Raw genomic sequence first — 230,686 nt, 5'->3', positions numbered from 1 at the left:
GCCGGAATAAAGCACCACCCGGTCCTTCGTGTCCAGATTAAAAAACTTCATTAGCGACTGCTCCTTAATCAGCGGCATAATTTTCGTCGTGTCCACGGAATTGTACAATAAAGAAATGCGTGATTCGGGAATCCCTTTTTTAACAAGCCGCTTCTTCATGCCTACGCTGATTGTTGACACGGTGTCGCTGTGCTGCAAAATGAACCTTTCGGTGTAGAACATCCATTTTAGCAATGTTTCATTTTTTATCATGCCCAAATCCTGCGCCGCATCCACTTGCAGATCCTGAATGTGCGTAGTGAATTTTGCGCCACGCAACTTTGAATACAGATAGGGGAAAATGCCCAGGTGAAACGGAGGCGAAATGTACATCACAATGTCATATTTCCGTTTGAAAAGCGTGTAAAACCAAACGGGTAAAATGCTCAGTAAGAATGAAAATTCGTGTACAATCCTCTTGGACGAGCTGATTTTGGCAGGCACATAAAGCGGCACGCGATAGACCTTAACGCCGTCTTTTTTCTCACAATGCCAGAGCTTTCCTTTGTAATTTTCGTTCAGCTTCCATTCCGGATAGTAAGGCATTGCGGTGATTACGTTTACGTCATGACCGCTGTTTGCGAGCCATCGCGCCATTTGCCCTGTGTATTTTCCAATGCCCGTCAGTTCGGGATCATAGTTGATCCCGTAAATAAGAATTCTCATTTCCCGTTCATATTTAAGACAAAAAATTCCTTGTCGTTCAGGAGGGTCCTGACGAAATATATAATGCGTTATGCCTGATAATGTTCTGGTTAGCCTACCAAACGGGCTGTCTTATCGAATAGGGGAATGGCGCTGTAACTGGGGCTATGCACGCCTTCCATCCATTTCAAAAAATCCGTTGTGTTGGCTTTGCTGATGATAATTGGCTCCGGCGTCGGGGTTGAGATCCCTACGAGCAGCTTTCTTCCAAAATATTGCTGAATGCTTTTAACTGACTTGCGCTGAATGATGAACTGCCTGTTTGCCCGGAAAAAATCTCTTGGATTCAGGCTCGTAATCAGATTGTTAAGCGTGTCGCGCGTTTCAAATTTCGCGTCTGTTGTGTGTACAGTGACCTGGTAATTGTTGTAATAAATGTATTGTGTTTGTTCCAGGCTGACGGGAATGATCTGATCTTTGAAATAAGCCAAAATCGAACTTTTGTATGTGGCCGAGTAAGGAAATAGCCGGTTTGCTGCTTTTCTCGGCGTTAGTTTGCTCTCACTGAAAAGCTCTTTGAACTGAGAAAATTTCTTCAAGCTCTTTTGCAATTTGTTGCGTTCCAGCGGTTTGAGCAAATAGTCAATGCCGTTATTTTCAAAAGCTTTAAGCGCATGCTGATTGGTTTCGGCGCAATAAATAATTGGCGCGCAACCTGGAAATGCCTTGAAAATATCAAAACTCAGACCGTCGCTCAGCACAACATCACTGATAATGAGTTCGGGAAACTGTCCGAATGCCATAAATGCTTTGGCTTCTTTAACAGAGAGCGCAATGTTGCAGACCTGAAACTGGTCGTCCGTTTCCTCGATCATGCGTACTAACTCCGCGGCTGAGTCAGGATCAGCTGCAATTATAAATGTTCTGGCCATTGAGTAGTAATTTTCCTGGAAGTTGAGTTCATTTAACGGACCGCGGGTTACGCGCTATGGCGTCACGCATTCATGTAAACACATGAAGTGACATGGCATAGTCATCTTGAAAGGTGGAATTCGGTCGTTGAGAGCAGTAATAATTTTTTCCATAAATCTGATTTTTTGGAGGATGAATAATCAAACAAAAGCGCGCGGCAAAACAAGCGTTAGTGGTAACGCGCGACTATATACGCCAGTTGATTAGTGGGTTTAAGAAAGCAGATTTTGAAACAGAATGAGACTTTGTCAACCCTGCTATATAAATATGACAAATATTAAAAAACTTAAAAACGAACTTCTGATGAGACGGACAAATTGGTGTATGTAGCGGACAAAACGGTCACAAACTAACCATGCTTCCTTTTCCATCCTAGGGTCCCAGAATAACACGAGCTTGTGAAAGCTGGCCGATCATTTCGGTCACAGCCCGGTCCATTGCAAATTGACGCTGAAAGGTTTCCCGCGCGCGCAGGCCCATCTGTCGCTTTTCGTCGTCACGCAATTGGTTGAACGTGAGCCATATGCGTTGCGTATCTTCACATGTGTCATTGCCTACGAGACCACAATCGCCATCCAGGATTTCCCTGTGAATGTTTACTTTATCGGAAATAATGACCGGACGTCCGCAGGCGAGGGCCTCGGCTATCGCAATGCCGAAGTTTTCCTGATGGCTGGGCAGCACGAGGGCTTCGCATCCATATAAAGCGGCCCATTTCAGGTCGCCCGCAAGCATTCCGGTAAAAGTCACGTGATCCGTTAACACGACACTGTCAGCAACCAATCCCAGCATTTGATCGCCATAATCCGAATGCAGGCCAGGCCCCGCAATGACGAGTTCGGGGAAATTCGCATCCATGAATTTGAGCTGCTGGTAAGCTTTTAGCAAAATATCAACGCCTTTTTTCTGGTGAATTCTGCTGAAAAAAAGGAAATAAGGTTTGCCTTCCAGATGCGGATATTTTTGGTTAAAAGCCGTCCGCATGGTCTCACAAAAATCTGGCGCATCTGTCACGCCTAGGCCAATGTTAAGCCGTTTTTTCGGTTTATAAGGTTGAAATGATTGCCCTGCAACCGAAGATTCCTGCTGTGAAGTGAACAAAAGCCCGTCTGCCTGGTTAATCATTCTTGCTTCTATAACCTTCCAATAAAGCCAGTTACGCGCAGCTTTCATCATCCTGTCCGGTGCATTTTGGAAATAAGGGTCCAACATTCCGTGCGGCATAAAGTAAAGGCGCGGCAGCGATCCGAATGGTGCCAGGCGGTGCCGGGATTTCAACTTTTGCCAGGAGTGAAATGCTGCATAACCGGGATAAAGCCAGCAGCCGTGCACGATGATAATGTCAAAACGAGGTATATTTGAATTGAGCCAGCCGGCGATTTTTCGGCTATAATGCCAGGAGCTCAAAGCTGGGCCTAGCGCATGCATAATGAATGGATCTTCCTGGTAATCAAGCTCATCATTGTCGTCAGCACACAGCACTTCGCTGTAAACGCCTTGCTTTTCGAGTTCGGGAACCATGTTTCTGATCGCCTGGCATGGCCCTCCCGTGATCGGGTCCATGCTGCCTGTTACGTGAAGGATTTTCATGAGCGGTGGTTGGCTACAATGTGCTGATAAATTTCTTCGATCTCGTTGAGCTTGTTTTCCGCATTGAATCTTTTAGCATTGGAAAAACCCCTTTCCTGAGCCAGCATCCGCACCGACTCTGGAAATGAGAGAATGGCATTCACCCGAGCCGCCGCCTTTTGTGCCCAGGCTGTTGCTGCCTCCTGGCCCGATGGTTTGGGCGGAATGTAAAAGGCCGCATCGGCTGCGACGGTCCTTAAAACCTGGTCATTTGTTGTCAAAACGATCGCCCCGGACGCCATTGCCTCGATTACCGGCCAGCCAAAACCTTCTGCATAGGAAGGAAAAAGGAACAGCGATGCGCCTGCATAAGCAAAATGGACGAACTTGTCGCTAAGGCCGGAAATGCAATGGATCTCATGGCGATAAGGCGATTTTTCAAGGCGTAGGATAAGTGCTTCATCCGGTTTTGTGCCAATCATTAACAGTGGCAGCGAATGCGTTACAGAAGCGCGCCAGCTGTCATAAATATCAATTACGCCAATCCTGTTTTTATACCATTGATTTCCGCCCACATGCAGCAAATAGCCATCCAGAATGTCCAAACCCGTTTCTTGCATCAACTGAATGCGTCCGCTGAGCGCATCATAAGGTTTAAAAATTGGGTTCAGGCCGTTGTGCACCATTTTCGAGGTGACGGGCACGCTTGTCAGAAATTGATGCAAATCGGTCCTCGTTTTTTCGGAAACTGAAATAAAATGCTGGCCTTTATCAAAACCCTTCCTGATCATGGACTGATATTTTTTCCCTGACCAGCCCACCGGATTTTCCATGATCTTGTCCTCAGCAGAAAATTGAGCCAAAAAATCGTGGCAATGAATGACATGCGGATGCTCGGCAACAAGCGGCACCCACGGCCCGAGCGCATGATCCGTGAAAACATACAGCGTATCCTGCTTTTTTTTACGGGCTTTTAATTTTACCAACATTGGGAACAAAACATACTGATCGACATAGGAAAGCCACTTTTTCAGCTTTTCTGGTCCCGGCAACCGGAAGAAAATCGGCTGCGGTGTCCAATAGGCGACCTGATGTCCTCTTTTTTCCATGCCTTCACCCAACATTCGGGCGTAGCGCGGCATGCTTTCGTGTTTAATAAAAGGTGGGTGGGTGAAAACGACAATGTTCATGGATGGTGATTATAATCATGGTTGGGGTTGGATGCATTGTTGTAATCAGGAGTTTCACCTTTGAGCGAAGCGGCCAGTAATCCTGCGATCATGACCATAAAACCCAGCGAGGTGGGCTGCGCCGTGCTGCCCTGCGGAAATATCAGCAGCGTAAAAGCCAGCAGAATCCATGGCATCAGGTCATTTTTTTTCATAAGCTGGTAAGCCTTAACCGCAAAGCTCCACGACAGCAACAACCGCAGGATAATGATCGACAGGCCCAGCAAAGGTCCAAACTCGCCAGCCATTCGTCCCCATTCATCCTCCGCAACCAAATATTGCAGCGAACCGGTCAGCAGCATGCTGCCCACATTGGAGCCCATTCCGGCACCATATCCCCAGAGCGGGAGTTCTTCGGCGCTGGTTAATGCTGCCAACATATTGCCCAGATAACGGTCGCCGAGCGTGCCTTGGAGCCCGCCTTCATTGCTGCTCGCCGTTTCAAAACGGGCCACGAACGCTTCGATAAATGTCTGGAAAGTTGGCGTTTGGCTGAAAATTAATCCGATCAAAACGACGGCAATGATGGCAGTGAAGATTTTCCCAATATTTGCTTTGCTGGTTATGGAGGCCATGAGCGCAAATCCCATAATGATCACAACCTGAAAAAACAGCCCTCGGCTGATGGAAACCGGAATGGCAATGAGTAAGGCGGCAGTTGCCAGCCATAAAATGATCTTGGAAATAAGTTTTGGGTTGAACCAAAAGTAGAAGATAAAGCAAGCTGAAAAGCTGAAAAATAACGTCGTGCCGCTGGTGAATGAGAATGTGCCCGGGGGGCGGAAATATCCAAGTGCGCCCGCAAATCCAGCGCCGGCCATATCCCCGCCAACGCCGCGATTAACCCAGGCAGATTGCGGACTGTAAAACTGGATAACGAGCAGCAATGCCATTGGAATGGCAATTAAAAGGGTAATTCTGCCAAACTGAACGACATCCTGACGATTCAGCGTTGCGCCGATTATAAAGATCAAAGGAAAATGGAGCAGCATGACACGGCAACCATACAAGGCAACCGCCATGCTTCCGTGGCCCGCAAAAATGGCGGTGAAAAAGCCGAATATGCCAACCAGCAGCATGCAGTTAAGATAGAAATTGGCCGGAAAAAGTCCGTTTCGGATGGATAGCAAAATGATCATGATCGCGACCGGTTCTCTGATGACCAGCAGGGGAGTGGCCAGCCCTGGCAATAACCATTTTCTCAATGCACCTTCGAAGATGAGCAGCAAAAAGTACAGCCAGATCATTTTTTTCTGCATTGCAATCAGCGGATCAACAGCGGCGACCGGATGATAGTCGCTGATTGCTGGCCTTTCAATGTCGTAATACATAGGTTGGTCGGTTAAAGGGTCTTTTTTACTGCATCACTTATTCAAAGCAGTCCGGAATACGTTCAGATATTTTGCTGCAACGATTTTAGGATTATGGTTTTTCAAATGCTCTTTTGCTTTTTTTTCAATGCGGTTCTGTGCAATGCCATCGTCATATATCTGGTTCATGAGCGCAGCAAGGCTATCTACATTGCCCGACTCGAACACAAGCCCGGCTGCTCCCACGGCATCAGGCAATCCGCCACCACTCGAAACGATGGGGATCAGCCCGCAGGCCATGCCTTCCAATGCCACATTGCCGAACGGCTCTTCCCAAACGGACGGGACAAGCTGAAACCGGTGCTGATTAAGGCAATTGACAAGATCCAAACCGTCCAGAATTCCTTCAAAATGAACATGTTGCTGCAATGACGCTTCCTTAACAAGGCTTTTGAGCGATTCCAATTCTGGTCCGTCACCAATGATCGTGAGGCAAGGACCATTCACAGGCTTCACGAGTTTGAGCCGCATTTCAAGGAATTTCTGAAAGGCACTTATTGCCAGGTCAGCGCCTTTATCCGAAACGAGTCGCCCCACGAATACAAAATCACAAGGCCGTTTCTTGGTCGCCACCATGATTTTAAAGAGATCGGATCTGTATGGATTCCCGATTACGACTGCATTGTTCCAGCATTTTTTTCGGATTGCATTGCTTACAGCGATCACGGCTGAGGAATGTTCCAGCCATTTGACTTTTACCCGATCCTGCCAGGCGATTTGCCCGTCGGCTCTGCTGATCCAAGTCCTGAGCGCCACCACCGATGGCCGTTTGATAAAGATCCTTGGCCAGGATAATCTCAGACAAAGGTTGTTTTCAAATACAATGTCTGCCCACGAATGTTCCCGGAGCAGATCATAATGATGCGGATTGCGCACCACTTCGAAAGGGAATGTTTTGTTGCCTTTTTCTTTGGTCCAGGTCAGCAGGCGCACATGGTGACCGTAACTGTGAAATGCCGCTGAAAGCACTTCCGTGTTTACTTCGATGCCCCCGACATCAGGATAGAACCGGTGAGAAAGGACTAATATTTTCATCGTGTAGTGGGTTTAGGATCTGCGACTTGTATGTAATTTTTGAGCTCGGAAGCAATGGTGTTGGCGTATTTTCTCCAGGAATATGTGGCGGCGTGTTGGCGTGCTTGCTGGCTCATCCATGGAATTGCCTGTCTGTTTTCCAAAAACCAATGCAGTTTTTCGGCAATGATCTGCGGGGCTTTAATGGGCACCAGAAAGCCCGTTTCGCCTTCAATGATAAGGTCTTCTCCTCCTGTATTGGGCGTGATGATTAGAGGCAATCCCTGGCTCATGGCCTCCTGCATCACAAGCGCGCGACCTTCAATGATGGAGGGCAAACAAAACACGTCGCAGCTTGCCATTAACTTCAAAACTTGGGCGTGCGGACGCGTGGGTTCGTAAGTGAATCCGGGCAATTGTTTTTGATAAAAAGAAAGATCGTCAAGCAAACTTCCCAAAACAACAAGCTCAATCTGATCTGTATGAAGCAATTTTATCGCCTCAAATAAATCGCCAAGCCCTTTGCGCTGTCCCAAACTGCCTGCAAACAACACCCGCAATGGACGGTTGTGATCGGCGGATTTGTTTGAAACAGCAGGGCCTGGCAAGGGTGAACCAAATGGCACGATAACTATTTTTTTCTCTTTTGCAGTTTCAGGCAGTGAGTCTGCGACGAATTTTCCTGGCGTCATCACAATGTCAGCCAGTTCAAGCTCGCGGGTTTTGCGGTCCAATTTCTCATTGGAATCACTTATTTCCGCCCGCATTGTCTTTTTCCACTTGGGTAACCTTTCCGCCTCTTGGCTCATGAGCTCGCGCATGGTTTGCCAGTAAGCAATGGGCAGATCATACACGCAGGTAATGCCCAGTTTTTTAGCCGTTTTGAAGGTTTCCAGCGCACAATCTTCATACGCATAAACCGCATTGACCTGCTTATTGGGAAAATAGGGAAGTCTGGACGCAACTCTTTTATCCAAACTCTTATAAACAGAATCTGTACAAAATGAGCCTTGCTCGTGCCTTACCAAACGGTTTAACCGGGCTTTTGTAGCAAATAATCTTGCAACTTCGCGTGCCGGCCACACGCGCGTTTTATGTGCCAGGGCCGACTCATATTCTCTTCGTTTAAGGTCAGCAACAGATCGCGAAGCACCTAATTTACTCCACATATCGCCGGGGAATGTTGCTATGGTTGTGTAAAACTCATGCAGCATATTGTTTTCCGCAAGCCCGGAAAGGACCGCGCGGACATTGGCATTGCCGGTAGGATGGGAGAGAATAATCTTCATGATTGCATTGCTGTTTGGAACACGTTCAGATATTTGGCCGCTACGACCTCCGCGCTGTGATTGGCCAGGTGCGTTTTTATTTTTTTATAGATCTGGCTTTGCTTGCCCACATTTTCATAAATGCTTTCCATCATCGACGCAAGGCTGTCCACGTCGCCCGACTGGAATATCAGCCCCGCCTCGCCAACCGCCTCGGGAAGTCCGCCGCCGTTCGAGACAATGGGGATCAGCCCGCAAGCCATTCCTTCCAACGCAACGTTTCCAAAAGGTTCCTCCCAAATGGACGGCACGAGCAAAAACCGATGTCTGTTTAGGCAATTGACCAGATATTGTCCTTTCAAAACGCCTTGAAAATGAACAGAATCTTCGAGTTCAGTATCCTTAACCAGCTTTTTGAGCGGCGCCAGTTCGGGGCCTTCGCCAATAATGGTTAAATAAGTGTCGTATAGCGGCTTACCGGCATTTTGCCTGATATCAATCAGCTTGCGAAAGGCATGAATGGCGAGGTCTGCACCTTTGTCCGAAACCAGCCGGCCTAGAAACACAAAGTCAGAGCAACGGTTTTTCACCGTATTTTCGACCTTAAATAAATCGGAACGATAGGGATTGCCGATGACAATTGCCTTATCGAAGCATTTGTTTTTAACCGCATTGCTGACGGCAATGACGGCTGAACATTGCTTTAACCATCTGTATTTCAACTTGTCCTGCCAGGCAATGTTTCCATCCACCCGGTTGATCCAGTTATTGAGCGCAATGACCGACGGCCGTTTAATAAAAAGCCGTGGCCAGGATAATCTCAGGCAAACATTGTTTTCAAAAACAACATCGGCCCACTTGTTCGCTTTCAAAAGTGTAAATGCATCCGGGTTTCTCAGTATTTGAAATGGAAACTTTTTATCGCCCCTTTCCTTGGTCCATGTAACCAATTGCACTTCGTGCCCATACTGATGAAATGCCTCCGAAAGCACTTCGGAGTTGACCTCGATGCCGCCGACGTCCGGATAAAAGCGGTGTGATAAAACTAAAATTTTCATGCAGTTTCGATCATTTCAGTAGCATTGAGATGGTTCAGGAAGTTGCTGGCAATTTTGGGCAAAAGCGGATGCGGACTGAATGTTCGGTTCACTGACGCGTTGGCGGCATGGCGCAGATTATCAAAGATCAGCTCGGTCCTGAAATTGTAATAAAGCGGGTCAGTGCCGTTCCATCGGGCAACCCAAATGGGCATTCCGTGTTCGAGCATTGCAATGGCTGTCCCGCTTTTTCCAAATAAATAAGGGGCCGATCTCGACACGCCTACATCGCATTGCTGCATCAGCTCGCTGAGGCGTTCGGTTGTTGCAAAAGGCACGTCGACAATGCTTAGGCCAAACTGCGCAAGCTTGCTATTCAGCGCTGAAATAAATTTCTGTTTTTCAGCAGTTTCGCCGCATACAATCGTAAACCGGATGGAAATGCCTGTTACTGTGCAGAATGTGATCAGATCCCGAACCATCGTGTGCAGAAATTCACCTTTTGGCGCGGCGCCGAAATACAATAAATTGAGTTTTCCGTCGGGCATGGCGGCTGGTAAGCCTTCTCTTTTTGCAACTGGTTTGTAAGGAATGTTACCAAAAAGTTCAATCAGTGAAGCTTTGACGCCGATTTCCGCCAGCCTGTTTATATTGAAAGGAATGGTCGCACTAACGGCTTTTGGATTCATTTTCTTGATGCTGTAACGGATCATTTGTTTCTGGGTCCGCCAGGTCAGTTCTTGCTTGAAATTGTCGGGTTTGTCCAGCCAAAGCTCGTGGAACATGATATGCAGGTTCCGCTCCTTGGTGATTTTTTTGATCTGATTGGCCAGGCTCCACGGAAGTCCCTTGTCCTGGAATCCATACGCCACATATTGCAGGCTGATCCAGGTTGGGTCTACCACGAGCATGAAGCTCGCCACTTCCTCGAGGCGGTCTTTCCAGGAAAGTCTGGACGACAAGCGGAGGACATTAACTTGCTGTTGCTCATCGAATTGCGTGCCGTGCATGCGGTCGGTGGGGAGGTGTCTGTCGTGCAAGGCGACTATACAACTTTGATGTCCCTGGCGCAGCAATGCTGCTGCGAGCCTGCGTGTATAATCCCCTACACCATCGCGTCCGCTTTCCAGCGACGAGCATAAAAACAGGATATTCATGGTGTGGAAAGGTTTTGAGTAACAAATTGAACCACTTCGGAAGACACATTTTCCCACGTCCTGTTCAGCACGGCCTGTTGTGCGGCATTTCCGATTTTTTCTATCAGCGCAGCCGATTGCTTGCATTGCGCAATGAGCTCAGCCAGTTTAGCACTGTCGCCCGGCTCAAACAAAAAGCCCGTAACTTTGTCTTTGATGAAATCGCGTTGTCCGCAGCAATTGGTTGTGATACAGCATTTTCCGGCAGCCATTGCCTGCAAAATGCTGAGCGGCTGACCTTCAAAACTGCTGGGCAGCACGACGATGGAAGCTTGTCTCAGATAATTCACTTCTTCTTCGGGTGAAAACTGGTCTACAACCCGGATCGATGGCCAAAACGCTTTTGGCCAAGAGCTTAGCACTTCTTCTTTTGGTTTTCCACCGCCAATCAGCAGATATTTTACATGGATTCCCTTTCTCGAAAGCAATGCTGCTGCTTCAATGAGGACCGTGTAACCTTTGCGGGGAATCCAGCTGCCGTTAAAAAGCACCGTAAAATCCTTTGGCACCGAGCCCGTTTCAACCGGGTTAATGCCGTTTTTAAAAACGTAAATATCTTCCTGTCTCCGATTGTAGCGGTTAAGCGCGAACTGTTTGTCGTCACTATTGATCAGGAGCAGCTTGTGCGCTTTTTTTAGTCCGAGATCACAGGAGAGCAGCCGCCATATCGGATATAAAACTCTGGTTCTGAGCGGAATATTCTTGTTAATGTCCCGGCTTAGTTCATATTCCCAGCCTCTTCTTTCAATGCCATGACTTTCAATGAATGTCGGCGTTTTTCCCCTTACAAAAAACATTGCTGCGGGCTCATGCACAATGATGGCGCAGGGATTAAGCTTCCTTTTAATGGCGTAACGATAGGCTTTGAACGCAAAAAGTGATTTGTGGAGCGTTTTGCCAATTTCTCTGGGCCCGACATGGATAAACTGAAAACCGGCGTTTTCAAAAGCCCGTTTCCAATGATATTCCACGCGGCTCATTCCGCCGTTGAGGTCAATATCGACTTCCGAAATGTGTAAGATCAATTTTTCGTTATCCATAATTCTTTCGTTCTCCGATTTTTTTGGCGGGCACGCCGCCCCAGATCTCATTGGCCGGAACCGACTTGGTTACGACCGCTCCGGCCGCGATCACCGCTCCGGTCCCGAGTGTTACGCCTTTCAGCACAACCACATTGCTGCCGAGCCAGACGTCTTCTTCAATGATGATCATTTCACTTGTGCCGGGTTGCGGTCCTATCCTTTTTCCAAGCACAATTCCGTGGTCATGATCAATGAATTTGCAGCCTGATGCAATGTTTGCATACTTTCCAATGTGGATGGAATGACTGATGTTAAACTCACATCCATTGCCGATAAACACCTCATCATCAATGAATATGGACTTCTTTCTACTCCATATGCCGTCATATTTGAAAAAGATGTTTCGTTCCATTTTGCAATTGTTGCCGACATGCACTGCATTCGGCCAGGTTGTAAATATTTTGGGCAAATAAGTGTTTGAGCCAATGTGCATTCCCCTGACGCGATAAAGTGCGTTGCGAAGCAATGCGCCAACTTTAAAAGCATATCTGGACCACATTACAAAAAGGAATTTCTGCCAGATCTTCGTCATTGAAATAACCTTTTGAAAGACGCATTGTAAGGGTAAGTTTCGCTTTCCGGGCGCCGTTTAATGACCTTTGCCGGAATGCCGCCTACCACATCAAAAGGGTTCACATTCTTTGTTGCAATGGCTCCTGCTGCCACAATGGCCCCTTTTCCAATCACAATGCCCGGCATGATCATCGCCCGTGTGCCGATCCAGACATAATCCTGAATGACGACTGCCCTTGTTCTTCCCTGCAAATCCAGCGTTTCCATATCATGGTCTGCGGTCAAAATGATGACGTCATTGGAGATCGAAACATTCTGGCCAATGCTGATTCCTCCGCGGTTGTCAATCCGGCAGTTTGCATTGATCACTGAATTGCGGCCGATCTGCAAACTTCCTGCGCAGTCGAATGTGCAGCCCAAAAAAATGTTGCTTCCTTCGCCAATTTCGAACTGCATGACGCGCTTGTAAAAACCCAGGCGAATGGTGTGGCTGGGAATAAAACAAACCCAACGGTTGCATAAATAAAGCCTGAATTCTGACAGGAAACGTCTCATTATCTTGTTAATATCGTCTGTAAAACCTGCCCAGAAAAGCCGAGATTTTTAGTTCTGTCCTCCGCATTTTCAGATAGGAATCTGAGTAAAGTTTAATGGTCGCGTTTGCATTGTTCCAGTATTCTCTGTCGGCCATGGTCGGGGGCGAGCCTTTCAGGAAATTCCTGAAATATTGCTTTTTCCATGGCTTGGGATTGCCAATGGCGTGTGACATGAGCATTCCGCCGAGCACGAGATCCATTCCTTCTGGTCCGTATTCGCTGATGGCGACGTCGGTGCACATGGCAGCAATGTTGAATGCGTCCTGATCTTTGGCAAAAAACGGGTTGGTCCTGTCCAGCTCGAATGAAAAATCGGCCAGGTTCATTTTGTATTCCGATTCAGAAACTTCCACGAACTTTTTGAACAGATAAGCGAATTGCAAGTCATCCTTTTTGACAGCCCAGAAGCCGGAGTTAAGATAGGATTGCAAATCTGTTTTAACTTCAAGTCCTTGATCTTTAATCATTTTCATCCACATTTTCCGGACCGGATGCGTTGCGGGCATGTCATTGTTTGTGATTTCGTGCACCAGCGGAACGCCAATGGTGAGCCATTCCTCATAAAACGACCACCGGCATTTAATGACAATGTCAGGATCAAAATAGAACACGCCCGAGACGCTATTGTCCAGATGTGTGCGAAGCTGAATGACAAAATCCGGCTTGTAATTGCAGAAGTGATATTTCGTTGTCAAAGGCAGAAAATGAACATTGAGCTCTTTTGAAATGACAACGGTCGTGCAGTTTTCCCACTCGAAAATCTTTGTTTTTTTACCATCCCTGGCCCATTCCGGCAACTCACCGCGATATCCAGCATAAAAATCGCCTTTGAAACCATGCTTAAACAAGGAGTTGACCAGGGCAGCCACGCCGTAATGATAATGGCCTTCAAACAGGGTGCATACTACTGAATTCATCTTTTTGATATAAAATGTCACACAATGTTTTCTGTAATTTGCCGAACGATGTAGCCTGCAAACTTTTGCGAGCTGCCGACGGTCAGGTGTATCCCGTCTTCGGTTTCATATTTTTCAAGCAAATCCGGTGCGATCCATCGGAATTGGCCTGGGCTGAACACGATTTTCAAAACGTCGCGCTGGAATGCGAACAGCGATGCATTTTCGAGCACAGGGTCCATCGGGCTTTCGAAAAAAATGACCTGGCACCCTCTCGAAACAATGAGGTCAATGTTGCTTTTCAGCCTTTCAATGTCACTGCGGAATTTATCAACATTGGGAAGCTCGTTGTACAAATTGATAAACATGGTCAATGCTTGCTCATTCTTTTCGCCCAGATCCGCATCTCTCTCTTTATTCTTGCCTAAAACTCTTTTTATAAGTGATTTAAGCAGATTCAGCGGCTGATTTTTTTTGAGTAAAAAAGGCAGAAAGCGCTTTAATTCAGCATGTTTGGCAAAAACTTTCTCGATTAATTCCTGATTGATTCCTTTGAAAATATAGTTGGTTTCCACGAGCAGCACGTCCGGGATTTTTTGGGATAAAGCAATGATCTCAATGCCCGTGCAGCTGCCGTAATAGGGGAAAAAAAGTTTGAATGAATGCTTTAACGCATTGTTTTGAAATCCCCCGATAAGACCCGAACCAACGAAAACGTGTGTATAGTTTTTTCCTGAAAACAGATATTCTTCCGTGCGCTCAATGTTATCGTAAAACGCTGTTTTTGTGATTGGAAAAAAGTGCAGCCACAAATTGTAACTTACAAACAAACCAATCAGCATAGCAACTTTTACCAGCACGTCAATGCTCATAAGGCGCGAACGTTTACAGGAAGTTTTGAAATTTTGTAACCGCAAAACGTAAGATTAATCAACAATTGCAGGGAGGCTGATAAAAGGTTGAAAATCAGCACTCCATGCAGAGTCGAAACGTTGAGTAGAACAATGCCGGCCAGCATTCCTGCCAAACTGAGGCCTATTGAAATGAATGGTTGAATTGTCCAGCCGCGGCTGGAATAAAGTCCGTATAAAGCGCCGCTGACAAGGTTGATCGCGCCGCCGGCAACGCTCAAAACAAGTGCAATGTCCAGTGCAGCGTATTCTTTTCCCAAAATCGACAAAATGGCATGGGAGAATTGATGGCACGTTAAGATCAGCAACAAACAAACTGTTGTGAGGCCTATGATTATTTGCAAAAGCTTCGCAAACAATGCTTTGCGGTCACTTGCCAAACGGGCAAATCTTGGAATGATCATCGTCGCAAAAAGAATGCTGACAATGCTCAGAATCGTGGAAATTCTCCCTAATGCACCAATCTGCGCCACCGCAGTCGTAGTTCCTGAAAGCGACACGAGCCAAATGACAATCTGACTGGAATAGGCGTAAAACAATGTCAAAGGAAGCGTCCGCTTGACCATTTTTACCATTTGCTGATTCGCTTCATTGTCAACAGGTTGCATCACGTCGGCCAGCGGCGCAAGGCGTTGTCTTAACTTAAAATTCCCGTAAAGCCGGGGAATGCCATTGCTCAATAACGACACGAACGTCCATGGAAAAGCAATGAGGAGCAGCACACTCAGTATAAACCTTCCCAGGCTGACCACCAGCTGGTTAACTTGCAAATACTTGATTTCCTGGTGCAGCTTGAAGGGAATTTCGAGAACGGAATCGCTCAATGTGGCCGCAAATGCGGGGATCAATGAAGCTGCAATCAGCAGCGATTGCGGCCAGCCTGCACCCTGGCGCATCAGAAAAAAAATGAGCACCGGAATGGAGAACAGCAGATTAATGCTTGCGAACTTGCGTCTAAGCCTCAAACCCGTCGAGAGCACGCTGCCCAGGCGCTGCGGACTTTGCCAGACCTGTCCTCCCTGAGCCATGACTCCGTTGTTGATGCCGCTGTCTGACAGCAGGGCCATTGTTCCAAAAACAGTGTTTGCAATCGTGTAATACGCATATTCCTGCACAGGAAGCAAGCGGATTATGAAGATGCCTGTCAGCAAGCCCAAGCCCTGGACCACAGCCTGCGTCGTGCCCGCAAGCGCGATAAGTTTGCCCCAGTGAAAAGCTTTTGAATACGCTGCCTGCATGCTATCCATAATCCGTTCTGTGGTTGGTTAGGTTAAATGTCTTTTCGCCGCTCAGGCTTATACGCGCCCTTTCACTTGCTCGAAATCTGTCTTCTTAGCTTGCCGTGCCCAGCGGCTCTTCCTGACTCGCGGTCGTTGTTTCAATTGATGGAAGAGCATTTGCCTCGCTGAAATATCCGTAGCCATAACCATAATCAGAGCCGCCGTTGACACCGTTGTAAACAATGCTTAGATTGGCAATGCGTTTGGTCAATTTCAGTTCGCGAACACTTCTGAGGTGTTCAAGCAGCGTGTAATTGTAGCGGATCACGTACAAATTGGCATCCGTGTGTTCCGAAATCAGTGCGCTGTCCGTCACGAGTGCATAAGGAGGTGAGTCAATCAGCACGTAATCGTATCTTGTCCTTAATTCTGCGATCAATGTGTTAAGACGGCCGTTTGTGAGTAATTCAGAAGGATTAGGAGGCTGCGGACCGCTGGGAATAACGTCAAATTTTGGGTGAATCCCTGTGTTTTGTACCAACTCGTCAATCTCCATTTTATTGATCAGATAATTGGTAACACCCGTTTTATTTGAGATTTCAAGATATTCATGCAATGAGGGCTTCCGCAAATCCAGACCAAGCAAAATGACGCGCTTGTCAGAATAGGCGAGACTGGCGGCAAGATTGGAGCTGATAAAGCTCTTGCCTTCATTGCTGATGGTCGAGGTGATCATGATCACCCTGCATTTTCCATCGCCTAAATATTGCAGGTTCGTTCGCAGTGCTCTGACTTGCTCTGAAACCTTGCTCCGGCTGCCGATTTTGAAAACGGATTCCGAAACTTTTTGCCCTCGTTTCTTTTTCATTATGCCAATTTCACCGAGAATGGCCGTTTGGGTTATTTCCTCAATCTCCTGACGGTCATTCACTTTCGTGTCGAGCATCAGCAAAAGGTTGATTAAAATGAGCGGGAAAATGATGCTGGCCAGTCCGCTGCCGATCCATATGGTTGAACGTTTGGGCTTAATGGGCACGCTGCTGGACATTGGCGTGTCAATGAGGCGACTGTCTGTCACTGTGGAAGCGTAGGCCAGTGCGGTTTCTTCCCTTTTTTGCAATAAATACAAGTAAAGATTTTCCTTAATGGTTTGCTGCCTTTTAATGCCGACATATTCACGCTCTTTTCGAGGAATGCTTCTCAACCCGGATGAAAACCGCGTGTTAATTCCTTCCAGGTTGCTTTTCGTGACATCCATTCCTCGGCGCAGGTTTTGAACGTTTTCCAAAATTCCCTGTCTCGTTTCATTCATTTGAGTCGAAATGGTTTCCACAAGCGGGTTATCGGCTTCCGTTGTCAGGGCATAGCGCTCGCGTTGCAAATTCAGTTCGTTGTATTTGGTAAGTAAAGAAACCAGAATCGGGTCATCGATCATGTATGTGGCCGGCGGGCGCTTGCTGGCTTCGGGATTGCGAATAAACCGGTCTACGCTTTCAAGAATGTTGATTTTCGTATTGATCTCATTCAGTTTCACATCATTTTCTGTGATATTGGTCAGGAATAATTGCGATTCTGCGCTGATATCAGTCAATCCTCTCGACTTTTTATAAACTTCAACATCTTTCTCAACATTCTGTAATTCACCTGTGATCAGGCCCAGCCGGCTTTCAATAAATTTGAGCGTGTTGGATGCTTCGCTGTTCTTATCGTGAAGTGACGTTTGTACATATACGTCAAGCAATTTGTTCAAAACATCTTTGCCTCGGTGCACGGAGACGTCTTCAAAAGTCAGTTCCAACAATGTGCTTTCGGGATATAAGACTTTTACATTAAGGCTGCCCAGCATGTTTCTTGTCATGCCTGCCAGGTCAGCAAAATTCACCTGAATGTCCCGGTAAGGAGACGCTGAGCCCTTGGTGATCGAGATCAGTCCCCACGGTGTCCGGAGCTTATCGCCAAGCCTGTATGTGCGGGGCATATCGTTGATTGTGAACTTGTTATTTTCAACCAAATGAATGATCATTGGATTTGCGAGCGCATAGGGCGAAACGATCTCTGCATTCACTTTGATCGGGCTCTGGCCGTACAGGTCAATGGTCCGCATGCCGTCTTTCGTGTTATATGCAATGTCTAGTCCCAATTCTTTTGCAACGAGACCCATCAGCAACTTGGAGCGCAGGATGCCCATTTCATTTTCCAATGATTTGTTACCGTCAAACTGCACCATTTCATCCATAATAGCCTTTCCACTCCCCATTTCCGATTCCTGCTCCTTGATAAGCAATGTGGTGCTGGACAAATAGACGGGCTGTGTTGTTTGCAAATAATAATAGGCGGCTGCAAAGCAAAGCGGGAATGAGACAGCGAACAGATACCAATATTTTGCATACTGGCTGAGATAACTTTTAAGATTAAACTTCTTGTGTGCCGGAGGGTTTCCATAAAAACGGTTCCCGATTCTGTCTTCCATAAAAGTATTTGTTAACGGTTTGTTGCTGACTTTACCTACTGCATTTATAGGAATCTGAATAATATCAAGGATACAGCGGTCACGACGCTAAGGACCAGGGGAAGAACCTGATAAGTCCTGTCTGCGCCGGTTAGCCGCGCTTTGGTGGGTTCAACATAGACCAGGTCATTTTTGTGAAGATAATAGTAGGGAGAATCGAAGATGTGTCGGGAAGTGAGGTCGACCCGGGTATAGGACCTAAGCCCGTTTTCCTCTCTGACAATCATCACATTGTCGCGTTTTCCGTATATAGTAAGATCGCCTGCTAAACTCAGTGCTTCCGGAAGCGTTATTTTGCCATCGGCAACCGTGTAAACCGCAGGCTGATTGACTTCACCCAACACAGAAACCTTAAAATTGATGATGTAAACACTCACGGACGGCGCTTTCAGATATTTTTTCAGGCGTCTGTTCAACGAATCTGCCGCGGCCTGCACTTCAAGCCCTGCCACTTTCACTTTACCAATCAACGGAAGTTCGACGCTTCCGTCTCCGGCAACCAGATAACCTGCGGGTTGTACGCTGGGTCCGTTATTTCCGTTTCCGGTGGGTGGGGCGGAGCGTAAGCTGGCCATATTGAAAATCTCATTTGCTTCGGGATTCAAACTTCCGACGACGACCGAAAGCATGTCATTTTTTTGAATGATCGGCACGTAAGCTTGTCTGATCGTATCAATGGATGGTAAGGAGTCGCCTTGGAAATAGACCATTTTTTTCGGCGCAATGCAGCTGCTGATGGAAGTCAGAAAGAAGAGACTGCAAAGGATGACATACACAAAGAACCACAATGAAGAAATATAAAATTTTTTCATGTCAAAAAGTTTAGCGAGAACACAAATAGAGAATCAGCGAGGCGGAATCGGGTTTGATTTTCCTCCTTTAAGACAAGTATAATAGCTAATCGGCAGAACTATTCCACACCTTTCAATGAAGCGGACAATTTGGGATATGAAGCAGGCAACAAATGACAAACCAGCGCCGGGGGTGAGGGCAAACTTTTATTTTAAGCCAAATCGCACATTAAACGGCCCAAAACAGGCCTTATGTGATTCAAATTATTCCTGCAAATGGAGCAATTTCCGTTTTTTCAAAGTCACACATAACGTTCAAAATGCTTGTTAGGGCCAGAAAATTAGTTGCTCTGCTGCATTTGCGCAGCAGATTCGGCCATGGCGACCATATCTTCCACTTCGGATAAAATTTGCTTGAAATCCTTATCTGAAACGCCGCTATGGCGTAACTGCAAGATGCCTGCAAGCTGTGTGTTGAGCCGTTTCAACTGCCAGTATTTGGAATGATTGGGTCCGATAGGCGGGTGGAATGTGTTTTCGTCGGGGTCTTTTACAATGACGATCAGTTCAAAAACCAATCGCAGGTGGTTTTGCACAGCGCTCGCAAAAATCTTGACGCATCGTCCCGTTTTCAGTAGTATTTCTCTTTCGAAGTCCATTGAGTATGCCGTTATATGATCAACCGGATTTATTCAAGGATTACATAGAACCCGAAAACGTTGCACGCACTCGGCTTTATTCTTTTTCCTTGTAAAGCATTCGTTTCAGGAATAACGATGTGGGAAGTTTGCTGCTGGAACGGTATTTAACAATGCGGCCGGATTAACCAACAAATTATCAGACCGTTATGAAAACAAAATTTCCCCGACTTCAAATTTCGAAGCGAAAGCTCGGACACATTTTGATTGCGTGCATTTTTTTGACGACAGTCGCATGTTCGCTCGTTGATCACAATCCGCAAACCGGTGTGGTGAGACCAAAAGGCCCTAAGCCGGCATGGGCGCCGGAGATCAAAGACGAAATGTGGGCAGTAGTAGAAAAGCTGCTAAGTTATGGAGACAGGCCCATTCCTGAACTCACTCCGCAAGAGGCACGCATGAATCACACGGTTAAAGATGCTGTGATGGATCTGATCAGAGAATTTAATGTGCCGGTTCCAATGCCACAAGTGGATACGATGGGAAGAGAAATTCCTGTAACGGGAGGTCAAATTCATGCGCGCGTTTACACGCCTAAAACGGGCAAAGCTCCTTTTCCTATTATTATGTATTACCACGGCGGCGGCTGGGTGATTGCCAACATTGACGTTTACGATGCATCTGCGGCGGCGCTTTCGGAGCAGGTTGGCGCTGTGGTTGTGTCGGTTGGCTATCGCAAAGGGCCTGAACACAGGTTCCCGACCGCGCACAATGACGCGTATGAGGCATATATGTGGGCTTTGCAGAATGCGGGTGACATTCATGGTGACACAACGAAAATGGGCGTTTCCGGTGAAAGTGCAGGCGGAAATCTGGCAGCGAATGTGAGCATTAAAGCGCGTGATAATAACATGGTAATGCCTAAGCATCAGCTGCTTGTATATCCGGTTGCTAATTCCGACACGAATTCTCAATCCTACATTGAATATGCTGATGCCAAGCCGCTCGACAAACCCACAGTGCTTTGGTTTTTAAAGCATTATCTCAATAACATCGAGGAAGCCAAAGATCCAAGGATATCGCTTGTAGCGGCCAAGCTGGATCACCTGCCTTCTACGACGATTGTGCTGGCGCAAATCGATCCGCTGCAATCCGAAGGTGCGCTGCTTGCCGAAAGGCTGAAAAGTGCCGGGGTTAAAGTCTCTTCTAAACTGTACACTGGCGTCACGCACGAATTTTTTGGAACTGCGGCTGTCGTGCCGGATGCGAAAGATGCACAAGCATTCGCCGCATCAGAGTTTAAAAAGGCGTTTGGATTGTAGTTTTTTGGTAGGAAATCGAAGCGGTCAACTTGCAATTAATAGCCTCACGAGCGCATTAATTGCATGTTGACCGCATTTCATCTGATGCATATTATTGACCTCCCGACGAAGTCAATTGCACCTTCAAGTCAGACATGAGTTTATACATTGCATTGTTAATGCCCTCAATGTCAGCCTGGGCGTTTTTAAGCGCATTTTCAGCATCTGCGCGTTTCTTCTTGTTTTGTTCTGTTTTTACAGCAACTTGCTTTTCAAGGATTGCATCATTGTCTTTGGCTCCAAGCCGGACTGGGCTGTGCAATGTGGAAATTCCATCCACCTGATTGATCTGCACATTATATTGTTGATCCTTGCATTCAATGGTCATATCGAAGCGCACATAATCATAAGTGATGCTTGCCGCCCGTGCGTAACTTGTCAAGATCAGTTTTCCAAGAGCTGGATCTTCAAACGTAACGGCGTTTTGATAATTGCCAAAAGTCTTGCTAATCCAGTTTTGCGCTTCTTTAAATATCTCATCCTTAGTCTTATTGGGCTTTCCAGAATCAGAGTAAAGGACTTGTTGTTTCGCATCTAGTGGCAATAAGCCTTGTTGCGAGAAGCATTTTTGACCAAGAAAAAGGAACAGGATCAGGATGATATTTTTCAAAATTATTGCGGATGTTGTGGGCGATAAAGGTAACAACAAAAGTTTTGACAGCGCCATTCGCGCTCAGTTCAATTGGAATTAATATATTCGACCTTCAACTATTCCAAGCCTATGAAAAAGTTTTTGCTGTTAACATGCCTGGTTTTGACGTGTCTCGCGTCGGCACCGAAAAAAATCTCCTGGGTCGCAATCGGCGACTCAATCACTTATCTGAATGACCATAAAGACGAGACTGGAAACCGCGTGACGAAGGGATATCTGACATTGCTGACGGAAAAACATCCGCAGGTCGAATACATTAACAAAGGTTACAACGGCTGGACTTCGATCAACATTGCCGACAAGATTGAAACCCTGGAATTGGTTAAGGCGGATGTCTACACCGTTTTTTTAGGGACCAATGATTGGTGGCAAGGCAAAGCGCTTGGGGCAATGTCTGATTATGAGCAAAATACGGGCACAAAAACCGTTTATGGCGCTTTCAGAATTATCACGGATAATTTGAAACAGCTTAACAAGAAAGCCAAGATCATATTGATCACGCCCATGCAACGCGGCGATTTTGTTTACATTAATAATCAAAAGAACAATACATTTGGGTCCTACAAGGCGAAGAATGACCAAAACCTGGAAGACTTCGCCAACGCACTGTTGGCAATCGGCAAGCACGAAAAAATGCCGGTCGTAGACCTTTATCACGAAAGCGGAATGACGGTTGACAACATGGTAAATTTCAAAAAACTCAAAGATCCCGCAACCGGCTCTTACAAAAACTTCACCTATCCCGAATACACCACAATCCCCTTTAACCCCGAAACAGACGAATATCCCTACCCGGCAGAAGCAATCAACATGACCTACGACGGCCTGCACCCATCAGACAAAGGCTACGAAATTATTGCTGATATGCTGGAAAAGAAATGGAAGGGCTTGCGGTGAGGTTTGTGGTAAATATCAAAATAGTCGAAATGTTGGAACAACGGCGTGGGGGGAGATTGTTAGTGATTTAGAGCGCAATTTTTATCCTTCAAATGGGCATCGGGGAAAATTTAAATTACCTTTGCACCATAATTCGATATCATGATTTATTTCTTCGCCGACGATCACAATACTGTTTTTGCACTGCAAATTGAGCGAACGCTCACAGCATCAGATGTTTCAAAATTAAGCTGGCTTTTTGGCGGCGCAAAACTCCGGGATCAAACCAGCATCACGGAGTTTTTTGTTGGACCACGTGCCGCAATGATTACGCCTTGGAGCACCAATGCGGTTGAAATCACCCAGAATATGGACATTCAGGGGATTATCAGAATCGAGGAATTTAAAAAAGTAGATGCTGATTTTTCTGATTTTGACCCCATGCTCTCGCAAAAATATAGCGAGCTTACGCAGGATATTTACAACATCAGCATTCAGCCGGAATCCATTCTGGAAGTGGAGGATATTGCTGCATATAACAGGCAGGAAGGACTTTCACTTAACGATGAAGAGGTTGATTATTTGAACAAACTGGCTGATAAGCTTGGTCGCCAATTGACTGATTCAGAGGTTTTTGGCTTTTCACAAGTCAATTCTGAGCATTGCCGCCACAAGATATTTAATGGAACATTTGTAATTGATGGGGAAGAGCAGCCAGTTTCGCTTTTCAAGCTGATCCGTAAAACTTCGGAAACGAACCCCAATTCGATCGTTTCAGCATATAAAGACAATGTCGCTTTTATCAAAGGTCCTGTCGTTCAACAATTTGCCCCTAAACGGCCCGACGTTCCCGAATATTATGAAATCAAAGATTTTGAATCCGTTCTTTCATTAAAAGCGGAAACCCATAATTTCCCAACAACTGTTGAGCCATTCAATGGTGCAGCGACGGGTTCGGGTGGAGAGATCCGTGACAGACTTGCGGGCGGTCAGGGTTCTTTGCCGCTGGCAGGGACCGCGGTTTATATGACCGCACTTTCACGGCTCGAAGAAAACAGGCCTTGGGAAAAAGGCGTTGAGGAACGGAAATGGTTGTATCAGACACCGATGGATATCCTGATCAAGGCTTCCAATGGTGCAACTGATTTTGGAAATAAATTTGGTCAGCCGCTCATCGTGGGGTCCGTCCTCACTTTTGAACACGAAGAGGAAGGTCGCAAGCTGGGTTATGATAAAGTGATCATGCAGGCAGGCGGAGTTGGTTATGGCGTGGCAGAACAAGCTAAAAAATCAACGCCTCAAACGGGTGATCAGATCGTGGTCATGGGCGGAGAAAATTACCGGATCGGGATGGGCGGTGCAGCGGTTTCTTCTGCTGACACGGGCGCATTTGGTTCAGGCATTGAGCTAAATGCGATTCAGCGTTCAAATCCGGAAATGCAAAAGCGCGTCGCCAATGCAGTGCGCGGAATGGTTGAAAGCGGAAATAATACGATCGTTTCCATCCACGACCACGGTGCGGGCGGGCATTTGAACTGTCTTTCTGAGCTTGTTGAGGAAACGGGCGGAAATATTAATCTGGACAAATTGCCTGTTGGCGATCCGACACTTTCCGCGAAGGAGATCATTGGGAATGAATCTCAGGAAAGAATGGGGCTGGTTATCAGCAAAGAAAATCTGGAAACATTAAAACGAATTGCAGACCGTGAGCGCGCACCGCTTTATCAGGTTGGTGAGGTGACTGGATCGCATCGCTTTACATTCGAGTCGAAAAACACTGGCGCGAAGCCGATGGATTTGGAGATGGATGATATGTTTGGCAGCTCTCCAAAAACGGTGATGGCTGACAAAACCATTGAAAGAAACTACGAGCCCGTCACTTATGAAATCGGGAAGCTTCATGAATATTTAGAGCAAATGCTTCAATTAGAAGCGGTTGCAAGTAAAGATTGGCTTACTAATAAAGTTGACCGTTGCGTGGGGGGCCATGTTGCCAAGCAGCAATGTGCCGGTCCGTTGCAATTGCCTTTGAATAACGTAGGCGTGATGGCGCTTGATTTTCAAGGGAAAGATGGCATTGCAACTTCAATCGGTCACGCGCCGCTTTCTGCGCTGATTGATCCGGAGGCGGGAAGCAGAAATGCCATTGCAGAGTCGCTTTCCAACATTGTTTGGGCGCCGCTTAAAGACAATCTTACCAGCGTTTCCCTGTCTGCAAACTGGATGTGGGCTTGCCGAAATGAAGGTGAGGACGCGCGTTTGTATAAGGCTGTGAAAGCTTGTTCGGAATTTGCCATCAGTCTGGGGATCAACATTCCAACGGGTAAGGATTCGCTTTCAATGAAGCAGAAATACAAAGACTCGGAGGTTATTGCGCCGGGCACGGTTATCATTTCAGCTGCCGGACATTGCGATGACATTACTGCGGTTGTTGAGCCTGTTTTAAAGAAAAGCGGAGGTGCAATTTATTACATTAATCTTTCGTCGGATGCTTATAAATTGGGCGGTTCGTCCTTTGCGCAGATTTTGAATAAAATCGGCACGCAAACGCCTGACATTAAGGATGCTGATTCGTTCAAAACAGCATTCAATGCGATTCAGCAGTTGATTAAGTCTGGGAAAATTCAGGCTGGCCACGACATTGGCAGCGGTGGGTTGATCACAACGCTGCTTGAAATGTGCTTTGCTGATCGCGATTTAGGCGCTTCCATTCACCTTTCTTCATTAGGTGAGCAGAATATTGTTGAGAAGCTGTTTGCTGAAAATATTGGGATCGTTTTCCAGGCGGATGCATCTGCGGAGGCTGCGCTCGAAGCGGCAGGTGTCGCTTTCCATAAGATTGGGACGGTAAATTTAGCCTCGACTTTAACAGTCAAAGATGTAACCGGCAAGTGGGATTTTGACATTGATCACTTGCGTGATGTTTGGTTTAAAACATCCTATTTATTGGATAAAAAACAAACCAAACCTGAGCTTGCAAAGGAGCGTTTCGACAACTATAAGCACCATGTGTTGCGCTACAAATTCCCTGCGCAATTTGACGGTAAATTGCCAGTAGTTGACGCTTCAAAGCCGAGACCGAAAGCGGCGGTGCTTCGTGAAAAAGGCAGTAACTCTGAACGGGAATTGGCTAATGCAATGTATTTAGCTGGTTTTGATGTCAAAGATGTGCACATGACCGACCTGATTTCTGGTCGGGAGACGTTAGAAGATATCCAATTTATTGGAGCCGTAGGAGGGTTTTCAAATTCGGATGTGCTGGGTTCTGCCAAAGGCTGGGCGGGTGCGTTTCTTTACAACGAGAAAGCAAAAATCGCACTTGAAAACTTCTTTAAGCGCGAGGACACATTGTCCGTGGGAGTTTGTAATGGATGTCAATTGTTCGTGGAACTAGGACTCATAAATGACAGTCACGACCAAAAACCAAAGATGCTGCACAATGCCAGCGGTAAGCACGAAAGTATTTTCACTTCGCTAACTATTCAGCCGAACAAATCTGTAATGCTTTCGACCTTGGCAGGGAGCACATTAGGCGTTTGGGTTTCACATGGAGAAGGTCGGTTTGAGTTTCCACATACAGAGGACCGTTATCAAATTGTTGCCAAGTATGCGTATGAAACCTATCCAGCTTGTCCGAATGGTTCAGGTTTTAACACAGCGATGCTTTGCGACGAAACTGGACGACATCTGGTTATGATGCCGCATATTGAAAGATCATTATTTCAGTGGCACTGGGCACATTATCCGGAAGGCAGAAAGGATGAGGTTAGTCCTTGGATAGAGGCGTTCGTTAACGCTCGCGAGTGGATTGAGGCGTTGTGATTTTAGCCTGAGTCCGGGATTAAAATCCCGGTTGGCATATGTGCGTGCCTGACGGCACTTGTAGGAGTAGGATGCGAGTGCCGTCAGGCACGGTTGATAGTGTGGGGCCAGGATTTATCCTGGCCTTTTTGTTGAGTTAGGGCTTTCATTCTGGCCTGTTTGTTATAACCCGGGATTAAAATCCCGGTTGGGATATGTGCGTGCCTGACGGCACTTGTTTGGAGTAGAATGCGAGTGCCGTCAGGCAAGGTTGATATTGTTGGGCCAGGATTTATCCTGGCCTTTTTGTAGAGCAGGAGCATTTATTCTGACCTTTGATTCTGTCCTATTGTTAAGCTAGGGTTTGATTCTGGCCTTTTGTTATTCCGGGATTAAAATCCCGGTTGGGATATGTGCGTGCCTGACGGCACTTGTTTGGAGTAGAATGCGAGTGCCGTCAGGCACGGTTGATATTGTTGGGCTAGGATTTATCCTAGCCTTTATTAAGCAGGGTGATTTATCCTAGCCTTTGTTAAGCAGGGGATTTATCCTAGCCTTTTTATTAAGCAGGGTGATTTATCTTGGCCTTTGTTAAGCAGGGGGATTTGTCTTAGCCTTTTGTTAAGCAGGGGTATTTATCCTAGCCTTTTTTTTAAGCAGGGGGCATTTACCCTAGCCTTTTTGTTAAGCTAGGGCTTTCACTCTCGCCTTTTGTTAAGCAGGGAATTTATCCTGGCCATTTTGTTGAAATCCTGGCCTTTTTTGTTAAGCCAGCGATTTTATATATGCCTGCTCAATTTCCGCTAACTGTGATCACCATTAAGCTTTTTGCTCTTGGCATTTTTGGGATAATGCAATTAAAGACTACTTTCGCGAATTAAACACCTTTTACACACACATATTCATGGCAAACACCTACTCCAAGATGTACATCCAAGCTGTGTTCGCGGTCAAGTTTCGGCGAGCCGTTATAGAAAAGCAGTGGAGACCTGAATTAATGGCCGTAATCGGCAACCTCATCAATGAAACAGGTTGTGACACAATCATCGTGAATGGCGTGGAGGATCACGTGCATTGCTTCTTTTCTTTAAAACCCTCAATTAGTGTTTCTGACGTCATGAAGAACGCAAAATCAAAATCCTCCAAGTGGGTGAATGATTCGGGTTTGCTTTCAGATCGCTTCGAATGGCAAGGTGGTTTTGGCACCTTTTCATATAGCCGCTCTCACATCGATCGCGTTTACAAATACATTGAAAACCAAGAGCGGCATCATTGCAAAACAACTTTCAGAAATGAGTATATCGGTCTGCTTGAAAAACATCAGATTGATTATGACGATCAATATATTTTTAAAGGTTTGATGTAAGCAGCGGTTATGGCTTTGAAGAAAATGCTCATTTCTTCCTGACATAAACTTCCAAGATCTCCTGATCAATTCCTAAGCTGTCAATCTTCTCAATGCCGGTTTGAATTAGCGTGTCTCCGTTTATACGAAGTTTGAAATGGAAGTCACGGTTTTCCCAATCCCGGTAATTGCAATATTGAAGGTGTTCGGAATAGTCATCTCCTTTTAATTCGTAAGTGCCAGCGCCAGCGTCGAAAACTGTCGAATCGCCTTTTCCCTGCTTTGTGTCATGCTTCATGAAAGTGAAATGTGTTTCCGTAAACATCTTGATCATCTCTTGATTTTTGACTGGAAAAGTGATTAACGTGTCCTTCTTCCTGATGACTTTACTGGACGAAAGCGCCCAGGTGCCAACGATTGACGAGGCACTTGGTTTTTCAACATTCTCTTTTTTGTCACTGCAAGCAACAAAAACAGAGATCATAGCGACGAAAAGCAGAGTAGATTTCATTGACATTAGCATATAGAGTTGGATTTGGCTTTCAAGTTAATGTATAATTTGTTTAGGTTGAAATTGTTGGCTATTGATCAATATCTAACAACGTATACATTGTGTAACTGTTGAACTCGAATTTTGCATTCATAGGAACAAAAACGCTTTCATGTTAAGTTATTCTTGTCCAAAATGACTAGAAGTTATCTAACACAATTATCAAATGCGAAAACTGACACTCTACATCGCGACAAGCGTTGATGGTTACATTGCAGCTCCCGGCGATGACCTGGGATTCTTGGGAAAAGTTGAGAAAGAGGGTGAGGATTATGGATATGCGGATTTCATTGGACAGGTTGATACTGTGATTGTTGGCCGTCGCACATATGACTGGGTGATGCAGCATGTCCCTGAATTCTCCCATGCCGATAAGGAAACATATATTATTACCCGGACTCCGCAGGAACGCATTGGAAACATTCAATTTTATACAGGCGATATTGGGGAGCTGGTACAGATATTGAAGGCGCGAGCGGGCAAAACGATTTTTTGCGATGGCGGGGCAGAGGTGGTCCATCAACTGCTCTCAAGAGGCTTGATTGACGACTTTGTTATTTCAATTATTCCCATTTTTGTCGGCGACGGCATTCGGCTTTTCAAAGATGGGCGGCCTGGCGGTGATTTGGAGTTGGTTAGTGCCAAAAGCTATGATACGGGGCTGGTGCAGCTACATTATAGCAGATCAATGAGTTGAAAAGGGCTATGCTGTGAAGTAGGTTGTGCTTGAAATTAGTATATTGTTGACGATATTTATAGCATAACTTTTCAGTAGAGCCTGACAGCTATGAAATTACTTCTACTCCGTTAGTCGATGGAAAATAAAGAACTATCCGTCTACATCCTTGCGATAAGCCCTGACGATCGTGTCACCGGACTCGTGCGCAACATGAAAAAGCGCTTGCAAAAGCATCTAGGCAGAGATTTTGGAAGCGTCAATTCGTTAGGGCATATTTCGCTCATCCTTTTTGTGGCTCATGAGGAGGATTATCCGCCAATTTTGAAGGAATTTCAAAGGGTCCTGGCAGGACTCGCACAATTCGATGTGAACCTTTCGGGTTTCGATGATTTCTCGGACCGACCGGAATGTACATTCTTCATCGAACCTCATCCGAACTCAGTGTATGACATTGTTGAATACTGCAAAACGATTGGAGCGAATTTTAATAAATTTCTTAAACGTAAATACATTGATCATTGGGATGTCGTCGGTCGAAAACGTCCGCACATGACCATAGCGCGTGATTTGGTGGAAACGGAAATTCAAAAAGCTTATGCATTGTTTGACGAAGATTTTACCGAGGAATTTCGTTGCACATCATTTACAATCCGTAAGTTCGATAATGTTAAAAAGCAATATCAAATCATAGACTCAATCCCCTTGCTCGGCCACAAATACATGGTCGGGCAGCAGATGAGGCTGTTTTAGCAACAAATGGCGTCTCAGTTGCTAGTTATTATTCATCTTTTTGATCTTTTAATAGCTATTTTTCATGTCCTTTCGCTATCATTCACTATCTTCGACAGAAAACGTAGCTAATGTCGGATGAATTAGATTTTATTTCGGAGAGTGGGGGGAATTTACGATTTTCTAAGAGGATCAAAGTCTTGCATGGGAGACACGCACCTGAGGAGGGTCTCTTGGTAGGATATGGATCCATTATAGAAAGACTACAATTAAAGTTGCCCATGCCATCGCGACTTACCCTCATCAGCGACAAGCATAAGCAGTTTCACGGTTTGGAATGGCTAATTTTGACACCTAGACATAATCCTTCCGACCACCTCTATGGTCATCTTGTCTTTGCATTAAAGTACGAAGGCGTTAATATGCTGTTTTTTAAAAAGCTGTTTGAAAAAATTGGCGAAGATGGGACAATGGAGGTCATTAGTGTTGAGCCGAAAGGTCAATACAGCCGAAGAATATGGTTTCTCTATGAATGGCTCATCGGGAAGCCGTTGCCGGTTGCTGATTTGAAAGATGGGAATTACGTCCCTTTAATTGATGATGAGATACAATATGCACTCCCATCTTCGGTTAATTCGTCCCGGCATCGTATCCGAAATAATTTACCTGGAACGATCGACTTTTGCCCTTTAATATTTAGGACGGAAAAGATAGATAAGTTGATTAATGCTCGTCTTTCAGAACTTTCTCAGACACTGATGAGTGAAGTTCACAGAGATCTGTTTCTCCGCGCTTCCGCCTTTTTACTTTTGAAAGATTCAAAAGCGTCATTTTCAATTGAGGGAGAGACTCCAACGCCAAATCGGGCGATGCGCTGGGGAAAGGCAATCGGGCAGGCTGGAAATATCGAATTAAGTAGGGATGAGTTATTGCGTTTGCAACAAATCGTTATCGAAAGCACTCGGTTTCTCAAAATGGGATTTCGCACAGAGGGCGGTTTTGTAGGAGAGCATGATCGGATTAATGGGACCCCTCTGCCGGAACATTTATCAGCAAAACCGGAAGACCTATCCGTTTTGATGGATGGACTGCTAGCGACCGCCTCGTTACTTGAGCAGCAGAATTTTCATCCTGTACTGGCTGCAGCAAATATTGCTTTCGGATTTGTATTTATTCATCCGTTTGTTGATGGAAACGGAAGGATCCACAGATACCTCATTCATCATTTGCTTGCCAAAACGAAGTTTACTCCTCAGGGATTAGTCTTTCCCGTATCAGCTGCAATCCTAGAAAGAATAGATGATTATAAAAGAGTACTTGAGAAGTATTCACACCCCTTGTTAGACGTCATTGAGTGGAAGGCAAGTGCGGACAATAATGTGGAGGTTACCAGCGAAACCGCCGATTACTATCGATATTTTGATGCTACCAGGCAAGCCGAATTCCTGTTCGAGTGTGTCCAGCACACGATTGAAAAGATTATTCCAAACGAAGTTAATTATCTACGTCGATATGATCTTATGAAGGCTTGGCTTGACGAGGAATTTGAGATGCCGGACAAGACAGTAGCATTATTAATCCGTTTTCTGGAACAAAATAGCGGCAGATTATCAAACAGAGCATTGGAGAAGGAATTTTCGAAATTAATACCAGACGAAATTGAAGCGATTCAAGAACAATATCATGAGCTTATGTTGAAACGACCCCTATCCCAATACTCCCTGGCCATTATGCCCAGCTCTGCCATTTCGCTTGAAGTGGCGGAGATGAAACAGCAGTTGAGAATAGCGATTGGTAAAAGTTATGGCAGCGCCAATGCTGAGGCGCACATTTCTTTGGATGGCTTCGAGGCAGATGATGATGACTATCCATATATTTTGACTGAATATCAAAGAGTTGTTTCCGAACTGGATCCGTTTGATATTGAATTTTCGGGTTTTGGTGATTTTGATAAGGGAAATTATTCGGCTTTTTACATTAAGCCGACCGATGATTCTTCCAAAGCGATCAGAGAAAAAACCGCCGCTGTCATGTCAGCTTTCGACAAAAAAATCAAGAAGCAATACACAAAAAAATGGGCAGACGAATCTCAAAACCCGCATATGTCCATCGGGCGCAGGCTCACGCGTGAATGGATCGCGCTGGCTCAGTCGCTTTTCACAGAATATGAATCGAGCTTTCACTGTAATGCATTTGTGATCAGAAAATTCAACGAAAAGCGCCGGCAATATGAAGTAATTGACGTGCTTCCTTTGCTCGGTGAGTCTGCCCCGTTGATCCAGCTAAACCTGTTTCAGCCTTAATTAATGATAAAAAACCGGCTGATAATAGTTGCAAAAAGGCATAATCGGTATATTCGTCGCTATTGATGATGGATGTTGGATAAATTCTTTTTGGGATGTTTCAAAGGTCAGTTGGCGGTGGATTAGTTTTTTCTTTGCTGTTTTGGATTCATATTTTGTGGTCGCAAGCGGGTTTCGCGCAAGGTAAGCCGTGGCTCAAAGATTATTCGCAGCACCGCGAGTTTGACGGCATTTACGTTGTCAAAAAAATCGAAATTCCCTGCCGCTCATATCAGACATTTCTGGTTGATAACAATGGCAACAAACTCACGCCGGCTTATCGCGACATCGGCGAGTTCTCAGGCGGATTAGCCGAATTCGTGCCTATGGAGCTGGATGAGGATAGCCTTGGCCGTCACGGCTTTATCAACAGAAAGGGAGAGGTCGTTATTCCACCGATTTATGTTTCAACTGACAAGTTTTTTGAGGGGAAAACGTGGGTGATTTATCGCGCCGGAAAGCAATATGGACTCTCCTATATCGACTTGACTGGGAAAGAAATATACAAAGTTCCGATTCAGTATTTTAAGAAGGATTTTCTGATTTCGACGGCAAAAGTCGACAAGCTCTGCAACCAGGATACTAGGGAGGATGTGCTGTGGTGGAAGGGACGCGATTATTTTATATTGAATTGGAATTTTAGCCCGTTCATTGAAAAAGAGGTCCGAAGCTCTAAATACATTTATCACTTTCTATTTCAGGGCAAATACGGGATTATCGACAAAGATATGATCCTGCGTGTGCCAGTCTCGCTAGACGATATTGACCCGACGTATGAATTCTCAGGCCAAGGCATGGAGCGCGTTAAATATGGCGACAAATTTGGCTTCATCAATGTTTTCACCGGTGTCCTGATCACTGATTTTTTATATTCAGACACGCGCAAACCGACTTCCGGCTTGTTTTGGGTTAAGAAAAACAACAAATGGGGCTGCATTGACAAGACAGGAAAGACCCGCATTGCTTTTCTTTATGACGAGGCAACTGGTTTCACTGGCGAAGACCGTTCAGCAGTGGCGATAAACGGAAAATTTGGTCACATTGACAAAAAAGGAAAGATTCGTACCCAGCTCAAATACGATTTTGCTTCGTACTATAACAACGGCATTTCAATGGTCCGCATTGGTGATAAATATGGTTACATTGACATTAACGACCATTATGTCATCGAACCCATCTATGACGAAGCGCTCCCATTTGACAAAGAAACAACCGTAGCCGAACGTCTGTGGGTCAGATTCGAACTGACCAGGCGCGGGGAAGAAAAGTTTATCGGATTTTCCTACAAGCTGAATGCCGTCTTTATTCTAATCGGCGTCGCATTGTTTATTTATGCAAATAGTTTGATTTTCAGGCGCATGCAACTGGCTCGTGCGAATCGCAAAAAATAAATGCATCGCTCAGTAAAAACATAATGGCCTTTGGTTGATTGATAAAAGCTTCTCAGTCCAACTAAGATCTGATTGTTAATCATCATTCGATGCAAGATTTAAGCGTTGGGCTAACCTCTTAACCCACCTTCAACCACCCAGTTATACTCATTCTGGGTTTGTTGGTAAGTAACACTTCATGTTCCAGTTCGCTGCTTTTGAAAAAGACGCTTTTGCCGTAGACCGGCGTTATATCCTGCTCGTAATCACCATTGTAAATGCGCAGCTCGCCGCCATTTCCTTCGGTCCATTCAGAGTTTAGATACATGATCATTGAATATTGTCGGCTCGAATTGTTGCGGAACTGATCGAAATGCCTCTTGTAAAAACTGCCCGGTTGATACAATGCATAATGAAATTCGTAACCCGTGATTCCCGTGTAACAAGTGCTGTTCAGGTGAGCAACGAATGCATCCATCAAGTCAAAAAAGTCATTTTCGTACGGATCATTGTGCTTGCGGTCGAGCCAGTATATGCTGTCGCTGCGATATAATTTGTTATGCACGACTTCCGTGTCGTTGCCAGTCCCTGCGGACAAAAGTTGTTTGTTCTCCAATAACGACACCAAATTGCTTTTCAGACCGGCGGCCAGCGGCGGGCTTAGGAAATCGTTTGCGATGCCGACTTTGCCTTCGATGTAGCTGTCGATGAGTTCATTAAAAGTGATTTGCGAGAAAGACATGTTAATTGACCTGGTAATTTCCGGTTTTCGTTTAAGTGTTTTATTTGACGCGATTGGGGCTCAATTATCGTCATACAGTTTCTGACAATTTTCGCAGAAATAACTCCTCCGTTTTGTTTTGCCCAAATATTCTTTATGAAACGGAATTAAGCACCGCGGACACATCTTTTTTGTATGCGCCAGCCAATGTTTTTTTAATGTAAACTCTTTTTTCCAATGCAAAAAATCGAAGCTGTAATTGCTCGTCTCGTCAACCATTTCCGCCAATTTCATTTCGGGCAAGCTGCCAACAATGCTAAGCGGGTGCACCTGAATGCGAAACAGGACTTCATTTTTAATAATGTTGCCGCTTCCTGCAAAAACATTCTGATCCAGCAGCGCGTCGCATGCCAGCATTTTTGGTGCACTTTTTAGCTTAGCTATCGCTTTTTCAGCGCTCCAAGATTCAGACATAATATCACCGCTCCAATCATAAATTTCATCCGCAGGCTGATCTAAAATGGCAACCGAGCAAGTATAAAAATTAATTTCCGCGTCGTCAAAAACCAAGGTCAGGCGCGGTGGAGTCTTCTTTCGCGCATTGATCAGGTAGGAGCCAAACAGCATGAAATGAATGCGCAACGTAAAGTCCTCGAAGCACACCAGAAAATGCTTACCCCACGATTTGAATGCAATCACTTCCTGGTCCGTCAAACGATCCTGGTCTATCTTGGAATTGCCTTCCACAAGTCGGATAACCCTATGTTCCAAATGCAGCGCGTCAATCGCTTCTCTTAAAATTACAATGGACGGTCCCTCAGGCATGGTGTCGTATTGGATAAAAATCTTTCGATCGTTTGGTTCCTCAACAATAATGCCAGTTGCAGCTGCGAACACGGGCACGCTTATTGCGTTCCAATTTTCATTAAATCATCAATAAACAAACGAACAATGAGACATTTCATGATCACAATTGCCTCTACTTCTCAGGAAAACATGCTAACATTCGAGCGCCACATTATCCAATCCGACACCTTTCCTGGCAAATCTTACATCAACAATGTGGTAAATAGGGGAGGAAACGATCAGCTCCTGGGTGAAGTAATTGCAATCTCAGAACTTTCGGAACAGGATGTTAAAGATTACGAGGGAAGAGAATGATCACGCGACACTTTGAGTAAGTCGGGCCTCGCCCTCACTTTTTAACGAAACCGACAAAAGCTATGGGAAAGGGTAAAGATCTTTTTGGGCATTACAATGATTTGGCAAAAGTAAAAGGACCGGAAAGCGAAGAAAGCAAATACGCGGGCGTTCTGTTTCAGGCACTTCTAATGGTTGGAGAGCGCCGTGTTTTTGAACTTTTGGAAGAGGCTGATGAAACCGGCAAAAAATTGAAGTTGGAAATGTCAGGCGATGTGAGCGGAAAGGGCGATTGTCCCAGCTGCATTGTGCTCGTTGACAAAGAGTAAAACGTAAATTTATTGAATAAAACGGCTTATGAGTGAGCGTGCATTTTCGTGGGAATTGTTTAACAAGGCGCCATTGGTGGGCATTATCCGCAACATTTCCCCGGACGACGTGAAAAAGATCCTGCCCATTTACCGCGAGGCCGGATTAACGACCATTGAAATCACAATGAACACGCCCGGCGCTGCCGAAATGATTCGGCTCGCTCTGGAAAATGAGGGTGAAGGCCTTAACATTGGTGCGGGAACTGTGTGTACAAAAGATGATCTGGAAGTTGCGCTTGAAGCTGGTGCTCAATTCATTGTCACGCCGATCATTAACAAAAAGGTGATTAAATCCTGCGTCAAAAAGAAGGTGCCCATTTTTCCCGGAGCATTTACACCGACGGAAATTTACAACGCCTGGACGCTCGGCGCGACGATGGTGAAAATTTATCCTGCAACATCACTCGGGCCAGAATATATCAAAGATCTGAAAGCCCCGATGAATCAGCTTAAACTGCTTCCGACAGGAGGCGTAGGACTGGAGAATATGACCGATTTTCTGAAAGCTGGTGCCAACGGGCTAGGCGTAGGAGGGCAATTATTTGACAAAAAACTGATTCAGGAACAAAACTGGGAAGGCCTGAAAGCACATTTTCAACAATTTCAAAGCAGGCTTGTTTTGTGACGTCAAGCAAACTCATCCAATGATTCATCTCCTTCGAACAAACTCCGAACATCCTGACTTTGGGGCTCTTATCAAATTATTGGATGCGTATTTGGCTGTCACAGACGGTGATGAGCATGCTTTTTACAATCAATATAACAAGATCGATAAGATCAAGCATGTGGTTTTGGCGTACGAAAATGATGTGCCGATTGGTTGTGGAGCAATCAAGGCTTTCGGGGAAGACGCCATGGAAGTGAAAAGAATGTTTGTTGCCGAGGCGGGCAGAAACAAGGGAATTGCTACGACATTATTAATGGAATTGGAAAGCTGGGCCACCGAACTGGGTTTTCAACGCTGTGTGCTGGAAACCGGCAAACGCCAATCCGAAGCCATCGCGCTTTATAAAAAGAATGGCTATCAAGTTACTGATAATTACGGGCAATATGTTGGTGTGGCGAATAGCGTTTGCTTCGCGAAAGTGATTGTCACTTAATGCCATCAAGCGATTCAATGGGGTCGCCTGTCTATCTGGGTCTTCCATGATACGCCATAGCATAACCCCCCACAACCAAATATTCGACGGAATGTTCGTTCAATAGTGTAATAAAATCTTCAAATCAGGTTCGAGCGTCATTCTCTCATAACTCTCTAAGACACAACGGTCTTATTTAGGCGCTGTTCGGCACCAATTTGTTGGTTAACAAGGAAGGTGACAGCAGCAAGTCTTTCCTTAGGTGTCCTTGCAGACCAATATTGCAAATCTTCGTGTGTTTGATTCGATTCTTTCAGCGTAGTTTGCCGGAAGGTCAATGCTATTTTTCTCTCCATAATTTTATCGTTATTTAAATAGAATTAAAAACAATAACACTTTAAAACAAATCAATCACCCATTCCCTTCAAACCACGCTACAATCTCGGGATACAAATCGGCTAGGACGTGGCCTTTTTTTCTGTTTTTGTATAACTTCACCAGGAATTGATCAAACTCGGCGAATTTTTGGAAGCCTCGGGAGTTTACCATCATGTTTTCGGTTTGGGCAATGAGTTCGGCTTGGTCTTTTTCTGGCGCGTAATCGACATAGCGGATGCAAACCAGGGCCCAGTTCATGTATTCGTTGAAGGAGGAAAATGCGTTGTTGTAGTATTTGGCGGGTTTTTCGAGGTTATTCCACTTTGCAATGTCGGTAAATGCTTTCGCAATTCTGGTCGCATATTCTGGTTTTTCACTTTCCGGATTGATAAATGCATGGTTGAGTTCCGTAAAAACAATGGAACCGTCGCGAACCAGCGAAGCCTCCTTTGACACGGATTTCGGCTCATCTTTTTTGTGAAAAGGAAAATTTACGTGCGCTTGCGCTTCCTTGAAACCGTCATATTCGAACCACGTTGCAGACTGATTGCTGTTTACCAAGGGCGAAAAAATGATTTTGAATGAATCGTATTTTGTTGAAGGGAAATTCTTTGTCAGCCATTTTTGCATCTCCGGCACGCCGATGGAATCTCGATAACTTGTAATCAAGCCATCATAAAGTGGCTTGTGTTGTTTATAAAAATCTGAAAATTTTGATTTTGTGGCAAACTGCTCCAAATCAGCGATATATGGTCTAAGATTATTGTTGTTTCCAAACCCAATCCGATCGTAAACCGGGCTTTGCTTAATTTTTCCATTTTCATATTCAAAAGCATAAGCATCCATTTTCATCGAATGATAGTTGTCCGGCTCTTTCAAGGCAGCATTTATTGCGCCGACAACCGACTCGCTTTTATATTTTTCAAACCAATTCAGCACCTCCGCATAATAGGGCTCACTTTTTCGGATCATTCCGTTTTCCGTATTGCCCTTGTCCGTCAATGCAAATACAACATTGATCAGCTCGTAAACGGGTGGGATTTCGACAAATGTCTTCCCAGCATGCGACTTTTTATAGTCGTCAGAAAATTGGGCGCGCGGAACGTCCAGAATGCTTTTGATCGCCGTTAATGCGCTGTCCTTGCCATTTAACAGAATAATAAATTCATAATAATCACCCGGTTTTACATCAAAACGGATCGAATCTTGGTCCGTAACAAAGGTCACCGGAGTGCCGTTTTTCGGAACTGCGACATCAAAAACGTCTGGCTTAATCGACGCGTCAATGTTCCAGGAAGATTTCCTGATCACCTTTCCGACATGGATATCAATAATTTTAACAGATGACCTGATCAGTGGAAGCTTTTGGGAGAAGGCCGCCGAAGCGCTGAAAATTAAACCGAATGCAAACAGGAAGCAGGTTCTTACGTGTATGCTCATGCGTTGGAGATATTTTTTAGTCTAAGCTAGTAAAAAAGTGGCATTCACCATTTCTATCTTTATTTTAGGTAAATATTTTTATCGCTCCAATGCAAAGAAGAGATTTTGTAAAACTCGGCAGCGTGCTTGCTGCGGCTCCCTACGGCGCCTTTGTTGCACATGCGCAAAACGACCTTGCGCCGTCCGTTGACTTCCTGAACGACGGCTTACTGCTGTCTCCAAAAGAATATGCAGCGTTACTGATGAAGCTTGCCGACGAAGGAAAAGTGAAGCCCGATTTTTATTCCAATGGTGGCGTCGTTGAGGAATTGGAACACAAATTCGCACAGTTGCTTGGTAAGGAGTCTTCCGTTTTTATGCCAACCGGGACATTGGCTAATCATATGGCTATCAGGCGACTAACGGGCAACAACCAGCGCGTTATCGTACAAGAGCAAAGTCATATTTATAATGATACGGGTGATGCTGCGCAAGTTCTGAGTGGGCTTAATCTCATTCCGTTAGGGCTCAATTCGGTTGGTTTTAGCATTGCAGAAGTGGAGCAGGTTCTGGCTAAAACGAAGGGTGGGAGAGTGGAGGCGCATATTGGTGCAATGTCCATTGAAACGCCTGTGCGTCGCCAGCAGGATCGGATCATTCCTTTTGATAAATTACAAGCGATGACCGATTTTGCGAAAACCAACGACATTAAAACGCATCTCGATGGAGCGCGGCTCTTTGTGCAATCTGTTCATGAAAATGTGGAGCCTAAGCGTTACGGAGCACTTTTCGACACCGTTTTTACTTCGATGTGGAAATGCTTCAATGCAAGTTCGGGCGCTATTTTAGCTGGTGATAAGGCATTTACGGAAAAACTATTTCACGAAAGACGAATGTTCGGCGGCGGTTTGCCTGCGTCTTGGGCATTTGCTGCGGTGGCTTTGCATTATGCAGATGGTTTTATAGACGAATACAAAACGGCTTGGGCTAATGCTGAGAAGTTTTTCGCATCGATCGAAGAGAGCGAGAAATGCAAAATTGTAAAGTTGGAAAATGGCTCACACAATGTCCAATTGGATGTTTTAGGAACGAATTTGACCAAATTCAAAGAGTCTCTGGCGAAAAGAAGCGTTCAGCTAACCAATCCCAATGCCACAGGTTTCATGCTAAAAGTTAACCCTTCGATCAACCGGATCAAGCCCGCAAACCTGGCCGACTCTTTTGTGGAATCAATGAAGGAAGCAGCCGTTTAAAAGCAGTTTTTAACCCAAAACCAGATCATTATGGAAAACATTTTCGAACCGGCAGTTACAGAAAAAGTCATTGATCGAATTAATAAGCTGACGCCGGAAATGCAGCCTGAATGGGGCAAAATGAATGTTTCGCAGATGATGGCGCATTGCAATGTCGCCTATGAAATGGCTTTTGAAAACAAACATCCGAAGCCCAATGCATTCATGCGATGGATCATTAAAATGACTGCCAAAAGCACGGTTTGCGGTGATAAGCCATACAAAAAAGGTCAGCAAACTGCTCCTGCATTCTTGATAAAGGATCAGCGTGATTTTGAAACTGAGAAAAACAGGCTCATTGGTTATTTGAACAAAACGGTGCAACTGGGCGAAAGCCATTTCGACCAGCGCGAGTCGCTTTCATTCGGCAAGTTGAGCAAGGCGGAGTGGAACACGATGTTTTACAAACATTTGAACCATCATTTGACACAATTCGGGGTTTAAGTTTGCAGCCTCTAATAAGTGAAATCCAGTGTGTAGGAAGTATATGCAGGGTTCTTGGATTCAACAGTGACTTTGCTCGGATAACCGTTGGCAGCATATTCATACTTGTAATCGACCGAATACAGCGGACCGCTTGCACCCAAAATAGTCTCTTTCACAATGTTATTCGGACTCAATGAATGCGTGGCCATTTGCCCGTTCCGGTCCAACCCAAGCTTGAAAAAAGGGTTCGGATGATTGTCATAAACATACTCAACCCGATTCGAAATGTCGGGCTGTGGTGCAAATTTAATCCAGCTTTTGGCAACATTATGCTGCTCATTTCTTATATAAGTGATCGTAAAATCATTCGCCGTGTTGGTCTTTTCAGTAAAATCCTGACGGGTTACAAAGCCTTGTTTATCAATGGCATAGGTTCTGTAAAAGATTTCTAAAAAAACCTGATTTTCTTCGGTTATTTCGCGGAGAGAGTCATTGACGGGCGGATTAAAACTGATTGAATAAGCTGGCTTGAAAATATCCGACACAGATTGTGATTCGCCGTTCCAATCCGCCGAGCTAACCTCGTAAGATTCTGTAATGCCTCCTTTTCTCACAAAGCTGCCGCTTTCGTAATGAACCGGAACATCGAAAAGTAGAAATTTCTTTTGTTCAAGAAGTAAATCGCCTTCGTAAACGTATTCTGCAAACATTTTTCCATTATACAGCAGCTTTTTCAATTTTACATCAACAGTAGGCGAACCGAACGGAGCCTGATGTTTGGCCAAAACCGCCGGGTCTGGATATGGAATTGGTTCGTTTTTATCCTTATCGCACGAGGCTAACGCAAAAAGAAAAATGATCGGCAAAAGTTTTTTCACAGGAAATGAGGTTAGTTGCATTCCCTGAGAAAAGTCTGCTTTTCGATATTATACTAATCACTTGAATGCCTGCGCGTAATCCATCGCAAATTGATCAAAGGAGCGCGGCGCTTCTCCCGTCAAATCACGGAAGTCGTTCGCGACAGTTGCAGCTTCACCTCTTGCGTAATGTGCGTAATCTTCGACCAAGCCCTCAGCCTGCCAGACCGGGAAACCAATGGCAATCAACATGTCCATCAGCGCTTGCGGTGGATTTGCGGCCGAAACGACATTGCGCTGCTGCTGCTCAGCAAGTTCCGATGAGTTGGTTAACAAAAATGCGCGCTCAATGCCAGCAAGAGCTGAAATAATTGTAGCAGGATCATTAAAATCTGCTACGACAAGTTCTGCACCAGGAAGTTTGGCAATTTCTTTCCCGCTGTCAGGCGAGCGGACGAGTGCGCGAAAAGGAATGTTTCTCGAGGAAAGTAAGGCGGTAAGTTCCTTGCCAATATTTCCTGTTGCGCCAGTGATGAGAATTTTGGGTGATGCGAATGCTGACATGACTGAAATTTATTTTGTTATGATTGAATTACATGACAAAACTAGCGCATACGTTTTCCTGAAAATTGTAAGAAAACGAAAGCCTGCACGTGTTCTGGTCATGTGCAGGCTTTCGTTTTTCCAAATAATTATGGAATGCTGTTATTTTCGTTGCTGGGATAAAAATGTGATCAGCGAAGCAAATTCCTCATAAGAAAGCTCGTTAGCAAGTCCCGGAGGCATCATTGACGATTCCATTTCTTTGCGAGAGATGATATCAGACGTTTTAACTGTCGTCACTTGTCCGGTGATGTCGCGGATGACAAGTTTTTCGGCGGATTCTTCTGACACAAAACCCATGTAAGTTTTGTCGCCTTTCGCGGTGATCAGCACGGATGCAAATCCCTGAGAAATAGATGCATTGGGTTTCAAAACGGATTCTGCGATTTGTTCGCGGTTCATAATGGAGCCAATTTGACCCATAAACGGTCCTTTCATCACTTCACCTTTGTTCAGACTATGGCAGGCAACGCAACCCTGTTTTGTGAAAAGCTGTTTTCCCAAAGCCGGATTCCCCTCAATCTTCGCAATTGCCAGCATTACATCTTCAATTGAAGACTCGCCGACTTGTCCTTTTTTGTTGCGGATTTTGTTCAAATCAACTTTGACTTCCTCTTTGGCTGCAATCACTTCTTCACCCCCAAACTCGGTGATTCCCATGCGAAGGCGTTCATTCAAATCAGCGTAAAACTGCTTTCCATTATCGTCCGCTTTGCTCCATTGCTGCATCAGGAAGTCCCTGATCGCATCTGATGACTCCCATGAAACAGCCTTGTAATAAGGCCCATGCGTATCCGGGCGGGTGCTCCACCACCACGATCCGTCATAAGGCGCCTCTTTTTTATAAAGTCGCGAAAGCGTGGTTAGAATTTGGTTTTTGGTTGCATCATCTTTGGCATTTCCGTAAGCTGCAATCAAGCCCGACACGGCCTTCGGATCGTGCATATAACGCAATGCCCAAAGTGCAAGTGTTGAATGCTCAGTGCCTATTGCTTTCACCGAAGCATCTACGGCGTTGAGCGCAACCAGTGCCCGAACGGCAACATGCGGAAGGATTATAGGTGAATTTGGCGTCGCATGCGGCCCTTCTGTCCCTTTGGCAGGCGACACAAATGATGCCGGAACTTTCACCTTCAACAATGCCTCCGCAACTTCCGGTCGACCGAGGCGTCCCAAACCAACAGTCGCAGCAAGCTGCACACGCGGCGTTCCATCCTGCAAACCTTTCAAAAATGGCTCCGTAGGAACATTGGAGTTGTTTTTGATGCGGTCAGCCAATGCGCGCAGGGCAAATTCTCTTACATCGTTATCCTCTGTTAGCTTAACAAGATTATCATTCCCCGAAGCGCCAGCAGCCTGTGCATACGTGTAAATTCCCGCAACGCGTGCGTAAAGCGCAAGTTGCTTGTTTTCTGCAAGTTTCCACGTTGCTTTGGTAACGTCACTCGCTTTGCGGGTCAGCAATTCCTGCTGTGCAGCCAGACGTTGCACGGCGCTTGCATTGGTTAGCAGCGCAGTCAGGTCTTTGATGGACGACTTTTTGAGGTCAACAAACGGTTTGTATTTCCAGGTTTTTGGCACAGCACGAACTACAAAACCTTTGCCTGGATTACCGGAGTAACCCGCTCCATCCCAGGCAGATAAGTAAACGCTTCCCGATGCGTCAATGTCAATGTCGGTAATTTGGGCCAGTTTGATAAATTCCTCTTCTTTCTGCGTGAAAGTCGGGCCGTCAGGCGTAACGCGGTGAATGTAAAGCTGGTTTCTGCCCCAGTCTGCCATCATGGGCACCTGGTTGTATTTTGCAGGCCAATTAGGATCGTCCATGAACAATGATCCGGTTCCAGAGCCGCCGCCCACATCGACCAATGCAGGGATAATTTCTTCTGTAAAATGTTGGAAAAGAACAGGATATCCATATTCACCCGATTGGATCTGATTGCTAAAACGAATGTTCCAGCCACCGCCGTCATTGGTGTTGTCTCTTGTGAAAACATTCATGTAAGGGTCAATTGCCACATCATATATGTTACGCATGCCGTGTGTGAAAACCTCCATTTCAGTGCCGTCAGGCCTTACACGCACAATTCCGCCTCCAAGTTGCGTAAGCTTTTTACCCGACCTGTCAACGGCGTCATGAAAACCAAAGTCACCAACCGCAATATAGATCCAGCCGTCAATTCCCATCCTGATCCCGTTTGTTGAATGGTCCGTTCCGCGACTTTGCAGGAACTTGGGAGAGCTGATGTTTTGAATCAAAGGCGAAGGACCGCCATCGGCCACGCCATCCTGATTTTTATCTTCAAAAACCACAAGGTCCATGCCGGACGCCTTTTGTGTTTCTTTGGAAAAAGTGGTGTGTAACACAAAAACACGATCTCCCATTGCAATAATGCCACGCGGGTTATCGACCTCTGCGAATGTGGTGTGCTTATCGACTTTGCCATCATGGTTGGAGTCAACCAATCGCACAATGCGCCCTTTTCCGGGCGTTTTGCCTAATGATCCAATCATATCGACACCCACAAAAACTTCCCCGCTCGCGGCCACGGCAAGGCAGGCGGGACTCGGCGTTAGGTCTGACCCTGCGAAATGGGTAACATTAAGTTCGGCTGGCCAGCTGGCGGCATTAGGCAGCGAATCCGCCTTTACGAGGCTGGAGGCACTTTTTAGAGGTTGAGAACGGTCGTTAACTGCGTTATTCCAATAAAGAATCAGAAATGCAGTTACAAGACTAAATGTAATTTTTAACATAAGTATATTTCAGGAAAACACTCCACCTGTTGTCAGAATGGAAAAAATGGACGAAACTCAACTTATAAAAATAGGATTACTCGCATTACTACTCAAAAAATCAACGATTCATTTGGAATGGCCTATTTGGCGCGATAGCGGGAGAATTTCATAAAAAGGTCAGGCAGTGCCTCGTGCTGCCCGTGCAGGACTGTGAAATAAAAATATCGCTCAATGTTCAGGCCGTCCACATCCACGATGCGACATTCTCTGCTTTGCAATTCTTTCAAAACGGCGTGCACGGAAAGGAATGCCATTGAATCGGAATGAAGCATGTATAATTTCATACTTTCGCTGCTGCCAAGCTGCATTTCATTATTGAGCTCGCCAATGTTAATGCCGATGGTTTTCAGCGCATGCGCAATCACTTCAAGCGTTCCCGAGCCTGGTTCGCGCATAAGGAGCGGAATTTCCTTTAATTTTTCAGCCGAAACTGTTCCTGTTGAGGCAGTGAGATTTTTGCTGCTCGCCACCAGAACGATCTCATCTTTCAAAAATTCAATGTATTTGATGGCTGCGTTTTTGGACAAACCTTCAATCACTCCGAGATCAATCTCCCTGTTTTGAAGCGCTTGCTCGATTTCTTCGGTGTTGGCAATGGTAAGCGTGACCTGCACATTGCGAAACTTTTTATGAAATTCGGCGAGGATAGGAGGGAGAATATACTGAGCCGCCGTCGTGCTCGCCCCCAAGCGCAGTTTTCCGCCCTGCCGCTGCGCTAAGTTGTTGATTTCGAACTCAATGTTGCGGTAAATTTCGAAGATCTGTTCGCTGTGATGCAAAAGGATTTCGCCAGCCTGGGTCAATTTTACACGCGAGCCGTTTCGTTCAAAGAGCTTTGTATTGAGCTGATTTTCAAGCTCATGAATGTGTTTTGTTACGGCAGGTTGCGTAATGTAAAGCTCCGCTGCTGCTCTTGTAAAGTTGAGCCGCCGGGCAACCGTGTTGAAAACCTGCAAACGAAAATCAAAGACCATAGGCGCAAGTTCGTTGTTAAAAATGCAAATTTCAAAATGAGACGTCCGGGACTGCCAATAAATCGTCCGTCCCTGGACGAACGCGTTCGAATGCGAACAGATATTGGTTTGGGAAAATGCTATTGCAGTGCCGTGAGGCACATTTTGACAATTGGCAAGGCATTTGTTCTGTCGGGGTCTAACCCCAGCTGATATGATCAAAAATTACTTCAAAATTGCCGTGCGGAACATCTGGAAAAACAAGGTTTTTTCCATCGTTAACCTGACCGGCCTCGTAATCGGGATCACTGCTTGTCTGATGATCCTGCAATATGTCAGTTTTGAGCTAAGCTTTGATAAGTTCCACAAAGATTTTGACCGCATTTACCGGATAACCAACGATCGTTTTCAGCAGGGGAAGCTAGGGCAGCACGGCACCATCACTTACCCGACAATTGGGCCGACAATGGCCAAAGATTTTCAGGAAGTGGAGGCTTACACGACCGTCACAAATGCCGGAACCTTCAAATTACAGCGTAATAAGCAGATTTTTCAAGAGCAAGGTCTTTACGCAGACAATCAATTCCTCTCCTTTTTTACATTTCCCCTTCTGGTTGGCGAGGCAAAAAGTGCATTGTTAAGGCCATACTCGATTGTGCTTTCAGAAAGCAATGCAAAGCAGATTTTTGGAGCGAATCACAACGATTACGCCAGCCTGATCGGAAAATCGCTTCTTATAGATCTGGACACGCAGCCATATCAGATAACCGGGATTATGAAAGATTTCCCGGCGACGTCGCATTTGCAATTCGGCGCGCTGATGTCATACGAAACGCTTGTCACCACCTGGGGCGACTGGGTTAAGACGAGTTGGGAAAGTTCGGATATGTGGCATTATGTCAAATTGAATAACGGAGTGAATGCTGCAAATCTGGAACAAAAGTTTCCTGCATTCAGCCAGCGCTATTTCCAGGGCAACAAAGTGTCGGGAAGTGTGGAGAAGTTCTATCTGCAACCATTGTCCAAAGCGCACCTTTTTTCTGACTATGAATACGAAATCGGGAATGTGAACAATGGCAAGGCGGTGTGGACGATGCTGATCATTGCCGCCTTTATCCTCATCATTGCCTGGGTCAATTATATCAATTTGTCAACTGCGCGGTCGATGGAACGCGCCAAGGAAGTCGGTGTGAGGAAAGTGGCGGGGGCTACATCGGGGCAGCTGATCTGGCAATTCCTTTCAGAATCTGTGTTGCTTAATGCTGTGGCAATGTTACTTGCGCTTTGCTTGGCTGTCCTTTTGCAACCGACTTTGAATCAATTGGTTGAGAAGCCTTTGTCCTTGTCATTGCTGACTGGAAGCGGTTATGGAGGCACTTGGATGGCGTTAGCATTGGGATTTGTGTTTGTTGCGGGAACATTGCTTTCCGGCTTTTATCCCGCTTTTGCGTTGTCAGCTTTTCAGGCGATCAGTGTTTTGAAGGGCAGTTTCAGACGGTCTGCAAAAGGCGTTTGGGTGCGTCAGTCGCTTGTTGTGTTTCAATATACGGCTTCCGTTGTGCTGATCGTGGGCACATTGATCGTATTTCGTCAGCTCGAATTCATGCGCAAGCAAAATCTCGGCTTCAACATGGAGAAAGTGCTGGTCATTCCCGGCGCCAATCTTACCCGATTTGACTCAACGGCCATTGACAGAATCAATGCTTTTAAGTCGGAATTGAAAAGATATCCTGCAATTCAAGCCGCAACTGCATCCATAAGTCTGTTTGGGGACCGGTTATCTAGGACTCCCAATGTGAAAATAGTTGGTGGTGATCAAAGCAAAGGCGTTACGCTGAACCGGATGGATGTGGATCTGGATTTTTTCGAAACTTACCAGATTGACCTTGCCGCCGGGCGCAATTTCATTCCCACGGATTCTGACCCGGACGGTCGCAAAGTGACGAACGCAATGATCAATTTGTCTGCTGCAAAGTTGCTTGGCTTTCCTGATGCCGCATCGGCTGTCGGCAAAAAGGTGCTGCTTTTCAATCGGGAGTGGGATATTGTGGGTGTTGTTAAGGATTTCCACCAGCAATCATTGAAGCACGCGATTGAACCAATTGTGTTCAGGCCCTATTACACCAATGGCGGTTATTTTTCCTTCAAAATCGCGACTACGGATCTGGAAAAAACCATTGATTTGGTTGAGGCTAAATACAAAGAATTTTACCCAGGAAACGACTTCTCCTATTTCTTTATGGATGAACAGTTTAATCGTCAATATAAGGATGACAGAACGTTTGGTAAGATCACCAGTTTCTTCTCGCTGCTGGCAGTGCTCATTGCTTCATTGGGCATATTCGGCCTTTCTTCTTACACTATTTCGCAGCGGACAAAGGAAATTGGCGTGCGTAAAGTGCTGGGAGCCAATGTTTCCAGCATTGTGTCCTTATTATCCATCGATTTCCTGAAATTAGTGATCGTTGCCATTGTCATCGGCTCGCCCATTGCCTGGTTTGGTGTTACACATTGGCTGGATGACTTTGCTTATAAAATTGAAATCGAATGGTGGATGTTTGTCCTTGCCGCACTCATCGCCATAACAATCGCCGTTTTAACAGTCAGTTCCCAGGCGATAAAAGCTGCATTGATGAACCCGGCAAAGTCGCTGAAATCGGAATAGGGCTTACATGCCCGTGTTAACATCTTATTGCGATTCGGATATTAATATTCCTTAAAAACATCTCTACCCAAGTGACCGAAGTCAAAAGTGGTCGTATAGTCTGTAAACTTAAAAACTATAATGACTATGAGTAGATCGAAGACGATTCAGGTTGAGAATTTTAAAATTGTGTTGTTGTCTCAGAATGAGGAAGAGTACATTTCCCTTACTGACATGGCGCGTTACAGGGATTCGGAAAGGACGAATTACATTATTCAAAACTGGATGCGAACACGTAATGCTATCGAGTTCGTTGGACTTTGGGAAATGCTAAACAACCCGATTTTTAAAAGCATTGAATTCGATGCTTTTAAAAATGAGGCAGGGAGCAACAGCTTCGCTTTAACACCCCAGAAATGGGTAGAAGCGACGAATGCAATTGGAATTATCTCCAAATCTGGCAGATATGGAGGCACTTTTGCTCATCGGGACATTGCTTTCGAATTCGCTAGCTGGATTAGTCCTTCCTTCAAACTCTATCTGATCAAAGAATTCCAGCGCTTGAAGGAAGATGAACATTCAAACCAGAAAATTGAATGGAGTGTGCAGCGAACATTGGCGAAGGTGAACTATCAGATTCATGCTGATGCGATCAAGGAAAATTTGATCCCCAAAACATTAAGTAAAAAGGAAATTGGTTTCGTTTATGCCAGCGAAGCGGATTTACTGAACATGGCATTGTTTGGCACCACGGCGAGGCAATGGAAGGAGTCGAACCCAGGTGAGTCAGGCAATATCCGCGACAGTGCTACATTAGAGCAGCTCGTCGTTTTGTCAAATCTTGAAAGCATCAATGCACTGCTAATTCACCAGGGACTGCCTCAGCATGAGCGCCTTTTGCAACTTAATTTGGTTGCGATTTCTCAAATGAAATCATTGATCAACAACACGCAGCTTAAAAAAATGAAAGAGCCAATCGCATAGCGTGGGCAAAAAAATGCCGCTGATTTGAACCAGCGGCATTTTTTTTAAGGTCTGCTCCTTCTTTTTGTTGTGTCCGGCATGATTGAGCCTCCGGTTCGGATGGTCTTTTTCTTGCGTTTAACTGTGTAGGAACCTGTTGTGTCTGCGTCCGGGCGACCTGTGCTGCTTCTCCCGTCAATGGTGCCATTGGTGCTGACATTGCCATTATCATTCAAAATCGGCCCGCTCTCGGCATTCGTCGAATCTTTTAAAATGGCTGTGACGTCGGACGAATCCGTAGATGTTTTCATCCGGGATGATTTCTTTTGATAAGCCCGTTCCGACTTCTTAGATGTCCCTTTGCTGTCTTGCGATTGGGCAAATGTGAGCGCAGGGACTGTAATGAACATTGAAATTAAGAATATTTTCAGCGTTTTCATGTCTTGATATGGTTTTTGAAATTCACTCTTCCGTTGGTAAATAAGTCGTGTTAAAATACTGTTCCAGCGGACATAATTGTTAAATTGGATTATCAATCATCACTTTCATCATTCAAACAAACTTCATCATGCCTCATCAAGGACCATTGTACACTTACCGCAACGGAAAAAAAGTTGCGCTCTGCAAAAAAGACAATCAGTTCGTTGCCCGCAATTCTGCCGAAAGCATTGCGAACCTGGGAGTTGACAAAATCGAACAGGTTTCTCCTTCCGCATATCGCGCGACGGTTTCGCCAGACAAACTGGACCAATTGATGGTGGAAAGCCGCGAGCTTGCGCCTACGCATCACGCTTACGAGGTTGAGGATACGAATCAGGAGTTCCTGATCACCGACCGCATCATGGTGACATTTAAAGACAAACCGACGGCCGATGCGCTCTCGGCGTTCATCGCCCGTTATGCGCTCGTGATCAAAAACCGTTACAGCGATGTGGACTTCCTTTTTCAGCTTACCAATCAGTCAGGAATGAATCCTGTTAAAATGATTGTAAAAATCAACGAAGAAGAACATTCCGTTCAAATTGCAGAACATGATCTGATCCAGCGTGTTACCAAATATCTAACATTGCCTGTCGACACTTCTTACGACTTGCAATGGCATTTGCACAAACACACGCCAGCCGCCGAGGACTTTGATTCGCGCAGTTCGAGCCGATGCGAGGAAGCGTGGCAGCTTCTGGATAATTTCGGCAGTGCGGACGTGGTTATCGGATTATCCGATGATGGCTGCAAGCTGGATCATGACGATTTTGATTCCATGGGCAAGTTTGCAGGATGGGGTTATTTTGTCAAAGATGCATTGATCAAACAAACCGATATTGGCGCTGACCCTGCCGGAATGTATGCTTCCGGAAATAACCACGGCACTTCCTGCGCGGGTGTGATCGCAGGTGAAGTGGATGGCACGCTCACGGTCGGCGCCGCACCGGCATGCAGACTTTTGCCCATTAAATGGGAATCTTCGGACGGTGGCGGACTTTATATTGATGACAACAAAATGATGCTTACGCTGCAATACATTGCGGACAAAGTGGATGTTTTTTCCAATTCTTGGGGAAGTTCGCCGGAGATGACGTTCAGCCAGCAGGTTGTTAACCGGATCAAATCGCTGGCGTTGACAGGAGGTCGGCGCGGAAAGGGAATTGTGTTCTTATGGGCTTCCGGCAATGAAAATTGTCCCATTCAATATGCAAGCGCGCAAGACATTCCATTTGATCACGGCGTTCGGATGCAAGGCAATTCGCTGGTTTGGGTAGGCGTGCAGAAGAGTAAAGTTTTTACGCATAACCTGGTTGACGTTCCGGGAGTGATGCACATTGCAGCCCTTGCAAGCACGGCTCAACGAAGCCATTACTCAAACTACGGCCCCGGCATATCGCTAACTGCTCCAACAAACAATGTTCACACTTATTACAGATTAGCGGTTGAGGGCAAAGGCATCGTTACCACAACTGGCGACAACATTACGGCGATCACTGAAGACTTTGGCGGCACATCGAGCGCCACGCCGCTGACGGCCGGCATTGCAGGATTGGTAATTTCGGCAAATCCTGATCTCACAGCGCTCGAAGTGATTTCTGTGCTGCAAAAAACCGCTTCGAAAGACTTGAACGAAACGCCTTATCCTAAAACGCCGCCTGCCAATTTTGATAACGACACTTCGTGGGACGTTTCGCCCGTTTTTTCCTCCGACTTCCAAAACAATGGACATGCGGATGGATCTTGGAGCCCATGGTTTGGCTTTGGCCGCGTGGATGCATTCGAGGCGGTTAAGCGCGCTTTGGAGATAAGACTGGGCGGTGGTGGCGGAAGTATGGCTTCCGTCAAAATTCGCTCGGCGATTGTAAATCCGGCTGGTAAGGATGAGGAACAGGAAAAAGTGACCCTGGAAAATCAAAGCCATGTGCCGGTTTCTATCGACGGCTGGGCGCTAGTGGATAAGCATAACAGAACGCAGATTTTGAGCGGCTCAATTCCGCCAGCGTCCAGTATGAGCATTGATCTGAAAACAAATAAAATAATTCTTGCCAACTCCGGGGGCACCATTATCCTCAAAGATGTGGCTGGAAATCAGGTTCACAGGGTTGCATACACGGGTTCGCAGGCCAAAACCGGGATGGAAGTTGTTTTCTGAAAAATCCCTATATTGACGGCCTCCAATCAGAAAGTAATGCAATGACAGGTCAAAAGCCGCACCTTAGAACCGTAGATGTTACCCGATATGTCACTCCTTTGCGTGAGGGTGGCTCACTTCCGGCCATCGCAGAAGCGGACGACGACTTTCTGTATGTGCTGAAATTTCGCGGGGCAGGGCAGGGGACAAAGGCGCTTATTGCCGAGCTGATCGGGGGAGAAATCGCCCGACTGCTTGGCTTTAAAATGCCTGAGATTGTGTTTGCTAACCTTGACGAAGCATTTGGCCGCACAGAACCGGATGAAGAAATTCAGGATCTGCTCAGGGCAAGCACAGGGCTGAATCTGGCTGTTCATTATTTATCCGGGGCTATTACATTTGATCCGGTTGTAACGACAGTTGATGCAAAGCTGGCCTCTTCAATTGTGTGGCTGGACAGCCTGATCACCAATGTGGATCGCACAGCCCGGAACACCAATATGCTCATGTGGCACAAAGAGTTGTGGCTGATCGATCATGGCGCTGCGTTGTATTTTCATCATTCATGGGATAACTGGAAAGAGCAGGCTAAAAGGCCATTTGCACAGGTAAAAGACCATGTGTTGCTTCGCTATGCTTCTCAAATTGAAGCGATTGACAACGAATTTAAAGCGATTTTAAACATTGATCAGATCCAAGGCATTGTGTCGTTAATCCCGGATGACTGGCTGTTGCGCGATGCGCCATTTAATTCAGCAGATGAGCACCGGCAGGCTTATGTGGAATTTTTATCGTCGCGGCTTTCCGTGTCGAATGTTTTTGTAAAAGGAGCCAATGATGCAAGAGCAGCACTTATTTGAGTACGCCGTAATCCGCGTCGTACCCAGGGTGGAGCGTGAAGAGTTTGTCAATGTCGGCATCATTGTATTTTGCACCTCCAAACGCTTTCTTGAAGTTGTTTTTGAGTTAAATGCATCGCGTCTGCGGGCGCTGTCTCCCGACCTCGACTTGGATGAAGTTGCAGCTTATTTGCAGGCTCTCAAACATATTTGCGAAGGCAAAAAAGAAGGCGGCACAATTGCTGGATTGCCTGCCGCCTCACGTTTTCGCTGGCTTACTGCCACGCGTAGCACCATTGTGCAGGCGTCCAAAGTGCATCCGGGACTTTGCCTGGACCCGAAACAAACTTTGGATAAATTGTTTGAACAGCTCGTCAAACAATAGCCTTGCGAAGATTCAGCTGCTGTTGCACTTCTTCTCTTTTTCGCCTGGAAACTTCCACCTGTGTCCCGTCTGAAAGCAGCACATATTGATTATTGTGTGTGACTTGCTTGATAAAGACCGAGTTAACCAGATGGGATTTGTGTGTGCGGATAAAATTGAATTCCCCAAGCATGTCATCATAATGCTTCAAGGTTTTGCTGGAAACGAACGGCCTTTTTCCTACAAGATGAATCGAAGTGTAATTCTTGTCTGCCTCCAAACGCATGATCTCGTCCAATGTGAAAAAAAACACGCCTTCACTGGAAGGAACGGCGAGCCTAAAATCCTTAATGTCCTTTTTCTGAACATTTTGTATCAAATTGTCGTAAAGCTGATGCTTCGGCTCTTTTCCCTTCCGCTCTTTCAACTTTTCTTTAACCTTGTCCACAGCTTTGTCCAAATGACGTTGAATCGCAGCGGCCAATTCGTCGGGGTCCACGGGTTTCAGCAAATAATCGAGTGCGCTGAAACGGATGGCCTGAATGGCATATTGATTATAAGCCGTCGTGAAAATGATATCGTATTCAGGATTTGTTCTTTCAATCAAAAATTCAAAACCATTTCGATAAGGCATTTCAACATCCAGAAAAACAATGTCGGCTTTGAAAATCTCAATCAGAGCCAGCGCGTCGTCAACTGAGTCTGCGTGCCGGATATCGATTTCTTCCTGCATTAAATTAACCAGATAGTGGTGGAGCACATTGCGCGCTTTTGGCTCGTCATCAATGATTAAAGCATTTATCATAAATTGTGGATGTAGTGGTTGAACGTCTGAGTTGGGTTTACTTTGATTTCATGAAGTATAATTAATCGATAAAAAGCAGAATGTGCGCATTGAAATATTTAAAGGCTGGCGACAATTATTTTAAGGTTAAACACAAAAAAGCCATATCATCGTTGCGATGATATGGCTCTATAACCTTCTTAAGATTTGTTATTTTGCGTCGACTGGCTTCTGCATTTCGTTCATGTTGTGCGCAACAACGGTGTCGGGCAAAACATTCGTTAGTCCCATTTGCAGCTTATTTTTCAAGCCAGAGATCACTTTATCTTTCCCCGACATCAATGCGTCATAACCGTCTTTGGCAACGCCGGCAGGATCAGCTTTCGAATCTTCATCCTGCACAGCACTACTGTCATTCATGTCGGCTTTGTTGAAGAAATCTGTGTCCGTAACGCCTGGTAATAAAGCTGTTACAGTGATTTCAGTTTCTTTCAGTTCTTCGCGCAGTGCTTCGGAAAAGGAGAGAATAAAGGCCTTGGTGCCATGATAAACCGCTTGCCAAGGACCCGGCGTTTTGCTTGCTATGGATGCCAGGTTCAAGATTTTACCCGAATTCCTGCTAACCATATCTTTCAAAAAATGTTTGGTAAGAATGACAACTGCCGAGACATTCAGCTCGATAATGTCCAGTTCGCGATCCAGTTCATTGTCTTTGAACAACCCGTAAACGCCCTGGCCAGCATCATTGACGAGCACGTCGATTTGAATTCCCTGGCTCGTCACTTCGTCGTAAACGGACTTGGCTTCTTCGCGATTAAACAAATCTCTGGCAATCGTAACGACCTCAATGCCATGCTGTCTGAACTCATGCGCTTTCACTTCCAGTTGCTGCTGATCGCGCGATAGGATGACCAGATTATACTGATCTTTGGCAAAAAGCAAGGCCAGTTCATAGCCTATGCCGCTTGTAGCGCCGGTTATCAGCGCGTACTTTCCGTTGTTAGTCATAATTTTTTCAGTTTGTTGATGAAGTGTAATTTTTTATAGCCAATCAAATGCACGCACGTATTTCAACACCACAATGGCCAGAGGTGGCAATGTCAATGGAAGCGAATGAACCTTGCTATGTTTCGGGATAGGGAAACTTTCCTGCTCTTCCAATTTCACAAGATTCGAACCACCGTATTTCAAGTCATCCGAATTAAATATTTCCTGGTAAAACCCTGGTTTGGAAACGCCTATTCTATAATTGTTTCTCACGACAGGCGTAAAGTTGCCAACAAAAATCAGGTCGTCCTGCTCGTTTTTCCCTTTGCGAACCCAGCTCATTACGCTATTAACACCATCCTGGTTGTCGATCCATTCAAAGCCTTCTGGAGAAAAATTGTTCTCATAAAGTGCCGGTTCGGATTGATAAAGCGCATTCAGGTCTTTAAGCAGCTTTTGGATTCCCGTGTGTGCCGGATTGAGGTTTTCATCCCAATCCAAACTAAAATCGTGACGCCATTCATGCCTTTGTGCAAATTCAGAACCCATGAAGAGCAGCTTAGCGCCCGGGTGCCCATACATGTAACCATACAAAAGCCGCAGGTTAGCAAACTGTTGCCAGGGATCGCCCGGCATTTTATCAATCATTGAATTTTTACCATAAACCACTTCATCATGCGAAAGCGGCAGGGTAAATTTCTCTGAAAATGCATAGTGCAAACTAAAAGCAAGCTGTCCCTGATGATGTGTGCGGTGAACTGGATCATTCTGAAAATAGGAGATTGTGTCGTGCATCCAGCCCATCATCCATTTCATGTCAAAACCCAAGCCGCCATTGCTTGTTGAATTGGTAACACCTGGCCAGGAAGTTGACTCTTCTGCGACGGTGAACACATCCGGAAAGTTGGTATGAACAGCATTGTTGAACTCCCTGATAAAATCAAGCGCTTCCAGATTTTCGCGACCGCCATATTGATTAGGAATCCACTCTCCCTCATTTCTCGAATAATCGAGATATAACATGGAAGCGACCGCATCCACACGCAAGGCATCAATGTGAAATTTGTCTAGCCAATAAATAGCATTAGAGATCAGAAATGCTTTTACCTCATTCCTGCCATAATTGAATATGAAGCTTTTCCAATCCGGGTGAAAACCCTTCTTTGGGTCCGCGTGCTCATATAAATGCGTTCCGTCGAAATATCCCAGGCCATGTTCATCAGTCGGGAAGTGAGATGGGACCCAATCCAGAATAACGCCAATGCCAGCATTGTGCAATGCGTCGATCAAAAACATAAAATCTTGAGGCGTTCCAAACCGGCTTGACGGCGCAAAATAACCCGTCAGCTGATAACCCCATGAGCCGTAAAACGGATGCTCCATGACCGGCATAAACTCCACGTGCGTGAAATTCATGTAATTCAAATATTCTGGCAACTCCGCTGCTAACTCGCGATATGTTAAGAAGCGCCCTTCTTCTTCATGCGCGCGCCGCCAGGAACCAATGTGCATTTCATAAACCGAAATCGGCTTCGTCAATGCATGCTGCGCCTTGCGTTTTTCCAGCCATGCGCTATCATTCCATTGATAGTCCAGGTCCCAGACAACCGTTGCGGTGTGTGGAGGCGTTTCCCAATGCGTTGCATACGGATCGCCTTTTTCCACTTCATAGCCGTTGTTGCTGCGCAGAAAATATTTGTAATATTCACCTTTACCAATGTTTGGAATAAAACCTTCCCATATGCCTGAATAATCCGAACGGCTGGTTAAGGGATGCGATTGCCGGTTCCAGCCATTGAAATTACCAACAACAGAAACTTCCTGTGCATTCGGCGCCCAAACGGCGAAATGCGTTCCCCGCACGCCGTCCCTTTCGATGATATGCGCGCCGAGCTTGTTGTATATATGATAATGTGTCCCGGATTTGAACAAGTCAATGTCAAATCCGGAAAACATAGGCAATGCGTCGCTACTTTGATCTGTCATGGTCGAAGTTTTAAACAGTTACGGGTTCGGCTCTGTTCATGATCGCTTTGATGCCATTTAATGGCACCATCACCCATGTTGGCCTGTTATTCACCTCGTAATTCAGTTCGTAAATTGCTTTTTGTAATAAAAATGTCTGCAAGAGAATTTCCAGATCCTCTTTTTTCTGCGGAATGATCGGGCTATCCTGAACGGTTTCCAGGTAAGCCTTCATGAAGAATCCACTCATATAGTGATACCATTGTTCAACAAATGGCAACAGCTTATTAATGTCTTCCGGACGGACCTGGTTATCGAGATACAAACTGCCGTAAGCGGCATAATGGAAAGAGCGCAACATTCCTGCAACGTCGCGAAGCGCAGAACGTTTCAGCCTTCTTTCGCTGTAACTGCGAGCCGGTTCGCCTTCGAAATCCAAAATGGTGAAGTCTTTACCGGTGAATAAAACCTGCCCCAGGTGATAATCGCCGTGAATACGGATTTTTGCCGTATCGATCTTGCGGCTATACACTTTTTTTAGTTCTGTCAGGATCTCCTCTTTCATACGCAGCACATCCTCCGCTTCCTGTTTGGTCTCGGGTGAAAGCTTTTTCATGTTCCTGTTCAGACTTTGGAATGCCACCCGAACGAGGGATTGCAACGAAGAGTAAACTGAGCGCTGATAGTGCAGCGAGAATTCTTCGGGTTTGAAATCGGGCAAGTGCGTGCCCGAGGCCAGCGCAATGTGCATTTCGGCTGTTCTTACTCCAAGCAGGGCAACTTGCTCGGCAACGTGAATATCGAGCAGTTCTTTCAGCGTATCCGGAATGTCCTCGTATCCAACCGGATTGATCAATGTGCCCCGAAGTTCTGTCGGCAGCTGAATCTCGCTGGTTGAGAGGATATTCTCGTTGAAATGATTTAGACGGTCGAGCATATTGGCCCACGCGTCCGTGGCACCCACAACCATTTCCTGCATCATGCCCAGCACCATGCTGTCCTTTTTATGTTTCCATTCTACTGCACCCACAAATGCAGGAATGTTTTTGAAATTGGCTTCATGCGTCAGGAAATGCGTGATTTCCATATCCGGGTTGATAGCGCGGTCAACTTTGCGGTAAAGTTTGAAGAAATACTTCCCGTCATAAGTTACCGACGTGTTGCTTTGCTCGCCCGAAAGCACTCTTGGCTTAACCTTATCAGTTTCCTGAATGTGTTTGGCCAGATCTTCGTTTCCAGTAAAATGAATTTCGCTGTTTTTGGCGGGCAGTTTCACACCTTCACTCATATTCGTGATAAGCGCCTGCTGCAATTCCAAGCCATAAATTGCATCAAACAAAACGCCTTCTTCTTCTCCGTCCACTTTAATGCGGCCGATCACAGCCTGCGGACAGTCTTCTTTCACACGGTTAGAGAAAATTTCTTTCCCAAATGCAACCGGAAGCTGATACATTTCAGGAAGATCGTCCTGATAAGATGCCTCCAAAAGCAGAATGTAAGCGGGCGGATTTGCGCCCATCGGAATGGTTGCGTGCGACGTGATTTTAATGCTGTCCAATCCCTTGCCCTTGCCGCCAAACCACCGCATTTTCATCAAATATTTTGGCAGGAAATTGTTTTCAAGATTTTCCAGAACGCGTGGGTCAAGCAAATCTTTCCAATCGGCCAGTTCCAGTAACGGCAGCTCCTCGTTCGTATCGATTTCCGGATGCGTTTTTTGCATTACAAAACTTTGGCACGCATAGGCTTCCAATGTGAAAAAGTAAGGCGTCGCATCCTTAACCGACGGGAATTTATTTTTACTATAAATCTCAACTGGCTGATAACCTTTAAATTGATCAAGATCCAACTCCACAGGCTGCGGGAAGCGCGAAAGATTCGCAATGACCAGCATTGTTTCGTCTTTGAATGTCCGCGTAAATGCTAGCACTTTGGAGTTTTCCGAATTCAGGAATTTGATGTCGCCGCGGCTGAACGCTTCATATTTTTTACGCGTGGCAATGGCCCTTTTCATCCACCATAGCAATGAAGAAGAGTTGCGCTCCTGCAATTCCACATTGACAGCCTCATAATGATACTGCGGGTCAAGGATCACAGGCAAATACAACCGCTGCGGGTTGGTTTGCGAAAATCCTGCATTCCGATCCGGGTTCCATTGCATAGGCGTACGAACGCCATCGCGGTCGCCCAAATAGAAATTATCACCCATCCCGATTTCGTCACCATAATAAATAATAGGCGTTCCCGGGAATGTGAAAAGCAGCGAGTTAAGCAGCTCGATTTTCTTGCGATTATTCTCCATCAACGGAGCCAGTCTATGCCTGATTCCAAGGTTAATGCGCGCTTTCGGGTCTTTTACATAAGCTTTATACATGTAATCACGCTCCTCATCTGTCACCATTTCAAGTGTAAGCTCATCATGGTTTCTCAGGAAAATCCCCCACTGGCAACTTTCAGGGATTTCGGGAGTTTGATCAAAAATGTCCGTGATTGGATAGCGGTCCTCCATTTGAAGCGACATAAACATCCGCGGCATGATCGGGAAATGGTAATTCATCTGACATTCGTCGCCGTCGCCAAAGTAAGCGGCCGAATCCTCTGGCCACATATTCGCTTCGGCAAGCAGCAATGTGCCTGGATAATGGTCATCGATGAATTTGCGCAGCTTTTTAAGATACTCATGCGTTTCCGGCAGGTTTTCGCAGTTTGTGCCGTCGCGTTCAAACAAGTAAGGAACGGCATCCAAACGGAAACCATCGACACCCATTTCACACCAGAATCCCAGGATTTTAAAAATTTCTTCCTGCACAAGCTCACTGTCGTAATTCAAGTCAGGCTGGTGATGGAAAAACCGATGCCAATAATATTGATCGGCTTCGCTGTCCCAGGTCCAGTTTGATTTTTCATAATCCTGGAAAATAATCCGTGCATCCTTGAATTGCTTCGGATCATCGGTCCATACATAGTAATCCCTTTCCGGTGATCCCTTGGGCGCTTTTCGTGCCCGCTGAAACCATGGATGCTGATCCGATGTGTGGTTGATAACAAGCTCGGTAATGACTTTCAAGCCGCGTTTGTGCGCTTCTTGCAGAAATGATTTAAACTCTTCAATGTCGCCATATGAAGGGTTAATACTGTAGTAATCAGCAATATCATAACCATCATCACGAAGCGGCGACGGGTAAAAAGGCAGCAGCCAGATGGCCGTTACGCCTAAGTCCTGCAAATAATCCAGTTGCTGCATTAAGCCCTGGAAATCGCCAATTCCATCCCCATTTCCGTCTTTAAAGGCCTTAATATGAAGCTCGTAGATAATCGCATCTTTATACCAATGCAAGTTTTTTTCGAGTATTCCCTTTTTATATTCCATGCTTAGTTCAATGAATAGGTTCTATGGTTAATATATGCGCCGGCATTTCATAAGGGTTGAGCTGAATGAAATTGTATTCTCCCTGCCAGTAATATTGTTCGCCGCTCAGCATGTCGCGCACCAAATAAGTTTGATCCGGAGCAATGCCAAACCGATGAATCGGAACCTTGATATGTGCACCCTGTGTGTTAAACACGTCCAGGTTGACGGAGATAATGAGCGCATTTTTAGTGGCCTCATCCTCCTTCACATAGCAAATGACCATCTCGTTGTTGGTGTCCGTGAAATCAATGTTCCAGGTCGATTGTAGTGCCGGATTATTGCGACGAATGCGGTTAACGCGGGTTATGATTTCCCTTGTGCGGCTGTAACGCTTCCAATCCCAATGCTTGATTTCGTATTTCTCATTATCCGTGTATTCCTCTTTGCCTGGATGTGGAATAGCAACGCCATATTCATAAACAGGACCGTAAAGGCCATAGTTGGAAGATAGCGTCGCGGCAAGAATGAAGCGCATAATATGCGCATTTTCGCCTCCCTCAGCAAGATGGTGCGGAAGAATGTCGGGCGTGTTGGGCCAAAAGTTCGGTCGAAAATAGTATTGCTGATCTGTTTTGGTCAGCTCGTTCATATATTTCTCAATTTCCCATTTGGTGTTCCGCCATGTGAAATACGTGTAGGATTGATTGAAACCGATTTTCGCAAGCCGTTCCATCACCCTCGGGCGTGTGAATGCTTCGGCAAGGAAAATGACTTCCGGATTGGTTTTTCTCACCTCGCCGATCATCCATTCCCAAAATGCAAATGCCTTCGTATGCGGATTATCAATTCTGAAAACACTTATGCCTTGTTCAATCCAAAAATCAATGACGCTCCTGAGTTCGTTCCAGAGGTTTTGCCAATCCTGTGTTTCAAAATCGAAAGGCAAAATATCTTCATAACGTTTCGGCGGGTTTTCAGCATATTGAACCGTTCCGTCGGGCCGCCATTTAAACCATTGGGGATGTTCTTTCACATAAGGGTGATCGGGAGCACATTGATAAGCAATGTCCATCGCAATTTCAATGTCCAGCTTTTTCGCCTCGTCGACCAGTTCGCGGAAATCTTCAAGCGTGCCCAGTTCCGGGTGTAAGGCCTTGTGTCCGCCAAGCCTGTTTCCGATGGCCCATGGAGAACCGGGATCGGTTTCTGATGGCGTAAGGGTGTTATTTTTCCCTTTTCTTTTCATTTCACCAATCGGGTGAACCGGTGGGAAATACAATGTGTCAAAACCCATTTTCGAAACCATCGCAAGCAATTGCGTCACGTCCTTGAATGTTCCATGGGTGTCGGGCAATGAAGATGCAGACCGGGGAAAGAGCTCATACCAGGCGCTAAACCCTGCTTTTTTTCTCTCAATTTCCAGCGTAAATGTCTGTTCAAAAACCGTGATGCGATCTGTAAAGCGTATTTTATCCATGGCATTGGCCAGTTCATCGCTCACAGCCAAACTCACTGCCGCTTCCGGATCATTTGCCGACTGAAACGAGTTAATCCATTTGGTGAATGCAGCCTGCTCTGTTTCACCTGCAAGCGGCGCGGCTTCCAATAAAAGCTCGGCTCCGATCCGGATCTCGACTGAAATGTCCTGATTGGCGTCAAATTTTTTGACCAATCCCTTTTTCCAAGTTGTAAAATGATCAATCCAGCCCGTGAACCGATATTGATAAACGCCGATTTTCGAAGGCTTCCATGATGCCTCCCATTGATCATTGATCACATATTGCATGGGGATTTCTTCCCATTCCGAATCGGACGCATGCTTGTAAATCACACTGGCGGCAACCACGTCGTGGCCGTCGCCGAAAATATCTGCTGTGAAGACGACGCTTTCGCCGATCGCTCTCCTTGCAGGAAACTTACCGCCTTCAATTTGCGGTGTAACATTAGAAATCACGACCCGATTTCTGCCTTCCTGAATTTGCATCGATCTGATTTTTAAATTTCAACTGATGAACGGCAACATAAGCAATCAAAACCATGCCTGCAGGCTATGGATTGTAAAGCAAAATCTCTGGTGATTGTTCGCTTTTACCGATTAACCGGTTTGTTTTGATCTCGCCAATAACGTAAATTTCAACCTATACAAAAAAGTATTTGCCCTCCAAGAATGCATGACGTTGGTATACTTTTGGATACATTTTCAAATAGTGAAATAAAAAGTTGAAATTGTTACATCAAATTGCTTTTAGTCTATTGCGTTATTTTACGAAGATTCACCCCGGCAATCCGATGGAGTTCATTATAATTGATGACAGCACATTCGATCTTTTCACACAGGAAAAGCTCCTCCTGAAAAGTGGCCTCGCGCGAACGGTCACTGCGTTTAATTCTGCACAAACTGCCATCGAATTTCTGCGAAAGCGCGTCAACACCCTTCCTGAGACGGTTATGCTGCTCGACATTCAAATGCCGGGCATCAATGGTTTTGAATTTGCGGACCGATATGCCGAGCTGCCTGACAGCCTGCGCAAGCGAATCAGGCTTTTTATGATCTCCTCCACCGTGGACATTGAAGACATTGAGCAGGTAAAATCAAATCCCAATGTGATCGAACTGCTTTCCAAACCACTCGAAATTCCTGTTTTGAGGGCGCTTTTGGGGCATTAGGTTTTGATTGGCCTGAATGGTTGGATCAGTGGCACAATATTTAAAGTGCACACAAAACATACCATTTGTGCTACATTATGAACAATCCAATCGCTACTTACCGAATACAATTTCATAAAGACTTTTCTTTCAAGGACTTCGAAAAAAGAATTCCTTACCTGCAAAAACTGGGCGTCAGCACCATTTATGCATCCCCGATTTTAGCTGCTTCACCGGGCAGCACGCACGGTTATGACGGCATTAGCCCTGAAATTATTAATCCTGAAATCGGCTCTGAGGAGCAGCTAAGAAGTCTGAGTGAGACTTTGAAAAAACACAATATTGGCTGGTTGCAGGACATTGTTCCCAATCACATGGCATTCCATTCTGACAATGGTTGGTTGATGGATGTTTTGGAAAAAGGGCAGCAGTCTCAATATGCTTCTTATTTCGACATTGCCTGGAATACCAAGCTTTTTCAGGGCAAATTAATGGTGCCTTTTTTAGGCGCAGAATTGGAAGAAGTGATTGCTAATCAGCAATTAAAGCTGGAATACACGGGCGATCGGCTGATGCTCGTTTACGAAGGAGCGGCTTTCCCTGTCAATATCAGGTCTTACATGAACATTCTGGGTTCTGATGTCGAGAAGGCGCCCGAATCTGTGCAGCAGATCGTGAAGCAGTTGAGTGAAATTCATGAGGCAGAGGATGCAAAAGTTTTCTCGCAAAGATGGAATGAGCTCGTGTTGCAGATGGCCTCGCTGATGAAAAACGACGTCATTAAAAATTGGGTCGAAAGCCTGATAGAAAAGGTGAACAGCGATCCGCAAGCGATCACCGATTTGGCAAAAGGGCAGGAATATATTCTATGTTTTTGGCAAAAGACGGATTCCCAAATCAACTTCCGCAGATTCTTTACGGTTAATGGCCTCATTTGCCTTAATATGCAGGATGACGCGGTTTTTGAACATTATCACCGGTTAATTAAAAGGCTGGTTGACGATGGCATCTTTCAAGGTTTGCGGGTTGACCACATTGACGGACTTTTTGATCCAGCCGCTTATATGACCAAACTGCGCGAGCTGGCGGGATCGGAATCTTATCTGGTTGTTGAAAAGGTCCTTGAAAAAGACGAAAATATGCCCGTGCAATGGCCAATTGAGGGCACGACGGGTTACGAGTTTTTGTCCGCTGTCAATAATGTTTTGACAAATGCTGCTGCTGAGGAAACATTTTCAAACTATTATCATGGCATAACAGACAACGACGCACCGATCCAGGACCAGCTTTTAGAGAAAAAAGCTGGCATTCTAAACAACCATATGGGAGGGGAGCTTGAAAATTTATATCAGCTTTTCGTGGAGTTACAGCTCATTTCTCCCGAACAAATCGAAACGATTGGCAAGGAAAATGTGAAGACTGCAATCGGTGAATTTTTGATCCATTGTCCTGTTTATCGCTATTATGGCAATGCTATGCCGCTTTCTGAGACCGAAATTCAGCTGGTTAAGGAGATTTTTGAGGATGTGCGTGCGCATCATGAAACACTCAGTGCAGCCGTTGACTTGCTAGAAAATGCGATCTTAATTCAGCCCGGACAGGGTGACGAAGCTTACGATGCCAAAGCATTGGAATTTTACCAGCGTTGGATGCAATTTTCAGGTCCGATTATGGCCAAGGGAGGTGAGGACACATTGATGTATACATATAACCGTTTCGTCGGTCACAATGATGTTGGCGATTTTCCGGATCGGTTTGGGATGACTGCAAAGGATTTCCATCACCGGATGCGGCTTCGGCAAAAAGAATGGCCTTTCTCGCTAAACACAACTTCCACACACGATACGAAGCGCGGCGAGGACGTGCGTGCCAGGCTCAATGTGCTCACCGACCTTTCCAGCGAGTGGATTCAAAAAGTGACACAGTGGCAAACAATGAATGCGGATCTCCGAAGTGAAGACGGTCCAACTCCTAATGATGAATATTTGATTTATCAGACATTGATTGGCGCATATCCAATGCCGGGTGAAGATGCCGCCAGTTTCGCTGAGCGGCTTCAAGATTATCTGGAAAAAGCGCTTCGCGAGGCCAAGACAGACACAACCTGGGCAGAACCCAATGAAGTCTATGAGCAAAGTGTGATGGATTTTGCCAAAAAACTGCTCGATCCAAATAATGCCTTCTTCAACGATTTTCAGGAATATCTGCTAACGATAACGGATTTTGGGATTATCAATTCGCTGTCGCAAGTGCTTTTGAAATTCACCTGCCCCGGCATTCCGGACGTTTATCAGGGAACCGAATTTTGGGATTTGAGCTTGGTTGATCCCGATAACCGCAGGCCGTTTGATTATGAGCAAAGGGAAAATGCGCTCAAAGAACTGGAAGATTATGAATCGGAACGCTTGTTTGAAAAGCTCTGGGAAACACGCAATGGTGGTCAAATCAAGCTTTGGCTGACACACGCGCTTTATCAACTCCGCAAATCGTATCCTTTATTATTTACGAAAGGAGAATACATTCCGCTTAAAATCCGCGGGGCTTACAAAGACAATGTGCTCGCGTTTGCGAGAAGACAAAAACGCGAATTCATCGTGACAGCCGTGCCATTGCACGCAGCTAACCTTTGCAAAGAACAAGGCAAATCGTTTTTCGAGCTGGACTGGAAAGACACTTCCATTGTGCTTCCAGACAACATGGACCCTGGCTGGACAGATTTGTTTACGACTTCGGAAATAAATTTTGAGGGTAAAATCACGCCTTCCGAAATATTCAAAAGCCTGCCTTTTTCGATTTTAAAAGGTTCAAAGCCTGATAATGAGAGAAAAGCGGGCGTGCTGATGCATATCACGTCGCTTGCTTCTCCTTTCGGGATAGGCGATATGGGGCCCGAGGCATTTGCATTCGCTGATTTTCTGGCTAAGAGCGGCCAAAAGATCTGGCAATTGCTGCCATTGAACCCCATTGAAGCCGCGCAGGCAAACTCGCCTTATAGCGCGCTGTCGAGCCGGGCGGGGAATCCGCTGCTGATCAGTCCGGAAGCACTGGCGGATGCAGGATTTTTAGAAACGGATCAATTGGCTGAAAATCACTTGCCGCAAGATGGAAAGACGAATTATGAACAAGCCGGTGCGCTGAAAAGCAAGCTTTTAGAAAAAGCTTTTGCCAAATTCATTGCCGATGACCATTCAAGCAGCCTGGCGGAATTTCAGATATTCTGTGAAAACAATGCGGAGTGGCTGAATGACTTTGCGTTGTATATGTTTCTGAAACAAAAACATGAGGGTGAACCTTGGTACACATGGCCGGAACAATTCCGCAAGCGTGATGCGGATGCACTTGCAGCATTGGAAAAAGATGAGCACGAAAATTTGCAGCGCATTAAATGGGAGCAATTTGTTTTTGATAAGCAATGGAAAGAACTAAAAGCTTATTGTAATGACCTCAATATCAGCTTGCTCGGTGACATTCCTTTCTATGTTAGTTATGATTCGGCAGATGTTTGGTCAAATCCTGAATTTTTCCAGGTAGATGAAGAAGGCAAGATCACAGGCATTGCCGGTGTGCCGCCAGACGCTTTTTCAGATGATGGACAATTGTGGGGAATGCCCGTTTTCAACTGGGATGCATTGAAAGAAACCGGTTACGACTGGTGGATTCAGCGCCTCGCGAAAAACATTGAGTTGTTTGATGTTGTCAGGCTAGACCATTTCCGAGCGTTTGCCGATTATTGGGAAGTTCCGGGCGGTGAGAAGACGGCCGTAAAAGGCGAATGGAAGCTTGGCCCCGATGCCGAGTTTTTTGAAAAAATTGAAGCTGCATTGGGAAGACTGCCATTCATTGCGGAAGATTTGGGTGAGATGAGCCCGGCGGTTTATAAGCTGAGGGACAAATTTGGCTTGCCAGGAATGAAGGTGCTGCAATTTGCATTTGATGAAAACCTGCCGCAGTCCGAGCACATTCCGCACAACTTTTTGCCAAATTTTTACGCCTACACGGGCACGCATGACAACAACACAACGCGCGGCTGGTATAGACAACTGGATGACGCGGAAACGCAGGCGCGCGTTGAGCAATATGTGGGAAGCCCAGTTACCGAGGAAAATGTGGCAGCGGCATTGGCCAGGCTGACGCTTTCGTCTGTCGCGAAAGTGGCGATTCTGCCCATGCAGGATGTGCTGAACCTGGATGAAAGCACGATCATGAACAAGCCCGGGTCCAGTGAAAATAACTGGTCGTGGCGGCTTACACCGGGCCAGATTACGCCGGAAGCTTCCAAGTTTTTATTGGATCTGACCACATTGTTTAACCGCGATTAAGCTTTTTCAAATAAACGATTGTGAAATAGGGGATGTGGCTATATTTGTGAAAGTCACCAAACCATTTCACCATGTTTCTTAAAAAGGCACTTACTTGGATTATTTGTTGCGGCATGCTGGTGGAATTGTCGTCCTGTAACAAGGCAGACAGTCCTCAGGATGCCGCAGCTATTTTAACGCAGGTCCCGCTTTGGAAAATCGATGAAATTACAGTCAATGATGCCATTACATTTCGGGATGGTAAAATGACACAGCAGTTTGGCGGCATCGATTTCGAGCGCTATATGGAGACGGTTGAGCTGCGAAAAGACGGGACATTTTCGGGAATCTTTAAGGGCGAAACCAAGCCTTTTTTGCTAAAATGGAAACAAAATGATCAGAATATAACCGTCGGCGCTGCGGACACAACTGCGAAGGGTGGTGAGTGGACCATTGATCCAAAAGAAGTTAGCAAAGAAGTTTTCACCATGAAAACGCAGAGCACGGCCTACGATTATCCGAATGTGACCAGGATTTCCCTGAAATTCAAAGCTGCTGAGTAAACCCCAATCTTTATATTGTCAATGGAAAAACTTCAAAATGCTTTTGAACGCTTTGACGCATATAACAAGCGTGCACCTGAACAAATGTTTCATGAAGGCATGAGCTATCCTTCCGAGTATTTTTATGCGCTGAAACTATATGATTGGGTAAAAAAACTGGAACCCGATGCGAGTGAAAGTCTGCTCCTGGCGTCCCGGGCGCAACACATTGGTCGCTGGGAAATTGCCAGAAACACTTATCCCGACGGGAGGGTGGGTTATCTCAAATGGCGCAGTGATCTTTCCCGTTTCCACGCTTCGAAAGCCGCTGAAATCCTCGGATCGGTTGGTTATGATCAGCAAATCATTGACCGTGTAAAACAAATTATCCTAAAACAGCGCATTAAGGCAGATGATGAAGTGCAAACAATGGAAAACGCATTGTGCCTCGTCTTTTTACAATATCAATATGACGACCTGATCGCAAAGACAAGCGAGGATAAGATGATTGATATTTTAAGGAAGACCTGGGCCAAAATGAGTGACCCAGGCCGGGAAATGGCGCTCACCTTAACATTCAGCGATGAAGGCAAGCGCTTGATTAACATTGCATTGAATGGCTAACAATTGAAATTCTCAATCTTTTCTGGCAGTTTGATTTGAACCATCCAAGGATTGTGCTGTTTTCACCAGTCTCACAAATTCCGAGCGGTAACCTTCCTCATCCTTTCCAAAAGCGCCTTTGGCACGGGCAATCACATTCGCATAATTGGCCGAACCCTTGAACTCGGAGTTGCGAAGCAACAAACCGAATTCAGCAACAGCGCTTGCAAAACGGAAATTTTCCGAGCAGGATGAAATGGGCTTGGATGTGTTGTGAATGGCCAGATCGAAAAGCTTGCTAACGTCCGAGTCCGGCGCTTTATAGCGGATTTTCAATGTCAGCATTTCGTCTGTTTTCCCAGCGTCGGACGCGTCGGGTTTTTGATATTTAAGTGCATCATTATGAGTCAGATATTCACTCTTCGCACCCGCAGGAATGATTTCATATAATGCAGTCACGGTGTGACCCGAGCCCATATCGCCCGCATCTTTTTTGTCGTCGTGAAAGGCTTCATTTTTCAATGCGCGGTTTTCATAACCAATGAGCCGGTAAGCCTGCACGTGGCGCGGATTAAATTCAATTTGCAGTTTTACGTCCTTCGCAATTGTGAAAAGTGTGCCGCCAAATTCCTGCACAAATTCTTTTCTCGCCTCCTGAATGTTATCAATGTAAGCATAATTCCCATTGCCCTTATCGGCCAGCGTTTCGGTGTTGCTGTCTTTAAAATTACCCATGCCAAATCCCATTACGCTCAGGAAAATCCCGTCTTTGCGTTTTTCTTCGACAAGTCGCTGCAAGTCGGCCTCACTGGAAATGCCGACATTGAAATCGCCGTCCGTTGCCAGGATCACGCGGTTATTGCCATTTTTTATAAAATTGTCCTTCGCAAGTTTGTAAGCAAGCTCGATGCCGTCGCCGCCAGCTGTGGAGCCGCCCGCTTCCAATTTGTCCAGTGCCTCCTTGATCTTCATTTTCGCACTTCCCGAAGTCGGCGGCAGAATTTCACCGGCTGCGCCAGCATAGACAACAATCGAGATTTTATCCTCAGCCCGCAACTGATCCACCAGCAACTTGAATGCTTGTTTAAGCAAAGGCAATTTGTTTTCATCGGCCATTGAACCCGAGACATCTATGAGGAATACAAGATTAGAAGCGGGCAGGTTTTTGGTCGCGACAGTTTTTGCCTGCAACCCTATGTGCAGCAGTTTAAGCCCAGCGTTCCAGGGAGAATCGGTCATTTCCGTGGTTACAGATAATGGGTGCTCGCCGGTGGGCGCGGGGTAATCGTAATCAAAATAATTGATCATTTCCTCAATCCGCACCGCATCCACGGGCGGCAACTGACCTTGGTTCAGAAAACGGCGGGCATTGCTGTAGGCAGCCCTGTCCACATCCACTGAGAATGTTGTAACGGGTTGCTGAACTGCCACTTGAAACCCATTTTCCTCGATTGCCTTGTAATTTTCCGTGTTTGTTTGCGGATGAGTCCTCATTGGCGTTGCGTAAGCACCCTGCACCGGTGACATGGCTATAAATCCGGGAGTAACCTCGTAATGGACATCTTCCCGAGGCGTGAGCGCCTCCTCCAATTGCACGAGAGCGGGCGCTAACTGGACATTTAATGATGTGCCGTTCGTTAGCTTCATTTCACGCGTTTGATAACCGGGCAAACTGAAAACGAGCGTTCGTGTATAAGATGGCGTGTTGAATGCGTATCTTCCCAGCGAATCGGTTTTGGTGGAAAATACGGTTCCTTTGGCCGTTACGGTCACATTAGGAAGCGGTTTTAACGTTTGATCTGTTACAACGCCCGTCAACTTGGCCCGGGGAACCAATGCCAATGCGGCAAGCACTAAAAAGAGAAGGATTACGATTCTGGCTTTCATGGTCAATAAGTTTTAGTTTACTGACTGGATGCATCCGGCACACAGATTCCATAAAAACTTTTGGAAAAAATTATGGAATCGTAATCAAAACTGCATCCAGTGGTTAGCACACATCGTTAACATGTTTTTACACCGGCACATGTGAGGTTTTTAAACGTATTTAAAGCAAACAACACGGCACCGCTTTCGGAAGCCCAGCAACTCGCGGCCTATCGTCGCTCGGGTGATGTGGGTGCGTTAGGGGCTTTGTATCAGCCTTATATGGAAATGGTTTTTGCCATTTGTTATAAATATTTAAAAGAGGAAGATGATTGCAAAGATGCGGTGATGCAGATATTTGAGAAGCTTGTAGTGGAGCTGCGAACACACGAAGTCGACAATTTTAAAAGCTGGCTGCACAGCGTTACCCGCAATTTTTGTTTAATGCAGCTAAGAACGCAACGAAGCTATGCCAATGTTTCAGCCCTCGATGCCGATGAGGAAATATTGCAGCTCGCAGCAACTGAACCTGAAATGCATTCGCTAGCGGAAAACCGGTTCAATGCGTTGGAGCACTGCATGAAAACGCTCACCAGGGAGCAGCGGATTTCGGTTGAGCTGTTTTATCTGGAAGAAAAATGTTACAAAGAAATCAGTGAAGCCACTGGTTTTGAAGCCGGTAAAGTGAAAAGCTACATCCAAAATGGAAAGCGGAATTTGAAAATTTGCATGGATAAAAATGGCTGAAAACAACGCATACAGGGCAACTTTCGATAATTTTCATCGCTATCACAGTGGCGCAATGTCGGCTAAGGAGCAGCATTTGTTTGAAAAACAAATGTTGGAGGACACTGCGTTTGCCGAAGCTTTCGAAGGTTTTCTGGCTATGCAGGTTGATGAGCTTGATACTGCGCAGGTCAATGTTAAATTGAACGAAAATCTTGAAGCACGCATTGCAGGTCGGTCAGAGAGCATTGTTCCCGCCTGGATTTATGGCGTTGCTGCTACATTGATTATCACATTTGGCGCGATTTGGATTGTGCTTGTTTCTGATCCAAAACAAGATGTTAGGCCAGAAGCTTCTCAAAAATTGGCTGATGCGCCTGCTCCATCCGGGCCGCCACAGGAAGAAGTTCCGTCCGCGCAAAAGCCAGCGCCGACTATGCCTGCAAAAAGCAACATTAAACCTCCTGAGGTTATTTCCGTGCCTGCGCAAGAGCCGGAATTAGCTGCCGCGCCGCCTCAGGAAAATCTGGCGGAAGAGGAGTCATCGACCGTAGGAGCGTTTGCTGATTCGCAGTCACGGCGTAATGATGTGGTGTTGTCGGAGGCGGCCACAACCAGACAGTCCTTTGCCGCCCCGCTAACGCAGCGGCCTGCTGCTATCAGTTTAATGCCCCAACCTTTAATGGGATGGGAGTCATACAATGCTTACTTAGAACAAAATACAGATTCCGCGGCCATCACCGGCGACGTGCATGTCAGTTTTCTGGTGAATGCGGACGCCACCTTGTCCGACTTCTCTGCAAAAGGTCCGAAAGAACTGCAAAAAGAAGCCATCCGCATTGTACGCCAAGGCCCGTTATGGGTCCCTGTAAAGCGTGATGGCGTTCCACTAACGCTGACCGTTAGCGTGACGCTTCACTTTAAGCAGTAAGCACCGGGCTGCTCTTCATTTAGTAACCGCTTGTAAATCACGGATTGTCAAGTAAATCTCAGGATATAACTATCCGGGGATTGGAATAATCATGGCAAAATCAGGTGGTTACATAATTTTTGTAGAACTAATTTAAAATATTCCTTAATTTAGAATGGTTATTTTTTGAGATATAAATACTTGTCCTTAATTTTACTACACACAGGAGCACTCCTTTTACCCATCTACATATATCATTGTTTCCATTTAAATCACTAATAATTAGTAACCAGTGATGATTTTGCAGAGTTAAAGCCTTTTCAAACAAGCTTTTTGAATAATTTCTGCTGTAACATTTTGTAATAGGCAGTATTATTACTAATTCTACGAGATAATTGCATGCTAGTTTGTACATTTAAACGGCCGACTTCCAAGTTTAACATACGGTTACATCTAACAAGCACTTTCCAATTTGAATATTTTTACTCAACCCATGAGCAGTAGAAGAAATCTTTTGATTATTGATGATGAACCTAGTATCACCAAGATTCTGGAACATTTTCTCAAGAAGGACTTTAATGTCGTAATAAAAAGTGATGGATCAGAGGGAATGCTCTGGCTTGAACAAGGTAACCTAGCCGACCTGATTATTGCAGACTTGCACATGCCGAATCTGAGCGGCAAAGAATTCCTTAAAGTGGCCAAAGCCAGCAATTTGTACTCGGAAATTCCCATCATTATCCTTTCGGGATCGGACGAAAGCAGTGAACGCATCCAGTGCCTCAACCTTGGCGCAGATGATTTTATGGTGAAGCCGTTTAATCCAATGGAAGTTCACGCCAAGATCAATGCGATCCTGCGCCGAAGTAAACGCTACTCCTAATCAGTCATATCATGGAATTGACAAGCGCCATTGAAGGAACGGTTGTTGAGCCGAAACCTTACGTAGCTCAGTTCAGAGTTGTTTATTTGAATAAAGATCTCGAACAATATCTGAGATTTTCGAAGCAATACGAAGACTCTTTGCAGGTTGAATATTTTGACAACAAAGCGGGTGTTCTGAGTGCTCTTGAAGAGAATTTCCCCGCGGATATCATCCTGGCCCACACTGAGAGCGGTGGCATTGAGTTGCTAGACACTATCCGCAACAGTCCTGGTTTTGGCAACATTCCATTCGTGCTCATGGTGAATAACCTTACCCAGGATGCGATTGATTTGGCACGCCAGCACCATGCCGACGATGTTTTCTCCGTGCGCTTCGACGACGGCGACCTGCTTACCCGCATCCGTTATTTCAAAAAAAGACAATGGTATGTGGCCAGCAAAGCTTCCGAAAAGATCAGTGCTGAAAATACGCGCACGCCATTCTGGAAAAGGGCGATCGACGTTGTAACCACGGGAACGGCTGTAATTCTATTGCTTCCGGTGTTTTTGCTGGTAGCATTGCTAATCCGCCTCGATTCCAAAGGGCCCGTTTTTTACAAATCCAAAAGGGTAGGAAGCGGTTACAAGATTTTTGACCTCTATAAATTCCGCACCATGCGGACCGATGCCGACCAGCTGATCCGAAAGATGGCGGCATTGAGCATGTATAATAAGAACACGGAACCTGCTCAGCAAATTGAGACCAATGGTTTGTGCGAAGAATGTGCTGCCGGAAATCAATGTAAAAGCCTTTTGTTCCACGACGGAAAGCAAATTTGCGAAAAGCTCTATCACTTCCAGAAAGATCAGAAAGCTGCATTCATGAAGTTTCAGAACGATCCGCGGATTACACGCTTCGGTCAGTTTTTAAGAAATAGCAGTCTGGATGAGTTGCCGCAGCTGATCAACATTCTCAAAGGCGATATGTCGCTCGTGGGCAACCGGCCATTGCCGCTTTATGAGGCTGAGAAAATGACAACGGATGACAAGATTCTTCGTTTTGCAGGTCCGGCGGGATTAACCGGATTGTGGCAGGTGACCAAGCGCGGCAAGGGCAAAGCGGACATGTCCGAAGAAGAGCGCACGCAGCTGGACATTACTTATGCAAAAGAGTTCTCGTTCAAAATGGACATGCAAATCATATTAAAGACGTTTCCAGCCCTCTTGCAATCAGAAAACGTTTAATCCTCCTCTATCTTTAAAATTATCGGATCTACTTTACACGCTTATGCTAGTTGGTTTTAACCCATTCGTTGCGGGATTGGTCGTATTGTTTGATAACCCTTGCAGGATTTCCGACCGCAACAGCATACGGAGGAATGTTTTTCGTGACAACAGCTCCCGCAGCAACCACGCAATGCTTTCCGATGGTAACACCAGCCGTAATCACCGTGTTGGCACCAATCCAGCAATCGTCTTCAATGATTATGGGCGCAACGCTTACACCTTGCTGATGAATGGGTTGCATCGTGTCGCTATAATTGTGGTTCAGTCCGCTGGCAACGATATTCTGCGCAAGGATAACGTTGTCGCCAATCGTTACCGGGCCAATGATCACATTACCAAGTCCGATCAGCGAATTTTTACCAACAAGCACATCCCCCACACCATTGTTAACTGTAGTGAAATCTTCAATCATGGAATTATCTCCGATTGAGAAATGATTGAACGGAACGACATCCATCCTTACCCAGCGCCTGATTACAACATTTTTTCCGCGCTGATGATAAAACCGGTTTAAGATTACCCGGACCCAGAGTCTCGGACGAGCTTGATTAGTAGGAATGAGAAGCCAGTGAAAGAATTTTTTTAATCGCGGGTTGCTCTTGATTTGGTCTGATAAGGCCATTCTGAAAGAAGAGGAAAAAGTAGAAATAATTTTATCCAAATGTATTTCCTATTACTACAAAATCAAGCAAAAATTATTTTAATTAACATTTTTCCTAAAAATTAATGCCGATGAGATACGCAGTGTTTTTAATTCCTCTGTTTTTCATTCTTCACACCACACATGCCCAGGAATCTCTAAGCAAAGATGTTGATTATGCATATCTCGAAAAACTGATTGCGATTACGCGAGCGAATTATCCCAAAATCAAAATGTACGAAGACCGGGTGATTGTGGCTGAATATGCGATCAAAAAGGCCAGGCTGTCTTACTTCGATATTTTCAATTTTTCTTATTTATACAGTCCCAATAACAACACGGCAACGATTTCACCGACCTTACTGAGTGGATATCAACTCGGTTTCTTTGTGAACATTGGCGCTATCCTGCAAAAGCCAAGCCTTGTTAAACAAGCGAGAGGGGAACTTGCTCTTGTTCAGCATGATAAGGAGTCGTTTGATCTGAATATGGTGTCGGAAGTCAAGAAACGTTATTTCACTTTAATCCAGAAAAGGGCAGTTTACAAAGTGCGGTCCAATGCAGCGCTCGATGTGGAAAGCATGGTTTCCAATGTTAGAAAACGCTTTGAGATGGGGCAGGAGTCGCTGGAAAAATACAATCAGGTGCTGGTCATGCAGACAGACCATTATCAAAACCTGCTCAATGCAGAAAGTGAGGTTTTAATTTCAAAAAGCAGTCTGGAGGAATTACTGGGACAAAAATTAGAAGATATAAAATGAGCGAGTTTTTACAATTTCTGAAATTACTGCAGCGCAACAAGATCACATTGATCCTGGTCCCGCTGATCACGGTTATTCTTTGCTATTTCCTGGTAAGGCGCTTGCCGGACACATTTGAATCACACGCACGCATTGCAACCGGACTGGTCGATAAGACGGATCAGGTTGTGACGAAAGCGAAGGATGAGCAGGACCAGCAGATTGCGCGCAAATTTGAAAGCTTGATCCAGGTTTTGCGTCTGAAAAGAACCATTGATCAGGTTTCTTACCGTCTGTTGCTCAATCACTTAAAAGGGTTAAAAGATTCCACCTGGCATGAGCCCGTAAAGGAATTGGAACAAATGAGCAAGCCAGACAAGGCCAAGGCGATCGCGCTGATTACGCAGAAATATAAGAACCGCGAAGAGCTGTATCTTTCCAATTCCTATGAAAATTACTTGAATAAAATTATTGTAGACATGGGTTACGGAGCCAATACGTTGCGTGAAAAACTCATCATTTACCGCACAGGCGTAGGCGACTACATTGACATTGAATTTGAAGGAGATAACCCGCAATTTACGGCCTACGTAATCAATACGCTCAGCGAAGAACTCATCTCGGACAACTCTTCCCGGGTGGTTGGGAACAACAAGAGAACCATTGATTTTCTTAAAAACTTCATGCTGCAAAAGCTCGCGGCGCTGAATGCGCGGATGAATACGCTCAGGGGCTTTAAGATCCAGAACCGCGTATTGAACCTGAATGAGCAGGCGAAAAGCATTTATGGGCAAATGGCCGACTATGAAACACGTAGAGAAGTTGCTCAGAAAGACATCATTTCCCTCGGTGCGGCCATCAATAACATTGACAAGAAATTTGACCCGACTGAGCGGAAATATTTTGAGAGCGCTTTAACGAGCATTAACCAGAAAATTATTTCAACAAAGACCAATCTGCGTGCGCTTAATGAAAGATATGTGCTCAGCAATTTTGATCAGCGCCTGAAATTCAGTCTCGACTCACTCAAAAACCAGCTTACGGAAGAAATTGACGAGGCAACGGATAAATATGCTTACAATCCGATGGCGCTCAAACAGGATCTGGTAACTCAGAAACTGACAATGGAAATTTCGCTCGAACTCGCCAAAAACAGCGTTGCGTCCATTCAGGGTGAGTTAAACAGGCTTAATCGCAAATTTGATGGCCTGGTTCCTAATGAAGCCACGATCCAGGAATACGAAACGTCGATTGATATTGCCAGCAAAGAATACATTGAAGCATTGCAGCGCTACAACGAAGCCAGTCTTGAATTCAGCTTTCCGGTTTATCTGCGCCTCATAGAAAGAGCGATGCCGGGTGAAGTGCAGGCGTCGAAAAAGATGGTTTTGGTCGTTCTTTCGGGCGTTATCAGCTTTGTCTTCTGTGTTTTTGTGTTCTTTATTCTTTTTTATCTGGACAAATCGATCCGCTATCCATTGCAGCTTGCCAATGCCACGGAACGGCCTGTGCTGGGTTATTTGAACACGTTAGACAAAGGAGCAAACCTCAGCTTGTCGGGCATGAACGATTCGGACGCCAAAACGAGTCTGTACAAAAATCTGGTGCGCTCGATTCGTTATGAGCTTGATAATGAGATCGATGATCCGAAGATGATTGCCGTAACGAGCCTGTCGCATGGCGTAGGGAAAACATCATTTGTAGTCGCGCTGGCCTGGGCTTTTTCTAAAATCAACAAATCGGTGCTGATCATTGACGGAAACTTTGGTCAGCCGGATATTTCCAAACTGAACCCGGAAACGAACAACATTGAGGGTTTTGTGAAATCGAGCACGGTGCTTGAAGCCACTTCCGGACAGATCCGCATTCTTGGCAACAAAGGCGGCGACGTGTCACTGCTCGAACTTGCCGACGAAAGGGCGATTGGCGACCGTCTGCAAATCCTGAAAACGCAATTTGACATTATATTGGTTGAGACGGATTCGCTCACAGCCATGAACAAGGCGAAAGAATGGATTACATTCTCGGACCGTGTGGTTGCCGTTTTCGCAGCTGGTCGTGCCATTCAGGATGATGATCAGTCCAAGATCCAATATTTGAACAATCTTGACGACAAATTTTCAGGATGGGTTTTGACCAATACGGAAGACATTCCTGAGCAGGCAGGCAAAATCGGTAAACCGGTTGAAGTATGAAAATAATCGAAGCGGTCTGGCTGGTTTTGCAATTACTGATCGGTTACAATCTGGTTTTTCCGGTTGTGTTGCTCATCATTTACAGCATTCGCGGGAAGGATAAGCTTGTAAGCAAGGCAACGGCCGCAAATCTGCCGGATTATGGAATCATTGTCACTGCTTATGAATACACGCAGCAGCTTCCTGCCGTGGTAAGCTCGCTGTTGCAACTCAATTATGAGCGCTATCACATTTACGTTGTGGCTGATAAATGCGACATTACCGGACTGCATTTTCCGGCAGATAAAGTGTCGCTGCTTCGCCCGGAACACGTGCTCGGAAGCAACACGCGCTCACACTTTTACGCAATCCGCAACTTCATCCGGCCACATTCGCACCTGACCATCATCGACAGCGATAACCTTACCGATCCGCAGTATCTGCACGAGCTTAATGTGTATTTTAATGCTGGTTTTCAAGCGGTTCAAGGCGTTCGCGAGGCCAAAAATCTGGATACGACTTATGCTTGCCTCGACGCTGCGCGGGATATTTATTATCATTTTTATGATGGTAAAATTCTCTTTGGCGCAGGCTCTTCTGCCACATTGGCGGGCTCCGGAATGGCGTTTACAACTGCGCTTTATAAAGAATGCCTGGGACATCTGGATGTAACCGGGGCAGGTTTTGACAAGGTTTTGCAAGAAGGGATTGTCAGTCGAAAATACCGCATTGCTTTCGCGGAGAAAGCTGTGGTTTATGACGAAAAAACCACGGGCAGTGATCAATTGGTGAAGCAGCGGGCACGCTGGATCAACACCTGGTTCAAGTATTTCGCATTGGGTTTCAAGATATTTTTCAACGGACTGATCAGTTTCAACTGGAACCAGACGCTGTTTGGCCTCGTGCTGCTCAGGCCGCCGCTTTTTATCTTTTTGCTGCTGTCTGTCTTTTTCATGTTTGTTAACCTCTTCATTTCCATCCCGGTGGCAATCATGTGGTTCGTGGGCCTGTGTGTTTTCGTAGCAGGATTTTACATTTCATTGCGCAAATCCGAGACCGATCCGAAGATTTATCAGTCGCTGGTGAACATTCCGAAATTCATTGCTTTTCAAGTTCTTGCTTTGCTTAATGCGCGGAAGGCCAATCAGATTTCTGTGGCCACACGAGGTGGACAAACGGATCAAACCCAGATATAGCCAGCTCCGATATGAAAATTTATCCGGTAAAAACTGAAAAGAAAAAGAAGCCGACTTTCGACCATCTTTCGCCGCTGCAAAAAAAGACTAGGCAGATCGCGCTGTTACTGGCATTGGTCAGTGCATTCATTTTTTTCTTTAAGATTCTGTTCTTTTAATGGAAAAGGAATTACAACTTTTTGTTTCCAACAGTAATGCCGCTGAGCAGACCTTCAAGGGTAAGCTTAGAAAATTGTTCTTGATAAATAAGCTCAGCAATATCACCGGGCTGATTATTTTGCTTTTGCTGTCCGCCGGAATCGGTGCGCTCATTGCGTATTACGGGATTCTTGCAGGAGCCATGATCCTGGTGCTGATGTTCGGGCCGGCAGTTGTCTATTGCATTGTTGTTTTTCCGCATTTTGGAATAACGGTGCTGCTAATGCTGGCATATCTGCTGTTTTTTGTGGGCAGGCTTGGCATTGATTTCCCGTTGGGCACGGTCATGGACGGCATCCAGGGGCTGCTGATCCTCGGGTTTTTCATCCGTCAAAAGCGCGATCCGAACTGGACGATGTTCAAAGGCCCCATCGGGACAATGATCCTGATCTGGATCGCATACAACTTTATGGAAGTGGCCAATCCTGCGGCTGAATCGCGGCTTGCGTGGGTGTACACGATCAGAGCGGTGGCGACTGTGATGCTTACTTACTTCGTGTTTATGTATCAAATCAGGACGATCGAACAGATTCGGTTTTTTATAAAAATGTGGATTGGGCTGGCAACATTTGCTGCTTTATATGCATTCAAACAGGAGTTTATCGGATTTTCTGCCGCCGAAGAAGCCTGGCTTTACTCTGATCCAAACATTAAAGAATTGCTTTTTATCTCGGGCCACTGGCGCAAGTTTTCCATATTTTCTGACCCGGTTGCCTTTTCGTATAACATGGTCGTGAGCAGCATTCTTTGCATTGCCATGCTTACTTACGTGAAAAAAATGTGGAAAAAAGTGGCGCTTATCGCGATAACCATCATGCTTTTCACTGCGATGCTTTTTTCGGGAACGCGGGGCGCTTATGTGCTTCTTCCGGCTGCAATGGTGCTTTTTGTTATTCTCCGGCTAAGCAGAAGCGTGGTTATCGGAACGGCCATTGCAGGAGTCGGCATATTGTTTCTGATCCTCGTACCCACATCGAACTCCAACATTGTGCGCTTTCAAACGGCTTTTCAGCCTAATGAGGACATTTCGTTTCAGGCGAGAAAAAACAACCAGAAGCGGATTCAACCTTACATTCTGACGCATCCCATGGGCGGCGGGCTGGGAGCGACGGGCGCGTGGGGGCAGCGTTTTGCACCGCAATCGTATCTGGCCAGTTTCCCGCCCGACAGCGGTTACGTACGGATAGCCGTCGAGCTGGGTTGGATAGGATTGGGTTTGTTCTGTTTTCTGATGTTTTTCATTCTCAGAGAGGGCATTAACAATTATTACACGATCCGGAATCACGAGCTGAAAACATATTGCATGGCCATGCTGCTCATTGTATTTGCCTATAACATTGGGAATTACCCGCAAGAAGCGCTGGTGCAGTTTCCGTCCAATATCTATTTCTATCTGGTCGTGGCGATCCTTAACATTACCAAAATCATTGATGATAAGGAGCAAAAACGCCTGGCCAAGCTGGAAGCACAGGGGATTCAAAAATAAAGCACACATTGAAAATCGCGCATCTCATTCTGGCACATGCTCAACCCGCGCAACTCGGACGGTTGATAAAGGCCTTGGCACATGAGCAAGCTTATTTTTTCATACACATTGACCAGAAATCGCAGCTTTCAGATTTTGAAAATGTGTTGCCAAAAGAGCATGTATATTTCATTGAAAAGCGCGAAAAAGTCGCGTGGGGCGCTTACAGCATTGTTCAGGCAACGCTTAACGGTCTGGACGCCATTGCGTCATCCGGCTTGCACATTGATTACATTAATCTTTTGAGCGGCTCGGATTATCCGCTCAAAAGGGCAGATGAAATCCACGCGTTTTTTGAAAGCCAGCAAGGCAAAAGTTTCATGGAATTTCAGTTGGTTTCGACGGAATGGACTGAGGCAATTTCGCGCCTGACGGAATATCATCTGACCAATTATTCATTTCCCGGCAAATATTTTGTGCAAAAGTGGATGAATAAATTGCTGCCCGCGAGGCAATTGCCTGATAACCTGGTTGCAGTAGGAAGGTCGCAATGGATGAGCCTTACGATGAATGCTGCCAAGCACATTTTAAATTATTTGCATGCGCATCCAAACGTCGCCTTTTACTTCAAGCACACTTGGGCTCCGGACGAGATCATTTTCCAAACCATTCTTTACAACTCGCATTTCAGGGATAAAATGGTGAATAATAACCTGCGATACATTCAATGGCAGGAAGGAAAAGCAAGTCCCGAAACTTTGAAGGAGCAGGATTTGGAGCGCTTACTGGGCACAAAAGCACTTTTTGCACGGAAGTTCGACATGCACACAAACCCCGAGATCCTGGATCTGTTGGATAAGAAAATTTTAAGCTTTACATAATTATCATGGACATTGTTATTACCGGACAGCAGGCGTGGGACGTGGAGATTGGGAGCAATTGCAAGAATATAGCGCTCGAATTTAGCAAGCAGCACCGCGTCTTGTATGTAAATTCCGCGCTCGACCGCGCCAGTTGGTATAAAAACAGCAATGATCCGAAGGTGTCAAAGCGCCGCGCAGTTATCAAGAAAAAACAGAGCGGATTGGAGCAAATTCAAGAAAACCTTTGGGTTTTGTATCCGGAAGAGCTCATTGAGTCGATTAACTGGATTTCGTCGGACAAAATTTTCAGGTTTCTTAACAAAAGGAATAATCAGATTTTTGCCAATTGCATCCTGCGCGCGACGGCAAAACTGGGGTTCGGCAATGTCATTCATTTCAATGACAACGATATGTTCCGCAGCTTTCACCTGAAAGACATGCTGGAACCTGCCTTATCAATCTATTATTCCAGAGATTACATGCGCGCAGTGGATTATTGGAAAAAGCATGGAGATACGCTCGAACCGGAACTGATCGCCAAAAGCGACCTCTGCGTGGCGAACTCGACTTACCTGGCTGATTATTGCAGAAAATTTAATCCCAATTCATTTTATGTAGGCCAGGGTTGTGACCTGGATATTTTTATGGATGCTGGTAAGGCCGCAGAACCGGTGGATATGCGCGTAATGCCACATCCGCGCATTGGATATGTGGGCGCTTTGCAGAGCATTAGACTCGATATGGAGCTATTGCAGCACATTGCCAAGGCGCGACCTGAATTGACAATTGTTCTGGTGGGTCCGGAAGACAATGAGTTTGCCGCCAGCACGTTACACCAATTGCCGAATGTGAAGTTCACCGGCTCCCGCGACATCAGCGACTTGCCTGCATACATTAATTCATTCGACGTGTGCCTCAATCCGCAGCTCCTGAATGAGGTGACGATCGGCAATTATCCCCGAAAAATCGACGAATATCTGGCGGTCGGAAAGCCTGTTGTTGCAACCAAAACAGACGCCATGAGCGTTTTCTCGGAACACGTTTATTTGGGTAAAACGCACGACGACTACATTGCATTGATCGATCAGGCATTGCGGGAAAACTCAGCCGCGCGAACCGAGGCGCGACGCACATTTGCAAGCTCGCACACGTGGGAAAACAGTGTGGCCGAGATTTACGCGGCCATGGAGCAAGTCGGTTCTTATGCTAAATAATGTAATTAAAGCAGTTTCAACTCTGACAATCCTGTTTCGGATTCCGCTTTAAGTGCCACCAGTTTTTGGTTCATGTCCTGGCTCCACTGACCTTGTTTCAAAAGCGCTTCAAGGTCTTTGTATTGGTTGGCTGTTGACAGCAAGCCCACCGAGAACAATGATGAGCGAAACTTGTGAATAGACTGGCGCAGCTTCTCCAAATCCCTGACTGCCGACGCATCCTGAATCGATTGTAACTGTGTTTGGCTGTCGTTTTCAAACATCTGGATCAGTTCGTCGCGAAGTTCGTTGTCGCCTCCGGTGATCTCTGTAAGGTAATCATGGTTTATTATGCTTTCTGGCATGCTGTTGGTTAATTGAGGAGTGATCGCTGAAACGGGTAATCCTGCCGAGTTGTCTTTACTTCCTAAATATGCAATTGTACTGATTAATTCGCTTTCCTTAAACGGCTTAGAGATGTAACTATTGGCACCAATGCTTAAACATTCTTCTTTTTCACCCACCATTGCGTGCGCCGTCATGGTAATAATCGGAATTGTTTTCGAAATAGTCCTTCGGATCTCCTTTATTGCGGTGTAACCATCCATTACGGGCATCTGGATATCCATCAAAATTATATCATATTCTGCTTCTTTTAATTTATCAATGGCTTCCTGTCCGTTATTGACAATGGTCAAAGGAATTGTCAGCCTTTCAAAAATAGCCCGTAAAAGCTTTTGATTCAATGTATTATCCTCTGCTGCAAGCACGCGGAGCGAAGTGATGGACTTGCCTTCATGATCCATTTCAATGTCGCTGTGGAGTGCTGGCTGCTCCATGACTTTCAAAGGAAAATCCATGGTAAAGATACTTCCTTTGCCCACTTCACTTTCCAGTTTCAGCGTGCCTTCAAAAAGTTGAACGAGGGATTTGACAATGCTGAGCCCGAGCCCTGTGCCACCAAAAACGCGCGTCGTGCTTTCCGTCGCCTGTACAAAACGGTTGAAAACAACATCGAGCTTGTCTTTCGCGATTCCCACTCCCGTATCAATGACCTCAATGCGAATTGTTTGCACGTTGTTTACCACCTCACTCACCGGCGTAACCTTCAATGTGACAGTTCCCTTATCGGTAAACTTCACTGCATTGCCACACACATTGATCAGGATCTGGGTAAGCCTTAGCTTGTCTGCTTCAACGAATTTTGGCAGATTCGGTGCGAGCACGGATTGGTAAGTTATGCCTTTCTCAACCGCCTTCTGCTTCACAATTACCGAAACCGATTCGACGACCTCTCTTAACGAAATGGACGTTTTTTCCAGGTGAATTTGCCCTGCCTCGATCTTGGAAAAATCAAGGAGATCATTAATCAGTTCGAGCAGATTTTTTCCTGCATATTGAATGTAACCGACATATTCAATGCTTTTTTGGTCCGTTAACTGGCCTATCAGCAAGTTAGTAAAGCCGATGATCGCATTAAGCGGCGTCCGGATCTCGTGACTGACATTTGAAAGGAAAATGTCTTTTACCCGAACCGATTTTTCGGCCAGCACTCTGGCTTTTTCCAAAGTTGCTTCGTAATTCGCTCTTTCAGTAATGTCCCGGAAAACGGTGATGGCATTGGTAACTTCCCCCTCAATGCCCATAACAGGCTGCACATTCGATTCGAGATGGTAAAATTTGTTGTTTTTGATCAGATCAATTTTATTTCCCGCCAATTTTTCACCCAGTAAGCCTCTTGCAATCGGCAAAGTCTCTGGCGTAAACCGCACATGATAACGCGTCGGGTCAAGCAATGTTAACTGCGCCACCTGCTGTTCCAAAGTCACAAGATTAGCCGTTGTCAAGCCCAAAATATCACGGCCCGATTGATTCAGAAAAACGATCTCGCTTTTCTGATTAATCACCATCACGCCGTCGGGAATAGCTTCAAGATATTGGCTTACAAGCCTTTCTTTTTCGTTGATTTCTTTGCGTAAAAGATCCTGTTTTCGTTTGTCGAGATCGAGGAAAATGATGGAAAGGATGGTTAAAAATAGTCCCGCGACGCCTGTGACAATGATGAACAGCACAGAATTACCCTGCGTTTTGGCCACCAGCATTCTGCGTTCGTTGAGATTCTTGTTTTCAGCATATTCAATTTCATTGATCTTTTTGGTCAATGCATTATTGAGCAAAATTCCCTCGCCTTGCCGGATCCTGGCGAATGCGCTGTCACGCCCGGCGGTTCTGTAAAGCGTAATCACTCCCTGTGAATAGGCAACAATGTTACTGGATATAGAAAGCAGTTCACGAATCCTTTTACGTTGGATTTCATCGTTTTGCACCAAATGAAACAATGTATCCGTTATGCTGAGCAGTTCAATTTTCTTGTCGTAATTATTTGCCAGCAGGTTTTTATCCTGTGTGATCAGATAACCGCGCATATTGGACTGAAAATCCTTGGTAACGAGTCCAAACTTGGCTGTCTGGTTCAAAACCCCGATCGTCCTGTTCAGGCGCTTGTTGTTGAGCGACAGGTCACGAACATTTTTGTAGGTGAAATATTGGGAACCGAAAATCAATGCGAGGCCCAGGTATATGATTGCATAATACCATTTCGAAGCGTCTTTTGTCAAACTGGTTGGCATGAAACTGGATTGGTCGGCTTACTGAAATGATATGGAACTGGGCGGGAGCGTGCGGACTCAGGTGAGATAATCAAAGTTAAACTTTAAATGCCTGTAAAGATGTCTTACCTGCGAAAGAAAAAAGTTATCACTCTGCCTCCATTCTTCCCGCTTCATCGTGCTGGGTTCAACTTCTGAATTTTTCTGTGTAAACAGGTTTTTAAAATCTTTATAAAAAACAGCCTGCCCTTTATTTTTCAAAAAAGACATCATCATGCTGTATTCTGTAAAATCGCCTTTCTGGCCTTCAATGTAACGGCCAAACTTTTGGAAAAAACTGGTCCGCCTCAAGTGCGGGTGATCGCTGTACATGTAAAACTTGCGGTAACCTGGTTTCCACACTTTGAAGCCCATGTCATAAAATCCGTTGTCCGGATTCTTCAAATAAGGATATTCAAAATAGGCGTAAAACCGCACCATATCCAGTTCCGGGCGCGTGTTCATCAGGCGCAGTGCATGCGTAAAACTTTCCGGGAAAATCGCTGCCGGCGTGAAATCCTCCTGCACATACAGTGTCAGCGGCGTTTGCACAGCATCCTGGCCTTTGTTAATGTTGTTGCCGAGTCCCTTATTTTTTGGCGTAGTAATCAGCCGGAAACTGAACTGCGATTGCAATGCGTGCAAATAGTCAATGTGCTCAGGCTTGCTGCCGTCGTCAGAAACCACAATGTCTTCAAACCGGCAATTGAGCTCGGCAAACGACCTGAGCAGCTGTTCCAGCGACCGGCTTCTGTTATAATGTGTTACGAGCAGCGACACACCTTTAAAATCGTATTCTTTTTCCATAATGTTAAGCGGTTCCGGTCCGGTCATTTCATCAACACAAGGTCGAGTGTATTTTTTAACCAGCGATAACGGAGATAACCCAGTCGGGCAAGTTTGATCATTGGGTTTTCACTTAATTTCCAGTCGGCCCGTTCCATCGTGCTGGGTTCGTCGGAAGAGTTTTTTTGGTAAAATAATTTTGTAAAATCATTGAAAAACAGCCCCTTGCCCTTCTTTTGCAGGAAATGAACAGCCATCGTGTACTCGGTCAGATCACCTTTAATGCCTTCCGGATAGCGGCCAAATTTTTCCAGAAAATTGCTGCGTCTCAAATGCGGGTGATCGCTGTAATAATAGAATTTCAAGTGGTTCATATCCCAAAATGAATAGACCATTTCCGAAAATCCTTTTTGAAATGGTTTCAAAGTAGGGTAGGCGAAATAGGCGTAAAAGCGTACAATGTCCCATTTCGGATCACTCCGCATAAAACCGATGGCGTCGGTAAAGTGGGCCGGGAAAATGTCAGCGGGCTGAAAATCTTCCTGCACATACAAAGTGTAAGCCGTTTGCACCGCATCCTGCCCCTTGTTAATGTTATTTCCAAGTCCCCGGTTTTTCGGCGTCGTCACCAGGTTGAATTTGAAGCGGTCTTTCAGGCTGGTGATTTTTTCCAGATGCTCGGGCCGGCTTCCATCGTCTGACACAACAATGTCGCCAAAAAGGCAATTGAGTGCTTCAAAACTGCTCAGCAACCTTTCCAGCGATTCGCTTCTGTTGTAATGCGTTATCAGTAATGTTGTATCGGGGAAAATATGCATAAGATCAGAAAATGGAGAGATAATCGCGCATTCCTTGCATTTGTCTTTTGGCACGGTTCAAAAAAGCATTGGCAATGCTTCCGTCATCCAGCAACCTTCGCGGAGACGTGAAAACTTTTGCGCGTGAGTCGGTTACCATTTTAAGATTGCCCGCTTTTTTGAGGTTTAATGCCATGCGGCCATCTTCGGCCTCGTTCTGGAAATCACTTCCTACAATGTTGGCATAAACGCGTGAACCACTCACTTTGAAACCGCCTGTGGAACGTCCGATCTCGGTTACAAAGCCCATATTGAAGCCATAAACATTCAGATATTCGCGGTTTTTTTTGCGGATCCGGATCATGATCCCGGCGAACTTTTCATAGATCCAAAGCCCGAACCTGCCCTGATTTGGCGGCGGAATGAATGCGTAATTGCCGTAAACACCCGTGATTCCGGGATCTTTGATCATGGGCGCAACCATCAAATCGATCCAGTCGGGCGGATAGAATGTGTCGGAATCGGCACAAAGGTGATATTTGCCGCGTGCATGATCGAGGCCCATCTGCCGCGCGAATGGCGTGCCCTGAATGGTTTGCAGATAAGTCCGCACGCCTAATGTCTCCAAAGCTTGCTGCGTGCCGTCGGTCGAATTATTGTTAATGACAATAATTTCAACCTTGTGCTTGCTTTTGCTGGCAGCTAATGAGGAAAGTGTTCGGTAAATGTTGTTTTCTTCGTTCCAGGCGGGGATTACGACGGACACGTCTGGACTTTCTTCTTGGAAACGGCTAATGTTCGTTCTGAGACGATCAATTTCTTCGCCTGTAAGATCTTGAAACCGCTTGTTGGTGAAAAGGTGCGGTAAAATCCATTGCGGCAAACCAAATAAACTCATGTCCTGATAGTAAAGTGGATTCGATACGCTTTAAATATTGCTGTGCTGATGTGAATATGCTGTTTCGGATGAAAGTTAAAACTTTAATCCGGGTTTGCGCAAAAAAATAGTAAAATTAGTTCTATTATCGCAGTCAGATTAAATACACAGCTTATTGAATAATTGCATGTATAATTCATTCAATTGACTACGTCAAACTCCCCTTAAAGATGAGATATTTTTACCACGATGCGCAGGCTAACGGCGGACAGTTTATTGCAGCTAATTTTATGAAAGCATAATGGAGAGTAAACCCAAAGATCAGTATTGGATTAAGTCCGGGTTTATCAACATAATCCAAAATTTTTCAGGCGTATTTTTCGGCTTTGCAGGCTTTTACGTGTTGGTCAGGCTGCTTACCAAGCACGATTTCGGGGTCTGGACGCTCTTTATCAGCACAACCACCATTCTAGAAGCCATTCGAAGCGGGCTTTTGCAAAATGCATTGGTCAAATACATTTCGTCGACAGACAAAAAAGAACATCCCGAAATTATCACGGCTTCCTTTGCTATCAGCGGCATGGTTTCGGTGGTTTGTATTACGACAATACTGGTCATTGCGCCTTATTTGAGCAGGATCTGGGATTCGCCTCAGCTGGTTTCGCTGCTCTATTTTTACATTGCTATTTATCTTTTCTCAGGCATGCAAGCGCAGTTCAACGGCGTGGAGCAGGCTAATTTACGGTTCAACGGCATTTTTATCACCACCATCATCCGCCAGGGCGTTTTCTTTGCCTATGTGCTCGGTTGTTTTCTGTTTGCTATCAAAGTTGAGCTCATTTACCTGGTTTGGGTGCAGATTCTCAGTGCGTTACTGGGCATGCTGGTTGCTTACAATTTTGCAAAAGGCAACCTGGTTCTATCACGCAATGTGAGCAAAATGTGGGTCAACAAACTTTTCGGTTACGGAAAATATGCATTTGGAACATTGATCAGTTCGCTGCTGTCGGGCACCATTGACCAAATGATGCTGGGTGCATTGCTTTCCCCGGCGGCCTCAGGTGCATTCAATATTGCGGTGCGGGTTACGAATTTAATCGACATTCCGGGCAATGCGGTGGCTACAATTGTCTTTCCGCAAAGTGCCAAACGAATGGAGTCGGAGGGAGCGTCCGCGATCAAATATTTATATGAGAAATCAGTGGGAACGACTTTGGCGCTTGTTTTCCCGGTGGTAATCTTTCTTTATCTTTTTTCGGGAACGGTTATTCACCTCATTGCCGGAGAAAAGTATAACGACTCCATTCCGTTGTTGCAAATCACGTTGCTTTATTGCCTGCTAGGGCCTTTTGGAAGGCTTTTTGGCAACATTCTCGACTCCATCGGGAAAACACGGATTACATTCCTTGTGGTGATCGGCTCGGCGACATTGAACCTTTGTCTTAATTATTTTCTGATCCGTTCCATTGGCGTTATGGGAGCTGCTTATGCCACATTGATATCAAGCATTGCCGGTTTCATTGTTGCCCAGACGATCCTCCGCAAAACAATCGGCGTCAATGTCCTGAACACTTTCGTTTATATGTTTCAGTTCTATCCGGAGTTTTGGAACAAACACTTGAAACCAATGCTTGCGCGAAGGCTAGGTTAAACTAAACCTCACTTAACTGTTTCAGTGGCAGCCTTTTTCTTCGATTTGTACTGAAAACGCATTTCAATGTGTTTGTAAGTCCAGGCAGAAACGAAGTAGATCAAAGCGAAATTCAGGAACACGAGATATGCGTAATCTTCGGGCTGAAACTTGATGATGCGAATGAAAAGCACATTGAAAAGGCTCAGCAGCAGCGCGTGCGTCATGTAAATGGAATACGAGTATTTGCCCAAATTATGGAACAGCTTCACCGACTTCATTCCAGCTGAGATCAATCCTTTTTCAAATGCAAAAGTATAAATGCAGGCAAAAAACAATACTTCGAAAACGGCTCCCCAAGGCTTCATTGCTTCACCATTGTAAATGCAAGTCGCTATCAGTGAGAGCATTATCAATTCCGTAACCGAGAATAGCCAGGCGGGCAATGTCCGCACAACCGCATGCGTGCGACTGAAAAGGTTGAAGCACAGAACGCCGGTGAAAAAGCCCAAGACGCCTCTTAAAAAACCATAATTAAAGCTGTAATTAATCTGAAAACTCCGCGAAACGAACCAGAGACCGGTTAGGGAAATCACAATGATCAATGCGTAATATAAGTTGCGTCGCTTGAACTGACCCGATGAATGAATGAAAACCACGATTGTGCCGAAAACAATGTAAGCGATCATTTCGGCGCTGATGGACCAGCTTGGAATGTTCCAGCTAACGTCTTTTACACCCGGAACAGGCGTTGAATTGACGAGGAACAACGAGGTGAAAAAAGTGAAAACGTTATTTGCAGGATTGATCAGATTATTGACTTTAATGTATGGCGCAAGCACATTCTTAGCAATTTCCATGACCAGAAATGCCATTAACATCACGAAATGCAATGGATAAACGCGGTAAACTCTTTTGGTCAAAAACAGTTTGAGCTGCGGTCCGTCGGATAAAGACTGATAACTGTAAGCGATCACGAATCCGCTGAGCACGAAGAAGAAATCCACAAACATATCCGAATTTTCGACAAACTGGTTATTGATCATCGGTGTGTTTGCGAAGGGCGCCAGGTGGAACAGAAAAACCAGTGAGGCGAACAGCCCGCGAAAAATATCCAACACTTCAAACCGGTGTTTCATGCTAATTGGTTTTAAGATTAAACAGGCACATAAATCGGTTAATCTTCTTTAAGGGATCGTATTCGTAAGTAAACTCATCAGCTGCTTTGGTCATGATAAGCAATCCAAAATGCTCGCTTGTGTCGCTTAGCAGCAAGGGCATCAGCACTTCGGGGAGCTCTTCTACGAAAAAGATCGCCTTGCCAGATTGATGTGTCCTGACGTAAAGCGAGTCCATTCCATTGTGATAAATTGCAAAATCGACGGACAGCGGATTTTCCAGCGGCCACGCAATCTGGGTTTTGTCCAGCGCAATGAGCACAAGCGGTTTTCCGGAATCTTCTTTTTCCAAAACCAGCTCATCAGCACCAATTTTAATTGTTAATGCTGATTCCGGCTCACCCGAATGTTTGACAGCATTGGTAAGCAGCTCGGCAATGGCCCATTTGATCCTGGACAACACGGCCTCGTCAATGGAGCGGCCTTCTGTTTTTTCTTTGATTTGATTTAGACATATTCCTACGGTGCCTGGAATTTCTTCACGCTGGCATTTAAACACAACCTTCACACTATCCAAATCTCGGTCCATAAGCTATTTTGACGCTTGCATCGCCTGGTCGTAGTCTGTATAAATTTTGAAGACTTTATCCATCCTGATCAGCGTTAGCAGGCTTTTTACATCTGGTTTTAATGAAACAAGATAAATATCGACATTCCTCGGCATGGCATATTTTAAAGCCACAACCAGACTTCCCAGGAAAGAACTGTCGATGTAATTGACATTCTCAAAGCTCAGCAAAATGAGCCGGGCACCATTGGCCACGAGCGAAATCATCTCTTCTTTGAACAATTCTGCATTGTCAAGGCTCGCTTCCTGTGGTAAAATCGTGGCTTGGGCCACACCGTCGATTTGGTTAACTTCTAGTATCATGAGGGATTATTTTTTTTCAATGAAAATTATACTGGCGTCATCCATTTGGTTGCTGTCATTGATCGATTCCAGGACATCGGATTTGATTGATTCAAAGCTGTGCTCCATCCCCATGTAAGGGCTGATCTTGGTAACAAAGAATGGATAATCGCTCTTTTTGGAGCCATTAGAAGGGATATCAATCATTCCGTCAGTAAAAATCGCAAGCTGGTCGCCCTTCTCCATTTTGATTATCTGCTTATCATAAAAGCCATCTTCGAGCAAGCCGAGCAACAATCCGGAGGAAATAAGTGTAGAAGTTGTTTTGGTTTTCGACTGATAACTAATCAATGGCAAATCGCCCGCACCCGTGTAATGAACCTCGCCCGTGTGACTGTCCAGCAAGAGCAGCGACAAGCTGGACAGGATGTTTTGGAGGCCTTCGTCCAGGTAAATCAGTTTGTTTACTTTTTGAACAATGGTGTTCAATCCAAAATCATTGTCAAGCACGCAAAAGCGAATGGCAGCACGGATGTAGCTCAAAAAACCGAAGGTGAAAAACCAGGCTTTCCACTTCTTACCCATGATATCACCAAGGAAAGTAAAGCAAAACCGATCGTCAACCTGCACAAAATCAATGAAATCTCCGCCCGGATAACCACGGTAACCTTTGTGCCAGAAATAGATCTGGTAACCTGAGATTTCGGGACTTCTTATCGGAATGGATTTCACATTGAGCGCCTCAGCAGCAATTTTCAATTCACGAATGGACCTTACATGCTCATTCTGAATAGACTTGATAATGTTGCTGAGCTTCGAAATAATCACCGGAATCGGCGTCTCTTTATTGATAAAATCAAGTGCGTACATGCCTAAGCCTTCCATAACCAACGAGTTATCAGTGAAGGAAGTCAGGAAAACGAACGGAATGTCGCTAATGTTCGGGTTGCGTAAAACTGCCTGGCGAAAATCGAAGCCATTCATTTCAGGCATGTCGTAATCGGACAGGATCAGATCAGGTGTTTCAACGAGCAACATGGAAAGTGCTTCCGTTGCCGATTCGCAGCCGACACAATCATAACCGGCTTTGGTAAGCGATGCCTCAATAATTCTACGAAAAAGCGAGTTATCTTCAACAATCAGAATTTTCTTTACGGTGGTGGGCGGGTCGAAGAGTGAGGTCATTTCTTATTGAAATTAAGCACGAATAAAAGCACTCCACCAAAAATGATGAGTAGCGACACCAAATCCATGATCGTGACGCCATCGTTGGGATTGAAGTAGAAAACCGTAAACATTTCAAAGCTGGGCGGCGCCGGCATAATGATCATGGCAAAGCCAAAAACAATCAGCAGAATCGCTATAATGAAGTTTACAGCCTTTTGAAATGTATTTTTAACTACATGCGAGCTACTATTCCGGCTGTCGATCTGGTTTTCAGCAAGCAATTTTTCCAATCCTTCCAAAAGCTCTTCTCTTGACAGATTGTTTTCTCGGTCCAACGCCTGAAATGGCGCGACTTGTTTGGCCCGAAATGCAGACTCTTTGAATGCTTCGGCGATTTGTGCTTCGTATGCTGCTGAATGTTCGGGCGCAATGGCAGATTGACCAATGACTTCAATCAGCTCTTGAATTTTTTCATCAAGCCGCACATTTTCTTGCGCCGCATTTTGCCCTGGCGGAGTTTCTGAAATTTTTTTGGTGTCAAGCAGACGCGATATTTTCACTTTGTCAAGAACAGATTAGATTTTATTGGAAAAACTTCGACATTATCATGCTATTCCAACAATTTCTGTGGCCAGAGTTTACATTTTGTTTAAAGCTATATTTTAATTGTTAAATTTGAAATAGTTCTACAACTCAATAAAATTATTCCCTCATTTCCAGACCAAACCCGACAGGTCAGCACATATCAAGATGAAGCGTGTTTCCATAGTGACAGTCAATTTTAACCAACCCAAGATTACGGAAGATTTGCTCAGATCACTGGCCGACGTCAATGTGTATCCCGATCTGGAAATTATAGTGGTTGACAATGGCAGCAAGCCCAATGTGGTGCCCGATTGGGAGGAAAAATATCCAGACATCAAATTCATCCGGTCGGAGCAGAACACCGGTTTTGCGGGAGGCAATAATATCGGCATTGCTTATGCGACAGGCGACTATTTATTCCTCATCAACAACGACACCGAAGTCACCGCGGAGCTGATTGGGAAACTGGTGGATAAGATGGAAGCCAATCCAAAAATCGGGATGATTTCTCCTAAGATCCACTACTTTGACCAGCCTGGCATGCTGCAATACACCGGTTACACGCCGATGAATTATTACACAGCGCGCAACGCCTGCATCGGGCAATTCGAGCAGGACCATGGCCAATATGACTCATTGAGCGGGATAACGGGTTATGCGCACGGCGCTGCAATGATGATCAGGAAGGAAGCGCTTGACAAAGCGGGCTTGATGGACGAAAATTACTTTCTCTATTATGAAGAGCTCGACTGGTGCGAACGGATCAGAAAAGCAGGTTATGAAATCCACGTGGATCTTTCTGCATTGATTTATCATAAAGAATCTGTGGCAGTGGGGAAGCGCTCTGCTTTGAAGGAATTTTTCATGAACCGCAACCGCATTTTATTCATCCGTAAAAATGGTTCGGCCTCGCAATTCTTCATTTTCTGCTGCTATTTCCTGGTGACAGTGGTTCCCCGCAACTTGATTCTCTACATTAAAAACAAGGAATACAAATTCATTCCTGTCTTCCTAAAAGCAATATCCTGGCATTTTACCAATAAGGCGGATAGCAATAACCTGGGCTATCCTTTGACCCGTTAATTTATGGAAATACTCTTCTGGCTCAGTTTGTTTGTCGTTTTTTACACATTTCTCGGTTATGGCATTGTCTTATATATCCTGGTTCGGATTCGCCGCTTCTTCAAAGGAAAGAGGAGAGCTCCTTCGCTGGATCAGGACATGCCCACGCTGACTTTGATCATTGCCGCTTACAATGAAGAAAGCATCATTGAAGAAAAGATCCATAACACATTAGCGCTCTCTTATCCGGAGGGAAAGTTGAAGTTGATTTTTGTTACGGACGGCTCCTCCGATCGCACACCTGAGCGCGTCAGCGCTTACAAGCAGATCAAATTACTGCACACACCCGTGCGCAGCGGAAAGATTCTCGCTATGCACAGGGCTATGCATGAGGTTGATACAGAAGTGGTTGTCTTCACAGATGCGAACACTTACCTGAATCCGGATGCATTGCTGCTCATTGCAAGACATTATGCCGATCCGAAAGTGGGCGCAGTTTCGGGTGAAAAACGCGTCATGCAGGATGCAGTTTCTGATGCGACGGCAGGAGAGGGTTTCTATTGGAAATATGAGTCGACACTCAAAAAGTGGGATTCGGAGCTTTATTCGGTTGTCGGCGCGGCGGGTGAGTTGTTCAGTGTTCGTCACTCGCTTTACAGGCAAGTGGAGCCGGACACGATCCTGGACGATTTTATGATTTCAATGCTCATTGCCCAGCAGGGTTACCGGATTATTTACGAGCCGGAGGCCTATGCTTCTGAGCTGTCCTCGGAAAACATTAAGGAAGAGCTCAAAAGGAAAGTGCGGATCGCAGCCGGTGGTATTCAATCCATTTTGAGGCTGAAAAAATTGCTGAATCCGCTGAATTTCCCAATGCTTTCGTTTCAATACATTAGTCACCGCGTGCTGCGCTGGACGGTCACGCCGTTTTTAATGATCGTGGCTTTTATCTTGAACATCATAATTGTAGCGCGTTCGGGCGGCGCTTTGTATGGCTTTCTTTTATTTTGTCAGGTCGCTTTTTACGGCGCTGCCTGGTTGGGATGGATGCTGGAAACAAGGAAGATCAAGGTGAAGGCATTGTTTGTTCCGTATTATTTCTGTGTGATGAATTATGCAGTCATTGCGGGCATTATCCGGTTTTATAAAGGCAATCAAAGTGCGGCGTGGGACAAATCAAAACGGAAAAGCGTGTAGCAAATTTTTGCTACACGCTCATAATATCTTGTATTCTCTATAATTTCAAATCAACTTCAATCGCTCAGACTCCTGTTCTATAATGGGGAGCAATTCGTTGAGCTCAGCAGAAATTCTCTGGTAAATTTCCATAAGCGCCTCCGGCGATTCTTTCTCCTTAATCGCTTTTTCCAGTACTTCAACTTTCGGGCGGATCCAGGTTAAACCAGCCATCGTAAATGAAGGCTTCAAGCCGTGGACAATGCTCGCCGCTTCTTGCATGTCCTTCGTTTTCAATGCAGTGTGAAGCGAATGCCAGCGCGGGACCGAATCACTCAAAAACGCATCGAAAATCATGTAAAGAATTACCGGGTCGTCTCCGTAGACCTGATCAATGTAATTAAGATCCAGTGCAGGGTTTAGTTGTAGGTCCATTAAGTAAATTTAAAACTGTTTCAGAAGTGAGCTGTCAACGGTTGTTGTATAATTTACAAAACTATGGAATTTTATTGGCTTACGGAGTCTTTTGTTTCTGCTTTTACTTCTTCCTTAACCGGCTGTTTTGCCTGTTCTTTATCTTTCTTTTTAAAATATCTGCGGAAAAGGAAATTTGACCTTAGCGCCACCATATTTTCGTCCAGTTTTTCAGTGCTGCTTTCCAGGTTTTGCAAGGTCCCTTTCAAATTAGTTGCCGTCGCTTCGTCATGCAGCAACACACCTAATGGACTGGTTCTGTTTGAGTTCAGGTCTTCACTCGCTGATTTGAGGTTGGCAACCATCACATTAGCCGTCGCAACTGTCTCATTCAGACGACCAATGGTTCCTCTGATGTCGCGCATAATGACCGTGTCTGTCGCGAAGTCGTTCGCCAAGCCTCCCGGTTGGTTCAGCTTTGATGTAAATCCTGACAAAGATGCAGTCATCACTTGGGCATTTGCGGAGGCTTTTTTCAATGCGGCCAATGTCTGGTCCACATCATTATAAAGTCTGTCGTCGCTCAAAAGCATCCCAACCGTTCCTTTTCCCTCCAATATATTTTTACTGATCGTCTTAAATGCACTTGTAATGCCAAGCAGGTTTTTATTGTTTTCTGATAAAACCGCAAGCATTTCCTCAGTGCTTTCGATTTTCTCAACAACCAGCTCATCACCGTCTTCAATAGAAGGCACTTTTTGTGTTCCGCCATAGATTACAATGATCTTGTTACCGATCAATCCGTCGGTGCTCACTTTCGCTTTTGCATTCTTGCGGACAAATTCCTGCGATTTTTCTTCAATGTGCAGGATTACTTCCACTTTTGAATTTCCCTGAAAACGGATTGTTTTCACCGTTCCGATTTTCACCCCGGAATACCAGACATTGTTGCCGACTTTAAGTCCGTTCACGTCATCAAATATCGTTTTTACCGAAATTGTAGATGAAAATACTTTCTTCATACTCCCGATCGTGAGTATGCCGACTATGAATATAATTAAGCCTATTATAACAAAAAGTCCTACTGTGATGGAGCGTTTTCTGGCTGATGTTTCCATTATTGAATAAAATTATAATCGTAAAAACTTTTGATTCTCTCTTCGTCGGTGTTGAAAACTTCTTCGAAAGTGCCTTGTTTAAGGAACTTGCCGTCGAGAAGCATCGCGATCCGGTCTCCTGTTTCTCTTGCACACGTCAAATCGTGCGTAATAATGATCGAGCTTGTGTGATATTTTTCCTTAACCTCATTGATAAGCTGATTGATTTCCAAACATGTGATCGGGTCAAGTCCTGCGGTTGGCTCATCGTAAAGCATAATCTCCGGTTTCAAAATCAGCGTTCTCGCAATCCCGATCCGCTTTCTCTGCCCTCCCGATAATTCTGATGGCACCTGATTAATGGTTTGCAACAGGCCCACGGCGTCCAAAACAAATTCCACCTGTTCATTAATGTCAGCTCTCGACAGATTTTTTGTATTTCTTACCAAAGGAAATTCGAGATTTTCCCGCACGGTCATACTGTCGTAAAGCGCACTGTTTTGAAAGGAAAAGCCGATTTTCAATCGAATGTCGTTAAGCTCTTTCTCATTAAGCTCAGAAACTTCGCGTCCGAGCACATTGCACATGCCGCTGTCTTGTCTCAGCAGGCCGACAATGATCTTAATCAAGACAGACTTACCCGTTCCCGAGCGACCCAGCACAACGACATTTTCACCTTTATCCACCTGAAGATTCACGCCTTGAAGCACATGCAGATCACCAAATGATTTGTAGAGATCCCGTATTTCAATAACCGGTTCTTCGGTTTGGTTTGTTTGTTCCATCCTATATTCTAAAATAATTCGACACCTGAACGATGATCACCTCTTCTATAAAGATGAGGAACATCGAAATAACAACGGCAGAGTTGGCAGCTTTTCCCACGCCCTCCGTTCCTTTGCTGGCATTGTAACCCTGATAACAACCCACAATTCCAATCGTAAATCCATATGCAACGGCTTTTGCCAGCGAAGTGCCCACATCCAGGAATGTGATCTGCTCAAATGCATTTTCAAAAAAGGAGATAAAACTCGTGCCTTCATTGAGCGTAACATTGAGATAGGCTCCCAGCAGCGCCACGGCCGTACAATAGAACATTAAAATGGGAATAGTGATTGTGGATGCGAGCACGCGCGTTACCACCAAAAATTTGAAAGGGTTAACAGCCGAAACTTCCATGGCGTCGATCTGCTCCGTTACGCGCATGGAACCCAGCTCGGCACCAATGCTCGAACCGACTTTACCGGCACTGATCAGTGCAGTCACCAACGCAGCGAGTGCTCTCACAATCGCAATGGCAACCAGCGAAGGCAGCCAGGAAACCGCGCCAAATTCAGCGAGCGACGGACGGGATTGTTTGGTAAAAACCATTCCCGTGATAAATCCTGTCAAACCGATCAGCAACAATGACTTGTTTCCAATTGCATAACATTGCTTAATCAGTTCCTGCAGTTCCATTCGTCCGCGAAAAGCCTCCCGGAAAAAACGCAGAAAGAAAACGTAACCATTATAGACCGCGAGTAAAGCCGAATCCAGGCCTTTTGTGTAAACTTTTTCCTTTTGATTATCGCTCATTCAATTTCTATGCAAAGTGGATCACGGGGTAACTCTTATTTGTATACTTAATGTTATTGCAGCAGTTGTTGCGTGCCTGCGGCTGGCAATGTTCGCTCTTCAAACCAGCGCATTCTATATGCGTTCATGGCCGTTTTTCCGAGCTGGTTGAGCAGCCGATAATTGACAATAACGCCCACTGCTGCGCCAATTCCAGGAATCAGCTGCGCCATTTTGGCCAGATCAATGTAATCCCTGTATTCCTGCTGAAAGGTTTTCCAATCAAACTGATGAATGTCTTCCGGCAATTCCTGACTTTTCTGTTTCCAATTTATAACCTGCTCAAATACTTTCTGACGCTGTTTTTGACTTGAAAATGTCAGCTGAAAAACGTGCAGGATAAAAAGCCTTTCTCTGTAATCTTCGGCCGAATGACCATACAATGCTGAAATCTCAAACAACAGCTTCATTTTAATGCCGATCAAGATCGGAAACTCGGCCAGTGCCAGCAAAAAACCGCCCGCTCCTGTAATGCCGCCTTCCGCTGCTCCTGCTGTTTTATAAAAATTGATGCGTTTGAGAACTTCCCTTTCTATTTCTTCAAGTGAATTTTTTGGAGCAGGCAATGCGGTGGTAAATTCTGCTCCGGTTAACACCGCCCGGGTCATCTGCTTAATGGTCGCGGTGATGACCTCATGAACCTTGTCGGGAATTATATTATTGATCTTGTCCTGAACTGCCTTTGAAGTCCTATCTACCAGATTAGGCCGTTTTTGCATCTTTTGCTGCCATTTATGCAATTCAGGCGTAATTTTTTCCTCATATGTCTGGTATTGCATACTCAAACCAACGATTAATGTTAAGATAGAAGGGAATCACAAGCTTGATCCTGGTGGCTGCTCTAAAAAAATCATTCCAAACATCTCTAAACGCGATTGCGCTCTGCTTTTAAATACAGAAATGTCGCTAATCCGTATCCTTATTAATCTTTTCCTCAGCCAGTTCCACCTCTTCCTGATCGGCTTGCGGCTCTTCTTGTTCCAGATCAGCAAGCGCTTCATATTGCAGCGTGATCAGAATAGGGAAGTGGTCGGATGAGAAATTTTCCATTCTTTTGAGCTCCAATAATTTGAAATCCGTTGAGCAGAAAACGTGATCGAGGGGAAATCTCAGGAAGGGATATTTTGCATGAAATGTGTTGAAAAAGCCGCGTCCGCGTCTTGGATCGAGCAATCCGCTGATTTTGGTAAACAAATTTGTCGTGTAAGACCAGGCCACGTCATTCAAGTCGCCGACGACGATCGTAGGCAGTTTATTGGACTTCACTTCTTTGGCAACAAGCAGCAATTCTTTGTCGCGCTCAGTTGAATACATGTTTTCGCCGGGCACGGGTGGGGTGGGGTGCACGCAGTAAAGCTGGATCAATTTTCCAGAAGGGAGCCGCACTTTTGTTTTAATGGAAGGAATTTCATCATCCACCAGATAGCGGACTTCGTAATCGATCAATTCAAGCTTCGAGTAAAGCAACATCCCATAAGTGTTGTCGATGGGAATGAGGACTTGATGCGGATAATCATGCTTCAAATCCTTCGTTCCCTCATGCCAATACGCATCGGTTTCAAGGAGCAATATCAGATCCGGATCATGCTTTTTTAACATCCGCATGCATCCCGCAGTGTTTTTATTATCCTGAAAAACATTGGAAGAAATGATGCTGATCTTGTTTTCTTTGTCCAGTTTGTCGGCCTTCAACAATCTCTTTTTTGCAAGAATTGTAAAAGGGTAAATCTGATAACATAAATAAATGGCGTTTGCAGCGATTACGGCTGTGAATGCAATGTCAAAATTGGACTTAATCCGATAGAAGGAAACGTAAAGAATGAGGATGAGCAGATTGAGTAAGAGCTTCTGCAAACGTGGATATTCGAAAACGCGGAATGCCCAGAAGTCATTGCGTATTAATGGAATGATAGAAAAAAGTACGACGATCCCGCCGAAAATTTCCAGTGCGTATTTAAAAGAAAGCATTTGCAATGAAGCAATATTGAAAGCGAATAATTTGCTAAATATCGTTTTTAATCTTCGACAAACAAATAGTTAACCCATCAATGTGCACTCAAACGCCTTTCACCTCACAAGCACTTTTACAGACCACGATTTGTCTCCGGACTGCAATTTGATAAAATGATAACCCGCAGCGCTTTGCGGAATTTGCATTGAAGCATCTTTCTGATGAGACACTTGCTTCGTGTCAATGGTTTCTCCGCTTGAATTGATCAGCGACAATGCGCCTGCCATCGGCTGCTTCATTTGAATGGTCAGCGTCTGTCCCTTTTGAACAGGATTTGGAAAGACAGTGAACATTTCTTTTTCGTCCTTTTCTACACCCGTAATGACCGGCATTTCAATTTCCGCATAACTATAGTCTGCTGATTCGGAAGTCCGGTTGAGCGCTCTCAGGCGAAAGCTCAGCTTTTCTGATTTTGAATTATCCTTGTCCGTGAAGGTTAGTTTGGTGCTGTCCAGCATTGCAATCGTTCGATAAGCATTCTCGTCCGAAAGCTTTTTTTCCAAAGCATACTGAGAAGCGCCAGCAATCTGGTCCCACGAAAGTGAAACCGCTCCGCTTGCGTCCAATTTCGCGGTGAGCTTCGGCACAGCCAGACTTTGACCAATAGGAACTTCAAAAAAAGTAAAGGCCCGCATGCCAAGCTTGTTCTTAATAAAAGGACCATCAAGCGGATAAAACGGTCCATCAACCGGCGTGAACATGGGCATGAGATCCAATGTATTACCATTCTGCGGCGCTCTCAATTCCAAAATGATGCGATTTCCATCCGCCTTTCCCGAAGCAACGGACCCCGATTGCCCATTGAAGTAAATGAAATCTTTGAGATCCAGCGTAACATTGTTATTGGCCTGATAAGGTTCGGGATAGATAAGCTCTTGCCCTTCGTCGAAGACGAGCACAACTTGCTTACGCTCAGCATCTTTGTAGTAAACCTTTTTGATATTTGGTGAATCAATGTTTGCTGTGTTCTTCAACGCATAAAAATCGCGGGCGATCAGCCGGGACACTTCCAGGCCATTTTGAACGTAGCCAGCTCTGCCATAATGCAGTCCATCAAAATCCTTCGTGCCAACCGTCGCAAGCGAGCGGAGGTCGGGATAAATGTCCGGGAGCCGGCGCTGATAATCCCTTACAAGCGCACCAATGGGCGAAGGATAATAAATGACGTCGATTTGAAATACATAGATTTTTTCCAATTTGGGTAAATCCATTTTCAAATATTTGCGCAATAAATCGAAATTCCCAGGCCAGTTGCCGCCTTCATGATAAGCCTCCGTTTCGCCCTGCCGAAAAATGTATGCTTTGACCGCGCCAGCAATTCCTGCTTTTTGCAAACGATAAAGCATTCTGCCATAACCATTATTTAAGTCAGCCGGATTGCTTTCGGTCCGTTGCGCGTGCCCAGATGCCGACGACCAGTGGAAGCCAGCATTGATCAGACAATTAGGGACGCCCGATTGTTGAACCAGTTGTTCCTGAATTGCAAAACCCATCGTTCCGACGCCATTGTCATACATTTTCAGGTTAGAAAACGCCCATAATGTGTCGGCAGGATTGTATGGGTCTGTGTTGAGGTTTTGCGTTATTTTTCCAAAAGTGCGGCAATAACGGCTCGTGTCAGGTTCTGCAAAGAATGCTGTTGAATTGGACTGTCCGGAAACCACATAGACGTCTCCGCTCACGACATTCTGCCGCTCAACGACAAGCGTGGAGTCGGTTGCATTGCGAAAATAGACTTTGAAACTATAATCAGCCAACTCAGCTTTGATCTTCGCTTCGGCAGAAAACGAGCCTATTCCCTTGCTGTTATATTGGATAGGGGATTTTAAATATTGGTGCAAAACATTGTTACGCAGCACTTGCACGGACATATAATCGTAGCCGGCAACTTCTAAAATGCCGCTAATGGGAACGACGGCTTCGTTTTGCTCATTGCGGGGATAAAGCTGCAAATCTTGCGGCAGCTTGCTGAAAACAACGGAATTGAATCTTTGCGCGTAACTCTGAAAACTCGTTAGCGCGAGAATCAAAAACGAACTGGCTACGCTTTTTCGTAAAATTGTAAACTTCACAGGCAACTACTTTTTATGAGAGAAGATCCGCAAATATAGCAGTTGCCTGTGGAATGTAACAGCGAACTATTTCACATTCAAGTTTTTAAATGCCCAATGTAACCGGGCCAACGCCTTCCTTGGTAATTTTAACTGGGTTGATTTCACCTTTTTCATTGAAGGTCATTTCATCAATGCAAGTCTCGCGGTGATTGCCGTCCGTTTCGGTCAGCGGACGTCTGTGGTAAACGATGAACCAACGGTCTTTGCCCGGAATTTGAATGATGGAATGGTGTCCTGCACCGGTTGCAACTTTGGGATCTTGCTGCAAGATTTTTCCCACGCGCTTGAATGGGCCAAAAGGGGAGTCAGCCACAGCATATGCAACGGAATAATTGGGGCCTGTCCAGCCGCCTTCGGACCACATAAAATAATATTTGCTATTTTTAATGAACATGAACGGGCCTTCTACATAATTTTCTGGCGTGATTTCGCGAAAGATTTTGCCGTCCTCAAAGGGAATGAAACCTGTGAAATCCTTATTCAACTTGGCAACATTGCAATGGCGCCAGCCGCCGTAAAACAAATAATATTGACCGTCTTTGTCTTTGAAAACGAACTGATCAATCGGCTGAGCCCCGTTGTGAAACTTGTCGATCAATGGTTTTCCCAAATGATCTTTGAAAGGTCCCTCCGGACTGTCAGACACCGCCACGCCTATGCCGCCCTTTTCATTGTCATTCTGAATGTCATTGGCACCGAAAAAGAGATAATATTTTTTGTCTTTTTCAATGATCGAAGGCGCCCAGACAGCGCGCTTAGCCCATTTAATGGCTGCCGTGTCCAAGATTGCGGGATGCTTTTTCCAAGTTAAAAGATCTTCGGACGAGAAGGCATCAAGAAACACTTGCTTCTCGTAAGGCGCTGAAAATGTGGGATAAATGTAGAATTTTTTGTTAAAAATGATCCCTTCCGGATCAGCATACCAGCCGGGAAAAACGGGATTGCCGGCAGTTTTTTGAATGGTCTGTGCAGCTGCGCTTAAAGTTGTTAAGAGCAATGCGATAAATAAAACGAGGTTTTTCATTACGAAGATTTGGGAAATTGAACCGGGCTAAGATCTGAATTTTTGCTCAATTAATATGCTTCTCCCGCTCCTCCGCCACCAAAATTCCCGCCGCCAAACTCTACACTGCCTGTTTCCTGTGGTGTTTGACCCAAATGCTGGGCGACCAGGATTGCTTCCAAATTGGGCAAATTGCGCTTGCCTTCTTGCTCATCGGATAAGCCGTGTTTCGGCGTGTGCAAATATTTGATGAGCGAAACGGCCAATGTAATCATAAGCATTCCCGAAACCGCAAGTCCCTGTGCCACAGTAAGAATGGCAAAATAATATCTGTAAGTGAAAATTGAAAAGGCAAAAGAGAGGAGGCCAATGATAAAGAGCACCCTGTCCTTTTTCCGAAGCCCGAAGAAAATGTAAATGACGGGAATGCCGATTGTAAAAAAATAAAACAACGGAGCGAAAGGAATTTGCGGGGCAAATGGGAGCATAATATCGCTTAGTAAAGCATTGCCTTCCCGCACAACCAAATAATTTCCGCCGAGATAAAATGTCGCAAGTGACAAAACTTCAACGAGCTTACGGCAATCGTGATAGAAAATGCTTTTGTTCTTTTTTACATACAAATAAATGGCCGCCGAAAGGATCATGACTGCGAATGGCAACAATGCTTTTCCGAGCGGGAATTTCATCATGATATTGGCAAGCACGGTCATTAACAAAACAAATGAACCAGCGGCTGTAAGCAAATCCGCGTAACGCAGGGTGGCAACAAGGGAAATCGCAAACAAAATGATGCAATATTGCCAGACATCCAGATTGTCGAAAAGTGAAAAGAACGGAATTACGGAAGCAGCCATTGCGCTATAAAGCAGCGCATTATCAACGCCGGAATGATAAAGCCGCTTGGTTTTGATGAGATATTCCAGGAAAAAAACGAAGCCAGCCATGCAAAAAAGGCTTACTGCTGAAATGCTTTCGTCGGAGCCGCTGGCGAGCAGAAAAAGTGAAACCAAGCCTGACGCGAAGGAACACGCAATCAATGTAAAAATGAATAGACCAATCTTGACAAATATCCCTGGTCTGTAAAATTGCTGCGGAAAGGCTTTTTCAACATTGGCAGCTTGCTCTTCGGTTAAAAGCTTCTTCTCACGCCAAGCTTCCGCGATCTGCTGAATGTGTAAATGATCAATCCAGGTTTGGTTATATGCCTTTTTCATTTTTTAATGCCCAGGAATTTTTTGAAGTTGAGGAGAAAATAAATGACGCCAATGCTGGTGAATAGGAAATAGAATGTGGCTAAAAACGAGGCTGCGTCGGTGGCACCAAGCGCTGAAAATATCAGGTAAGTGATAATGACATACGAATAGACCACGCCCATAAGCAAGAAAACCAGTGACTGTGCAGATCTGGCGCGCAGGATGAAAAAAGCGGCTAATGCGCAGCCAACGAGAATGTAACCAAACTGCGACTTGTCATCAAACATGCCAGCCAGGCAAGCGATCATTGCCAGATTTCCTCCAATAAATATGTAAGTGAAAGAAAAGTGAGCTTTGATTTCCTTCTTGACAGAAGCCCAGCCAACTGCGCACAACATACAGCCTAGAAAAACGGCTGTGCCCAACAATTTATCTTCTGTAAAATCATTTTCGGAAAGGATGGCAAGTGGGGCAACCGTGAGGCCGAGCCAGGAAGCGAGACCTGTGACAGCCATTGAAAGGGCTCCGCGGTGGTCAAAGCGATAAGCGCAGAAGAAAAAAATGATTGTGGGAATGATGATCGCCAGCCCGTAGCGGGTGCCAAAAACGTTATATTGGAATTGCAGATAACCTTCCATGATCAGGAAAGTAGTGCAGCCCATCAGCAGAATGTAATCGGCCAGCTTCTTGGGGTTTTTGACTTCCGCATTGCTGTATGGAAGCGCGTGCTTGTAAGTGTAAAAAAAGCACCAGGCGGTCAGCGCGGCAATTAAAGTAATGATGACCTGATGGCCAATGGTATCAATGTTTTCATAAATGATGACGCCTAAGCCCGACCCGAAAAGAACGATTCCCACATATAAAATTGAACGGACTTCCCAATGCAGGGAAAACGGTTTGGTCTGTTCGTAATTGGCAATAAATGTGGCCTGTTCTTCGGGAATAATGGATTTATTGACAAATGCTTGGAGGATAGTTTGAATGTTCATTCCGGTGAATAAGAGGATGAGTAGGACAACAATAATAAGCAGATTGCCAAAAACATCCATCTAAATTTATCTAACGGAATCTCTTGTCTATCATGCGGTTCAAGATCAAAAACGGAGCGTAAAATGCTCCTTAACCTGCTCTTTTCTAAAAAACACAAGCCCCACCCAAAATAAATCGACCGTAAGCGTAACCTGTGGATGTTGCTTGATAAATTCCCAGGCCTGCGTCATCTCCTCAGACCAGTAAATGTCATCAAATATGAAGACTGAGTCGTTGTGCGCGTAGGGAAGACAATCCTGGAAATATTGGACGGTTGGCTCATAGCGGTGGTTGGCGTCGAAATAGGCGAAATCAAGCTTTGGAGTCAATTGGCTTAACGTTTGCGGAAGCGTTTCATCAATGTTACCAAGCACAATGTTAATGTTGTCAGCGTTGAGCTGCTGAAAATTTTTCCTTGCAATGTCGGCAGTTGCCGGACAGCCTTCAAAAGTCAGAATTTTCGCATCTGGCTTTGCTTTTGACAAATACAATGTTGTTAACCCTAGTGAAGTGCCCAGTTCGAGAATGGTCTCTGGCTGAAATCGCTGCACAAGACGGTTGAAGAGCTTGCCGAATTTCTCAGGTTTCTCGGCATTTTTTGCAATGGTCCCAATTTTCCGAAGATTCGATTTATTAATGCGTGAACCCGCCCCAAGATCCAGAATGTTGATTTTTTCCTGTGAGCTCAGCAGTGATTTTCTTAACGTTTTTAAAGCAGCGTAATCCGGATTTTTGTCCTTTTTGGCGGCAATAACCTGCGTGTAAAGCTCAAAAAGAAAGGGAGAATGTATGGAATGCTCGTTTCCGGAGCGGAACAAATATTTGAAGTAGGCTGCAATCAATTGTAAAATATTTAGGAAACGAAGCAGGAGAAAGCTTGCTCGCAATAATCAATTCATTCGATAAGGTGCAATCAGGGAGAAAGCAGGAATTACAACGCGGAACTGGCGGCCATCAAGCACGCGTTCCATTAAATAGGTTCCAGCCATTTTTCCCAAATCCGTGCGCAAGTTGCATCCTGAAACGTAATCGTGCACATCGCCCGGTTCCAGAATGGGCTGCAAACCCACAATGCCAGCGCCTTCGACTTCTCTCACAGTTCCATTGGCATCATAAATCAGCCAATGTCTTCTCAACAACTTCACTGTGTGCTCACTATGGTTTTCAATCAGGATCTTGTAAGTAAAAACATAATGGTCCTGCCCAGGATTGGAATAGTCGGGTTGAAACTCTGTTAATACGGTGACTTTCACACCATCTGTCACTTTGGAAACCATATAAATGAGGGCGTTTTAGACGATTTGTGTTCGATGAAGTTATGGCCTGAGCGTGGTGTGCAACATTTCTGCTAAAACGAAAATAACAATCAATTACTGATAAAACCAAAACAAAATAATATAATTTGGGTTTCGAATTAAAAACAATGAGATGGACGTAAAAATAGAGCAATCGTGGAAAACAAGGCTGGAACCGGAATTTGAAAAGCCCTATTTCACTGAGCTCGTGAATTTTGTGAAAGAGGAATACACTTCCAAACAAATATTTCCGCCTGCCAAACAAATTTTCAACGCATTTAACTTTTGCAGTTTTGATGATTGCAAAGTCGTCATTCTTGGTCAGGATCCTTACCACGGCCCGGGCCAGGCCAACGGGCTTTGTTTTTCTGTAAATGATGGCATCCGCATTCCGCCTTCTCTGGTTAATATTTTCAAGGAAATACATGATGATCTGGGCCTGCCGGTTCCCAAAACAGGGAATTTGGAAAGATGGGCCAAGCAAGGCGTGCTACTCTTGAATGCCACGCTCACTGTGCAAAGCGGGCTAGCAGGTTCGCATCAAAACAAAGGCTGGGAGCGGTTTACCGATGCCGTCATTAAATGCATTTCGGACGAAAAAGAGCATGTGGTTTTCCTGCTTTGGGGACGTTATGCGCAGGACAAAGGCACCATAATTAACGCAGCGAAACATTATGTGCTGAAATCAAAACATCCGTCGCCCATGTCGGCCAATGGCGGAGGCTGGTTTGGAAACGGGCATTTTAGCAAAGCAAATGCCTATCTGGAAAGCAACGGCGCTGAGCCGATCGACTGGTGATAACAAAAAAAAGAGTCGGGATGCCCGGCTCTTTTTAAGATTTTCACTCCTATTACTATTGTAAATTACTTTTCAATGTTGGAGTTCATCTCCAATACATTGTCCCAATGTGCTTCGTTGGCTTGTACAAATTGTTTGCGATCCGCGTTGGCTGCATATTGTTGAGCGCCTTCCTTAGTTCTGAAAGTCAGATAATGGATCACATCAAACTGGTTTTCACTTCCTTCCGATTTCTGAACGTGTCCTGCTGAATAAGCGACAACATCCCTCACTGCGTTTTTCATCAAAGCAAAATCACGCAAATGCTTTTCAACATCTTCGTTTGTAGTGCCCGGTTTGAATTTGATACAAACCACGCGTTGAATTTCAGCAGGTTTGTGTGGAACATAAGCTCCGTAGATCACAAGCATAAAAACGCATAATGCAAAAACGGGTATCAAATATCCTAATGTCTTATTTCTGGTTCTCATTATTTTTCAATTCTATTAAATCATATTATTATCTAATGCAAATGTAAAACAATAATCTTTAATTGCATTATTTATATATTAAATATAACTTATTTGGATTTTAGTATGTTTTGCAGAATAGAGATTAGGTCGTTTGTTCCTTCGCAAAACTATCTTTGGAAGACATTTTTGGATAATAACTTGCGACAAAGCATGGATCAATGTTTCAAAATCTGACTTGCAAGCTTTCATTTTTGCAAAATCTCTTTAACTGTCATTTCAATTCAACCGTTCCGTTACTATTTTTTCGCATCTACGTATAAATGCATTGATGGCCTCCAAAGCAGTCATCAAAATTTTATATGGCCAGCCTTTTTCATTTCAAAAAATATTTTTGCTCAAAAAAAGCTTTTCAACGGACAGTTGGGCTGAATGTCACCGTCCTAGCATTGCTTTTCGTCTCCTTCAATGTCGCTCATCCTGAATGGGGATTCTGGGCGCATAAGCGGATTAACCGGCTAGCGGTTTTTCGGCTGCCACCAGAAATGCAGGTTTTTTATAAAAGAAATATTGACTTTATCACTGAGAATGCGGTCAATCCGGATCGCAGGCGATATGCCGTGGTGGGAGAGGCGGAAAGGCATTTTATCGATCTGGATGTTTATGGCGACAGCGCGCTGCACATTTTGCCAAGATTTTGGAATGAGGCAGTCAGGCGCATTGGCGAAGACAGCTTACGGAAGCATGGAATTGTGCCTTGGCACATTCAAATCGGGGCATTTCAGCTTACGCAGGCATTGAAGGAAAAGGACGCGCGGCGTATACTAAGGCTTTCGGCTGATTTGGGTCATTACATTGCGGACGCACACGTGCCACTGCACACCACCAGAAATTACAATGGACAACTCACCAAGCAGGAGGGAATTCACGGATTTTGGGAATCCCGCCTTCCGGAGTTGTTTGCGCAGGATTACGACTTATGGATTGGAAAAGCAGTTTATCGCGAGAATGTTGCAGCCGTTGCATGGGAAACGGTCCGTGATTCACATGCCGCAATGGACTCTGTTTTGTTGTTTGAAAAGAAACTGACTGCTGAGTTTCCTGCCAACAAAAAATACAGCTATGAACTGCGTAACAATGTCCTGACCAGAACTTACTCCCTTGAATTTTCCACAAAATACCATCAAATGCTAGACCATCAGGTGGAGCGCCGCATGAAGGCTTCTGTAAAAATGGTGGCGGATATCTGGTTTACCTGCTGGGTGAATGCTGGCCAGCCAGACCTCAGCACGATGAAAGATTTTTCATTCACGGAAAGTGACAGGAAAGCGGAACAGTCTGAAAGCCAGTCTTGGATCAGGAAGCTGTTCCAGATCAGGCCGGAAAGTGACGATTAGTGATTGGCGGTCAGAATCTTAGCTGTAACCAGCAATTGTCCCGTGTGCCGCTGCGTATGTTCAGCTGCATGGAAGAGCAAGCCCAGATGCGTTGACGGAACCATTGCCCTGCCTACATAGCGCACTTCGGTTAATGTTGCCGGATCAGTTTGTTTCAATTGGTTTAATGCAGTCAGAATTTGCCTGTCGAATGCTTGCAATAATGCCTTTAAGTGAATGTCTGGTGAAGGATTTCCTTCGTTTTTTAAATAACTAAGCTGATGTTCGGCAAGTGATTCTTGTCTCGCGTAAGTGAAAAGCCGGTCAAGCACGCCTGTCAAATGTTGCAGATGAAAACCAACGGAAGCCACATCCGCAGGGCGCTCCCAAAGCAATTTTTCGGGAAAATGATTCAATGCTGCATGGATTTCCTCTTGCGCTTGCAACATCGCGTGAGCAGCGGGTTGCAGGAGGTCCGCAATGTTGGGAAGCGGCCCGCGCAGCCACACTTCGGGTTTTGGATTGTTTTGCATGCCGAAATGTAACAAAAAAAGGGACCTTTTTACAAGTCCCTTTTCTTCAAATATATTGTTCTGTTCGTTACTTAGCAATATCGATTTGAACCGGTTTGCCTTTGATTGTATTTCCGTCCATGGCACGCAAAACTGCACGCGCGTCACGTTCAGGAACGTCTACAAAAGTGAATTTGTCATAAATATCAATTGCACCGATCGTTTTACCTGGAATGTTCGCTTCGCCAGCAATGGCTCCTACGATATCTTTTGGCAAAATGTGATCCTTACGACCCAGGCTCAAAAACAGACGAGTCATCCCCGCTTCCGGCGTTGCAGAACGTTTTGATTCGTCACGCGGACCTTCCGATCTTGGGCGTGATTCACCGCGTGCAGCTGGTGCATAACGGTCGTTTCCGCGTGGAGCGCTTTCTCTGCGATCTCCAAAACGGCTTCCACCAGTTGATGGACGACGTTCAAACCTGTCACTTCCGCCTTCTCTGCGTCCGTCACGTTCGCCGCGTCTTTCCTCCCAAGCCAGGTTAGAATCAGCATATTCGTTTTTCTGAACACCCATGATCTGCTTCGCCATTGCGCCTACAACCTGCTCCGTAGAGTAACCTGCGTGCTGCAACATTTCAAGCACATCGCCGAAAAGCTCCTGATCATCACCTTCTTGGATGGATGCAGAAATGCTTTCCACAAAACGCGCCTTGCGAACGCCTACGATATCTTCGTAAGATGGAATAACGCCTTTTTCAATTTTTACTTTGGTAAAACCTTCGATGGTTTTCAAACGATATTTTTCATCGCGGGCAACCAATGAGAATGCTTTTCCTGACAATCCGGCACGACCTGTACGGCCGATACGGTGTACGTAATATTCTTCATCCAATGGAATGTCGAAGTTGATCACACCGTCCAGTCCGCTTACGTCAATTCCGCGTGCTGCAACGTCCGTAGCCACAAGAATGGTTGTTACGCCCGCCTTGAACTTGCTCATTACATTGCTACGCTGCTGCTGGCGCAAATCGCCGTGAATTCCTTCCGAAGCATAACCTCTCAATTGAAGATCTTCAACGATTTCATCCACTTTTCTTTTGGTATTACAAAAAACAAGCAGAGATTTCAAATGGTGCATGTCAATCAAGCGCGTCATTACTTCAACCTTAGCCTGTGGCTTCACTTCGAAATAAACTTGCTCAATGTTCACGTTAGTCAGCTCATTACGAACCACTTTGATCAAGATAGGATCAGTCTGGAAACGTTTTGTGATTGACATAATTGGTTTCGACATTGTTGCCGAGAACAGGATCGTCTGACGATCAGCAGGCATATCTGCCAAAATGCTTTCGATGTCCTCGCGGAAACCCATATCAAGCATTTCATCCGCTTCGTCAAGCACCATCATACGCACTTCGTCAAATTTCAACGTTTTGCGTTCCATATGGTCCATTACACGACCCGGTGTTCCTACAACAATATGAACACCTCTTTTAAGCGAGCGAATCTGACGATCAATTGAATCGCCACCGTAGATTGCTTCAATTCTTAAACCCTTTATATATTTAGCCAAACGGCCAATTTCTTCCGAAACCTGCACCGCCAATTCGCGGGTAGGGCAAAGCACCAATGCCTGAACAGCATTGCTGGATACGTCAATTCTTTCTAGTACGGGAATACCAAACGCTGCTGTCTTACCAGTTCCGGTTTGGGCTTGTCCAATCACGTCAGATCCCTGCATTACTGCCGGAATTCCTTGTGCTTGTATGGGTGAGGGTTTAGTAAAACCCATTTCAGTAAGGGCTTTAAGGATGTTTTCTGAGAGGCCAAGCTCTTCGAAAGTTTCAAAATTTTCAGTAGTCATTATATTTATTTTTGTATTAATGCTTGGGTATGAAATGATTTTCAGTTGTTACGGTAAATTGAATGCTGCTTCGGATAGCCGTAACAGAAAACGTATCGTAGGTCAGCAGCTCGATGGGTTATTGTTACAAACAATAAAATTGTCCCGTAACCAAAAACTCAAAGCAAAATCGTAAACTAATTCAAAAGGGGATTGCGCAAAGCCCACCACAAATCATCCGTGGGGTCCTGCATGAGAACGGTGTGCCAACCAGGCGAATTTTAAGGTTGGTAGCGAATCTAAAAGTGCTAAACCGTGTAAGAAGCAGAGAAACGAACGGATGTTCGTTCAAATTTTATGCAAAAGTAAGGAAATGTTTCGAAATAACAACACTGATGAGAAATTAATTGTAATATTTCGGGAAATGAAAAAGTCTGACCTGCTTGCGCCGGCCAGACTGCACTTGGTCAGGTTTGTTATGAAAAAAGTTCTTGAACGTCGGTGTAAGGCAGGTTCCAAGCATCAGAAACGCCTTTGAAGACAACCTTGCCGTTGACGACATTCAAACCTTTGCGCAACTCTTCATTTGCAGCGCATGCATAACGCCAGCCATTGTTGGCTAACTGCAGTGCGTATGGCAATGTTGCATTGGTTAAAGCGAGCGTAGAAGTGTAGGGAACTGCGCCAGGCATATTCGCAACACAATAATGGACAACGCCGTCCACTTCGTAAATCGGATCTTCGTGCGTGGTTGCTTTCGATGTTTCAAAACAGCCGCCTTGGTCGATGGCCACATCCACCATGACTGTGCCAGGCTTCATCAGTTTGAGCATGTCGCGTGTGATCAATGACGGTGCTTTTGCTCCTGGGATCAGCACCCCACCAATGATCAGGTTTGTGCTTTTGATCAGGTCGCGGATATTGTACTCGTTGGACATAACCGTGTCGACATTGGCAGGCATAATGTCTTCCAGATATCTTAATCTTGGCAAGCTGATGTCAACAATCGTTACATTGGCACCGAGGCCAGCAGCCATTTTTGCTGCCTGCGTTCCCACGATGCCACCGCCCAGCACGAGCACATTAGCAGGCTTTACACCGGCAACACCGCCGAGTAAAATCCCAAAACCGCCCATGGGTTTTTCAAGATATTTGGCACCTTCCTGAATGGCCATCCTCCCCGCGACTTCGCTCATTGGAACAAGCAATGGAAGACTTCTGTCTGTTTTTTCAACCGTTTCATAGGCAAGGCAAACTGCATTGCGCTCGATCATTGCGTGTGTTAATTGCTCGGAAGATGCAAAGTGAAAGTAAGTAAACAGCAACTGATTTTCTTTAATCAGGCTGTATTCGCTTTCAATCGGCTCCTTTACTTTGATGATCATTTCGGCCGCTGCATACACTTCGCCAATGGTTGGCAAAATCACCGCGCCAGCTTCTGTATATTCTTCGTCGCTGAAACCGCTGCCTTTTCCGGCTTGTGCTTGCACGTAAACGGTGTGTCCGTGCTTGCGAAATTCTGTGACACCGGCTGGCGTTACGGCTACGCGATTTTCATTATTTTTAATTTCCTTGGGAACACCAATGATCATTGGGATAGTCAGTTTTTGTAGTGTAGGGACTGGAATTTCTTGCGATCGACAAAAGTAGTTTTTGTAGAAAAAAGATGCTATGCTCGGCTAAAAGGACAGAAAAAAAAACTATTTTTGATCCTGATCACAAGAAAAAATTCGGCAGAGCTTCACTCATTGATCGGCTGACAAATAAAAAATACTGTATGCAACCTGACGTTACAGATCGTAAAATACTCGAATTATTACAGCAAGATTCGCAACTGACAATCAAAGAGATAGCGAGCAGGATCAATCTGTCGGTGACTCCTGTGCACGAGCGGATCAGGAAATTGGAAAGGGACGGGATCATTGACAAATATGTATGCCTGCTCAACCGTCGCAAACTGGGCAAAGCGCTCGTTGTTTATTGCAATGTAACATTGGATAAACAGCGGAAAGAAAGCTTTGAGGACTTCAATCAAGCCATTGTAAAAATGACCGAAGTGCTCGAATGTTCGGTCGTTTCAGGCAACTTTGATTATATGCTGAAAGTGATCGTGGAAGACGCCGAAGCTTACAATCAATTTTACCAGCACAAACTTTCTGCCTTAAAAAGTGTTTTACACATCAGTAGTTATTTTGTAATTTCCGAAATCAAGTACACAACAGGAATTACGGTTAACTGATCCGATTGCCGGATTTGCATTAAATTTTCCTGATATAAAGGCGACTAGCGCTGCGAATTGCCAAAAGCCATAAATAATGAATAAAAATTTCAAAGATGGTCTGAACCTGATGTCCAAGGTTACGCCTAAAAGGGCATGGAACGCCATTCAAATATTAAGCAGTTATTTTTATTCAAAAGCCACAGGCAACCCGGTTCATTGGGGCATGCCGATCGCCATTTCGTTTGAACCCACGACTTCTTGCAATTTGAGATGTCCCGAATGTCCCAGCGGCCTTCGCTCATTCACGCGCCCGACAGGAATGATGGAGGAAAAATTGTACAAGAAAACCATTGACGAGCTTGCCGATACATTATTATATCTGATATTTTATTTCCAGGGAGAGCCTTATCTGCATCCCAAGTTTTTCGAACTGGTTCAATATGCGCATGACAAAGGCATTTACACGGCCACTTCAACCAACGCACATTATCTGACGGACGAAAAAGCAAGAAAAACGGTTGAATCCGGTTTGGATCGCCTGATTATTTCCATTGACGGAACTACGCAGGATGTTTACCAGCAATATCGCATCGGCGGAAACCTGGAAAAGGTTTTGGAAGGAACGCGTAACATCATTAAGTGGAAAAAAGAATTGAAATCCGCTACTCCGCATGTGATTTTCCAGTTTTTGGTGGTGAAACCCAATGAGCATCAGATTGAAGATGTGAAGAAATTGGCTGAGGAAATGGGCGTGGATGAAGTAGGTTTGAAAACGGCCCAGATTTACGACTATGAAGAGGGCTCTGATTTGATACCGACCATTGAAAAATATTCGCGTTACCAAAAAGCGGAAAGCGGTCGCTATTCAATCAAAAACAAGTTTGTTGACCATTGCTGGAAAATGTGGCATTCCTGCGTGATCACCTGGGACGGCGCCGTTGTGCCTTGTTGTTTTGATAAAGATGCAGAATATCAACTCGGTGATATGAAGCGGGAGACATTTCGGCAGCTTTGGAAAGGTAAAAAGTATAGTGACTTCCGGGCATCGCTTATTCGTTCTCGCTCTGAGATTGAAATGTGCAAAAATTGCACGGAAGGGACGCAAGTCTGGGCGTGAAACACTTCTCGAAATGCGCTCGTTTCTATTTTTAATTAAATAATAATGTTAGTCAATTCCTTGATTAACAGAACTTTGTTTCATTTATTTAAAACTCCGTGGAACATTTTTTGGTGAATTGCCCTGAATAATAGAAATTTGACCTTGGGTAACTAAAATGAATACATGGGCAAAGTAATTGCAATTGCAAATCAAAAGGGAGGAGTAGGAAAAACGACAACTGCCATTAATCTGGCGGCAAGTCTGGCCGCATTGGAATTCCGCACGCTGATCATCGATGCCGACCCGCAAGCAAATTCAACCTCAGGGCTTGGGTTTAATCCGCAGGAAATGGAAAACAGCATTTACGAATGCATGGTGGAGCAGGCGAAGACAGCGGATATTATTTTAGAGACCGATTTTCCATATTTACATTTATTGCCATCACATATTGATCTTGTCGGAGCGGAAATTGAGATGATTAACCTCAAAAACCGTGAGCAGCGTATGAAAGACGCCATTGCCGAGATCCGTGATGACTACGATTTCATCATTATCGACTGTTCGCCCTCACTTGGGCTCATTACCATAAACAGCTTAACAGCAGCCGATTCGGTTATTATTCCGGTTCAATGTGAGTATTTCGCATTGGAAGGTTTGGGCAAACTGCTGAACACGATCACCATCATCCAATCCAGGCTTAACACTGCGCTGATTATTGAAGGCATTTTGCTGACGATGTACGATCTGCGTTTGCGACTATCCAACCAGGTTGTAAACGAGGTTACAAGCCATTTTGAATCACTTGTTTTCAACACCATTATTCCCCGAAATGTACGCATCAGCGAAGCGCCCAGTTATGGGATTCCTGTTATGGCGCAGGATGCGGATAGCAAGGGGGCGGTGAGCTATTTAAATCTTGCCCGGGAAATTCTCAGTAAAAATGGTCTGCTATCCTCTGATAAACAGCTGGGAGTGAACTGATAAATGATTTGAATAGCGAGAAAGCAATGGAGAACAGTAAAGCCAAGAAAATGACAGGATTGGGAAGAGGCCTCGGAGCGCTTCTTCAAGATTCTGAAAAAGTAAATACGCATCGCACCAAAGAACGCCCGTCTTCAACAGACGTGGTGGGTTCAATGAGCGAAATTGATGTCAGCCTCATTGAAGCCAATCCTTACCAGCCCCGAACCAAGTTTGATCAGGAATCTTTGCAGGAACTTGCGGATTCCATTCGCGTTCAGGGCATTATCCAGCCCATCACAGTAAGACAGCTTTCGGAAGACAGTTATCAGCTGATTTCCGGTGAAAGGCGTTTGCAAGCATCCCGTTCCATTGGGATGACTGCCATTCCGGCTTATATAAGGACTGCAAATGACCAGCAAATGCTGGAAATGGCGCTAATTGAGAACATTCAGCGTGAAAACCTCAACTCCATCGAGATTGCGCTGAGTTATCAGCGGCTTATTCTGGAATGTAATCTGAAACAGGAAGAATTGGGTGTGCGTGTCGGCAAAAACCGCACGACCGTCAATAACTATATCAGGTTGCTCAAATTGCCGCCGGTGATCCAAGCAGCATTGCGCGACAACCAGATCAGCATGGGCCATGCCCGGGCAATTATCACCATTAACAGCGATCAGAGTCAATTAAAGATTTTTAACAAAATAATTGAAGAGGGTTGGTCCGTGCGAAAAGTGGAAGAGGAGGTCAGAAAGCTAGGAATGATGAGTAATATCACGTTTGCGAGCAAAAAACAAGCAACAATTAATCAAGAAATTAAGTCGTTACAGTTTCAATTATCGTCCTTTTTCGGAGCGAAAGTTTCCGTGAAAAGCAACAATGATAACAAAGGCGAAATCAAGATCCCCTTTGCTTCTCAGGACGAGCTGAAAAAGATTCTGGAAACACTGAAATTTAAATAACACTTGAAAAACTGGTTATGGCTTGTAGCAATGGCGTTGTGCTCGTTTGAGGCAGCGGCACAAAGGGTGTCGAAAGACAGCGTAGGAAAAGAAGGAGTGCCAATCATTTCGGCGGATAGCGCGGTCATTTCCACATTGGATTCGGTCAATCGCTCGGGGAAAAGGAAAAAGTTTATGCCAAACCCGAAGACGGCGACCCGATTGGCTTTAATTCCGGGAGGCGGGCAGATTTACAACCGAGATTACTGGAAGCTTCCGATCGTTTACATTGCTTTTGGTGGAGGCTTATACACATATTATCTGAACTCGCTGAAATATCACGATTACCTGGACACATACAGGTCATTTTATGATCTTGATCCAAGTAGCAAGAACTATGGAAACCTGATTCCTGGCTACACACCAGACCTGGAAAAGCCGATCAGGGTTAGGAATCTGTTGAATACGAATAGTGAAATGACAGAAGCGACCAGAGACCAGGCGGCGAGAGGAAAAAATTACTGGAGAAGAAACAGAGGTTTTTCGCTGATCGTGTCGGGTTTGATCTATACGCTTTCTATCATTGAAGCCAATGTGGCGGCGCATTTAAAGACATTCGATTTATCGGAAGACCTTACATTAAGGGTTGAGCCAAAATTGAATCAGCCAGCCATGTTGACACCGACACCGGGAGTGAGGCTTGTTTTTAACCTGAAATAAATAATTTAGTACAGCATCAAATTTAAGTTTAATGAGGATTTTATTGTTGGGATATGGCAAGATGGGGAAGACGATCGAACGGATTGCGCTTGAAAGAGGACATTCAATTGTAGGGAAGATTGACATTCAAAACCGCTCGGAAATGGATGCGCTGAAACCAGCAGATGTGGATGTCGCCATTGAATTCAGCGCACCGGAAGCAGCATATCACAATATCACATATTGTTTGAAAAAAGGCTGGCCCATCGTCAGTGGAACCACAGGCTGGCTCGAACACCGTTCAGAAATCGAAAACCTTTGCCTGGAACAGAATGGCGCATTCTTTTACGCTTCTAATTACAGCATTGGCGTTAACCTCTTTTTCCGTCTTAACCGCCAGCTTGCACGCCTCATGAACGGTCAGGGTTACCAGAAATCCATGACTGAAATTCACCACATTCACAAGTTGGATGCGCCAAGCGGCACCGCCATTACACTTGCGGAAGGCATTGCAGCCGAAATGGAAGATGTGCACGGATGGAAGTTGGCGCCTAACGACGAAGACGGTTACATTCAGATCACTTCGGAAAGAACAGGCGAAGTGCCTGGAACGCACATTGTGCGCTACGAATCCGAAGTGGACACCATTGAAATTTCACACACAGCACATAACCGCGCGGGATTTGCGCTTGGAGCAGTCGTATCCGCTGAATGGTTGCCTGGCAGAACGGGCGTATTCGGAATGAACGATCTTCTTAAAAATCTGGATTAAAATCTTAACTATCAATTTAGAACCTAGCATGGCTATTAATAAAGAAATGACCTCCCGAACCGCTCATACGCACAAGAAAAAGTCGCCGGTGAGGGAATGGTTTGATTCCATACTTTTTGCAGTTGTTGCCGCCACATTAATCCGCTGGTTGTTTTTTGAAGCATTTACCATTCCGACACCTTCCATGGAGAACAGCCTTTTGGTGGGTGATTTCCTTTTCGTAAGTAAGCTGCATTATGGCACGCGGACTCCAAAAACGCCATTACAGGTTCCGTTAACGCATCAAACGATTTGGGGAACAAGCATTCCGTCATATTCAGACGCAATCCAGTTGCCGCAATATCGCCTGCCAGGTTTTAGCGAAGTGAAGCGCGGTGATGTTGTTGTTTTCAACTATCCGCCCGAGTTGCAGCATCCTGTTGATTTAAAAACCAATTATATCAAACGTTGCATGGGTCTCCCAGGTGATAAGCTTGAAGTGAGGGACTTGCAGGTTTATGCCAATGGCGTTGCCGTTGAAAATCCGATCCGGATGGAAAACGAATATTTTGTGGCCACCACGACTGCTGTGAATGAAGAGAAAGTGTTCAAAGAAAATGGCATTTCTGAATACAATGCTTACACAGAAAGCTTTAACGACACCATTCCCGCGAATGATCAAATGGGTTATCTGGTTTTCACAACTGTGGAAATTGCCGCAAAGTTGAAGGGTTATGATTTTGTCAAAAACATTACATTGGTGAAATCACCGAAAGACATTAGCGAGCCAATGCTTTACCCGAATTCGCCCCTCTTCAAGTGGAATCGCGATAATTACGGCCCTATTCTCGTTCCAAAAGAAGGAGCAACAGTTCAGCTGACGCCTGAAAACATCGCCACTTACGGACCAGTCATTAAAAATTATGAAGGTCTGGAAGATGTTGTATTGGAGGAAAAAGGAATTAAAGTTGCTGGGAAGGCCATTACGAGCTACACTTTCAAGCAGGATTATTATTTCATGATGGGCGATAACCGCCACAATTCAGCTGATTCGCGTTATTGGGGCTTCGTTCCAATGGACCATATTGTAGGAAAAGCAGTTTTTGTCTGGATGTCAATTGATCCAAATCCAAGCGGCTTCCTGAACAAAATCAGATGGAACCGACTGTTCCGGGTAATTAACTAAGCGAAGAAAATCAAAGCAGGAGAGGAGATGCAAATCGCGTCTCCTCTCTTTTTGTATTTTATATATAAATAAACATTATATAACTGTTGATATGTTATTTTGATAAATGCTATATTGCTGGTGAATTTATCCTTTTTGAACCATGCTGGTGACATTATCCCCTAAAAAGCCATCTCATCTGAAACAAAAAAAATCCCCCATTCGCGAATGGTTCGATTCCGTGCTCTTTGCGGTGGTGGCGGCTTTGCTCATCCGCTGGCTGGTTTTCAGTGCATTTGTCATTCCCACGCCTTCGATGGAAAATTCACTTTTGGTCGGCGATTATTTATTTGTGAGCAGGCTGCATTACGGAACAACCACGCCAGTTACACCACTGCAGGTGCCGCTTACGCACCAGACCATCTGGGGCACGAGCATTCCTTCTTATCTGGATTGGATTCAGCTGCCACAATACAGACTTCCGGGGTTCACGGACGTAAAGCGAGGCGACGTTGTCGTTTTCAACCTTCCTGTCGAGCATCCCCAAGCATATAACAAATACAGCACGGTTTTGCCAGATTTGCATCCGCATCCGCTTGATCTGCGCTCGAATTATATCAAAAGGTGTGTCGCCATTGCCGGTGACCGGCTTGAAGTGCGGGCGGGACAAGTTTTTGTGAATGGCAGCGCACAGGTTAATGCTCCGCGCATGCAACAGGAATATTTTGTGTCGACTACAACGCCAGTGAATGAGCAAAATGTTTTTCGCAAAAACGGCATTACGGATTTTTCACAGTTTACGGAAACCTATAATGACAGCATCGGTTCCAATGACGAGTTTGGCTACATTGTAAAAACCACTGCGACGCTTGTTGAAAAACTTAAAACTTTGGATTTTGTAAAAAGGGTGCAGCCCGTGCTTTCGAGCAAAGGTTTGAAGGAACCTTATCTTTTTCCTGCGTCAGACTTATTGTACTGGAATAAAGACAATTACGGTCCTATCGTTGTTCCAAAGAAAGGGCAAACCGTTCCATTGAATGCAAACAACATTGCGCTTTACGGAGAAGTGATTCAGAATTACGAGCATAATGAGGGCATTTTGTTCGCTAACGGGAAAATCACCCAGAATGGCAAAGCGCTGACTTCTTACACATTCAAGCAGGATTATTATTTTATGATGGGTGATAACCGCCACAATTCAGCGGATTCGCGTTATTGGGGCTTTGTGCCGAAAGATCACATTGTCGGAAAAGCGGTTTTTGTGTGGATGTCGCTTGATCCTAATCCCGTAAGCTTCTTTAATAAAATTCGTTGGGACCGGATTTTCAGGGTTATCCAATAATCAAAAACCGACCGGGATGTCCCGGTCGGTTTTTGCATTGCCAAATGTTAGATTAACCCTCCTGCGAAAAGATCAATGCTGAATAAGGTGGAATTTGCAACGCCGCATGGAAAGGCAGCTCATCAAACTCGCCATCCATCGTTTCCACATCGAAAACGCCTAGATGCGAAAATTCCGGATCATATTGCTCATTGTCAGTGCTCAGGCGTAAATGCCATTTTCCAGCGCGCGGAAATCCAACTTTGTAATCGTGGAAAGTCTCAATTGAGAAATTCAAAACAACTATAACGCTGTCTTTCGGACCGCCGTCGACCCAGCGGTGCATGATGATCACCTTCTTATCATTGTCAGCGCGAATGATCTGCACATTTTGTCCCTGCAAACCACGCGTAACGCCAAACCAGTTGCGACGCAAGTGAATCATGTCGCGGTGCAAGGTTGCAAAGCCACTGAATTTTTCAAGTCTTGTCCAATCGATCGGATCGCTGTCTGAAAACCATTTGTCTTCCAGCAGAGGCTGCCCCTGGAATATCATTGGAATTCCAGGCGAGGTTAGCACGAGCGCAACGCCTAATGCTGCGCGTTTTTTGGAATACCAGTTGTTTACATCACCATTTGCAATTTCCTCAGCAACGCGAGCCTGCCCATTGGAAACCTCGTCATGTGATTCTGTGTAAATGATCCGTTGGAATGCATCATTATTATAGCGCTTATTGATCGCTTCAACGACTGCATTCATATCGCGATCTTCGTCATGTTGTGTAATGATCGCGTCGCGAACGGTGTGAACAAATTTGGCATCCCATTGTGAGCCATATCCTAGTCCTCCGTCTTCAACTGCATTGGTGATAAAATCCAGTGAATGCATATCCTCAGCGATTGTGAGGCAATTTGGACAGTTGTCACGAACATCTTTGTTGATCCACTGCATCAATGAAATTCCTTCGGGAATGTCGTTGCCTGGATTTCCATCTGCTTTTACGTTTCTGATGTAAGGCACCATGTCCATGCGCAGCCCGTCAACACGGAATTCGCGAAGCCACATCATGGCGTTGTCATGAATGTACTGTCGCACTTCGTTGCGGCCAAAGTCTGGCCTGGTGTTTCCCCATGGCGTTTCTGAGCGCCAGTCGTTATAGAAGTAAATGCCGCCGCCATCGTTTTCCTGCCATCCGTCAAATTGCCATATATCCAGGTCAGACGGGCCAAAGTGATTGTAAACCACGTCAAGGATAACTGCCAATCCAGCCTCGTGTGCGGCTTTGACGAATGCTTTCAACCCATCAGGACCACCGTAATCAGATTCTATTGCAAAAGGATTTGCGGGGTTATATCCCCACGAGCGCGATCCTGGAAACTCAGAACAGGGCATTAATTCAACAGCATTGAATCCCATGTCTTTTAAGTAAGGGATTTTCTCAATGGCCGTGTATAATGTGCCGATTTGGTCTTTTTCCTTCGCATTAAACGTCCCTACATGAAGCTCGTAAATTACCAGTTCGTGCCATCCCGGGATTTGATATCCAACATCCTGCCAATCAAAACTTTGATGATTGTAAACAATGCTGTTTCCTGATGAATTTGTCATTTTAAGCGCATAAGGATCATTCCTATGCAATGTTCCAGCTGGTGTGTTCAGCATAAATTTGTATTCATCGCCTTCTTTCGAATTGCTTATCAAAGCACCCCAATGGCCATTTTCTTCTGGTTGAAGCGGACTTGCATCATCTTTCCAATCATTGAATGTCCCTACAACAGAAACACTCTCTGCGTGCGGCGCCCACACTCTGTAATAAACGCCTTCCGGGTAACAGGTGGCACCCATTCCCTCAAAACTCTGAACAGGTTCTGTTTCAGCGGTCTGTAAATTATCCATATTCCCTTAGAGGATTTTTATTTTTTTTGATATACCTTCATTACGTATATAGGCAAATCGCATGCCACTTAAAACACACTATCATGTCAGAATTAACAGAGCAGGAAAAGATCTGCACACTTGCGTTGATCCACACACCCGGCGTTGGCGCCGTCACAGTAAGACAACTAATCAGCCATTGCGGCGGTGCTGAGAAGGTTTTTCAAGCCGATTACAGAAAGCTCATTCACATTCCAGGAGTAGGAGAGAAAGTCGTTCGAGCGATTTTGAAGAAGGAAGCGCTCGATTTAGCGCAGACAGAATACAATAGTTGCACCAGCACTGGAACAAACCTACACTTTTTTACAGACAGCACTTATCCCACCCGACTCAAACCATTATACGACTCTCCAATCGTCCTTTATTCGCGCGGGAGCTTTGATTTCAATGCCGGCAGAACGGTTGGCATTGTCGGGACGCGGCGGGTCAGCGATTATGGAAAGTCGGTGACTGAGACGATTATCAAAGAATTGGAGCCTTATAACACATTGGTCGTGAGTGGTTTGGCATTTGGTGTTGACATTACTGCGCATCGGGCTTGTTTGAAATACAATTTGCCCACAATCGGCGTGATGGCGAGTGGTCTGGACGTTATTTATCCATCGTCACACATGCGCACGGCCACTGAAATGATGGAAAACGGCGGGCTGGTTACGGAAAATGCATTGGCAACAAAACCGGATTTTATGAGATTTCCTGCGCGCAACCGAATCATTGCTGGCCTGAGTGATGTTACTGTTGTAGTGGAATCGGCGAGAAAAGGCGGCAGCCTCATTACGGTGGAATTTGCACAAAATTACCACCGCGATGTGTATGCAGTTCCCGGAATGCTGGGAAGCGTGCATTCCGAAGGATGCAATTTTCTGATCAGGGACAACAAAGCTTCGATTTTTACTTCCGTTGAGGATATGGCAACAGCGATGAGCTGGCAACTGCATGCGGAGGAAACAAAGTCGTTGGCTCCGGTTCAAATGCAAACGAGCTTTGAAGGGTTTACTCAAGACGAAGGACAGGTTCTATCATTGCTCAGGCAAAAGGGAACCATGCAGATCGATGAGCTTGCCTGGCAATCGGGCTTGCATTTGAACAAGCTGGCGGCGTTGTTGCTGAATCTTGAATTTCAGGGAATGGTCCGGTCGATGCCGGGGAAAAAATATGGACTAATTTAAATGCATGACCAAAAGTCTTATTCAAATAATAAAAGAAGGGGAGGGGCTGACAACCGAATTCAAGAGGACCATTGACAGCGCATTCAAAATTGCGAAGACAATCGTCTCGTTTGCCAACACATCAGGCGGGAACTTGCTGATTGGCATTGCTGACACAGGTGCCATTGTGGGCGTTCAGTCGGAGTTGCAAGAGCTGAAAAAGCTGGAATTAGCAACGGGCAAATTAATTGAGCCAAAGGTTTTGATCCAAATCAAATCAATGTTGCTGGATGGCTTGAAAGTATTGCAGGTCCGTGTGGATGAGAGCCATGACAAGCCGCATTATGCGGTTAATGAGAAAGATTTACGGATCATTTACGTCCGTACGAAGGACAAGAGCATTCCAATTCCCCGGCTGCTTATGCAAGGCGAAATGGATGCAGATCTGGACAAATTGCTTGCGTCGCGGCACGTAAAAACATTGATCACGTTTCTACGGGAGCAGGATGCGGTGACGGCAAAATCTTTTTCAAGAATGATCAACATTTCGGAAAAGCGAGCCGAGCGCATGCTGCACGACTTAGCAGAAAAACAGGTGCTTTTGAAGATCTCAAAAAACAAACCGGAGGCATTCAGTCTGAAATGGGCAAAATAAAAAAAGGCTGATAATCCGAGCATTTGCTCAATTATCAGCCTTTTGACAAATCTTGCTATTAATTAATCCCTACAAGTTCCAGTTCAAAGATCAAATCCTGACCTGCCAATGGATGGTTTGCGTCAAGAATTACGTGCTCTTCTGTAACTTCTTTCACAACAACAGGAATAACCTGACCGCCATCCTGGTGCATGTTCAACGTGCCGCCAACTTCCAAAGGAATGTCAGCAGGAATTTGTGAACGCTCGAAATTGATTACCATATCTTCATTCACAGGGCCATAAGCTTCTGCATTCGGAATGTGAATGGTCTTTTTGTCCCCGATCTCCATGCCCGTAACGCCATCGTCAAAACCTTTGATCACCTGACCGCTTCCTAATGTAAAATTGAGCGGATCACGTCCTTCCGAAGAATCAAAAAGTTGTCCGTCTGTCAAAGTCCCTTTATAGTGAACCTGAACATTGTCACCTGCCTGCGCCTGCTTCATGTTATTATATGTAAATGGTTAAAACTATCTTAGTTACAGCATCATGAATGCGCTGTTTTTCAGATTACTAAATTAATATGCCCGGGCAAAAACAACTCTTCCTGCCGAGGGCTTACCTGAATAAATACAAACACCTTCTTCTTGCTCTTGATTCAATGGAATGCAGCGAATCGTGGCTTTGGTCTCCTCCTTGATTTTCTCTTCAGTCTCCGAAGTTCCGTCCCAATGCGCTAGAATAAATCCGCCTTTGGAATCAAGCAGCTCATTGAACTCCTTGAAAGAATCAGCCTTCGTCGTATTCTCATCGCGGAAGGCCAGTGCCTTATTGTAAATCGACTCCTGGATGTTGTCCAAAAGCGATTGAATGAATTCTGCAATGCCGTCCAACGAAACGGTTTCCTTGGTCTTCGTATCACGACGCGCCACTTCCACAGTGCCGTTTTCCAGATCGCGTGCGCCGATTGCAAGTCTTACCGGAACGCCTTTTAGTTCATATTCAGCAAATTTATAACCTGGCTTGTAAGCATCGCTGTTATCGTATTTAACACTGATGCCCAACTTTTTCAGTTGCTTGGAGATTTCGCCAGCTTTTTCTGAAATCAATGCCAGTTGCTCTTCATTCCTATAAATTGGAACAATCACAACCTGGATAGGCGCAAGTTTTGGAGGCAAAACAAGTCCTGCGTCGTCCGAATGCGCCATGATCAATGCGCCCATGAGCCGCGTGCTAACGCCCCATGATGTTCCCCAGACATATTCCAGCTTGCCGTCCTTATCTTGAAATTTGACGTCAAAAGCAGTCGCAAAGTTTTGTCCCAAAAAGTGCGAAGTGCCTGCTTGCAGCGCCTTTCCATCCTGCATCAATGCTTCAATGCAATATGTGTTGACAGCTCCCGCAAATCTTTCGTTGGCAGTTTTAACGCCTTTTACAACGGGCATGGCCATCCATTCCTCGGCAAATTGCGCGTAGATGTCAAGCATTTGTTCGGCTTCCGCAATTGCTTCCGTGGATGTTGCGTGCGCGGTGTGTCCTTCCTGCCAAAGGAATTCAGCGGTTCTCAGGAAAAGGCGCGTGCGCATTTCCCAGCGCACCACATTCGCCCATTGATTAATGAGCAAGGGCAGGTCGCGGTAAGACTGAATCCAGTTTTTATATGTGCTCCAAATAACCGTTTCAGACGTTGGGCGCACGATAAGTTCTTCTTCCAGCTTCGCATCCGGGTCCACAATGACTCCTTTTCCATTGGGATCGTTTTTAAGCCTGTAATGGGTCACAACCGCACATTCTTTGGCAAAACCTTCCACATGTGACGCTTCTTTGCTCAAATATGATTTGGGAATAAAAAGCGGAAAATAAGCATTCGTATGTCCCGTTTCTTTGAACATATCATCCAATGCGCGCTGCATTTTTTCCCAGATCGAATAGCCGTAAGGTTTGATCACCATACAGCCTCTAACTGCTGAATTTTCGGCCAAATCGGCCCTTTTTACTAACTCATTGTACCATTCGGAGTAATTTTCACTTCGGGTTGGTAAGGCTTTACTCATTCTTAGGATTATTTTGTAAATGAAAAGGAGTATTTCGTTATTCCTACACAGCTTTTTCTGGCCTTGCAAAGATAGTTTTTTATGTTAACTTTGGAATTAATGTATTGTAACGCACGTTTACTTAATAGTTAGGAACGGAATTTTATATATATTAGCAACTAACAATTAATCCTTATAAGCCATGACGATGATCAATAAAGCAAAAAATCTTTCTTTGCTAGTGTTGCTGGGAGCTTGGGGATGTACCACTAATCAATATGTTTCACAATCAGGCGGGTATGACGACCTTTACGGTAACAATACAGGCCCTGGCGTTGTGACCGCGAACCGGGGTGCAGATCAAGATATTTCCCGCTCAGACAATCCTGATTATGCCTACACAGGCAATGCAGATGAGGGAACTAGTGATTATTACGATGAGTCATATCTCTCATCCCGCAGCGTAAAACGCACACTTTCTCCTGATCCGGGTTATAACGCCGGATTTGCTGACGGATATGACCGCGGCGCAACTGCCTTTGCCAATCCTTATGGTTATGGCGGACTTGGTTCTTACTGGCCTGGAAGCATGATGAATGTTGGCTTCCAATTCGGGCTTGGCAGAATGCGTCCTTACATGGGTTTTGGAATGGGTTCAGGTTTTGGAATGGGATCAATGCTTGGATATTCTCCGTGGGGGATGAGCAGCATGTACGGATATGGATATGACCCATTTGGTTATAACGGATTCGGTTACTCGCCTTGGGGCATGAATAGCATGTACGGTTACGGTTATGACAGCTTCTATGGAGGTGGTTATGGCTACAATCCATGGGCTTACAGCCGTCCGGTCGTAGTGGTTAACAATTACGAAAGCCGTGGTTTGACAAGAACGGCGGGACCCCGTGTCGTTGCAGGAACAAGTTCAAGAAGCAACAACCGTTATAATGGTGGAAGTGTAACCACGCCACGGACAGCTTCGGGTGACCGTTCAGGTAGAAGAGCAGCCAGTGGCAATGCAATTTCAGCGAATGACACATACGCTTCTCCAAGATCGTCAAGATCTTATAATAGAGGAAGTGTTGCAGATGCAGGTGGCAGAACAGCGGCCGGTGAAGGAAACAATGTTTACTATTCACGACCACGATCAGCTAATACGGACGGTGCAACATCCGGAAGTTACGCATCGCCAAGATCTTCGAGAGGATCAAGCGGCAGCACTTACAACGTGCCATCGAGAAGCAGTTCAGATTACACAGCGCCGTCACGCGGATCGTATTCGACGCCTAACAGAAGTTCTGAGTCTTACAGCACGCCGAGAACTTACAATGCGCCACAACAGCGGACCAATAGTGCGCCAAGTTATAGTGCTCCATCCAGAAGTTACAGCGCGCCTTCAAGCGGCGGCAGTGGTGGAGGAGCAACTCGTTCTTCTTCAAGAGGACCAAGATAATAAGCTTCAATGCTTTTGATACAATTTCAAACCCTGCAAAATGCATAATTTTGCAGGGTTTTCGTTTAAGTAATATTTGACTTCAAGCCTATTTTTAATTAAGGTTATGACAAAACATTTTATCGGGTGCAGTGTTATTTGCGCCATTTTAGCATCTTCATCATCATACGGCCAGTACGCGACGGACGCATTGCGATATTCAGAAAGTGATCAAACCGGTTCGGCGCGTTTCCAATCATTAGGAGGCAACCATGCGGCATTAGGCGGAGATCCAAGCTCCATTCATGGTAACCCGGCGGGACTTGGTTTTTACAACCGATCAGAATTTACTTTCACACCCGGCGTGACGCCGACCAATACAAAGACAAGTTATCTTGGCAGCAATAGTTCTGCTAACAAAGGCAATTTGAACATTGCGCAGGCTGCGCTTGTCATTTCAAGTCAGCCTGGATTTCAGCGGAAGTGGAAACGTTCATCATTGGGAATTTCTTTCTCGCGGCAACAATCCTTTCGCGACCATTATACATTTTCAGGTTTTAATGACAAAAGCGCTTATCTGGACAACGTGGTTGAGAATGCCAATGCAGATGCCGTGTCAACCGAACAGCTTGACACGGACTTTGAGCAGAATCCAACGAATGGAGGCCCGATTGCCTACTCGCTGCCAGCTGCTTATTATCGAATGTATCTGATAAACCCTACAAGCGCGGCTGGTCCGCCTTATAATGCGCTGGACAGGAACAGTGCTGTTAATCAATACGGAACTTACACGGCAACAGGCGCTAACACGCAATGGACAATTGCCTATGCGGGGAATTATAACGATAAACTTTACATTGGAGCCAATTTTGGATTCAGCAGGCTGCGTTATTCCTACGACAGGACGTTTCAGGATAATTATGTCGATAGCCCCGAATTGATTTACACGCAACAGAACGAAGGGCTAACAGTGACTGGAAATGGGATCAATTTTTCTCTAGGCGCCATTTATAAAGTTAATCCTGTCTTCCAATTGGGTGGTGTGATCACCAGCCCGACTTTCAGCTCGATCAAGGAAACATTCACGCAGAATGTGAACGCAGAGTTTGTCGATGATCTCGTAACCGGACCGGATGGCACGCTGATTCAACCACCATATTTATCATTGCCCATCGCACCGAACGACTTCGTTTATTCGCTCAGAAGTCCTTTAAAAGCGAGTTTCGGTGCAACTTTTTTTGTGCAGGACAAAGGTTTTATAACAGGTTCATTTGAATACCAGGATTACAGCGCAATGGGTGTTCGGACGAGTTATCTGAGCAGCTCGGAGAATCAATTGTTTAAAGACGATACAAAAGCGGAGATTAAAGACACTTTTCGCAGTTCTTATAATTTCAGGCTCGGCGGTGAGTTTCGTGCCAATTTATTCCGCGCTCGATTAGGCGCCGCATACATAGGCGATCCTTACGCGATCAATGATGGGGTGAAAAGGGACAAGCTGCTCCTTTCAGCTGGCGTAGGCATTAGGAAGAGCCGGTATTTTGCTGACTTATCCGGCACGTTAAGCACATACAAATCTGTGTTTACACCATATACATTGAATAATACGGCTGATTATGCGTCTGTTGAAATTACGCATAAGCCTATGAATTTTGCACTAACATTTGGTGTGAACTTTTAAAAACTGCTAATTATAAAACGAGAAAAACCTGCTTTATGCAGGTTTTTCTCGTTTTATAACAATGGCTGAATCATTTCCATTAAATGATGTGCTTCAATTTCTCCTTTTACAACAATGTCCGCCTGTTCATAATAAGGAAGCCGTTCCTCAATTTTGGCTTGCAATGTGGCTTCGAGCGACTCGGCGCCTGAAAGGACGGGCCGGTCATCTTTCCCATGATTACGGATGCGCCGCGCAAGATTCACAGCCGGAACATCCAGAAACACGCTGATTCCCAGGTTTTTGATAAAGTTCATATTATCATGGAAGCACGGCGTTCCGCCTCCCGATGCAAGCACAATGCCTTCTTGCGCACCCAATTCTTTCAAAACGCGGCTCTCAATTTCCCGAAAATAGGGCTCTCCTTTTTGCGCAAACAGCGAAGGAATGTCCGTTTTCTGATCTTTTTCAATCAATTTGTCCAGATCCAGAAAGCGATATCCGAGCAGTCGAGCAAGTTTTTTACCCAATGTTGATTTGCCGGAAGACATCATGCCGACCAATATGACATTCTTCATTCCGCTCATTTAACCAGATCAATAACTTCCTCTGTCGTAGGCGTGTCGTTATAATGCCACTTGCCCATCACCGTCCCATTTTTCAACAACCACAGTCCAGGATTGGACCTGGAAATGGTTTTAAGAACAGTTGCATCTACATAATAATAAGGTGCGTTAAGCTGATGTGCCGACAAAAACTTGACGATCTCCTCACTGTTGCCCGACGTCAAGATAATTGGTTCAACTCCTTTTAATTTGACGCTATTAATCAGCTTGTTAATGTCTGGAAGCGCGGCAGTGTTAATGTCTGTCAGGTTTTTAATGATCAGGAAAAGCTTTGTTCCCTGAAACGTTCCTTCTGTGAAATCGCCCGCATCATTCCACACTTTATAATCCGTAATTTTTGGTTTTGCATCCTCGTTGAGCACCAGCATTTCCTTGAATTTTAAAGTCGTATCGCTCGGATATTGCTCATATTCGAACTCTTTCCCGCCTTTTTCAAAAACATACAAATAGCGCAATGGCTCAGATGGCTTTAATTGAGCCGGAATGTTGGCGCCAACGCGGTAAGGGAGCAAATCCAGAATAGGCAAATGGCGCAAAGCATAAACGGCGATTCCCAATGATGCAATGGTCGAAATAACAACTATGATCCCAGTCGGCAGCGGCTGGAATTTCTTCCGGTAAATAACGATGACGAGGATAAGCGCAAGCAGGAAAAGATCTTTCCCGAATGAAGTCCAGGGCGTCAGTTTAATGGCAGCTCCAAAGCATCCGCAGTCGGTAACTTTATTGAAATACGCGGAATAAAAGGTCAGGAATGTGAAGAAAACGATGATGGCGAGCAACAACCAGGATATGGTTTTGGGCTTATAACCCACCAGAAGCGCGATTCCAAGCACAACTTCTGCCGTGCACAAGAAAACTGAAAAGTATAAAGCCAGCGGAACGAGCGCCATGAAAAAGTCATGGAACTGCGGCAGATCGGCCGCAAAAACTTCAAAATATTCTTCAAGTTTGTATTGCGTCCCAACCGGATCATTCAGCTTGATTAACCCAGAAAAAATAAAGAGCAGGCCTACAATTACACGAGAAATCTGAGCAAGGATTTTCATTTCAAAAGTTTTAGGAATGCCATGGATAAAGGCGGGCGATCAATTGGTTTGCAATGCATCTGATTTGATCAAACAAAAAACGGAGTAATTGATAATGTCTTGATAACCAGCTTTAACACCTTCTGAAACAAGCGTGTGTCCCTGATTATCCTCGATTTGTTTGATCCGCAATAACTTCATTAAAATGATGTCCGTCATTGAGCTTACGCGCATATCACGCCAGGCTTCGCCGTAATCATGATTTTTATTAAACAGCAATTCCTTCACTTCGTTCACTTGCAGGTTATATAATGTAGTCAGATCCGCGTCGTCAATTTCTTGTTTGTGCTCAATCGAAGCAATCTGAATCAGCGCCATTACGCAATAATTAATGATCCCGATGAATTCGGAAGACACGCCTTCATCCACTTTTTGCACGCCTTTTTCCTGAATCGTCCGAATGCGCTGCGCTTTAATGAAAATCTGATCAGTGAGGGAAGGAAGGCGTAAAATGCGCCATGACGTTCCGTAGTCTTTATTTTTTTTTGCGAAAAGATCTTGGCAATACTGAATGATTTCCTGATATTCCGATTCTGTGGATTTCACTGCTTAATGTTAGTTTACTGCTTGAAAGGCAAGAATATGAAATGATTTGACAATCATTGAATTGCCTGTTTTGAACAAGATTTTATGTCGCAAGTTAACAAAAAAACGCTCAACATCGGGGGCATACTGCTCGATCTGTCCAGGCCGGTGGTGATGGGAATTCTCAATGTGACACCTGACTCATTCTTCGCAGGAAGCAGAATAGGGTCTCAGCATGAACTCGTGGACAAGGCAGGTGAAATGATGGAGCAGGGCGCAACAATGCTGGACATTGGCGGCTATTCGACAAGGCCGGGTGCGAAGGAAATTGCCGTGGAAGAGGAGGTCGAGCGCGTGGAATGGGTAATAGAGCCACTGAATAAGTATTTTCCCAATGCAATCATATCTATTGATACTTTTCGTTCTGAGGTGGCGAAACGAGCAATTGAAAAGGGAGCGCATATCATTAATGATGTTTCCGGCGGCAATCTGGATGAAAAAATGTTTGATATGGTTGCGGCGCTTGGCGTTCCTTACGTGCTGATGCATATGCGCGGCACTCCGCAAACGATGAGTCAAATGACGGATTATAAGCAGCTCATTCCAGAAATTTTGAGTGATTTAAAGCAAAAGATCAATTTATTAAGGTCCAAAGGCGTTGCAGATATCATCGTTGATCCAGGTTTTGGCTTTGCAAAAAGTGCCACTCAAAATTTTGAACTGTTGCAGCATTTGTCTGAATTCAGTTTGCTGGAATGTCCGTTGCTCGCTGGAATATCAAGGAAAGCAACCATTTATAAAACATTGGAAATTTCCGCCGAGGAAGCATTGAACGGCACTTCGGTTTTGAATACAATGGCGGTTGAGCGCGGTGCATCAATATTAAGAGTGCATGATGTGGGGCCTGCTATGGAGGTTGTAAAACTGTGGCTGGCAACTTCCAGTGTAAATTAAAAATAGTAATTTAGTCGCGAAATAATATTGATTTTCTTATGCGTGTGGGTTTTTTAAACATCAATTGGGCCGACGTCCTGGATGTTTTTTTAGTGGCCGTCCTTCTTTATCAGGTTTTTACACTTGTCCGCGGAAGCATTGCAAGCCGGGTTTTCCTGGGCTATTTGTTTGTATATGTCTTTTATCTGGTCGTAAAAGGGCTCGGACTCGGCTTACTAACCGCGATTCTGCAATATTTTATGGGTGTGGGAGCCGTTGCGTTGATCGTTATTTTCCAGCAGGAGATCCGGCGATTCTTGCTCATTATCGGTAAATCGACCATTTATACCAATAATGGGCTGCTCAAAAAAGTTATGGGGAGCTCGGTTCTGGATTTGAAAGGAAAAAACCTTCGCGAAATTGTGGATGCTTCCAAATCCATCGCATCCAACTTCACCGGGGCATTGATTGTGGTTAACAAAAGAGATGATCTGAGCAAATTTGTAGAAACAGGTGAACTGCTCGATGCGCGTGTATCAAAGCCGTTACTGGTGTCGCTTTTTAACCAATATAGCGAGTTGCATGATGGTGCCGTCGTTATCGTGGATGGCGTTTTGAAGGCTGCACGATGTGTTTTGCCCGTTGCTGACGGCGTTGATGTTCCTTCCTCATTGGGTTTCCGGCACCGCGCAGCGATGGGAATGAGCGAAGCAACCGATGCGATCGTGATTGTAATTTCGGAACAAACAGGCAAGATTTCGCTGGCAGTTGAGGGTGAGTTGCACAGCAACATTCCCTATGCTGAACTTGAAAACCGCATTGAAGAATACTTGAATTCCGACGTGCAACGCATGCCGAAGTGATTAATGTGTCCTTTAAGCAAAATTATTTCACGCTAAGTTTGGCATTTCAGCAAGCAATTTCTATTTTTGCAAACCGAAATGAAGAATAGAAAAATATCATTATAAAATGGCAAATCATAAATCAGCATTAAAAAGAATCCGCGCTAACGAAACAAAACGTTTGCGTAATCGCTACCAACACAAAACTACACGTTCATACATAAAGAAATTGCGTGAAACGACTGATAAGGCAGTAGCTGTTGAAGTTTATAAAACTGTATCTTCAATGTTGGATCGTTTGGCAAAGAAAAATATCATCCACAAGAAAAAGGCTTCTAATCAGAAATCTAAATTGGCCAGACTGGTTAATTTAGTTTCAGCAGCAGCTTAATTTTTTCGAGTGAAGATTTGACCCCGATAACCTGGTTATCGGGGTTTTCTTTTTTTATTGTATATTGCATATTGATCAGGAAACCTTGTGAGGCTCGCGTGCTTCACAAGGTTTCTTTTGGTATAACAACCCTTTCAAAACATTAAACCACCTATAACTTAAATTCTTTTCTATGAAAAAAGTCGCATTATTCGCTGGTTTGGCAGCATTGGGAGCGTTTCCTGCAAGTGCCCAATCACCCATTAACTTCAATGCCCGCGGTCTGGTTGTGGTTTCAGATGCTGATTTGGCAGCATCGGCACTCGTTGACGGGAAGTTACTAAGGGACAATACAGCAAAAGATCAGTTGACCACCATTAAATTTCCGATTGAAAGAGGCAGCAAAGGCGTGGGCAGTGCATTGGTTTCCAACTCTGTGCTCGCATCCGCGAAAACACTGGCGGTTCCTGCTTCCGGCGGCCTTGCATACGTGCTGGACAGCCGGTTACGCCCGGAAGACGGCGTTACAGAATATAAAGAACCTTCCAAAGAATTTCCCGGCGGAGAAAAGCTGTTCGTTGTAGACATTACGAATCTGGGAGCTCCGAAAGCCAAGTTCGGATTTCCCGTCGGTAGAAAACCCAATGCCATTGATGTGAATAAAAACGAGCTTATTCTTTCTACAAATGAAGTGGGCAAGGAGCTGGTTTTCATTGAAGCAGGTCCGGATGGCAAGCCTGCAAGGTTTTTAAATCTTCCTGCCGCCATTGACACCACAAACAAGATTATTGACATTACATGGCATCCATCCGGCGATTTTATCGCATTCACACTCGATAATTCCAACGAAGTCGGTTTGTATAAAGTAATTCGTGAGGCGGGTAAGTTGAAAAATGTTGAGTTGGTCGGCAAGCCGGTGAAAGTCGGAACTGAGCCGTCATTCGGCAAGTTTTCTGCTGATGGAAAGCATTATTTTGTGTTAGATACAAAGTCTGCCACGCCTGGCAAAGGAGCTGGGGACGGCGAAATTCTGGTTGTTAATTTCTCAATGGACGGCGCGGTCGAGCATAAAGTTGCTGCCCAAGTGCCGGCTGGGACAAACACCGGTTCATTTGCGATCAGCCCGGACGGTTCAACGCTTGTGACGGTTAATGCGGGAAAAAGCGGAGCTCCCTGGGGTGAAGCTGGCGCGGGTTCGGGTGCGGCGCTTACACTTTACAAAGTTGCAGCAACCGACGGCGCGTTGACAAAAGTTGCAGATTATCCATTCGAAGGAATTTACCCGCAAAGCGTAGTTTTTGATAAAGACGGCTCAAATCTCGCTGTTTCAGTATTTGAATATCTTGAATACGGAGTGGGCAATGGCGGAGTTGAGTTTTGGACTGTTACGAAAGGCGACGCGCCTGTATTGAAAAAGCAAGGTGCCCGCGTGAGCGTAGGAAAAGGTGCACATACATTGCGCGTTATTCCTTAATAAAAAATGACGATTGCGACAAAGCGGACTGGTTATAACCGGCCCGCTTTGTTTGTTTTAGTTGGTTCAACATGCGAATTCGTTCTGAATTTCGTAGTTTTGCGGTCTCATTCATAAAAATTATTTTAAAATGATTACGGTTCAGAACGTATCATTGCGATACGGCAAAAGGGTGTTATTCGACGAGGTAAATATAAAGTTTGTTCCTGGCAACTGTTATGGTGTGATTGGTGCGAATGGCGCCGGGAAATCTACATTCTTGAAAATCCTTTCAGGCGAAATAGAACCGCAAACAGGAAATGTATCGATGAATCCGGGCGAAAGGATGACTTTCTTGAAGCAGGATCAATTCGAATTTGATGCATATACAGTCATGGATACGGTGATCTTAGGCCACGAGCGCCTGTATAAGATCATGAAGGAACGCGAAGCGATCTATGAGAAAGAAGAGTTTACAGACGCTGACGGTGAAAAAGCCGCAGACCTTGAAGCCGAATTTGCTGACTTGAATGGTTGGGAAGCCGAGACGGAAGCTGCACAATTATTGAGCGGATTAGGCCTTACGGAAGAACAGCATAGTGCCACAATGGGCGACCTCAATGCCAATGATAAAGTGCGTGTATTACTTGCGCAGGCACTTTTTGGCAATCCGGATGTGCTGCTTTTGGATGAGCCAACCAACAACCTTGACGTCGAAACAGTGCTTTGGCTGGAAAACTTCCTGGCAGATTTCAAAAATACGGTCATTGTTGTTTCTCACGACAGGCACTTTTTGGATGAGGTTTGTACGCATGTGGTGGACATTGATTTCAGTAAAGTGCAAATGTTCTCCGGCAATTATTCCTTCTGGTATGAATCGAGCCAATTGGCTTTGAAGCAACGCCAGGACCAGAATAAGAAGTCTGAGGATAAGCGAAAGGAATTGGAAGATTTCATCCGAAGATTCAGTGCCAATGCATCCAAATCCAAACAAGCGACTTCCCGTGCGAAACTTTTGGATAAGCTGACCATTGACGACATTAAGCCGTCTTCCCGGAAATATCCATATATCGCTTTTAAATCGGAGCGAGAAGTGGGGGATCAATTGCTTCGCGTAGAAGGCTTGTCTAAAACCGCAGATGATGGGACAAAGCTTTTTGACAACCTGAGTTTTAATATTAATAAAGGAGACAAAATCGCGTTTGTGAGCCGTAATGTTATGGCGATCAGTTCTTTTTTCGACATTATTAACGAAATTCAGAAGGCTGACAAAGGAACATACACTTGGGGCGTAACAATCACAAAATCATATTTTCCAAAAGACCCAACACAGTTTTTTGAAGTGGATCTGAATCTGGTTGATTGGCTGCGTCAGTATTCCGAAGAGAAGGACGAAAGCTTTATCCGTGGATTTTTAGGAAGAATGCTTTTCTCGGGAGAAGAGTCGTTGAAAAAAGCAAAAGTGCTTTCAGGAGGTGAAAAAGTGCGTTGCATGCTTTCCAGAACAATGTTATCCGGTGCAAATGCCTTGGTTTTGGATGACCCAACCAACCACCTTGACCTTGAATCGATCACCGCATTGAACAATGGTTTGATTGACTTTTCAGGCTGTCTGTTGTTTTATTCTCACGATCACCAGTTTGTCCACACGATCGCGAACAGAATCATTGAAATTGGACCGAAAGGAATTCTGGATAAATTAATGACTTACGACGAATTCCTTAAAGACGAAACTGTTAAACAGCAGCGTCAAAAGTTGTATTAAGGAATTTCCTTTATAAAAGTTGGGCTGCTCTTCAAGGGCAGCCTTTTTTTGTTGGGCTTCCAAGTAAATTACAAAGCGATTTTTCCAATTGCGTTTACTTTTACTGACTTTCCATCCGCAATAGAAAGCAAATGAAGGTTGTAATTGCCCGGTTTCAGTTTTCGCTTGTAAATGGTGGAAGTGAAGTCAGCGCCTACTGATTTTTTGAATGTGGAATAAAAGCGCCTGACTGACCTTAGATAATTATTGGAAGCGATGCAAAAATATTTGGGTTGGTCATCCACCGCGTCCGTGGCAACGACATAAAGTTCGTCGGCTTGCGTCGTAGTCTCATTTTGCACTGCATTGCGAATGACCAACCGATCCGGCATTGTCACTATTTCGGCCGCAATAGCCTTGCCGCTGTCGCTCCAATCAATGTCGCTTACCAACTTTTCCAAACGACTATGCTCGCCTGACATGAATGTCCGCTGCGCGAAATCGAGGTTATTAGAAATATTAATGTCTTCAAAAACAACGGGATAATATATCGTTTTACTCCAATTGTAATTCAGCTCATTGGCGCTGATCTCCCTGCTGACCTGCGTTATCTTATCGAAATAAATGTAATAGGAGCTTATGCAAAATGTTAATGCAACTGCTGCAAAGGCAACTTTGATCAAAGATCCCAGCCAGCCTAATGTCCAATATGGATCATAAAATCCAACGGCAAAAATGGCAAAGAATGCGGAGTAAATCTTGTAACGGTCCATTCGATAACCTACAAAATCAGGCACTTCGCTTCTAGCAAAAATGATGAGAAACCCCACGAACAGCAACGTGATCGTGCCCGTGATGCAAAACCACTGCATCTTGCTAATGTCGGGTAATCGTTTGGTTGCCAGTTTCCAGGCAACAATGATTATTGGAAACAAAAAGGCGATTCCAAATACCACGCTTGGAGCCAGATGATTGGTAAAACCCATATCAGCCAGCTGCCCTACGAACGATAACATGATCAGTGATTTCAGGACAACATGCATGAAAACATGGTCCATCATGGAGCCTGAGTGGATTTTCATTGTAAATAAATGCAGGCTTGTGATAACCAGAAGGATGACTGCTTGCAAGATTTTTTGATATCCGGGTCTTTGAGAAAATAGCGATATGAAAATTACAATGATAATCGTCGACAGCCCATTGGCGCTCGTGAAAAGCGCTAAAAGTGCCAGCAAGCTGCTCCAAACCAGCCTCTTGCCTTTTAATGCGAGATAAAAACTCCACATGGAAAAGAAGATGCACGGCGCATGTTGCAGACTGCAAGTGGCCCAGGAAATGGTGTCCTCATAATGTTGCACTTGAAAAAGCAGGCACACAATCGTGAAAAAACCGAGCAGCGAGAGTTGTTTGTCAATGAGAAATCTGAACATCAAAAACAATGTTCCCAACAGGCTGAGGTCGCCGAGAATGATCAAGGCCTTGATATTAACTTGTCCGGTAAACCAATAAACTGCCAGCGTTAGAAATTTTGCCAGGACTACGCGGTGTTCAAAATTTTGCTCAAAAAAAAGGCAAATCTTGTCCCAAAAACTCTCCGATTGGATGAAAGTTGTCAGGAAAAGTATGATGGACTGGAAGTCGTCGTAGTAGGGGAAATTATAAGCAAAATAAAAGACCGTGCTCCAAAAGATGGCAATAATGGTGAACGCCATCATCCAAATGGCTCGAACGAAAAAGGGATGCGATGTGATGGAGGGCATGATTCAGCAGCTTCAAACAAGAGCGTGTGTGTGCTCATGCTGCTAACTAAATCAATACATTATGCGCTATACAATCCCTTTATTGGCCGGTGCGCGTCAGTTATTGGGCGGCAAAAATAAAAACCCCGACTGCCATTCAGCAACCGGGGTTTCCCGTAAATATTCAGACTTGAATTTTATTCGTAGCTCAAACCATATTGCTTCAAAACATCAGCAGGAACACCTTCCCAAACGTTTGGCGTGTTGCCGACGTAACCAAGATCGGCTATGCCAATTTTGGAAGTATAATAACCCGATGCAGTCAAATTGCGCATGAGGTTGAAAAACGCAACGCCTTGGCTGTGCATAGGTTTTGCTTTTTCTGGATATGCGATATCGTCTACAATTTGCAATTGCTGCGCCTTGGTAAGCAATGTAAAATTCTTGGTAAATCTTTTGTTAGATTCAAGATCGAGCCATTTAAGTCCGCCTCGCAAAGGAACCTGATTTTGCGGCATGTCCTTGACAATGAACTCAATAAAGTCCGGAACGCCAGCCTGCGTCGCGCTGCCTCCCTTGTCGTCAGCAGGAATAATAATATCCACCAACACTTTGATCGTTGCCATTTCCGGCGCAGTCAGAAATTTTTGCTGCATCAATTTTGCATCCCGGATCGCTTCTTCTTTGAGCCTTCCGCCCGGAACCTTCACCGGTGTTTCCGGCGGGAGTTGCGTTTCAAGGTCTCTTTGTTCAGCCATGGCGATCTGCGGATTGAGTGCAGTGAGGCCTAATGAGCTGAGCGTTAATGCTTTTAATGAATCTCTACGTTTCATAATGATGATTTGAAACTGTGTTCAAATGATTAGATATTTTTCTGTTTAACCTGGTCAACGATAAATTCCGAAGCTCTCATGGAAAGCGCAAGAATGGTCCAGGTTGGGTTTTTATCTGCCTGAGAAACGAACGAACCACCATCAACCACAAAAACGTTTTTAGCGTCGTGCGCTTGTGAAAATTTGTTCAGCGCAGACGTTTTCGGATCGTTACCCATGCGGACTGTTCCCACTTCGTGAATGATTCGTCCCGGAGCTGCAAGGCCATAATTTGTGTCAGCGCCTGGCTTTGCGCCACTCGCAACGCCACCGAGCGCATGAATCATTTCTTCGAATGTATCGTGCATGTGCTTCGCCTGTTTGATCTCATAATCAGTCCATTTGTAATGGAAGCGCAGCACCGGAATTCCGTATTTATCAACCACATTTGGGTCGATTTCGCAGTAATTATCGATATTCGGGACTGCTTCACCGCGGCCTGCCATACCCACATAAGCTCCGTAAAAACGCCGGTAATCTTCTTTTAGAGAAGCTCCATAACCACCAGCCGGTTTTGTAACGCCCGCCGCAGTTGGATACTTTCCGTTCATATTTTCAATTCCAGAGCCAAATCCATAGCTAGGCATGCCCATTCCGCCGCCGTATTCAATGTGGTAGCCTCTTGGGAAATCGAGTTTTTTGTTGTCAAGCCACCAAGGCGTGTACACGTGCATTCCGCCTACGCCATCCTCGTTGTAACGCTTTCTATCCATCAAATGCGGAAGGAATGCGCCACGGGAAGCGCCGGTTGAGTCGTGCAGATATTTTCCAACCACGCCGCTGGAATTAGCAAGTCCGGCTGGATGCCTGTCTGATTTTGAGTTTAATAAAAGTCTCGCAGACTCTCCTGCGCTGGCAGCAAGAACCACAACTTTCGCCTTAATTGTATGTTCCGTAAGTTTCTCGCGATCCACATACGATACGCCAGTTGCAAGGCCTGTAACCTGATCTGTAAGCACTTCACGCGCCATTGCATTGTTGATCAAAGTCACATTGCCCGTTTTTACAGCAGGGATACAAAGTACGGATGATGATGAGAAATCCGCATAGGCCTGGCATCCGCGAGAGCATTGGCTGCAATAAAAGCAGACGCCGCGCTGATCATTAATTGGCTTTGTTAAAATGGAAAGTCTGGAAGGAATGACCGGAATGTTGGCTTTTTTTCCAGCTTGTTTAAGGAAAAGCTCATGCAAACGTGGCTTAGGCGGAGGAAGGAAAAGGCCATCTGGCTCATTGTCCATGTTTTCAACCGTGCCGAAAACACCGATCAATTTATCAACCTTATCGTAATATGGCTTCACATCGTCGTAACCGATTGGCCAGTCGTCGCCAAGCCCGTCAATGCTTCTTCTTTTAAAGTCTTTTGGTCCAAAACGTAAGGAAATGCGTCCCCAGTGGTTGGTCCGGCCTCCTAGCATTCGGGATCTGAACCAGTCAAACTGTGTTCCGTTTTTGCGTGTGTAAGGCTCGCCTTCAATTTCCCAACCTCCCCATGCAGCGTCAAAATCACCAAATGGACGGTGATTGGATGCACCGCGACGTGGCGACTCGTAAGGCCATTTAAGCTGGGTAATATATTTAGGATCAGCAGGATCGTAATATCCACCTGCCTCTAAAAGGGCCACTTTGGCTCCTTGTTGAGCAAGTTGAAGCGCTGCCATTCCACCTCCCGCTCCTGAGCCAATGATACAGACGTCAAAAACAGCAGGTTGTTCTTTGATTTGAAACATAGTAAAAAGGGTAGTTTAGAAATGCTATTTAATCAATAAATATAAACACGGAATCTATACGGGTGATCTGCCCGGGCAGATTTAAAGGTTATTTAAAAACAATCTAAATGACTTGATCAGCCATTTGCTGTTAACATTCAGCACCTTACTTTTGCATTTTCAAAAACAGCACCCATTTTGGCGATTATTGGACACGACATTGACATTGCAAAAGAATTTCTTCTAAAAGGAGAATTAGTGGCTATTCCTACCGAAACCGTTTATGGTTTGGCTGGTAACGCATTGAATGACAGTGCTGTTATATCTATTTTCGAAGTCAAAAATCGCCCTTCCTTTGATCCATTGATCATTCACACGGATTCACTGGAAAAGGTTGAAAATTACGTTTCTGAATTTCCGGAAAAGGCAAAATTGCTCGCAAACAAATTTTGGCCGGGGCCATTGACATTGCTGCTTCCAAAAAAACAGATTATTCCAGATTTGGTGACTTCCGGGCTGAATAATGTTGCCGTGCGTGTTCCTAACCATCCTTTATTGCTTGCATTGTTGCGCTCGCTGCCGTTTCCAATAGCTGCCCCAAGTGCTAATCCTTTCGGATATATAAGTCCAACGAATGCACAGCACGTGAATGCACAATTGGGCGATAAAATACCTTATATATTGGATGGCGGTGAAAGCGATGTCGGGATTGAATCCACGATTTTGGGTTTTGAAAATGGTGAAGCCATTGTTTATCGGCTAGGCGGCCTGGCGATTGAAGACATTGAGAATGTGATTGGGAAAGTCCAGTTGATGCCACATTCTTCGTCTAATCCCAAAGCGCCGGGCATGTTAAAAAGCCACTATGCGCCCCGGAAACCGCTTTATTTGGAAAAAAGAGAAACCTTTTCGGTTAATGAAGATAAGCTCACCGGCTATCTGGTTTTTGATCAATATATAGAAGGCATTGATTTGAAATATCAGCGGATATTAAGCAAAAGCGGTGATACGAAAGAGGCGGCGCATAACTTGTTTGCATATTTGAGAGAATTGGACGCCTCGCCAGTTGAGCAAATCAGGGCAGAGCATGTTCCAATGCATGGCTTAGGCCCTGCAATAAATGATCGCCTTCAAAGAGCCGCCGCAAAAGAATAAGGCAGTTTCGTATGAATGTTTCGTGCCTCTGACATTTAACGCCATTCAAGCTTCTATTTGAAAAAATGTTGATGGAAATTCATCAGGAAAACCTCATCCGTTGCCCGTGTGATCGCCGTGTAAAGCCAGCGGATGAATTCTACATTGATCTGTTCCTCAGGCAAATAGCCCTGATCAATGAAGACAGAACTCCATTGACCGCCTTGCGCTTTGTGGCAGGTTAAAGCGTAGGCGAACTTCACTTGCAATGCATTCAGGAACGGATCTTTCCGCAAGGCTTCCATTCTTTCTTTCTTTGATTTTATATCAAAATAATCCTTTTGGACGCTTTCGTAGAGTTTTTTATTATCCTCGGTGGATAGGGAAGGCGAGGCGGAATGCAGCGTGTCCAGGAAAATTTTGGCTTCAAATTCCGGCTGCTTTTCATAATCTGTCATCCGAAGCGTCACGTCCGCAAACCGAAAGCCATGCATTTCCTGCGTTTTCCGGATTTTTAGCAATTCGACAAAGTCACCGTTTGCGACAAAACCAGCCGGCGATTCTTCGTCGAGAATGTTGTAATTATTGCGCACCACCATTAACCGGTCGCCGGCGTCCAGTTCCTCCTCTGAAAAATTAATGGTGCGCCGAATGTATTCATTATACTGGACCGCTGATTTGTTGGAACGCGTGAGAATGATGGAATTTTCCTGTCCGTATTTATCATAGGCATAACGCAATCCTTCTTCCAGTTTCTCACCCGTCATCTTGAAAACGTCTCGGTAGGAGCGTGTAGTAATCTGAATTTCAGGCTTTTCTGCGACGAGCTGGTTTCTAAGCAATGTTGCATTAAACAATATGCCCGACAACTCGTCCTGCCGCATAACCTCCTTCAATTCCTCTTGAAAAACAGACATATAGAATGTTTTTTCCAAATATTCGCCATCCAATGCAGGGCTCAATTCTTTTCCAACCGGCGGCAGCTGCGCCACATCGCCCACGAGCATGAGCTTGTTTCCGGGATTTTCGAAAACAAATTCAATCAGATCAGCAAGGAGACTCTTGTTTCCAAAATCAGCATCATCCGTAATCATCGATGCCTCATCGACGATAAACAATGTGTTGTCGTGGTAATTTTTTTGGCGCTGAAAAGTCAGGTTCCCAGAAAATGAATCGGCAGTTTGCTTGTATATCTTTTTATGAATCGTCAGTGCGGGCTTCTCGGAATATCCCGACATTACTTTTGCCGCACGGCCGGTAGGAGCGAGGAGAACAGATTTGTAACCGTAATTTTTTAGCACTTTTATTAATGTGCTGATAATCGTCGTCTTTCCCGTTCCGGCATAACCTTTTAGTAGAAAACAGTCGCGGTAACGTTCCAGGCCCTTTTCTTCAACCAAAAAATCATTGGTCTTTTCGAAAAACCTGAGCTGGCCTTCGGTGGGTTTGAAAGGAAAACGTTTGCGTAAAAGTTGTGATGGTAAAGTATTGTCTGTTTCCATAATGCCAAAACTAACGCAACGAATACGAAACTCAAAGTGCGTGTCAGTTACAAAAATATACTTAGAATAAATTGGATTTTAAGGTTGTATTTGCATATATTAGACTCCCAATCTTATACACTCCAAAACCAAACATCTATGCTAGTACAACATGTAATGGGCAACAAGCCTGTCAATGCGCTCTGGTCCGTAACGCAGGATAATACAGTGTTTGAGGCCCTGGAACTCATGGCCGCGAAAAACATCGGTGCAGTTTTGGTTCTTGAAGATAATGAATTGATTGGTATCTTTTCGGAAAGGGATTACGCCAGGAAGGTGATTTTGCAAGGAAGAGCTTCGCGCGACACACGCATTCGGGAGGTTATGACCAGCAAGGTGATCACCGTCGAAACGGATCAGAAAATCGAGGAATGTATGCAGATCATGTCTGATAAGCACATTCGCCATTTGCCTGTAAATCAAGATGGTAAGCTGATCGGCATCATATCAATCAATGACATTGTGTCGGCCATTATTCACGAGCAGAAGCAGCACATTAATTCGCTGGAAAGCTACATTTCGGGAAGTCCTTATTCCTGAGCTGACAATTATATCTTGTCAATCATCTTTGCTTGGTTATCTTTGCCGCTCTAAAAAAGTGAGAGGTGGTGCAAACTTTGAGCGATGAATTAACGAATTTGTATGCGGGTAATGTCCGGGTTCGCGTAAGCGGGATATACATTATTGATAATCAGATTCTGTTAGTAAATCATTCATTGTATGGCAAAAACCAGTCATTCTGGAGTCCTCCGGGAGGAGGCATTCAGTTTGGAGAAACTGCTGTGACTGCGCTGCAACGGGAAATTAAAGAAGAAACCGGACTGGTTGCTGTGGTTGGAAAATTCCTTTTCGTTAATGAACATGTGCAGTCTCCGCTTCACGCAATTGAGCTTTTTTTTGAAATAAAATCAGTGGAAGGTTCGCTTGGCAGAGGCGTTGATCCCGAAATTTCATCGGCGAATCAAATCATTGAGGAGGTCAGCATGAAGCGCCTGGAAGACATTCATTCGCTGCCGGCCAATGCATATCACAGCATTTTTACCCGGATACAATCTCTGGAACAAATCTTTACATTAAATAGATTCCTGTCCGGAAACGAAGCGTAACATTTGACATTAACTTTTCCCCGATACTGTGGCAAATACTGAAAACCAGGTCATTGAAATTATTCCTACCTTACTCGTAGGCGATAACTCATTCGACGCGTCGAGCATTCCCTTGTGTACATTATGCATTGAGGTGGACGAGCGGCACATCCGGTTTTGCATCATCCGGGACGAAAATATGGAGTGTATTTGGCTGGAAGATTACAACTTCGAGACTGTCCTGAACCCTAACGAGATTTTTGAAAGACTCAAAAAAGTGTTTACAGGGCATTTGCTCTGGTCTTCTCACAGCTGGAAAAACGTTCGCATTGCAATCAATTCGCACGCATTCAGTCTTATTCCTGATCTTATCTTCGAGCATGACGCAGCTTCGGATTACCTGGCCTTTGCATTGGGAAATCCCGTTTCCAAAGATGATAAAGTGCTTTATCATGACCTGCCCCTCATTCATGCACACAACGTTTTCAGTGTTCCGCAGGTTTGGTATGACTGGATGATCAACCATTTCGGATCTTCGCAAATCACTTTTTACCACCTTACCAGTCCACTGATCATTGGTGCATTGGTAAGTCATTTGGAACACCAGCAGTTGCGCGTGGTTTCCATTTATTTTGAAAAAGATTACTTTACATTGATTGTTACGGAAAGTCAGCAACTGATTCTATGCAACCGGTTCAGGTTTTCGAAAGTGCAGGAGCTTGCCTACATTATCCTGTTCACCCTAAGTCAGTTAAACTTCCTTCCCGAGGAAATGAAAGTGATTTGTTATGGTGAAATTTCAACTTCATCAGATCTCTATACGGAGCTTTCCCGATTTTTCCCCAATTTGCAGCTAGGAAATGGGCCTACAACGCTGAAATACAACAGGCAATGTGCCGACGTTCCGGGACATCGTTATTTCGGCTTGTTCAACACCTATCTCGTTTCGTCTTAACCTGCAAATCCTCTCATTATGAAGCGCATAGCCCTATTTCCGGGATCTTTTGATCCGTTTACAAAAGGACATGAAGACATTGTTTTACGCGGCTTGCGGCTTTTTGATGAAGTGGTGATTGGCATTGGAAATAACGCCATCAAGAAGCGCTACTTTCCATTGGATGTGATGAAAGAAATGATTGAAAAAACATTTTCGGAGCAGCAAAATGTGCGCGTCATTACTTATGACGACCTTACTGCACACACTGCGAGAGAACTTGGCGCGACTTTTTTGCTGAGAGGCCTGCGTAACACAACCGATTTCGAATACGAAAACGGCATTTCCCAGGTCAACAGATATCTTTACGAAGAAATTGAAACCGTTTTTCTGATCACCTCGCCCATGCTGGCGCCGATCAGTTCGAGCATTATCCGCGATTTGCACCGTTACGGGCAGCGGGTGGATGATTTCCTGCCTTACTCGCTTTCCGAATTAAATAGACTCAACCAGGAAGGCTGAGTCTATTAAAAAGTAATGTATTGCAAGGTTACTGAGGTTTACTGTCGTGAATCTTGTTCAAGCTGTCAATAACGTAGCGGATCGAGCTGTAAGAGTTAATCAGGATCGATTTTGACTCTGCTTGCGTATACCACTCTAATTTTTCAATCTGTTCCTCAGCCTGCGGTTGCATGTTGGAGTCATCAATGCAATCAAAAAGATACCATTTCGTGCGCTTCAAAATGCGGTTGTTATTGAGGCTGTAAGTGTGCCAGGTTGTGCAGATCTTATCTCTGACCGATGCTTTAACGCCCGTCTCTTCTTCAATTTCGCGGATGGCTGCCGTTTTTGAATTTTCGCCTTTATCCAGTTTCCCTTTCGGAAGGTCCCACTTTTTTCTGCGGAACATAAACAGCCATTTCCCGTCTTTCACAACCACACCGCCGGCCGCTTTAATGACTTTGTAAATGCTTTTGATCTTTTCCTCCACTTCCGCTTTTTCCCGCGTCGCCATTGTGATGGATAACATTTCCGTCGGCAGTGCCTTTTCAAGCATTTCTATAACTTGGATTGCTGTGGTTGCCGTTGCGTTAAGGAACAGCACATGGCCGGTTAGCATCTTTTTTTGCAGCTTTTCAAGTCTCAAATCAACAATGTGATCGAAACTGGAAGTTTCCGCAGCAGAAAGCCGATTGGTCCGTACAATTCTAAATGGGCGGTCGTCAAAAAAAATGGTCATTTTTCAAATGGTACGTTAATCGATGCCAAAATTAAGTAAAGAGTTTAGTTTAGACAGTGATTATTATTGATAAATTTGTGATTGTATCAAATATACAGTTCTTGGAACTCCTGATAATTTTACTTCTTGTGCTGCTCAATGGCGTCTTTTCCATGTCCGAGATCGCACTAGTTTCTTCCCGAAAATCACGTCTCGAAGCTGCTGCAAAAAATGGTGATTCCAGTGCAAAAGCTGCTCTAAATCTTGCCAATTCACCAACACGCTTTTTATCAACTGTACAAATCGGCATAACGCTCATTGGGTTGCTTACGGGTATGTACAGCGGTGACAATATCACCAGCGATTTTGAAAAATTCATTTCTACAGTGCCATTCATTGCTCCATATGCACATTCGCTGGCTGTGGGAACGGTGCTTGTTTTCATAACCTATCTTTCACTTGTCCTTGGCGAGCTTGTTCCGAAAAGAATTGGAATGGCTAATCCGGAGGCGATCTCCAAGTTCATGGCAACGCCGATGAACCTGCTTTCAAAAGTGACCGCGCCATTTATCGCATTGCTCGGAATTTCCAGCGATCTCATTATCAGGGTTTTGAATATCAAGCAAAGTGAAAACTCGGTGACTGAAGAAGAAATCAAAAGTCTCATTCAAGAGGGAACTTCCGGAGGTGTTTTTGAAGAAATCGAGCAGGAAATTGTTCACAATGTGTTCCAGTTGGGTGATCGCAAGGTGACTTCTTTGATGACGAACAGACAGGAAATCGTCTGGCTTGATCTGGAAGACACGGTTGAAGAAAATAAAGCCAAAATCTTTGATTCCAGACATTCGATTTATCCAGTTTGCCGTGACACTGTGGATGACGTGGTTGGTTTGGTTTATGTTAAAGACTTGATTGCGACCGACATTGAAGCACAGCTGGCGGTTCTCAGCACAATATTAAAAGATCCTGTTTATCTGCCCGAAAGCAATCGCGCTTATCAGGCTTTGGCCAAATTCAAGGAGCAGCGCGTCTATTTCGGGATTATTGTTGACGAATATGGCGGGCTGTTAGGCGTGCTGACCATGCACGACATCATGGATGCGCTTGTCGGCGATATTTCCGAAGACATTGAAGAAGCATCGGAAATCATTCGCCGTGAGGACGGCAGCTTTTTGATCGATGCACAGCTGCCTTTCGATGATTTTATTCAATATTTTGACCTGAACATTCAGGAAGCGGAGCGCCGTGATTTTGTTGGATTCAACACATTGGGCGGCTTCGTTTTGCACATTCTTGAAAACATTCCGACAACCGGCGAGAAGTTTACCTGGAAGCACTTCGAATTTGAAGTGATTGACATGGACCGCAGCCGTATCGATAAATTATTAGTAATTAATCATAGTAAAAACGAAGAATCAGAAGATTAACAATGCTGAACGACCAGGACATTACAAAGAGAATTGCAGAGCTGCTGCTAGAAGCCAAGGCTATCAAACTAAGCCCCGAAAAACCGTTTCAATGGAGCTCTGGCTGGCTTTCGCCCATATATTGTGATAACCGCGTAGCATTGTCGTATCCTGACACCAGAACATTTATCAAAAAAACGCTGGCGAAGCTGATCAGGGAAGAATATCCTGATGCACAAGCAGTTGTGGGCGTCGCAACGGGCGGCATTGCACAAGGCGCATTGGTTGCCGACTTATTGGAGCTGCCATTCGCATATGTTCGTCCGGAGCCAAAAAAGCACGGCATGGGCAACCAGATCGAAGGACGTCTTGAAGCAGGTCAGTCCGTAATCATCATTGAAGACTTGATTTCAACCGGTGGAAGTTCGCTTAAAGTAGTGGATGTGCTCCGCGAAGCAGGCATTGAAGTGGCAGGAATGGTTGCCATTTTCACTTACGGATTTGCTGTGGCAGAAAATAATTTCAAAGAGAAAAACGTGAAATTGAGCACCATCAGCAATTACAATTCTTTGATAGAGACCGCATTAGAACATCATTACATTGACAGCTCACAGCTCGAAAGCCTCAGTGCATGGCGCCTTGCGCCGGAGACGTGGGGAAAGTAGCGCGCTGCAATGCTTAGGGCCCGGCAATCAGCTTTTGTAAGGAAGCTGATTGCCGGGCCCTGTTTTTTGTTCAATTTCTATGATTATCGAGGCGCTCGTAAAGTCCGCCGAATGCCTCTTCCTTAACCCCTTCCGATTTAAGGAATTCGTGTGGAAATCCAAGTTCAATTTTGCTCACCTCATTCAGCCTATCCAGCATTTCCTGTGGCAAGCGGAATGATAAGCAACCCAGCGAATCAGCCAATTGCGTTTGCTTGGAAGCACCAATGATCGGAATCATCACCTGATCGCGGTGACGGGCCCAGTTGATTGCCACTTGCGCCGGAGTTACGCCGAGCTCTTTGGCGACATCTACCACAGTCTGTGCAATGTTGCTACTATGTTCGCTTCGTCGAATGCTGCTGTCCGGGACGCGTCCCGCTTCTCCCCGTAAATATTTTCCCGTAAGCGCGCCGCCGCCAATGGTGCCCCACGGAGTAACGGCAATGCCAAGCGCTTTCGCCATAGGAAGCAAGTCACGCTCGGGCGTTCGCTGAATGAGCGAATATTCAAACTGAATGGCAGTAAACGCATTCCAGCCGCGGAAATCGGCAATGGTGTTGGCTTGCGAAACGACCCACGCGGGTGTATCCGATATGCCCACATAATGCACCAATCCGCGCGTGACCAAGTCGTCCAGCCCGCGCATTACTTCTTCAACTGGCGTTGTATTATCCCACAAATGCACCCAAAGGAGGTCAATGTATTCCGTGTTCAACCTTTTCAAACTGGCCCGCACCGAGCGCATCATATTCTTGCGGTGATTGCCCGCGAAGTTAAGATCATCGTTGCGATCTTTGAGCGTAAATTTTGTAGCCAAAACCCAGTGATCACGGTCACTTTCAATGAATTCGCCCACATATTTTTCCGACGAACCCTCAGTATAACGGTTGGCTGTATCAATAAAATTACCGCCCGCACCAGCGAAACTCTCAAACATTTTAAAGCTTTCATGCTTATCTGCGCCCCATCCCCATTCAGTTCCGAAGGTCATTGTGCCCAGGCAAACTTCTGAAACGCGTAAACCAGACCGGCCCAATAATTGATATTGCATAGTTGTTTAATTAGGTTTTTAGCCAGGATATAACGTCGGTCGCTAACCTGACTTTGTTAAATCTTTGTGCTGTAAAGTTAGATCCTAACCCGCCAAATGTATTTATATTGTAGCAAATTTCGAATCTTTTTTCCCTCACTCAATGATTGACGTTTCCTATCCCTACTTCGATACAAATCTCAGCTGGCTGTCCAATAATTACCGATTATTATTAGAAGCAAACGATGAAACTGTGCCGGTAAGGGAACGTCTGCGCTTCCTTGGAATTTACGCATATCAAACAAAAGAGTTCTTCCGCGCTCGCGTGCCGAGCCTGCTGGCAATGGGGGAGGTGAGCAACGACATTCGCAGCAAACTCAATTTATTTCCCGATTCGCTGCTCGAACATGTTTACGAAACCGTTGAAAATCAGCTAAGGGAATTCAACGACATTCTCATTTCAAGCATTCTTCCTGCTTTGAACGAGCAAGGCGTGCATTTATATTATCGCGAAGCTTTTGCATCGGAGCATTTAATGTTTTTGAGAAAATTCTTTGTAGACAAGCTGTTTCGGCATTTGCAACCTGTGTTTTTGGATAGCCGCCGCAGTTCCAAAATGTCGTTTTTTGAATCAAAACAGTTGTATCTGATCGTCAGATTGCAACACCAAGAAGATTCGGAAGAAGACTGGTATGCCGTTGTAAACATTCCTTCCGAGCCATTTGGACGCTTTCTCGAATTGCCTGAACTGGACGGAAAGCGCCATGTAGCGTTTGTGGAAGATGCAATCAGAGAAAACATGCAATTGCTTTTTCCTGGTTACGAAGTGCTGGAAAGCTATGCATTGCGTGTGGAAAAAGATACGGAACTGGCGATTGAAGACGAATTTCCGATGCAGATTGCGCAGCGCATTTTGAAACAGCTGGAAAAGCGGAATTTCGTTCAGCCCGCCCAGTATTTTTATGAATCAGGCATGCCGCTTTACATGCGCGAATATCTGGCCAGTAAGGCAGGTATTCCGATGAACGAGTTTCACGAGCGGGGACATTACATTTTCATGCAGGATTTGATGACATTCCCGCAGATGTCGCGGCGACTCGATTATCCGTATCAAAAGCCCATTCAAAATCCGGATTTTGATGAGAAAACTTCTGTTTTCGAGTCCATTCAAAAGGCGGATCAATTGCTTCATTTGCCCTATCACTCTTATGAACCCATTGTCCGGTTTTTCAACGAAGCCGCCGTTGATCCGCACGTTCGGGAAATCCATGTTTCGCTTTATAAGATCAGTCCCAATTCATTTATTTTGAATTCGCTGATCAGTGCTGCGCGCAATGGCAAGCGCGTGACGACATATGTGGAACTCAACACAAAACTCGACATTCAGGAAAACCTGCAATGGTCGAGGAAAATGCGGGATGCAGGTGTAAAGATCATTCTCAGCGTGCCTGGGCTGAAAGTGCATGCCAAAATCGCATTGATCAAGCGTAAAGTGCTGAAAGGCTGGGAGCGTTACGCATTCCTTGGAACGGGCGGATTTTACAGATTGACAAGCCGCGAAATTGTGGATCATGCCTTGCTAACAAGCCATCGCGAGCTTACCAATGAGCTCGAATTGCTTTTTGGTTATTTGTCCACACAGGACGAGCCAAAGAAATACAAATATCTGCCTTTCAACTTTCTTCTTGTCACGCAGTTTACATTGCAAAAAAAGCTGCTTGATCTGATCGACCGGGAAATTGCGAATTGCAATGCGGGTTTGAAATCTTTCGTCACCATTAAAATCAATCAGTTGCAGGATCACATTCTGATTGATAAAATTTATCAGGCAGGCCAGGCTGGCGTGCCCGTGCATGTTATCGTGAGCGAGAGCTGCGGGCTCATTTCGGGGTTGCCTTCAATCAGCGATAATGTGGTTGTGAGCAGGCATGTGGATCGCTATGTCGAGAATACGCGCATTTTTCATTTTGCAAACCGGGGTAATGATGAAGTGTACATCTCGTCCTGCGACTGGACCCATCGCAACTTGCACAGACGCATCGACGTTTGCTTTCCGGTTCTGGATGAAACATTAAAAAATCAAATGCGGCTGGTGCTGCGGAACTACGTGAATGACAACCAGAAATCGGTTCGTCTGGATCTTTATCAAAATAATTTGCGGATCACCGACGATTCCCGGGGAAAGATCAGGGCGCAGGAAGCAAACTATCGCTTGTTGGAGAAAATTGAGAAAACTGGACCGACGAAAAGAGCAGAATAAAACATTTTCAGGCGTTTAAAAAAATTTTTTATCACGAAAATTTTATAATCCGCCGTTAGATTTGATTAGAGCTGTTTCAAGAAAAAAATAAGTCAGATGCCCATTCATTTTGACCAAATGACCGAAAATCCCCTTGAGCGTTTAGGACTAAGTGTTTATATTTGAATGCATATCATTCTGACTCCATCAAAAATTACATCGCCGTATGGGAATAGTAGAGCGAAGAGAGCGCCTTAAAATACAGGTTCGCTCGGATATCGTCAAAACAGCAAAAGAAATAGCCCGACAAGATGGGTGGACAGCGGTTTCAATCCGCAAAATTGCTGAGGTGATCGAATACAGCCCTCCAATTCTCTATGAATATTTTGAGAGCAAGGATAAGTTGCTGGAAGCGATCCGCATGGAAGGTTTCGATATTTTACAATCGGAATTCGTTAAAATTAAAGGCCATTTCAGCAATCCGCAGAAACAGCTCGTGGAAGTTGCCCAGCGCATCTGGAACTTCGCAGTGGAGAATCCGGAAGTTTTTCAGGTAATGTTTAATCTTGAAGGCGCATACTGTGATTCCAAAAATGTCTACGGCCAGGCTATGAGCATTAAGGGAAATGCCGTTTGGGAAATGATAGCGGGCTTGCGTCCGAGGTCAGGCGAAATGGTAACCAAGACATATTATGAATGGTGGTGCCTAACTTATGGTTTTATCAGCATTACCATGACCACGCAGCCCAGATACGCGTTCCCGCAAGCTGAGCCTGTGTACATGGAAGGTGTCCGCAGATTTATAAGAAGTATTATGTAACGGAAGGTGCCTGCTGGCGTATCTCTATTTTGCTTTGGTGATAAACCTGGGAAAATGGGGGTACGCTTCGCACCAGCCAGGCATTTCCGCCAATCACCGAATCGTGGCCTATCACGGTTTCCCCGCCAAGAATAGTCGCATTGGCATAAACAACCACATTATCTTCAATGGTCGGATGGCGCTTGCGCGATGCAAGTGACTTGGAAACGTGCGTCGCACCCAGCGTAACGCCTTGATATAACTTCACGTTGTTCCCAATGTGCGTGGTTTCTCCGATCACAATGCCGGTTCCATGGTCTATAAAAAATGAATGTCCGATCGTTGCATTCGGGTGAATGTCGATGCCCGTTTGGCTATGGGCAAATTCAGTCAGCATCCGCGGCAGCAATGGAATGCCAATCGATGCAAACGAATTGGCAAAACGGTAAGTCGCGATGGCCATAAAACCAGGATAAACCGATATCACTTCCTCAATGCTCACCGAAGCCGGATCATTGTCCGTAATTGACTTCGCATCCAGCAACAGCTTTTCATAAATGCCTGGAATCTTTGAAAAAACCTCATCCAAAATCTGCTGCTTCGATTTGCTCAGCCCCGGAAGCAATGGTTCAAGCATGCATTCCAAACTGTCGCGCAAGTCATCATATTTCATGGACAAATCCTTGTTTGGGCAGCTGGGGCAATCCTGACTAATGGGAAATAAGAAATTAATCAGGTTCTGAATAAATTTTCCGGCATCGTGTCTCGAAGGCAATCTGTAACGATAGCTTTCGTTTTGCTCCGCAAGGCGCTGAAAGAAAAGGTCTTGTTGGGTGGTTGTCATTAACGGTAAAAATTTGGCTTACATAACGAATATTTCTCTGGCATCAATTTTGAATATCAACACAGAAACTTCCGGAAAAATTTATTTCAGGTGGTTTGTTTAAAAAACAGCAAGATTATTACACCTGAAATGTGATTATAATCGTATATTGAAATATCCTGTGAAGTTATAAATTACAGTTTCATTCCAGAAGTTATGTTAAGTTTTAAATTCCTGCGATCCGTATTCATTATTTTCATCATATCTGCTTCGCTAAGTTCATGCTTCTCGCGCTACATTATTTCAGCCAAACAGGTCAGAAAACACTACGCCACCAAGAAAGTAAAACCAACTGAGCACATTATCAAGAATGACACGCTGGCTCTTTGCGTTGCAAGCGTAGGCGCCGACACATTGCCCATGCTGCTGCTCATTCACGGAGCGCCGGGCTCGCTTTGGGGCTATATGAATTTAATGGATGATGAAGACTTGCAAAAACGCTTTCACATTGTTTCAGTGGATAGGGTGGGTTATGGAAAGTCGAGACTGAAAATCAAGAAGAAGCGTCGTTATGTGACTTCTATTGCCACGCAGGCCAATGCATTGCTTCCGGTTTTGAATTTGAACAAAAGTAAAGAAAAGGTCACAGTCCTGGGACGCTCCTATGGTGCGCCCATCGCGGCTAAACTCGTTTCTTTAAGGCCAGAAGAAGTAAAGGAGCTGATTATGGTTTCGCCAGTGATTGATCCGGAAAAGGAGAAATTCTACTGGTTTTCCAAATGGGGCCGGAATTCATTTATACAACTGTTTTTACCGGGCGAATTTAACACGGCCACAGCTGAGAAATACAGCCATTCAGACGAGTTAAGAAAGCTTTTGCCAGTTTGGCATAGTCTCAATGTTCCTACAACGGTTATTCAGGGAGGAAATGACTGGATTGCTGATCCTGAGAACATTGAATTTGCAAAAAGGCACATCAAAAGCAAGCGCGCGCAATATATTTTTCTGCATAATGCAGGGCATATGATCACTTACACACATTTGTCCATGATAAAAGAAATGTTGCTCAAAGGCCAGATGTTTCAGGACAAAATCTCTTCTGCCGACCTGTCTGCAACCAACGCGCAATTGGGTAATTAACCTTATCGCAAGATTTTCTGAGAGACTGCATCTTTATCATTCGCAGCCTTGATGATGTAAATGCCCTTCGACAAGTTGCGCATATCAAATTCTTCCTGAACAGAAATCACAGGGCCGGCTGTTTTAATTTCCCTGATTACTCTTCCTTTAATATCAATCAGTTGCAAGGTCACAATTGACCGCTTCTTGCTGTAAGCTTTAACCGTAACAAAGGTTTCAGTAGGAACAGGATAAGCTTCAATGGCCATGGAAACCTCCGGAGAGTCAACATTGGGCGTAGAAGTGATTAGTCCGCCGTAAGCCGCTGATTCGTACGGAGGAATTTCAACCGTTGGGCCGGGCTTGTCAGTAACATTGATAACTCCTTCGCGGTAAGATTCGGAAATGATAATGCCGTCACGATATTCGGTGACAACCATTGCGAAAACGTAACTTCCAAGAACTTCGGGAGCTTGCCAAACCAGTTTATTAAGCTTTGGAACAACTTTGAATGTTCCTGTGCTGCTGATTTCGTTGGGATACAAATAAGTGTTGTCCACCATGCGAACGCCGCAAGTCCCCGGTGAAGCCCTGCTTAATCTGGGCAGTTTGACAGAAATGCTGTCAGCGTCAGCGACTGTTGGTTTCAAATCAACCGAGAAAACCTGCCTAACACCAGCGTCAAAAAGCAGATATGGGAGCACAGGCGTCGAATTGGCAAGTTGTGTATTGATCACCGTCCAGAAGAACGCATCCGTTTTGTCCGCATTTGGCAGATTTAAAATATTTGACGTCCGTGCATTGAGTGAAACCGAAATCTGAAATGTGCCTGACGAAGGATATGTGTAAGAGCCATCATAATCAGCCAGCAGGATGTTTCCTGGCAATGTTTTGGTTTCTGTTCGCGAAAATTCTTTGGTGTTGCCATCTCCGAAACAAACACTAACATTCTGTTGCGCATTGGCGGCGGGTTCTCCGGTCACCAGGTCAAAATACAACCGGACTTTGATTTTATAATTTTGCCCCGAAACATGGGTCGCCATAATTTCACCGCCTTTAATGTGCGTGCCAAAAGCAAGTGGGCTGGCAAGGAATATGAGCAGGAATATTTTGTAAACTGATTTCATAGGAATAGGGAATGCTGAAAGTTCATCACAAATTCTAAACGTTCAAAGCGACCCGATTTGTATCGCGGTTACAAGAAACTGGCAGATAAAATGCGCTTCTTGTAACCGTTAAAAAACTTTCTAAAAAACAGGCTTAAATCAGTCCTTGTAAATCAGAATTTCGCTTTTCCCATCGCTTTTGATGTAGCCGCGATACATGCCTTCGCTGTTGAATGGCATTGCGATATTTCCTTTTCGGTCCACCGCAATGATGCCGCCTTCGCCTCCGCGTTCCACGAGTTTTTTCATGACCACTTCATTGGCCGCATCCTGCAAACCAAGCCCTTTGTATTCCATTAATGCTGAAATGTCGTAGGCAACCACGGAGCGGATGAAAAACTCGCCGTGGCCAGTCGCGGAGACGGCGCAGGTTGCATTGTTGGCATAAGTGCCTGCGCCAATAATTGGTGCGTCGCCAATGCGTCCGTATTTTTTGTTAGTCATGCCGCCTGTGGAAGTGCCGGCTGCCAGATTGCCAAATTGATCCAAAGCCACACAGCCAACAGTCCCGAACTTTTTGCCTTCTGTAAAAATCAGATCTTCCAGATTGGCCTGCCCGGTTTTTGGGGCCTTTTTAACCTTTTGCTCTTCCTTTGCATCGTGGTCGAGTTCCGTTTTTTCTTCTGCCTTTGCCCGCTCCAATGCTTTGTAACGTGCCTCGGTGTAAAAATAGGACGGATCAACAATTTCCTGACCCTGTTCTTTTGCAAACTTTTCTGCACCTTTTCCCGCCATCATCACATGCGGCGACTTTTCCATAACCGCTATCGCCGTGCTGATTGGGTTTCGGATCGTCGTGACACCTGCAATGGCGCCCGCTTTCAGTGTTTTTCCTTCCATAATGGAAGCGTCGAGCTCGTTTTTTCCTTCATTGGTAAAAACCGCCCCTTTCCCGGCATTGAATAGGGGAGAGTCTTCCATCACGCGAATCGTCGCCTCGACTGCCTGCACGCTCGTTCCACCTTTTTTCAGAACGCCATAACCTTTTTGCAAGGCAATGTTCAGCACTTCTTTATAGGCCTTTTCTTTCTCAGGGGTCATGTTATCGCGCGTGATTGTGCCCGCGCCGCCGTGCAAAACGAGCGTGATTTTGTCTGAATAATCCTGTGCGGAAACAGGCAGCGCGGTCAGTAATGTAAGCGCGAGTATGTATGACTTTTTCATCGGTCTGTAAATTGAGTGAGTTATTCCAAAGCTAATCAAAATGAGATAAGAGCGGTTTGGGCCAAACCCTTTAAATTTGACTTTATTTTACTTATTGTTCAAAAAACGTTTAACCAATGAAAAATGCGTTGCTTATCCTGGGAATGTTAACCTGCTTTCTGACGGGGAATTCCCAAGCACAAAAGCCTGCTGACTGGAAATATGTTGAGGGAAAAATTGTGACGCCCTGGGCTGAAAAAGTCGTTGCGTCCAATGTGCATCCCGAATATCCCCGACCACAAATGGTTCGCCAGAACTGGCTCAATATCAATGGTCTATGGAATTATTCAATTGTGCCAAAACAAAGTTCAGATGCGAAACCAGCTGCATTTGCGGGTCAAATCCTCGTTCCGTTTGCGGTGGAATCTGCATTATCAGGCGTTGCGAGGACGGTTGGAAAAGACAGCGTGCTTTGGTATCAGCGCACGATTGAATTTGCTCCCAAGTTGAAAAATCAACGCGTTCTGATTCATTTCGGTGCGGTTGACTGGAAATGCGATGTGGTTATAAACGGCAAGCCTGCCGGCACGCATCAGGGTGGTTATGACCCGTTTACCTTTGACATTACCGACCTTTTGGTTAAGAAAAAGCAGCAGGAAATCAGCGTGCGCGTGTGGGACCCAAGCAGTGACGGGCCGCAACCGAGAGGCAAGCAGATCAAAAACCCGAATTCAATCTGGTACACGCCGGTGACCGGAATCTGGCAAACCGTTTGGATAGAAACCGTCCCGACAACCCACATTGATCGCCTGATTCAGACGCCCGACATTGATAAACAGACTGTAACTATCTCAGCAGCAATAAACAATGCACAGCCAACGGATAAAATCAAGATTACCGCTTTTGACGGCGCCAGCAAAGTTGCGGAACAAGAAGTCGCAGCGAGCGAAAGCGCTCTCCTGAACATTGCGAATCCCAAGCTTTGGTCGCCCGAGAGTCCATTCCTTTACGACTTGACCATAGCCGTCACACGCAACGGAAAAGTGGTGGATGAAGTGAAAAGTTACTTTGCAATGCGCAAGATTTCAATGCAATTAGATGAAAATGGAGTTCAGCGTATGGCATTGAATAACAAGTTTTTGTTTCAATATGGCCCGCTCGACCAAGGCTGGTGGCCCGACGGACTCTACACCGCGCCAACAGACGAAGCATTGAAATTTGACATATTGAAAACCAAAGAAATGGGCTTTAATATGATCAGAAAGCACGTGAAAGTGGAGCCGGCCCGCTGGTATCGCTATTGTGACGAGCTGGGCATGCTCGTGTGGCAAGACATGCCGAGCGGCGATATGGGCAATGTTTGGGAGCAACGCCCGGGCATTACGGGAGCAGAAACTGAAAAAGACCGTACACCCGAGTCAGAAAATATTTATAATACCGAATGGAAAGCCATCATTGACGCCAACCGTCACTTTCCATCCATCGTCGTTTGGGTTCCATTCAATGAAGCCTGGGGGCAATTTAAAACGGAGGAAATAACAAACTGGACGATGCAATATGATCCTAGCAGGCTGGTTAACAGCGCAAGCGGGGGCAACTTTCACCCGGTTGGTCACATTATTGACATGCACAATTATCCAGAGCCCGTGATGCCTAGACCAGACATTTTTGGTGCAAAGCAAATCATTGTTTTAGGTGAATTTGGCGGATTGGGATTGCCGGTTGACAAGCACACCTGGCAGCAAAAAGACAACTGGGGTTATCAGAGCTTCAAGAGCCAAGAGGAGCTTTTCGCTCGTTATCAATCGTTAATCAAGCGCTTTGAGCCATTGATTAAGAAGGGATTATCCGCAGCAGTTTATACGCAAACGACTGATGTGGAAGTGGAGATTAATGGTTTGATGACTTATGATAGGAAAGTGGTCAAATTCCCGGAAGCGAAATTGAAACAAATCCATACACCGCTTTATAATGCGGATTGGGTGAAGTTGAAGCCTTAACACATTAAAAATGTCACATTGAGCGGATGATTAACTACGCTCAATGTGACATCCTAACTATTTATATTGATTGCTTCTATCCCTTCATTTGCGCTTCAACCACCGCGATAGCCACCATATTCACGATTTCCCGCACAGAACTTCCCAGCTGCAACACGTGAACAGGCTTTTTCATTCCTAACAAGATCGGTCCGATCGTTTCCAGTTCAGCAGCTTCTTTCAGCAAGTTGTAAGCAATGTTACTGGCACTCAAGTTAGGGAAAATCAGCGTGTTAGCTCCGCCATCAACAAGGTCGCTGAATGGGTGATTTTCTTTTAGAAGCGTTGTGTTGAATGCAAGGTGGGCCTGCATTTCTCCTTCAACAATCATCGTCGGATTTCTCTTTTTCAAGATCGCCGTTGCTTCCCGCATTTTCTCTGCATCCTTTCCGCCCGCACTTCCGTAATTCGCGTAAGTAACAAGCGCAATGCGCGGCTGAATGTTGAATCGCTCAACTGCTTTTGCCGTCAGCTCGGTAATTTCAACAATTTCCTCAGCAGTCGGGTCCAGATTTACCGTTGTGTCGGAAAAAAACAATGGGCCTTTTGGCGTAAGCAAAATATACATCCCCGCCACTTTATTTACACCCGGATCTTTTCCAATGACGTGCAATGCCGGGCGAATTGTGTCCGGATAAGTGCGCGTAAGACCCGAGATCAATGCATCCGCTTCGCCGTTTTCGACCATCATGGAGCCGAAATAACTTCGGAAATAAATGCTCCTGTGCGCTTCTATTGGCGTCAAACCTTTTCTTTTCCGTTTTTCAAAAAGCAGGTTGGCATATGTGTTAATGATCTCTTCATTTTCGTTAGCGCGCGGGTCCACAATGACAACGTCACCCAAATCCAGCTTGCTTTCTTTAATCAAGCTCTGAATTGTTTCCTTATCGCCCAACAAAATAGGAACTGCAATGCCTTCATCGCGAACCTGTTGCGCTGCGCGAAGCACCTGAATGTTTTCAGCGTCGGCAAAAACAACTCTTTTCGGAGCCAACTTTGCTTTGTTCAGAATTACGCGGGAAATCTGCTCATTGCGGCCCAGACGGCTGGAAAGTTCCTGCTCGTAAGCGTCCCAGTCCGTAATCACTTTTCTTGCGACGCCTGTTTCAATGGCAGCTTTTGCCACGGCAGGCGCCACAGTCGTCAACAGACGCGGATCAACCGGTTTTGGAATAATATAATTTTTACCAAAAACAATGTTCGTTTCGTTGTAAGCAAGGTTTACAATATCCGGAACCGATTTTTTGGCAAGGTCAGCCAATGCATGAACGGCCGCGAGTTTCATTGCTTCATTGATTTCCGTTGCCCGCACATCCAGCGCGCCACGGAATATATAGGGAAAGCCCAAAACGTTGTTTACCTGATTCGGATAATCAGAACGGCCTGTCGCCATAATCACATCTTCTCGTGCTTCAACTGCGTCAGGATAAGGAATTTCGGGGTTTGGGTTAGCCATAGCAAGCACGATAGGGTCTTTCGCCATCGATTTTACCATGTCTTTGGAAACAATGTCAGCAGTTGAAAGGCCCAGAAACAAGTCCGCGCCTTTCATGGCATCTTCAAGCGAATCATAGGCGACGTCGGTTGCAAACTGTCTTTTCATTTCCGACAAATCTGTGCGGCCGTTGTGGATGTGGCCTTTTGTATCGAACATCGCAATGTTCTTGGGATTGGCTCCAAGCGAAAGGTAAAGTTTTGTACACGAAACAGCGGAAGCGCCTGCGCCTGAAACCACTACGCGAATATCGTTGATGTCTTTTCCAACCAATTCAAGCGCATTAAGCATGGCAGCGGCGCTAATAATGGCCGTTCCGTGCTGGTCATCGTGCATAACCGGGATATTCAGTTCTTGTTTCAGACGGGCCTCGATTTCAAAGCATTCGGGCGCCTTAATGTCTTCCAGATTAACGCCGCCGAAAGTCGGTTCAAGAATTTTTACAGTCCTTACAAATTCATCAACATCTTTTGTATTTAGCTCAATATCAAATACATCAATGTCCGCATATATCTTGAACAGAAGTCCTTTTCCTTCCATTACTGGCTTGGAAGCCTCAGGGCCGATGTCACCAAGTCCAAGCACAGCCGTTCCGTTGCTGATAACTGCAACCAGATTGCCCTTTGCAGTATACAAATAGGCATCTTCAACATTTGCTGCGATTTCCAGACATGGTTCCGCAACGCCAGGAGAATAGGCTAGGGAAAGGTCACGCTGTGTGCTGGTTTCTTTGGTGGGAATTACCTGGATTTTGCCAGGACGGCCTTTTGAATGATAATGTAAGGCGTCTTCTTTTCTGATCTTTTTGTTCATACCTGTTGACGATTATTTCGTGCTAAGGTACAAACATTCAATGCAACGCAATGGATTTGGGGAGTTATTCCAAGGGGTTATTTGGCCGGATTTTTCACAAATCCCTGAGTATCTTATTGGGAGCTGGCAGATCACCATCCTTAAATGAAGGGCTTTCAGCCAGTGTTTTTCGCTTCTTAACAAGCATGCTCCGCTTTTTAAGAAAATATGCAAAGACCATGTAAGCACCGAACATGGCAATGTAAATGTACATCGAAGCGGTGTTGGTAATGTCGCCATGGAAAGCGAAAAACAAGGTCGTGTTCAGGATCGTCACCATCCATAAAGTGAAAGAAGCCCAAAAGTGATTCAAGCCGTTGTCAATCAGAATGTGGTGCATGTGATTTCTGTCTGCAATGAACGGCGAGCCTCCCTTAAAAATCCGAACGATGAAGACGCGAAGTGTGTCGAAAATGGGCACGATAAGCAGAACCATCACGATGATCGGTGCATTGAAATATGCATTTGGATCGTGCAGATAGCCAACATTCAATGACAAAAATTCGACTGAGAAAATGGAAAGCAGATAACCCACAATCAGCGATCCGGTGTCGCCCATGAAGATTTTACTCGTTTTGGAAAAATTGAAACGAAGGAAACCCAACAGCGAACCCGACATGGCAAACGCAAGACAGCCGAACGAGAAGTGATCATTTAAAATAAACCATAAACCGAAACCAAGGCCTGCGATAAGACTTATTCCGCCAGCAAGTCCATCGATTCCATCAATTAGGTTAATGGCGTTAATGATGGCGATGAATATAAAAACGGTCAATGGAATGCTGACCCAATCCGAAACGCCATGAATGCTGAAAATTCCGTAGAAATTATCAACTTTGAAGTTGCCCATTGCCACAAGAATTAGTGAGGCAAATATTTGAATGATCAGCTTTTTGGTTGGATCAACAGCAAGAATGTCGTCCTTGATTCCGAGGAAAAAGAGGATAATCACTCCTGTCATGGCGAGGCTTATCAGATTGGAATCGAGGATGTTTTCTGAGTGAGGCCATAAAAAATAAGCGATTAGCGTTGCCGCGAATATCGCTATGCCTCCCAATGTTGGGGTTTCTGTTTCGTGTGAACTTCTGAAACCTGGTTTTGCCGTCAAATGCAGCAGATTTGACAAATTAATGATGATCGGAATGCTGATAATGGATAGAAAGCACGCGATCAAAAAGGAAAGAAGGCACTGGTAAACGTCATGATGAAGAATATTGCTGAAGTTTCCTTGGCTCAATATTTGTAGCGGTAACTTTAATTCCATAGTGCCTGTAATGTAAGTGAGGATGATGACATTGAGTAAAGTTGACCGATCAATCAAAAGTCGTAATTAAAATCTGTATTTTAAATAGCTAAATGGCTGTCTATCAAAATAATTATTGCCCATTCAGCTAATCTAGTTTGCTTTCAAATTCAGCGAAACTGTAATATTTTTCTTAACGGTTTCAGCCAAAGTGTGTAAAATCGCGGCGTCAGATCATTCTCTTTCCACGCGCGTAAATCGTTCCTGTTCGCTGCAATCCTGTTCTTAATGTTGCTGTTGCTCACCCCGCCGGTTCTCATTTTTACCAAAACCTTCGGAACGTAAGCGATTTTGATCTTCGCTTTGTGAATAAATCGCAACATTAATTCGTAATCTGCGGCGCTTCCAAAATCCAGGCGAAACATGCCTAATTTCTCATAAAGCTCTTTTTTGACAAAAAATGCCGGATGCGGAGGCATCCAACCGTTTAAAAAAGCTCCTTCCTTATAATGTCCCGACGTCCATTGACGCTTAACAAGCATTTCATTTTCGGAATCCACATAAACCAGATCGCCATAGCAACCTTTCACATCATCCGCATGCATTTGCGAAGCCACGTCACTGATCACCGAATTGTATGCGTAAAAATCGTCCGCATTCAAAATGCCAATCACGTCACCCGCTGCTAATTGTATGCCCTTATTCATTGCGTCGTAAATTCCGCCGTCCTTTTCACTGACGAACCGGGTAATTTTACTTCCGTATTCTTTTACAATTTCCTGCGTTCCATCCGTAGAATCGCCATCAATAATGATGTACTCAACATTAGCAAAATCCTGGCTCAGCACTGATTCAATGCATTGCCTGATTGTTTTGGCGCCATTGTAGACGACGGTGATTATAGTTACTTTCAACGCGTTAAAATTCTTGTTTTGGCAAATCTAGCCGGATTTCCCTGGTAAATCCCAAAGGCTTCCAGATCACTGGTTGCAACTGAGTCCACTGTTAAAACCGCATGCGATCGCACTGTGACTCCCGGACAAACCGTCGCTTTCGCACCGATCCAGGCTCCGTTTTCAATGGTTATCGGTTTGACAATCAGGTCGAATGTGCTGGTGGTAAAGTCGTGGTTGCCAGTCAGTAAAAGGCAGCCTTGCGACAGGCACACGTTTGATCCTATTGTCAGCATTGTGAGGTTGTCAATCCACACATTTTCACCGATCCAGGTGTGTTCGCCGACAGCCAAAAACCATGGATATTTAATGTTCACTTTTGGTTTGATAACCGTTCCTTTTCCAATCTCTGCACCGAATAATGTTAAGAAAAATCGCTTAACCGCCATTGGATAAGGTAAATATGTATTGATAAACAGCCTGTTGGTGACATACCAGAGCAATTGTTTGATAAAACTCCCTGGCTGATACCAGCTGTTGTCATACCGGGACAGATCGGTTTGGGTTTTTAAGGTCTTTTCCATATTCTGTCCTGAAATGTGTAATAATATCCTCTTTGTTTTTTCCTGCCCGGTGGTAAACTTCGTAAATTTTTGCATCAACCAGAAAGCGATACCAAAAGCCTTGCAGGAAATGCCAGATCAAGCCCTTCATTCCATCCAGGAACCCAAACTTGAAAATGTAACGATAAACGAAATAGATGAGCGGACGCGTGAAAAGCGGAAGGCTGGCATATTTGATTTTTAGAAATCGCGTACGCTGTTCCTGACTTCCCCAAAAGCTGGGAATGACGGTGTCTTTACTTTCAAAATTATATTTAATGTTCAATAGATCAATGACTTCCCGTATTGCATAATTGTTATGTTTTTGCGTCCACCAGGTGAGGTTATTGAGATTATGATCTACGATGTCGTGCTGCAATTGGGCCGTGCTGCCGCTGCTGAGTTTAATGTGCTCATCCATCCACAATTCTTCACAAATGCCCAGCCCGTTGCGCCAGATGCGCAGCAGCCAAATCGGATAGTAACCGCCTCTATGGATCCATTTATCCATAAACATAACACGCCGCTTCACATAAAGTCCCGAAACTTCTTCGGGCGTGCGGTGTAGGCTGCTATCTAGCTCAGCAGCAAGTTCGGCCGTGATGTATTCGTCGGCGTCCATGCGCATCAGCCATTTGGTTCTAAATGGATTGTTCTGAATGCCGTAATTGAATTGGAATGAATACGAAACCCAGGGATTCTGGATCACGGTTGCGCCCAGGCTTTGGGCAATGCTTGCGGTGTCGTCAGTGGAAAACGAATCAACAATGAAAATTTTATCAGTCACCGGAAGCAAGCTTTTGATGCAACGTGCAATATGCTTGGATTCGTTGTGTGTTAAAATGATGACGGACAAATCAATCATACCCGGGTGTGCAAACAGTCAGAAACTTACCAAAAATCGGTTGATGTAACCGGCCAAAGGTAATTACTTTTTTTTAACTTTCTTGTATTCTTCCAATAACTGATTAGCCACCACGCGTATGTCAAAATTTTCGGTTACCATCTTGTGGGCACGATTTGCTATATCCTGACCATAGACTTTATCTTGTAATATTTTAAGAAGCCCCTTGGCAACGCCATCGCTGTTTAAGGGTGTTAAAAAAGCGGCATCATAGCGTTTAATGTAATCACCAAACCCCACGCGATCGGACACGATTGTTGGCACACGCGAGGTCATTGCTTCCAGCACGGCAATGGAAAAACCTTCCGAATAGGAGGGCAAAACGAACAGATCCGCATCGGCAAGCGCTTCTTTTTTAACCGTATCCGTAAGCATTCCCACCAGTTTAATGCGGTTTTGCAGGTTGTTTTTTCGGATAAAAGCTTCGGTTTCCTGTTGATAACCATCGTCCGGACCGGCTAGGATCAGCACAGCATTCGGCAGCTGCTGTTCCACTTGCCTGAATGCAGGCAAGAGCAAGTCGAGGCCTTTCTTAATGTTCAGCCTGGCCATAAAAAGCACCAGTTGCTGATCGGCAGTAATATTGTGCTTGGCCCGAAATATGCCTTTTGCAGGCAAGCGAGCGTATTCTTCGAGTTTCATCCCGTTCGGGACAATCACCATGTTTTTGGGACGATAACCCAAATAACGGATCACATCCTCTTCTTCATCCGTGTTATTGATCTGGATCAGGTCGGCTTGTCCTAATATTCTTTTTTGATAAAGCAGCGTGACAATGTCCTTTTTCCATTTGTGATGCGCCACTGCCCATTTGTCAAGCAAGCCGTGGATCGTGATCACTTTTACGGCGTTATTAGGAATCAAAAACGGAGCTAAACTCCCAAAATGCCAGATTCCATGCATATGCACCACATCATACTCGTGAATATGATGTTTCAGAAAGCGATACATTTCAATTGAAAATTCGCGATAAATATTGCTGATCGGCGTCGTGCGGGCACATTCTATAAGCCTTGCGCCTTGCGGAACGGGATACATTTTTTCTCCCGGCGTCATGGGGCTTAAAATATCAACAGCATGTCCACGCGCGAGCACTTCCGTGGTGTGGTCATAAATGATGCGGGCCGGACCGCCGATTGCCCATGTGTAAGCGCAAATATTGAGAATTCGCATGCAATTGTTTCGTATATAATTTTTATGGTCAGCCTGTTACAGATTGTGATAACAGTCAGCCATTTGCCGTGCAACTTGTTTGGAAGAAAAAGGCGCAATCAATTTCAGTGACGCTTCTCCCATTGCCGGAATGTTGTCAGGATTTTGTATAAAAAACTGCATTGCCGTTTCCAGTTCTTTTTGCTGGTCGGGGTCAAAAGTAAAGCCATTTACATCATTCTTCACCAAATCCGCCACGCAACCGCAATTTTCAGACACAATAACAGGCATTCCGCAAACCATCGCCTCATTCACAACCAATCCCCACGGCTCCGATTTACTTGGCAAAATAAGCACATCGCTTTCGGCCAAAAATTCGGGAACCTTATACCAGGGAAATCCGCCTTTGAAAATGATCTTTTCCTCCAAATGATAACCCAATGTGCGTTTTTCCAGAGCAGCGCGTTCCGGGCCGTCGCCAACAAATATGAGTTGCCAAGGCCGTTGATTGCTGTCGAATTTATGAACATTGGCGAACGCTGTGATCAACGTTCCAAGATTTTTTTCCGTTGCCAGCCGCCCGACATAGACAAATTTGCGGGTGCGCTGAACATTAATTGCAGTTTGTTTCGCAGCCGCATGGCGTGTTTGAACAACTTCTTCATCAATCACAGCCGCGTTTCTGACCGGAATCCGTGACGGCGCAACGCCCAGACTTTCAATGTATTCGGCTGATGTTTTGCCAAAACAGAAAAATATATTGGCCCGGTTAATGATCAGTTTTTTGAAGGTTTCTTTAAAAAAAGATCGATTGTGATCCGCAGAAGAAGATTCGGAAGACAGGACGACTTTCACTCCCTTCAATCTTGCATAAAACATCAGCAGAACCTGTGCGGGATCAAAATAGCCCGTAATGTTAAGAACGGTGGGCTTATATGCATCGAACGCTGCGAACAATGCAGCACGCCTTTCTTTAAAACCCACCTGATCCAGACTGCGCTCAAAAAGAACTTTATACGGATAATGATAAGTGATTGCATCGTCGCTTTGCATGACGCTTCGGCTGGCTTCGTAAAGCGCGATCTGCAAAACCAGAAAATCACTTTCAGGATATTTTTCCCGGATAGCAGAATGTATTTCACTGAAAAGCCGCGACTTATAATGCGCCCATAATTGATTGTGAACCACAAGGACACGCATTACTTTTTTAGATTTAAATATTCCTGAAACAAAGGATAGAGGTTATCAGCAAGGAAAAGCTGACCCTGACTGTTATAATGCACAACATCCATTTTCCGATAATATTTGGCTTCAATGCCCAGACTGAACTCATTGATAAGCCGGATGTTTCGCTGCGTGGCAAATGCTATGATTTCGTCACCCTGATCATTGAAATGGCCCAGCTCGACCTCGGAAGTTTCGGGATGCAGATAAATGAACATGGGGATGGAGTCCTTTTTGGCAATCTCGTAAATTTGCTCATAACCAGGATTGAAGCCAAGGCCTGGCTTGCGGATTCCTGCATCATTCAGTTTCTCCTTTTTGACCGAATCCTTTTTTATTGAATCCAAAAGCACTTTTTCTGGATTTTCATCGACGGTGGGAGCAAAGAACCAGGTGTTAAAATAATAAAAGAAAATCCAGCGATAGCGGTCCCAAAGTTCGTAAAGCGCAACTTTATATTGCTTATCTGGCATCCCAGGATCAATCCCGACCGGGCTTTGGTGCGACATAATATCGTGCGCATCGTGGCTGCTGGTGACGAGGCACATTAATCTCGCCTTGAAAGTGCCATATTTTTTCAGAAACGCGGCCATGTTATCGGGCCCCCAGGAGCCTGCCGAAATGTTGAGCACACGAACGCGCTTGTTGTAGTCTCTCAGAAAACGTTTTTCCAGCAAAGTAGAAGCAATGCTGTCCTGATCCGTTAAGCTCCCTCCATTGACAACCGAATCGCCGATCAGCAAAATAACAATGCTGTCCGACGGAAGCACTTCCTCACTGCGCATGGATAAGCTGTTGGTCCTCAGTGCATAGCCAAATCTTTTTACATCCTGGTTAGGCGCATAAATGTATTCAAAATCAGGATCTGACACGTAAAGCGGAGAATTGCAAAAGCCGAACTTATATCTCAAAACGACTTCCGTCGTAACCGCGAGGATTATAACTAGGATTAAGAATCTATAAAAAAATTTCAACATCAAAGAAAAACGCTGTGTCCGCTGCAAATGCGAAGGCAAATTTAGGATTACTTTTTCCAAAATCGCCTTTTTACAAATTGGAGTTGTGATTTATATCAAATCCTGCTTTGTGGGCACCAGCATTTCAATGAGTTCAATGCGGTTGCCAAACGGGTCGCGGAATGAGAAGCGCTTGCGGTCGGGGATGGGGCTGTCGTTGCGGATTGCGATGCCGTTTTCTTCGAGAAGCTGGCGTGCCGCATCCAGGTTTTTCACCTCGAATGCAGGATGTCGCTGTGAAGTTTCCATCAGTGGTTCAGCTCTTATATGCAGCTCTATATCACCCATTTGAAACCACATTGCGCCGTTAGGAAGCGCGTATCCCTGATCTCTCAACTCGGGCAAGCCAAGTACTTGGCCGTAAAAATGTCGTGCGTCTTCCTCCTTGCCTTCGGGAATGCAGAGCATGACGTGGTTTAATCTTTCAAATTCAATCTTCATTGTCAGGAGTGTTGTTCTGGTTATTTTAGCAATGGCCCATTGCTCACTTTTTTTCCGTTTCTCCACACGGCTTCAATTTTCCGCGTGTTTTTAATGTCCTCGGCCGGATTAGCGCTCAATATGATCAAATCAGCCCTCTTGCCACGAACGAGCGTCCCTGAATCCTTGTCGATTTGCAAGGCTTTCGCAGCATTTTGGGTCGAAAGCATGATCGCTTGCAATGGAGTCAGGCCTGCTTCGACCATTAATTCCATTTCCAAATGTTCTGTAAAACCCTGCGTTCGAATCGGAAATGCGCCGGAATCGGTTCCCAATGCAACTGTTATGCCAGCATCAAAAATCTTTTTAAGATTTACCGAAGCGGTTTTGAATGCTGCCAAGTTGCGCTCATAATCCGGTGAAGTTTTGATCTTTTCATTGTACGCGGGATCTGTAATCATTTCAAACGCACCCGGTTCGAGTGAAGTTTTGAAAAATGCATCATTGAGCCAAGCAGGCTGACCGGCATAGGCAAACTGATATTCATCCAATGAAAGCGTCGGAATGTAAATCACATTTTTCTCCTTCATTTTGCTTAACAATGCCTCATCAACTTCCTTATCGCGAACGCTGTGTGCAATAATGTCGAGCCCGGCATCAACCAGCAACTTTGCATCTTCAACATAAAATAAGTGCGCTGCAACTCTGATGTTACGTTTGTGCGCTTCGCTGATGATGGCCTGGTAAATTTCCGGCTTCATCTTTTGAGCATTGCCGCCATGATCGTCCACCCAAATTTTTACCACCGTCGGTTTAAGCCGGACCAGTTTATCCAGCATAGCGGGCACTTCCTCAGGTGTTTCGGGACGCAACAGCAAATTCATCCACGAACCCGGATTTGGATCGGGTGTATTAAAGCCATAACCCGCCGAAAATAATCTTGCGCCCGGAAGCAGACCAGCAACTGTTGAATCCCTCAGTCCATCGAAAATTAGCGGCCGGTCGGTTCCCATTGCCAGCACCGCAGAAACGCCGTAATCCTGGTATTTAACGAGTTGCCTTAGAATATTTTCTCTTGTGTAATTCTCTGCGGATGAAGTGGTTCCATTTAATGTGCCCACGTGTGCGTGCGCGCAGATCAGCGATGGCATCACCGTTTTGCCAGTCAGGTCAACTTCCTGTGCGCCTTTCAACTTAATGGCCTTTTCCACTGCCACCACGCGCCCGTCCATGATGAGAATGTCTGTTGCTTCGCGGGGATCTTCGCCGGTTCCGTCAATCACAGTTGCGTTTTTGAGAATGGTCGCTTTGGTCTGGGCATTCGCTTCATAGCCAGCAGCCACGACAATCAGGCAAATCAGTAAGGAAACAGGATTTTTCATAACGTCGTAGTAAAATATTTAATCAGCAGGTAAACGATTTCCGAATGTCAAAATAGAAGTTTTCACGCACAATTAATCCTGAAAGTGGCAAAGTATTCTAAAATGTTGATGAAAAATGAAGGTTTTTTACAATTTGTAGAAGTTATTTGCACCGCAGGATAAAAGTATTACAAACATGCTCATTTCAAGAGTTAATGTAATTAAATAAAAGCTATCTTGTAAGGCTGTAACCAACTATATGCTGACGCTTAAATTCGATCACATCGGTCGTAAACCCTTCGAAAAATAGATGTCTGAGGAAAGAGAAAAACACAAATACCCAAGCAACTCTCAATTATTTCAGAGTTTTTTGAATAGCCGCACCATGTACATTGTCCGCACGGACCTGGAAGGCAATTATACATTTGTAAACAATTGTTTTTGTGAATTTTACGGCATCGCGCAGGAAGATATTGTCGGCAAATCCTCCTTAATGGGTGTTGTTCCTGAGGACATTGAGAAATGTATCCAAGTTGGCAATCTGTGCTTTATAAATCCAGGCAAACCCCACCCGGTTACGCTGCGGAAAATTTCACAATTCGCCGGCATCAACACCACGCAATGGGAATTTACCGGGTTAACCGACGAGTCTGGCGTTGTAAACGAGATTTTCTGCATTGGTTACGACATCACGCAAAAGTTGAAAACGGAGCAAGATTTATCCGTATTGGTTTCCAATGTCCAAGATGTCCTTTTTACGCTGACGCCTGAGCTTATTCTCACTTATGTCTCGCCAAGCTGGACAAAAGTATATGGTTATACGATCAAGGAAACGTTGGGACGCTCTTTTACGGAATATGTCCATGAGGATGATCTTGAAACCTGCAAAGCTGCATTGCTGAAAACAGTGCAAACGAATGTGCCGATCAAGGGCGGCATTGAACACCGGATTCTGCATAAAAACGGAACGTGGTCTTGGAGCAACACCAGCGCAAACATTGATTCTGACAGCAAGGACATCATACTTACGAGTCACAACATCACCGAGTTACGCCGCTCGCGCGAGCGCTTGAAGGAGCTGGCGATCGTGGCTTCGAACACAACAGACTATATTGTAATAACCGACAGCAAAGGGCGCATTACGTGGGTCAACAAAGCTTATGAAAATCAGACGGGCTACAAGCGCGGCGAAGTGAAAGGCCTGGACCCGACCGAGTTACTATGCGGCCCGGAAACGGATATGGACACGATTGCCTGGATTTACGAAGAATGCAAGGCTTATCGGATCGTGCAAGCGGAGATTTTATGTTACAATAGGAGTGGCGAGCGCTATTGGGTCGATTTGAAAATAACGCCTGTATTTAATGACAAAGGGCAATGCACAAATTTCGTTGCCATTGAACGCGATATAACCCGTCGCAAGCGTTCCGAGGAGGCCATCATGAATTCGGAAGCCAAGTTTCGCAGCTTGTACGATTCGACGAGTGACGCGGTGGTGCTTTTTGACCGGGAGGGTTACCTGGATTGCAACCCGGCAGCATTGAAAATGTTTGGACTTACCTCGGTAAATGGCCTGGTTGGCAAATCTCATGAAGAACTGGCTTTTGCGACCTATTCTTCTTACGAGCAGCTTACCGATCTTGCCAAGGAAAATTTGGAGGCTGTCTATGAAAAAGGAAGTCATAATTTCGAATGGGTTTTCAAACGTTTCGGAGCGGATAGCGAAAGTTTCGTTGCGGAAGTGCTTTTAAACCTCACCAACATTAACGGCTCTCAAATCATACAAGCCGTAATCAGGGATATTACATTAAGGAAGCAGGCAGAGCTCGAACTGCTCACAGCAAGCCAGCAGGCCGAGTCGGCAAGCAAGCTCAAATCGGAATTTTTGGCCAATATGAGTCATGAAATCCGGACACCGCTCAACGGTGTGATCGGTTTTACGGACCTATTGATGAAAACCGCCCTGGACGAAACGCAGCAGCAATACATGTCCATGGTTTTCCAATCGGCTAATTCATTGCTTGAAATTATCAATGACATTCTCGATTTCTCAAAAATAGAGGCGGGCAAATTGGAGCTCCGTTATGAAAAAACCGATTTGCTCACGCTATGCGGACAAGTTGCGGACATGCTCACTTACCAGGCGCAGCAAAAGCAACTGGAAATGCTGCTGAACATTCCGGCCGACATTCCGCATTATGTCTGGGCCGACTCGGTGCGGTTGAAACAGATTTTGGCAAACTTGCTGAGTAACGCCGTCAAATTCACAATGAATGGCGAAATTGAATTGAAAATAGAGGTTTTAGAGCGCCTAAACGAACAGGAAACAACATTCAGATTTTCTGTCAGAGACACAGGAATTGGCATTGCCCCAAAAAACCAGCGGCGCATCTTCGACGCGTTTTCTCAGGAAGACTCCTCAACAACCAAACGCTTCGGCGGCACCGGCCTGGGGCTGACGATTTCCAATAACCTGCTCGAACTGATGGGAAGCAAGCTGCAACTCAACAGCAGGACCGAAACAGGAAGCACATTCTTTTTTGACGTGACTTTCAGGCTCGTGCCCGATGGCGATGAGTTTGTTTGGGACAATATAGACGACATTAAGAAGGTCCTGATTGTGGATGACAACGTTCACAACGGGGATATTCTCACTGATATGCTAAACAACAAGGGCATAGCGTCAGAATATGTTTCAAATGGATTTGCGGCTCTGGAAAAATTGGCCACCGATCCGACGTTCGACGTTGTGCTTATGGACTGCCAAATGCCTGAGATGGATGGGATTGAGACCATTCGCAAGCTGCGCAATGCTTCGGGCAAGATGCGAAATCAACCCGTGATTTTGCTCAATAATTCTTTTGATGAAGAAGCCAATAATTTGGCGCTCGCCGAGCTTAACGTGCTTCATTCCTTATTAAAGCCGGTCAAAATACAGCAATTGTTTTCAATGCTTTCGCAGATTTATGCGACAAACGATGCGGTTTTTAAATCGGATTCGGAAGGCGGCCCGATTGACACTGGCCAGAAAGGTGCAGACAAGTTTGTTGTCCTGATTGCCGAAGACCACAAGATTAATATGCTTTTGGTAAAAACAATGTTGGGAAAAATCCTTTCCAATGTGACCATGGTGGAGGCCAATAACGGGAACGAAGCCATTCGGTTGTATAAAGAAACAGACCCAGACATTATTTTCATGGACATTCAAATGCCGGAAATGAATGGTTATGAAGCAACGCGGCAAATCAGAATTCTGGAATCAGGCAAGCGCATTCCCATCATTGCGCTCACAGCAGGAACCGTCGTAGGCGAACGGGAAAAATGCATTGACGCCGGAATGGATGATTATCTGACGAAGCCAGTCGTTAAAGATACGCTGCATAACACGATTCAGAAGTGGCTTTTCCAGGGAAATGAAATTGAAGTTTATTAAAAAGCGGAGGCAAATTATTTGCCTCCGCTTTTGTTTGGTTATCCGTTAACCACCTGTCCGCCATTGGGATGCAGCACTTGTCCGCTCATATAAGAAGCATCTTCACAAGCTAGAAATACATAACATGGTGCAACTTCGGCAGGTTGTCCAGGCCGTTTGAGCGGCGTGTCCTTTCCGAATTTTTCCACTTTTTCTGCATTGAATGTTGCCGGGATCAACGGTGTCCAGATCGGGCCGGGAGCCACAGCATTTACAATAATTTTTTTCTCAGCAAGCGATCCTGCCAGCGATCTTGTGAAAGCCACAATGGCGCCTTTTGTGGATGAGTAATCGAGTAACGCCGGACTGCCATGATATGCAGTTACGGACGCAGTGTTAATGATAGCGTCGCCTTCGTGCAAGTGTTCGAGCGCAGCCTGCGTGAAAAAGAAAAATGCAAAAATGTTGGTGGCAAACGTGTCATGCAGCTGATTCGCAGTAATTTCTCTTATATCTTCTTTCGGATGCTGTTCGGCTGCATTGTTTACCAAAATGTTCAATTTGCCAAATTCATTCACAACACGAGAAACTGCCTCTTTGCAAAACGCTTCCTCGCGCACATCGCCCGGGATCAGCAGACATCGCTGTCCTTCCGCCTCAACGAGCGATTTGGTCTCCTGCGCATCCTCATCTTCTTCCAGATAAACAATGGCCACATCGGCTCCTTCGCGTGCAAAATGCACCGCCACAGCGCGACCAATTCCGCTATCGCCACCCGTTATCAATGCTGATTTTCCTTCCAACTTTCCACTTCCGCGATAATTTTCACGAATAAAAACGGGTGCCGGGGTCATTTCCTGTTCTATGCCGGGCTGTGAGTCTTGCGTCTGTCCGCCGGTTTGAATTTGATAATCCATAATGTAATGATTTTAGTAGTTGATTATTGTGAAAGCCCGGGGCAGTAAAAGCATGTGCCAATGCCGCAAGTGTCCGCCTGTTTTCCGGAATGTGCACCCAAACCGCAATGCGCAACCGTTCATGAGTAAACATTTTCACAGTTGGCAAGTCCGTCTCCCGTTGCCACAGTTTGCATTTCAATGGTTTTATAACTTACTTTCTGAGGCTGGTCATGCTAAGCCCGACAAATTGATTTATGATTAAAATGATTGCCGAAGGTTCCAAATATCCCTTTGAATGGATTGATGTTACCGACCCCGATGATGCAGAACTTGCAGAATTAAGCAAAAAACATGCGTTTCACGAATCCTCCATTAAAGACTGGAGCCAGCCAGATCACCTTCCAAAATATGAAACCGTGGCGGGTTATGCATTCATCATTTTCCGCATGCATTCCGAGTCCGTCGCCACCGAAGCCGACACGGTCCCTGAGCTTACAGACAAAGTCGCCGTTTTCATGTTTCCCGAAAAAGTGATCACGCTGCACCGTAAACCGTGGTCGGCGCCAGAACTTATTCGTGAAAACCAGATTACGCAGCACGCTTGCAAGGACACGCATCAGCTGGTAAACGAAATTATAAAAAGCTGTCTCAGCACATACGAAGAGCCGTCGGCCAAGCTTACGCGTGACATTGAATATTATGAGGAAAATATGTTTCTCAAAAATCGAAAAGCGTCATTGCTCAAAAGCCTGTATTATTTACGCAGAAGGGTGGAAGTGACCCGGCGCGTGATCATGCTGTCGCACGAAATCGTGGATAAGATGGACGATCCTGAGCACACCAATGCTTACACGCGCGACACGCGCGACCTTTTCGTGAAAATGCAGAATATTTATGACACGCTTTTTGAAAACATGAACCAGCTTGTCATGATCTATTTTTCGATTTCGTCCCAGCGAACCAACGAGATCGTACGCGTATTGACATTGTTTTCAGTTTTCTTCATGCCGCTGACATTCATTGTCGGCATTTATGGAATGAATTTCGAATTTATGCCCGAGCTGCGGATGAAATATGGCTATCCAGCAGTTATGATTTTGATGGTCTTTATTACAGTCGGGATTTATGCCTGGTTTAAGAAAAAAGGCTGGTTGTGAGAATCTTAACATTAAATTTTTGTGAAAATCGCCTTTTTATTAACCTATGAATTTTGATTTTATTAAATACATTTTCTTTTTTCTGATATCGATCACGCAGCTTGCAGCGCAGGTCGTGGTCGTTCCAAAAGCGCCTGCTGCTTTGACTGCAACTGCTGTTTCGGCAACGCAAATCAACCTTACCTGGACGGACAATGCGACCAACGAGACAGGTTTTGAGCTGGAAAGATCATTGGATGGTTTGAAGTTTGTAAAAATTGCCGATGTTGCTGCGAATGTGAAGACTTTTCAAAACACCGGACTGGCGGCTTCAACAAAATACTGGTTCAGGATTTTGGCCAAAAATACGGCTGCGAAGTCTGCATACAGCAACATTGCGAGTGCCACAACATTGCTTCTTGCGCCGGTCGCGCCTGAAAACCTGACCGCAACGGCCGTTTCCATTTCGCAGATTAATCTTACCTGGGCGGATGCATCTAACAACGAAAGCGGTTTCCAGCTCGAAAGATCATTGGACGGAAAAACCTTCTCAAAAATTGCCGACCTCGCAGCCAATGCCGTGACGTTCCAAAACACCGGATTAGCACCTGCAACCGATTATTTTTACAGGATCAGGGCGATCAATGCGGCCGGAAATTCACCATATAGCGACATTGTTTCTGCCAAAACCCAAAACATTCCCGTTCCGGACCGCCCGGAAAATTTCACAGCCGTGCCCATTGCACCTGATTTGGTTCAATTACGCTGGTCGCCGGTTTCGGCAAACACAAAAGAAGTGATTATCGAGCGTTCGGCCGGTGACAACCAATATGTTCAGATTGGAAAGGTTGCGGCCAATGTGCTGCAATTTCAAGACACGGATTCGCTGGCCAGAATCGATCATTATTACCGTATTAAAGCCGTGAATGCTGGCGGAAGTTCACCTTATAGTCTGGTTTCCATTGTGCTTGCCAATTCGATTATCACGGGCGTAGAACCCGTTGCCGACAAGCATCTTGTCTATGTTTTTGACAAAACAATTTTTACGGAACTCAGCAGATCAAGCGCTGCATTGCTGCAAATTTACGACCTGCGCGGCGTCCAACTCAGGGAGGAAAACATCGGCGCATTTTCACAAACCAACATAAGCAGCCTTTCAGCGGGCATTTATATCGTGCGCATCGTCACCGACAAGGAAGTAATTTCGCGCAAAATTGCCCTTTACTGATATCATCTCCTAAATCCAGCTTTATGAAATCTTTACGCAACCTTTTGCTTCTTGCATTGGGTCTTTCGGCAATTTGCCCCGCCTTCACTTTTGCCCAAAAAAAGAAGAAATACATTGTCAACGGTTATGTTGGCGGCTTTCGCGGGCTCGTTAAAACGGAAGATATCGACGCGGAAAAGTTGACGCACATTAATTATGCATTTGTCAATGTGCAGGACAGCCTGGCCGTCCTGACCAACTTGGCGACGGATTCAACCAACTTCCGGAAGCTCAATGAAATGAAGGCGGCGAAAAATCCGGATCTCAAAATCTTGATTTCAATCGGCGGCTGGTCATGGAGCGAAAACTTTTCCGACGCTGTCCTGACCGAAACATCCCGCAGAAAGTTTGCAAAATCCAGCGTTGACATTGTCCGGAAATTCAATCTCGACGGCGTGGACATTGACTGGGAATATCCTGCCATGCGGGGCGAAGAAGGCAACGTTTTCAGGCCGGAGGACAAGCAGAATTTTACATTAATGTTCAAGGCAATCCGCGAGGAACTGGACATGTTGGAAAAAGAGAAAAGCCGTGATTATCAGCTGACCACCGCAGTAGGCGGCTCGAAATCGTTTGTCGATAACACCGAAATGGGCCTTGCGCATCCGTTTCTGGATTATGTCTTTATTATGACCTACGATTACGGCGGCAAAAATGGCACTGTCGGGCATCACACCAATTTGTACGATTATGGTGACGGTGAAGATGGTTCTTCTGCTGATCGTTCCGTAAAAAACTTCATGGCTGCCGGCGTTCCGGCGAGCAAGATTGTGTTAGGCGCTGCATTTTACGGGAAAGGCTGGGAGGCCGCCTCGGCAAACAACCACGGATTGGGTGAAAAGCGCATTAAGGCAGTTCAGGGAGGCGGTTATACCAAGTTGAAGGACACATTGATCAACCAGAATGGTTACAAAAAATTCTATGACGAAAAGGCGAAAGCGCCTTATCTGTTCAATGATTCGACCAAAGTGCTGATCTCGTACGAGGACGAAAAATCAATCCAGGACAAATGTGAATATGTCAAAAAGAATAAGCTGGCCGGGATATTTTTCTGGGAATATTTCAATGATCCAAAAGAATATCTAATCAATGAGATTAGCAAAAACCTCGATTAACTGACCAGTCCCAGCAAATCTTTTTTAGTCAGCGTTTTCAGAACCGAAGCATCCGTTTTGACCAGATCATCGGCCAGCTCTTTCTTCGATTCCTGCAATTCCATGATTTTCTCCTCAATGGTCCCGGGACAAATCAGCCGGACGGCAATTACATTTTTCTTTTGCCCGATCCGGTAACTGCGGTCAATGGCCTGGTTTTCAACAGCCGGGTTCCACCAAGGGTCCACGAGATACACATAATCAGCTTCCGTAAGATTTAGGCCAGTTCCACCTGCCTTCAAACTGATGAGAAAAACGCGGACTTCTGCATTATTCTGGAAGTTTTCAACCCGTACGGCGCGGTCCTTCGTTTGTCCGGTAAGATATTCAAACTTGATGCCGCGACTGACTAACTCGTTCTTAATCAAGTCAAGCATGGTCACAAACTGCGAGAAGACGAGGATCTTATGCTGCGACGACTTGCTCTCGATCTGTTCCAGAAGCGTCTCGATCTTTGCCGATGCATTGCCATAATACAAGTGATCATTCAGCAGGGCAGGGGAGTTGCAGATTTGGCGGAGTTTGGTTAGTCCTTGCAGCACATGCAGGCTTTCCCGCGCAATGTCGCCTTCGTTTTTTGTGTTCAGAAAAGTGTAAAATTCGAGCTCATAAGCATTGTAAACCTTCCGCTGCTCATCGCCCATTTCACAATAAATCACCATTTCTGTCTTGTCGGGAAGCTCGGTTGCCACTTGCTTTTTGGTCCTTCTCAAAACGAACGGGTCAATTCTTTTTTGCAATTCCCGTGCTCTGTCGTTGTCTTTGAACCGGTCAATAGGCGTTGAAAAGTGGTTTCTAAACTGCGTTTTGTTGCCCAGCAATCCCGGACAGGCGAACGAAAGCTGCCCGTAAATGTCGAATGTGTTGTTCTCAATGGGCGTTCCGGTGAGCACAAGCTTATTACGCGAATTTAGCAAACGCGCGGCCTTATATCGTTGTGATTCAGGGTTTTTGATTGCCTGCGATTCATCCAGGATGATGTAATTGAAGTTGTATTTTTTCAAAAAGTTGACATCGGAAAGCAGCGTGCCGTAAGAGGTCAGGATCACTTCATAACGATCAAAATCAGCAACCGTTTTCACCCGGTCCGATCCATAAATGGTGAGGACTTTGAGCGAGGGCGCAAACTTTTCAATTTCTGCCTGCCAGTTGAAAATCAATGATGTAGGCACAATGACCAGATTGGTATTTTGCACCTGTTTTTCTCTTTGGATTAGTAGGAACGCAATGATTTGCAGCGTTTTACCCAATCCCATATCATCGGCCAGGCAGCCGCCAAAACCGAAATCATCCAGGAAATTGAGCCAGTTCAGGCCCTGTTTTTGATATTCGCGGAGTGAAGCGTGCAGTTGCTGCGGAATGCTGACGGGTTCAATGGTTTCGAAATCGGAAAAACGTGATTTGTAGAAAGCGATCTGCTCACGCACATCCTGCGCAAGCGCCTCACTATCATACATTTCATTCACCGTCTCGAAGTTCATTTTTGACGTTTGAATGACGTCACCGACAATCTCTCCGGCCTCAAAATATTTCGTAAACTTCTCAATCCATTCATCCGGCAAAATCCCGTTGGAACCATCATCCAGCTGCACATATTTCGTGCGATTCTTGACTGCTTTATGCAAATTTTTTAACGTAACTTTCTGACTGCCAAACCTGACGTTAGCAGTTGTGTTGAACCAGTTTATCCCGCTGATCACATTAACCGAAACTTGCGCTTTGTTCGGATTCAATCTGATTTTGGTTAATTTATCAAAACCTAAAACCGTAATTTTCTGATGGCGCCATTCTTCAAAAGTGTTCAGAAACCAGTTCTCATTCAGGAATCGCTGTTTGTACAAATAAAAGAATTCTCTTCCCAGCTGATCCTCAAAATCAGGATGTTGTCGGATAATGGCACTGGCAAAGCTAAGTTCTTCACTTTCGTCGCGTTGCACAGAAAACGGGTTTCCATGCGCATCAATGGAGTAAATTTGCTTCTGCGAAAACACCGGCACTTCCACATTTCCATACTTGATCACAGGCGTGATCATGACGTAATTCCCAAAATCTTCGAGATAAATAATCTTTTCATTTTCCTTATCAAAACCTTGTTCAATCTTTTGGGAAGGCGTCGCTGGTTTTAGATAGGAATAAGTGATCTTGATTTTGGACTCGATTTTCGACAGCAGATTTTGCCTGAATTCCTCGAATTTCGATTTGTGAATGATGATTTTCTGATTGTGCGCATTGAAAAATTCCACCGTTTTCAAAACATCCTCATTGTCGATCAGATGCAACGAATCCAGATACAGCACAAAATAGTCGTAGCGCATCTTCACCTTTTCCAGATCCAGCGAAACGCCGTTCAGGATGAGCTGACCTGAAATCTGGAAAAACGGATCTTTGTTATCAATGGTCAACTGCATGTCCACCGGGGATTTTTCCAGCTTCACCAGCACTAGGGATGCCGCATTAACGCTTTCCGAAATCAGTGGATTGTGATAAAAAAAGCTGAGCGAAACGGGATTTTTAACAATGCTTTTCAAACCTGCGAGGTCAGTTTCGGCCTGTTTTTTGCGGAAATTGTTTTGAAAAGCGGCAATTGCCGTGTAAAACTTCACGATGTCCGGGTCCTGCGTTTTCCAGATTGCATCCAGCGGATTGAGCAATGTCAGCGGATTTTTCAGCTTTCCGTCGCGCGTAACCGGAGCTTCGTAAATCTCGAAATAGAAATGCTCGTAATATTTATGCTGGCCAATTACGACAAATCGTTTCGTGTTTTCCGCCTGCTTTTCCTCGACAGGAATGTCAATCACGGGCTTTCCGACCCATTGATGTTCGAGAAACGCAAATGATGTCTGACTCACTGGAATCAGTTCCTTCATTTTCGGCTTGATTTCCAGCTCTTTATTGACAAAGCCTAATTGGAAAAATGCGTCCAGGTCGGCTTCATTTTCCAGGCCATAATCCTTCGCGACAACGCGGATTTTCTCAAACCGCAGTTTTTTGTCAAAAAAAGCGCGCAGATCTTTTCTGTTATTGAGATTGTATAAAACCTGGATCTGATGCTCGCAAAGCCTCTTTTTAGGCGCATTGCAAGCGCAATAAATGGTTAACGAATGGTCGTTCTGACGAACTACAACCTTATGCTGGTCCGTCGAATTGGCCGGGATTTTGAATGCTGCATAATCCACGTCAATGTCCTGCGGCTGAATGTCAAAAAAGCCCCGTCTGTCCGTTGAAGGCAGTTCCGAACTGTTTTGCAGAATGTGCGTGGTCGATAACTGGGCGAGGTTGAAATCCTGGAAAACGAAGTTGTGGTCGGGTTGGTTTTCCGAATCGGCAGGGCCATTCTTTTTCATATGGCAAATTAATGAAGTATTTTGCACATTCATTTTAAATCATGCGCGATATGGAAATTGGAGTTGCTGCCGATCATGGCGGATACGAACTGAAAGAGTTTCTGAAAACATATTTAATTGGCCAGGGCCATCATATAACGGATTTTGGCGCATATCAGCTTGACTCGAAAGACGATTATCCTGATTTTGTAATCCCGCTGGCGCAAGCTGTTGTGAACAAAGAGGTTGAACGTGGCATTGCCGTTTGTGGGAGTGGCGTAGGTGCTTCGGTTGTGGCCAATAAGGTTACGGGAGTGCGCGCTGCGTTGATCAATGACCACTTTTCGGCGCACCAGGGCGTGGAAGACGATGATTTGAACCTGCTTTGTCTGGGCGGTCGCATCACCGGAAACATGGTGGCACAAGAATTTGTCGAGTCTTTTTTAAAGGCGCGCTTTACGGGCGAGGAAAGGCATTTGCGCAGATTGGGAAAGGTCAAGGCGCTTGAAAAATAATAATGGTAAAATTGATCTTCGGTCGCATTTTTAAGCTTGCAGCTTTCTTTTTGTTCTTTTCGTCGCTCTTAGCGCACGCGCAGAAATCCGCCTCCGACACGCTTCGGATGGTTATTCCGGACTCGGTTACGGTGATCAGGCCGGATAGTAATGTGAAGCCGCCGCCTCCGTTGTTTGACACGGTGCGTTATCGGTTTATTGGTGATGGAAATTTTGCGCGCGGCAACGTGAATCGCAGTTTGGTTGTGCTCCGGGCCGAACTTACATTCAGCGGCCCGCTCATTAATGTTGCGACCAATCCGCGCTTCACTTATGGAAAACAAAACGGCGTGCTCGCTGAGCGGGATAGTTATGTGGATATCTTCGTGGATATTTTTAAAAAACGTAAAACCTACGCTTTCGGCTTAGGTGCGTTGGAAACGAGCAACTTACGACGCATTGATCTGCGCCAAATGGCCGGAGCCGGAGTTGGTTATCGGGTTGTCAAAACCAAAACAAACGACCTGAGCCTAACCAATGCCATTCTGTACGAATCGACCAATTTTCAGGAGATTTCAACGGTTAGCATCATTCGCGACTCGTTTCGGGTGAAAGGCAAACATTCATTGATCCAGGACAAAATCCGCATCAACCACATTACTTTTCTGCAACCGGCTTTAAATGACTTTTCGAACCTGCGCTGGAACACGATCATTTCTTTCGAGCTGCCTCTGAATAAATGGGTTACACTGCGCACTAGTTTTGAAAATTCCTATGAAAGCGTGGTGGAAGCAAGCCGCAAGCGTAATGATTCGCGCATCACATTCGGGGTTTCGGTGGGGAATAAATAATGGTTTGGATTTTTGTAAGGGAAGGGAGCTGATAATGCTGTCCATGGTGGCGTACATTATATCCGCATAAAATGTGCTTTGTATAGCATCACCACTTTCCAACCTTGACATGAAAGAATCAGAAGATAATCGCCGCCAGTTTATCAGAAATTCCGTAAACACGGCCGCCGGGCTCATATTATTGCCGACATTGGCCGAAAAAGTTGCCGCCTCAGGCCTGGTCAAATCGGCCGCTCCCATAACAAGCCCGCCAATGCCACCGCGCATTAAATTCTCGGTAATAGGCATTAATCACGGACATATTTATGGCCAGGTGGAAGCCGTCACGCGTGGCGGCGGTGAGTTGATTTCTTTTTATGCAAAAGAAGAGGATCTGGCCGCAGCATTTGCCAAGCGTTATCCGCAGGTTAAGCAGGCTAAAAGTGAAGCTGAGATTCTTGACGATAAATCCATTCAGCTCATCCTCAGTTCAGGCATTCCCGACGAACGCGCGCCGCTTGGCATCCGCGTAATGAAAAGCGGAAAAGATTATATGGTTGACAAACCCGGCATCATCACGCTGGAACAACTCGCTCAGGTGCGGAAAGTGCAGAAAGAAACGAAGCGCATTTACTCCATTATGTACAGCGAGCGACTTGAAAACCGCGCAACCATTAAAGCAGGAGAATTAATAAAGGAAGGCGCGATCGGTAAAGTGGTGCAGACAATTGGCTTAGGACCGCACCGCATGACCCCAAAATCCCGACCAGAGTGGTTTTTCGACAAAAAGCGCTTTGGCGGCATCATTTGTGACATTGCTTCCCACCAATTTGATCAATTTCTGTTTTTTACAAATTCTACAAAAGCTGAAATCGTTGCTTCGCAAGTGGGCAATGTCAATCACCCGCAATATCCTCAGTTCGAAGATTTTGGTGATGCAATGCTCCGGGGCAACGGAGGCGCGGGTTACATTCGCGTAGACTGGTTCACGCCTGACGGTCTCAAATCCTGGGGCGATGGCCGCCTAACCGTTTTAGGAACCGAAGGCTTCATTGAAATCCGCAAAAATATCGATATAGGCGGCAGAGAAGGCGGAAACCATCTTTTTGTTGTCAATAACAAAGAAACCCAGTATGTAGATTGCAGCCAGGTTGAACTTCCCTACGGCCGCCAGCTCGTCGACGACGTCCTCAACCGCACCGAAACCGCCATGTCGCAGGAGCATTGTTTTCTGGCAACGGAATTAGCATTGAAAGCCCAGAAGAATGCACAAAATGTGGCAGCGTTGAGTTAAATAAGGTTAGGACGGAATATGAGACGATGTTTCAACCGTCCGGGATTTTTGGCGTTTGGACGTTTTTGGCTTTGCTACCAACATTGCATCGCTCCGAGGTTTCGACATTAAAAATAATACCGGAGGTATGCAATATTGGTAGCAAAAATCATATAAAACGATTTGTCAAATGCCGGAGGCATATAATACTGATTGATGCCGCTTATTGTTTTGACAACGCAGCAAAATCTTCATCAGACAATGTAATGTCCGCCGCGCCCATGTTTTCCTTCAAATGTTCCAAAGAACTTGTTCCTGGAATGAGCAGAATGTGCGGTGCGCGTTTCAAGAGCCACGCAAGCGCAATCTGAGAAGTGGTGGCGCCATATTTTTCGGCAATTTGCGCAATCTTTGACTGCAATTTGTTCGGGCCCGATGCCAGTGGATACCAGGGAATAAATGCCATGCCCTGTTGTTCTGTGAAGTCTACAACTTCCTCCCATTTCCTATCACCCAGGTTGTAAAGATTTTGTACGGAGACAATTTTCACCACTTTTTCGGCGCGCTGAATCTGTTCCACATCCACCTCAGACAATCCCACGTAACGAATTTTACCAGCTTCTACGGCTTCCACAACGGGCGCAAGCGTTTCTTCAATCGGAAATCTCGCGTCGAAGCGGTGCAACTGCCAAAGATCAATCGTTTCCCTTTTCAGGCGCTTCAAGCTGCCTTCAATTGCTTCGCGAATGTGTTTTGGATCGCCATTGCTGATCCACTGGTTAGGACCGGTGCGGTCAAACCCGCCTTTTGTGGCAATTAACAAGTCTAGCGGATATGGATGTAATGCGTCGGCGATGAGCACTTCATTCGTATGCGGGCCATACGAATCAGCCGTGTCAATGAAATTAACACCGGATTTGACTGCTGTCTGCAAAACTTTTTTAGCGTTGTCACGGTCAGGCGCGTCGCCCCACACGCCTTTGCCGGTGAGCTGCATGCCGCCATAACCGAGTCTTTTGATTTCTATTTCCCCGCCAACGCGGAATGTGTCTGCGATTATTGTGCTCATAATTTAAGATTTTAAAGGTTATTTAAACATTAACCCAAGGCGGCACAATTTGATTCGTCTTGGCGCCCTCGTTAATGCTTAATTAATGTTGCTTACCACAAATCTCAGGCCCGTTATAAACTTGGCACAGTTTTGTTCCCGCGTTTCTGAAAATCTATAATTGAGCAAAATGGAAACCACAATTTATGAAGACAAGGCGAGGACATTGATTGCAGAAATGAAGCAATTGATTGACATGAAAGGAATTACAGGAGATAATGTTTTTGAAGATGCGGGAGTGAGCAAAGAAAGAGCCGATCAGATTTTTCAAGGAGAGCTCCCAAGTTTGTCCGAGTTCCTCGCGCTTTGTCAAATTTCAGGAATTTCGATCCAGTTACCATCTGTCGAAACGCCGAACACGCCGATGTAAAGAGGTTTCAGCCGACTTCAAAGTTGAAATCGCCATTCATGATCAGCCTGGCGTCGGTTGGGTCGGGGTTGCCTGGGATTTGTAAACCTTTGATCTTGGCCGTTTTGCCTTTGCTAAGCAAATCGTAAACGTGCTTGTCGGTAAGTTTCTTGCCTAAAAACTCAAACGGAATTTTAAAGCCGCACACCTGGAAATTGGAACAGCCGTATGCGGTTTTTCCTTTTTTCAAAAGATGCTGCTTGCATTTCGGGCAACTCAGCGTTTCAATGGTAATCTCCTCTTTCGGCTCTTTCGGCTCTTTCGGCTTGGCCGGCTTCTTTTCTTTTTCTTCTTTTACAATTTCCGCGGGCACTTCTTCTGCAATGCTGATCGCCCGGCCGCGGTTGTTTTTCACCTCGTTCGTCAGCTCAACAACCATTTGGATCAGCTCCTGCTTGAACGTCTCCATCGAATAATCACCCTTTTCGATCAGTCGCAGTTTGCGTTCCCACGTTCCGGTCAGTTCCGCGCTTTTTAGGAGCTCGTTCTGGATTGTGTCAATGAGGTCAATGCCCGTTTGTGTCGCGAGAATGTTTTTCTTCTTCTTTTCAATGTAACGCCTTTTGAAAAGCGTTTCTATGATGTTGGCACGCGTCGAAGGGCGTCCTATGCCGTTGTCTTTCAGTGCTTCACGCATTGCTTCGTCTTCAACCTGCCTGCCCGCCGTTTCCATGGCGCGTAACAATGTTGCCTCGGTGTAAGCCTTTGGCGGCGTGGTTTTTCCCTGGTGCACGCGCGGCTCATGCGGGCCTCTTTCACCCACTTCAAAGTTTGGCATCAGCTTTTCTTCTTCGGCAGCCTCCTTCTTTGCACTCGCATCATTGGCATACAAAATGCGCCAGCCGGGTTCCAGGATCTGTTTTCCGGTTGCCTTAAATTCAACCTGTCCGACCTTACCCAAGACCGTTGTGTTCGAAACTTTGCATTCCGGGTAAAAAACGGCGATGAAACGGCGCGCGATCAAGTCGTAGATCCGCTTTTCGTCCTGACTAATGTGATTGGGCAAAACGCCCGTAGGAATAATGGCGTGGTGATCGGTTACTTTTTTATCATCAAAAACCGTTTTCGACTTCGGGATCGGCTTTTCCAGAAGCGGAGCCGTGTATTGCGCGTAATAAGTGAGCTCCCTTAATATGCCCTCCATTTTGGGGTGCAAATCCTCCGAAAGATAAGTCGTATCGACCCTTGGGTAAGTTACAAACTTCTTTTCGTACAGATTTTGGACGTGTTTCAATGTCTCCTCGGCCGAGTAACCATATTTTTTATTGGCTTCCACTTGTAGGGAAGTAAGGTCAAAAAGCCTTGGATTTCCTTCTTTCCCTTCCTTTTTTTCAAATGATGTTATTTCAAAATCGTGCAGCAACAGATAAGCGAGGCCTTTTTTTGCCTTTTCCTCATTTCTGATGCGGTCAATGTTTGCTGTAAATTCAGTTTCCCGGTAAATGGTTTTCAATTCCCAATATTCTTCCGAAACGAATGCATTGATCTCCTTTTGCCGCTGCACAATTAATGCAAGTGTCGGCGTTTGCACACGGCCAATGCTCAGCACAACTTTTCCCTGTCCAAATTTTTTGGTAAAAAGGCGCGTTGCATTCATGCCCAGCAGCCAGTCGCCAATGGCGCGCGCGCTTCCGGCCGCATACAAGTTGTTGTAAAGTGCGCTGTCTTTAAGTTTTTCAAAACCTTCGCGGATCGCTTGTTCGGTCAACGATGAGATCCAGAGGCGTTTGACGGGCACATTGCATTTGGCTTTGAGCAAAACCCAGCGCTGGATCAGCTCGCCTTCCTGGCCTGCATCTCCGCAGTTAATCACTTCTTCGCAGTTCTGAACCAGATGCTCGATTACGCCAAATTGTTTCAGCGCACCCGCATTATCAATGAGCTTGATGCCGAAGCTGGACGGGATCATGGGCAAGTCTTCCAGTCGCCATGATTTCCAGCGTTCTGTATAATCGTGCGGCTCTTTTAATGTACAAAAATGCCCGAACGTCCAGGTGACCTGGTAACCATTTCCCTCGAAATAACCGTCCTTGCGCTGATTAGCCCCGATGATTCCCGCAATGTCTTTGGCAACACTTGGCTTTTCAGCAATACACACTTTCATAGGTGCAAACTTACGCGATTGACGGGAAAGTTGATAAAATCACCCGAAAATCTGACCGAATAATCAATTGCCTGAAAATTTTTAAAACTATTTTCAAAATATTTTTCTGAAATGGATGCGATTTGAGACAAATATTTGGCAAAGACGACTATTGATAAAGTGCACTCCGAATTTTATTCTGATTTAGTTGTCGAATGCCAAATTGTATCCTAGCCTTTTAAATAGGATTGTTCCAAGATTGACGAAACGCTTGACGATGCAAAATTTAAAAAAGTAACAAAACGGTAATTTGAGTTACTTTTAAATTTGCAATCTTTAAATAATACTATAAACTTTAATCACTGATGGTGTAATTTGATGCCTAAAAAGTCGTTTACGAACCAAAGATTATAAAGGTTAATGTTTGCTTGAACGTTTGTATTCAGAATATTGTAGTATATTTGTACAAGAATTAGAGACAAAAACAAAACAAAAAACGTAAACACTATTATCAATGAAAAATACAAGAAACATGTTAGTAGCAGCCTTGATGGCCATGACTTTCGCAACTTACGCCAACGCTAATAACTCCACATATTCAGTTGAAGAAAAAGTAAAGGTTACAGGCGTAAATAAAGCGCTTCCAGCTTCACTTCCAGTTTTGGAAAGTCCAGCACCACAGAAAGCAAAAAATTTGGCTGACACCAACAATCACAGTGCATCACAAAAAGCAGCTCTCGTAGGTCTACAATTGAAGAGCGCTACGAAGTAATTGGAAACAGCCTTACATTCAGAGGGCTTTTAGAGGAAAGAAAACTAAAAGAGGGGGAATTATTTCTCCCTCTTTTTTTGTGCTCATATCATTCACGGACACCCGTTTTCTGCCACCGGATCAAACCTTCGCGGATGTCGGCCAGAATCTGGTAATCGTCTTTCACCCAGTTGCCCGAATTGTGTTTGGTGTGCTTGCCATTGCGCAGGTAATTTTCAAAAAGCGCATAACATTGCATTGCGTCCTCGCGGGAATGAAAGCTGTCGATCCAGACCTGCGGCACCTCGTTTTTGGGAACAATGCCAATGCCGACATTATAGACCCTAATAATTCCTTTGCTGAATTCCCACGAAATGAAGTCCTGTTCGCGCGTGTAAGCCGCCCGCAAAATGGACGCATTATGGCCAACATAATTAATGAGCCGGTCGAAGATCTGCTGCTTGGTTTCCGCGGAATCCGGGCGAATGCGCCAGACATTATTTTGAATTGAAAACGGATCTTCCCTGAACTTGTCTAACGGCTGCCCGTATTGTGCCAGTGAAAGATTAAGGCCCGGCAAAAATTCAACAACCAGTCGCTGTTTTCCGGACGGGGACGTTTCTGTAACCACCCTCAGTTCCTCTGTTTTCCGGTTTGCTGTCAGTAGCAGCGACTGCTCGTTTTCATCATAGGAATAATGTCCGAAATCGTATTTTCCTGTGTGGTAAATGCGGGTAAAAGTGCTGTCGGGAAAAAAGGACATCAGCACCTGATTCGTGCTGCCAGCCGCTTTGGACAGTTCCCGATATTGATTCGGAGCACCATCTTTTCTTTTGAAATCGACAAACCGCCAACTTCCGCTGAGCTTTCCCTTGTGCAGAATTAATGGGTTAATGTCCGTAGTCCGACCTTGATAATCAGCGTCTTTCTTCTGCTTTACGCCACGATAAATGATGCCATGAAAGTCCATCATGGTAATTATTATCAGCAAGAATATCATTTTGATCAATTCCATTGCGAAACGAAACCTTTATTTTTTAAAATAGTCCTCCTAAAACAACTAAGAGTATTTCAAGGAGATTTTGTGCTTTTTCAATCATTCTGAGCCCATCCACAATCATTATCCGATCGCAATGCCCATGAATATCGTCAGGTCAGCACCGCTTTTCGTCATTTTTCTGTTGCTCAATTTCGCATATAATTTCAAAAAACCTGATGCCGAAATCGAAAAAACGCCTGCTGCCGATAATTCCTTAACCGCCGTTCAAAACGAAGCGGAAGAAACCATCAGTATATTTAACGGAACAGATAAAAAGCCGATTTTAGTCCAAAATGCGAAAGCAAATTTTCGGCCGTATCTGCATCCAATTATCGCGCCGGACGGCAAAGGCGTGCTCACCGAATATAGCCCGGGGCATCACAAACACCAGACCGGCATTTATTGGGGTTACACGCGCGTGAATGGCCGCGATTATTTTCACCATCCCGATGGCGATTTTTGGAAGAGGGTTTCTTCAAAAGTAATTGAAGCCAAAGGCACAGAAGTAAAATGGCAAACTGTCTATAACCTCCTCGATTCGACTGGAAAGGCCGTTTTGACCGAAACACAAAACTGGTCTATGCGCTTCAAAGACGGGAAATATCTGCTCGACCTTGAATGGAATGGCGAAGCACAAACGGATGTGACCATTGGAAAATACGATTACGGTGGACTTTTTGTACGAATGCCCTGGAAAGAAGGCATTAAGGGCGAAGTAATCAATGCGGCGCGACAAAAAAATGAAAAGGCAGAGGGGCAAGCTGCCATGTGGGTTGACATTGGCATGCAGGTCGAAGGCCGGGACAATCTCGCGCACATTGCCATTCTGGACCATCCCGAAAACAAAGGTTATCCACAAACCTGGCGCGTGGACACGCAATTAGGCGCAGGTCCAGCAAGAGCGCGGAAAGCAGATTGGCACATTAAAAAAGGCGAAACCGAAACGATCAAACATGAACTGGTCATTTACACCGGCGAGCTGAATGATGTGGAACTGAACAAAACATTTGGCGAATTCATTGGAAATAACGGCACTTATAACACCGCCGCATTGTGGGCCATTGCGCAAAAAGAGGGCAGGGAAGCCAAGTTTCTGAGCGCGCAGGAAGCCGTTGCGGCGATGACGATCAAGGACGGTTTTCAGGTGAACGCTTATGCCTCCGAGCCGATGATGACGCAGCCGATGGCGTTTTGCTGGGATGATAAGGGGCGAATGTGGATTGCGGAAAATAAGGATTATGAATCAAGAGGAAAAGGTTTTTCCAATGCGGGCGACAGCAGGATCTTGATTTTGGAAGATACAAATGGCGACGGCGTTGCAGACAGCAGGAAAGTGTTCATGGAAGGCATTGCGTTTCCTTCGGCCATTGCGGTCGGTTTCGATGGTGTTTTTATTGGCGCTCCCCCTAATCTACTTTTTGTCCCGGACAAAAACGGCGATGATAAGGCTGATATGGACAACATTGAAGTGCGCCTGACCGGCTGGGGCATCCGCGACCGGCACGAAACGTTGAACAGTTTTCACTGGGGGCCGGATGGATGGCTTTATGGTTTGCAAGGTTTTGCAACGCCTTCCAAAGTAGGTAAACCAAAGGATAAGGGTAAGCTTTACAAGCATAAGGATCCGTTTCCGGAGAATTTTGAAGTGGAAAATGGTGTCGATATCAATGGTGGCGTGTGGCGTTACCATCCTACAAAAGCCATTTTCGAGGTCGTGGCGCATGGTTTCAGCAATCCGTGGGGGATTGATTATGATGCAAAAGGCCAGTTGCTGATGACGGCTTGCGTGATCCCGCATTTGTGGCATGTCATTCCCGGCGGCATTTACCACCGGCAGGGCGGACAGCATTTCAATCCCTATGTTTATAATGATATCAAAACCATTGCCGACCACACGCACCGGTCGGCGCATGGCGGCGCACGGGTCTATTTGTCCGACGCTTTCCCGGAATCCGAGCGCGGAAAAATATTCATGGCGAACATTCACGAGCACGGCATTTTATCCGACATTCTCACGCCCAAAGGCTCTGGTTTCAGCGGCAAGCATGGTGATGATTTCATGATGGCCAACAATGCGCAGTGGGTCGGTTTTAGCATGGAAATAGGGCCGGAAGGTGGGATGTATGTGCTTGACTGGCACGATGCCGACATTTGCGGATCGGATGTTTTAAACTCAGAAACAGGCAGGATTTTCAGGATTATGCCAAAAGTTTCACAGGCAGAAAACTGGAAAGGTCGCTATGATGACTTAGCGAAAATGAATGACGTTGCACTGTCCGATCTGCAAACGAGCAAGAGCGAATGGCATGCGCGCCGCGCAAGGATTATCTTGCAAAACAGAGCTGTAAAAGGAAAGCTTTCAAAAGAGGCGCTGGATAAGCTCAACAACATTTATTCAAAAGATAGCAATGCAGATTATCGCCTCCGTGCGATGTGGGCTTTGCAGGTGACTAATGGCTTGGACGCTAATGCATTAACAGCGGCTTTGGACGATAAAGACGCATATGTCAGAGCTTGGAGCATCCAGTTTTTGTGTGAAACCAACAAGCCTTCGCAGGAGGCGATTGCCAAATTCACAAAGCTGGCCAAAGACGATCCTTCGCCCGTTGTGCGCCTTTATCTTGCCTCGGCATTACAGCGCATGGATCAGGCGCAGCGGTGGAGCATTGCCGAAAATCTGCTGGCGCATCAGTCTGATGCTGAGGATCATAACCTGCCTAAAATGATCTGGTATGGCATTGAGCCATTGGTCAAAACCAATCCTGCAAAAGCATTGGAAATGGCTGGAAAAAGTAAAATTTCAATGGTGACGCAGTTCATCGCCCGCCGGACTGTCGATGCCGATGCGGTGGAAGCGGTTGTCGCTGCAATCGGGAAAATGCCTGCAAATCATGTGGCGTTGATGGAAGGCATGCGAGATGGACTCGAAGGCAGAACAGACATTAAAACGCCTGCGAATTGGAATGCGGTTTACACAAAACTAAGACAGGCAAACGAACCGGCCGCAAAGCTGGCGCTGGAAATTTCACAACATTTCGGCGACACCGAGGCAGCCAAAAACTTTTTGGTAACATTAAAAAACGCAAATACGCCAGTGGATCAGCGCCGAAAAGCATTGCAATCGCTGGCCTTAAGACAACGGCCGGAGCTTGTACCGGCATTGCCGAACTTGCTTAATGATAATCAGTTACGCCTCGATGCGATTCGTGCAATGGCAGGTTACGATAGCGAGCCCTTAGGAAAGCTTTTGGTCGACCAATATCCAAAATTCAATGCAAGCGAAAAGGCAGAAGCCATCCAAACATTGGCGTCTCGCCCAAAATCGGGCTGGCTGCTTACCCAGGCCATTTCCAAAAATGTAATTCCGAAAAAAGACATTCCTACCTACGTTGCCCGGCAGCTGAGAAGGGTGGTAGGAAGTGGTTTTGTGGAAGTTTGGGGTCCTATTGATCACGTTGCATTTGACGAAAAGGCTTATAAGAAATACAAGAGCCTGCTTTCGGATAAAAGCGTTTCCGAAGCTAATAAAAACCAAGGGCGCATGATTTTCCAGCGCACTTGCGCGCCCTGCCATAAACTTTACGGCGAAGGCGGCATCATTGGCCCGGAACTGACCGGTTCAAACCGCGCTAACCTCGATTATTTATTAGGCAACATTCTCGACCCGAGTGGGGAAATTCAGGACGATTACAAAATGGTGGTGGTGACCACGCGTGACGGGCGCACTTACGTGGGTAACATTGCGAAGGAAACGGAGCGCCAGGTGACATTGCGGATTGTAGGTCAGGATGCGGTTGCTATTAATAAGTCAGACATTCAAACACGGGAAGTTACGCCTGTTTCCATGATGCCCTCGGGGCTTTTGGAAGCATTGTCGGACAAGGAAGTGACTGAATTGGTGGCTTATCTGAGGACAACAACACAAGTGGAATCGCCTAAATAAATGTCACAATACCAGTAATTTATTGTAATGCTTCTGCTTTTGATTTATATTAAAGTCTAAATCAACCAAGAGATCGTTATGCGGGCATTTTACCGGATTTTATTTGCGCTTATTGTTCTTTTTTCTGCCAACGTTGTTTCAAAAGCTGAGCAACCCGAGACATTGAAAATTGGCGCTGCGGCTCCCGATTTCAATTTATTAGGTGTTGATGGCAAGAAATATTCTTTGAAAAGCTTTGCTGCGTCGCCTGTTTTGGCCATTGTTTTCACTTGCAATCATTGCCCCACGGCACAGGCTTATGAAGACCGGATCAAAAAGTTGACGGCCGATTACAAATCAAAAGGCTTCGCCCTGATTGCAATTTCTTCCAATGATCCCAAGGCGATCCGCCTCGACGAGCTCGGTTACACAGATTTGAGCGACACTTATGAGGAAATGAAAACGCGGGCCAAAGACATGGCTTACAACTTTCCTTATCTGTTTGACGGCGATGATCAGAAAACCGCATTGGCTTACGGTCCGGTTGCCACGCCACACATTTTTGTTTTTGACAAAGCCAGAAAATTGCAATATCACGGCCGCATTGACGACGTTGAAAAACCAACAGGCGCACCGAAGAACCTGGATGCAAAAAACGCCATTGAAGCATTGCTCGCCAACAAACCGGTTCCTGTTCCGTCGACAAAGACATTTGGCTGCTCTATGAAATGGATCTCCAAAGAAGATGGCGTTCAAAAAGAAAAGGCTGGCTGGGCGAAAGAACCCGTGACTTTGGAAACGATTGACGAGGCTGGATTAAAGGAATTGATCAGCAACAAATCGGACAAATTGCGCCTGATCAATGTGTGGGCAACCTGGTGCGGCCCCTGCGTAACCGAATTTCCGGATTTCATGAGCATGCACCACATGTATCGCGGGCGGGATTTTGAATTTGTATCCATCAGCGCCGACAGTCCGGATAAGAAAGAGAAGGCATTGAAATTCTTGCAGGGAAAGTTCGCTTCCAATAAGAATTACATCTTTAATGTGGAGGATAAATACAAACTGATTGAGGCCGTTGACCCCAAATGGCAGGGCGCATTGCCTTACACGATCCTGGTAGAGCCGGGCGGAAAGATCGTTTACGCCCAGCAAGGCCCGATTGATCCGCATAAAATGAAAAAGACGATCGTAGAAAATAAATACGTAGGCAGATATTACTAACAACCTGATCATTAACCTTTTCCCATCATGGCAGATCACGAAATTTCAAGACGTAAATTCTTAAACGCAACGGCGCTTGCCGCAGCCGGAATCGGGCTTTTGCCTGCGACCGGGATTGGCTTTCCGGCTTATATCAAGAATTTAGGCAAACCAAATTCATTATTTAATGGCGTGCAGATTGGTGCAATCACATATTCGTGGCGGACTTTGCCGGGCAGCGCAGAGGACATTCTCAAATATTGCATTGACTGTAACATCAGCGCCATTGAACTCATGGGGCCCACAGGCGAGACATTCGCCGGTGCACCCGAAGGACCGAAACTTCCGCCATGGACCGGAGGCAAGCGCCCCGAACTGACCGATGAACAAAAAGCAGCGCAAGCCGAACATTTGGTTAAAATGGCTGAATGGCGTGCCAAGGTTCCAATGGATAAATTTGTGCAGCTGCGCAAAATGTATAACGATGCTGGCGTAAGCATTTATGCATTTAAGCCTTCCGCATTAGGCGAGAAAAACACGGATCAGGAAGCGGATTATGCGTTCCGTGCGGCAAAAGCATTGGGTGCCAACCAGGCGAACATTGAGCTCCCAAATGATCCTGCGCAAACCAAACGCCTCGGCGACATTGCTGCCAAAAACAAAGTTTATGTAGGTTATCACGGTCACACACAGCAAACGCCTACGTGGTGGGATGTGGCATTAAACCAGTCGAAATACAATGCGATGAACTTTGATATGGGACATTACGTGGCCGCAGGTTTCGACCCGATTCCGCTCATCGAAACCAAGCACGATCACATTGTAAGCATGCACATTAAGGATAGGAAAAATAAGGAACATGGCGGCGCTAATGTGGTTTGGGGACAAGGCGACACGCCGATTACCGCAGCATTGGAGCTCATGCGCGCCAGAAAATACAAGTTCCCGGCAACCATCGAACTTGAATACGAAATCCCGGCCGGTTCAGATCCGTTGAAAGAGACAGCCAAATGTGTAGAATTTGCTAAAAAGGCATTAGGCGCCTAATCATTAATAAGTTTTATCGCCGTCGCTGACATTTGATCAGCGACGGCTTTTTTATTCGCTCGACTTTCTAAATGTCATATAATCCGGCAAAAAGACTTCAAACTCAGTTTGTTAGTATTTATTCTAAATAAAATACGTGTTGATAATTATTCTAAATTAAAAATATGCTAGCTTCACAGCAACAACTGTCCTAACGGTTTGTAATTTCTTCGGCATCAATTGTTAAACATTTTTCTGTGAAGCAAAACTATACTTTTCGCAAGCTGATCAATGATCTGCACCTTTGGGTTGGCTTGCCCAGTGCCATTATTCTCTTTATAATGTGCTTGACGGGCACGATGTATGTGTTTCAAAGGGAAATTACGCAGTGGGTCGATAGCAATAAATTCATGGTTCATGTGCCTGCAAATGCCAGGGCATTGCCGCTTGCCGAACTTTCAAAACGCGTGAAAGTGGAGAAGGAAGGCAGGATTTCAAACATTCAGATCGCGCAGCATGCCAACGAAGCCTGGACTTTCGGCTTATCAACGATTGACAAGGAAGCCAAGCCGGAACTTGAAACAGAAGGTCCTAATGCAGGCAAACCGAAGATTAAGGAGAAAACGACCAGTTACCTCGTCGATCCTTACACGGGCAACATTCAAGGTGATGCCAAAACGCCTACAACCGAATTTTTTGCGACTGTGCTGCAAATGCACCGCTGGCTGCTGATGGAGCACGATTTGGGAGGAGTCATTACGGGAACGGCTGCGTTCATGATGCTTTTCCTGACCATCTCCGGATTGATATTATGGTTTCCTGCCAAGATCAAAAGCTGGAAGAACAGCCATTTTTGGAAACAAGGTTTTAAAATAAAAACTGATGGCAGCTGGAAACGGCTGAATTTCGATATGCACAAAGCGCTCGGTTTTTATGCATTCGTGTTCGTGACGATCATGGCGATCACCGGGCCTTACTTTGCATTTGACTGGTATAAAAAGAATTTTAGCGGCGCGCTGGGAACAGTTCCATTGAACAAGAACAACACATTGGAGTCCAAGTTATTAACCGCTTCTCAAAAGCCTTTGGACTTGAATGCAATTGTTGCGAATGTGAATAAAATTTATCCTTACAGTGGCAGCGTCAAACTTGCATTACCCAAGGATTCGATTGGCAGCATTGCCGTTCAAAAAGCTGCTTCCGGATTCATCACGTCGGCCGCAATTGACCGCGTGACATTGGATCAATATTCGGGTGAAGTGCTCAAACTGGATCGTTATGCGGATAAAACGACTGGTGAAAAGATTGTGGCTTCTGTAAAGTTCATCCACACGGGGGAGCTTTTCGGGACGTTTTCCAAGATCATTTACTTCATCGCAGCATTGATCGCAACGAGCTTGCCCGTAACCGGATTCTTCATTTGGTTAAATAAAAGAAAAAGTGCGAAAGGCAAACCAACCCGCCACGCGGTTCCTGCCAATGTCAATGCAAGAACTTCCTTTCCTAAAAGACCCAAACCCAATAGTCAGCCTGCCTGAACTAGTCAAACTGAAATTGATCTCCGGAGTGATTCATATCGCTCCGGATTTTTTTGTGCCTTATCACACACGAACAGATTTACAGAAGACTATTCGGAAAAATATTTTAGGTGCATATATATTCGTACGAAATTTTTCCTACCTTTAATCCGTTGATAAAAATATGAGCGTAATGGAGCCTACAAAATCTGAGTTAGAAATATTGCAAGTGCTTTGGGAGCACGGTCCGTCGACCGTAAGGTTGGTCAATGACAAGCTGAATGAGGAAAAGCGGGCGGTCCAATATTCGTCTACATTGAAATTAATGCAAATAATGGCCGAGAAAGGCATCCTTGTCCGTGACGAAAGCAGCATGAAGCACGTGTATAGCCCGGCGGAAGCAGAGGATAAGACCAAAAATGCATTGCTGGAAAAGTTTGTGGATTCCATGTATAAAGGCTCCGCTTCCAATTTGGTGATGCAGTTGTTCGGCAATAAAAATACGTCGCAAGAAGAGTTGAATGAGATTAAGGATTTTTTGAAAAAACTGGATAAGTAACATCTTAACAGCAATCCGTCAGTCATGAACATCAATGAACCGCACATTCAAAAGTTAATGCAGGCGCTGTGCCTCACGTTAATCCATTCCATTTGGCAAGGTTTCCTCGTTGCCGCTTTGGCCGGGCTGATGCTCATGCTGACCAAAAAATCGAGACCGGCAACGCGATATAATTTGCTTGCTTTGCTTCTTTTCTGCTTTGTTGCGGCGGCTTCTTATACATTCATTACGCTATTTTCCGCCGGCCAGATTGCAACGGAAAGCATTGGTATGAACGCAAATCCAGGTGATTTGGGAGCTTATCAAACTATCATTTCGAGCGCTTCAAATTTGCATGAAATGGGCGCATCAAGTTCATGGAGCGGCGTTATTATGGATTTTTGCAGCCGACATGCGCAGGTGATTGTGGCAATATGGTTTCTGGTTTTCGCTTTCAAATCTTTTCAGGCGACTGCCGGAATGCATTATCTCAATAAAATCAAAACGCGCAACATTCACCCGCTTCGCGACACTTGGACAAGCAAATTCGATGTGCTTGCCAAAAAGATGAAGGTCAGGCAGATAATTAGAGTCATTGAGTCAGAAAATGTGACGGTCCCAATGGTGGTTGGCGTCTTTAAACCGCTCGTTATCATTCCCTTTTCCTTATTTGTAAATCTTCCCGAATCACAGATTGAGGCAATTCTATTGCATGAGCTGGCGCATATCAAGAGACGCGATTATCTCGTAAACCTGATTCAGATCTTCTGTGAAAACATCTTCTTTTTCAATCCCGCATTGCTTTGGATTTCGCACCTAATTAAAGTAGAAAGAGAACATTGCTGCGATGATCTGGCGATTGCAGTGACAGAAAATAAGACGTCGTTTGTGCACGCATTGGTCTCTTTTCAGGAATACAATATGCAAGGTTCCGCATTTGAAATGGCGTTTTCCAAAAAACGTAATCACTTGCTGGACAGGATCAAGCGAATCATTTATAGTAACAATAAACCTTTAAATGCCATGGAAAAATTATTTGTAACAATCAGTTTAATCACCGTTGCGGCCCTATCCGCAGCCGTCACAAAAGTTGCGCCTGAAAGCAATGCTGCACCTGTTGTCAAGGTTGCGAGCAGACCAATTTCATCACCACGTTTAACATTGAAAGTGGCAGCACTTGTCTTCCAAACGGACACTTTGCCAAAGAAAAAAGGGACGACAGTGACTAATCAGCAGGAAGAGCGGGTCGAGATCAGCACAAATTCGTCCTCCGATGACAATGTGAATGCGGATGTTTCTGTCCACACAAATGTCAACGTGAACACAGAAGGAATCAGCACTTATCGCATCAATTCAGATGGGAAAGATTACGATGTGGTGCAGATTGATGGCAAAACGGCGCTGCTGCGCATTGACGGAAAAGAAATTCCGAAGGACCAATTGGGCAATTACAAGCAGGAGATTGATAAAGTAATGGTCAGCATTAAAAAAAATCACGAGGAGGCGGAAGTCCACAGGGCACATGCCGACAAAATGCGTGCAGAGGCCGAAGTTTACAAAAAGGAATCTGCCAATTACAGGAAACATTCAGAAGGTTTCGAAAAGCAAGCCAAGATTATGTATGCCGATGCCGAAAAGCAACGCGCTTATGCTGAGGAACAAAAGCTTTATGCAGAAGCGCAGCGCGGAAGAGCCGACAATTATCGCGAAATAGCGGATGACGCAAGAGCTGCTGCTGAAACGGACCGGAAAAATTATGAAGAATTGCAGGAAAGTGTGATCAATGATTTGCTGGCAAGCGGCGTAATCACGAGCCGTAATGATCTGTCTTTTAGGCTTACCAAGAGCGAGTTGATCGTTAACGGTGCGAAGCAGCCAGCCGCATTGCATCAGAAGCTCAAAGAAAAATATATGAGAGAAAAGGAGTTTGAGATGAGCTATAATTTCAGCAACAGGCCGGGCTCCACTTCAACAGGCATTCTTTATAAGAATTGATTAGCCATCGCTGACACCCATAAGGCATAAGTATAACACAAGACCAAATGTATTTTATAAAAGTAACAACGAACATGCTTCATCATGCATCGCAGGACTTTTATAAAAAACACAAGCGTGGCTGTGGCGGCAGGAGCGGCCATTTCGTCCGGATTTTCATTCAAAAACCAGAACGCAAAGAACAAGCTTCCCAAGTGGAAGGGCTTCAATTTGCTTGATTTCTTTTCACCTGATCCGACTTCCAGCAGAAAGCCAACCACAGAGGAGCAATTTAAATGGATGAGCGATTGGGGATTCAATTTTGTAAGAATCCCCATGGCTTATCCCATTTATCTGAAATTCGACCGGAGTAGAAATATAAAGCCGGAAGAAGTTTATCAGATTGATAACCAGGCTGTTGATCGCATTGATAAACTCGTTGCTACGGCGCATAAATACAATATGCACGTGAGCCTCAACCTGCACCGGGCGCCTGGTTATTGCGTCAATGCAGGTTTCCACGAGCCTTACAATCTTTGGACAGATCAGAAAGCGCTGGACGCATTTTGCTTCCATTGGAATATGTGGGCCAAGCGCTACAAAAGTGTTTCTTCCAAAAATATCAGCTTCGATTTGCTGAACGAGCCGAGCATGCGCGAGGATATGAATGATCAGCATTCAAAACGCACTTCGGTGCCGGGAGCCAGTTACAGAAAACTCGCCATTGCAGCTTCCGAAGCGATCAAAAAGGAAAATCCGATGCATTTGATCATTGCAGATGGCAATGATGTGGGCACATCTGTGATTCCCGAGCTGGCCGATCTGGACATTGCGCAGAGCTGTCGCGGTTATCATCCGGGCATCATTTCACATTATAAAGCGCCCTGGGCAATGAAGGACACGGCGAACATTCCCGAACCAAAATGGCCCGGGCAGGTGGGCGATCAATATCTTGGCCGTGCCATGCTCGAAAAGTTTTACAAGCCGTGGATTGACCTCGTGGGAAAGGGCGTAGGCGTGCATTGCGGCGAATGCGGCTGCTGGAACAAAACGCCGCACGCCGTTTTTCTGGCATGGTTTGGCGACGTGCTGGACATTCTTTCATCAAACGGAATCGGTTTTTCGCTTTGGGAATTTGCCGGTGATTTTGGTGTGCTGGATTCCCGGCGCGACGATGTGGCATATGAAGATTGGCATGGCCACAAGCTCGACAGAAAACTGCTGACGCTCATGATGAAATATTAATGAATTGCGGTAAATTATTTCGTGGAAGGCCTTTATAGAGAAATCAGTCAATAATCAGCTATCTATTTTTGATGAACCGCCGAACAGCATTATCCTCCATCCTGGCCGTTTCCGGTGCAGGCGTTTTACCCGCACAAGCAGCTAAAAGCAAAGCGCAATCTTTCATTTATTCACTCAATATGAGCACTTTGCGAGGCCACAAGCTGGGCTTTCGCAAAGAGTTGGAAGTGGCTGCCAAAGCAGGGTTCGGATCGGTTGAAATTTGGATCAACACCTTGCAGGATTACTTGAAAACGGGTGGAACATTGCAGGAAGCGAAAAAGATCATTGACGATCTGGGCATTAAAGTGGAGGATGCGATTGGTTTTGCCACCTGGATTGTTGATGACGAGTCAGCGCGTTCAAAAGCATTGGAACAGCTCAAAATGGAGATGGATCAATTGGCGCAAATCGGCTGTCCGCGCATTGCGGCACCGCCCATGGGCGCAACAACGGGAGAATCGCTGGATTTGGCCAAAGTTGCTGAGCGATATCGAACTATTCTTGAACTGGGTGATAAAACGGGCGTTGTGCCGCACCTGGAACTTTGGGGTTTTTCTAAAAATTTGAGTCGGGTAGGAGAGATTTTATATGTTGCCGTTGAATCCGGGCACCCGTCTGCGCGCTTGCTGATGGATGTATATCATTTGCACAAGGGAGGCTCGGGCATGGATGCCGTGAAGGATGTTGGCAAGCCGTTGGTTGAAATTTTCCACATTAACGATTATCCGGCAACGCCGCCGCGCGAGACGATCACAGATGCCGACCGCGTTTATGCGGGTGACGGAGTGGCACCATTGAAGGATCTTTTGAAGTCACTGAAAAATCCCGAACGTCCCGTAATCCTTTCTTTTGAAGTTTTTAACAAAGAATATTACGCTCAGGATGCGTTGCTGGTCGCGAAGACAGGGCTTGCCAAAATGAAGAAGGTGACGGAAGGCGTCTAGAATTAAATTTTGTTCATAAAGGCGAGAATGCTCAGCACCAGTCCCGCGATGGTTGCAATGGCAGAAAGGAGAATGGCGAAAATTGCGATAAAGCCTTTTGAGCCACTTTGAGCGGTTACCAACAACTTGTCGCCGTCTTTATAACCAACCGATTCGGTTGTGTGCAGCGTGTAACTTCCTGGATGGTCAATAAAAAAGGTGGCAATGGGCACAACCCGGTTGCCTGACATATCTTTGCGCATGCCCAGCGGATTCACGATTCCCCAAACCAAAAGTTCTTTCTTGTCGGATTCACGGATCAATTCAAATGACCAATTCGTGGGAATAACGCCATTAATGGATGGCCTTTTATAAGCGATTTCGTAGTCGCCTGCCTCGCTGAATTTGATAACATTCTCAATGGCGTTCGCCGAAAATTCCGTTTTCGGACCTCCATACACTTGCATGATCCTGCCAATGCTTTTGATCAAAAAGTAAACGCCCGTTATAAAAAGGATGGGAAACAATAGTTTTAATGCCATATGCTCGCTTTAAGTACGAATGCTAGATTTACTTACAACTTCATTGTTTGGGCCGTTTCAAAGTATTTTTTTACCAAAATGTTGATGAAACGTTTCAGATAAACATCATTAAAAAATACATTCGAAAAGTTGTCAAACCGCTGGGACTGGATGCCCAGATAAAAGAAATAGAGACTCACGCCAAGCATCGGAATAATCCTCTTTTCCTCTGCTGAGATTTTGGTGACCGATTCATAGCCTTCCAAAAACTGCCGCACCTTAGCCCAGCATTCCTCCGGATCTTTCTCGACGCTGTGCACTTGTAAAATATAATACGCAAGATCCAGGCAAAGCCAGCCATTTCCGCAGAAGTCGAAGTCAAATAATGTTACCTGGTTGTTTTTATCAATGACGAGATTGTCAAACCAGATGTCCAGATGAACTGCTCCTTTCCTTAACTGACTGTCATCCGCCTCATCAAAAATTTTAATTAAATGTCGCTGCGCAGATTGCAGAAACGCCATTTCTTCACTTTCGCCCGGCAAAAATGCTTCGATTTGATTTAAGGAGTCGATCAATATTTCCTGCTTTGAATAAGTGACTCGATTGAGCGGAAAGTTCTGTGTGCACGCATGCATGCGCGCCATCAATGTGCCGACTTGATAATGCAGATCAGGAGAATAATTGAGCTGCTTATCGCCGGACGCAAACGAAAACATTACGCCAAAACGCTCGCCTTCGGGTGCATTGAAAGTGTGTATATAATTTTGCGAAGCGTCAGCAATCGGATAAGAAACGGGAATGTCATTCTCCTTTAAATGCAAAAGCAGACGCATTTCTTCATTGATTTCCGTTTCGGATCGCCATCCCAATGTGTAAATGCGAAAGATGTATTTTTCGGCGGAAGCATTGACGAGATAAGTGTGGCTAATGCCGGCTTTTAATAATTTGCATGTTACCTGCGAAGAAGGAAAATATTTTTCCTGCAAAAAAACACCCAGGTGAATGGTGGACAAATTGGAGCTTGTGACAGGGAAATGCGACATAGGAAAATTTGCTTTGGGCCGCGAATTAGATATTCACCGCAACTTACTTGCTTTTGATTTGAATATGCATCAATTTGGCTTGTAATGATGAGTTGACTTATTTGTCGGCAGGTTAAAACGATTAATTGGTAACATAACAAACTATATGAGTGAGGTAAAATTGAATTTGGATGCGCGTGGGAGAGGCGCTTTTGTTGTTGAAGAAGAGGGGAAAAAAGTTGGAGAAATGGTTGTCGGCGTGAGCGAGACTGCATTGACGGTTTATCATACGGAGGTCAACCCTGAAATGGAAGGCAAAGGACTTGCGAAAGCCATGCTCGACGAGATGGTAACTTATGCAAGAAGCAAGGAGCTGCAAGTGGTCCCGCTTTGCGAATATGTTCAGGTCCAGTTTAAAAAACGACCTGACGATTATGAGGACATCTGGCGCAAATAATCGTCAGGATTGGATTAACCGTTATAGCGGCTTGGGCAGATAAACAATAAAAGTTGAGCCCTGATTGGGTTCACTTTTAGCCGTAATGTGGCCGTGATGATTTTGAACAACTTTTTTACAGAGCGAAAGGCCGATGCCCGAGCCCGAAAATTCACCGCGTCCATGCAGCCGCTGGAACATTTGGAAAATCCGATCCAGGTATTTTTCATCAAAACCAATTCCATTGTCGCGCACTTCCAGGCACGAATACGCATGGTTGGGAAGCAACCGCGGCATGTTAGCCAATTCGTCATCATCAAGGTCTGAGCCTTGGATCTCGATAACCGAATGCACATCCTGTTTTCTGTATTTGATGGCATTACTAAGCAGATTTTGAATCAGTTGCGTAAGCTGTGCCGGATTTCCCCAGACCGTCGGCAACGGCCCGACTTTAATTTCTGATTTTTGCTCTTCAATTGAAAATTCCAGGTCCGCAATCACTCCCGCAACAATTTTATCCAGCTTCACTTCCTCGAACGCGCTGTCCCGGGTGGTCAGTCGGGAATAGGCGAGCAGATCGTCAATCATGCTTGACATTCTTTTTGAAGCGTCCTGGATTCTGTTGAGCATGAAAATGCCATTATCATCCAATGCTTTTGCATAAACCGTCTGCAACCGCGAGCTGAAAGACTGGATCTTGCGCAGCGGCTCCTGCATATCATGGCTTGCGGCGTAGGCAAACTGCTGCAAATTGCTGTTGGAGTTGATCAGTTCCTGATTGGCCTGGTGCAGTTCTTCTGTTCGTTTTTGCACTCTTAGTTCAAGATCGTTGGCGAGCTGGCGATAACGTTCTTCGCTTTTTTCCAGCGCCCGCCGCGATTTCACTTGCTCGGTCACGTCCACGGCCATGTCCAGGATCGCATATATTTCCCCGCTCGAATTGCGCAGGGGCTTAAAAGTAAAATCGAAATAAAATGTTTCCAGCGCTCCGTTGATCATCAGATCCGCCTGACTTCCAAACGCGGCATAAGGCTCGCCAGTCTCGTAAATGCGATCCAGGATCTGTAAAAAAGGCTGGCTTTCCAATTCAGGAAGTGCCTCGCGCAATGGCTTGCCAATGACGCTGTCGCCTTTGCCCCAAATTTTCAGCATCGCCTCATTGGGTAATTCGATGATCATGTCTTTGCCCACAAACATGGAAGTTGCAACAGGAGCTTGCTCGATCAGCGTCCGCAAATGCTCTTCGCTTACCCTAAGCCGGTTTTCAGACTCGATCCGATGTGCGGCAGCTTGTTCATTAGCTTGTGCAATGCGCTCTTTTCCAGCAACTTCTTCGGTTATATTTCTGGAAACACCGGCAAAGCGATAAGGCTGGCCGTCCTCTCCGAAATATGCCTTTCCAACACAATGCAGCCAGCGTAAAACTTTATCTGTCGCACCGATTGTCCTGTAACGCATATCGTAAACGCTGCTTTTTTCAGGGTCCAGCGCGTTTTGAATGGCCGTGACAACCTTGTCGCGGTCTTCAATGTGAATGTGTTGAATGATCGTTTCATACTGCAAAATCGCTTCGGGCGGATTGCCGTAAAGCTGGCGGCAACGTTCGTCGAAGGAGATAATGCCAGTTGCAGGGTCGAGATTCCAGGTGCCTAATTGTGCCGCAGTAAGCGCAAATTGCAGGTTTGCCTCGTTTTCCAGGCGCGCTTGTTCTGATAGACTATTTTCTGTGAGATCCTTGTTGTCGCGAAACGTATCGATCATGTTGTTTAGGTCCAGTTGTTGTTTAGCTTTTGTAAAAGCCGCAAGGTTAACCGTTCGGTAAAAATAAGCATATTACTTGTAAAGCAACATGGAGACAGGTTATAGTAAACAACATCCCGGGCTGACTTTTACCAAAACCTGGACAAATTAACTTCGTCACGATGAAAATATCAATCCGTTCTTTACCCGCTTTATTTCTGATTCTGACGGGCTTCATGCTTGTCCCGCAAAAAAAGCGCGTCTCACTTTTTGATGGCAGAACTTTCAATGGCTGGGAAGGCGATACGATCAAAACCTGGAAAATTGAGGATGGCGCCATTGCCGGCGGCTCGCTGGAAGAAACAGTTCCGCACAACTTTTTTCTGTGCACTAAAAAAACCTATTCAAATTTCGTCCTCAATGTGAAATTCAAATTGACGGGTCGGGAAGGCTTTATCAACACAGGCGTTCAGTTCAATAGCGTAAGATCAAAAGATCCGGACTACGAAATGATTGGTTATCAGGCAGATCTGGGTGCCAAATTCTGGGCGAGCCTTTATGACGAATCCCGCAGGAACAAAACCCTCATTGCCCCGGACTCTGCGGAAGTGCTCAAACTGGTGAAACTCAATGATTGGAATGATTATGAAGTGCGCAGTGAAAACGGTCGCATCCGCATTTCTCTAAATGGCAAACAGACCGTGGATTATACAGAACCTGACAAATCCATCCCACAAAAAGGCATCATTGGATTGCAAATTCACGGGGGTGGCAAGGCCAAAGTTTATTATAAAGACATCTATATAGAAGAATTATAGACCGCCATTGCTGCTGATAAATGCGGCTGGTTTGCTATTTTAGAGAAATTAATAACAATGTAACATCCTATTCTTATTTCAAATGAATCCTACCCGCCGGAAGTTTCTCAGGAACATTACAGCTGCCTCAGCTTTGATCGCGACTGAAAGCATTGCCAAACCTTTTAACATCATTAAAGATCTCAAAAAGATCAGTCCGAATGACAAGATCCGCTTCGCCACTATCGGCATGGGAATCCAGGGTCATCAGGACACAAAAGCTGCTCTGCGCGGTGCGCCGGACGCTGAATTTGTCGCCGCGGCAGACTTGTACGACGGCCGCCTGACGCACGTGAAAGAGGTTTTTGGTAAAGACATTTTCACAACGCGCGACCATCGTCAAATTCTGGAAAGAAAAGACATCGACGCTGTGTTGATCGTAACGCCAGACCATTGGCACGACCACATTACAAAAGCCTCATTACAAGCTGGAAAGCACGTTTATTGTGAAAAACCAATGGTGCACCATATCAATGAAGGACTTTCTGTTATTGACGCCTGGAAAAAATCCGGCAAGACAATGCAAGTTGGAAGTCAGCGCATTAGTTCAGCGTCATTTAGAGAGGCAAAAAGGCTTTTTCAAGCTGGGGAAATTGGTGAAATCAATTATGTAGAATCCAATAATGACCGTTTCAATTCAATAGGAGCCTGGAATTACTCCATTCCTACGGATGCTTCACAAACGACTTTGGACTGGGATCAATTCCTTGGCGATGCACCCAAAGTGCCTTTTGAAGCCAAGCGCTTTTTTCGTTGGAGAAATTACAGGGATTACGGAACTGGCGTAGGCGGCGATTTATTTGTGCATTTGATTACTGGCGTGCATTTTGTGACCAATTCCCTGGGACCCGAGCGCATCATGTCATCCGGTGAGTTGAGTTATTGGAAAGATGGCCGCGATGTTCCGGATGTGCTGGTTTCTATTCTGGATTATCCCAAAACAGACATTCACGCTAATTTTCAAATGGTGCTGCGCGTGAATTTTGCCAATGCGGGCGCAATCGCTAATAACACGCGAATTATTGGAACAGAAGGACAGATTGAATTTACCGAAAACAACCTCGTCCTAACCAAGAAAAAGCTGCCAAAAGCGCCCGGATTTGGAGGTTATGACAGTTACAACACCTTCTCGGAAAGCGAGCAAAAGGAGTTTAAGAAACAATATGATGCCCAATATCCCGAAGACACCCGCAAAGCAGATCCGGTGAAAGAGGTGAAATTCACGGCGCCAAAAGAGGACGATGCGCACGCCAATCACTTCGCAGATTTTTTTGACAACATTAAAAAAGGAAGCGTAGGCACGGTTGAAGACCCGATTTTCGGTTTCCGCGCGGCCGCTCCGGTGTTGGCTTGCAATGAAAGTTATTTTTCCAAAAAGATCATCAACTGGGATCCGGTTGCGATGAAGGTAAAGAAGAAATAAACGTACAAACAAATGAAAATCCTTCTGACTGGTTCCACCGGATACATTGCGCAGCGATTACTTCCGGTGCTGCTGGAAGGAGGCCATCAGGTTTATTGTTGCGTCAGGGATAAGCAGCGTTTCAATGCGCAGCAGTTCCCTGACGCAACTGTTTTAGAAGTGGATTTTCTTCGTGAAGAAACGCTTGCAAACATTCCACACGACATTGACGTCGCCTATTATCTCATCCATTCTATGTCCACGAGCGGACAGGATTTTGAGGAATTGGAAGGCATTACGGCCAAGCATTTCAAGCAGCGCATTTCTGAAACAAATGCCAGGCAAGTCATTTACCTGAGCGGGATTATCAATGAAGAGGACCTTTCCAAACATTTGCTTTCAAGAAAGAATGTTGAGGAAATCCTGAAATCGGATCATTATGCCCTGACAACACTTCGAGCGGGCATAATCGTTGGCTCTGGCAGCGCTTCCTTTGAAATTATCAGAGATTTGATTGAAAAATTACCCGTGATGATCGCTCCGCGCTGGCTGCATACACAATGTCAGCCCATAGCGATCCGGAATGTCATTGATTTCCTCACCGGGACATTGCTTTTGGAAGAAACCTATGGCAAAAGCTTTGACATTGGCGGCCCTGATGTGCTGACTTACAAGCAAATGCTGCTCATCTTCGCCAAGGTTCGCGGGCTTAAACGACGTATTCTGGTTGTGCCCGTGATGACGCCAAAACTGTCTTCTTACTGGCTGTATTTTGTTACATCCACTTCCTACGCGCTCGCCACGAATCTTGTTCACAGCATGAAAGTGAAAGTGGTTTGCAGGCCCAATGATCTGGCGCAAAGGCTTGGCATTAAACTCATTGGTTATGAACAAGCCATCAGCATGGCTTTTGATAAAATAGAACAGAACCAGGTTTTGTCAAGCTGGACGGGCGCACAAACCAGTGCCGCACTTTCCAAAGGGATTTCCAGCTACATGCAAGTGCCCACCAACGGTTGTTTTATTGATAAAAGAGAATTGAAAGTTGATGATCCGGAATATGTTTTGAAAAGGATTTGGTCTATTGGAGGCAAAACAGGCTGGTATTATGGGACTTGGCTCTGGGAAATTCGGGGATTTCTGGACAAGGTTACGGGCGGCGTTGGGCTGCGTCGAGGAAGACGGCATCCGGAGCAAATTTATCCCGGCGATCCGCTGGATTTCTGGCGCGTGCTCCTTGCGAGCAAGGAAGAAAAGAGACTTTTGCTGTATGCGGAGATGAAACTTCCGGGCGAAGCATGGCTGGAATTTTGTCTGGATGAAAATAATATTTTGCGTCAAACAGCCACATTCCGGCCATTGGGACTGCTTGGCCGGCTTTATTGGTATTCCGTGCTGCCTTTTCATGCATTCATTTTCAAAGGAATGATCACCAACATAGCGGGTAAAGTGTGACCCTGCGTTACTTTCTACTTCGATGATCTCTAAACCCAAATCAATCGAAGAATGAAACACATTACCATTACAATTTCACTGCTTTTGATGGCAATGGCGGGCTTTGCACAAACTGGCAAGGTCATGGACAACCTGTCCGTCCCAAGTAAGCTGCTCAAATCTGAAAGAAAATACGCCATTTATTTACCACCCGATTATGCAACTTCGGAGCGAAGTTATCCTGTGCTTTATCTGTTGCACGGCGCCGGCGACGATCATACGGGGTGGGTGCAATTTGGCGAAGTGCTCAACATTACTGACAAAGCCATTCGTGAAGGAACAGCAACCCCAATGATCATTGTCATGCCCGATGCCGACACAGGTAGGAGGGGATATTTTAATGATGTCAAAGGCGACTGGAACTATGAAGATTTCTTTTTCCAGGAATTAATGCCGCATGTTGAAAAGAAATTCAGAATTAAGGCGCAGAAAAAATTCAGGGCCGTTGCCGGACTTTCCATGGGAGGCGGCGGCACATTCATGTACGCGCTGCACCACCCCGAGCTGTTTTCGTCAGCTTGTCCGTTAAGCGCATCTGCCGGTCCGATCACAGTTGAAGATGCCAAGAAAAATCTGATTAGAAACAATCCGGAAATACAGGATTCTGTGGTTACCAACTATTACAACCGCCACAGCGCGCTCGCTTTGATCAACAACATCAAGGACGATCAGAAAAAAGCCATTCGCTGGTATATTGATTGCGGTGATGATGATTTTCTGTACGAAGGCAACAGTCTGGTTCACATTGCGATGAAAAAGAAAGAGATCCCGCACGAATATCGCGTGCGAGAAGGTGCGCACAATTGGACTTACTGGCGCGAATCGCTACCAAAAGTGCTTGAATTCGTTTCACAGGCATTTCACCAATATTAATTATATGTCAATTTCATCTTTGCCAGGCATTAAGCTGTTTGATCTCACTGGAAAAGTCGCGGTCATCACGGGTGGTTCCAAGGGGCTCGGTCTGGCTATGGCGGCCGGACTGGCTTCGGCAGGAGCGGATATCGTGCTCGTCAACCGCAATGCAGCGGACGGCGAAAGCAGTGCAACGGAACTTGCAGCGGCTTTCGGAACTACGGTCAAGTCGTTTGCAGCGGACATTACCAGCCTGGAACAAACGGAGGCAATGGTCGAATTTGTGACCAACGCTTTTGGTAAAGTTGATATTTTGATCAACAGCGCCGGGATAAACATTCGCGGTCCTATCGACGAGCTTCCCCCTGCGGATTTTAATAAGGTTATGGAAGTGAATGTCAATGGCACGTGGCTTGCGTCACGTGCGGTTACGCCAATGATGAAGCGGCAGAAAAGCGGGAAGATCATCAATCTTGCGAGCACGCTAGGCCTCGTCGGGCTTGCCAACAGGACGCCTTATACAGCGAGCAAGGGAGCCGTGGTACAGATGACGCGTGCGCTTGCTATGGAGCTGGCACCTTTCGGTATAAACGTCAATGCCATTTGCCCCGGTCCATTCCTCACAGAAATGAACATTCCCATCAAAGACAGCGATGAAGCGCGAAACATCATCATAGGCGCAACAGCATTACAGCGCTGGGCCAACCTGCAAGAAATTCAGGGCGCCGCCATCTTCCTGGCCAGCGAAGCAGCCAGTTACATGGTAGGTTCCATACTTACTGTTGACGGCGGGTGGACGGCGCATTGAATCATTGAATGAGCGGTCGCGCTGCGATGAATGATTGAATGATTGAATGAGTGTTCGCCACTGCGATGGATGAGCGGTCGCCGTTGCGATGAATGAAGTGTAATGTCTTAATGATTGGCTTTGAATCTGCTGATTAGGTCTTTGTAGGAAATTAGCGCAGTCATAAATGCGCCAATTACAAGATAAATACGGTCAATGTTGCTGTCAATAACAGTTTCTGAATTTAAAGCCAACATTACAATGCGGACTGCTGCATTGAGTCCGCCGACGTCCAGCATGACGAGAATGGCTTCTTTTTCAGTCACATTGTTGAGGCCGCTCCTTTTGCTGATCACTGCAACATATGTAATAGCGCCAACGAGCGCTGTGATTATTGGGATCGCCAACGCATTAAAATACTTGTCCATTTAAAATGGGGGAGGTGTGTGTAATATCAAAAAAGGTAATGCGCTATTGTACGGATTTGTTTTTTAGCGCATTTTCTTTTTTGTCGTAATAAAATCCGGCTATGGCGCCAACGATGACGCCGATTAGTGCGCCAACCGGCCCGCCAATAACTCCAAGTAGGAGGCCACTTGCAATCCCTCCGTTCAAGGGCGTATTGAGCGACTGTGTTTCGTTTGCTTCATTTTTCATTTCAATCAAGTTTAATATGTGTGTAATCACAATAAATCTTCCTGCAAAAATAAATCCATTCTCAATGTAACCCTATCAGCGCTGCTTATAACTTGTATAAATATTTTTTTAATAAACATAATAAAATCAATTAACCGGTAGTTATGTTATTCTCGGGGCAGTTTTAGAATTGTCTTTTTGCATGGCGGCAATGTCGTCGCCGATGGCTTGGTTAAGTGTTGTTCGATTTAGTGAAGGAACCATCAAAATCAGTATTCGCAAATTCATGGAATCAGAAATCTTTAAGTGTCGGCAGGACACGGTTAATGACTATACGTGAAGTAACCTTTGGTTATTTTCGAAGAAAACATTGTCAGAAAGCAGGAAAGCTTGTTTATGTGAATAATATCATATCTTTTTGTACTGCCCATGATCAGAATCGAACTTCTTAAACGGATAATTATGTAGCGGCGAAAGTGTCAGTTTGCTACAATTCCTCAAAATTTTTTAACATGATAATCACAGCTAAAAATATGCATTGTAACGAATAGGACATTACAATTTTTTTATTGAAATAATTGTGTAAAAAAGACACAGCAATTTTACGAACCCTAACGATGCCTGAGAGCGCTCAGCGAATAAAGATTTTACCATTAACTATTTTTTTAACTATCTACAATCTATACTCTATTTATGGGGATTTCTAAACCTGAAAAAGGCCGGGGCCTAAGCCGGTACTTTTTTTCCCTTTTACTGACGTTCACTGTCACGGCCGCTACATTTGCTCAGGATGTTACGGTAAAGGGAAAAGTCAATGATGAGCAGTCACAGGGTCTGCCTGGTGTAAGTGTTGTGGTGAAAGGGACGTCTACCGGAACGGTCACGGACCTGGAAGGTAACTACACCGTAAATGCCTCCGCAACAAGCACTTTGGTTTTCTCTTTTATTGGTTACATTACCCAGGAAATTGCACTGGGAAACAAAACGAGCCTTGATGTTAAGTTGCTTGCCGACACTAAAGCTTTGGATGAAGTTGTGGTTGTGGGTTATGGAACAGCAAAAAAAGCAACATTAACAGGTTCAGTTACAGCGGTTAAAGGTGGCGAGTTGGCAAAAGCGCCTGCGACCAACCTTTCCAACACATTAAGCGGTCGTCTGCCGGGTGTATCTGCGGTACAAGGCAGTGGTGAGCCGGGTTATGATGGATCTGCCATCCGTATCCGTGGAACTAACTCGCTGGGTAACAGCAACGCACTTATCGTTGTGGATGGTGTTCCCAACCGTAGCGGTGGTTTGGACCGTTTGAATCCTGCTGACATTGAAAGCGTTTCTGTCTTGAAAGATGCGGCGGCTGCGATCTATGGTTCACGCGCTGGTAACGGGGTTATCTTGATCACAACAAAAAGAGGTAAAACCGGAAAACCACAGTTGTCATATGACTTCAACATGGGTATGGGACAACCAACGCGTACGCCAACGATGTCAAATGCTGCTGAATATGCCACGATCCGTAACGAATTGCAGATCTATGACAACCTTCCAGTCGGACAATGGGATGGTGCTTTGCAAGGTTTTAACACGAACGGAGCTTATACCAGAACAGACAACGGCAATGTGTTAAACGCAGTTTTTACACCGGATGACATTACAAAATTCAAGGATGGATCTGATCCGTTGATTCACCCAAATACAGACTGGTATGGCAGCGTGATCCGTAAATGGTCACCGCAGCAACGTCACAACTTGCAGCTTACAGGTGGTAGCGAGAACATTAAATATCTTGCTTCGCTCGGTCACATCAACCAGGAAGGTAACTATGTGAACTCTGCAACGGGCTACAAGCAATATGATATGCGTATCAACCTTGATACAAAAATCAACAAATATGTAAGTGCAAACCTGGGCTTGACGCTTCGTGAAGAGTTCCGTCGTTTCCCAAATGGTGGCGGCGCGGGTGACATCTTCCGTATGTTAATGCGCGGAAAACCAACTGAAATCGCGATCTGGCCAGACGGAAGACCTGGACCTGATATCGAGAATGGTCAAAACCCTGCTGTTATTACAACAAACACAACGGGTTATAATCATGACAAACGCGACTACGTTCAAACAAACGGCGCTATTGAAATCCTTATTCCTGGTGTTAAAGGCTTGAAAGTAAATGCAATGGCTGCGATTGACAAACAATTGCGTCGTCAGAAATCTTTCCAGAAACCTTGGACGCTTTATTTCTGGGATAAGAAAACCTTCGAAGCAGACGGAACTTCTCCATTGCTGACAGGAACGGTTCGCTCGACATTCAGCGATCCACGCTTGACGGAAAGTGCTTCCCAGGAACTTTCGATCCAGTTGACCGGCCAGGTTTCATATGAGAAGAGCATCAACTCGCACAACTTCAATGTAATGGCTGGTATTCAGCGTGAAAAAGTTGACGCAGATGGATTCTTTGCATATCGCCGCTATTTCATTTCACCGGTGGTTGACCAACTTTTTGCAGGTGGAACAGCGGAACAAAACATTGACAACTTCGATCTTTTCCGTCGTGCACGTTTGAGCTATTTTGGTCGTGCCGGATATAACTACAAAGAAAAATACCTTGCAGAGTTCTTGTGGCGTGTGGATGGTTCTTACGTATTTCCAAAAGATGGCCGTTTCGGGTTTTTCCCAGGGGTTTCTGCGGGATGGCGTGTTTCGGAAGAAGATTTCTGGAAGAACAATGTCACTTTCGTGAACAACGTGAAAATCCGCGGTTCATGGGGACAAATGGGTGCTGAGCCATATTTCATCGGAACAGAAAACCTTGCTGAATATCAGTATTTGTCAACAATGGGCTTTGGTTCTTACGTAATCAACGATCAGGTTGCGAAGACTTTGCTTGAAACACGCGTTGCCAACAAAGACTTCACTTGGGAGGTTGCCAACAATATGAACTTCGGTATCGAAGGAACATTGTTCCGTGACAGAATTGCTTTCGAATTTGACTATTTTGTCAACAACCGTTCCAACATTCTGATCCCGAAAGCAGGTTCAACGCCTTCAAGCGCGGGTATTGATGGAAAACTTCCTCCTCAAAACCTTGGTAAACTGCAAAACAAAGGATGGGAATTCAAAGTGAGCTACGATGGAAGCTCGGATGATTTCACTTACTCGGTTAGCTTGAATGGTGGTTATGCCAAAAACAAGATCAAATTCTGGGATGAAACACCGGGAGCGCCTTCTTACCAGCGCACAACAGGAATGCCTTATAACTCATTCCTTGCTTACCAATATGATGGCGTGTTCAAGGATCAGGCAGAAGTTGATGCCAACCCATTGGATTACAGCGGAATCACAGGTTCTATCCGTCCGGGTGACATGAAATTCCAGGATTTGAACGGTGATGGCAAAATCACAGCTGACGACAAAAGGAGATCTGAGAAAACAAACCGTCCACAATTCACTGGCGGTGCGTCGATCAACCTTGGTTACAAAGCATTTGACTTGTCAATCCTGTTCCAGGGAACGTTAGGAGGGTTGCAATACATCGGACAAACTGAATCTGGTGACATTGGTAACTATCTGAAATATGCTTACGATCACCGTTGGACGATCGATAATCCAAGTTCAACAGAGCCAAGATTGGCTAACAGAAATAACACATATTACACCAATTTTGACAATGCCGGTGCCAACACTTACTTCCTGAGAAGCAACAATTATCTGCGTCTTAAGAACATCGAGCTAGGCTATAACCTGCCTTCTGAAATCGGAAGCAAAATTGGTTTGGGTAATTTGAGGGTGTATGTTAATGGACTTAACCTGTTCACAATCGACAAGATCAAAATCTGGGATCCAGAAGCAACTAGCACAAACGGACAATACTATCCGCAGTCGCGAGTACTTAATGCAGGTGTACGTGTAACTTTTTAAGAATTAGAAATGAAACTGAATTATAAACATTGGATATTTTTTGCAGCATTGGGCTCAATCGGGCTGGTGTCTTGCGACACGGAATTTCTGGACGTAACTCCTCCTACTGAAATTCCGGCAGAAGAAGTTTGGAAAGACGGCGCATTAGCCGAAGGATTTGTAACGGGAATTTACGCTGGTCTTCAGCAAGGTGGTTTAGGTGAGCAAATGCTCGCTTCCCTGACTGATGAAGCTGTTTTTACCCATACAGGCCGAAACATTAATACGGTGAATGAAGGAAGTTTGAGTCCTTCGAACCTGGGCTGGGTGGATGACACCTACGGCTGGGGACCAATGTATACGCGTATCCGCGCTGCAAACATTGCCATTACAAACTTGCAGACTGCAACATTCGCGGATGAATCACTGAAAGCGCGGTTGATGGGAGAAGCTTACTTTTTGCGTGGCTACTACTATCACCAACTGGTTCGGTATTACGGTTCTGCTCCGATCATCACAAAGGTTTATAACCTGAATGAAGACTATTCAGTACCACGTAACACATTCGAAGAATGCGTAAACCGCATCGTTACTGACCTAGATAGTTCTGCTTTGTTACTAAAAGGCAAAACACTTCCAAAAGGCCGGGCAAGTGAAGTTGCGGCGTTGGGTTTGAAATCAAGGGTTTTGTTATACGCTGCCAGCGATTTGCATGATATGCCTACTGCAAAAGCAAAGTCAACTGTGCTTGCTGCTTATCCTAACCCTGAATTTCTTGGTTATCTTACGGGAGATAGAAAAGCGCGGTGGACGGCTGCACAACTTGCTGCAAAAGCTGCATTGGATGCAACAGATGGTGGTTACAAACTTAATCTGACTGCTCCGGTAACGGCTGCACAGGGAAGAATCAACTACATTTCAATTGCAATGGGCGGCGCCAGCGGTGATAAAACACTTGACGCCTCTGCTGCAAACGAAATCCTTTTCGGCCGTTATTTTACACCAAGCCTTAGCGAAGGTGCGCGTCAGACCGGTTTGAACAACGGTCCAAACGGTTATCACAACTGGGCTGGAAACACGCCGATCGGAACATTGGTTGATGATTACGAATTGATGGACGGAACGCCTTTCAGCTGGACAAACCCAGTGCACAAAGCTGCTCCTTACAAAAACCGCGATCCACGTTTCTACGCAACAATCATGTATGACGGCGCAGATTGGAAACCACGTCCTTCGGATGCGAAAGATCCTGCAAACCAGATCCAGACAGGCGCTTATGACCTTTTGGATGACAAAGGTGCTTTGATCAACCGCAAAGGATTGGATACCCGCAGCAGCTCAATTGAAGACTGGAATGGTAGCCGCACAGGTTATTACATGCGTAAATTCATTGATCCAAACCCTGCATTGTATGACAATACAGATCGCCAGAATATTCCATGGCCGTTTTTACGTACAACTGAGGTCGCGTTCAACTACATTGAAGCGAGTATTGAATTGGGTCAGGAAGCGCTTGCCTTGACTTGGTTGAATAGAATCCGTTTCCGTTCTGGTATGCCTGCATTGAAAGTGACTGGCACTGCTTTGAAAGAAGCATACCGTCATGAAAAACGCATTGAAATGGCTTACGAAGAGCAGCGTTACCATGATGCACGTCGCTGGATGGTTGCTCCAACTACGCTTGGTCGCCCGTTGCAGTACATTACGGTAATTGGCAAATTTAAGCCGGGTAAGACAATGAAAGAGCCGTATCACTATGATACAACGGTTTACGATTATACTTACACGCCGGTGATAGAAAAATCGCATGAGAACCGCACATGGAACGACAAAATGTATTTCCGTCCGTTTGGCCGCGATGAGATCAACCGTAATGCGAAGTTGGTCCAGAATCCAGGTTACGACAAGTAATATTTTTGATTTTGCAGAAGCAGCCACGCCCCAAAGGTGTGGCTGCTCTTTGTTTGTGGCAGGCATACTTTTGGCCATGATAGCATTGGAACCAACGCAGGTTTCGATTTTGCCTCAAATAGATGAAAAGCAAGCAAATAATTCTCGAAATGGGAATCGTGGTTGTCTCCGTTTTGTACGGTCTGGGCAACGTCGTTTCCGCGGACCGAACCGAGTCAAAAAAACGACCGGAACCGGAAACTCAGGCGACTCGTGTTATCATCGAAAAACGTGTTCAGGTCAGACCGGAGGATTTGCCTGAGCAGGTGAGAAAAACATTGAATGACAAGTCTTACGCAGGCTGGACGATTCAAGACGCTTACCTGGTCACCGCCGATGATGGATCGCAATATTTTGAACTAGTCGTTCGCAAAACGGATGAGCAGTCCCGGATGAAAATCGACAAAAATGGGCAGGTTCTTAATTAGCTTTAAGTGTCGTTTTGAAGACAAATCCCCCAAAACGTGGATCTGGCTCGACACAACCGCAATGTCGGAATTTTAGCAAAACGCTGATTTTTAGGTGATTATAGCTTTTGGCATAATCCTGTTTATAACTGTTTCAAATGTGCAAGTGCACAGAAACGGTATAAACAAGTTTCCAAAAAAACTTCATTATGAGAAAGCTAATAGTATCGGCAGTAGCCATGACACTGATTTCTTTCGCTTCTGTTCAGGCCAATGCTCAAACAACTGAGGCAGCACAAACAGAAACAAAGCAGGAGACAACCACAAAAACTACGACAACTTCCAAAGAAGAGAAAGTGGCGGTAAAGCCGGAAGATCTTCCGGAAGGAATTAAGAAGACGATTAAGGGAGAAGAGTTTTCTGGCTGGACAGTAAAAAAAGCATTTTTAATAACTGAGGGCAGCAACGAATATTACGAATTACAAGTAGCCAAAGGCAGTGAAAGTGCCAGGGTGAAATTGGATAAAGACGGAAAGAATGTAGGGTAACAATTAGTTGATAATTTTTGTGAGAAACAGCCGGGAACTTCCCGGCTGTTTTTTTTATGCCTTTGCATTATTCATATTGACCGTTGAATAAACTGATTTCAGCTAATTGAACCCTCGTCTGTTTATTTGCCAAATCTGCATTTACACAAAAATCAATATCAGCAATGGCAAATTTGAAAACAGTGCTCGACCAATGGTCAGTAAAGGATTTGGAAGATAATTCAGCAATTAATGTGCTCGTGGAGGCATGCACGGAGCTCGGAAACAGTGGTGTTCCCGGAATTCAGGTCGTGAGTATGGGGCAAATCATAACTTACGAGCCAAATATCGTCGAGCAATGGGCTTATAAAGCAGGAAAGCAAAATCAGGAAGAATATTTTCTGGAAGACAAATCCTGGACTTTTCATGAAGATCAATACATTAAGCATTATCTCGTGCTCGGAAGTCCGCTGAAAGCCCGCATCACCGTTAAGACACGCAGCTCAAAGCCTATTACAAAAGAATACGAACTGCCATTCGAAGTTTAAATTTTTTGAATATACGTTCCAACCTTTTTCTCGCTGACAGTTTCTTTTAGTTGTATTTAAAAAGCAATATTTAGCATGAAAAAGACAATTTTATTCGCACTAATCTGGGTAGCCGCAATCGCGTGCGAGCAGAAAGAAGATGCAACACCACAAGCAGATCTGAAAGTAACGAGCGTTCCTTACCGGCAGCTGACCACCATCGAAACTTCCGGCGCCGACCTGAAAGTGGATCTGCGCGAAGTAAATGACAGCCGTTGTCCAAAAGATGTGGTCTGCATCCAAATGGGAAGCGCCAAAATCAAGCTGACCGTTTCCGACGGAGTGAACCAGGCAGAGGTGAATGTTGAGTATAAAGGCGATAAAAAGGCGGATTCTCAGGAATTCATATTAAGCGGACAAAAATATGCATTGAGCGTAAGTGAAGTGCTACCTTACCCGATCAGCACGCAAACGCCTAACATTGAAGATTATAAAGTAAGCGTTACGATCGAAAAGTTGAAATAGGTTAAGTTTGGGTATGAGGGTTCTGGAAAGGAGTCTGACTTGATAGTCGGGCTCCTTTTTTGCGTTACGGGCATAGTTTTATGATTCTTGTTTAAATTAGCATCACAAACCTAAATTCTGCCTGATAAGCATGGAACAGCAATTTTCCCGGCGTGAAATCGTCAAAAGTATTGGATTTACAAGCTGTGCAATGCTGCTGGATCCGTTAACATCACTTTCACAAACTAACCAGAAAATCATGTTGCAACGCGCTATTCCTGCAAGCGGCGAGAAACTTCCGGTCATCGGACTTGGATCGTGGCAACAGTTTGATGTCGGTCCGGGAGCGGCGGAGCGCGCGCAGCTGAAAGAGGTTTTGGGTAAAATGGAAGAACTCGGCGGCAAGCTGGTCGATGCTTCTCCAATGTACGGCCGAGCTGAACAAGTGATCGGTGACCTCTCTGGCGAGTTGAAAAACAATGACAAATTCTTTTTCGCAACAAAAGTCTGGACGACGGGCAAGCAGCAGGGAATCGATCAAATGAATGATTCCTTAAAAAAAATGGGTCGCAAGAAAATGGACTTAATGCAAATCCATAATCTGCAAGACTGGGAAACGCATTTGAAAACGCTCAAAGACTGGAAGTCACAGGGAAAAGTGCGCTACATTGGCATCACGCATTACACGGATTCTGCACATGCGCGTCTGGAACAGATCGTTAAATCCCGGGAAGTTGATTTCGTGCAGTTAAACTATTCGATCCGGTCCAGAAATGCAGAAAAAAGTTTACTAAACGCCGCCAAAGACAATGGTGTAGCAGTCATTATTAATGAACCTTTCGAACAAGGCGCATTGTTTCGAGCGGTGAAAGGGAAGGAGCTTCCGGCCTGGGCAGCAGATTATGACATTCAAAGCTGGGCACAGTATTTCTTAAAATTCATTGTTAGCAATGATGCTGTAACATGCGCGATTCCAGGCACTTCGGACGTCAAACATTTGATAGACAACCTCGGGGCTGGCTTAGGGAGAATGCCGGACGCAGCCGGAAGGAAAAAGATGATTGCGCATCTTGAAACGGTTTAGCATTTCAATGTGCAATGCCTACGCGAAGCGCCCTTAATCCCGTAACTCCTTGTAAATCTTCAACTTCAAACTGCTCAACATCCGTTTCCAGCAGCTTTGCCGACTGCAAAGTGGCAATGTAACCCTTATATTCCTGCACTTCGGCTTCATTTGAATAGACAATCGTGACTTTACCGGCCTTGGTTATTCGCTCGTTCGTATGCTTGATGCAGGCTTTGTCAATGCGTTTCTTCACAATTTCGAACCGGGCATTATAGCTGCCATCCACATCGAAGCGCTTTTCGTCCATGCGAAAACGGATGGAAATCGCTTCATGATAAACCAATATCAGCGTCGTCACGTCCAGTGGATAAGGAAGTGCATTCATTTTGTGATGATGGGCGATTTCCATTTTGCACAAAACTTCAAGCTGCCAGAACCGCAAGGCATGCAAATGCTCCATATAAAATGGCAAAAAAGGCGAAATAGAAGCGCCAATGTACAAATTATGCTCTACGCCATCCGTTTTGAAACGCTCATAATAATGCGGAAAAACGAGTTGCGCTTCCTTCTGGCTTTCGTCGATAATGTTGGATAACGAGTTGTTTATGATGGCAATGGTGCGTTCATATTTGCGCCGTTCATCATGAAAACTCCCTGATAATGTGTTTGTTTCTTCAAAATACTGACTGATTCCCGGCAATAACAGCGGATCTGTCACTTGCCTGAAATGGCTGTGAATGTCGCTGTCCAGAAAAGCCCTGATGTGCTGCTCTGTTGTGGCTATGATCGGCACGTGCAATTCACCCAGATAATCGCGCAGTTCTTGTTTTGCGGTTTCAAAAGACTTGGTCGAGTCGAGGCGTTCAATTGCTTCCAGTAATTGGAGCGCTGCACGAACCTGCCGTTGTAAATCCGCTGTTGCACTCGTATTTCTGGCATCAGAAGAGCCTTTAATGTCAATTTGCCCATACATGGGAAAAACGTTTTCGAAAACGATCTCTTTTAAAGCATAGGTCGCACCAGCTTGTTGATAATGGATAAGTTGCTCAGCTTCTGTCTCAAATTTCCAATAAACGCTCGGATGCAATGTGGTAAACTTTTCCTGAATTACGGCACGGATCTGGTTTTGAACCTGGGCCACAAGCCTTTCGACCGTGTCCGTCAAAAACGGCATGACGACGTCCAGTTTGTTGGCATTAATGCTGTTGAGTTTCTTAGTGTCTGGCGAAACAACTTCAAGAACACCCAAGAGCACATCGTTTTTGACAACCGGCGCGACGATGAAGCTCTTAAAACCTTGCTCATCAAAATGACGAACGAAATGACTGTCCGGGAATTTGTTCAAAAACTCAACTGTGTCCGAAACCGCGAAATAATTTCGTTCATCGATCAAACAATTGTAAGAATAGGAGCATAGCAACTCAGAAGCAGTCACTTCCCGACCTTTTGGCAATATATAACTGTTCATTTCCCGGCCGAACTCCGCGATTTGAAACTTCTTTTGTGCCGCATTATAAAGTGTAAACCCAACGTGAATATCCTCGATTTGGTAAATCGATTGAAAAATAGACTCCACACTTTCGCGGAAATCATCCGCATTCAGACCGAGTAATTTTTCTTTAAACGTGGACACCGCATTTTCAACTGTCGCATCAAAAAGTGTCATAATTGAAAAGCCGGTGAGCATCCAGCTTTCAGGAGGAAATTTCTCTTTCCAGAGTTCCAGGTTGTTATAGTTGTCAATCAGAAGGTCCAAATCGGCCTGAGTGATTGGCAATGCGCGCTCAGAGGGCGTAATGTCCATGGAATCACCGTTGTACATTATACGATAATGCCGCGTAATGCCCTTGGCCGTTGGAATGTCATAAAACAGAGGCCTACCGAAATCCAGTCGCGTTCCATAATAGGAGTTCAGGATCATGCAGCAACTGAAAATGTAAAATTCGGCGTCATTAAAATCGCGGATATTGATCTCAAACTCAGCACCGGCAGCGTCCAGAATATTTCTCAGCCGCTGCGTGTGGTTAAAAATGATCCCGGTGTAAGGAATGTTAACCGCCTTAATTTCATTCAATGTCAACGCAGCAGGGAAATAATCGGCGAAAAGTCGCTTCAACAGCGGCGCATTGTTGCGAATTTGTGACGAATCAGTGATCCCCGTCCGGAATTCAGGAAACGGCGCAATGTCTGCCAGCAGCGCTTTTGCTCGCACATGATCGGAATGTGAAGGATCGGCCGCCCGGGCTTCAAACTCATCGATTAATTTAGCAAAGCTCAGCTGGATCTTGAAAGGGCTTTCAAAAAGGGAAAGTAATTGCATATGCCGTTTATCTTCCCCTAAAAATAGCTATTTCATCTTAAACTGCTGTCTGGTTTGTGTCATCTTCTGCAATTTGAAGCACTTTGTCCATCGTAATAGGCAAGTTACGGACCCGAACGCCTGTGGCATGGAAAACGGCATTTGCAATGGCTCCCGCGACACCAATGATCCCAATTTCACCCACACCTTTGACGCCCAGCGGATTTACAATGGCATCTTTTTCTTCCACAAAAATCACCTCAATGTCATTAATGTCCTTATTGACAGGCACATGATATTCAGACAAGTTGTGGTTCATGAAGCGGCCCAACTGATGGTCCATTTTTGTGTCTTCTTCCAAAGCCTTGCTGATTCCCCAAACAACTCCACCCAGGATCTGGCTTCGGGCGGTTTTCGGATTCAGGATTCTTCCAGCCGCAACGGCACACACCACCCGCGTAACCCGCACAGTCCCAAGGTCCTCATCCACTTTCACTTCCGCAAAAACTGCTGCATGCGAATTGAATGTGTATTTCATCTTATTGAACATATTGGGGCCGCTTGTTGCCGTTTCTTCAATGTTGTTCACACCAGCAAGCCGCAATAAGTCTTGGATCGAAATGGTTTTGGAAGGGTCGTTGTGGCTTGTAATGTAACCCGCATCTATTAAAAGATTTGTCTTATCAAAGCCATAAAGCGGTGAGTTTTTCGTCTTAACCGCGAGTTTTTGCAGTTTCTTCTTCACTTTCTCACACACACTTTTGACAGCCGCGCCAATGGAAGCAGCCGTCCACGACCCGCCTTCAAGCGGGGCGAGTGGCAATGCTGTATCACCCAGTTTGAAGGTTACATCGTCTATTTTCACCCCGAGACTTTCGGCTGCAATCTGCGTCATAATGGTGTAAGTGCCCGTTCCAATGTCCGAAGTTCCGCTGCTCACAACAAGCTTACCGTCAAGGGACAAAAACGCTCTTGCCCGCGCCGGCGCTTGAAATGCATCCCAGGCAGCAGTGGCCACACCCCAGCCAATGAGCTGATTGCCTTCACGCATGGACCGCGGTTCATTGCTTCTGGCTGTCCAGCCAAATTTCTCTGCGCCTTCCCGGTAACACGCAATTAACTCCTTGCTGGAAAACGGTTTGCCTTCCTTTTGATCTTCGTCAGCATAGTTTTTAAGTCTGAAAATCAACGGGTCCATTTTCAATTCATAAGCCAGCTCATCCATTGCACTTTCTATTGCATGAGCGCCTGTGACCGCGCCCGGCGCGCGCATATCGAGCGGGGTGAACATGTCCAGGTCCACGAGCTCGTATTTCAGTTTCACATTGTCGCAATGATACATTGTTCCGGACCAGTTGACGATGATTTCTGTATAGTTTTCAAACATCGATGTTTCCGCGAAAGCCTCATGCTTAATGGATTCCAGAGAGCCATCTTCCGTTGCGCTGAGTTCGAGCTGCTGAAAAGTTACCGGACGGTGTCCAAACGAAAACATCTGTTGCCTCGTCAACCCAACCTTAACTGGTCTTTTCAATTCCAATGCGGCCAGCACAGCCATAAATAATTGATATTGAGGCCTTAATCCCGAACCAAATGCGCCACCGACAAAAGGTGAAATCACGCGCACGTCTTTATAAGCAAGTCCGAAAACGTTTCCAATGTAAAACTGGCAGTTGGAAACGCCCTGCGTTTTGTCATAAACGGTCAATTTCTCATTTTCCCAAATTGCCGTCGTTGAAAACAATTCCAACGGATTATGATGCTCGGCGCTGTGCTTGTAAGAAGCTGAAATTTTGTGATCAGCAGCTTCAAAAGCCTCATCCGCATTGCCCCGTGACTTGGGTTGCACATAACCCAATTTGCCCAGCGGCGCTTTGTGCGAGCGATGCAAATTTTTAATTAAGTCCGTTGTATGTGGATGCACTTTATATGCAACTTTGACCAGCGTCGCAGCATAACGGGCCAATTCAAATGTGTCCGCAACCACCAACGCCACCGGCTGCATGCTGTAACGGATCCTGTTGTCATGCAAAGGGCGGAATGGCGCGCCCGACGGAGCATCCATATCCTTATATTTGATATTAAACCAGGGCAATCCAGAGACATTTTCATGCGTAAAAACGTGCAAAACACCCGGCAACGCCAGTGCTTCCGTAGTGTCAATGCTGGCAATTTTGCCTTTTGTGATGCCGCTGGATACGACGTAACCATAAGCCATGCCGTCGACTTTAAAATCGGCCGAATACTCCGCAGTGCCCGTTACTTTCGCCTGTCCATCCACGCGGCTGATGGGCTTTCCTATATATTCCGTTTTCATAAATTTCCTCCCGATTTAAGCGCCTCATTCAATGCGCGGACAATGGCACGTTTGGCCAATTCAATTTTAAAAGTGTTGGCGCCATAGCCGATCGCTCCTTCCAGCAACGACTCCGCGATTGCGTGGAAATTTTCCGAAGAAGCTAGTTTGCCCAAATAACCCGCTTCCAATGCCGCATTGCGCCAGGGTTTGTGCGCAACGCCGCCCAGCGCAACACGAATGTCTTTGATTGTATTGCCTTCCAGCTCCAATGCGGCAGCAACCGACACGAGCGCAAAGGCATAGGACTGCCTGTCGCGCACTTTCAGGTAAAATATGTTTTTGGTAAAATTGCTTGGCGGAAGGTCAATGGAAGTAACCAGTTCGCCTTCTTTTATATTCGTGTCAAGATGCGGGGTTGTGCCCGGCAATCTGTGAAAATCTGCAAATTCTACAACTCTGTCGCCCTGAATTCCCGTCACATTCACTCTCGCGTCCAATGCGGCAAGCGCCACGCACATGTCGGACGGATGCGTCGCGATGCAACTTGAACTCGTTCCCAAAATGGCGTGAATGCGGTTAATCCCGTTTATAGCGGAACAGCCCGAGCCAGGCTCACGCTTGTTGCAAGGCGTTGCCGTGTCGTAAAAATAATAACAGCGCGTTCTTTGAAACAGGTTTCCCCCATTGGTTGCCATATTACGCAGCTGTGGGGAAGCGCCCGCCAGAATCGCTTGGGAGAGGAGCGGATATCGCTGTTCGACTAATGCATTCCAAGCTGTGTCGGCATTGGTGGCCAGCGCCCCAAGTCGCAAACCGCCTTCTGCTGTTTCAGTAATTGATGCAAGATCCAGCCGGTTAATGTCCGTCAAATGCGCGGGCTGCATGATATTTTCCTTCATCAAGTCAAGCAAATTAGTGCCTCCTGCGATGAATCTGGCGTGTCGGTGCTGGTGGAGGTCCGTTACAGCTTCTGCAACGTCATTGACCCGGTTGTATGAAAAACTATTCATGCCATTTTTGATAAAACTTCCATAATCGCCGCATTGATATTGTTGTAAGCGCCGCACCGGCAAATGTTTCCGCTCATCAATTCTTGAACATCTTCCAGTGAGTCAGCCCGGCCTTCATTGATCATTCCCACTGCTGAGCAGATCTGCCCTGGCGTGCAGTAACCGCATTGAAAAGCGTCATGTTCGATAAATGCATCTTGCAGCGGATGGTTGCGTTCACCGTCCGCAATGCCCTCAATGGTCGTAATCTCCTCGCCATCTTTCATCACCGCCAAGGTCATACAGGAGTTGATTCGTTTTCCGTTAATCAACACCGTGCAGGCGCCGCATTGACCTTGATCACAGCCTTTTTTTGTTCCTGTCAGTCCTGCATATTCCCTGATCGCATCGAGCAGACTCACCCAGGGTTGCAGTTGGAAATTATAAGTTTGGCCATTGATCACAAGCGTGACCGGCTGGTATGCTGGCAATGCTCTTCTTTCTTCCGCGATCTGCTCGAAGACAGCTGTATCGTTTTTCATACTTTCAATGGTGAATAGTTGTTGGTCCCGGATCGCATGAAGATTGCATTGCAACCGCTGGGGCAATGATATAAAAAATTATTCCTGTCCAAAACGTGTGCTTTTGGCCAAATGTGGGATTTTTTGAGGCTTTCCGCGATCGATAATGTGTTTATTTTTGAAAGGAAAAAGCAAATGTGGATCAGGGTAGTAATGCTTTTGGAAGTCTTTTGAGATAAATTGCCTGCAACGGATCCCGTTATTTATGTTCAATACAAAAGACGAAAATATATCCCGCCGCGATTTCATTAGCCGCACGGGCGTAATCGCAATGGGCAGTGCGCTCGTTCCTGACCTCGCAAGCGCTTCTTTACACGCTCTTGAACCCATGAAAAAAATCCGCATTAAAAATGTCGATTCAAACTTTGAAAGAGAGCCTTTGAATCCTTACCGATTCAAAGGAAGCGCCATTACGGACAGCTGGCAGGCAATCGCAATGCTTGAATCGGATGCTGGGCATAAAAAGGTGGGCATAGGAACGCAGGGTGTGCTTTGGTCGGATTCAAAGGTTTTTGCTGGACATTCGGAAAGTGCAGGCAATGCAGTAATGTACGCGATGAGCGAGCGGGTGTTGCAAATGATCAAAGGAACTTCATTCTCCAATCCGGTTCAGTTACTGGACGATATGCTGCCCGAAGTGCTTGCTTATGGCAAAAAGATCACTGGGAATCCCGATCTGCGTAAAACCTTCGCGCTCAATGCATTGGTCTGCGTTGATAATGCAGCCTGGCTCTTGTACGCAAAAGAAAACAACATTGATCAATTTGATAAACTGATCCCTGCGGCTTACCAGCCGGGATTGTCTTACAAGCATCAGAAAGTAGCGAGCATCCCTTCATTTAGCGTCGGAACATCGGCCGAGCGCATCAAGCAAGCGGCTGATGAAGGTTATTTTATCATGAAATTAAAGACCGGATCTGCCGGGACGCAGCAGGAAATGATCGAAAAAGATATCGCATTTCTAACAGCAGTTCATAAGGCGATCGGACATTACGAAACCTCATACACGCAGCACGGCAAAATTCCGTATTACTTTGATGTAAATGGCCGCTACGAGAAAAAGGAAACGCTGCTGCGCTTCTTGGATCACGCCAGGAAAATTGGCGCTTTTGATCAGATCGCCGTCATAGAAGAGCCGTTCGAAGAAAGCAATGAAACCTTCGTGGGCGACTTGGGCGTGCGCATTGCGGCCGACGAAAGTGCACACACGGTTGAGGACGCGGCACACCGCATTGAGCTGGGTTACAGCGCCATTGCCGTCAAAGCAATTGCTAAAACCCTCAGTATGACCATGAAAATCACGCAGCTGGCCTACGAAAAAAAGGTGCCCTGCTTTTGTGCAGACCTGACCGTAAATCCGATTCTTGTCGATTGGAATAAAAATGTAGCCGCGCGGTTGCAGCCATTTCCCGGCATGAGCGTTGGCTTACAGGAAACCAACGGACACCAATATTATAAAAATTGGGAAAAGCTGATGACCTATCATCCCCGAAAAGACGGCTCATGGGTGCGCACGCAGCTAGGCGTTTACCTGACCGACGAGTCTTTTTACGCGGAAAGCGGCGGCATATTAACGCCTTCCGCACATTACGACGACTTTTTCAAAACCGAACATTAATTATACAAATCAAAGCATAAAAAGCTGCTGATCAGTGCATTCCTTTTTGGTCAGTTTCAAAATCCGGCTTCCTAGTTTGTAAGTAAGGCCTTGTTTTGCTTCCGAAAAAGACGCCTCTGAGGCGGAATAAGCGACGAGCTTATGGGCCATTTCATCGTAAATGTATTTGCGGCGAACTGCTTGCTGGACATTTGCCGACTCAACCCGCGCAGAATGGTTGCTGGAAGCGATTTTTGGTTGATTTCCGCGCACATAAGCAGCGGCAAGGGCGCCCGCAAAGAATGCGGAGCCGAGGAAAATGATGGAACGTTTCATGGTTATGGCTAACGATTGCGTAAAACTTGTTTTACTCAATGACAAATTTGACCCATAAACCGTTGAAACAAGCAAGCAATTGTTTAATGTGTTCAATTCGTTATCCGGAATGTCGATTCGCGCTTTTGAATCGTATTCTACGCTAACCGATCTTGGCTAGAAAAGCCTTGATATTGTCCCGGAAACCCCTCGTCCATTTGATTTTATCACCGGTCGAAAGGTGGACGATATATTCGCCGTTGAAATAGTTTTCCAGCTCCGAAATGTAGTTCAGATTTACAATGCTGGAACGGCTCGTGCGGATCATCAGGGATGGATCAAGCCTGCTTTCCAAACTGCCGAGGCTTTCGTAAATGGTGTAAATTTTTTGGCGCGTATGCAATGAAATGTAGTTGCCATCCGCCGTGAAATGTGTAATGTCATCCAGTTTCACCAAATACATCCGACCCGCCTCCTTCACCAGGATTCTTTGCAGAAAATTTCCGTCTTTTTTTTCGATTTGTTCCCTTAGCAGGCTGTTAACCAGCTCTTCCACGCGTGGTTGGGCTTTTTGGCTGAGGCGTTCTTTGACCCTTCCCAATGATTGGTGAAAACGGATCTCATCAAATGGTTTCAACAAATAATCCACCGCATTCACTTCAAAGGCACGCAACGCATATTGGTCAAAGGCAGTCGTGAAAACTACAAAAGGCTGATGGTGCGGCCAGATTTCTTTCAACACGTCAAAGCCGTTGAGCTCGGGCATTTGAATGTCGAGAAAAATAATGTCCGGTCTGTGTTGCAGCACCTTAACGACGGCTTCGGAACCATTCGCAGCTTCATCCACCTCCTCGATTGTCCGGTCGTCTTTCAGGAATGTGCGGATGACGTCGCGCGCCAGAATTTCATCGTCTATGATCAGACAACAGTGCTTCATTTGGTGATTTTGTTTTTGGGTTGCCCGTTAATGTGAAGTGTAACAATGGTGCCGCCTTCGGCTGGTTGATCAAAAATAAGCTTTGCTTTTTCGCCGTAAGCTTGTTCAAGCCTCAAAACGGTGTTTTCCAGCCCCATTCCCATGCCATTCGACTGCTTTTGCGCTGATTGGCCCCGATTCCGTTGTCGGCAATTTCAATTTTCAGTCCATCCGTTCCCATACAAGTCGTTATGCTGATCAGTGCATTGGTTGTAAGATCTGAAATGCCGTGCGTCACAGAATTTTCGACCAATGGCTGCAAAATAAGTTGCGGCAGCGGGCAAAGTTCGGAGGCAGGATCAATGTTGTATTGCACTTTCAGGCGATCCTGAAACCGGATCTGCTGAATGTCCAGATATTGGCGCGTAAGTTTCAATTCTTCCTGCAAAGGAATAAAATCCGCTTTCTGGTTGACCAGCACAGCACGCAAAAGATCGCTCAATGTAGTGATCATTTGCGTCGCTTTGCGAATGTCGTTCTTGATCATCAGGCTCACCACAGCGTGTAGCGTGTTGAACAGAA

General features: G+C 45.4%; 201 protein-coding genes (2 of these 201 cut by a window edge). 97 read left to right on the top strand and 104 right to left on the bottom strand.

The annotated features are described in order from the left end of the window. From LZG73_RS12645 to LZG73_RS12560, 18 genes are all read right to left on the bottom strand, one after another. Positions 1-705, bottom strand: partial view of a WcaI family glycosyltransferase gene (locus tag LZG73_RS12645; protein WP_233849777.1) — the 5' portion only. The gene continues 585 nt to the left of window position 1, outside the view; the window shows 705 of its 1,290 coding nt (coding positions 1-705); its start codon is at positions 703-705; the stop codon falls past the left edge of the window. An 89-nt stretch (positions 706-794) separates the two neighbouring features. Then, positions 795-1,616 carry a LytTR family DNA-binding domain-containing protein gene (locus LZG73_RS12640; protein WP_233849775.1) on the bottom strand — a complete coding sequence of 274 codons (822 nt, stop codon included), beginning with the start codon at positions 1,614-1,616 and terminating at the stop codon, positions 795-797. Positions 1,617-2,028: 412 nt separating this feature from the next. Continuing rightward, positions 2,029-3,246, bottom strand: coding sequence for a glycosyltransferase (locus tag LZG73_RS12635; RefSeq protein ID WP_233849773.1), 1,218 nt, complete (start codon positions 3,244-3,246; stop codon positions 2,029-2,031). Beyond that, a complete protein-coding gene (locus tag LZG73_RS12630; RefSeq protein ID WP_233849771.1) occupies positions 3,243-4,367 on the bottom strand; it encodes a glycosyltransferase in 1,125 nt (374 codons plus the stop codon). The genes LZG73_RS12635 and LZG73_RS12630 overlap by 4 nt, the downstream gene beginning before the upstream one ends. A gap of 44 nt (positions 4,368-4,411) precedes the next feature. Continuing rightward, a complete protein-coding gene (locus LZG73_RS12625; RefSeq protein WP_233849769.1) occupies positions 4,412-5,785 on the bottom strand; it encodes a hypothetical protein in 1,374 nt (457 codons plus the stop codon). A 33-nt stretch (positions 5,786-5,818) separates the two neighbouring features. Further along, the gene (locus LZG73_RS12620; RefSeq protein ID WP_233849767.1) at positions 5,819-6,859 is read right to left on the bottom strand and encodes a glycosyltransferase family 4 protein; all 1,041 of its coding nucleotides are present in this window, start codon (positions 6,857-6,859) and stop codon (positions 5,819-5,821) included. Next, the gene (locus LZG73_RS12615; protein ID WP_233849765.1) at positions 6,856-8,127 is read right to left on the bottom strand and encodes a glycosyltransferase family 4 protein; all 1,272 of its coding nucleotides are present in this window, start codon (positions 8,125-8,127) and stop codon (positions 6,856-6,858) included. Before LZG73_RS12615 ends, LZG73_RS12620 begins: the two co-directional genes overlap by 4 nt. Next, positions 8,124-9,164 (bottom strand): glycosyltransferase family 4 protein, encoded by a 1,041-nt coding sequence (locus LZG73_RS12610; protein WP_233849763.1) that lies wholly within the window; start codon positions 9,162-9,164, stop codon positions 8,124-8,126. Before LZG73_RS12610 ends, LZG73_RS12615 begins: the two co-directional genes overlap by 4 nt. Next, entirely contained in the window at positions 9,161-10,300 is a 1,140-nt protein-coding gene (locus LZG73_RS12605; RefSeq protein ID WP_233849755.1) for a hypothetical protein, read from the bottom strand. The genes LZG73_RS12610 and LZG73_RS12605 overlap by 4 nt, the downstream gene beginning before the upstream one ends. Next, positions 10,297-11,379 carry a glycosyltransferase family 4 protein gene (locus tag LZG73_RS12600; protein ID WP_233849753.1) on the bottom strand — a complete coding sequence of 361 codons (1,083 nt, stop codon included), beginning with the start codon at positions 11,377-11,379 and terminating at the stop codon, positions 10,297-10,299. Before LZG73_RS12600 ends, LZG73_RS12605 begins: the two co-directional genes overlap by 4 nt. After that, positions 11,372-11,953 carry an acyltransferase gene (locus LZG73_RS12595; protein WP_233849751.1) on the bottom strand — a complete coding sequence of 194 codons (582 nt, stop codon included), beginning with the start codon at positions 11,951-11,953 and terminating at the stop codon, positions 11,372-11,374. Before LZG73_RS12595 ends, LZG73_RS12600 begins: the two co-directional genes overlap by 8 nt. Continuing rightward, positions 11,950-12,489 (bottom strand): acyltransferase, encoded by a 540-nt coding sequence (locus LZG73_RS12590; protein ID WP_233849749.1) that lies wholly within the window; start codon positions 12,487-12,489, stop codon positions 11,950-11,952. Before LZG73_RS12590 ends, LZG73_RS12595 begins: the two co-directional genes overlap by 4 nt. Positions 12,490-12,496: 7 nt before the next feature. Then, entirely contained in the window at positions 12,497-13,447 is a 951-nt protein-coding gene (locus tag LZG73_RS12585) for a hypothetical protein (protein WP_233849747.1), read from the bottom strand. A 17-nt stretch (positions 13,448-13,464) separates the two neighbouring features. Beyond that, a complete protein-coding gene (locus tag LZG73_RS12580) occupies positions 13,465-14,298 on the bottom strand; it encodes a hypothetical protein (RefSeq protein WP_233849745.1) in 834 nt (277 codons plus the stop codon). Beyond that, entirely contained in the window at positions 14,295-15,584 is a 1,290-nt protein-coding gene (locus LZG73_RS12575; protein ID WP_233849743.1) for a lipopolysaccharide biosynthesis protein, read from the bottom strand. Before LZG73_RS12575 ends, LZG73_RS12580 begins: the two co-directional genes overlap by 4 nt. Before the next feature lie 85 nt (positions 15,585-15,669). Further along, positions 15,670-18,027, bottom strand: a complete 2,358-nt coding sequence (locus LZG73_RS12570) for a tyrosine-protein kinase (RefSeq protein ID WP_233849741.1) — start codon at positions 18,025-18,027, stop codon at positions 15,670-15,672. Between the two features lie 44 nt (positions 18,028-18,071). After that, positions 18,072-18,878 carry a polysaccharide biosynthesis/export family protein gene (locus LZG73_RS12565; protein ID WP_233849739.1) on the bottom strand — a complete coding sequence of 269 codons (807 nt, stop codon included), beginning with the start codon at positions 18,876-18,878 and terminating at the stop codon, positions 18,072-18,074. Positions 18,879-19,198: 320 nt separating this feature from the next. After that, complete coding sequence (locus LZG73_RS12560; RefSeq protein ID WP_233849731.1) at positions 19,199-19,516, bottom strand: hypothetical protein; 318 nt, start codon at positions 19,514-19,516, stop codon at positions 19,199-19,201. A gap of 188 nt (positions 19,517-19,704) precedes the next feature. Between LZG73_RS12560 and LZG73_RS12555 the strand changes: the two genes are divergently transcribed. Continuing rightward, entirely contained in the window at positions 19,705-20,817 is a 1,113-nt protein-coding gene (locus LZG73_RS12555; RefSeq protein ID WP_233849729.1) for an alpha/beta hydrolase, read from the top strand. Between the two features lie 91 nt (positions 20,818-20,908). Here the strand turns inward: LZG73_RS12555 and LZG73_RS12550 are convergent, their stop codons facing one another. Then, on the bottom strand, positions 20,909-21,466 hold the full coding sequence (locus LZG73_RS12550) for a DUF4468 domain-containing protein (RefSeq protein WP_233849727.1): 558 nt from the start codon (positions 21,464-21,466) through the stop codon (positions 20,909-20,911). Between the two features lie 111 nt (positions 21,467-21,577). On the opposite strand from LZG73_RS12550, the gene LZG73_RS12545 reads away from it, so the two are divergent. The 3 genes from LZG73_RS12545 (at position 21,578) to tnpA (ending at position 27,551) form a co-directional block, all read left to right on the top strand. Then, entirely contained in the window at positions 21,578-22,405 is an 828-nt protein-coding gene (locus LZG73_RS12545) for an SGNH/GDSL hydrolase family protein (protein ID WP_233849725.1), read from the top strand. 141 nt (positions 22,406-22,546) lie between these two features. Then, positions 22,547-26,206 carry a phosphoribosylformylglycinamidine synthase gene (gene purL / locus LZG73_RS12540; RefSeq protein WP_233849723.1) on the top strand — a complete coding sequence of 1,220 codons (3,660 nt, stop codon included), beginning with the start codon at positions 22,547-22,549 and terminating at the stop codon, positions 26,204-26,206. An 883-nt stretch (positions 26,207-27,089) separates the two neighbouring features. Then, complete coding sequence (gene tnpA, locus LZG73_RS12535) at positions 27,090-27,551, top strand: IS200/IS605 family transposase (RefSeq protein WP_233849721.1); 462 nt, start codon at positions 27,090-27,092, stop codon at positions 27,549-27,551. A 28-nt stretch (positions 27,552-27,579) separates the two neighbouring features. Here tnpA and LZG73_RS12530 read toward each other — a convergent pair whose 3' ends face one another. Continuing rightward, positions 27,580-28,041 (bottom strand): hypothetical protein, encoded by a 462-nt coding sequence (locus LZG73_RS12530; RefSeq protein WP_233849719.1) that lies wholly within the window; start codon positions 28,039-28,041, stop codon positions 27,580-27,582. A 205-nt stretch (positions 28,042-28,246) separates the two neighbouring features. Here LZG73_RS12530 and LZG73_RS12525 point away from each other — a divergent pair, with 205 nt between their 5' ends. The 4 genes from LZG73_RS12525 (at position 28,247) to LZG73_RS12510 (ending at position 33,221) form a co-directional block, all read left to right on the top strand. After that, positions 28,247-28,777, top strand: a complete 531-nt coding sequence (locus tag LZG73_RS12525) for a dihydrofolate reductase family protein (protein ID WP_233849717.1) — start codon at positions 28,247-28,249, stop codon at positions 28,775-28,777. 117 nt (positions 28,778-28,894) lie between these two features. After that, the gene (locus tag LZG73_RS12520; RefSeq protein WP_233849715.1) at positions 28,895-29,509 is read left to right on the top strand and encodes a 2'-5' RNA ligase family protein; all 615 of its coding nucleotides are present in this window, start codon (positions 28,895-28,897) and stop codon (positions 29,507-29,509) included. 260 nt (positions 29,510-29,769) lie between these two features. Then, the gene (locus LZG73_RS12515) at positions 29,770-31,791 is read left to right on the top strand and encodes a 2'-5' RNA ligase family protein (RefSeq protein WP_233849713.1); all 2,022 of its coding nucleotides are present in this window, start codon (positions 29,770-29,772) and stop codon (positions 31,789-31,791) included. Positions 31,792-31,886: 95 nt separating this feature from the next. After that, positions 31,887-33,221, top strand: a complete 1,335-nt coding sequence (locus LZG73_RS12510) for a WG repeat-containing protein (protein ID WP_233849711.1) — start codon at positions 31,887-31,889, stop codon at positions 33,219-33,221. A 118-nt stretch (positions 33,222-33,339) separates the two neighbouring features. On the opposite strand, the gene LZG73_RS12505 is transcribed toward LZG73_RS12510, so the two are convergent. Next, complete coding sequence (locus tag LZG73_RS12505) at positions 33,340-33,942, bottom strand: 2OG-Fe(II) oxygenase (RefSeq protein ID WP_233849709.1); 603 nt, start codon at positions 33,940-33,942, stop codon at positions 33,340-33,342. Positions 33,943-34,002: 60 nt separating this feature from the next. After that, positions 34,003-34,824 (bottom strand): DNA-formamidopyrimidine glycosylase family protein, encoded by an 822-nt coding sequence (locus LZG73_RS12500; protein ID WP_233849707.1) that lies wholly within the window; start codon positions 34,822-34,824, stop codon positions 34,003-34,005. 48 nt (positions 34,825-34,872) lie between these two features. Between LZG73_RS12500 and LZG73_RS12495 the strand changes: the two genes are divergently transcribed. From LZG73_RS12495 to LZG73_RS12480, 4 genes are all read left to right on the top strand, one after another. Then, positions 34,873-35,082, top strand: coding sequence for a hypothetical protein (locus tag LZG73_RS12495; protein WP_233849699.1), 210 nt, complete (start codon positions 34,873-34,875; stop codon positions 35,080-35,082). Between the two features lie 62 nt (positions 35,083-35,144). Further along, positions 35,145-35,390 carry a hypothetical protein gene (locus LZG73_RS12490; RefSeq protein ID WP_233849697.1) on the top strand — a complete coding sequence of 82 codons (246 nt, stop codon included), beginning with the start codon at positions 35,145-35,147 and terminating at the stop codon, positions 35,388-35,390. 28 nt (positions 35,391-35,418) lie between these two features. After that, on the top strand, positions 35,419-36,057 hold the full coding sequence (locus LZG73_RS12485) for a bifunctional 4-hydroxy-2-oxoglutarate aldolase/2-dehydro-3-deoxy-phosphogluconate aldolase (RefSeq protein ID WP_233849695.1): 639 nt from the start codon (positions 35,419-35,421) through the stop codon (positions 36,055-36,057). A gap of 19 nt (positions 36,058-36,076) precedes the next feature. Then, positions 36,077-36,532, top strand: coding sequence for a GNAT family N-acetyltransferase (locus tag LZG73_RS12480; protein WP_233849693.1), 456 nt, complete (start codon positions 36,077-36,079; stop codon positions 36,530-36,532). Positions 36,533-36,687: 155 nt separating this feature from the next. On the opposite strand, the gene LZG73_RS12475 is transcribed toward LZG73_RS12480, so the two are convergent. Together LZG73_RS12475 and LZG73_RS12470 are read right to left on the bottom strand one after the other, a co-directional pair. Continuing rightward, positions 36,688-36,867: a hypothetical protein gene (locus LZG73_RS12475; protein WP_233849691.1), complete on the bottom strand. Its 180-nt coding sequence runs from the start codon at positions 36,865-36,867 to the stop codon at positions 36,688-36,690. Between the two features lie 55 nt (positions 36,868-36,922). Further along, positions 36,923-38,329 (bottom strand): DUF4932 domain-containing protein, encoded by a 1,407-nt coding sequence (locus tag LZG73_RS12470; protein ID WP_233849689.1) that lies wholly within the window; start codon positions 38,327-38,329, stop codon positions 36,923-36,925. A gap of 89 nt (positions 38,330-38,418) precedes the next feature. On the opposite strand from LZG73_RS12470, the gene LZG73_RS12465 reads away from it, so the two are divergent. Both LZG73_RS12465 and LZG73_RS12460 read left to right on the top strand, forming a co-directional pair. Further along, on the top strand, positions 38,419-39,561 hold the full coding sequence (locus LZG73_RS12465) for a low specificity L-threonine aldolase (RefSeq protein ID WP_233849687.1): 1,143 nt from the start codon (positions 38,419-38,421) through the stop codon (positions 39,559-39,561). A gap of 30 nt (positions 39,562-39,591) precedes the next feature. Beyond that, positions 39,592-40,044 (top strand): DUF1569 domain-containing protein, encoded by a 453-nt coding sequence (locus LZG73_RS12460; protein WP_233849685.1) that lies wholly within the window; start codon positions 39,592-39,594, stop codon positions 40,042-40,044. Between the two features lie 11 nt (positions 40,045-40,055). On the opposite strand, the gene LZG73_RS12455 is transcribed toward LZG73_RS12460, so the two are convergent. The 4 genes from LZG73_RS12455 to LZG73_RS12440 all read right to left on the bottom strand — a co-directional run bounded on the left by LZG73_RS12455 (position 40,056) and on the right by LZG73_RS12440 (position 45,256). Then, positions 40,056-40,904, bottom strand: coding sequence for a hypothetical protein (locus LZG73_RS12455; RefSeq protein ID WP_233849683.1), 849 nt, complete (start codon positions 40,902-40,904; stop codon positions 40,056-40,058). Between the two features lie 57 nt (positions 40,905-40,961). Further along, complete coding sequence (locus LZG73_RS12450) at positions 40,962-41,447, bottom strand: SDR family oxidoreductase (RefSeq protein WP_233849681.1); 486 nt, start codon at positions 41,445-41,447, stop codon at positions 40,962-40,964. Between the two features lie 141 nt (positions 41,448-41,588). Then, positions 41,589-44,240 carry a c-type cytochrome gene (locus LZG73_RS12445; RefSeq protein ID WP_233849679.1) on the bottom strand — a complete coding sequence of 884 codons (2,652 nt, stop codon included), beginning with the start codon at positions 44,238-44,240 and terminating at the stop codon, positions 41,589-41,591. A 122-nt stretch (positions 44,241-44,362) separates the two neighbouring features. Next, on the bottom strand, positions 44,363-45,256 hold the full coding sequence (locus LZG73_RS12440; protein WP_233849677.1) for a LysR substrate-binding domain-containing protein: 894 nt from the start codon (positions 45,254-45,256) through the stop codon (positions 44,363-44,365). 193 nt (positions 45,257-45,449) lie between these two features. Between LZG73_RS12440 and LZG73_RS12435 the strand changes: the two genes are divergently transcribed. Both LZG73_RS12435 and LZG73_RS12430 read left to right on the top strand, forming a co-directional pair. Next, a complete protein-coding gene (locus LZG73_RS12435) occupies positions 45,450-47,900 on the top strand; it encodes an ABC transporter permease (protein ID WP_233849675.1) in 2,451 nt (816 codons plus the stop codon). 126 nt (positions 47,901-48,026) lie between these two features. Beyond that, entirely contained in the window at positions 48,027-48,863 is an 837-nt protein-coding gene (locus tag LZG73_RS12430) for a KilA-N domain-containing protein (protein ID WP_233849673.1), read from the top strand. Positions 48,864-48,907: 44 nt separating this feature from the next. On the opposite strand, the gene LZG73_RS12425 is transcribed toward LZG73_RS12430, so the two are convergent. Then, positions 48,908-49,282, bottom strand: a complete 375-nt coding sequence (locus tag LZG73_RS12425) for a hypothetical protein (protein ID WP_233849665.1) — start codon at positions 49,280-49,282, stop codon at positions 48,908-48,910. Between the two features lie 128 nt (positions 49,283-49,410). Between LZG73_RS12425 and LZG73_RS12420 the strand changes: the two genes are divergently transcribed. The 3 genes from LZG73_RS12420 to LZG73_RS12410 are packed head-to-tail and all read left to right on the top strand — an operon-like array spanning position 49,411 to position 52,680. Then, positions 49,411-51,477, top strand: a complete 2,067-nt coding sequence (locus tag LZG73_RS12420) for a S8 family serine peptidase (protein ID WP_233849663.1) — start codon at positions 49,411-49,413, stop codon at positions 51,475-51,477. Between the two features lie 41 nt (positions 51,478-51,518). Continuing rightward, positions 51,519-52,316, top strand: coding sequence for a HipA family kinase (locus tag LZG73_RS12415; protein ID WP_233849654.1), 798 nt, complete (start codon positions 51,519-51,521; stop codon positions 52,314-52,316). Then, the gene (locus LZG73_RS12410) at positions 52,294-52,680 is read left to right on the top strand and encodes a DUF3037 domain-containing protein (protein ID WP_233849942.1); all 387 of its coding nucleotides are present in this window, start codon (positions 52,294-52,296) and stop codon (positions 52,678-52,680) included. The genes LZG73_RS12415 and LZG73_RS12410 overlap by 23 nt, the downstream gene beginning before the upstream one ends. Here the strand turns inward: LZG73_RS12410 and LZG73_RS12405 are convergent. The 5 genes from LZG73_RS12405 to LZG73_RS12385 form a co-directional block, all read right to left on the bottom strand. Beyond that, entirely contained in the window at positions 52,670-53,464 is a 795-nt protein-coding gene (locus LZG73_RS12405; protein WP_233849652.1) for a LytTR family DNA-binding domain-containing protein, read from the bottom strand. The genes LZG73_RS12410 and LZG73_RS12405 overlap by 11 nt on opposite strands. Positions 53,465-53,653: 189 nt before the next feature. After that, complete coding sequence (locus LZG73_RS12400) at positions 53,654-54,451, bottom strand: SDR family oxidoreductase (protein WP_233849650.1); 798 nt, start codon at positions 54,449-54,451, stop codon at positions 53,654-53,656. A 33-nt stretch (positions 54,452-54,484) separates the two neighbouring features. Further along, positions 54,485-56,416, bottom strand: coding sequence for a 1,4-alpha-glucan branching protein GlgB (glgB, locus tag LZG73_RS12395; protein WP_233849648.1), 1,932 nt, complete (start codon positions 56,414-56,416; stop codon positions 54,485-54,487). A gap of 10 nt (positions 56,417-56,426) precedes the next feature. Next, positions 56,427-59,765 carry a maltose alpha-D-glucosyltransferase gene (treS, locus tag LZG73_RS12390; RefSeq protein ID WP_233849646.1) on the bottom strand — a complete coding sequence of 1,113 codons (3,339 nt, stop codon included), beginning with the start codon at positions 59,763-59,765 and terminating at the stop codon, positions 56,427-56,429. Positions 59,766-59,772: 7 nt separating this feature from the next. Further along, entirely contained in the window at positions 59,773-61,731 is a 1,959-nt protein-coding gene (locus tag LZG73_RS12385) for an alpha-1,4-glucan--maltose-1-phosphate maltosyltransferase (protein ID WP_233849631.1), read from the bottom strand. Positions 61,732-62,036: 305 nt separating this feature from the next. Here LZG73_RS12385 and LZG73_RS12380 point away from each other — a divergent pair, with 305 nt between their 5' ends. The 4 genes from LZG73_RS12380 (at position 62,037) to LZG73_RS12365 (ending at position 67,857) form a co-directional block, all read left to right on the top strand. Continuing rightward, positions 62,037-62,414, top strand: a complete 378-nt coding sequence (locus tag LZG73_RS12380) for a two-component system response regulator (protein ID WP_233849629.1) — start codon at positions 62,037-62,039, stop codon at positions 62,412-62,414. A gap of 77 nt (positions 62,415-62,491) precedes the next feature. Next, on the top strand, positions 62,492-66,712 hold the full coding sequence (gene treY, locus LZG73_RS12375; protein WP_233849627.1) for a malto-oligosyltrehalose synthase: 4,221 nt from the start codon (positions 62,492-62,494) through the stop codon (positions 66,710-66,712). Positions 66,713-66,783: 71 nt separating this feature from the next. After that, complete coding sequence (locus LZG73_RS12370; protein ID WP_233849625.1) at positions 66,784-67,254, top strand: hypothetical protein; 471 nt, start codon at positions 66,784-66,786, stop codon at positions 67,252-67,254. A 21-nt stretch (positions 67,255-67,275) separates the two neighbouring features. Beyond that, positions 67,276-67,857, top strand: a complete 582-nt coding sequence (locus tag LZG73_RS12365; protein ID WP_233849623.1) for a DUF4202 domain-containing protein — start codon at positions 67,276-67,278, stop codon at positions 67,855-67,857. Positions 67,858-67,869: 12 nt separating this feature from the next. Here the strand turns inward: LZG73_RS12365 and LZG73_RS12360 are convergent, their stop codons facing one another. Further along, the gene (locus tag LZG73_RS12360; protein ID WP_233849621.1) at positions 67,870-69,723 is read right to left on the bottom strand and encodes a von Willebrand factor type A domain-containing protein; all 1,854 of its coding nucleotides are present in this window, start codon (positions 69,721-69,723) and stop codon (positions 67,870-67,872) included. 141 nt (positions 69,724-69,864) lie between these two features. Here LZG73_RS12360 and LZG73_RS12355 point away from each other — a divergent pair, with 141 nt between their 5' ends. The 4 genes from LZG73_RS12355 (at position 69,865) to LZG73_RS12340 (ending at position 73,447) form a co-directional block, all read left to right on the top strand. Then, positions 69,865-70,449 carry an RNA polymerase sigma factor gene (locus LZG73_RS12355; protein WP_233849619.1) on the top strand — a complete coding sequence of 195 codons (585 nt, stop codon included), beginning with the start codon at positions 69,865-69,867 and terminating at the stop codon, positions 70,447-70,449. After that, on the top strand, positions 70,442-71,359 hold the full coding sequence (locus LZG73_RS12350; RefSeq protein ID WP_233849617.1) for an energy transducer TonB: 918 nt from the start codon (positions 70,442-70,444) through the stop codon (positions 71,357-71,359). Before LZG73_RS12355 ends, LZG73_RS12350 begins: the two co-directional genes overlap by 8 nt. 472 nt (positions 71,360-71,831) lie before the next feature. Then, positions 71,832-72,221, top strand: coding sequence for a response regulator transcription factor (locus LZG73_RS12345; RefSeq protein WP_233849608.1), 390 nt, complete (start codon positions 71,832-71,834; stop codon positions 72,219-72,221). Positions 72,222-72,232: 11 nt separating this feature from the next. Beyond that, a complete protein-coding gene (locus LZG73_RS12340; RefSeq protein ID WP_233849606.1) occupies positions 72,233-73,447 on the top strand; it encodes a sugar transferase in 1,215 nt (404 codons plus the stop codon). Between the two features lie 46 nt (positions 73,448-73,493). On the opposite strand, the gene LZG73_RS12335 is transcribed toward LZG73_RS12340, so the two are convergent. Next, positions 73,494-74,111 carry a DapH/DapD/GlmU-related protein gene (locus tag LZG73_RS12335; RefSeq protein ID WP_233849604.1) on the bottom strand — a complete coding sequence of 206 codons (618 nt, stop codon included), beginning with the start codon at positions 74,109-74,111 and terminating at the stop codon, positions 73,494-73,496. Between the two features lie 110 nt (positions 74,112-74,221). Here LZG73_RS12335 and LZG73_RS12330 point away from each other — a divergent pair, with 110 nt between their 5' ends. From LZG73_RS12330 to LZG73_RS12305, 6 genes are all read left to right on the top strand, one after another. Next, complete coding sequence (locus LZG73_RS12330) at positions 74,222-74,890, top strand: TolC family protein (RefSeq protein WP_233849595.1); 669 nt, start codon at positions 74,222-74,224, stop codon at positions 74,888-74,890. Beyond that, positions 74,887-77,064, top strand: coding sequence for an exopolysaccharide transport family protein (locus LZG73_RS12325; protein WP_233849593.1), 2,178 nt, complete (start codon positions 74,887-74,889; stop codon positions 77,062-77,064). The genes LZG73_RS12330 and LZG73_RS12325 overlap by 4 nt, the downstream gene beginning before the upstream one ends. Then, positions 77,061-78,239: a glycosyltransferase gene (locus LZG73_RS12320; protein WP_233849591.1), complete on the top strand. Its 1,179-nt coding sequence runs from the start codon at positions 77,061-77,063 to the stop codon at positions 78,237-78,239. Before LZG73_RS12325 ends, LZG73_RS12320 begins: the two co-directional genes overlap by 4 nt. Positions 78,240-78,396: 157 nt before the next feature. Next, complete coding sequence (locus tag LZG73_RS12315; RefSeq protein ID WP_233849588.1) at positions 78,397-79,923, top strand: O-antigen ligase; 1,527 nt, start codon at positions 78,397-78,399, stop codon at positions 79,921-79,923. 8 nt (positions 79,924-79,931) lie between these two features. Continuing rightward, on the top strand, positions 79,932-80,783 hold the full coding sequence (locus tag LZG73_RS12310; RefSeq protein ID WP_233849586.1) for a beta-1,6-N-acetylglucosaminyltransferase: 852 nt from the start codon (positions 79,932-79,934) through the stop codon (positions 80,781-80,783). A gap of 5 nt (positions 80,784-80,788) precedes the next feature. Then, positions 80,789-81,979 (top strand): glycosyltransferase, encoded by a 1,191-nt coding sequence (locus LZG73_RS12305; protein WP_233849583.1) that lies wholly within the window; start codon positions 80,789-80,791, stop codon positions 81,977-81,979. A gap of 5 nt (positions 81,980-81,984) precedes the next feature. On the opposite strand, the gene LZG73_RS12300 is transcribed toward LZG73_RS12305, so the two are convergent. From LZG73_RS12300 to LZG73_RS12285, 4 genes are read right to left on the bottom strand one after another with little or no spacing between them, the layout of a single operon-like run. Beyond that, complete coding sequence (locus LZG73_RS12300) at positions 81,985-84,588, bottom strand: response regulator (protein ID WP_233849580.1); 2,604 nt, start codon at positions 84,586-84,588, stop codon at positions 81,985-81,987. Positions 84,589-84,645: 57 nt separating this feature from the next. After that, entirely contained in the window at positions 84,646-85,413 is a 768-nt protein-coding gene (locus LZG73_RS12295; RefSeq protein ID WP_233849578.1) for a glycosyltransferase family 2 protein, read from the bottom strand. A 23-nt stretch (positions 85,414-85,436) separates the two neighbouring features. After that, a complete protein-coding gene (locus LZG73_RS12290; protein WP_233849576.1) occupies positions 85,437-86,210 on the bottom strand; it encodes a glycosyltransferase in 774 nt (257 codons plus the stop codon). 4 nt (positions 86,211-86,214) lie between these two features. After that, positions 86,215-87,087 (bottom strand): glycosyltransferase family 2 protein, encoded by an 873-nt coding sequence (locus tag LZG73_RS12285; protein ID WP_233849574.1) that lies wholly within the window; start codon positions 87,085-87,087, stop codon positions 86,215-86,217. A 280-nt stretch (positions 87,088-87,367) separates the two neighbouring features. On the opposite strand from LZG73_RS12285, the gene LZG73_RS12280 reads away from it, so the two are divergent. Next, a complete protein-coding gene (locus tag LZG73_RS12280; protein WP_233849571.1) occupies positions 87,368-88,717 on the top strand; it encodes a flippase in 1,350 nt (449 codons plus the stop codon). 8 nt (positions 88,718-88,725) lie between these two features. On the opposite strand, the gene LZG73_RS12275 is transcribed toward LZG73_RS12280, so the two are convergent. From LZG73_RS12275 to LZG73_RS12255, 5 genes are read right to left on the bottom strand one after another with little or no spacing between them, the layout of a single operon-like run. Further along, complete coding sequence (locus LZG73_RS12275; RefSeq protein ID WP_233849569.1) at positions 88,726-89,835, bottom strand: acyltransferase; 1,110 nt, start codon at positions 89,833-89,835, stop codon at positions 88,726-88,728. Between the two features lies 1 nt (position 89,836). Further along, positions 89,837-90,403: an ATP-binding protein gene (locus LZG73_RS12270; RefSeq protein ID WP_233849567.1), complete on the bottom strand. Its 567-nt coding sequence runs from the start codon at positions 90,401-90,403 to the stop codon at positions 89,837-89,839. A 3-nt stretch (positions 90,404-90,406) separates the two neighbouring features. Then, the gene (locus LZG73_RS12265) at positions 90,407-90,745 is read right to left on the bottom strand and encodes an STAS domain-containing protein (protein ID WP_233849565.1); all 339 of its coding nucleotides are present in this window, start codon (positions 90,743-90,745) and stop codon (positions 90,407-90,409) included. A 6-nt stretch (positions 90,746-90,751) separates the two neighbouring features. After that, the gene (locus LZG73_RS12260; RefSeq protein ID WP_233849562.1) at positions 90,752-91,909 is read right to left on the bottom strand and encodes a SpoIIE family protein phosphatase; all 1,158 of its coding nucleotides are present in this window, start codon (positions 91,907-91,909) and stop codon (positions 90,752-90,754) included. Beyond that, entirely contained in the window at positions 91,906-92,451 is a 546-nt protein-coding gene (locus tag LZG73_RS12255; protein WP_233849560.1) for a hypothetical protein, read from the bottom strand. Before LZG73_RS12255 ends, LZG73_RS12260 begins: the two co-directional genes overlap by 4 nt. 190 nt (positions 92,452-92,641) lie before the next feature. On the opposite strand from LZG73_RS12255, the gene LZG73_RS12250 reads away from it, so the two are divergent. Then, complete coding sequence (locus tag LZG73_RS12250) at positions 92,642-93,559, top strand: glycosyltransferase family 2 protein (RefSeq protein WP_233849558.1); 918 nt, start codon at positions 92,642-92,644, stop codon at positions 93,557-93,559. Positions 93,560-93,562: 3 nt separating this feature from the next. Then, entirely contained in the window at positions 93,563-94,735 is a 1,173-nt protein-coding gene (locus LZG73_RS12245; protein WP_233849557.1) for a glycosyltransferase family 2 protein, read from the top strand. Between the two features lie 45 nt (positions 94,736-94,780). Here the strand turns inward: LZG73_RS12245 and LZG73_RS12240 are convergent, their stop codons facing one another. From LZG73_RS12240 to apaG, 12 genes are all read right to left on the bottom strand, one after another. Continuing rightward, entirely contained in the window at positions 94,781-95,149 is a 369-nt protein-coding gene (locus LZG73_RS12240; protein WP_233849555.1) for an Hpt domain-containing protein, read from the bottom strand. Positions 95,150-95,220: 71 nt separating this feature from the next. Next, positions 95,221-96,150 (bottom strand): MlaD family protein, encoded by a 930-nt coding sequence (locus LZG73_RS12235; protein WP_233849553.1) that lies wholly within the window; start codon positions 96,148-96,150, stop codon positions 95,221-95,223. Positions 96,151-96,245: 95 nt separating this feature from the next. Continuing rightward, positions 96,246-97,010 (bottom strand): ABC transporter ATP-binding protein, encoded by a 765-nt coding sequence (locus tag LZG73_RS12230; protein WP_233849551.1) that lies wholly within the window; start codon positions 97,008-97,010, stop codon positions 96,246-96,248. Between the two features lies 1 nt (position 97,011). Continuing rightward, a complete protein-coding gene (locus LZG73_RS12225) occupies positions 97,012-97,800 on the bottom strand; it encodes an ABC transporter permease (protein ID WP_233849542.1) in 789 nt (262 codons plus the stop codon). Between the two features lie 53 nt (positions 97,801-97,853). Next, a complete protein-coding gene (locus LZG73_RS12220; RefSeq protein WP_233849540.1) occupies positions 97,854-98,618 on the bottom strand; it encodes an EcsC family protein in 765 nt (254 codons plus the stop codon). A 127-nt stretch (positions 98,619-98,745) separates the two neighbouring features. Then, positions 98,746-99,807 carry an endonuclease/exonuclease/phosphatase family protein gene (locus LZG73_RS12215; protein ID WP_233849538.1) on the bottom strand — a complete coding sequence of 354 codons (1,062 nt, stop codon included), beginning with the start codon at positions 99,805-99,807 and terminating at the stop codon, positions 98,746-98,748. A 99-nt stretch (positions 99,808-99,906) separates the two neighbouring features. After that, positions 99,907-101,922 (bottom strand): T9SS type A sorting domain-containing protein, encoded by a 2,016-nt coding sequence (locus LZG73_RS12210; protein ID WP_233849529.1) that lies wholly within the window; start codon positions 101,920-101,922, stop codon positions 99,907-99,909. Positions 101,923-102,007: 85 nt separating this feature from the next. Further along, positions 102,008-102,988: a glycoside hydrolase family 43 protein gene (locus LZG73_RS12205; RefSeq protein ID WP_233849527.1), complete on the bottom strand. Its 981-nt coding sequence runs from the start codon at positions 102,986-102,988 to the stop codon at positions 102,008-102,010. A 50-nt stretch (positions 102,989-103,038) separates the two neighbouring features. After that, positions 103,039-104,184, bottom strand: a complete 1,146-nt coding sequence (locus LZG73_RS12200) for a hypothetical protein (RefSeq protein WP_233849525.1) — start codon at positions 104,182-104,184, stop codon at positions 103,039-103,041. Next, the gene (locus tag LZG73_RS12195) at positions 104,181-105,152 is read right to left on the bottom strand and encodes a DUF2157 domain-containing protein (protein WP_233849523.1); all 972 of its coding nucleotides are present in this window, start codon (positions 105,150-105,152) and stop codon (positions 104,181-104,183) included. The genes LZG73_RS12200 and LZG73_RS12195 overlap by 4 nt, the downstream gene beginning before the upstream one ends. A gap of 105 nt (positions 105,153-105,257) precedes the next feature. Beyond that, the gene (locus LZG73_RS12190; RefSeq protein ID WP_233849521.1) at positions 105,258-106,034 is read right to left on the bottom strand and encodes an O-methyltransferase; all 777 of its coding nucleotides are present in this window, start codon (positions 106,032-106,034) and stop codon (positions 105,258-105,260) included. Positions 106,035-106,082: 48 nt separating this feature from the next. Further along, complete coding sequence (gene apaG, locus LZG73_RS12185; RefSeq protein ID WP_233849519.1) at positions 106,083-106,469, bottom strand: Co2+/Mg2+ efflux protein ApaG; 387 nt, start codon at positions 106,467-106,469, stop codon at positions 106,083-106,085. A 151-nt stretch (positions 106,470-106,620) separates the two neighbouring features. On the opposite strand from apaG, the gene ung reads away from it, so the two are divergent. After that, the gene (gene ung / locus LZG73_RS12180; protein ID WP_233849517.1) at positions 106,621-107,286 is read left to right on the top strand and encodes a uracil-DNA glycosylase; all 666 of its coding nucleotides are present in this window, start codon (positions 106,621-106,623) and stop codon (positions 107,284-107,286) included. A gap of 65 nt (positions 107,287-107,351) precedes the next feature. On the opposite strand, the gene LZG73_RS12175 is transcribed toward ung, so the two are convergent. Then, positions 107,352-107,756, bottom strand: coding sequence for a Dabb family protein (locus LZG73_RS12175; RefSeq protein WP_233849515.1), 405 nt, complete (start codon positions 107,754-107,756; stop codon positions 107,352-107,354). Positions 107,757-108,097: 341 nt separating this feature from the next. On the opposite strand from LZG73_RS12175, the gene LZG73_RS12170 reads away from it, so the two are divergent. Further along, positions 108,098-109,132, top strand: a complete 1,035-nt coding sequence (locus LZG73_RS12170; RefSeq protein ID WP_233849506.1) for a zinc dependent phospholipase C family protein — start codon at positions 108,098-108,100, stop codon at positions 109,130-109,132. Here the strand turns inward: LZG73_RS12170 and LZG73_RS12165 are convergent. The 3 genes from LZG73_RS12165 to ald form a co-directional block, all read right to left on the bottom strand. Then, positions 109,129-109,644, bottom strand: a complete 516-nt coding sequence (locus tag LZG73_RS12165; RefSeq protein ID WP_233849503.1) for a DinB family protein — start codon at positions 109,642-109,644, stop codon at positions 109,129-109,131. The two genes, LZG73_RS12170 and LZG73_RS12165, sit on opposite strands and share 4 nt — an antisense overlap. Positions 109,645-109,711: 67 nt before the next feature. Beyond that, positions 109,712-111,490: a DEAD/DEAH box helicase gene (locus LZG73_RS12160; RefSeq protein ID WP_233849501.1), complete on the bottom strand. Its 1,779-nt coding sequence runs from the start codon at positions 111,488-111,490 to the stop codon at positions 109,712-109,714. A 455-nt stretch (positions 111,491-111,945) separates the two neighbouring features. Further along, complete coding sequence (ald, locus tag LZG73_RS12155) at positions 111,946-113,061, bottom strand: alanine dehydrogenase (protein ID WP_233849499.1); 1,116 nt, start codon at positions 113,059-113,061, stop codon at positions 111,946-111,948. Between the two features lie 185 nt (positions 113,062-113,246). Here ald and LZG73_RS12150 point away from each other — a divergent pair, with 185 nt between their 5' ends. The 8 genes from LZG73_RS12150 (at position 113,247) to lepB (LZG73_RS12115) (ending at position 120,647) form a co-directional block, all read left to right on the top strand. After that, positions 113,247-113,708 carry an Lrp/AsnC family transcriptional regulator gene (locus tag LZG73_RS12150; protein ID WP_233849497.1) on the top strand — a complete coding sequence of 154 codons (462 nt, stop codon included), beginning with the start codon at positions 113,247-113,249 and terminating at the stop codon, positions 113,706-113,708. A gap of 76 nt (positions 113,709-113,784) precedes the next feature. Next, a complete protein-coding gene (locus tag LZG73_RS12145) occupies positions 113,785-114,807 on the top strand; it encodes an SPASM domain-containing protein (RefSeq protein WP_233849496.1) in 1,023 nt (340 codons plus the stop codon). 165 nt (positions 114,808-114,972) lie between these two features. Continuing rightward, a complete protein-coding gene (locus tag LZG73_RS12140) occupies positions 114,973-115,770 on the top strand; it encodes a ParA family protein (RefSeq protein WP_233849494.1) in 798 nt (265 codons plus the stop codon). A 26-nt stretch (positions 115,771-115,796) separates the two neighbouring features. Further along, complete coding sequence (locus LZG73_RS12135; protein ID WP_233849492.1) at positions 115,797-116,711, top strand: ParB/RepB/Spo0J family partition protein; 915 nt, start codon at positions 115,797-115,799, stop codon at positions 116,709-116,711. A 3-nt stretch (positions 116,712-116,714) separates the two neighbouring features. Further along, positions 116,715-117,410 (top strand): DUF5683 domain-containing protein, encoded by a 696-nt coding sequence (locus LZG73_RS12130; protein ID WP_233849487.1) that lies wholly within the window; start codon positions 116,715-116,717, stop codon positions 117,408-117,410. Between the two features lie 31 nt (positions 117,411-117,441). Then, positions 117,442-118,161, top strand: a complete 720-nt coding sequence (gene dapB, locus LZG73_RS12125; RefSeq protein ID WP_233849482.1) for a 4-hydroxy-tetrahydrodipicolinate reductase — start codon at positions 117,442-117,444, stop codon at positions 118,159-118,161. A 28-nt stretch (positions 118,162-118,189) separates the two neighbouring features. After that, the gene (lepB, locus tag LZG73_RS12120; RefSeq protein WP_233849477.1) at positions 118,190-119,326 is read left to right on the top strand and encodes a signal peptidase I; all 1,137 of its coding nucleotides are present in this window, start codon (positions 118,190-118,192) and stop codon (positions 119,324-119,326) included. A gap of 142 nt (positions 119,327-119,468) precedes the next feature. Next, positions 119,469-120,647: a signal peptidase I gene (gene lepB, locus LZG73_RS12115; RefSeq protein WP_233849471.1), complete on the top strand. Its 1,179-nt coding sequence runs from the start codon at positions 119,469-119,471 to the stop codon at positions 120,645-120,647. 52 nt (positions 120,648-120,699) lie between these two features. On the opposite strand, the gene LZG73_RS12110 is transcribed toward lepB (LZG73_RS12115), so the two are convergent. After that, positions 120,700-122,523 (bottom strand): alpha-amylase family glycosyl hydrolase, encoded by a 1,824-nt coding sequence (locus LZG73_RS12110; protein ID WP_233849467.1) that lies wholly within the window; start codon positions 122,521-122,523, stop codon positions 120,700-120,702. 83 nt (positions 122,524-122,606) lie between these two features. Between LZG73_RS12110 and dprA the strand changes: the two genes are divergently transcribed. Beyond that, the gene (gene dprA, locus LZG73_RS12105; protein WP_233849465.1) at positions 122,607-123,731 is read left to right on the top strand and encodes a DNA-processing protein DprA; all 1,125 of its coding nucleotides are present in this window, start codon (positions 122,607-122,609) and stop codon (positions 123,729-123,731) included. Positions 123,732-123,735: 4 nt separating this feature from the next. After that, positions 123,736-124,365, top strand: coding sequence for a helix-turn-helix domain-containing protein (locus LZG73_RS12100; RefSeq protein WP_233849463.1), 630 nt, complete (start codon positions 123,736-123,738; stop codon positions 124,363-124,365). Positions 124,366-124,423: 58 nt separating this feature from the next. On the opposite strand, the gene LZG73_RS12095 is transcribed toward LZG73_RS12100, so the two are convergent. Together LZG73_RS12095 and proS are read right to left on the bottom strand one after the other, a co-directional pair. Continuing rightward, positions 124,424-124,852, bottom strand: a complete 429-nt coding sequence (locus LZG73_RS12095; protein ID WP_233849461.1) for a peptidylprolyl isomerase — start codon at positions 124,850-124,852, stop codon at positions 124,424-124,426. A gap of 72 nt (positions 124,853-124,924) precedes the next feature. Continuing rightward, the gene (proS, locus tag LZG73_RS12090) at positions 124,925-126,400 is read right to left on the bottom strand and encodes a proline--tRNA ligase (protein ID WP_233849459.1); all 1,476 of its coding nucleotides are present in this window, start codon (positions 126,398-126,400) and stop codon (positions 124,925-124,927) included. Positions 126,401-126,581: 181 nt separating this feature from the next. Between proS and LZG73_RS12085 the strand changes: the two genes are divergently transcribed. Next, positions 126,582-127,832, top strand: coding sequence for a hypothetical protein (locus tag LZG73_RS12085; protein WP_233849457.1), 1,251 nt, complete (start codon positions 126,582-126,584; stop codon positions 127,830-127,832). 106 nt (positions 127,833-127,938) lie between these two features. Next, positions 127,939-129,492, top strand: coding sequence for a hypothetical protein (locus LZG73_RS12080; protein ID WP_233849455.1), 1,554 nt, complete (start codon positions 127,939-127,941; stop codon positions 129,490-129,492). A 53-nt stretch (positions 129,493-129,545) separates the two neighbouring features. On the opposite strand, the gene LZG73_RS12075 is transcribed toward LZG73_RS12080, so the two are convergent. From LZG73_RS12075 to LZG73_RS12065, 3 genes are read right to left on the bottom strand one after another with little or no spacing between them, the layout of a single operon-like run. Next, a complete protein-coding gene (locus LZG73_RS12075; protein ID WP_233849453.1) occupies positions 129,546-130,049 on the bottom strand; it encodes a shikimate kinase in 504 nt (167 codons plus the stop codon). Positions 130,050-130,054: 5 nt separating this feature from the next. Then, positions 130,055-131,146: a BT_3928 family protein gene (locus LZG73_RS12070; RefSeq protein ID WP_233849445.1), complete on the bottom strand. Its 1,092-nt coding sequence runs from the start codon at positions 131,144-131,146 to the stop codon at positions 130,055-130,057. Between the two features lie 39 nt (positions 131,147-131,185). Next, positions 131,186-131,731 carry a DUF1599 domain-containing protein gene (locus LZG73_RS12065; protein WP_233849443.1) on the bottom strand — a complete coding sequence of 182 codons (546 nt, stop codon included), beginning with the start codon at positions 131,729-131,731 and terminating at the stop codon, positions 131,186-131,188. 84 nt (positions 131,732-131,815) lie between these two features. Between LZG73_RS12065 and folP the strand changes: the two genes are divergently transcribed. From folP to LZG73_RS12040, 5 genes are all read left to right on the top strand, one after another. Continuing rightward, entirely contained in the window at positions 131,816-132,664 is an 849-nt protein-coding gene (gene folP / locus LZG73_RS12060; RefSeq protein ID WP_233849441.1) for a dihydropteroate synthase, read from the top strand. Between the two features lie 38 nt (positions 132,665-132,702). Continuing rightward, positions 132,703-133,506 (top strand): diadenylate cyclase CdaA, encoded by an 804-nt coding sequence (gene cdaA, locus LZG73_RS12055; protein ID WP_233849439.1) that lies wholly within the window; start codon positions 132,703-132,705, stop codon positions 133,504-133,506. A gap of 106 nt (positions 133,507-133,612) precedes the next feature. Further along, on the top strand, positions 133,613-133,876 hold the full coding sequence (gene rpsT, locus LZG73_RS12050; protein WP_233849437.1) for a 30S ribosomal protein S20: 264 nt from the start codon (positions 133,613-133,615) through the stop codon (positions 133,874-133,876). Positions 133,877-134,048: 172 nt separating this feature from the next. Then, positions 134,049-135,329 (top strand): lactonase family protein, encoded by a 1,281-nt coding sequence (locus LZG73_RS12045; RefSeq protein WP_233849435.1) that lies wholly within the window; start codon positions 134,049-134,051, stop codon positions 135,327-135,329. A 130-nt stretch (positions 135,330-135,459) separates the two neighbouring features. Next, on the top strand, positions 135,460-137,073 hold the full coding sequence (locus LZG73_RS12040; RefSeq protein ID WP_233849433.1) for an ABC-F family ATP-binding cassette domain-containing protein: 1,614 nt from the start codon (positions 135,460-135,462) through the stop codon (positions 137,071-137,073). Between the two features lie 68 nt (positions 137,074-137,141). Here LZG73_RS12040 and LZG73_RS12035 read toward each other — a convergent pair whose 3' ends face one another. From LZG73_RS12035 to LZG73_RS12025, 3 genes are all read right to left on the bottom strand, one after another. After that, the gene (locus LZG73_RS12035) at positions 137,142-138,812 is read right to left on the bottom strand and encodes a hypothetical protein (RefSeq protein WP_233849431.1); all 1,671 of its coding nucleotides are present in this window, start codon (positions 138,810-138,812) and stop codon (positions 137,142-137,144) included. Positions 138,813-138,988: 176 nt separating this feature from the next. Continuing rightward, positions 138,989-139,624, bottom strand: coding sequence for a gluconate 2-dehydrogenase subunit 3 family protein (locus LZG73_RS12030; RefSeq protein ID WP_233849429.1), 636 nt, complete (start codon positions 139,622-139,624; stop codon positions 138,989-138,991). A 29-nt stretch (positions 139,625-139,653) separates the two neighbouring features. Next, positions 139,654-141,393 carry a GMC family oxidoreductase gene (locus LZG73_RS12025; protein ID WP_233849427.1) on the bottom strand — a complete coding sequence of 580 codons (1,740 nt, stop codon included), beginning with the start codon at positions 141,391-141,393 and terminating at the stop codon, positions 139,654-139,656. Between the two features lie 177 nt (positions 141,394-141,570). Here LZG73_RS12025 and LZG73_RS12020 point away from each other — a divergent pair, with 177 nt between their 5' ends. Then, on the top strand, positions 141,571-142,527 hold the full coding sequence (locus tag LZG73_RS12020; protein ID WP_233849425.1) for an L-threonylcarbamoyladenylate synthase: 957 nt from the start codon (positions 141,571-141,573) through the stop codon (positions 142,525-142,527). 53 nt (positions 142,528-142,580) lie between these two features. On the opposite strand, the gene LZG73_RS12015 is transcribed toward LZG73_RS12020, so the two are convergent. Beyond that, positions 142,581-144,008: an ATP-dependent RecD-like DNA helicase gene (locus LZG73_RS12015; RefSeq protein WP_233849415.1), complete on the bottom strand. Its 1,428-nt coding sequence runs from the start codon at positions 144,006-144,008 to the stop codon at positions 142,581-142,583. Positions 144,009-144,146: 138 nt separating this feature from the next. Between LZG73_RS12015 and LZG73_RS12010 the strand changes: the two genes are divergently transcribed. The 4 genes from LZG73_RS12010 to coaD all read left to right on the top strand — a co-directional run bounded on the left by LZG73_RS12010 (position 144,147) and on the right by coaD (position 146,588). After that, positions 144,147-144,587, top strand: a complete 441-nt coding sequence (locus tag LZG73_RS12010; protein ID WP_233849413.1) for a CBS domain-containing protein — start codon at positions 144,147-144,149, stop codon at positions 144,585-144,587. Between the two features lie 68 nt (positions 144,588-144,655). Next, positions 144,656-145,153 (top strand): NUDIX domain-containing protein, encoded by a 498-nt coding sequence (locus tag LZG73_RS12005; protein WP_233849411.1) that lies wholly within the window; start codon positions 144,656-144,658, stop codon positions 145,151-145,153. A gap of 28 nt (positions 145,154-145,181) precedes the next feature. Next, on the top strand, positions 145,182-146,087 hold the full coding sequence (locus LZG73_RS12000; RefSeq protein ID WP_233849409.1) for a DUF3822 family protein: 906 nt from the start codon (positions 145,182-145,184) through the stop codon (positions 146,085-146,087). Between the two features lie 18 nt (positions 146,088-146,105). Beyond that, the gene (coaD, locus tag LZG73_RS11995; RefSeq protein WP_233849407.1) at positions 146,106-146,588 is read left to right on the top strand and encodes a pantetheine-phosphate adenylyltransferase; all 483 of its coding nucleotides are present in this window, start codon (positions 146,106-146,108) and stop codon (positions 146,586-146,588) included. Positions 146,589-146,616: 28 nt separating this feature from the next. Here coaD and LZG73_RS11990 read toward each other — a convergent pair whose 3' ends face one another. Beyond that, positions 146,617-147,306 (bottom strand): NUDIX hydrolase, encoded by a 690-nt coding sequence (locus LZG73_RS11990; protein ID WP_233849397.1) that lies wholly within the window; start codon positions 147,304-147,306, stop codon positions 146,617-146,619. 101 nt (positions 147,307-147,407) lie between these two features. Between LZG73_RS11990 and LZG73_RS11985 the strand changes: the two genes are divergently transcribed. Then, the gene (locus LZG73_RS11985) at positions 147,408-148,712 is read left to right on the top strand and encodes a hemolysin family protein (RefSeq protein ID WP_255697056.1); all 1,305 of its coding nucleotides are present in this window, start codon (positions 147,408-147,410) and stop codon (positions 148,710-148,712) included. 2 nt (positions 148,713-148,714) lie between these two features. Next, positions 148,715-149,356: an orotate phosphoribosyltransferase gene (gene pyrE, locus LZG73_RS11980; protein WP_233849395.1), complete on the top strand. Its 642-nt coding sequence runs from the start codon at positions 148,715-148,717 to the stop codon at positions 149,354-149,356. A gap of 70 nt (positions 149,357-149,426) precedes the next feature. Here the strand turns inward: pyrE and LZG73_RS11975 are convergent, their stop codons facing one another. Next, positions 149,427-150,449 carry an aldo/keto reductase gene (locus tag LZG73_RS11975; protein WP_233849388.1) on the bottom strand — a complete coding sequence of 341 codons (1,023 nt, stop codon included), beginning with the start codon at positions 150,447-150,449 and terminating at the stop codon, positions 149,427-149,429. Positions 150,450-150,591: 142 nt separating this feature from the next. Between LZG73_RS11975 and ppk1 the strand changes: the two genes are divergently transcribed. Both ppk1 and LZG73_RS11965 read left to right on the top strand, forming a co-directional pair. Beyond that, positions 150,592-152,688, top strand: coding sequence for a polyphosphate kinase 1 (ppk1, locus tag LZG73_RS11970; protein ID WP_233849386.1), 2,097 nt, complete (start codon positions 150,592-150,594; stop codon positions 152,686-152,688). A 205-nt stretch (positions 152,689-152,893) separates the two neighbouring features. Beyond that, positions 152,894-153,487 carry a TetR/AcrR family transcriptional regulator gene (locus LZG73_RS11965; RefSeq protein ID WP_233849384.1) on the top strand — a complete coding sequence of 198 codons (594 nt, stop codon included), beginning with the start codon at positions 152,894-152,896 and terminating at the stop codon, positions 153,485-153,487. Here LZG73_RS11965 and epsC read toward each other — a convergent pair. Continuing rightward, positions 153,480-154,310, bottom strand: coding sequence for a serine O-acetyltransferase EpsC (gene epsC / locus LZG73_RS11960; protein WP_233849382.1), 831 nt, complete (start codon positions 154,308-154,310; stop codon positions 153,480-153,482). The genes LZG73_RS11965 and epsC overlap by 8 nt on opposite strands. A 195-nt stretch (positions 154,311-154,505) precedes the next feature. Here epsC and LZG73_RS11955 point away from each other — a divergent pair, with 195 nt between their 5' ends. Further along, on the top strand, positions 154,506-155,429 hold the full coding sequence (locus LZG73_RS11955) for an alpha/beta fold hydrolase (RefSeq protein WP_233849380.1): 924 nt from the start codon (positions 154,506-154,508) through the stop codon (positions 155,427-155,429). Positions 155,430-155,431: 2 nt separating this feature from the next. Here LZG73_RS11955 and LZG73_RS11950 read toward each other — a convergent pair whose 3' ends face one another. Beyond that, entirely contained in the window at positions 155,432-156,535 is a 1,104-nt protein-coding gene (locus LZG73_RS11950) for a T9SS type A sorting domain-containing protein (protein ID WP_233849378.1), read from the bottom strand. A 138-nt stretch (positions 156,536-156,673) separates the two neighbouring features. Further along, positions 156,674-157,738: an isoaspartyl peptidase/L-asparaginase family protein gene (locus LZG73_RS11945; protein ID WP_233849373.1), complete on the bottom strand. Its 1,065-nt coding sequence runs from the start codon at positions 157,736-157,738 to the stop codon at positions 156,674-156,676. 116 nt (positions 157,739-157,854) lie between these two features. Between LZG73_RS11945 and LZG73_RS11940 the strand changes: the two genes are divergently transcribed. After that, positions 157,855-159,717, top strand: coding sequence for a glycoside hydrolase family 2 protein (locus LZG73_RS11940; protein WP_233849368.1), 1,863 nt, complete (start codon positions 157,855-157,857; stop codon positions 159,715-159,717). A 76-nt stretch (positions 159,718-159,793) separates the two neighbouring features. Here LZG73_RS11940 and LZG73_RS11935 read toward each other — a convergent pair whose 3' ends face one another. From LZG73_RS11935 to LZG73_RS11890, 10 genes are all read right to left on the bottom strand, one after another. Further along, positions 159,794-162,064: an NADP-dependent malic enzyme gene (locus LZG73_RS11935; protein WP_233849356.1), complete on the bottom strand. Its 2,271-nt coding sequence runs from the start codon at positions 162,062-162,064 to the stop codon at positions 159,794-159,796. Positions 162,065-162,158: 94 nt separating this feature from the next. Then, on the bottom strand, positions 162,159-163,367 hold the full coding sequence (locus tag LZG73_RS11930) for an MraY family glycosyltransferase (RefSeq protein WP_233849354.1): 1,209 nt from the start codon (positions 163,365-163,367) through the stop codon (positions 162,159-162,161). A gap of 149 nt (positions 163,368-163,516) precedes the next feature. Further along, positions 163,517-164,260: a glycosyltransferase family 2 protein gene (locus LZG73_RS11925; protein ID WP_233849352.1), complete on the bottom strand. Its 744-nt coding sequence runs from the start codon at positions 164,258-164,260 to the stop codon at positions 163,517-163,519. Beyond that, positions 164,257-164,823 (bottom strand): WcaF family extracellular polysaccharide biosynthesis acetyltransferase, encoded by a 567-nt coding sequence (locus tag LZG73_RS11920; protein ID WP_233849350.1) that lies wholly within the window; start codon positions 164,821-164,823, stop codon positions 164,257-164,259. The genes LZG73_RS11925 and LZG73_RS11920 overlap by 4 nt, the downstream gene beginning before the upstream one ends. After that, a complete protein-coding gene (locus LZG73_RS11915; protein WP_233849348.1) occupies positions 164,780-165,706 on the bottom strand; it encodes a glycosyltransferase family 2 protein in 927 nt (308 codons plus the stop codon). The genes LZG73_RS11920 and LZG73_RS11915 overlap by 44 nt, the downstream gene beginning before the upstream one ends. Before the next feature lie 63 nt (positions 165,707-165,769). Continuing rightward, the gene (locus LZG73_RS11910) at positions 165,770-166,918 is read right to left on the bottom strand and encodes a glycosyltransferase (RefSeq protein WP_233849340.1); all 1,149 of its coding nucleotides are present in this window, start codon (positions 166,916-166,918) and stop codon (positions 165,770-165,772) included. A 36-nt stretch (positions 166,919-166,954) separates the two neighbouring features. After that, positions 166,955-168,097, bottom strand: coding sequence for a glycosyltransferase family 4 protein (locus LZG73_RS11905; protein ID WP_233849331.1), 1,143 nt, complete (start codon positions 168,095-168,097; stop codon positions 166,955-166,957). Beyond that, positions 168,097-169,032 (bottom strand): hypothetical protein, encoded by a 936-nt coding sequence (locus tag LZG73_RS11900; RefSeq protein ID WP_233849322.1) that lies wholly within the window; start codon positions 169,030-169,032, stop codon positions 168,097-168,099. The genes LZG73_RS11905 and LZG73_RS11900 overlap by 1 nt, the downstream gene beginning before the upstream one ends. A gap of 156 nt (positions 169,033-169,188) precedes the next feature. Further along, entirely contained in the window at positions 169,189-169,578 is a 390-nt protein-coding gene (locus tag LZG73_RS11895; protein ID WP_233849320.1) for a VOC family protein, read from the bottom strand. A 20-nt stretch (positions 169,579-169,598) separates the two neighbouring features. Beyond that, positions 169,599-170,939 carry an amidohydrolase family protein gene (locus tag LZG73_RS11890; protein ID WP_233849318.1) on the bottom strand — a complete coding sequence of 447 codons (1,341 nt, stop codon included), beginning with the start codon at positions 170,937-170,939 and terminating at the stop codon, positions 169,599-169,601. Between the two features lie 289 nt (positions 170,940-171,228). Between LZG73_RS11890 and LZG73_RS11885 the strand changes: the two genes are divergently transcribed. Beyond that, complete coding sequence (locus LZG73_RS11885; protein ID WP_233849316.1) at positions 171,229-174,351, top strand: PAS domain-containing hybrid sensor histidine kinase/response regulator; 3,123 nt, start codon at positions 171,229-171,231, stop codon at positions 174,349-174,351. Between the two features lie 38 nt (positions 174,352-174,389). On the opposite strand, the gene LZG73_RS11880 is transcribed toward LZG73_RS11885, so the two are convergent. Next, complete coding sequence (locus tag LZG73_RS11880; protein ID WP_233849314.1) at positions 174,390-175,247, bottom strand: SDR family oxidoreductase; 858 nt, start codon at positions 175,245-175,247, stop codon at positions 174,390-174,392. 236 nt (positions 175,248-175,483) lie between these two features. Between LZG73_RS11880 and LZG73_RS11875 the strand changes: the two genes are divergently transcribed. Genes LZG73_RS11875 through LZG73_RS11865 form a run of 3 tightly spaced genes read left to right on the top strand, consistent with a single transcriptional unit; the run spans position 175,484 to position 178,747 of the window. Next, positions 175,484-176,386 (top strand): CorA family divalent cation transporter, encoded by a 903-nt coding sequence (locus LZG73_RS11875; protein WP_233849312.1) that lies wholly within the window; start codon positions 175,484-175,486, stop codon positions 176,384-176,386. A 46-nt stretch (positions 176,387-176,432) separates the two neighbouring features. Continuing rightward, on the top strand, positions 176,433-177,593 hold the full coding sequence (locus tag LZG73_RS11870) for a fibronectin type III domain-containing protein (protein ID WP_233849310.1): 1,161 nt from the start codon (positions 176,433-176,435) through the stop codon (positions 177,591-177,593). A gap of 23 nt (positions 177,594-177,616) precedes the next feature. Next, on the top strand, positions 177,617-178,747 hold the full coding sequence (locus tag LZG73_RS11865) for a glycoside hydrolase family 18 protein (protein ID WP_233849300.1): 1,131 nt from the start codon (positions 177,617-177,619) through the stop codon (positions 178,745-178,747). Here the strand turns inward: LZG73_RS11865 and LZG73_RS11860 are convergent. Beyond that, the gene (locus LZG73_RS11860; RefSeq protein ID WP_233849292.1) at positions 178,744-182,130 is read right to left on the bottom strand and encodes a DEAD/DEAH box helicase; all 3,387 of its coding nucleotides are present in this window, start codon (positions 182,128-182,130) and stop codon (positions 178,744-178,746) included. The genes LZG73_RS11865 and LZG73_RS11860 overlap by 4 nt on opposite strands. A gap of 50 nt (positions 182,131-182,180) precedes the next feature. Between LZG73_RS11860 and LZG73_RS11855 the strand changes: the two genes are divergently transcribed. From LZG73_RS11855 to LZG73_RS11845, 3 genes are all read left to right on the top strand, one after another. Continuing rightward, the gene (locus LZG73_RS11855) at positions 182,181-182,624 is read left to right on the top strand and encodes an RpiB/LacA/LacB family sugar-phosphate isomerase (RefSeq protein WP_233849290.1); all 444 of its coding nucleotides are present in this window, start codon (positions 182,181-182,183) and stop codon (positions 182,622-182,624) included. Positions 182,625-182,626: 2 nt separating this feature from the next. Continuing rightward, positions 182,627-183,454, top strand: a complete 828-nt coding sequence (locus tag LZG73_RS11850) for a DUF481 domain-containing protein (RefSeq protein WP_233849282.1) — start codon at positions 182,627-182,629, stop codon at positions 183,452-183,454. A 109-nt stretch (positions 183,455-183,563) separates the two neighbouring features. Next, the gene (locus LZG73_RS11845) at positions 183,564-184,727 is read left to right on the top strand and encodes a Gfo/Idh/MocA family protein (protein WP_233849280.1); all 1,164 of its coding nucleotides are present in this window, start codon (positions 183,564-183,566) and stop codon (positions 184,725-184,727) included. Between the two features lie 202 nt (positions 184,728-184,929). Here the strand turns inward: LZG73_RS11845 and LZG73_RS11840 are convergent, their stop codons facing one another. After that, positions 184,930-185,775 carry an aldo/keto reductase gene (locus tag LZG73_RS11840; RefSeq protein WP_233849278.1) on the bottom strand — a complete coding sequence of 282 codons (846 nt, stop codon included), beginning with the start codon at positions 185,773-185,775 and terminating at the stop codon, positions 184,930-184,932. Positions 185,776-185,944: 169 nt separating this feature from the next. Here LZG73_RS11840 and LZG73_RS11835 point away from each other — a divergent pair, with 169 nt between their 5' ends. Continuing rightward, a complete protein-coding gene (locus LZG73_RS11835; protein ID WP_233849276.1) occupies positions 185,945-186,184 on the top strand; it encodes a transcriptional regulator in 240 nt (79 codons plus the stop codon). 7 nt (positions 186,185-186,191) lie between these two features. On the opposite strand, the gene LZG73_RS11830 is transcribed toward LZG73_RS11835, so the two are convergent. Continuing rightward, positions 186,192-188,327, bottom strand: coding sequence for a type IA DNA topoisomerase (locus tag LZG73_RS11830; RefSeq protein ID WP_233849268.1), 2,136 nt, complete (start codon positions 188,325-188,327; stop codon positions 186,192-186,194). 493 nt (positions 188,328-188,820) lie between these two features. Between LZG73_RS11830 and LZG73_RS11825 the strand changes: the two genes are divergently transcribed. Next, positions 188,821-189,078 carry a hypothetical protein gene (locus LZG73_RS11825; protein ID WP_233849266.1) on the top strand — a complete coding sequence of 86 codons (258 nt, stop codon included), beginning with the start codon at positions 188,821-188,823 and terminating at the stop codon, positions 189,076-189,078. Positions 189,079-189,166: 88 nt separating this feature from the next. On the opposite strand, the gene LZG73_RS11820 is transcribed toward LZG73_RS11825, so the two are convergent. Continuing rightward, positions 189,167-190,030, bottom strand: coding sequence for a hypothetical protein (locus tag LZG73_RS11820; protein ID WP_233849264.1), 864 nt, complete (start codon positions 190,028-190,030; stop codon positions 189,167-189,169). A 166-nt stretch (positions 190,031-190,196) separates the two neighbouring features. Here LZG73_RS11820 and LZG73_RS11815 point away from each other — a divergent pair, with 166 nt between their 5' ends. The 8 genes from LZG73_RS11815 (at position 190,197) to LZG73_RS11780 (ending at position 202,507) form a co-directional block, all read left to right on the top strand. Further along, positions 190,197-194,039 (top strand): PVC-type heme-binding CxxCH protein, encoded by a 3,843-nt coding sequence (locus LZG73_RS11815; RefSeq protein WP_233849262.1) that lies wholly within the window; start codon positions 190,197-190,199, stop codon positions 194,037-194,039. 78 nt (positions 194,040-194,117) lie between these two features. Then, positions 194,118-195,242 carry a redoxin domain-containing protein gene (locus LZG73_RS11810; RefSeq protein WP_233849236.1) on the top strand — a complete coding sequence of 375 codons (1,125 nt, stop codon included), beginning with the start codon at positions 194,118-194,120 and terminating at the stop codon, positions 195,240-195,242. Positions 195,243-195,269: 27 nt separating this feature from the next. Continuing rightward, on the top strand, positions 195,270-196,268 hold the full coding sequence (locus LZG73_RS11805; protein WP_233849228.1) for a sugar phosphate isomerase/epimerase: 999 nt from the start codon (positions 195,270-195,272) through the stop codon (positions 196,266-196,268). Positions 196,269-196,504: 236 nt separating this feature from the next. Then, positions 196,505-197,785: a PepSY domain-containing protein gene (locus LZG73_RS11800; RefSeq protein WP_233849226.1), complete on the top strand. Its 1,281-nt coding sequence runs from the start codon at positions 196,505-196,507 to the stop codon at positions 197,783-197,785. A 172-nt stretch (positions 197,786-197,957) separates the two neighbouring features. After that, positions 197,958-198,323 carry a BlaI/MecI/CopY family transcriptional regulator gene (locus LZG73_RS11795; RefSeq protein ID WP_233849224.1) on the top strand — a complete coding sequence of 122 codons (366 nt, stop codon included), beginning with the start codon at positions 197,958-197,960 and terminating at the stop codon, positions 198,321-198,323. A gap of 24 nt (positions 198,324-198,347) precedes the next feature. Beyond that, entirely contained in the window at positions 198,348-200,297 is a 1,950-nt protein-coding gene (locus LZG73_RS11790) for a M56 family metallopeptidase (protein WP_233849222.1), read from the top strand. Between the two features lie 84 nt (positions 200,298-200,381). Then, positions 200,382-201,521: a glycoside hydrolase family 5 protein gene (locus LZG73_RS11785; RefSeq protein WP_233849212.1), complete on the top strand. Its 1,140-nt coding sequence runs from the start codon at positions 200,382-200,384 to the stop codon at positions 201,519-201,521. A 71-nt stretch (positions 201,522-201,592) separates the two neighbouring features. Then, complete coding sequence (locus tag LZG73_RS11780; protein WP_233849203.1) at positions 201,593-202,507, top strand: sugar phosphate isomerase/epimerase; 915 nt, start codon at positions 201,593-201,595, stop codon at positions 202,505-202,507. 2 nt (positions 202,508-202,509) lie between these two features. Here the strand turns inward: LZG73_RS11780 and LZG73_RS11775 are convergent, their stop codons facing one another. Together LZG73_RS11775 and LZG73_RS11770 are read right to left on the bottom strand one after the other, a co-directional pair. Next, positions 202,510-203,028, bottom strand: coding sequence for a hypothetical protein (locus LZG73_RS11775; RefSeq protein ID WP_233849201.1), 519 nt, complete (start codon positions 203,026-203,028; stop codon positions 202,510-202,512). A gap of 32 nt (positions 203,029-203,060) precedes the next feature. After that, entirely contained in the window at positions 203,061-204,053 is a 993-nt protein-coding gene (locus LZG73_RS11770; RefSeq protein WP_233849192.1) for a phosphotransferase, read from the bottom strand. A 145-nt stretch (positions 204,054-204,198) separates the two neighbouring features. Between LZG73_RS11770 and LZG73_RS11765 the strand changes: the two genes are divergently transcribed. After that, the gene (locus LZG73_RS11765; RefSeq protein WP_233849164.1) at positions 204,199-204,489 is read left to right on the top strand and encodes a GNAT family N-acetyltransferase; all 291 of its coding nucleotides are present in this window, start codon (positions 204,199-204,201) and stop codon (positions 204,487-204,489) included. A gap of 21 nt (positions 204,490-204,510) precedes the next feature. Here the strand turns inward: LZG73_RS11765 and LZG73_RS11760 are convergent, their stop codons facing one another. Continuing rightward, positions 204,511-206,229 (bottom strand): PAS domain-containing sensor histidine kinase, encoded by a 1,719-nt coding sequence (locus LZG73_RS11760; RefSeq protein WP_233849162.1) that lies wholly within the window; start codon positions 206,227-206,229, stop codon positions 204,511-204,513. A gap of 161 nt (positions 206,230-206,390) precedes the next feature. On the opposite strand from LZG73_RS11760, the gene LZG73_RS11755 reads away from it, so the two are divergent. The 5 genes from LZG73_RS11755 to LZG73_RS11735 all read left to right on the top strand — a co-directional run bounded on the left by LZG73_RS11755 (position 206,391) and on the right by LZG73_RS11735 (position 211,624). Further along, positions 206,391-207,026: a DUF1080 domain-containing protein gene (locus LZG73_RS11755; RefSeq protein WP_233849153.1), complete on the top strand. Its 636-nt coding sequence runs from the start codon at positions 206,391-206,393 to the stop codon at positions 207,024-207,026. Between the two features lie 82 nt (positions 207,027-207,108). After that, a complete protein-coding gene (locus LZG73_RS11750; protein WP_233849151.1) occupies positions 207,109-208,488 on the top strand; it encodes a Gfo/Idh/MocA family protein in 1,380 nt (459 codons plus the stop codon). A gap of 12 nt (positions 208,489-208,500) precedes the next feature. Continuing rightward, positions 208,501-209,922: an SDR family oxidoreductase gene (locus LZG73_RS11745; RefSeq protein ID WP_233849149.1), complete on the top strand. Its 1,422-nt coding sequence runs from the start codon at positions 208,501-208,503 to the stop codon at positions 209,920-209,922. A gap of 51 nt (positions 209,923-209,973) precedes the next feature. Continuing rightward, on the top strand, positions 209,974-210,834 hold the full coding sequence (locus tag LZG73_RS11740) for an esterase family protein (protein ID WP_233849147.1): 861 nt from the start codon (positions 209,974-209,976) through the stop codon (positions 210,832-210,834). Positions 210,835-210,838: 4 nt separating this feature from the next. Next, positions 210,839-211,624: an SDR family NAD(P)-dependent oxidoreductase gene (locus LZG73_RS11735; RefSeq protein WP_233849145.1), complete on the top strand. Its 786-nt coding sequence runs from the start codon at positions 210,839-210,841 to the stop codon at positions 211,622-211,624. Positions 211,625-211,731: 107 nt separating this feature from the next. Here LZG73_RS11735 and LZG73_RS11730 read toward each other — a convergent pair whose 3' ends face one another. Beyond that, positions 211,732-212,031 carry a hypothetical protein gene (locus LZG73_RS11730; protein WP_233849143.1) on the bottom strand — a complete coding sequence of 100 codons (300 nt, stop codon included), beginning with the start codon at positions 212,029-212,031 and terminating at the stop codon, positions 211,732-211,734. A 43-nt stretch (positions 212,032-212,074) separates the two neighbouring features. Then, entirely contained in the window at positions 212,075-212,260 is a 186-nt protein-coding gene (locus LZG73_RS11725; protein ID WP_233849134.1) for a hypothetical protein, read from the bottom strand. Positions 212,261-212,932: 672 nt separating this feature from the next. Here LZG73_RS11725 and LZG73_RS11720 point away from each other — a divergent pair. From LZG73_RS11720 to LZG73_RS11690, 7 genes are all read left to right on the top strand, one after another. After that, complete coding sequence (locus tag LZG73_RS11720) at positions 212,933-216,148, top strand: TonB-dependent receptor (RefSeq protein ID WP_233849125.1); 3,216 nt, start codon at positions 212,933-212,935, stop codon at positions 216,146-216,148. 9 nt (positions 216,149-216,157) lie between these two features. Beyond that, the gene (locus tag LZG73_RS11715; RefSeq protein WP_233849123.1) at positions 216,158-218,038 is read left to right on the top strand and encodes a RagB/SusD family nutrient uptake outer membrane protein; all 1,881 of its coding nucleotides are present in this window, start codon (positions 216,158-216,160) and stop codon (positions 218,036-218,038) included. 122 nt (positions 218,039-218,160) lie between these two features. Further along, complete coding sequence (locus tag LZG73_RS11710) at positions 218,161-218,505, top strand: hypothetical protein (protein ID WP_233849121.1); 345 nt, start codon at positions 218,161-218,163, stop codon at positions 218,503-218,505. A 188-nt stretch (positions 218,506-218,693) separates the two neighbouring features. Continuing rightward, complete coding sequence (locus LZG73_RS11705) at positions 218,694-219,032, top strand: hypothetical protein (protein ID WP_233849119.1); 339 nt, start codon at positions 218,694-218,696, stop codon at positions 219,030-219,032. 164 nt (positions 219,033-219,196) lie between these two features. After that, positions 219,197-219,559: a hypothetical protein gene (locus tag LZG73_RS11700; RefSeq protein WP_233849117.1), complete on the top strand. Its 363-nt coding sequence runs from the start codon at positions 219,197-219,199 to the stop codon at positions 219,557-219,559. Between the two features lie 75 nt (positions 219,560-219,634). Further along, positions 219,635-220,063 carry a hypothetical protein gene (locus LZG73_RS11695; protein WP_233849108.1) on the top strand — a complete coding sequence of 143 codons (429 nt, stop codon included), beginning with the start codon at positions 219,635-219,637 and terminating at the stop codon, positions 220,061-220,063. Positions 220,064-220,193: 130 nt separating this feature from the next. After that, positions 220,194-221,126, top strand: coding sequence for an aldo/keto reductase (locus LZG73_RS11690; RefSeq protein ID WP_233849106.1), 933 nt, complete (start codon positions 220,194-220,196; stop codon positions 221,124-221,126). A gap of 4 nt (positions 221,127-221,130) precedes the next feature. On the opposite strand, the gene LZG73_RS11685 is transcribed toward LZG73_RS11690, so the two are convergent. The 4 genes from LZG73_RS11685 to LZG73_RS11670 are packed head-to-tail and all read right to left on the bottom strand — an operon-like array spanning position 221,131 to position 227,237. Beyond that, entirely contained in the window at positions 221,131-223,428 is a 2,298-nt protein-coding gene (locus tag LZG73_RS11685; protein WP_233849104.1) for a hypothetical protein, read from the bottom strand. A gap of 37 nt (positions 223,429-223,465) precedes the next feature. Next, on the bottom strand, positions 223,466-225,724 hold the full coding sequence (locus LZG73_RS11680) for a xanthine dehydrogenase family protein molybdopterin-binding subunit (RefSeq protein WP_233849101.1): 2,259 nt from the start codon (positions 225,722-225,724) through the stop codon (positions 223,466-223,468). Next, complete coding sequence (locus LZG73_RS11675) at positions 225,721-226,716, bottom strand: xanthine dehydrogenase family protein subunit M (RefSeq protein ID WP_233849099.1); 996 nt, start codon at positions 226,714-226,716, stop codon at positions 225,721-225,723. The genes LZG73_RS11680 and LZG73_RS11675 overlap by 4 nt, the downstream gene beginning before the upstream one ends. Next, positions 226,713-227,237 (bottom strand): (2Fe-2S)-binding protein, encoded by a 525-nt coding sequence (locus LZG73_RS11670; RefSeq protein WP_233849097.1) that lies wholly within the window; start codon positions 227,235-227,237, stop codon positions 226,713-226,715. The genes LZG73_RS11675 and LZG73_RS11670 overlap by 4 nt, the downstream gene beginning before the upstream one ends. 310 nt (positions 227,238-227,547) lie before the next feature. Between LZG73_RS11670 and LZG73_RS11665 the strand changes: the two genes are divergently transcribed. Then, entirely contained in the window at positions 227,548-228,894 is a 1,347-nt protein-coding gene (locus LZG73_RS11665; protein ID WP_409014335.1) for an enolase C-terminal domain-like protein, read from the top strand. A 9-nt stretch (positions 228,895-228,903) separates the two neighbouring features. On the opposite strand, the gene LZG73_RS11660 is transcribed toward LZG73_RS11665, so the two are convergent. The 4 genes from LZG73_RS11660 to LZG73_RS11645 form a co-directional block, all read right to left on the bottom strand. After that, the gene (locus tag LZG73_RS11660) at positions 228,904-229,209 is read right to left on the bottom strand and encodes a hypothetical protein (protein ID WP_233849090.1); all 306 of its coding nucleotides are present in this window, start codon (positions 229,207-229,209) and stop codon (positions 228,904-228,906) included. A gap of 142 nt (positions 229,210-229,351) precedes the next feature. Further along, a complete protein-coding gene (locus LZG73_RS11655; protein ID WP_233849088.1) occupies positions 229,352-230,125 on the bottom strand; it encodes a LytTR family DNA-binding domain-containing protein in 774 nt (257 codons plus the stop codon). Further along, positions 230,122-230,262: a hypothetical protein gene (locus LZG73_RS11650; RefSeq protein WP_233849086.1), complete on the bottom strand. Its 141-nt coding sequence runs from the start codon at positions 230,260-230,262 to the stop codon at positions 230,122-230,124. The genes LZG73_RS11655 and LZG73_RS11650 overlap by 4 nt, the downstream gene beginning before the upstream one ends. Next, positions 230,238-230,686 carry the final stretch of a sensor histidine kinase gene (locus LZG73_RS11645; RefSeq protein WP_233849084.1) on the bottom strand. It continues 604 nt past the right edge of the window, so 449 of the gene's 1,053 nt are visible here — the last part of the coding sequence; the start codon falls outside the window, past its right edge; its stop codon occupies positions 230,238-230,240. The genes LZG73_RS11650 and LZG73_RS11645 overlap by 25 nt, the downstream gene beginning before the upstream one ends.

Origin of the sequence: Dyadobacter sp. CY326 (assembly GCF_021390515.1) — a bacterium.
GTDB lineage: Bacteria > Bacteroidota > Bacteroidia > Cytophagales > Spirosomataceae > Dyadobacter.
Note: the sequence above shows the minus strand (reverse complement) of the source record. Positions and strands in the feature narration are given on the sequence as shown.

Excerpts from the sequence above, each read along its gene's own strand:
- LZG73_RS11850 (WP_233849282.1), top strand. The coding sequence starts at position 182,627 with ATGGTAAAATTGATCTTCGGTCGCATTTTTAAGCTTGCAGCTTTCTTT.
- LZG73_RS11805 (WP_233849228.1), top strand. The coding sequence starts at position 195,270 with ATGGCAGATCACGAAATTTCAAGACGTAAATTCTTAAACGCAACGGCG.
- LZG73_RS12290 (WP_233849576.1), bottom strand. The coding sequence starts at position 86,210 with ATGCATATTTTCCCCGATACAACATTACTGATAACGCATTACAACAGA.
- LZG73_RS12025 (WP_233849427.1), bottom strand. The coding sequence starts at position 141,393 with ATGTTTCAAATCAAAGAACAACCTGCTGTTTTTGACGTCTGTATCATT.
- pyrE (WP_233849395.1), top strand. The coding sequence starts at position 148,715 with ATGCTGAACGACCAGGACATTACAAAGAGAATTGCAGAGCTGCTGCTA.
- LZG73_RS11955 (WP_233849380.1), top strand. The coding sequence starts at position 154,506 with ATGTTAAGTTTTAAATTCCTGCGATCCGTATTCATTATTTTCATCATA.
- LZG73_RS12365 (WP_233849623.1), top strand. The coding sequence starts at position 67,276 with ATGGAAAAACTTCAAAATGCTTTTGAACGCTTTGACGCATATAACAAG.
- LZG73_RS12205 (WP_233849527.1), bottom strand. The coding sequence starts at position 102,988 with ATGAAAAACCTCGTTTTATTTATCGCATTGCTCTTAACAACTTTAAGC.
- LZG73_RS11830 (WP_233849268.1), bottom strand. The coding sequence starts at position 188,327 with ATGAAAGTGTGTATTGCTGAAAAGCCAAGTGTTGCCAAAGACATTGCG.
- LZG73_RS12175 (WP_233849515.1), bottom strand. The coding sequence starts at position 107,756 with ATGAGAACCAGAAATAAGACATTAGGATATTTGATACCCGTTTTTGCA.
- LZG73_RS11770 (WP_233849192.1), bottom strand. The coding sequence starts at position 204,053 with ATGTCGCATTTCCCTGTCACAAGCTCCAATTTGTCCACCATTCACCTG.
- LZG73_RS12110 (WP_233849467.1), bottom strand. The coding sequence starts at position 122,523 with ATGGATAATTTACAGACCGCTGAAACAGAACCTGTTCAGAGTTTTGAG.
- LZG73_RS11905 (WP_233849331.1), bottom strand. The coding sequence starts at position 168,097 with ATGCGTGTCCTTGTGGTTCACAATCAATTATGGGCGCATTATAAGTCG.
- LZG73_RS11775 (WP_233849201.1), bottom strand. The coding sequence starts at position 203,028 with ATGGCATTAAAACTATTGTTTCCCATCCTTTTTATAACGGGCGTTTAC.
- LZG73_RS12380 (WP_233849629.1), top strand. The coding sequence starts at position 62,037 with ATGGAGTTCATTATAATTGATGACAGCACATTCGATCTTTTCACACAG.
- LZG73_RS12300 (WP_233849580.1), bottom strand. The coding sequence starts at position 84,588 with ATGCCAACCAGTTTGACAAAAGACGCTTCGAAATGGTATTATGCAATC.
- LZG73_RS12640 (WP_233849775.1), bottom strand. The coding sequence starts at position 1,616 with ATGGCCAGAACATTTATAATTGCAGCTGATCCTGACTCAGCCGCGGAG.
- LZG73_RS12035 (WP_233849431.1), bottom strand. The coding sequence starts at position 138,812 with ATGCCCTCCATCACATCGCATCCCTTTTTCGTTCGAGCCATTTGGATG.
- LZG73_RS12625 (WP_233849769.1), bottom strand. The coding sequence starts at position 5,785 with ATGTATTACGACATTGAAAGGCCAGCAATCAGCGACTATCATCCGGTC.
- LZG73_RS12575 (WP_233849743.1), bottom strand. The coding sequence starts at position 15,584 with ATGGATAGCATGCAGGCAGCGTATTCAAAAGCTTTTCACTGGGGCAAA.
- LZG73_RS12295 (WP_233849578.1), bottom strand. The coding sequence starts at position 85,413 with ATGGAAAAAGAATACGATTTTAAAGGTGTGTCGCTGCTCGTAACACAT.
- LZG73_RS12565 (WP_233849739.1), bottom strand. The coding sequence starts at position 18,878 with ATGAAAAAATTTTATATTTCTTCATTGTGGTTCTTTGTGTATGTCATC.
- LZG73_RS12530 (WP_233849719.1), bottom strand. The coding sequence starts at position 28,041 with ATGAAATCTACTCTGCTTTTCGTCGCTATGATCTCTGTTTTTGTTGCT.
- LZG73_RS12415 (WP_233849654.1), top strand. The coding sequence starts at position 51,519 with ATGACAGGTCAAAAGCCGCACCTTAGAACCGTAGATGTTACCCGATAT.
- treS (WP_233849646.1), bottom strand. The coding sequence starts at position 59,765 with ATGGAATATAAAAAGGGAATACTCGAAAAAAACTTGCATTGGTATAAA.
- LZG73_RS11890 (WP_233849318.1), bottom strand. The coding sequence starts at position 170,939 with ATGAAAAATCCTGTTTCCTTACTGATTTGCCTGATTGTCGTGGCTGCT.
- folP (WP_233849441.1), top strand. The coding sequence starts at position 131,816 with ATGTCGCAAGTTAACAAAAAAACGCTCAACATCGGGGGCATACTGCTC.
- LZG73_RS12495 (WP_233849699.1), top strand. The coding sequence starts at position 34,873 with ATGAGACATTTCATGATCACAATTGCCTCTACTTCTCAGGAAAACATG.
- LZG73_RS12580 (WP_233849745.1), bottom strand. The coding sequence starts at position 14,298 with ATGAGCATTGACGTGCTGGTAAAAGTTGCTATGCTGATTGGTTTGTTT.
- LZG73_RS12490 (WP_233849697.1), top strand. The coding sequence starts at position 35,145 with ATGGGAAAGGGTAAAGATCTTTTTGGGCATTACAATGATTTGGCAAAA.
- LZG73_RS11665 (WP_409014335.1), top strand. The coding sequence starts at position 227,548 with ATGGGCAGTGCGCTCGTTCCTGACCTCGCAAGCGCTTCTTTACACGCT.
- LZG73_RS12585 (WP_233849747.1), bottom strand. The coding sequence starts at position 13,447 with ATGAATTCAGTAGTATGCACCCTGTTTGAAGGCCATTATCATTACGGC.
- LZG73_RS12615 (WP_233849765.1), bottom strand. The coding sequence starts at position 8,127 with ATGAAGATTATTCTCTCCCATCCTACCGGCAATGCCAATGTCCGCGCG.
- LZG73_RS12160 (WP_233849501.1), bottom strand. The coding sequence starts at position 111,490 with ATGACTACTGAAAATTTTGAAACTTTCGAAGAGCTTGGCCTCTCAGAA.
- LZG73_RS11845 (WP_233849280.1), top strand. The coding sequence starts at position 183,564 with ATGAAAGAATCAGAAGATAATCGCCGCCAGTTTATCAGAAATTCCGTA.
- proS (WP_233849459.1), bottom strand. The coding sequence starts at position 126,400 with ATGAGTAAAGCCTTACCAACCCGAAGTGAAAATTACTCCGAATGGTAC.
- LZG73_RS12165 (WP_233849503.1), bottom strand. The coding sequence starts at position 109,644 with ATGCAAAACAATCCAAAACCCGAAGTGTGGCTGCGCGGGCCGCTTCCC.
- LZG73_RS12070 (WP_233849445.1), bottom strand. The coding sequence starts at position 131,146 with ATGAAAATCCTTGCTCAGATTTCTCGTGTAATTGTAGGCCTGCTCTTT.
- LZG73_RS12285 (WP_233849574.1), bottom strand. The coding sequence starts at position 87,087 with ATGAGTTTATTTGGTTTGCCGCAATGGATTTTACCGCACCTTTTCACC.
- LZG73_RS11750 (WP_233849151.1), top strand. The coding sequence starts at position 207,109 with ATGAATCCTACCCGCCGGAAGTTTCTCAGGAACATTACAGCTGCCTCA.
- LZG73_RS12445 (WP_233849679.1), bottom strand. The coding sequence starts at position 44,240 with ATGTTAAAAATTACATTTAGTCTTGTAACTGCATTTCTGATTCTTTAT.
- LZG73_RS11680 (WP_233849101.1), bottom strand. The coding sequence starts at position 225,724 with ATGAAAACGGAATATATAGGAAAGCCCATCAGCCGCGTGGATGGACAG.
- LZG73_RS11785 (WP_233849212.1), top strand. The coding sequence starts at position 200,382 with ATGCATCGCAGGACTTTTATAAAAAACACAAGCGTGGCTGTGGCGGCA.
- LZG73_RS11720 (WP_233849125.1), top strand. The coding sequence starts at position 212,933 with ATGGGGATTTCTAAACCTGAAAAAGGCCGGGGCCTAAGCCGGTACTTT.
- LZG73_RS12265 (WP_233849565.1), bottom strand. The coding sequence starts at position 90,745 with ATGATACTAGAAGTTAACCAAATCGACGGTGTGGCCCAAGCCACGATT.
- LZG73_RS12485 (WP_233849695.1), top strand. The coding sequence starts at position 35,419 with ATGAGTGAGCGTGCATTTTCGTGGGAATTGTTTAACAAGGCGCCATTG.
- LZG73_RS12250 (WP_233849558.1), top strand. The coding sequence starts at position 92,642 with ATGAAGCGTGTTTCCATAGTGACAGTCAATTTTAACCAACCCAAGATT.
- LZG73_RS11780 (WP_233849203.1), top strand. The coding sequence starts at position 201,593 with ATGAACCGCCGAACAGCATTATCCTCCATCCTGGCCGTTTCCGGTGCA.
- LZG73_RS12425 (WP_233849665.1), bottom strand. The coding sequence starts at position 49,282 with ATGAAAACGCTGAAAATATTCTTAATTTCAATGTTCATTACAGTCCCT.
- LZG73_RS11920 (WP_233849350.1), bottom strand. The coding sequence starts at position 164,823 with ATGGAAAAGACCTTAAAAACCCAAACCGATCTGTCCCGGTATGACAAC.
- LZG73_RS11735 (WP_233849145.1), top strand. The coding sequence starts at position 210,839 with ATGTCAATTTCATCTTTGCCAGGCATTAAGCTGTTTGATCTCACTGGA.
- LZG73_RS12610 (WP_233849763.1), bottom strand. The coding sequence starts at position 9,164 with ATGAAAATTTTAGTTTTATCACACCGCTTTTATCCGGACGTCGGCGGC.
- coaD (WP_233849407.1), top strand. The coding sequence starts at position 146,106 with ATGAAGCGCATAGCCCTATTTCCGGGATCTTTTGATCCGTTTACAAAA.
- LZG73_RS11875 (WP_233849312.1), top strand. The coding sequence starts at position 175,484 with ATGATTAAAATGATTGCCGAAGGTTCCAAATATCCCTTTGAATGGATT.
- LZG73_RS12555 (WP_233849729.1), top strand. The coding sequence starts at position 19,705 with ATGAAAACAAAATTTCCCCGACTTCAAATTTCGAAGCGAAAGCTCGGA.
- LZG73_RS12340 (WP_233849606.1), top strand. The coding sequence starts at position 72,233 with ATGGAATTGACAAGCGCCATTGAAGGAACGGTTGTTGAGCCGAAACCT.
- dprA (WP_233849465.1), top strand. The coding sequence starts at position 122,607 with ATGTCAGAATTAACAGAGCAGGAAAAGATCTGCACACTTGCGTTGATC.
- LZG73_RS12370 (WP_233849625.1), top strand. The coding sequence starts at position 66,784 with ATGTTTCTTAAAAAGGCACTTACTTGGATTATTTGTTGCGGCATGCTG.
- LZG73_RS12385 (WP_233849631.1), bottom strand. The coding sequence starts at position 61,731 with ATGCAAATTCAGGAAGGCAGAAATCGGGTCGTGATTTCTAATGTTACA.
- ung (WP_233849517.1), top strand. The coding sequence starts at position 106,621 with ATGGACGTAAAAATAGAGCAATCGTGGAAAACAAGGCTGGAACCGGAA.
- LZG73_RS12505 (WP_233849709.1), bottom strand. The coding sequence starts at position 33,942 with ATGTCTTTCTCGCAAATCACTTTTAATGAACTCATCGACAGCTACATC.
- LZG73_RS11730 (WP_233849143.1), bottom strand. The coding sequence starts at position 212,031 with ATGGACAAGTATTTTAATGCGTTGGCGATCCCAATAATCACAGCGCTC.
- LZG73_RS11895 (WP_233849320.1), bottom strand. The coding sequence starts at position 169,578 with ATGAAGATTGAATTTGAAAGATTAAACCACGTCATGCTCTGCATTCCC.
- LZG73_RS12430 (WP_233849673.1), top strand. The coding sequence starts at position 48,027 with ATGAGTAGATCGAAGACGATTCAGGTTGAGAATTTTAAAATTGTGTTG.
- LZG73_RS11710 (WP_233849121.1), top strand. The coding sequence starts at position 218,161 with ATGAAAAGCAAGCAAATAATTCTCGAAATGGGAATCGTGGTTGTCTCC.
- LZG73_RS11725 (WP_233849134.1), bottom strand. The coding sequence starts at position 212,260 with ATGAAAAATGAAGCAAACGAAACACAGTCGCTCAATACGCCCTTGAAC.
- LZG73_RS12510 (WP_233849711.1), top strand. The coding sequence starts at position 31,887 with ATGTTTCAAAGGTCAGTTGGCGGTGGATTAGTTTTTTCTTTGCTGTTT.
- LZG73_RS11685 (WP_233849104.1), bottom strand. The coding sequence starts at position 223,428 with ATGCAATTACTTTCCCTTTTTGAAAGCCCTTTCAAGATCCAGCTGAGC.
- LZG73_RS11885 (WP_233849316.1), top strand. The coding sequence starts at position 171,229 with ATGTCTGAGGAAAGAGAAAAACACAAATACCCAAGCAACTCTCAATTA.
- LZG73_RS11865 (WP_233849300.1), top strand. The coding sequence starts at position 177,617 with ATGAAATCTTTACGCAACCTTTTGCTTCTTGCATTGGGTCTTTCGGCA.
- LZG73_RS11740 (WP_233849147.1), top strand. The coding sequence starts at position 209,974 with ATGAAACACATTACCATTACAATTTCACTGCTTTTGATGGCAATGGCG.
- LZG73_RS12360 (WP_233849621.1), bottom strand. The coding sequence starts at position 69,723 with ATGAAAGCCAGAATCGTAATCCTTCTCTTTTTAGTGCTTGCCGCATTG.
- LZG73_RS12135 (WP_233849492.1), top strand. The coding sequence starts at position 115,797 with ATGGAGAACAGTAAAGCCAAGAAAATGACAGGATTGGGAAGAGGCCTC.
- ald (WP_233849499.1), bottom strand. The coding sequence starts at position 113,061 with ATGATCATTGGTGTTCCCAAGGAAATTAAAAATAATGAAAATCGCGTA.
- LZG73_RS11975 (WP_233849388.1), bottom strand. The coding sequence starts at position 150,449 with ATGCAATATCAATTATTGGGCCGGTCTGGTTTACGCGTTTCAGAAGTT.
- LZG73_RS12570 (WP_233849741.1), bottom strand. The coding sequence starts at position 18,027 with ATGGAAGACAGAATCGGGAACCGTTTTTATGGAAACCCTCCGGCACAC.
- LZG73_RS12325 (WP_233849593.1), top strand. The coding sequence starts at position 74,887 with ATGAGCGAGTTTTTACAATTTCTGAAATTACTGCAGCGCAACAAGATC.
- LZG73_RS12230 (WP_233849551.1), bottom strand. The coding sequence starts at position 97,010 with ATGGAACAAACAAACCAAACCGAAGAACCGGTTATTGAAATACGGGAT.
- LZG73_RS12560 (WP_233849731.1), bottom strand. The coding sequence starts at position 19,516 with ATGGACTTCGAAAGAGAAATACTACTGAAAACGGGACGATGCGTCAAG.
- LZG73_RS12350 (WP_233849617.1), top strand. The coding sequence starts at position 70,442 with ATGGCTGAAAACAACGCATACAGGGCAACTTTCGATAATTTTCATCGC.
- LZG73_RS11860 (WP_233849292.1), bottom strand. The coding sequence starts at position 182,130 with ATGAAAAAGAATGGCCCTGCCGATTCGGAAAACCAACCCGACCACAAC.
- LZG73_RS12270 (WP_233849567.1), bottom strand. The coding sequence starts at position 90,403 with ATGGACCGAGATTTGGATAGTGTGAAGGTTGTGTTTAAATGCCAGCGT.
- LZG73_RS11790 (WP_233849222.1), top strand. The coding sequence starts at position 198,348 with ATGAACATCAATGAACCGCACATTCAAAAGTTAATGCAGGCGCTGTGC.
- LZG73_RS12520 (WP_233849715.1), top strand. The coding sequence starts at position 28,895 with ATGGAAAATAAAGAACTATCCGTCTACATCCTTGCGATAAGCCCTGAC.
- LZG73_RS12030 (WP_233849429.1), bottom strand. The coding sequence starts at position 139,624 with ATGAAACGTAGAGATTCATTAAAAGCATTAACGCTCAGCTCATTAGGC.
- LZG73_RS12470 (WP_233849689.1), bottom strand. The coding sequence starts at position 38,329 with ATGAGCATACACGTAAGAACCTGCTTCCTGTTTGCATTCGGTTTAATT.
- apaG (WP_233849519.1), bottom strand. The coding sequence starts at position 106,469 with ATGGTTTCCAAAGTGACAGATGGTGTGAAAGTCACCGTATTAACAGAG.
- LZG73_RS11760 (WP_233849162.1), bottom strand. The coding sequence starts at position 206,229 with ATGATCGATACGTTTCGCGACAACAAGGATCTCACAGAAAATAGTCTA.
- LZG73_RS11835 (WP_233849276.1), top strand. The coding sequence starts at position 185,945 with ATGGAAACCACAATTTATGAAGACAAGGCGAGGACATTGATTGCAGAA.
- LZG73_RS11675 (WP_233849099.1), bottom strand. The coding sequence starts at position 226,716 with ATGAATAGTTTTTCATACAACCGGGTCAATGACGTTGCAGAAGCTGTA.
- LZG73_RS12435 (WP_233849675.1), top strand. The coding sequence starts at position 45,450 with ATGATCAAAAATTACTTCAAAATTGCCGTGCGGAACATCTGGAAAAAC.
- LZG73_RS12140 (WP_233849494.1), top strand. The coding sequence starts at position 114,973 with ATGGGCAAAGTAATTGCAATTGCAAATCAAAAGGGAGGAGTAGGAAAA.
- LZG73_RS11715 (WP_233849123.1), top strand. The coding sequence starts at position 216,158 with ATGAAACTGAATTATAAACATTGGATATTTTTTGCAGCATTGGGCTCA.
- dapB (WP_233849482.1), top strand. The coding sequence starts at position 117,442 with ATGAGGATTTTATTGTTGGGATATGGCAAGATGGGGAAGACGATCGAA.
- cdaA (WP_233849439.1), top strand. The coding sequence starts at position 132,703 with ATGCGTGTGGGTTTTTTAAACATCAATTGGGCCGACGTCCTGGATGTT.
- LZG73_RS11795 (WP_233849224.1), top strand. The coding sequence starts at position 197,958 with ATGGAGCCTACAAAATCTGAGTTAGAAATATTGCAAGTGCTTTGGGAG.
- glgB (WP_233849648.1), bottom strand. The coding sequence starts at position 56,416 with ATGACAGATCAAAGTAGCGACGCATTGCCTATGTTTTCCGGATTTGAC.
- LZG73_RS11930 (WP_233849354.1), bottom strand. The coding sequence starts at position 163,367 with ATGGAATTAAAGTTACCGCTACAAATATTGAGCCAAGGAAACTTCAGC.
- LZG73_RS12010 (WP_233849413.1), top strand. The coding sequence starts at position 144,147 with ATGCTAGTACAACATGTAATGGGCAACAAGCCTGTCAATGCGCTCTGG.
- LZG73_RS11815 (WP_233849262.1), top strand. The coding sequence starts at position 190,197 with ATGAATATCGTCAGGTCAGCACCGCTTTTCGTCATTTTTCTGTTGCTC.
- LZG73_RS12440 (WP_233849677.1), bottom strand. The coding sequence starts at position 45,256 with ATGGTCTTTGATTTTCGTTTGCAGGTTTTCAACACGGTTGCCCGGCGG.
- LZG73_RS11690 (WP_233849106.1), top strand. The coding sequence starts at position 220,194 with ATGGAACAGCAATTTTCCCGGCGTGAAATCGTCAAAAGTATTGGATTT.
- LZG73_RS12145 (WP_233849496.1), top strand. The coding sequence starts at position 113,785 with ATGAATAAAAATTTCAAAGATGGTCTGAACCTGATGTCCAAGGTTACG.
- LZG73_RS12480 (WP_233849693.1), top strand. The coding sequence starts at position 36,077 with ATGATTCATCTCCTTCGAACAAACTCCGAACATCCTGACTTTGGGGCT.
- LZG73_RS12085 (WP_233849457.1), top strand. The coding sequence starts at position 126,582 with ATGACGATGATCAATAAAGCAAAAAATCTTTCTTTGCTAGTGTTGCTG.
- LZG73_RS12080 (WP_233849455.1), top strand. The coding sequence starts at position 127,939 with ATGACAAAACATTTTATCGGGTGCAGTGTTATTTGCGCCATTTTAGCA.
- LZG73_RS11950 (WP_233849378.1), bottom strand. The coding sequence starts at position 156,535 with ATGAAATCAGTTTACAAAATATTCCTGCTCATATTCCTTGCCAGCCCA.
- LZG73_RS12245 (WP_233849557.1), top strand. The coding sequence starts at position 93,563 with ATGGAAATACTCTTCTGGCTCAGTTTGTTTGTCGTTTTTTACACATTT.
- LZG73_RS11700 (WP_233849117.1), top strand. The coding sequence starts at position 219,197 with ATGGCAAATTTGAAAACAGTGCTCGACCAATGGTCAGTAAAGGATTTG.
- LZG73_RS12100 (WP_233849463.1), top strand. The coding sequence starts at position 123,736 with ATGACCAAAAGTCTTATTCAAATAATAAAAGAAGGGGAGGGGCTGACA.
- LZG73_RS11880 (WP_233849314.1), bottom strand. The coding sequence starts at position 175,247 with ATGGATTATCAAATTCAAACCGGCGGACAGACGCAAGACTCACAGCCC.
- LZG73_RS12305 (WP_233849583.1), top strand. The coding sequence starts at position 80,789 with ATGGACATTGTTATTACCGGACAGCAGGCGTGGGACGTGGAGATTGGG.
- LZG73_RS12170 (WP_233849506.1), top strand. The coding sequence starts at position 108,098 with ATGGCCAGCCTTTTTCATTTCAAAAAATATTTTTGCTCAAAAAAAGCT.
- LZG73_RS11810 (WP_233849236.1), top strand. The coding sequence starts at position 194,118 with ATGCGGGCATTTTACCGGATTTTATTTGCGCTTATTGTTCTTTTTTCT.
- epsC (WP_233849382.1), bottom strand. The coding sequence starts at position 154,310 with ATGACAACCACCCAACAAGACCTTTTCTTTCAGCGCCTTGCGGAGCAA.
- LZG73_RS12595 (WP_233849751.1), bottom strand. The coding sequence starts at position 11,953 with ATGACGAAGATCTGGCAGAAATTCCTTTTTGTAATGTGGTCCAGATAT.
- LZG73_RS12600 (WP_233849753.1), bottom strand. The coding sequence starts at position 11,379 with ATGGATAACGAAAAATTGATCTTACACATTTCGGAAGTCGATATTGAC.
- LZG73_RS12525 (WP_233849717.1), top strand. The coding sequence starts at position 28,247 with ATGCGAAAACTGACACTCTACATCGCGACAAGCGTTGATGGTTACATT.
- LZG73_RS12075 (WP_233849453.1), bottom strand. The coding sequence starts at position 130,049 with ATGAAGAATGTCATATTGGTCGGCATGATGTCTTCCGGCAAATCAACA.
- LZG73_RS11705 (WP_233849119.1), top strand. The coding sequence starts at position 218,694 with ATGAGAAAGCTAATAGTATCGGCAGTAGCCATGACACTGATTTCTTTC.
- LZG73_RS12450 (WP_233849681.1), bottom strand. The coding sequence starts at position 41,447 with ATGTCAGCATTCGCATCACCCAAAATTCTCATCACTGGCGCAACAGGA.
- LZG73_RS11650 (WP_233849086.1), bottom strand. The coding sequence starts at position 230,262 with ATGGGGCTGGAAAACACCGTTTTGAGGCTTGAACAAGCTTACGGCGAA.
- LZG73_RS11965 (WP_233849384.1), top strand. The coding sequence starts at position 152,894 with ATGGGAATAGTAGAGCGAAGAGAGCGCCTTAAAATACAGGTTCGCTCG.
- LZG73_RS11990 (WP_233849397.1), bottom strand. The coding sequence starts at position 147,306 with ATGACCATTTTTTTTGACGACCGCCCATTTAGAATTGTACGGACCAAT.
- LZG73_RS12235 (WP_233849553.1), bottom strand. The coding sequence starts at position 96,150 with ATGAAGAAAGTATTTTCATCTACAATTTCGGTAAAAACGATATTTGAT.
- LZG73_RS12040 (WP_233849433.1), top strand. The coding sequence starts at position 135,460 with ATGATTACGGTTCAGAACGTATCATTGCGATACGGCAAAAGGGTGTTA.
- rpsT (WP_233849437.1), top strand. The coding sequence starts at position 133,613 with ATGGCAAATCATAAATCAGCATTAAAAAGAATCCGCGCTAACGAAACA.
- LZG73_RS11840 (WP_233849278.1), bottom strand. The coding sequence starts at position 185,775 with ATGAGCACAATAATCGCAGACACATTCCGCGTTGGCGGGGAAATAGAA.
- LZG73_RS12200 (WP_233849525.1), bottom strand. The coding sequence starts at position 104,184 with ATGAAAAAGGCATATAACCAAACCTGGATTGATCATTTACACATTCAG.
- LZG73_RS11915 (WP_233849348.1), bottom strand. The coding sequence starts at position 165,706 with ATGATTGATTTGTCCGTCATCATTTTAACACACAACGAATCCAAGCAT.
- LZG73_RS12630 (WP_233849771.1), bottom strand. The coding sequence starts at position 4,367 with ATGCCGCGCTACGCCCGAATGTTGGGTGAAGGCATGGAAAAAAGAGGA.
- LZG73_RS12275 (WP_233849569.1), bottom strand. The coding sequence starts at position 89,835 with ATGAAACACCGGTTTGAAGTGTTGGATATTTTTCGCGGGCTGTTCGCC.
- lepB (WP_233849471.1), top strand. The coding sequence starts at position 119,469 with ATGCTGGTGACATTATCCCCTAAAAAGCCATCTCATCTGAAACAAAAA.
- LZG73_RS12095 (WP_233849461.1), bottom strand. The coding sequence starts at position 124,852 with ATGAAGCAGGCGCAGGCAGGTGACAATGTTCAGGTTCACTATAAAGGG.
- LZG73_RS11655 (WP_233849088.1), bottom strand. The coding sequence starts at position 230,125 with ATGAAGCACTGTTGTCTGATCATAGACGATGAAATTCTGGCGCGCGAC.
- LZG73_RS12315 (WP_233849588.1), top strand. The coding sequence starts at position 78,397 with ATGGAAAAGGAATTACAACTTTTTGTTTCCAACAGTAATGCCGCTGAG.
- LZG73_RS12280 (WP_233849571.1), top strand. The coding sequence starts at position 87,368 with ATGGAGAGTAAACCCAAAGATCAGTATTGGATTAAGTCCGGGTTTATC.
- LZG73_RS12465 (WP_233849687.1), top strand. The coding sequence starts at position 38,419 with ATGCAAAGAAGAGATTTTGTAAAACTCGGCAGCGTGCTTGCTGCGGCT.
- LZG73_RS12635 (WP_233849773.1), bottom strand. The coding sequence starts at position 3,246 with ATGAAAATCCTTCACGTAACAGGCAGCATGGACCCGATCACGGGAGGG.
- LZG73_RS12260 (WP_233849562.1), bottom strand. The coding sequence starts at position 91,909 with ATGACCTCACTCTTCGACCCGCCCACCACCGTAAAGAAAATTCTGATT.
- LZG73_RS12330 (WP_233849595.1), top strand. The coding sequence starts at position 74,222 with ATGAGATACGCAGTGTTTTTAATTCCTCTGTTTTTCATTCTTCACACC.
- LZG73_RS11855 (WP_233849290.1), top strand. The coding sequence starts at position 182,181 with ATGGAAATTGGAGTTGCTGCCGATCATGGCGGATACGAACTGAAAGAG.
- LZG73_RS11945 (WP_233849373.1), bottom strand. The coding sequence starts at position 157,738 with ATGAAAAAGTCATACATACTCGCGCTTACATTACTGACCGCGCTGCCT.
- LZG73_RS11935 (WP_233849356.1), bottom strand. The coding sequence starts at position 162,064 with ATGAACAAAAAGATCAGAAAAGAAGACGCCTTACATTATCATTCAAAA.
- LZG73_RS12225 (WP_233849542.1), bottom strand. The coding sequence starts at position 97,800 with ATGAGCGATAATCAAAAGGAAAAAGTTTACACAAAAGGCCTGGATTCG.
- LZG73_RS12015 (WP_233849415.1), bottom strand. The coding sequence starts at position 144,008 with ATGGAAACAGACAATACTTTACCATCACAACTTTTACGCAAACGTTTT.
- LZG73_RS11820 (WP_233849264.1), bottom strand. The coding sequence starts at position 190,030 with ATGATGGACTTTCATGGCATCATTTATCGTGGCGTAAAGCAGAAGAAA.
- LZG73_RS12220 (WP_233849540.1), bottom strand. The coding sequence starts at position 98,618 with ATGCAATACCAGACATATGAGGAAAAAATTACGCCTGAATTGCATAAA.
- LZG73_RS11755 (WP_233849153.1), top strand. The coding sequence starts at position 206,391 with ATGAAAATATCAATCCGTTCTTTACCCGCTTTATTTCTGATTCTGACG.
- LZG73_RS12045 (WP_233849435.1), top strand. The coding sequence starts at position 134,049 with ATGAAAAAAGTCGCATTATTCGCTGGTTTGGCAGCATTGGGAGCGTTT.
- LZG73_RS12515 (WP_233849713.1), top strand. The coding sequence starts at position 29,770 with ATGCCATCGCGACTTACCCTCATCAGCGACAAGCATAAGCAGTTTCAC.
- LZG73_RS11940 (WP_233849368.1), top strand. The coding sequence starts at position 157,855 with ATGAAAAATGCGTTGCTTATCCTGGGAATGTTAACCTGCTTTCTGACG.
- LZG73_RS12215 (WP_233849538.1), bottom strand. The coding sequence starts at position 99,807 with ATGCTTTCTTTTAAATACGCACTGGAAATTTTCGGCGGGATCGTCGTA.
- LZG73_RS12240 (WP_233849555.1), bottom strand. The coding sequence starts at position 95,149 with ATGGACCTACAACTAAACCCTGCACTGGATCTTAATTACATTGATCAG.
- ppk1 (WP_233849386.1), top strand. The coding sequence starts at position 150,592 with ATGATTGACGTTTCCTATCCCTACTTCGATACAAATCTCAGCTGGCTG.
- LZG73_RS11870 (WP_233849310.1), top strand. The coding sequence starts at position 176,433 with ATGAATTTTGATTTTATTAAATACATTTTCTTTTTTCTGATATCGATC.
- LZG73_RS11695 (WP_233849108.1), top strand. The coding sequence starts at position 219,635 with ATGAAAAAGACAATTTTATTCGCACTAATCTGGGTAGCCGCAATCGCG.
- LZG73_RS12195 (WP_233849523.1), bottom strand. The coding sequence starts at position 105,152 with ATGAACATTCAAACTATCCTCCAAGCATTTGTCAATAAATCCATTATT.
- LZG73_RS12605 (WP_233849755.1), bottom strand. The coding sequence starts at position 10,300 with ATGAATATCCTGTTTTTATGCTCGTCGCTGGAAAGCGGACGCGATGGT.
- treY (WP_233849627.1), top strand. The coding sequence starts at position 62,492 with ATGAACAATCCAATCGCTACTTACCGAATACAATTTCATAAAGACTTT.
- LZG73_RS12620 (WP_233849767.1), bottom strand. The coding sequence starts at position 6,859 with ATGAAAATATTAGTCCTTTCTCACCGGTTCTATCCTGATGTCGGGGGC.
- LZG73_RS11660 (WP_233849090.1), bottom strand. The coding sequence starts at position 229,209 with ATGAAACGTTCCATCATTTTCCTCGGCTCCGCATTCTTTGCGGGCGCC.
- LZG73_RS12345 (WP_233849608.1), top strand. The coding sequence starts at position 71,832 with ATGAGCAGTAGAAGAAATCTTTTGATTATTGATGATGAACCTAGTATC.
- purL (WP_233849723.1), top strand. The coding sequence starts at position 22,547 with ATGATTTATTTCTTCGCCGACGATCACAATACTGTTTTTGCACTGCAA.
- LZG73_RS11765 (WP_233849164.1), top strand. The coding sequence starts at position 204,199 with ATGAGTGAGGTAAAATTGAATTTGGATGCGCGTGGGAGAGGCGCTTTT.
- LZG73_RS12405 (WP_233849652.1), bottom strand. The coding sequence starts at position 53,464 with ATGATAAATGCTTTAATCATTGATGACGAGCCAAAAGCGCGCAATGTG.
- LZG73_RS12475 (WP_233849691.1), bottom strand. The coding sequence starts at position 36,867 with ATGGAGAGAAAAATAGCATTGACCTTCCGGCAAACTACGCTGAAAGAA.
- lepB (WP_233849477.1), top strand. The coding sequence starts at position 118,190 with ATGGCTATTAATAAAGAAATGACCTCCCGAACCGCTCATACGCACAAG.
- LZG73_RS11745 (WP_233849149.1), top strand. The coding sequence starts at position 208,501 with ATGAAAATCCTTCTGACTGGTTCCACCGGATACATTGCGCAGCGATTA.
- LZG73_RS11825 (WP_233849266.1), top strand. The coding sequence starts at position 188,821 with ATGAAAAATACAAGAAACATGTTAGTAGCAGCCTTGATGGCCATGACT.
- tnpA (WP_233849721.1), top strand. The coding sequence starts at position 27,090 with ATGGCAAACACCTACTCCAAGATGTACATCCAAGCTGTGTTCGCGGTC.
- LZG73_RS12150 (WP_233849497.1), top strand. The coding sequence starts at position 113,247 with ATGCAACCTGACGTTACAGATCGTAAAATACTCGAATTATTACAGCAA.
- LZG73_RS11910 (WP_233849340.1), bottom strand. The coding sequence starts at position 166,918 with ATGCGAATTCTCAATATTTGCGCTTACACATGGGCAATCGGCGGTCCG.
- LZG73_RS12410 (WP_233849942.1), top strand. The coding sequence starts at position 52,294 with ATGCAAGAGCAGCACTTATTTGAGTACGCCGTAATCCGCGTCGTACCC.
- LZG73_RS12420 (WP_233849663.1), top strand. The coding sequence starts at position 49,411 with ATGCCTCATCAAGGACCATTGTACACTTACCGCAACGGAAAAAAAGTT.
- LZG73_RS12460 (WP_233849685.1), top strand. The coding sequence starts at position 39,592 with ATGGAAAACATTTTCGAACCGGCAGTTACAGAAAAAGTCATTGATCGA.
- LZG73_RS12335 (WP_233849604.1), bottom strand. The coding sequence starts at position 74,111 with ATGGCCTTATCAGACCAAATCAAGAGCAACCCGCGATTAAAAAAATTC.
- LZG73_RS12320 (WP_233849591.1), top strand. The coding sequence starts at position 77,061 with ATGAAAATAATCGAAGCGGTCTGGCTGGTTTTGCAATTACTGATCGGT.
- LZG73_RS12590 (WP_233849749.1), bottom strand. The coding sequence starts at position 12,489 with ATGAGACGTTTCCTGTCAGAATTCAGGCTTTATTTATGCAACCGTTGG.
- LZG73_RS11670 (WP_233849097.1), bottom strand. The coding sequence starts at position 227,237 with ATGAAAAACGATACAGCTGTCTTCGAGCAGATCGCGGAAGAAAGAAGA.
- LZG73_RS12545 (WP_233849725.1), top strand. The coding sequence starts at position 21,578 with ATGAAAAAGTTTTTGCTGTTAACATGCCTGGTTTTGACGTGTCTCGCG.
- LZG73_RS12400 (WP_233849650.1), bottom strand. The coding sequence starts at position 54,451 with ATGACTAACAACGGAAAGTACGCGCTGATAACCGGCGCTACAAGCGGC.